218 protein-coding genes and 4 pseudogenes (1 of these 222 cut by a window edge) are annotated in these 223,969 nt (G+C 69.8%); 107 read left to right on the forward strand and 115 right to left on the reverse strand.

Annotated features, from left to right (window positions below; translation table 11 throughout):
- Window positions 1–91: 91 nt before the first annotated feature.
- Together ACIBI5_RS06415 and ACIBI5_RS06420 are read right to left on the reverse strand one after the other, a co-directional pair.
- Entirely contained in the window at window positions 92–1,090 is a 999-nt protein-coding gene (locus tag ACIBI5_RS06415; RefSeq protein WP_397243819.1) for a hypothetical protein, read from the reverse strand.
- Between the two features lie 168 nt (window positions 1,091–1,258).
- Entirely contained in the window at window positions 1,259–2,374 is a 1,116-nt protein-coding gene (locus ACIBI5_RS06420; protein WP_397243821.1) for an acyltransferase, read from the reverse strand.
- Window positions 2,375–2,644: 270 nt separating this feature from the next.
- On the opposite strand from ACIBI5_RS06420, the pseudogene ACIBI5_RS06425 reads away from it, so the two are divergent.
- Window positions 2,645–2,863 (forward strand): annotated as a pseudogene (locus tag ACIBI5_RS06425) (response regulator transcription factor); the annotation flags it as partial.
- 619 nt (window positions 2,864–3,482) lie between these two features.
- On the opposite strand, the gene ACIBI5_RS06430 reads toward ACIBI5_RS06425, so the two are convergent.
- Entirely contained in the window at window positions 3,483–4,094 is a 612-nt protein-coding gene (locus ACIBI5_RS06430) for a TetR/AcrR family transcriptional regulator (protein WP_397243823.1), read from the reverse strand.
- 97 nt (window positions 4,095–4,191) lie between these two features.
- On the opposite strand from ACIBI5_RS06430, the gene ACIBI5_RS06435 reads away from it, so the two are divergent.
- From ACIBI5_RS06435 to ACIBI5_RS06445, 3 genes are all read left to right on the forward strand, one after another.
- Entirely contained in the window at window positions 4,192–5,547 is a 1,356-nt protein-coding gene (locus ACIBI5_RS06435) for an MFS transporter (RefSeq protein ID WP_397243825.1), read from the forward strand.
- Window positions 5,548–6,134: 587 nt separating this feature from the next.
- A complete protein-coding gene (locus ACIBI5_RS06440) occupies window positions 6,135–7,028 on the forward strand; it encodes a hypothetical protein (RefSeq protein ID WP_397243827.1) in 894 nt (297 codons plus the stop codon).
- A complete protein-coding gene (locus ACIBI5_RS06445) occupies window positions 7,025–7,348 on the forward strand; it encodes a hypothetical protein (RefSeq protein ID WP_397243829.1) in 324 nt (107 codons plus the stop codon). The genes ACIBI5_RS06440 and ACIBI5_RS06445 overlap by 4 nt, the downstream gene beginning before the upstream one ends.
- A gap of 456 nt (window positions 7,349–7,804) precedes the next feature.
- On the opposite strand, the gene ACIBI5_RS06450 is transcribed toward ACIBI5_RS06445, so the two are convergent.
- A complete protein-coding gene (locus ACIBI5_RS06450) occupies window positions 7,805–8,218 on the reverse strand; it encodes a hypothetical protein (protein WP_397094364.1) in 414 nt (137 codons plus the stop codon).
- A 735-nt stretch (window positions 8,219–8,953) separates the two neighbouring features.
- Between ACIBI5_RS06450 and ACIBI5_RS06455 the strand changes: the two genes are divergently transcribed.
- A complete protein-coding gene (locus ACIBI5_RS06455) occupies window positions 8,954–10,807 on the forward strand; it encodes a tetratricopeptide repeat protein (RefSeq protein WP_397243831.1) in 1,854 nt (617 codons plus the stop codon).
- A gap of 262 nt (window positions 10,808–11,069) precedes the next feature.
- Here ACIBI5_RS06455 and ACIBI5_RS06460 read toward each other — a convergent pair whose 3' ends face one another.
- Complete coding sequence (locus ACIBI5_RS06460) at window positions 11,070–11,657, reverse strand: dihydrofolate reductase family protein (protein WP_397243833.1); 588 nt, start codon at window positions 11,655–11,657, stop codon at window positions 11,070–11,072.
- A gap of 383 nt (window positions 11,658–12,040) precedes the next feature.
- Window positions 12,041–12,463 carry a hypothetical protein gene (locus ACIBI5_RS06465; protein ID WP_397243835.1) on the reverse strand — a complete coding sequence of 141 codons (423 nt, stop codon included), beginning with the start codon at window positions 12,461–12,463 and terminating at the stop codon, window positions 12,041–12,043.
- 226 nt (window positions 12,464–12,689) lie between these two features.
- Here ACIBI5_RS06465 and ACIBI5_RS06470 point away from each other — a divergent pair, with 226 nt between their 5' ends.
- Window positions 12,690–12,878 carry a hypothetical protein gene (locus ACIBI5_RS06470; RefSeq protein WP_397243837.1) on the forward strand — a complete coding sequence of 63 codons (189 nt, stop codon included), beginning with the start codon at window positions 12,690–12,692 and terminating at the stop codon, window positions 12,876–12,878.
- 57 nt (window positions 12,879–12,935) lie between these two features.
- Here the strand turns inward: ACIBI5_RS06470 and ACIBI5_RS06475 are convergent, their stop codons facing one another.
- Together ACIBI5_RS06475 and ACIBI5_RS06480 are read right to left on the reverse strand one after the other, a co-directional pair.
- Window positions 12,936–13,124 (reverse strand): helix-turn-helix domain-containing protein, encoded by a 189-nt coding sequence (locus ACIBI5_RS06475; RefSeq protein WP_397243839.1) that lies wholly within the window; start codon window positions 13,122–13,124, stop codon window positions 12,936–12,938.
- A 78-nt stretch (window positions 13,125–13,202) separates the two neighbouring features.
- Entirely contained in the window at window positions 13,203–13,700 is a 498-nt protein-coding gene (locus ACIBI5_RS06480; RefSeq protein WP_397243841.1) for a hypothetical protein, read from the reverse strand.
- A gap of 64 nt (window positions 13,701–13,764) precedes the next feature.
- Between ACIBI5_RS06480 and ACIBI5_RS06485 the strand changes: the two genes are divergently transcribed.
- The 5 genes from ACIBI5_RS06485 to ACIBI5_RS06505 all read left to right on the forward strand — a co-directional run bounded on the left by ACIBI5_RS06485 (window position 13,765) and on the right by ACIBI5_RS06505 (window position 16,575).
- Window positions 13,765–14,223, forward strand: coding sequence for a hypothetical protein (locus ACIBI5_RS06485; RefSeq protein WP_397243843.1), 459 nt, complete (start codon window positions 13,765–13,767; stop codon window positions 14,221–14,223).
- 141 nt (window positions 14,224–14,364) lie between these two features.
- On the forward strand, window positions 14,365–15,342 hold the full coding sequence (locus ACIBI5_RS06490; RefSeq protein ID WP_397243845.1) for a hypothetical protein: 978 nt from the start codon (window positions 14,365–14,367) through the stop codon (window positions 15,340–15,342).
- Complete coding sequence (locus ACIBI5_RS06495; RefSeq protein ID WP_397243847.1) at window positions 15,339–15,854, forward strand: hypothetical protein; 516 nt, start codon at window positions 15,339–15,341, stop codon at window positions 15,852–15,854. The genes ACIBI5_RS06490 and ACIBI5_RS06495 overlap by 4 nt, the downstream gene beginning before the upstream one ends.
- Before the next feature lie 167 nt (window positions 15,855–16,021).
- Window positions 16,022–16,159, forward strand: coding sequence for a hypothetical protein (locus ACIBI5_RS06500; RefSeq protein ID WP_397243849.1), 138 nt, complete (start codon window positions 16,022–16,024; stop codon window positions 16,157–16,159).
- Between the two features lie 41 nt (window positions 16,160–16,200).
- Complete coding sequence (locus ACIBI5_RS06505) at window positions 16,201–16,575, forward strand: hypothetical protein (RefSeq protein WP_397243851.1); 375 nt, start codon at window positions 16,201–16,203, stop codon at window positions 16,573–16,575.
- Here ACIBI5_RS06505 and ACIBI5_RS06510 read toward each other — a convergent pair.
- Window positions 16,500–16,889, reverse strand: coding sequence for a hypothetical protein (locus ACIBI5_RS06510; RefSeq protein ID WP_397243853.1), 390 nt, complete (start codon window positions 16,887–16,889; stop codon window positions 16,500–16,502). The genes ACIBI5_RS06505 and ACIBI5_RS06510 overlap by 76 nt on opposite strands.
- Window positions 16,890–17,408: 519 nt before the next feature.
- Between ACIBI5_RS06510 and ACIBI5_RS06515 the strand changes: the two genes are divergently transcribed.
- Window positions 17,409–17,942, forward strand: a complete 534-nt coding sequence (locus ACIBI5_RS06515) for a DNA-binding domain-containing protein (RefSeq protein WP_397243855.1) — start codon at window positions 17,409–17,411, stop codon at window positions 17,940–17,942.
- Between the two features lie 70 nt (window positions 17,943–18,012).
- Here ACIBI5_RS06515 and ACIBI5_RS06520 read toward each other — a convergent pair whose 3' ends face one another.
- Window positions 18,013–18,720, reverse strand: coding sequence for an integrase core domain-containing protein (locus ACIBI5_RS06520; RefSeq protein WP_397243857.1), 708 nt, complete (start codon window positions 18,718–18,720; stop codon window positions 18,013–18,015).
- Window positions 18,721–19,363: 643 nt separating this feature from the next.
- Here ACIBI5_RS06520 and ACIBI5_RS06525 point away from each other — a divergent pair.
- The 3 genes from ACIBI5_RS06525 (at window position 19,364) to ACIBI5_RS06535 (ending at window position 20,205) form a co-directional block, all read left to right on the forward strand.
- Window positions 19,364–19,543 (forward strand): hypothetical protein, encoded by a 180-nt coding sequence (locus ACIBI5_RS06525; protein WP_397243859.1) that lies wholly within the window; start codon window positions 19,364–19,366, stop codon window positions 19,541–19,543.
- 87 nt (window positions 19,544–19,630) lie between these two features.
- On the forward strand, window positions 19,631–19,798 hold the full coding sequence (locus ACIBI5_RS06530) for a hypothetical protein (RefSeq protein WP_397243861.1): 168 nt from the start codon (window positions 19,631–19,633) through the stop codon (window positions 19,796–19,798).
- Window positions 19,795–20,205, forward strand: coding sequence for a hypothetical protein (locus tag ACIBI5_RS06535; RefSeq protein WP_397243863.1), 411 nt, complete (start codon window positions 19,795–19,797; stop codon window positions 20,203–20,205). Before ACIBI5_RS06530 ends, ACIBI5_RS06535 begins: the two co-directional genes overlap by 4 nt.
- Window positions 20,206–20,465: 260 nt before the next feature.
- Here the strand turns inward: ACIBI5_RS06535 and ACIBI5_RS06540 are convergent, their stop codons facing one another.
- From ACIBI5_RS06540 to ACIBI5_RS06565, 6 genes are all read right to left on the reverse strand, one after another.
- Window positions 20,466–21,062, reverse strand: a complete 597-nt coding sequence (locus ACIBI5_RS06540) for a hypothetical protein (protein WP_397243865.1) — start codon at window positions 21,060–21,062, stop codon at window positions 20,466–20,468.
- Window positions 21,063–21,131: 69 nt separating this feature from the next.
- Window positions 21,132–24,965 carry an Ig-like domain-containing protein gene (locus ACIBI5_RS06545; protein WP_397243867.1) on the reverse strand — a complete coding sequence of 1,278 codons (3,834 nt, stop codon included), beginning with the start codon at window positions 24,963–24,965 and terminating at the stop codon, window positions 21,132–21,134.
- 628 nt (window positions 24,966–25,593) lie between these two features.
- Window positions 25,594–26,097, reverse strand: a complete 504-nt coding sequence (locus tag ACIBI5_RS06550) for a DUF6192 family protein (protein ID WP_397245273.1) — start codon at window positions 26,095–26,097, stop codon at window positions 25,594–25,596.
- A 167-nt stretch (window positions 26,098–26,264) separates the two neighbouring features.
- Complete coding sequence (locus ACIBI5_RS06555; RefSeq protein WP_397243869.1) at window positions 26,265–26,705, reverse strand: hypothetical protein; 441 nt, start codon at window positions 26,703–26,705, stop codon at window positions 26,265–26,267.
- 72 nt (window positions 26,706–26,777) lie between these two features.
- Window positions 26,778–27,383 (reverse strand): hypothetical protein, encoded by a 606-nt coding sequence (locus ACIBI5_RS06560; protein WP_397243871.1) that lies wholly within the window; start codon window positions 27,381–27,383, stop codon window positions 26,778–26,780.
- Window positions 27,380–28,597 (reverse strand): hypothetical protein, encoded by a 1,218-nt coding sequence (locus ACIBI5_RS06565; protein WP_397243873.1) that lies wholly within the window; start codon window positions 28,595–28,597, stop codon window positions 27,380–27,382. The genes ACIBI5_RS06560 and ACIBI5_RS06565 overlap by 4 nt, the downstream gene beginning before the upstream one ends.
- 233 nt (window positions 28,598–28,830) lie before the next feature.
- Between ACIBI5_RS06565 and ACIBI5_RS06570 the strand changes: the two genes are divergently transcribed.
- Entirely contained in the window at window positions 28,831–29,016 is a 186-nt protein-coding gene (locus ACIBI5_RS06570; RefSeq protein ID WP_397245275.1) for a peptidoglycan-binding protein, read from the forward strand.
- Here the strand turns inward: ACIBI5_RS06570 and ACIBI5_RS06575 are convergent.
- Complete coding sequence (locus tag ACIBI5_RS06575; protein WP_397243875.1) at window positions 28,950–29,276, reverse strand: DUF4190 domain-containing protein; 327 nt, start codon at window positions 29,274–29,276, stop codon at window positions 28,950–28,952. The genes ACIBI5_RS06570 and ACIBI5_RS06575 overlap by 67 nt on opposite strands.
- Before the next feature lie 269 nt (window positions 29,277–29,545).
- Between ACIBI5_RS06575 and ACIBI5_RS06580 the strand changes: the two genes are divergently transcribed.
- Window positions 29,546–30,412 carry an IS5 family transposase gene (locus tag ACIBI5_RS06580; protein WP_397243877.1) on the forward strand — a complete coding sequence of 289 codons (867 nt, stop codon included), beginning with the start codon at window positions 29,546–29,548 and terminating at the stop codon, window positions 30,410–30,412.
- Window positions 30,409–30,837, forward strand: coding sequence for a hypothetical protein (locus ACIBI5_RS06585; protein ID WP_397243879.1), 429 nt, complete (start codon window positions 30,409–30,411; stop codon window positions 30,835–30,837). The genes ACIBI5_RS06580 and ACIBI5_RS06585 overlap by 4 nt, the downstream gene beginning before the upstream one ends.
- Before the next feature lie 536 nt (window positions 30,838–31,373).
- Here ACIBI5_RS06585 and ACIBI5_RS06590 read toward each other — a convergent pair.
- A complete protein-coding gene (locus ACIBI5_RS06590) occupies window positions 31,374–31,805 on the reverse strand; it encodes an MmcQ/YjbR family DNA-binding protein (RefSeq protein WP_397243881.1) in 432 nt (143 codons plus the stop codon).
- 270 nt (window positions 31,806–32,075) lie between these two features.
- Here ACIBI5_RS06590 and ACIBI5_RS06595 point away from each other — a divergent pair, with 270 nt between their 5' ends.
- Window positions 32,076–32,795 carry a DinB family protein gene (locus ACIBI5_RS06595; protein ID WP_397243883.1) on the forward strand — a complete coding sequence of 240 codons (720 nt, stop codon included), beginning with the start codon at window positions 32,076–32,078 and terminating at the stop codon, window positions 32,793–32,795.
- A gap of 386 nt (window positions 32,796–33,181) precedes the next feature.
- On the opposite strand, the gene ACIBI5_RS06600 is transcribed toward ACIBI5_RS06595, so the two are convergent.
- Window positions 33,182–33,373 carry a hypothetical protein gene (locus ACIBI5_RS06600; protein ID WP_397243885.1) on the reverse strand — a complete coding sequence of 64 codons (192 nt, stop codon included), beginning with the start codon at window positions 33,371–33,373 and terminating at the stop codon, window positions 33,182–33,184.
- A gap of 535 nt (window positions 33,374–33,908) precedes the next feature.
- On the opposite strand from ACIBI5_RS06600, the pseudogene ACIBI5_RS06605 reads away from it, so the two are divergent.
- Window positions 33,909–34,196, forward strand: a pseudogene (locus tag ACIBI5_RS06605) (integrase core domain-containing protein); the annotation flags it as partial.
- Here ACIBI5_RS06605 and ACIBI5_RS06610 read toward each other — a convergent pair.
- Window positions 34,193–34,849 (reverse strand): TetR/AcrR family transcriptional regulator, encoded by a 657-nt coding sequence (locus ACIBI5_RS06610; RefSeq protein WP_397243887.1) that lies wholly within the window; start codon window positions 34,847–34,849, stop codon window positions 34,193–34,195. The pseudogene ACIBI5_RS06605 and the gene ACIBI5_RS06610 sit on opposite strands and share 4 nt — an antisense overlap.
- Before the next feature lie 105 nt (window positions 34,850–34,954).
- On the opposite strand from ACIBI5_RS06610, the gene ACIBI5_RS06615 reads away from it, so the two are divergent.
- A complete protein-coding gene (locus ACIBI5_RS06615) occupies window positions 34,955–35,695 on the forward strand; it encodes a lysostaphin resistance A-like protein (RefSeq protein ID WP_397243889.1) in 741 nt (246 codons plus the stop codon).
- 198 nt (window positions 35,696–35,893) lie between these two features.
- Here the strand turns inward: ACIBI5_RS06615 and ACIBI5_RS06620 are convergent, their stop codons facing one another.
- Window positions 35,894–36,082 (reverse strand): hypothetical protein, encoded by a 189-nt coding sequence (locus ACIBI5_RS06620; protein WP_397243891.1) that lies wholly within the window; start codon window positions 36,080–36,082, stop codon window positions 35,894–35,896.
- Window positions 36,083–36,532: 450 nt separating this feature from the next.
- Here ACIBI5_RS06620 and ACIBI5_RS06625 point away from each other — a divergent pair, with 450 nt between their 5' ends.
- Window positions 36,533–36,718 carry a DUF4236 domain-containing protein gene (locus ACIBI5_RS06625; protein ID WP_397102745.1) on the forward strand — a complete coding sequence of 62 codons (186 nt, stop codon included), beginning with the start codon at window positions 36,533–36,535 and terminating at the stop codon, window positions 36,716–36,718.
- Between the two features lie 116 nt (window positions 36,719–36,834).
- On the opposite strand, the gene ACIBI5_RS06630 is transcribed toward ACIBI5_RS06625, so the two are convergent.
- Window positions 36,835–37,263, reverse strand: coding sequence for a MarR family winged helix-turn-helix transcriptional regulator (locus ACIBI5_RS06630; RefSeq protein ID WP_397243893.1), 429 nt, complete (start codon window positions 37,261–37,263; stop codon window positions 36,835–36,837).
- Between the two features lie 83 nt (window positions 37,264–37,346).
- On the opposite strand from ACIBI5_RS06630, the gene ACIBI5_RS06635 reads away from it, so the two are divergent.
- Window positions 37,347–38,084 (forward strand): SDR family oxidoreductase, encoded by a 738-nt coding sequence (locus ACIBI5_RS06635; RefSeq protein WP_397243895.1) that lies wholly within the window; start codon window positions 37,347–37,349, stop codon window positions 38,082–38,084.
- A 324-nt stretch (window positions 38,085–38,408) separates the two neighbouring features.
- Here the strand turns inward: ACIBI5_RS06635 and ACIBI5_RS06640 are convergent.
- Window positions 38,409–39,577, reverse strand: a pseudogene (locus ACIBI5_RS06640) (IS3 family transposase).
- Window positions 39,578–39,847: 270 nt separating this feature from the next.
- On the opposite strand from ACIBI5_RS06640, the gene ACIBI5_RS06645 reads away from it, so the two are divergent.
- Window positions 39,848–40,381 (forward strand): RICIN domain-containing protein, encoded by a 534-nt coding sequence (locus ACIBI5_RS06645; RefSeq protein ID WP_397243897.1) that lies wholly within the window; start codon window positions 39,848–39,850, stop codon window positions 40,379–40,381.
- A 398-nt stretch (window positions 40,382–40,779) separates the two neighbouring features.
- Here ACIBI5_RS06645 and ACIBI5_RS06650 read toward each other — a convergent pair whose 3' ends face one another.
- Complete coding sequence (locus tag ACIBI5_RS06650; RefSeq protein WP_397243899.1) at window positions 40,780–41,271, reverse strand: hypothetical protein; 492 nt, start codon at window positions 41,269–41,271, stop codon at window positions 40,780–40,782.
- A gap of 457 nt (window positions 41,272–41,728) precedes the next feature.
- Here ACIBI5_RS06650 and ACIBI5_RS06655 point away from each other — a divergent pair, with 457 nt between their 5' ends.
- Window positions 41,729–41,995, forward strand: a complete 267-nt coding sequence (locus ACIBI5_RS06655; RefSeq protein ID WP_397243901.1) for a hypothetical protein — start codon at window positions 41,729–41,731, stop codon at window positions 41,993–41,995.
- A gap of 66 nt (window positions 41,996–42,061) precedes the next feature.
- A complete protein-coding gene (locus ACIBI5_RS06660) occupies window positions 42,062–42,334 on the forward strand; it encodes a hypothetical protein (protein ID WP_397243903.1) in 273 nt (90 codons plus the stop codon).
- A 141-nt stretch (window positions 42,335–42,475) separates the two neighbouring features.
- Here the strand turns inward: ACIBI5_RS06660 and ACIBI5_RS06665 are convergent, their stop codons facing one another.
- The 3 genes from ACIBI5_RS06665 to ACIBI5_RS06675 all read right to left on the reverse strand — a co-directional run bounded on the left by ACIBI5_RS06665 (window position 42,476) and on the right by ACIBI5_RS06675 (window position 44,844).
- Entirely contained in the window at window positions 42,476–43,561 is a 1,086-nt protein-coding gene (locus ACIBI5_RS06665; protein ID WP_397243905.1) for an SIS domain-containing protein, read from the reverse strand.
- A gap of 64 nt (window positions 43,562–43,625) precedes the next feature.
- Entirely contained in the window at window positions 43,626–44,435 is an 810-nt protein-coding gene (locus ACIBI5_RS06670) for a BtpA/SgcQ family protein (RefSeq protein WP_397243907.1), read from the reverse strand.
- A gap of 253 nt (window positions 44,436–44,688) precedes the next feature.
- Window positions 44,689–44,844 carry a hypothetical protein gene (locus ACIBI5_RS06675; RefSeq protein ID WP_397243909.1) on the reverse strand — a complete coding sequence of 52 codons (156 nt, stop codon included), beginning with the start codon at window positions 44,842–44,844 and terminating at the stop codon, window positions 44,689–44,691.
- Between the two features lie 202 nt (window positions 44,845–45,046).
- On the opposite strand from ACIBI5_RS06675, the gene ACIBI5_RS06680 reads away from it, so the two are divergent.
- The 3 genes from ACIBI5_RS06680 (at window position 45,047) to ACIBI5_RS06690 (ending at window position 46,959) form a co-directional block, all read left to right on the forward strand.
- Window positions 45,047–45,490: a hypothetical protein gene (locus tag ACIBI5_RS06680; protein WP_397243911.1), complete on the forward strand. Its 444-nt coding sequence runs from the start codon at window positions 45,047–45,049 to the stop codon at window positions 45,488–45,490.
- Between the two features lie 116 nt (window positions 45,491–45,606).
- Complete coding sequence (locus ACIBI5_RS06685) at window positions 45,607–46,545, forward strand: esterase/lipase family protein (RefSeq protein ID WP_397243913.1); 939 nt, start codon at window positions 45,607–45,609, stop codon at window positions 46,543–46,545.
- Between the two features lie 27 nt (window positions 46,546–46,572).
- On the forward strand, window positions 46,573–46,959 hold the full coding sequence (locus ACIBI5_RS06690; RefSeq protein ID WP_397243915.1) for a hypothetical protein: 387 nt from the start codon (window positions 46,573–46,575) through the stop codon (window positions 46,957–46,959).
- 89 nt (window positions 46,960–47,048) lie between these two features.
- Here ACIBI5_RS06690 and ACIBI5_RS06695 read toward each other — a convergent pair whose 3' ends face one another.
- Window positions 47,049–47,195 carry a DUF4158 domain-containing protein gene (locus ACIBI5_RS06695; RefSeq protein ID WP_397245277.1) on the reverse strand — a complete coding sequence of 49 codons (147 nt, stop codon included), beginning with the start codon at window positions 47,193–47,195 and terminating at the stop codon, window positions 47,049–47,051.
- Window positions 47,196–47,786: 591 nt separating this feature from the next.
- Between ACIBI5_RS06695 and ACIBI5_RS06700 the strand changes: the two genes are divergently transcribed.
- The 3 genes from ACIBI5_RS06700 to ACIBI5_RS06710 all read left to right on the forward strand — a co-directional run bounded on the left by ACIBI5_RS06700 (window position 47,787) and on the right by ACIBI5_RS06710 (window position 49,482).
- Window positions 47,787–48,134 carry a hypothetical protein gene (locus ACIBI5_RS06700; RefSeq protein WP_397243917.1) on the forward strand — a complete coding sequence of 116 codons (348 nt, stop codon included), beginning with the start codon at window positions 47,787–47,789 and terminating at the stop codon, window positions 48,132–48,134.
- Window positions 48,135–48,217: 83 nt separating this feature from the next.
- On the forward strand, window positions 48,218–48,361 hold the full coding sequence (locus ACIBI5_RS06705) for a hypothetical protein (protein WP_397243919.1): 144 nt from the start codon (window positions 48,218–48,220) through the stop codon (window positions 48,359–48,361).
- Window positions 48,358–49,482: a tetratricopeptide repeat protein gene (locus tag ACIBI5_RS06710; RefSeq protein WP_397243921.1), complete on the forward strand. Its 1,125-nt coding sequence runs from the start codon at window positions 48,358–48,360 to the stop codon at window positions 49,480–49,482. The genes ACIBI5_RS06705 and ACIBI5_RS06710 overlap by 4 nt, the downstream gene beginning before the upstream one ends.
- A gap of 120 nt (window positions 49,483–49,602) precedes the next feature.
- Here ACIBI5_RS06710 and ACIBI5_RS06715 read toward each other — a convergent pair whose 3' ends face one another.
- The 3 genes from ACIBI5_RS06715 to ACIBI5_RS06725 all read right to left on the reverse strand — a co-directional run bounded on the left by ACIBI5_RS06715 (window position 49,603) and on the right by ACIBI5_RS06725 (window position 52,762).
- Complete coding sequence (locus ACIBI5_RS06715; RefSeq protein WP_397243923.1) at window positions 49,603–50,061, reverse strand: transposase; 459 nt, start codon at window positions 50,059–50,061, stop codon at window positions 49,603–49,605.
- A 1,475-nt stretch (window positions 50,062–51,536) separates the two neighbouring features.
- Window positions 51,537–51,917: a hypothetical protein gene (locus ACIBI5_RS06720; protein WP_397243925.1), complete on the reverse strand. Its 381-nt coding sequence runs from the start codon at window positions 51,915–51,917 to the stop codon at window positions 51,537–51,539.
- 386 nt (window positions 51,918–52,303) lie between these two features.
- Complete coding sequence (locus ACIBI5_RS06725) at window positions 52,304–52,762, reverse strand: GbsR/MarR family transcriptional regulator (RefSeq protein ID WP_397243927.1); 459 nt, start codon at window positions 52,760–52,762, stop codon at window positions 52,304–52,306.
- Window positions 52,763–52,932: 170 nt separating this feature from the next.
- Between ACIBI5_RS06725 and ACIBI5_RS06730 the strand changes: the two genes are divergently transcribed.
- The 10 genes from ACIBI5_RS06730 (at window position 52,933) to ACIBI5_RS06775 (ending at window position 61,968) form a co-directional block, all read left to right on the forward strand.
- Window positions 52,933–54,546, forward strand: a complete 1,614-nt coding sequence (locus ACIBI5_RS06730; RefSeq protein ID WP_397243929.1) for a CocE/NonD family hydrolase — start codon at window positions 52,933–52,935, stop codon at window positions 54,544–54,546.
- Complete coding sequence (locus ACIBI5_RS06735) at window positions 54,543–55,550, forward strand: NAD-dependent epimerase/dehydratase family protein (protein ID WP_397243931.1); 1,008 nt, start codon at window positions 54,543–54,545, stop codon at window positions 55,548–55,550. The genes ACIBI5_RS06730 and ACIBI5_RS06735 overlap by 4 nt, the downstream gene beginning before the upstream one ends.
- Before the next feature lie 18 nt (window positions 55,551–55,568).
- A complete protein-coding gene (locus tag ACIBI5_RS06740; protein WP_397243933.1) occupies window positions 55,569–56,714 on the forward strand; it encodes an FAD-dependent monooxygenase in 1,146 nt (381 codons plus the stop codon).
- 154 nt (window positions 56,715–56,868) lie between these two features.
- Window positions 56,869–57,522, forward strand: coding sequence for a DUF998 domain-containing protein (locus tag ACIBI5_RS06745; protein ID WP_397243935.1), 654 nt, complete (start codon window positions 56,869–56,871; stop codon window positions 57,520–57,522).
- Window positions 57,523–57,525: 3 nt separating this feature from the next.
- Entirely contained in the window at window positions 57,526–57,795 is a 270-nt protein-coding gene (locus ACIBI5_RS06750; RefSeq protein WP_397243937.1) for a hypothetical protein, read from the forward strand.
- Window positions 57,792–58,727: an ABC transporter ATP-binding protein gene (locus ACIBI5_RS06755; RefSeq protein ID WP_397243939.1), complete on the forward strand. Its 936-nt coding sequence runs from the start codon at window positions 57,792–57,794 to the stop codon at window positions 58,725–58,727. The genes ACIBI5_RS06750 and ACIBI5_RS06755 overlap by 4 nt, the downstream gene beginning before the upstream one ends.
- Entirely contained in the window at window positions 58,720–59,499 is a 780-nt protein-coding gene (locus tag ACIBI5_RS06760) for an ABC transporter permease (RefSeq protein WP_397243941.1), read from the forward strand. Before ACIBI5_RS06755 ends, ACIBI5_RS06760 begins: the two co-directional genes overlap by 8 nt.
- Window positions 59,500–59,685: 186 nt before the next feature.
- Complete coding sequence (locus ACIBI5_RS06765) at window positions 59,686–59,940, forward strand: hypothetical protein (RefSeq protein WP_397243943.1); 255 nt, start codon at window positions 59,686–59,688, stop codon at window positions 59,938–59,940.
- Window positions 59,941–60,521: 581 nt separating this feature from the next.
- Window positions 60,522–61,106, forward strand: coding sequence for an RNA polymerase sigma factor (locus ACIBI5_RS06770; RefSeq protein ID WP_397243945.1), 585 nt, complete (start codon window positions 60,522–60,524; stop codon window positions 61,104–61,106).
- 1 nt (window position 61,107) lies between these two features.
- The gene (locus ACIBI5_RS06775) at window positions 61,108–61,968 is read left to right on the forward strand and encodes a CU044_5270 family protein (RefSeq protein WP_397243947.1); all 861 of its coding nucleotides are present in this window, start codon (window positions 61,108–61,110) and stop codon (window positions 61,966–61,968) included.
- Between the two features lie 788 nt (window positions 61,969–62,756).
- On the opposite strand, the gene ACIBI5_RS06780 is transcribed toward ACIBI5_RS06775, so the two are convergent.
- Complete coding sequence (locus ACIBI5_RS06780) at window positions 62,757–64,046, reverse strand: erythromycin esterase family protein (RefSeq protein WP_397243949.1); 1,290 nt, start codon at window positions 64,044–64,046, stop codon at window positions 62,757–62,759.
- Window positions 64,047–64,525: 479 nt separating this feature from the next.
- Window positions 64,526–65,080, reverse strand: coding sequence for a class I SAM-dependent methyltransferase (locus tag ACIBI5_RS06785; RefSeq protein WP_397243951.1), 555 nt, complete (start codon window positions 65,078–65,080; stop codon window positions 64,526–64,528).
- Window positions 65,081–65,217: 137 nt separating this feature from the next.
- Between ACIBI5_RS06785 and ACIBI5_RS06790 the strand changes: the two genes are divergently transcribed.
- The 10 genes from ACIBI5_RS06790 (at window position 65,218) to ACIBI5_RS06835 (ending at window position 76,416) form a co-directional block, all read left to right on the forward strand.
- Window positions 65,218–65,655, forward strand: coding sequence for a MerR family transcriptional regulator (locus tag ACIBI5_RS06790; protein ID WP_397243953.1), 438 nt, complete (start codon window positions 65,218–65,220; stop codon window positions 65,653–65,655).
- A 425-nt stretch (window positions 65,656–66,080) separates the two neighbouring features.
- Window positions 66,081–67,049, forward strand: a complete 969-nt coding sequence (locus ACIBI5_RS06795) for an Lrp/AsnC family transcriptional regulator (protein WP_397243955.1) — start codon at window positions 66,081–66,083, stop codon at window positions 67,047–67,049.
- 123 nt (window positions 67,050–67,172) lie between these two features.
- Window positions 67,173–68,375: an amidohydrolase family protein gene (locus tag ACIBI5_RS06800; RefSeq protein ID WP_397243957.1), complete on the forward strand. Its 1,203-nt coding sequence runs from the start codon at window positions 67,173–67,175 to the stop codon at window positions 68,373–68,375.
- Window positions 68,372–69,571: an amidohydrolase family protein gene (locus ACIBI5_RS06805; RefSeq protein WP_397243959.1), complete on the forward strand. Its 1,200-nt coding sequence runs from the start codon at window positions 68,372–68,374 to the stop codon at window positions 69,569–69,571. Before ACIBI5_RS06800 ends, ACIBI5_RS06805 begins: the two co-directional genes overlap by 4 nt.
- Window positions 69,568–71,142 carry an ABC transporter family substrate-binding protein gene (locus ACIBI5_RS06810; protein ID WP_397243961.1) on the forward strand — a complete coding sequence of 525 codons (1,575 nt, stop codon included), beginning with the start codon at window positions 69,568–69,570 and terminating at the stop codon, window positions 71,140–71,142. The genes ACIBI5_RS06805 and ACIBI5_RS06810 overlap by 4 nt, the downstream gene beginning before the upstream one ends.
- Window positions 71,139–71,936: an ABC transporter permease gene (locus tag ACIBI5_RS06815; RefSeq protein WP_397243963.1), complete on the forward strand. Its 798-nt coding sequence runs from the start codon at window positions 71,139–71,141 to the stop codon at window positions 71,934–71,936. Before ACIBI5_RS06810 ends, ACIBI5_RS06815 begins: the two co-directional genes overlap by 4 nt.
- Entirely contained in the window at window positions 71,933–72,880 is a 948-nt protein-coding gene (locus ACIBI5_RS06820) for an ABC transporter permease (protein WP_397243965.1), read from the forward strand. Before ACIBI5_RS06815 ends, ACIBI5_RS06820 begins: the two co-directional genes overlap by 4 nt.
- Window positions 72,873–74,399 carry a dipeptide ABC transporter ATP-binding protein gene (locus ACIBI5_RS06825; protein ID WP_397243967.1) on the forward strand — a complete coding sequence of 509 codons (1,527 nt, stop codon included), beginning with the start codon at window positions 72,873–72,875 and terminating at the stop codon, window positions 74,397–74,399. The genes ACIBI5_RS06820 and ACIBI5_RS06825 overlap by 8 nt, the downstream gene beginning before the upstream one ends.
- Window positions 74,400–74,410: 11 nt before the next feature.
- Entirely contained in the window at window positions 74,411–76,003 is a 1,593-nt protein-coding gene (locus tag ACIBI5_RS06830) for a hypothetical protein (protein ID WP_397243969.1), read from the forward strand.
- Entirely contained in the window at window positions 76,000–76,416 is a 417-nt protein-coding gene (locus ACIBI5_RS06835) for a RidA family protein (RefSeq protein ID WP_397243971.1), read from the forward strand. Before ACIBI5_RS06830 ends, ACIBI5_RS06835 begins: the two co-directional genes overlap by 4 nt.
- Window positions 76,417–76,854: 438 nt before the next feature.
- On the opposite strand, the gene ACIBI5_RS06840 is transcribed toward ACIBI5_RS06835, so the two are convergent.
- On the reverse strand, window positions 76,855–77,457 hold the full coding sequence (locus ACIBI5_RS06840; protein WP_397243973.1) for a TetR/AcrR family transcriptional regulator: 603 nt from the start codon (window positions 77,455–77,457) through the stop codon (window positions 76,855–76,857).
- Between the two features lie 65 nt (window positions 77,458–77,522).
- Between ACIBI5_RS06840 and ACIBI5_RS06845 the strand changes: the two genes are divergently transcribed.
- Window positions 77,523–78,455 carry an NAD-dependent epimerase/dehydratase family protein gene (locus tag ACIBI5_RS06845; protein ID WP_397243975.1) on the forward strand — a complete coding sequence of 311 codons (933 nt, stop codon included), beginning with the start codon at window positions 77,523–77,525 and terminating at the stop codon, window positions 78,453–78,455.
- 254 nt (window positions 78,456–78,709) lie between these two features.
- On the opposite strand, the gene ACIBI5_RS06850 is transcribed toward ACIBI5_RS06845, so the two are convergent.
- Window positions 78,710–78,892, reverse strand: a complete 183-nt coding sequence (locus tag ACIBI5_RS06850) for a hypothetical protein (protein ID WP_397243977.1) — start codon at window positions 78,890–78,892, stop codon at window positions 78,710–78,712.
- A 243-nt stretch (window positions 78,893–79,135) separates the two neighbouring features.
- The gene (locus tag ACIBI5_RS06855; RefSeq protein ID WP_397243979.1) at window positions 79,136–80,272 is read right to left on the reverse strand and encodes a serine hydrolase domain-containing protein; all 1,137 of its coding nucleotides are present in this window, start codon (window positions 80,270–80,272) and stop codon (window positions 79,136–79,138) included.
- A 135-nt stretch (window positions 80,273–80,407) separates the two neighbouring features.
- On the opposite strand from ACIBI5_RS06855, the gene ACIBI5_RS06860 reads away from it, so the two are divergent.
- Together ACIBI5_RS06860 and ACIBI5_RS06865 are read left to right on the forward strand one after the other, a co-directional pair.
- Entirely contained in the window at window positions 80,408–83,563 is a 3,156-nt protein-coding gene (locus ACIBI5_RS06860) for a BTAD domain-containing putative transcriptional regulator (RefSeq protein WP_397243981.1), read from the forward strand.
- An 80-nt stretch (window positions 83,564–83,643) separates the two neighbouring features.
- Entirely contained in the window at window positions 83,644–84,024 is a 381-nt protein-coding gene (locus ACIBI5_RS06865; RefSeq protein ID WP_397243983.1) for an integrase core domain-containing protein, read from the forward strand.
- Between the two features lie 229 nt (window positions 84,025–84,253).
- Here ACIBI5_RS06865 and ACIBI5_RS06870 read toward each other — a convergent pair whose 3' ends face one another.
- The gene (locus tag ACIBI5_RS06870) at window positions 84,254–84,859 is read right to left on the reverse strand and encodes a GPP34 family phosphoprotein (RefSeq protein ID WP_397243985.1); all 606 of its coding nucleotides are present in this window, start codon (window positions 84,857–84,859) and stop codon (window positions 84,254–84,256) included.
- A gap of 592 nt (window positions 84,860–85,451) precedes the next feature.
- On the opposite strand from ACIBI5_RS06870, the gene ACIBI5_RS06875 reads away from it, so the two are divergent.
- A complete protein-coding gene (locus ACIBI5_RS06875) occupies window positions 85,452–85,751 on the forward strand; it encodes a hypothetical protein (RefSeq protein WP_397243987.1) in 300 nt (99 codons plus the stop codon).
- 329 nt (window positions 85,752–86,080) lie between these two features.
- Here the strand turns inward: ACIBI5_RS06875 and ACIBI5_RS06880 are convergent, their stop codons facing one another.
- The 6 genes from ACIBI5_RS06880 to ACIBI5_RS06905 all read right to left on the reverse strand — a co-directional run bounded on the left by ACIBI5_RS06880 (window position 86,081) and on the right by ACIBI5_RS06905 (window position 92,388).
- Window positions 86,081–86,482: a hypothetical protein gene (locus ACIBI5_RS06880; protein WP_397243989.1), complete on the reverse strand. Its 402-nt coding sequence runs from the start codon at window positions 86,480–86,482 to the stop codon at window positions 86,081–86,083.
- 462 nt (window positions 86,483–86,944) lie between these two features.
- Window positions 86,945–88,684 (reverse strand): ABC transporter ATP-binding protein, encoded by a 1,740-nt coding sequence (locus ACIBI5_RS06885; protein ID WP_397243991.1) that lies wholly within the window; start codon window positions 88,682–88,684, stop codon window positions 86,945–86,947.
- Entirely contained in the window at window positions 88,681–89,988 is a 1,308-nt protein-coding gene (locus ACIBI5_RS06890) for a lanthionine synthetase LanC family protein (protein WP_397243993.1), read from the reverse strand. The genes ACIBI5_RS06885 and ACIBI5_RS06890 overlap by 4 nt, the downstream gene beginning before the upstream one ends.
- Window positions 89,985–90,959, reverse strand: a complete 975-nt coding sequence (locus tag ACIBI5_RS06895) for a T3SS effector HopA1 family protein (protein WP_397243995.1) — start codon at window positions 90,957–90,959, stop codon at window positions 89,985–89,987. Before ACIBI5_RS06895 ends, ACIBI5_RS06890 begins: the two co-directional genes overlap by 4 nt.
- Entirely contained in the window at window positions 90,952–92,097 is a 1,146-nt protein-coding gene (locus ACIBI5_RS06900; protein ID WP_397243996.1) for a phosphotransferase family protein, read from the reverse strand. Before ACIBI5_RS06900 ends, ACIBI5_RS06895 begins: the two co-directional genes overlap by 8 nt.
- Window positions 92,098–92,100: 3 nt before the next feature.
- Window positions 92,101–92,388, reverse strand: coding sequence for a hypothetical protein (locus ACIBI5_RS06905; protein ID WP_397243998.1), 288 nt, complete (start codon window positions 92,386–92,388; stop codon window positions 92,101–92,103).
- A gap of 2,087 nt (window positions 92,389–94,475) precedes the next feature.
- Between ACIBI5_RS06905 and ACIBI5_RS06910 the strand changes: the two genes are divergently transcribed.
- The 3 genes from ACIBI5_RS06910 to ACIBI5_RS06920 all read left to right on the forward strand — a co-directional run bounded on the left by ACIBI5_RS06910 (window position 94,476) and on the right by ACIBI5_RS06920 (window position 98,127).
- Window positions 94,476–94,925 (forward strand): hypothetical protein, encoded by a 450-nt coding sequence (locus ACIBI5_RS06910; RefSeq protein WP_358153745.1) that lies wholly within the window; start codon window positions 94,476–94,478, stop codon window positions 94,923–94,925.
- Window positions 94,926–94,931: 6 nt separating this feature from the next.
- Window positions 94,932–95,858 carry a hypothetical protein gene (locus tag ACIBI5_RS06915; protein WP_397244000.1) on the forward strand — a complete coding sequence of 309 codons (927 nt, stop codon included), beginning with the start codon at window positions 94,932–94,934 and terminating at the stop codon, window positions 95,856–95,858.
- Window positions 95,859–97,077: 1,219 nt separating this feature from the next.
- Window positions 97,078–98,127 (forward strand): pentapeptide repeat-containing protein, encoded by a 1,050-nt coding sequence (locus ACIBI5_RS06920; protein WP_397244002.1) that lies wholly within the window; start codon window positions 97,078–97,080, stop codon window positions 98,125–98,127.
- A gap of 228 nt (window positions 98,128–98,355) precedes the next feature.
- On the opposite strand, the gene ACIBI5_RS06925 is transcribed toward ACIBI5_RS06920, so the two are convergent.
- A complete protein-coding gene (locus ACIBI5_RS06925; RefSeq protein WP_397244004.1) occupies window positions 98,356–98,655 on the reverse strand; it encodes a hypothetical protein in 300 nt (99 codons plus the stop codon).
- A gap of 164 nt (window positions 98,656–98,819) precedes the next feature.
- Here ACIBI5_RS06925 and ACIBI5_RS06930 point away from each other — a divergent pair, with 164 nt between their 5' ends.
- The 3 genes from ACIBI5_RS06930 to ACIBI5_RS06940 all read left to right on the forward strand — a co-directional run bounded on the left by ACIBI5_RS06930 (window position 98,820) and on the right by ACIBI5_RS06940 (window position 100,669).
- On the forward strand, window positions 98,820–99,821 hold the full coding sequence (locus ACIBI5_RS06930) for a hypothetical protein (RefSeq protein WP_397244006.1): 1,002 nt from the start codon (window positions 98,820–98,822) through the stop codon (window positions 99,819–99,821).
- A gap of 96 nt (window positions 99,822–99,917) precedes the next feature.
- Window positions 99,918–100,160, forward strand: coding sequence for a hypothetical protein (locus ACIBI5_RS06935; RefSeq protein ID WP_397244007.1), 243 nt, complete (start codon window positions 99,918–99,920; stop codon window positions 100,158–100,160).
- On the forward strand, window positions 100,157–100,669 hold the full coding sequence (locus ACIBI5_RS06940; RefSeq protein ID WP_397244008.1) for an SRPBCC family protein: 513 nt from the start codon (window positions 100,157–100,159) through the stop codon (window positions 100,667–100,669). The genes ACIBI5_RS06935 and ACIBI5_RS06940 overlap by 4 nt, the downstream gene beginning before the upstream one ends.
- Before the next feature lie 219 nt (window positions 100,670–100,888).
- Here the strand turns inward: ACIBI5_RS06940 and ACIBI5_RS06945 are convergent, their stop codons facing one another.
- Entirely contained in the window at window positions 100,889–102,283 is a 1,395-nt protein-coding gene (locus ACIBI5_RS06945) for a glutamate decarboxylase (RefSeq protein ID WP_397244009.1), read from the reverse strand.
- A 274-nt stretch (window positions 102,284–102,557) separates the two neighbouring features.
- Between ACIBI5_RS06945 and ACIBI5_RS06950 the strand changes: the two genes are divergently transcribed.
- From ACIBI5_RS06950 to ACIBI5_RS06970, 5 genes are all read left to right on the forward strand, one after another.
- A complete protein-coding gene (locus tag ACIBI5_RS06950) occupies window positions 102,558–103,241 on the forward strand; it encodes a multiprotein-bridging factor 1 family protein (protein WP_397244010.1) in 684 nt (227 codons plus the stop codon).
- 164 nt (window positions 103,242–103,405) lie between these two features.
- Complete coding sequence (locus ACIBI5_RS06955; RefSeq protein WP_397244011.1) at window positions 103,406–105,466, forward strand: GTPase domain-containing protein; 2,061 nt, start codon at window positions 103,406–103,408, stop codon at window positions 105,464–105,466.
- A gap of 71 nt (window positions 105,467–105,537) precedes the next feature.
- Window positions 105,538–106,515 (forward strand): SDR family oxidoreductase, encoded by a 978-nt coding sequence (locus tag ACIBI5_RS06960; RefSeq protein WP_397244012.1) that lies wholly within the window; start codon window positions 105,538–105,540, stop codon window positions 106,513–106,515.
- 252 nt (window positions 106,516–106,767) lie between these two features.
- The gene (locus ACIBI5_RS06965; protein WP_397244013.1) at window positions 106,768–108,135 is read left to right on the forward strand and encodes a hypothetical protein; all 1,368 of its coding nucleotides are present in this window, start codon (window positions 106,768–106,770) and stop codon (window positions 108,133–108,135) included.
- The gene (locus ACIBI5_RS06970; RefSeq protein WP_397244014.1) at window positions 108,132–109,049 is read left to right on the forward strand and encodes a hypothetical protein; all 918 of its coding nucleotides are present in this window, start codon (window positions 108,132–108,134) and stop codon (window positions 109,047–109,049) included. Before ACIBI5_RS06965 ends, ACIBI5_RS06970 begins: the two co-directional genes overlap by 4 nt.
- On the opposite strand, the gene ACIBI5_RS06975 is transcribed toward ACIBI5_RS06970, so the two are convergent.
- The gene (locus ACIBI5_RS06975; protein WP_397244015.1) at window positions 109,042–112,473 is read right to left on the reverse strand and encodes an NACHT domain-containing protein; all 3,432 of its coding nucleotides are present in this window, start codon (window positions 112,471–112,473) and stop codon (window positions 109,042–109,044) included. The two genes, ACIBI5_RS06970 and ACIBI5_RS06975, sit on opposite strands and share 8 nt — an antisense overlap.
- Before the next feature lie 80 nt (window positions 112,474–112,553).
- Complete coding sequence (locus tag ACIBI5_RS06980) at window positions 112,554–113,537, reverse strand: NAD(P)-dependent alcohol dehydrogenase (protein WP_397244016.1); 984 nt, start codon at window positions 113,535–113,537, stop codon at window positions 112,554–112,556.
- A 135-nt stretch (window positions 113,538–113,672) separates the two neighbouring features.
- On the opposite strand from ACIBI5_RS06980, the gene ACIBI5_RS06985 reads away from it, so the two are divergent.
- Entirely contained in the window at window positions 113,673–114,278 is a 606-nt protein-coding gene (locus ACIBI5_RS06985) for a DUF2306 domain-containing protein (RefSeq protein WP_397244017.1), read from the forward strand.
- On the opposite strand, the gene ACIBI5_RS06990 is transcribed toward ACIBI5_RS06985, so the two are convergent.
- On the reverse strand, window positions 114,275–114,925 hold the full coding sequence (locus ACIBI5_RS06990) for a response regulator (protein ID WP_397244018.1): 651 nt from the start codon (window positions 114,923–114,925) through the stop codon (window positions 114,275–114,277). The genes ACIBI5_RS06985 and ACIBI5_RS06990 overlap by 4 nt on opposite strands.
- Window positions 114,922–116,058, reverse strand: coding sequence for a sensor histidine kinase (locus ACIBI5_RS06995; RefSeq protein ID WP_397244019.1), 1,137 nt, complete (start codon window positions 116,056–116,058; stop codon window positions 114,922–114,924). The genes ACIBI5_RS06990 and ACIBI5_RS06995 overlap by 4 nt, the downstream gene beginning before the upstream one ends.
- A 155-nt stretch (window positions 116,059–116,213) precedes the next feature.
- On the opposite strand from ACIBI5_RS06995, the gene ACIBI5_RS07000 reads away from it, so the two are divergent.
- Both ACIBI5_RS07000 and ACIBI5_RS07005 read left to right on the forward strand, forming a co-directional pair.
- Entirely contained in the window at window positions 116,214–117,683 is a 1,470-nt protein-coding gene (locus ACIBI5_RS07000; protein ID WP_397244020.1) for an aldehyde dehydrogenase family protein, read from the forward strand.
- Window positions 117,684–117,713: 30 nt separating this feature from the next.
- The gene (locus ACIBI5_RS07005) at window positions 117,714–118,274 is read left to right on the forward strand and encodes a TetR family transcriptional regulator (RefSeq protein ID WP_397244021.1); all 561 of its coding nucleotides are present in this window, start codon (window positions 117,714–117,716) and stop codon (window positions 118,272–118,274) included.
- Here the strand turns inward: ACIBI5_RS07005 and ACIBI5_RS07010 are convergent, their stop codons facing one another.
- Together ACIBI5_RS07010 and ACIBI5_RS07015 are read right to left on the reverse strand one after the other, a co-directional pair.
- Window positions 118,275–118,718: a hypothetical protein gene (locus ACIBI5_RS07010; protein WP_397244022.1), complete on the reverse strand. Its 444-nt coding sequence runs from the start codon at window positions 118,716–118,718 to the stop codon at window positions 118,275–118,277.
- A gap of 197 nt (window positions 118,719–118,915) precedes the next feature.
- Window positions 118,916–119,332 (reverse strand): winged helix-turn-helix transcriptional regulator, encoded by a 417-nt coding sequence (locus tag ACIBI5_RS07015; RefSeq protein WP_397244023.1) that lies wholly within the window; start codon window positions 119,330–119,332, stop codon window positions 118,916–118,918.
- A 270-nt stretch (window positions 119,333–119,602) separates the two neighbouring features.
- Here ACIBI5_RS07015 and ACIBI5_RS07020 point away from each other — a divergent pair, with 270 nt between their 5' ends.
- Complete coding sequence (locus ACIBI5_RS07020; protein WP_397244025.1) at window positions 119,603–120,277, forward strand: SDR family NAD(P)-dependent oxidoreductase; 675 nt, start codon at window positions 119,603–119,605, stop codon at window positions 120,275–120,277.
- Between the two features lie 6 nt (window positions 120,278–120,283).
- On the opposite strand, the gene ACIBI5_RS07025 is transcribed toward ACIBI5_RS07020, so the two are convergent.
- The gene (locus tag ACIBI5_RS07025) at window positions 120,284–121,105 is read right to left on the reverse strand and encodes a hypothetical protein (RefSeq protein WP_397244027.1); all 822 of its coding nucleotides are present in this window, start codon (window positions 121,103–121,105) and stop codon (window positions 120,284–120,286) included.
- A 119-nt stretch (window positions 121,106–121,224) separates the two neighbouring features.
- Here ACIBI5_RS07025 and ACIBI5_RS07030 point away from each other — a divergent pair, with 119 nt between their 5' ends.
- Window positions 121,225–121,548 (forward strand): hypothetical protein, encoded by a 324-nt coding sequence (locus ACIBI5_RS07030; RefSeq protein WP_397244029.1) that lies wholly within the window; start codon window positions 121,225–121,227, stop codon window positions 121,546–121,548.
- 8 nt (window positions 121,549–121,556) lie between these two features.
- Here the strand turns inward: ACIBI5_RS07030 and ACIBI5_RS07035 are convergent, their stop codons facing one another.
- Entirely contained in the window at window positions 121,557–122,126 is a 570-nt protein-coding gene (locus tag ACIBI5_RS07035; RefSeq protein ID WP_397244031.1) for a DUF6506 family protein, read from the reverse strand.
- Window positions 122,127–122,276: 150 nt separating this feature from the next.
- On the opposite strand from ACIBI5_RS07035, the gene ACIBI5_RS07040 reads away from it, so the two are divergent.
- Together ACIBI5_RS07040 and ACIBI5_RS07045 are read left to right on the forward strand one after the other, a co-directional pair.
- Complete coding sequence (locus tag ACIBI5_RS07040) at window positions 122,277–122,900, forward strand: TetR/AcrR family transcriptional regulator (protein WP_397244033.1); 624 nt, start codon at window positions 122,277–122,279, stop codon at window positions 122,898–122,900.
- A gap of 70 nt (window positions 122,901–122,970) precedes the next feature.
- Window positions 122,971–123,828: an alpha/beta fold hydrolase gene (locus tag ACIBI5_RS07045; RefSeq protein WP_397244035.1), complete on the forward strand. Its 858-nt coding sequence runs from the start codon at window positions 122,971–122,973 to the stop codon at window positions 123,826–123,828.
- Window positions 123,829–123,927: 99 nt separating this feature from the next.
- On the opposite strand, the gene ACIBI5_RS07050 is transcribed toward ACIBI5_RS07045, so the two are convergent.
- The 10 genes from ACIBI5_RS07050 to ACIBI5_RS07095 all read right to left on the reverse strand — a co-directional run bounded on the left by ACIBI5_RS07050 (window position 123,928) and on the right by ACIBI5_RS07095 (window position 134,914).
- Window positions 123,928–124,728, reverse strand: coding sequence for a BTAD domain-containing putative transcriptional regulator (locus ACIBI5_RS07050; protein WP_397244037.1), 801 nt, complete (start codon window positions 124,726–124,728; stop codon window positions 123,928–123,930).
- Window positions 124,729–125,124: 396 nt separating this feature from the next.
- On the reverse strand, window positions 125,125–125,901 hold the full coding sequence (locus tag ACIBI5_RS07055) for a sulfotransferase family protein (RefSeq protein WP_397244039.1): 777 nt from the start codon (window positions 125,899–125,901) through the stop codon (window positions 125,125–125,127).
- Window positions 125,898–127,061 (reverse strand): endonuclease/exonuclease/phosphatase family protein, encoded by a 1,164-nt coding sequence (locus ACIBI5_RS07060; RefSeq protein ID WP_397244041.1) that lies wholly within the window; start codon window positions 127,059–127,061, stop codon window positions 125,898–125,900. Before ACIBI5_RS07060 ends, ACIBI5_RS07055 begins: the two co-directional genes overlap by 4 nt.
- A gap of 13 nt (window positions 127,062–127,074) precedes the next feature.
- Window positions 127,075–128,040 carry a lysylphosphatidylglycerol synthase domain-containing protein gene (locus ACIBI5_RS07065; RefSeq protein ID WP_397244043.1) on the reverse strand — a complete coding sequence of 322 codons (966 nt, stop codon included), beginning with the start codon at window positions 128,038–128,040 and terminating at the stop codon, window positions 127,075–127,077.
- 2 nt (window positions 128,041–128,042) lie between these two features.
- Window positions 128,043–129,218, reverse strand: a complete 1,176-nt coding sequence (locus ACIBI5_RS07070; protein WP_397244045.1) for a glycosyltransferase family 4 protein — start codon at window positions 129,216–129,218, stop codon at window positions 128,043–128,045.
- A gap of 45 nt (window positions 129,219–129,263) precedes the next feature.
- Window positions 129,264–130,232: a UbiA prenyltransferase family protein gene (locus ACIBI5_RS07075; protein ID WP_397244047.1), complete on the reverse strand. Its 969-nt coding sequence runs from the start codon at window positions 130,230–130,232 to the stop codon at window positions 129,264–129,266.
- A gap of 20 nt (window positions 130,233–130,252) precedes the next feature.
- Complete coding sequence (locus ACIBI5_RS07080; RefSeq protein WP_397244049.1) at window positions 130,253–131,293, reverse strand: NAD-dependent epimerase/dehydratase family protein; 1,041 nt, start codon at window positions 131,291–131,293, stop codon at window positions 130,253–130,255.
- Window positions 131,275–132,717, reverse strand: a complete 1,443-nt coding sequence (locus tag ACIBI5_RS07085) for an aspartate aminotransferase family protein (RefSeq protein ID WP_397244051.1) — start codon at window positions 132,715–132,717, stop codon at window positions 131,275–131,277. The genes ACIBI5_RS07080 and ACIBI5_RS07085 overlap by 19 nt, the downstream gene beginning before the upstream one ends.
- 469 nt (window positions 132,718–133,186) lie before the next feature.
- The gene (locus ACIBI5_RS07090; RefSeq protein WP_397244053.1) at window positions 133,187–134,398 is read right to left on the reverse strand and encodes a serine hydrolase domain-containing protein; all 1,212 of its coding nucleotides are present in this window, start codon (window positions 134,396–134,398) and stop codon (window positions 133,187–133,189) included.
- 108 nt (window positions 134,399–134,506) lie between these two features.
- Entirely contained in the window at window positions 134,507–134,914 is a 408-nt protein-coding gene (locus ACIBI5_RS07095) for a MerR family transcriptional regulator (protein WP_397244055.1), read from the reverse strand.
- A 58-nt stretch (window positions 134,915–134,972) separates the two neighbouring features.
- On the opposite strand from ACIBI5_RS07095, the gene ACIBI5_RS07100 reads away from it, so the two are divergent.
- Both ACIBI5_RS07100 and ACIBI5_RS07105 read left to right on the forward strand, forming a co-directional pair.
- A complete protein-coding gene (locus ACIBI5_RS07100) occupies window positions 134,973–135,680 on the forward strand; it encodes an SDR family oxidoreductase (protein ID WP_397244057.1) in 708 nt (235 codons plus the stop codon).
- A 198-nt stretch (window positions 135,681–135,878) separates the two neighbouring features.
- Window positions 135,879–136,445, forward strand: coding sequence for a dihydrofolate reductase family protein (locus ACIBI5_RS07105; RefSeq protein WP_397244059.1), 567 nt, complete (start codon window positions 135,879–135,881; stop codon window positions 136,443–136,445).
- Window positions 136,446–136,577: 132 nt separating this feature from the next.
- Here ACIBI5_RS07105 and ACIBI5_RS07110 read toward each other — a convergent pair whose 3' ends face one another.
- Together ACIBI5_RS07110 and ACIBI5_RS07115 are read right to left on the reverse strand one after the other, a co-directional pair.
- The gene (locus ACIBI5_RS07110) at window positions 136,578–137,585 is read right to left on the reverse strand and encodes an RNA polymerase subunit sigma-70 (RefSeq protein WP_397244061.1); all 1,008 of its coding nucleotides are present in this window, start codon (window positions 137,583–137,585) and stop codon (window positions 136,578–136,580) included.
- 101 nt (window positions 137,586–137,686) lie between these two features.
- Window positions 137,687–138,778 (reverse strand): hypothetical protein, encoded by a 1,092-nt coding sequence (locus tag ACIBI5_RS07115; protein ID WP_397244063.1) that lies wholly within the window; start codon window positions 138,776–138,778, stop codon window positions 137,687–137,689.
- Window positions 138,779–139,014: 236 nt separating this feature from the next.
- On the opposite strand from ACIBI5_RS07115, the gene ACIBI5_RS07120 reads away from it, so the two are divergent.
- Window positions 139,015–139,329 carry a hypothetical protein gene (locus tag ACIBI5_RS07120; RefSeq protein WP_397244065.1) on the forward strand — a complete coding sequence of 105 codons (315 nt, stop codon included), beginning with the start codon at window positions 139,015–139,017 and terminating at the stop codon, window positions 139,327–139,329.
- Window positions 139,330–139,337: 8 nt separating this feature from the next.
- Here the strand turns inward: ACIBI5_RS07120 and ACIBI5_RS07125 are convergent, their stop codons facing one another.
- Window positions 139,338–140,615: an NB-ARC domain-containing protein gene (locus tag ACIBI5_RS07125; protein WP_397244067.1), complete on the reverse strand. Its 1,278-nt coding sequence runs from the start codon at window positions 140,613–140,615 to the stop codon at window positions 139,338–139,340.
- A 206-nt stretch (window positions 140,616–140,821) separates the two neighbouring features.
- Here ACIBI5_RS07125 and ACIBI5_RS07130 point away from each other — a divergent pair, with 206 nt between their 5' ends.
- Window positions 140,822–141,622 (forward strand): DUF4097 family beta strand repeat-containing protein, encoded by an 801-nt coding sequence (locus ACIBI5_RS07130; RefSeq protein WP_397244069.1) that lies wholly within the window; start codon window positions 140,822–140,824, stop codon window positions 141,620–141,622.
- A 60-nt stretch (window positions 141,623–141,682) separates the two neighbouring features.
- Here the strand turns inward: ACIBI5_RS07130 and ACIBI5_RS07135 are convergent, their stop codons facing one another.
- Window positions 141,683–142,117 (reverse strand): GNAT family N-acetyltransferase, encoded by a 435-nt coding sequence (locus tag ACIBI5_RS07135; protein ID WP_397244071.1) that lies wholly within the window; start codon window positions 142,115–142,117, stop codon window positions 141,683–141,685.
- The gene (locus tag ACIBI5_RS07140; protein WP_397244073.1) at window positions 142,114–143,505 is read right to left on the reverse strand and encodes an MFS transporter; all 1,392 of its coding nucleotides are present in this window, start codon (window positions 143,503–143,505) and stop codon (window positions 142,114–142,116) included. The genes ACIBI5_RS07135 and ACIBI5_RS07140 overlap by 4 nt, the downstream gene beginning before the upstream one ends.
- An 89-nt stretch (window positions 143,506–143,594) precedes the next feature.
- On the opposite strand from ACIBI5_RS07140, the gene ACIBI5_RS07145 reads away from it, so the two are divergent.
- Window positions 143,595–144,173, forward strand: a complete 579-nt coding sequence (locus tag ACIBI5_RS07145) for a TetR/AcrR family transcriptional regulator (RefSeq protein WP_397244075.1) — start codon at window positions 143,595–143,597, stop codon at window positions 144,171–144,173.
- Window positions 144,174–144,191: 18 nt separating this feature from the next.
- On the opposite strand, the gene ACIBI5_RS07150 is transcribed toward ACIBI5_RS07145, so the two are convergent.
- Entirely contained in the window at window positions 144,192–144,824 is a 633-nt protein-coding gene (locus ACIBI5_RS07150) for a dihydrofolate reductase family protein (RefSeq protein ID WP_397244077.1), read from the reverse strand.
- A 217-nt stretch (window positions 144,825–145,041) separates the two neighbouring features.
- On the opposite strand from ACIBI5_RS07150, the gene ACIBI5_RS07155 reads away from it, so the two are divergent.
- Genes ACIBI5_RS07155 through ACIBI5_RS07190 form a run of 8 tightly spaced genes read left to right on the forward strand, consistent with a single transcriptional unit; the run spans window position 145,042 to window position 153,656 of the window.
- The gene (locus tag ACIBI5_RS07155; RefSeq protein ID WP_397244079.1) at window positions 145,042–145,740 is read left to right on the forward strand and encodes an HAD-IA family hydrolase; all 699 of its coding nucleotides are present in this window, start codon (window positions 145,042–145,044) and stop codon (window positions 145,738–145,740) included.
- On the forward strand, window positions 145,703–146,428 hold the full coding sequence (gene rpe, locus ACIBI5_RS07160) for a ribulose-phosphate 3-epimerase (RefSeq protein ID WP_397244081.1): 726 nt from the start codon (window positions 145,703–145,705) through the stop codon (window positions 146,426–146,428). The genes ACIBI5_RS07155 and rpe overlap by 38 nt, the downstream gene beginning before the upstream one ends.
- A complete protein-coding gene (locus ACIBI5_RS07165; protein WP_397244083.1) occupies window positions 146,415–147,248 on the forward strand; it encodes a mycofactocin-coupled SDR family oxidoreductase in 834 nt (277 codons plus the stop codon). The genes rpe and ACIBI5_RS07165 overlap by 14 nt, the downstream gene beginning before the upstream one ends.
- Window positions 147,249–147,251: 3 nt before the next feature.
- Window positions 147,252–148,352, forward strand: a complete 1,101-nt coding sequence (tal, locus tag ACIBI5_RS07170; RefSeq protein ID WP_397244085.1) for a transaldolase — start codon at window positions 147,252–147,254, stop codon at window positions 148,350–148,352.
- The gene (locus tag ACIBI5_RS07175) at window positions 148,353–148,637 is read left to right on the forward strand and encodes an antibiotic biosynthesis monooxygenase family protein (protein WP_397244087.1); all 285 of its coding nucleotides are present in this window, start codon (window positions 148,353–148,355) and stop codon (window positions 148,635–148,637) included. It abuts the gene before it with no gap.
- A 13-nt stretch (window positions 148,638–148,650) separates the two neighbouring features.
- Entirely contained in the window at window positions 148,651–149,838 is a 1,188-nt protein-coding gene (locus ACIBI5_RS07180; RefSeq protein WP_397244089.1) for a glycosyltransferase, read from the forward strand.
- Window positions 149,835–150,986 carry an MFS transporter gene (locus ACIBI5_RS07185; protein ID WP_397244091.1) on the forward strand — a complete coding sequence of 384 codons (1,152 nt, stop codon included), beginning with the start codon at window positions 149,835–149,837 and terminating at the stop codon, window positions 150,984–150,986. The genes ACIBI5_RS07180 and ACIBI5_RS07185 overlap by 4 nt, the downstream gene beginning before the upstream one ends.
- 51 nt (window positions 150,987–151,037) lie before the next feature.
- A complete protein-coding gene (locus ACIBI5_RS07190; RefSeq protein WP_397244093.1) occupies window positions 151,038–153,656 on the forward strand; it encodes an AAA family ATPase in 2,619 nt (872 codons plus the stop codon).
- A 5-nt stretch (window positions 153,657–153,661) separates the two neighbouring features.
- Here the strand turns inward: ACIBI5_RS07190 and ACIBI5_RS07195 are convergent, their stop codons facing one another.
- Window positions 153,662–154,567: an aminoglycoside phosphotransferase family protein gene (locus ACIBI5_RS07195; protein WP_397244095.1), complete on the reverse strand. Its 906-nt coding sequence runs from the start codon at window positions 154,565–154,567 to the stop codon at window positions 153,662–153,664.
- Complete coding sequence (locus tag ACIBI5_RS07200) at window positions 154,548–155,189, reverse strand: TMEM175 family protein (protein WP_397244097.1); 642 nt, start codon at window positions 155,187–155,189, stop codon at window positions 154,548–154,550. The genes ACIBI5_RS07195 and ACIBI5_RS07200 overlap by 20 nt, the downstream gene beginning before the upstream one ends.
- A gap of 79 nt (window positions 155,190–155,268) precedes the next feature.
- Between ACIBI5_RS07200 and ACIBI5_RS07205 the strand changes: the two genes are divergently transcribed.
- On the forward strand, window positions 155,269–155,688 hold the full coding sequence (locus tag ACIBI5_RS07205; protein WP_397244099.1) for a MarR family winged helix-turn-helix transcriptional regulator: 420 nt from the start codon (window positions 155,269–155,271) through the stop codon (window positions 155,686–155,688).
- Here ACIBI5_RS07205 and ACIBI5_RS07210 read toward each other — a convergent pair.
- The gene (locus ACIBI5_RS07210; RefSeq protein WP_397244101.1) at window positions 155,640–157,229 is read right to left on the reverse strand and encodes a serine hydrolase domain-containing protein; all 1,590 of its coding nucleotides are present in this window, start codon (window positions 157,227–157,229) and stop codon (window positions 155,640–155,642) included. The two genes, ACIBI5_RS07205 and ACIBI5_RS07210, sit on opposite strands and share 49 nt — an antisense overlap.
- Before the next feature lie 159 nt (window positions 157,230–157,388).
- On the opposite strand from ACIBI5_RS07210, the gene ACIBI5_RS07215 reads away from it, so the two are divergent.
- A complete protein-coding gene (locus tag ACIBI5_RS07215; protein ID WP_397244103.1) occupies window positions 157,389–157,976 on the forward strand; it encodes a hypothetical protein in 588 nt (195 codons plus the stop codon).
- 717 nt (window positions 157,977–158,693) lie between these two features.
- On the opposite strand, the gene ACIBI5_RS07220 is transcribed toward ACIBI5_RS07215, so the two are convergent.
- Window positions 158,694–159,629, reverse strand: coding sequence for an NADP-dependent oxidoreductase (locus ACIBI5_RS07220; RefSeq protein WP_397244104.1), 936 nt, complete (start codon window positions 159,627–159,629; stop codon window positions 158,694–158,696).
- 114 nt (window positions 159,630–159,743) lie between these two features.
- Between ACIBI5_RS07220 and ACIBI5_RS07225 the strand changes: the two genes are divergently transcribed.
- The 3 genes from ACIBI5_RS07225 to ACIBI5_RS07235 all read left to right on the forward strand — a co-directional run bounded on the left by ACIBI5_RS07225 (window position 159,744) and on the right by ACIBI5_RS07235 (window position 162,841).
- Entirely contained in the window at window positions 159,744–160,700 is a 957-nt protein-coding gene (locus tag ACIBI5_RS07225; protein WP_397244105.1) for a GlxA family transcriptional regulator, read from the forward strand.
- 198 nt (window positions 160,701–160,898) lie between these two features.
- On the forward strand, window positions 160,899–162,350 hold the full coding sequence (locus ACIBI5_RS07230; protein WP_397244107.1) for an alpha/beta fold hydrolase: 1,452 nt from the start codon (window positions 160,899–160,901) through the stop codon (window positions 162,348–162,350).
- Window positions 162,351–162,535: 185 nt separating this feature from the next.
- Complete coding sequence (locus ACIBI5_RS07235) at window positions 162,536–162,841, forward strand: winged helix-turn-helix domain-containing protein (protein WP_397244109.1); 306 nt, start codon at window positions 162,536–162,538, stop codon at window positions 162,839–162,841.
- A 10-nt stretch (window positions 162,842–162,851) separates the two neighbouring features.
- Here ACIBI5_RS07235 and ACIBI5_RS07240 read toward each other — a convergent pair whose 3' ends face one another.
- The 4 genes from ACIBI5_RS07240 to ACIBI5_RS07255 form a co-directional block, all read right to left on the reverse strand.
- The gene (locus ACIBI5_RS07240; RefSeq protein WP_397244111.1) at window positions 162,852–163,724 is read right to left on the reverse strand and encodes a serine protein kinase RIO; all 873 of its coding nucleotides are present in this window, start codon (window positions 163,722–163,724) and stop codon (window positions 162,852–162,854) included.
- 215 nt (window positions 163,725–163,939) lie between these two features.
- A complete protein-coding gene (locus ACIBI5_RS07245; RefSeq protein ID WP_397244113.1) occupies window positions 163,940–164,236 on the reverse strand; it encodes a hypothetical protein in 297 nt (98 codons plus the stop codon).
- A gap of 137 nt (window positions 164,237–164,373) precedes the next feature.
- Window positions 164,374–165,138, reverse strand: coding sequence for an SDR family NAD(P)-dependent oxidoreductase (locus ACIBI5_RS07250; RefSeq protein ID WP_397244115.1), 765 nt, complete (start codon window positions 165,136–165,138; stop codon window positions 164,374–164,376).
- A complete protein-coding gene (locus ACIBI5_RS07255) occupies window positions 165,135–166,526 on the reverse strand; it encodes a DHA2 family efflux MFS transporter permease subunit (RefSeq protein ID WP_397244117.1) in 1,392 nt (463 codons plus the stop codon). The genes ACIBI5_RS07250 and ACIBI5_RS07255 overlap by 4 nt, the downstream gene beginning before the upstream one ends.
- A gap of 78 nt (window positions 166,527–166,604) precedes the next feature.
- Here ACIBI5_RS07255 and ACIBI5_RS07260 point away from each other — a divergent pair, with 78 nt between their 5' ends.
- Window positions 166,605–167,255, forward strand: a complete 651-nt coding sequence (locus ACIBI5_RS07260) for a TetR/AcrR family transcriptional regulator (protein ID WP_397244119.1) — start codon at window positions 166,605–166,607, stop codon at window positions 167,253–167,255.
- On the opposite strand, the gene ACIBI5_RS07265 is transcribed toward ACIBI5_RS07260, so the two are convergent.
- Complete coding sequence (locus tag ACIBI5_RS07265) at window positions 167,226–168,395, reverse strand: alpha/beta hydrolase (protein WP_397244121.1); 1,170 nt, start codon at window positions 168,393–168,395, stop codon at window positions 167,226–167,228. The two genes, ACIBI5_RS07260 and ACIBI5_RS07265, sit on opposite strands and share 30 nt — an antisense overlap.
- A 177-nt stretch (window positions 168,396–168,572) precedes the next feature.
- On the opposite strand from ACIBI5_RS07265, the gene ACIBI5_RS07270 reads away from it, so the two are divergent.
- Both ACIBI5_RS07270 and ACIBI5_RS07275 read left to right on the forward strand, forming a co-directional pair.
- Entirely contained in the window at window positions 168,573–170,048 is a 1,476-nt protein-coding gene (locus tag ACIBI5_RS07270) for an alpha/beta fold hydrolase (protein ID WP_397244123.1), read from the forward strand.
- 11 nt (window positions 170,049–170,059) lie between these two features.
- Complete coding sequence (locus tag ACIBI5_RS07275) at window positions 170,060–170,881, forward strand: trypsin-like peptidase domain-containing protein (protein ID WP_397244125.1); 822 nt, start codon at window positions 170,060–170,062, stop codon at window positions 170,879–170,881.
- Between the two features lie 55 nt (window positions 170,882–170,936).
- Here ACIBI5_RS07275 and ACIBI5_RS07280 read toward each other — a convergent pair whose 3' ends face one another.
- The 3 genes from ACIBI5_RS07280 to ACIBI5_RS07290 form a co-directional block, all read right to left on the reverse strand.
- The gene (locus tag ACIBI5_RS07280) at window positions 170,937–171,971 is read right to left on the reverse strand and encodes a TerC family protein (protein ID WP_397244127.1); all 1,035 of its coding nucleotides are present in this window, start codon (window positions 171,969–171,971) and stop codon (window positions 170,937–170,939) included.
- 186 nt (window positions 171,972–172,157) lie between these two features.
- Window positions 172,158–173,399, reverse strand: coding sequence for an SGNH/GDSL hydrolase family protein (locus ACIBI5_RS07285; protein WP_397244129.1), 1,242 nt, complete (start codon window positions 173,397–173,399; stop codon window positions 172,158–172,160).
- A 70-nt stretch (window positions 173,400–173,469) separates the two neighbouring features.
- Window positions 173,470–174,363 carry an alpha/beta hydrolase gene (locus ACIBI5_RS07290; protein ID WP_397244131.1) on the reverse strand — a complete coding sequence of 298 codons (894 nt, stop codon included), beginning with the start codon at window positions 174,361–174,363 and terminating at the stop codon, window positions 173,470–173,472.
- Between the two features lie 78 nt (window positions 174,364–174,441).
- Between ACIBI5_RS07290 and ACIBI5_RS07295 the strand changes: the two genes are divergently transcribed.
- Complete coding sequence (locus ACIBI5_RS07295; RefSeq protein ID WP_397244133.1) at window positions 174,442–175,146, forward strand: TetR family transcriptional regulator; 705 nt, start codon at window positions 174,442–174,444, stop codon at window positions 175,144–175,146.
- A gap of 43 nt (window positions 175,147–175,189) precedes the next feature.
- Here ACIBI5_RS07295 and ACIBI5_RS07300 read toward each other — a convergent pair whose 3' ends face one another.
- Complete coding sequence (locus tag ACIBI5_RS07300) at window positions 175,190–176,065, reverse strand: alpha/beta fold hydrolase (protein ID WP_397244135.1); 876 nt, start codon at window positions 176,063–176,065, stop codon at window positions 175,190–175,192.
- 50 nt (window positions 176,066–176,115) lie between these two features.
- On the opposite strand from ACIBI5_RS07300, the gene ACIBI5_RS07305 reads away from it, so the two are divergent.
- A complete protein-coding gene (locus tag ACIBI5_RS07305) occupies window positions 176,116–176,733 on the forward strand; it encodes a TetR/AcrR family transcriptional regulator (RefSeq protein WP_397244137.1) in 618 nt (205 codons plus the stop codon).
- A 108-nt stretch (window positions 176,734–176,841) separates the two neighbouring features.
- Here ACIBI5_RS07305 and ACIBI5_RS07310 read toward each other — a convergent pair whose 3' ends face one another.
- A complete protein-coding gene (locus ACIBI5_RS07310) occupies window positions 176,842–177,330 on the reverse strand; it encodes a nitroreductase family deazaflavin-dependent oxidoreductase (RefSeq protein WP_397245280.1) in 489 nt (162 codons plus the stop codon).
- A gap of 159 nt (window positions 177,331–177,489) precedes the next feature.
- Window positions 177,490–177,747 (reverse strand): annotated as a pseudogene (locus ACIBI5_RS07315) (MarR family winged helix-turn-helix transcriptional regulator); the annotation flags it as partial.
- A 78-nt stretch (window positions 177,748–177,825) separates the two neighbouring features.
- Between ACIBI5_RS07315 and wrbA the strand changes: the two are divergent.
- Both wrbA and ACIBI5_RS07325 read left to right on the forward strand, forming a co-directional pair.
- Window positions 177,826–178,446, forward strand: coding sequence for an NAD(P)H:quinone oxidoreductase (gene wrbA, locus ACIBI5_RS07320; protein WP_397244139.1), 621 nt, complete (start codon window positions 177,826–177,828; stop codon window positions 178,444–178,446).
- Window positions 178,443–179,849 (forward strand): MFS transporter, encoded by a 1,407-nt coding sequence (locus ACIBI5_RS07325; RefSeq protein ID WP_397244141.1) that lies wholly within the window; start codon window positions 178,443–178,445, stop codon window positions 179,847–179,849. The genes wrbA and ACIBI5_RS07325 overlap by 4 nt, the downstream gene beginning before the upstream one ends.
- A 4-nt stretch (window positions 179,850–179,853) precedes the next feature.
- Here the strand turns inward: ACIBI5_RS07325 and ACIBI5_RS07330 are convergent, their stop codons facing one another.
- The 9 genes from ACIBI5_RS07330 to ACIBI5_RS07370 form a co-directional block, all read right to left on the reverse strand.
- The gene (locus ACIBI5_RS07330) at window positions 179,854–180,987 is read right to left on the reverse strand and encodes a TetR/AcrR family transcriptional regulator (RefSeq protein WP_397244143.1); all 1,134 of its coding nucleotides are present in this window, start codon (window positions 180,985–180,987) and stop codon (window positions 179,854–179,856) included.
- Between the two features lie 13 nt (window positions 180,988–181,000).
- Window positions 181,001–182,539, reverse strand: a complete 1,539-nt coding sequence (locus ACIBI5_RS07335) for a long-chain fatty acid--CoA ligase (RefSeq protein WP_397244145.1) — start codon at window positions 182,537–182,539, stop codon at window positions 181,001–181,003.
- A 9-nt stretch (window positions 182,540–182,548) separates the two neighbouring features.
- Window positions 182,549–183,637 carry an acyl-CoA dehydrogenase family protein gene (locus ACIBI5_RS07340; protein WP_397244147.1) on the reverse strand — a complete coding sequence of 363 codons (1,089 nt, stop codon included), beginning with the start codon at window positions 183,635–183,637 and terminating at the stop codon, window positions 182,549–182,551.
- Complete coding sequence (locus ACIBI5_RS07345) at window positions 183,630–184,415, reverse strand: SDR family NAD(P)-dependent oxidoreductase (RefSeq protein WP_397244149.1); 786 nt, start codon at window positions 184,413–184,415, stop codon at window positions 183,630–183,632. The genes ACIBI5_RS07340 and ACIBI5_RS07345 overlap by 8 nt, the downstream gene beginning before the upstream one ends.
- The gene (locus ACIBI5_RS07350) at window positions 184,412–184,777 is read right to left on the reverse strand and encodes a MaoC/PaaZ C-terminal domain-containing protein (RefSeq protein WP_397244152.1); all 366 of its coding nucleotides are present in this window, start codon (window positions 184,775–184,777) and stop codon (window positions 184,412–184,414) included. Before ACIBI5_RS07350 ends, ACIBI5_RS07345 begins: the two co-directional genes overlap by 4 nt.
- The gene (locus ACIBI5_RS07355; RefSeq protein ID WP_397244154.1) at window positions 184,774–185,178 is read right to left on the reverse strand and encodes a MaoC family dehydratase N-terminal domain-containing protein; all 405 of its coding nucleotides are present in this window, start codon (window positions 185,176–185,178) and stop codon (window positions 184,774–184,776) included. Before ACIBI5_RS07355 ends, ACIBI5_RS07350 begins: the two co-directional genes overlap by 4 nt.
- Complete coding sequence (locus ACIBI5_RS07360) at window positions 185,175–186,356, reverse strand: lipid-transfer protein (RefSeq protein WP_397244156.1); 1,182 nt, start codon at window positions 186,354–186,356, stop codon at window positions 185,175–185,177. Before ACIBI5_RS07360 ends, ACIBI5_RS07355 begins: the two co-directional genes overlap by 4 nt.
- A gap of 160 nt (window positions 186,357–186,516) precedes the next feature.
- Complete coding sequence (locus tag ACIBI5_RS07365; RefSeq protein WP_397244158.1) at window positions 186,517–187,314, reverse strand: type II CAAX prenyl endopeptidase Rce1 family protein; 798 nt, start codon at window positions 187,312–187,314, stop codon at window positions 186,517–186,519.
- An 80-nt stretch (window positions 187,315–187,394) separates the two neighbouring features.
- Entirely contained in the window at window positions 187,395–189,122 is a 1,728-nt protein-coding gene (locus tag ACIBI5_RS07370) for an AMP-binding protein (RefSeq protein WP_397244160.1), read from the reverse strand.
- Between the two features lie 368 nt (window positions 189,123–189,490).
- Between ACIBI5_RS07370 and ACIBI5_RS07375 the strand changes: the two genes are divergently transcribed.
- Genes ACIBI5_RS07375 through ACIBI5_RS07390 form a run of 4 tightly spaced genes read left to right on the forward strand, consistent with a single transcriptional unit; the run spans window position 189,491 to window position 195,420 of the window.
- On the forward strand, window positions 189,491–190,879 hold the full coding sequence (locus ACIBI5_RS07375) for an asparagine synthase-related protein (protein WP_397244162.1): 1,389 nt from the start codon (window positions 189,491–189,493) through the stop codon (window positions 190,877–190,879).
- Window position 190,880: 1 nt separating this feature from the next.
- Entirely contained in the window at window positions 190,881–192,683 is a 1,803-nt protein-coding gene (locus ACIBI5_RS07380) for an alpha/beta hydrolase family protein (RefSeq protein WP_397244164.1), read from the forward strand.
- Complete coding sequence (locus ACIBI5_RS07385; protein WP_397244166.1) at window positions 192,680–194,110, forward strand: asparagine synthase-related protein; 1,431 nt, start codon at window positions 192,680–192,682, stop codon at window positions 194,108–194,110. The genes ACIBI5_RS07380 and ACIBI5_RS07385 overlap by 4 nt, the downstream gene beginning before the upstream one ends.
- Complete coding sequence (locus tag ACIBI5_RS07390) at window positions 194,107–195,420, forward strand: hypothetical protein (protein WP_397244168.1); 1,314 nt, start codon at window positions 194,107–194,109, stop codon at window positions 195,418–195,420. The genes ACIBI5_RS07385 and ACIBI5_RS07390 overlap by 4 nt, the downstream gene beginning before the upstream one ends.
- On the opposite strand, the gene ACIBI5_RS07395 is transcribed toward ACIBI5_RS07390, so the two are convergent.
- The gene (locus ACIBI5_RS07395) at window positions 195,395–197,089 is read right to left on the reverse strand and encodes a TfuA-like protein (RefSeq protein ID WP_397244170.1); all 1,695 of its coding nucleotides are present in this window, start codon (window positions 197,087–197,089) and stop codon (window positions 195,395–195,397) included. The two genes, ACIBI5_RS07390 and ACIBI5_RS07395, sit on opposite strands and share 26 nt — an antisense overlap.
- Entirely contained in the window at window positions 197,077–198,207 is a 1,131-nt protein-coding gene (locus tag ACIBI5_RS07400) for a YcaO-like family protein (protein ID WP_397244172.1), read from the reverse strand. The genes ACIBI5_RS07395 and ACIBI5_RS07400 overlap by 13 nt, the downstream gene beginning before the upstream one ends.
- A gap of 278 nt (window positions 198,208–198,485) precedes the next feature.
- Here ACIBI5_RS07400 and speB point away from each other — a divergent pair, with 278 nt between their 5' ends.
- A complete protein-coding gene (speB, locus tag ACIBI5_RS07405) occupies window positions 198,486–199,325 on the forward strand; it encodes an agmatinase (RefSeq protein WP_397244174.1) in 840 nt (279 codons plus the stop codon).
- On the opposite strand, the gene ACIBI5_RS07410 is transcribed toward speB, so the two are convergent.
- The 11 genes from ACIBI5_RS07410 to ACIBI5_RS07460 all read right to left on the reverse strand — a co-directional run bounded on the left by ACIBI5_RS07410 (window position 199,322) and on the right by ACIBI5_RS07460 (window position 210,184).
- Window positions 199,322–201,112 carry an ABC transporter ATP-binding protein gene (locus ACIBI5_RS07410; RefSeq protein ID WP_397244176.1) on the reverse strand — a complete coding sequence of 597 codons (1,791 nt, stop codon included), beginning with the start codon at window positions 201,110–201,112 and terminating at the stop codon, window positions 199,322–199,324. The genes speB and ACIBI5_RS07410 overlap by 4 nt on opposite strands.
- Complete coding sequence (locus ACIBI5_RS07415) at window positions 201,109–202,056, reverse strand: phytanoyl-CoA dioxygenase family protein (protein WP_397244178.1); 948 nt, start codon at window positions 202,054–202,056, stop codon at window positions 201,109–201,111. Before ACIBI5_RS07415 ends, ACIBI5_RS07410 begins: the two co-directional genes overlap by 4 nt.
- Window positions 202,057–202,084: 28 nt before the next feature.
- Window positions 202,085–202,606, reverse strand: coding sequence for a GNAT family N-acetyltransferase (locus tag ACIBI5_RS07420; protein ID WP_397244180.1), 522 nt, complete (start codon window positions 202,604–202,606; stop codon window positions 202,085–202,087).
- Between the two features lie 20 nt (window positions 202,607–202,626).
- A complete protein-coding gene (locus ACIBI5_RS07425) occupies window positions 202,627–203,442 on the reverse strand; it encodes a phytanoyl-CoA dioxygenase family protein (protein WP_397244182.1) in 816 nt (271 codons plus the stop codon).
- Window positions 203,443–203,515: 73 nt separating this feature from the next.
- Entirely contained in the window at window positions 203,516–204,301 is a 786-nt protein-coding gene (locus tag ACIBI5_RS07430) for a PIG-L deacetylase family protein (RefSeq protein WP_397244184.1), read from the reverse strand.
- Complete coding sequence (locus ACIBI5_RS07435; RefSeq protein WP_397244186.1) at window positions 204,298–205,482, reverse strand: glycosyltransferase family 4 protein; 1,185 nt, start codon at window positions 205,480–205,482, stop codon at window positions 204,298–204,300. The genes ACIBI5_RS07430 and ACIBI5_RS07435 overlap by 4 nt, the downstream gene beginning before the upstream one ends.
- Window positions 205,482–206,612 (reverse strand): acyl-CoA dehydrogenase family protein, encoded by a 1,131-nt coding sequence (locus ACIBI5_RS07440; RefSeq protein ID WP_397244188.1) that lies wholly within the window; start codon window positions 206,610–206,612, stop codon window positions 205,482–205,484. Before ACIBI5_RS07440 ends, ACIBI5_RS07435 begins: the two co-directional genes overlap by 1 nt.
- Window positions 206,609–206,899 carry an acyl carrier protein gene (locus ACIBI5_RS07445; protein ID WP_397244190.1) on the reverse strand — a complete coding sequence of 97 codons (291 nt, stop codon included), beginning with the start codon at window positions 206,897–206,899 and terminating at the stop codon, window positions 206,609–206,611. The genes ACIBI5_RS07440 and ACIBI5_RS07445 overlap by 4 nt, the downstream gene beginning before the upstream one ends.
- A 5-nt stretch (window positions 206,900–206,904) precedes the next feature.
- Window positions 206,905–207,765: a hypothetical protein gene (locus ACIBI5_RS07450; RefSeq protein ID WP_397244192.1), complete on the reverse strand. Its 861-nt coding sequence runs from the start codon at window positions 207,763–207,765 to the stop codon at window positions 206,905–206,907.
- Window positions 207,762–209,171: a condensation domain-containing protein gene (locus tag ACIBI5_RS07455; RefSeq protein ID WP_397244194.1), complete on the reverse strand. Its 1,410-nt coding sequence runs from the start codon at window positions 209,169–209,171 to the stop codon at window positions 207,762–207,764. Before ACIBI5_RS07455 ends, ACIBI5_RS07450 begins: the two co-directional genes overlap by 4 nt.
- Window positions 209,171–210,184: a streptomycin biosynthesis regulator gene (locus ACIBI5_RS07460; RefSeq protein ID WP_397244196.1), complete on the reverse strand. Its 1,014-nt coding sequence runs from the start codon at window positions 210,182–210,184 to the stop codon at window positions 209,171–209,173. Before ACIBI5_RS07460 ends, ACIBI5_RS07455 begins: the two co-directional genes overlap by 1 nt.
- Window positions 210,185–210,460: 276 nt before the next feature.
- Here ACIBI5_RS07460 and ACIBI5_RS07465 point away from each other — a divergent pair, with 276 nt between their 5' ends.
- From ACIBI5_RS07465 to ACIBI5_RS07475, 3 genes are read left to right on the forward strand one after another with little or no spacing between them, the layout of a single operon-like run.
- A complete protein-coding gene (locus tag ACIBI5_RS07465; RefSeq protein WP_397244198.1) occupies window positions 210,461–212,011 on the forward strand; it encodes an FAD-dependent oxidoreductase in 1,551 nt (516 codons plus the stop codon).
- A 15-nt stretch (window positions 212,012–212,026) separates the two neighbouring features.
- Window positions 212,027–213,268, forward strand: a complete 1,242-nt coding sequence (locus ACIBI5_RS07470; RefSeq protein ID WP_397244200.1) for an aminotransferase class III-fold pyridoxal phosphate-dependent enzyme — start codon at window positions 212,027–212,029, stop codon at window positions 213,266–213,268.
- A gap of 35 nt (window positions 213,269–213,303) precedes the next feature.
- Entirely contained in the window at window positions 213,304–214,881 is a 1,578-nt protein-coding gene (locus tag ACIBI5_RS07475; protein WP_397244202.1) for a bis-aminopropyl spermidine synthase family protein, read from the forward strand.
- An 18-nt stretch (window positions 214,882–214,899) separates the two neighbouring features.
- On the opposite strand, the gene ACIBI5_RS07480 is transcribed toward ACIBI5_RS07475, so the two are convergent.
- From ACIBI5_RS07480 to ACIBI5_RS07520, 9 genes are all read right to left on the reverse strand, one after another.
- A complete protein-coding gene (locus ACIBI5_RS07480) occupies window positions 214,900–215,688 on the reverse strand; it encodes a hypothetical protein (RefSeq protein ID WP_397244204.1) in 789 nt (262 codons plus the stop codon).
- Entirely contained in the window at window positions 215,685–216,344 is a 660-nt protein-coding gene (locus ACIBI5_RS07485; RefSeq protein WP_397244206.1) for a methyltransferase domain-containing protein, read from the reverse strand. The genes ACIBI5_RS07480 and ACIBI5_RS07485 overlap by 4 nt, the downstream gene beginning before the upstream one ends.
- 99 nt (window positions 216,345–216,443) lie before the next feature.
- Window positions 216,444–217,559: a MerR family transcriptional regulator gene (locus ACIBI5_RS07490; RefSeq protein ID WP_397244208.1), complete on the reverse strand. Its 1,116-nt coding sequence runs from the start codon at window positions 217,557–217,559 to the stop codon at window positions 216,444–216,446.
- A 34-nt stretch (window positions 217,560–217,593) separates the two neighbouring features.
- Window positions 217,594–218,787: an FAD-dependent monooxygenase gene (locus tag ACIBI5_RS07495; RefSeq protein ID WP_397244210.1), complete on the reverse strand. Its 1,194-nt coding sequence runs from the start codon at window positions 218,785–218,787 to the stop codon at window positions 217,594–217,596.
- Window positions 218,784–220,178 (reverse strand): MFS transporter, encoded by a 1,395-nt coding sequence (locus ACIBI5_RS07500; protein WP_397244212.1) that lies wholly within the window; start codon window positions 220,176–220,178, stop codon window positions 218,784–218,786. The genes ACIBI5_RS07495 and ACIBI5_RS07500 overlap by 4 nt, the downstream gene beginning before the upstream one ends.
- Before the next feature lie 473 nt (window positions 220,179–220,651).
- On the reverse strand, window positions 220,652–221,383 hold the full coding sequence (locus tag ACIBI5_RS07505; protein WP_397244214.1) for a DUF1275 family protein: 732 nt from the start codon (window positions 221,381–221,383) through the stop codon (window positions 220,652–220,654).
- A gap of 8 nt (window positions 221,384–221,391) precedes the next feature.
- Entirely contained in the window at window positions 221,392–222,504 is a 1,113-nt protein-coding gene (locus ACIBI5_RS07510; RefSeq protein ID WP_397244216.1) for a DUF3500 domain-containing protein, read from the reverse strand.
- Window positions 222,505–222,613: 109 nt separating this feature from the next.
- Window positions 222,614–223,411, reverse strand: coding sequence for an alpha/beta fold hydrolase (locus tag ACIBI5_RS07515; RefSeq protein ID WP_397244218.1), 798 nt, complete (start codon window positions 223,409–223,411; stop codon window positions 222,614–222,616).
- A 278-nt stretch (window positions 223,412–223,689) separates the two neighbouring features.
- Window positions 223,690–223,969, reverse strand: partial view of a TetR/AcrR family transcriptional regulator gene (locus ACIBI5_RS07520; RefSeq protein ID WP_397244220.1) — the end only. Its footprint extends 338 nt past the window's final position; the window shows 280 of its 618 coding nt (coding positions 339–618); the start codon falls outside the window, past its right edge; its stop codon occupies window positions 223,690–223,692.

The following is a 223,969-nucleotide window of genomic DNA, read 5'->3' on the forward strand; positions in this document are numbered from 1 at the left end:
GGCCTCCCGAGCACCGATTGAACGTGATCAGTCCATCCAACCGGCAGGAGCGACCTACCCGCCAACCCGGCGATCATTTCCGGTCACAGCACTAGCGAGACTTCCTGGCCATGGCCAGTTCGGCGAGTCGTTCTCGGCGTGCGTTCGTGATGCGCCGGAGCCCGTACCAGCCGAGAGCCACTACCGCGATCACAAAGAACGGCCAGGAGACGAGATCGTGGGTGCCGGGTGTAAACATCTTGTGAGCATGCCCGGTATCCAGTGCGGCGACCTGATCGCCGGCCTGCAGGTCCTCCACAGCCGTGCCGTACAACCAGGCATCATTCTTGACCACCGTACCGTCATGAGAACGGAAGGAGCCGTTCCACGAGCAGGTGACATCACCACAGTCGCGGTCGATTGCGATGAATGTCCCGGGTCGGCCCAAACCCTGAGCAGCACGGATCTCTGACGGCAGCCCCTGGGCGAAGATCCCCGCGCACGTCAGCGCCAGCGCGATGAGCACCCATCCGACAACGTCGTCAAGTCTCCCGCCCAGCCAGAGGAAGCGCGTCCTCCTCGGCCAGTTCCGTGCCATGGCCGTCAGATGCCGTCTCTTGGCCGCGCTCGTCTGGTGGCGGGCGACCCAGTCCTGCAGCCGCTGCTCCGCCTGGACGTTGTGTTCCTTGATGCTGCTGGGTGCGCGCACAAGCGTGGCGAATGCGATGGTGGGTGTGTGGCGGAGACGGCCGGTCGCATCGAGCCACAGCAGGCGGCCCGAGAGGAGGCCGCCGGTGTCGGCTACGTCCTGGATGGGGATGGTGCGGTTGCGCAACCAGCCCCGCACAGTGACGCTGGCGGGCGTGCAGAGGATGGCCATCCGGTAGCCGCGGACTGCCAAGTACGGCATCGCCAGCGCGACTACGACGATCAGGCTGTAGGCGACCGGGTCGGGGACGACCAGATCCTCGGTGAAGAAGACGACGGTCGCCAGCACGACGTAGGGAGCGACGAGACCGGCAAAGGCATTCCCGCAGCGGATGATCAGATCCGGGCGTAAGTGCATGGTGGTGTCCTGTTCGGCCGCAAGTTTCGGGCTTAGTGTCCTCATGGCGGCCTCCGTTCGGCAAGCCACTGTGGCGTGCGGAAACCGCAGACGGGTCTACGTGAGGAAGAGATCATCGTTCTCTGACCTGCTGGAAGGTCCTCCGGCCCGAGACAACCGTGACCGAAGGGGCGAGGGTGACGTGCCCTGGCTCGCGGGCCGGCGAGTTGCGTCTCAGAGTACGCGCCGGCCGATCGGCGCCGCGCGAACGGCGGCTGCCACTACCCAGCACAGGGGAAGGGAGAGGGCCGCGGCGAGGGCGAACTTGGTCAGCGCTCCGGCGGGAAGGCCGGACAGCGCGACGGACACCATGACGAGCACGCCCGAGTGCAGGACGTAGACGGCGTAGGCGTTGGCGGACAGGAAGCGGCCGCGCGGGGTCGGTTCCGCCGCGAACCTGCGGCTGAACAGCCCGAGTATCCCCAGGGACATGCCCACGCAGTAGACGCCGTCGAAAAGCCCGTGCGCCACCTGTGCGAGGAGCGGCTGCTCGCCGGAGGTGTCCGCGCCCGCCAGCGCGACGGGCAGCAGTGTCACGGCCGCCACGGCCGCGACGCAGAACCCCCAGCCGCTCGCCCGTGCCGGGATGGCCGTCAGCCATCCCCGCCGGTAGGCGAGCACCCCGGCGGTGAACATGCAGATGTATTGCGGCAGGTAATCCGGCACCGGGAACTGCACGACGGGGACGCGTTCAAGGGGCAGCAGGCGCCAGGCGACGCCGAGTGTCGCGAGGAGCGCGGCGAATCCGATCATCGTGCGTGCCCGCAGCGGTGTGGCCGGCTGCCGGCGAGGCGCCGGGCGAAGGGCCCGGATGGCGGCATAGGCCACCACGAAGACCATCAGGGTCACCAGGAACCAGCCGGGGCCCTGCTCGAGCTCACGGAGGTAGAAGTTGAGATAGGTGAGCGGGGCCCGGGCGTTCTCCCAGCGGTACAGCGGCAGCTTGGCGAGCGGAATGACGGCGAAGACCAGCAGGATCAGCGGGAGTCCCAGCCTGATCGCGCGATCGGCGAGGAAGCGCCGCCCGCCCTTGCGGTCGTGGGAGCCGGGCATCAAGTAGGCGGAGATCAGGAAGAACAGCCCCATGAAGTACGTCTGGTTGAGCAGGAGGAACAGGTCCAGCAGCCGGTCCCACTCACCCGGCGGCGACGGCTTTCCCATGCTCGGCTCGTGGTAGTACCACAGCGCGAAGCTCCCGTAGGTCAGGGCGACGTGATGAAGGACGACGAGTACGGTCAGCAGCACCCGGACGCGGTCAAGGTAGTGCAGCCGTACGGCGGTGACGGTCATGGCCGCCACGCTAGGAACGGAACCGGGCGCGGGTAACGGGCCTGGCTCCCGCCAGGGGTGGGGGCTGGCACCCATACCGCCGGCGCCGCCCGCGTGGTTTCATCGATCGGGTGGGAAGGTCATGGGGGGGGTTGACGCGGGCGCCGGCTCGCGCGTGCTGACGTTCGCCGCGGCTCCCGTGCGCGGTCTGGCGCTCGCGGTGCCGGCGATGCTGGGGCCGCCGCTCCTGGTCGTTCTGTTTGTGACCGGGCATATGGGGCTGCCGTCTCCGGCCACTTCGTCGACGCCCTGCGAAGGGTGGCATGCGGCGGAACCGCGATGGATCCAGAGGTGATCGCCAAGCTGCTCGGCGGTACCTCGCCGCGGCGCCCGGTGGCCCGGCTGACCCCGCGCGAGCGGGACGTACTCCAGCTCATGGCGCAGGGACGCTCGAACGCGGCCATCGCGGGGGCCTTGTACGTCAGTGAGGGGACCGTCGGCAAGCACATCGCCGCGTGCTGGCCGTGCTGGCGTATCTGAACCGGACGTGACCTCGCGCCCGGCATCCACCACCGGGAGGCGACTCGAGTATCCGAAGGGCGCACCATGAAGGCCGCGGTCGGCAGATCAGCGCCGGCCCAGGCACGGAATGCCGTCATGCGCAGCATCCGCGTGCGGGCACGAGGCGCAGGTCGCGTCCAGATGGTGGTTGGCACGTTGTCGGCAGGTGTGGCGGGCCGTCTGGCCGGCGGCCGTGTCGCCAATCCTGAAACGCCCCGCAGATGCGCGCTCGTGATCTGCTCGCCGACTTCCCCGTCGTCACGCTGGACACCCCGGTGATCGAGGCGGCCAGGCTGCCGACCGATCAGGACCAGCCCGGGTTGATCGTGGTCGACGAGCATGGGCTGCGTCCAGCATCCTGCCCGCACCCAGGTGCTGCGGCTGGCCGTACCGGGAGATTGCCAGGAGCCTGCCTCCCCAGCGGAGGCCTTTCTCGCTGCGGATGCGGGCGCGTTCGCGGCGTTGGGCGGCCAGTACGGCGGGGTGGCGGTAAGGCTGGCCTCACCAGCCGCCATCTGTTGTGTTCTCACAGTTCAGGGCGGCGATGGATCGTCTGACTTTCTCGTCGTCACGCCGGCTGTAGATACAGGTCGGCGATGGCCGCCCGCAGGTGTTGCTGGGCGGCCTGGCTGGTGGTTACGCCGATGAGCACGTTGGTGGCCAGGCCTTCGGCGAGTGCTACCAGGCTGACCGCGTGCCGGTGCGGGTCGGCGTGAGGGGTCAGGCGGCCGGCGTTCTGGTCGGAGTGCAGCAGGTCGGTCATGTCCCGGTGGAAGGCGTCATACAGCTGACGGAGCCGGGCGGCGATCTGCTCGTCGGCCAGCGCCAGGGCGTGGAACGACTGCCGTACGCGCATGTGCGCCTGGCTGGCGGCGTCGTAGGGGATGAGCTCGTCCAGCACGGTGGTGAGCACCAAGCGGGGCTCGGCGGCCTGCAGGTCGGTGCCGGCCTTGGCCCGGATGCGGGCGCTGGACAGCTCGTTGCCGCGCTCGAAGGCGGCTTCCAGGAGTTGCTGCTTGGCGGGGAAGTAGTGCTGCACCCGCCCGGGTGAGACACCTGCCCGGGCGGCCGCCTCGGTCAGCGAGACCGCGGCCAGGCCGCGCTCGGCGACGATGGCGAGCACCGCGTCGGCGATCTCGTTGCGCCGCTGCGTGTGCTGCGCACCCGGCCCCCTGCCCATGGACCCCTCCCAGTTTCTCGATGTGTTCACATCGGATTATATGCTGGGAACACGGTAATCCGATGTGGTCGCATCGCTATACGGGAGGGGAGGGTCAGTGCCGGTCGTGCTGGCGCTGCTGTGCGCCGCACAGTTCATGGTGGTCCTGGACGTCTCGGTGGTGAACGTCGCGCTGCCGTCCATCCAGCACACGCTCGGCTTCGACACTCGGCATCTGGCGTGGGTCGGCAATGCCTACGCACTGAGTTTCGGCGGGCTGTTGCTGCTCGGCGGCCGGCTGGCCGACTTGTACGGGCACCGGCGTGTCTTCACCGCGGGCCTGGTGGTGTTCACCGCCGCGAGCCTGGCCGGCGGGCTGGCCGATGCGCCCGGCACTCTGATCGCCGCCCGCGCCGGTCAGGGGGTGGGGGCGGCGATCCTGGCCCCGGCCACACTCACGATCTTGACGTCCGCCTTTCCCGAGGGACCGCGGCGCACCCGGGCGATCGCCGTCTGGACGGCGGTGAGCCTGGCCGGCGGCACGGCGGGCAACCTCATCGGCGGCGCGCTGACGGAGTACCTGTCCTGGCGCTGGATTTTGCTGATCAACGTGCCGATCGGACTGGCCTGCCTGGCCGCGGCCCGCCTGCTGGCCCCCGGCCGGGGGCGCGATGACCGGCGGCAGCTGGACGTGCTCGGCGCGGCACTGGCCAGCGCCGGGCTGGGCGCGCTGGCCTATGGCCTGGCCGGCGCACCCGCCGTCGCGCTCGCCGGGGCCGTGCTGCTGGCCCTGTTCGCGCTGGTCGAGGTGCGCGTGGCGCGGGCGCCGCTGATTCCGCCGGCGCTGCTGCGGCCGCGGCGGATCTGGCTGGGCAACACCGTGATGCTGCTGGCCGGGGCGTGCCTGAACCCGATGTGGTACTTCCTGACCTTGTCCCTGCAGAACGTGCTGGGCTACAGGCCGTTGCAGACCGGGCTCGCCTTCCTGCCACACACCCTGCTGACCATGCTGGTCGGCCTGCGGGTGGCGCCATGGCTGATGCGCCGCGCCGACGATCGTGTGCTCATCGCCATCGGGGCGCTGATCGGCGCGACCGGCTTCTGGTGGCAGAGCCGCATCGCCCCCGGGCAGGACTACCTGACGGCCATCGGCGGCCCGGCCGTGCTGATCTCGCTCGGCGCGGGCCTGCTGAACACGCCGCTGACCGTCACGGTCACCTCAGGCGTCGCCCCGGCCGATGCGGGGGCGGCCTCCGGACTGATGAACACCGCCAAGCAGACCGGCGGCGCGCTCGGCCTGGCCGCCCTGGTCACGCTGACGGCGGGGCCGACCGACGTAGGCGGCGCTCCGGCACCGGCGCACCTTCTGGCGGCCGGTTATGGGCGGGCGTTCGCCGTGCTCGCCATCGTGCTGGTCGCCGTCGCCCTCCTGGCGGCCGCGCTGCCGCGACGGCGCGACCGGCACCCCTGGTGAGCTGGCGGGTCAGGCAGCGCCGCCGGCCAACTGACCGGCGTGCCGCTGCAGGTCGGCGGCGAACTCCTCAGCCCGGCTCAGCTGAGTGCGCAGCACCTCGCAGCGTTCACGAGTGTCGAATGCGGCGGTCTCGCGCCCGAGGGAACTCTCACCGACAGGCTCAGCAACAGCTCGCCGAGCGCGTTGGACGACACCCAAAACGCGCGTTTCAGCATCGTGCTCATCATCCGCCGACTGACCTGCAGCCTCGCCCCCAGGGCGTGTGGCGCCCCAGAAGAAGTCGGGCCGCGGGCTCCCGTCCCACGGCGACATCAGGCTACGCGCAGGACCTCGCGTTGTACGGGGCTACGGGCGCCGCCGTGCTGGAGACAGGCCCGAGCCCCGGTGCACGATCTTCGCATCCGTGATCGCGCCCCGGGTCGTCTGTCGTGTCATACGCCGCACGCGCATGTCGCCGATGACACGACAGCCGAAGGGATCTTCGTGGCCACCCCCAGCCCGACCCCCACCACCCGCAAACCCGCTCAGGACGCCGCCGCTCCGCTTGGTGGGCGCTGGCCGACCCGCGCACCGACCTTTCGGAGCCGTTGGATGAGTACGGCGAGGGCTTCTGCGGCCGGCCGCTGGGCGAGGTCGCCGAGACGCTGAACCGGCTGCTGGTCGACGCCTACCTGTCGGCCCACGACCGCCTCGACGTCGAGCAGGGCCTGGCCGCGCTGCTGGTCATCCGCCAGCTGCGCGAGGACCTGCAGGAGGGCGAAGGGTATGTGATCGAGTCGCTGCGCGCCCAGGGAGTCACCTGGGCGCAGCTCGCCCCGGCGCTGGAGGTGCGCTCGCGCCAGTCTGCCGAACGCCGTTACCTGTCGCTGCGCGGCGACCCGAGCGGGCACGCCGGCACCACCCGCGACCGGGTCGCCGCCACCCGCGACCATCGCGCCGCCCAGCGCGCCGGTCAGGCGTTCATCGCCGGGCACGCCGACCGGCTACGCGAGGTCGGACGCCGCCTGGCCGATCTCGGCGACCTGCAGCAGCGCGCGGATGCGGCTGCGGCCGCCATTCATCGGGCCGTCGACGGGCGCCTGCACCGCTACAGCGAGCTGCTCAGCCGCGTGGACTGGCCCGGCCGGCTGCGCCAGGCGCTGACCGCCGATGACCTGCCCGCCGTGCTGGAATGCCTGCGCCGGGCGAGCTTCCGCGAGATGGACTACGGCCCGCACCAGGAGCTGCAGGCCGAGGTGACCGCGCGGTGGCGGGCATCGGCGCAGGCCCGCTACGACGTCGAACGGGCCCGCCTGGACACCCGCTACGGCCCCGACCCGGACGACGTGGGCGACGCAGACGTGCAGGACGAGGGGCGGGACGTCCGGGGTGGTGTTGGGGACGTCCCGCCCATCGGGTCCGTGGGCCGGGAGTGGGATGACAGCGACTTGTGCTGTGGCGCGAAGACGGCGAGTGGTGCCTGCAGGGCCCGCAGGGCGTGATCGGGGTGTACGGGTTCGGCTTCGGCGCTGGCATCGCTGCCCGGAACGTGGCCGGTACCAAGGCCGCCGCGGCGGCCGCAATCGAAGAGCTGACGGGCCGCCGGGTGACCGGCTGGGAGCCCGACGCCTCCAGCCGCTCAATCCAGGGCGAATCGTCGTGGTACCCGCACGACATCGGCACCATGGCCAGCCCGCAACATCAAGGCACGTCAGCTCATGAACCAGTCAGCCTCGCGCGCGCTCTCATTGAAGCGAGCGCGCAGGAACGAACTCAAGGTCGTGGTCTCAGCCATCGAAGACACCGGCGCGCTCCTTCGTGAGGCGACACCTCAAGAGTCCCACGCACGACTCGCCATCAAGCCCCGTTCAGTCGCGGCACCCTGAGCATCTCTGTGACACCGTGAACACCCAAGCCCCGTCCGGAGCCACCTTTCCTCGCTCCAGGCGGGGCGTTCTCACATCGCCACATGCTCATCCTGAGTGACACTCAACAGTCGGGACCGGGCTGGAGCGTGAGTTGCTGGCCGGTCCCGGCGCCGACTGGCTGGGCCACTACGTCCAACTCATGAACCTCGCCCCCGTGATGCCGCCAACCAAGAAGGCGAGAACCGATGATCCCCGAACCCGCCCCCGGCGAGACCGCCGAGAATGAGAAGGCTCACGGTGAGCCGGCTCAGCACGCCTTCGAGACGGGCGGGCAAGCTGCGGCGCCGAGACGTGCGACAACCGCCTGAGCTTTCCAGGGCGGCGAATTCATCCGTCACCGCAGTCAGTAGTCAGCAGGTCACCCGGATGATGTTCGAGTCCTTGACCTTCGTGGAGCCGCCCAAGGTACGCATGTAGTGCCGCACTTTGAAGTTGTGTGTGCCCGTCCCTTTGCAGAACCAGCTGATCGGCACGTCGAAGCCACTCCCGTTCACCGCCTTCTCAGTCTGCGTCCACCAGCCGTTCCAGCGCTCCCACTGCAGATACAGCCAGGATGTGCTGTTCTCGCAGCCCAGCTTGCTGCCGTAGCCTCGGATGTAGTTGCCGTCCTTGCGGGTGAGCCCGATATGCAGCTCGCACGCCGCGCTGGAGGCTGTTGACGCGCTGGAAGCTGTTGCCTGCGCTGCCGGGGCGGCGGCCATCAGCCCCAGGCTGGCGACGAACGTGACAGCGATGGCGGCTCTACTTGGTGACGCGATCCTCATGCTGGCTCTCCCTAAGTTGCGATCTCTGCCTCGCCACCGCAGTCGACGAGTTCGGGTGTTGCGGATGCTAGGAGAGGTCGTTATTGATTCGCTTTATGGCCTGACGGATCGCATCGTTGCGGCGGGCGTGGGCCCGCCGATCGGCGCCGGCCTCGGCGGCCGCCGAGGTGTCCTCCTCTGTCGCAGGTCAGCGCTCCGGCCCGGCCCGATCCGCGTACGGAAGCGCCATTGACACTGCCGCCACCCTCTTCGAACTGGGCTTTCTGGACACCATCACTAGACGTTCTCGGATGAGCCGATCTGCACGAACATCGCCCAGAAGCCTGTGCCCGAAAAGTCGACGGCCCGCCCGTCACGTATTCCGAGTGGGGCACTCCGAAACGCAAAGACGAGCGTGGGAAGGTGCGCAGTACACGAGGGCCCGCACGGCAAGGTCGAGGCGGGCCGTCCCGCAGAACTGGCAGCCTACGTCCCTTGAGCACACCAGGCCCGCAGCGGTGCCTTGTCGGCTTCTGACTGGTCAGATGCTTCATGAGTGGTCGCACAGTGGACAGCTGCCGGAGCCGGACCCGACCTGGGCGCCGGCTGTTTCATGCGTCGTTGCGAGCGGCCGGGCGCCTGATACGGACTGACGAAACACCCTTGGAGTGATCGCTTCCTGGGGCGGGCTTTGCCTGGTCCGGGTTTGGCTGAGGAGGTTGCCCGAGGTGGCCGGCTCTGGTCATGGTGGTGGGTGTGAACGTCCGCGATGGGGCCGATCGACCCCGCGACGCTGCGGGTGGGCGGGTGGAGGCGAGCGGGCCGCGCTCGGTCGCGGTGTGGGAGAACTCGGGCACGATCGTCACCGGTGATCTGCACGCTGCGCGCCGTCCGTCGTTGCCTTCGCCGGCTCGGGTGGAGGTGACCGCCGGGTTGTTTGGGCTGCCGCGCCGGCCTGCGCCGTGGTTCGTCGGCCGTGAGAGAGCCTGGCAGGAGTTGGCGATCACGCTGGAATCAGGCGCCGGCGCGGGGGTGATCAGTCAGGCGGTGGTCGGGTTGGGCGGCGTGGGTAAGAGTGAGCTGGCGTTGCAGTACGCCTTCGCCCGCCGCCTGGACTACCAGGTGGTGTGGTGGATCGACGCCGACAGCCCGGCGCAGATCGAGGCCGGGCTGGCCGCCTTGGCGCGTGCGCTGGTGGCGGGCTGCGATTCGGTGGCGGCCGCGCAGGCCTCGGTCGAGGAGGCCGCCGCCTGGGCGCTGGCCTGGCTGGCCGGCCGTACAGGCTGGCTGCTGGTGTTCGACAATGTCGAAGAGGCCGCCCACCTGGAGCCGTATCTGGCCCGGCTGACGGGCGGGCAGGTGCTGATCACCACCCGGCGTGATGTCGGCTGGCGGCACCTGGACATCACCCCGGTGCGGCTGAACACCTTGTCCCGCCCTGCCTCGGTCCGGCTGCTGGGCGATCTGATCGGCCCGCCGCACACCGCCGTGCTGGACGAGCTGGCAGGTGAGCTCGGCGACCTTCCTTTGGCGCTGACCCAGGCCGGCGTCTACATCGCCCGAACCCCGCGCTGCACGCCGGCCGGTTACCTGCGGCTGTTGCGTCAGGTGCCCGAGCGCATGCTCGCCACCGCCGCCGCGGGCGGGGACGCCGAGCGGGTGGTGGCCAAGGCATGGGAGGTCAGCCGGGAGCGTGTCGCCGAACTGAGCCCGCTGGCCGACGGTCTGCTGCGGTTGCTGTCCTGCTTCGCCCCCGATCACCTGCCCGCCGACGTCCTGGCCGGGGCCGGTGACGATGAGCAGGCGGTCAACGAGGCCCTGGCGTTGCTGGCTTCTTACACCCTCATCACTCTGACCACCCACCCCGTCCCCCCGGCCCTCGCGGACACCGAGCACGCCGCAGACGATCAGGAAACGGTGAGCATCCACCGGCTGACCCAAGCCGTCATCTGGCACCAGCTCACCGAAGAGCAGCGTGAACACACCCGCACCCGTGCCGCCTCCCTGCTGGACAGCGCACTGCCCGCAGATCCCGGCATCCGCGCGAACTGGCCTCGCTACATCCGGCTGCTCCCCCACTCCCGCGCCGTCATCTCGCCTGGCTCCGACACGATGAGAACAGTCATCGCCTTCGCCCACGCCAGCGGCGACTACACCACCGCCAAGGCGCTGCAACAGGCCCATTACGCCGCCCAGGTCGAGGCTCTCGGCCCGGAACACCCCGACACGCTGACCGATCGCGGCAACCTCGCCTTCTGGACGGGGCAGGCGGGAGACGCGGCGGCCGCCCGCGAGGGGTTCGCCGAGCTGCTGCCCATCCGCGAACGTGTCCACGGTCCCGAGCACCCCGACACGCTGACCGACCGCGCCAACCTCGCCTACTGGACGGCAGAGACAGACGATGCGGCCGCCGCCCGGGACAGGTTCGCCGAGCGGGTGGCCATCCGCGAGCGCGTCTTCGGCCGTGACCACCCCGACACGCTCGCCGACCGCTCCGACCTCGCCCGCTGGACGGCAGAGGCGGGGGATCTGGTGACCGCCCGGTACATGTACACCGAGGTGTTTTCCGCCCGTGCACGCGCCTTCGGTCCCGATCACCCGCAGACGTAGACCAAACGAGCCTGGGAGCACGAGCTCGCCGGGCTGGCCGCCCGGATCGTCGAGGCCGGCAGCGAGCATCAGGCGCTCGTCGCCGAGCACATCCACGCCACCGTCCTTGGCGGGGCTGGCCGGGACTCGGCGAGCGCTGTGCAGCGGAACGAAACCGTCCGCTAGTCCACGCAGGTCAGCGGTGGGTTGAAGCCGATCTGCGGAACGGGGCGCGCGGGGATTCCGGTCGAGTCTCGCGCCCCCGACCGGCCCTGGACAGAGGCTAGCGACGGACCGGATACCGCAGGTGCAGGGCACGCCGGCCCTGGATGACGACCGGGTCGTCGAGCAGCAGGTGCCCACCCTCGATCTTCGAGAAGTACGGGATGCCCTCGCCGAACAGCACCGGGACGAGGCTGACGCACACCTCGTCCACCAGGCCGAGAGCGAGTGCCTGCTGGGTCACGTTCGCGCTGGCGATCGTGACGTTCTGGTCGCCGGCGATCTGCCGCGCCCGATCGATCGCCGCCTCGACTCCGTCGACGAACGTCGTGGTCGGCCACTTCTCGGCGGCATCCGCGGGCGGGCGGTGCGTGACCACGACCACGGGTGCGCCGGCCGGGTGCTTGTCGTTCCAGCCACCGGCGATGTCGAACAGGCGGCGGCCGGCGATGAGCGCGCCGGTGTTCTCGGTCAGCTCCCGCCACGCCTGCGCACCCGCATCATCGACCTTGACCGAGATGCCCTCGTTCGGGTTCGGCACGACCACGTCTCCGGCCTCATACCAGTCGAACAGCTCGCCGACCTGGTCATCCGGTTGCGCGATGTATCCGTCCAACGACATCGTCATGTGGCTGAAGATCTTGCCCATGAGGGTCCTCCTCAGGCTATTGCTCGGCCCGGTGGTTCCCGGCCTGCCTTTACAAGGGTCCTGAGGTGGACCACTTTCACGAGCAAAACTCATCGCGCCCAGTCAAACTGATCACCACCCATGAAGCGAAGCCGAGCCGCGTGGCGTCGTGCCCTCCGGCGATCAGGTCACGCTTCATTCAGGATCGTCCGACCAACTCATCAATGTGCATCGGGGGTGCTTCATGGCTGCCCAGCATTGACCGGGCAAGTCACAGCAAGATCAACGTGCGTTCATCTAACGACCGAATGGCGAACGCCAGCAGAGAGTCTCCTCGACGGACGTCGATTCCGCAGCTGTGTCCGATTCGGGCGTTCATCTGGCTGTTCATTTTCACCTGGCGTTCATCGGTCGGCGGGCTGAGCGCTTACGCGGGGGTGACGGTACGGCGGAGTCGTGGATCGTCCCCAATGCTTGGGGGCGTTGTGGATCTTGCCGAGAATGTCGTTGCTGATCTTGAAGAAGTCTCGGTGAGCTGTTTCGTGGCTGATGTTCTGCAGGGCAGCTTCCAGCGCGAGTTTTACCTCCCAGTCGCTGAGCTGGCTGGCGAACAAGGCGATGGACCGTACGGCGCCGGTTGTGGCGGGGCCACCGTGGGTGATCGCGTTGCGGGTGCGTACCAGCCGGTCGAGTAGGTGCGTCCAGTGGGTGTCGAGCGATGCGCGCCATTTGTTGAAGGCGTCATGGTTGTCCAGGCGGCTGGCCAGGGTACGCAAGCGGCGCTGGGTGTGGTGGTGTTCGGGATAGATGTCCAGCAGTTCGGTCAAGGCGGTTCGGGTGGCGCCGGGGACCAGTCCGATCCAGGGGAAGTTGGCAGTGTGCCGTGTCGCGGCGGCCACGGTCTGGCGTCGCTTTCAGCGCCTGTCTGGAGCGCTCGGCGCGGACGGCGGCTCGCCGGCGTGGCTTACCCTGCGTCCATTCGGTGCCCCTGGTGTACTTCATCGCCCCGATCTAGTGCCCGTACATGGTGGACAGGGCCACGAAGATCTCGATGTGGGCGGCTGGCTGTTCCATCTGGCCACGGTGGCAGCCGGGACGTCATGGACGGGAAGATCGCCGACGCGCGCAAGCGAACAGGGCGGCCTCCTGTTTCAGGGTGGGCAGAGCGGCCAGCACCGCGGCGTGCTGACGGGCCACGTCGGCCTCCGGCACGCGACGGCCGCGCTGGCCCTGCCGCTGTAGGCGGAGTGCCGTTAACCAACATGACACTAGCCGCCATATAGGCCCTGACCTGGTAACTCAGTTCCTCGCTTCCAGCTCGGCTGGTGCCGTTGGCTGTTCGACAGCACGGCCTGTCGCGAGTTCGGGGACGTACTTGTAGATGGTCGAGCGGCTGACCCCGAGCGGCCGGGCGATGGAGGAGATGGTGTTCTCCGGCCGGGTGAGCAGGTCGCGGGCGTGCCTGATTTGCTCTCCGCATCCAGTCACGGGTATTGGTGTGCAGCCACAGGCCGCACCCCAGCCCGAATCCAAGCAGGCCGACCAGCCCTTTGCGCCGATCCGTTGCTACTCGGTGTGAATGCCCAGCGTGTGATGCTGAAGCGCACCGGCAGGAAGATCGGAACGCCCTGTTCTACGCGTGGCCAACTCCCTGAACTTCTCCAACAACTCGGGCGCGGCCTTACCCAGCAGGATCGTCGTGATCACCAGTTCCACCATGAGGCTGTCGTACTCGTGGTCGACCGTGTCCGTACCAGTCCGATGGCGCTTCGGATCGCACTCCACCACACCCTCGGTGATGCGCCAGCCGCCGCCTTCGGCTGCGGCGAAAGACACCTCATAGATGCCATGACCGGTCCAGCTGCGGTGCAGGAACAGCACGCCGTTCTCGGCGAAGATGTTCCATTTCTCATCCATGCCACGACAGCGGTATCCCAGCTTGATACGCGTCCACTCCTCATCCGCCCAGATCGTCGACGGCACAACCACCATCGGCCGGGGCTGAGAGATCGGCAACAACGCACCGGAGAATGAGGCCCTGGAGACACCCTCTGCAGCAGACATGAGGAAAGAGTACGGACGAACCGGACCGACAACACCGAAACAGCCCCACCGACCCCGCCCAGGCGTGGCGGCGCTCGCGCTCACCTCTGTGCTCGTCAGCCCCGGCGACCTCGGCGACCTCGGCGAGATCGACGCGCGCAAGCTGAAGACATTCGCCACCCACTACGAGCTGGCCTGGCTGTCGCTACACGGGGCCCGCACCGCCATCCGCCGCGCCCTGACGGCCATGGACCGCTCACGGCCGCAAGCCGATCCCGTGCGGCTGGCCACGTTCACCCCCGCCCACCACTCCGGCTCGCTCATGCACGCCCTGCGTGACCTGCACCTCTACGCCGACACCGCCCTGGCCCTGCCCGACAGCAACGTCCGCACCCGCGCGCCCCACCACACCCTGCTCGCGACCGTGCAACCGGGCCAAGGCGACCCCGACGCCGCATGCGCCACCGGACGGCAGACGCTGTCGGCCTACCCGCACCACGCTGGAGCCCTCATGCAGGTGCTCCGGCGCGGCGCGAGCAGGTGACCTGATGGAGGACGCTGGACAGCGGGACGATGGTGCTGGCCACCGGAAGCGGCGAGCGGGGCCACTGTCCGTCCTCGGACGGAACTCTTCCGTGCTGACGCTGGCCGGCCACGCGGTCATGAGACAAGGGGTTGACACCTGATGTACTTCGTTCATCGCGACTGGGAAGCCGGGCCGCTGTGCAAGAAAGTCCGGCACGTGCCCAACATCACCGTCTTCGAGTGGTTTCGTCGCTTATGGGAGCCGGATGGCCTCGCCCTCGCACATGCGGATCTGAACGACGCACCCCACGAGCTGGAACGGCTGAGGGAATGCGGCGACGCCCCTCCCGAGGACATCGTCGAACTACGCCGCCGCATTCGGTTGCAGTGGTGGGCTGACAGCGAGCTGCACATCGACGCCCACAGCATCCGCATCAGCAGCATGGGCACGATTCTGGAGGAGGCGTTCTACTTCGTCGACGACGCCCACGTCGATGAGCATCCGGACCGCTGGGCCTACCCCGTCCACCCCTCCTGGCCGTTGCCTGACGCTGTCGCTCCCGGCCAGACACCATTCGTCGCGCCCTTCCCCTGCGTGGAACTGGCCCCTCCGGCAGCCGGCGGTGTTGGAGCCACCTACGTCCTGTTCACCTCCCTGGAGGCCAGACATGACACCCTCGGCTGGGACCGGACTTACGTCTTTCCCGGTGTGCGGCTGCCCGAATTCGGCGCGGCACTGCGCCGGCCTGTTGACGACCGGGACGCCTGGCCCGGCCACCTCCTCGACCTCAGAGCCTTGGTAACCCCGGACGAAAACGGCATCGCACCTGCCCTTGAACGCCTCAACCATTTCGCGGGCGACGCCAGAGACTTCCCCGAGCCGCACGACCAAGCCCACCAGGCGGCGCTCGAAGACCTGCACAACCTGACCCTCCACGAGGGGCGCCGGCCCGAGCAGACCCTCGTCCACGTCGGCGAGCATCTGGCGCAGATGGCCCTGCACACGGACTCCACCGGCTACCGGACCTGCTACGTCTTGACGACATCTGGGCCAGCGCCCACCCCGACCTGGCCGCCTCGCTCATCCACTACGCCTACCACTGGGACCCCGGCTGCACCCGCAGGCACTGGTGGATGATGCCCTGCGTACACGAGGAGTACCTGGACCTCCACCTACGCTGGGCGGACCGCGTCCGCGACTACGAGCCCTACGACGAACCGCTGGTGACCGAGCTGACCGGCACGGACAGCGTCGAAGACCTACGCCGGCAGATCTTCCAGGACACCGGCGCCGGCCGGCAGCGCCTGCTGCTGGTCCTCGATCAGAACCATCGGCGCGAACTGTTCGGCGTCATCGGCGCCGTTCTCGGCCATCCCACCCCTGACACCTGCGAGCTCCGCTACGTCCACCTGGTCGGATCCCGCCACCATCCGAAGCTGCCCGCTCGAGTGATCAAGGCGCTCTGCTTCGAGCTGCGCAAAGAGGGCTACACCAATCTCGTACTCCGGCAGCCCCCGACCGCGCTGTGCCACAAGCGGCTCAGACCGGTCACGTTGAGCGGCACATCTCCCACCAGCCAAGTGATTCCCGTGGCCGACTTCCACCTGCCCGAGCACTACGCGTGGCGTGCGGATCCCTTCCGCCTCTGAGATGGAGGCGCCCATAGTTCGGACCAAGAGTTCGGTGGGCGTTCTCGCTGTCTCGAATCTCGGTGGCCGATCCCACCTCAAGGACAAGCCCGGAGCCGAAGCGGAAGAGGTGGCCGGCGGTGTCGAAGGGGACGTTCTGCTGGCTCGCTCAACGGCCTTCATGGACGATGGCAGGTCGAAGGACTGCCGGCGAGGACGACCTGCTCGCACGGCCGGACGGCTACGTGGCCTGGGCCGGTGGACACGATGGCCTGGCCGAGGCGCTGACAACGTGGTTCGGCCCCGTGCGGACCTGTCGTTCGTGATCGCTAGGGTCTGCGGCTGTGAACAGGTGAAGGAGGCCGCGATGGCCCGGCTGATCCGCAGCGTGGACGACGAGGCGCCGATCACGTGCTGGCGTTTCAGCCTGGAGGACGTGTCAGGCTACGGCCAAGAGGACGAGGAGGAGATCGAACACGGGTTGCCCGTGGCCAGACAGGACGGCCTCTCGCTGGGCCAGGCCGAGCTCGTGAGCCGGGCCGGTGCCCGCATGGCCGTTGTGCGGATGGAGGCCTGGGACGCCGAGCCCGGGGAAGAGCCACGCGAGCCATGGGCGACGGCGGGTAGCCCGGGGCCGTCGGCGGGGGACATAGCCCGGAGCGCCCGTCAGCTCCCCACCCGTTCCAGCGGGTCCAGGCAGAGCCAGAAGCCGTCCCGCCCCACCTCGGCCAGCACCACGTGACGGCCGGCGTCGGAGTCGTACGCGCGGAACTCCACCGCCACCAGATCGTCCTCGTCCTGGTCCTCCTCGTCGTCGATCAGGCGGAGCCGCAGGACGGCCTCGCCCTCCATCCGCCAGCGGAAGGCCAGCGTCTCCTCGCCGTGAAGGGCCGAGTGGTGGCGCAGCTCGCCCGTGCCGTCGGCGGAGAAGACGACCTCGTCGCCGAACAACACCCCCGCCGTCCCGTTCGCCGAACGCCAGCGGCCGACCAGCGGCCCGGAGCGCCAGCCGCACCCGGGCGAGGCCTCGCCCGGGCTCGTGGTTCCGTCTGCCATCGGTGCCTCCGCAGGGGGTCGTGCCTCGCCCTCGTTTCGTCCCGGACGATGACGATATCTTGGCCCGGCACTCGGGTCGGCGTCACCAGCCGCAAAGTAGCTCCGCGTAGTTTCGGTGATGGTGTGCGATTCGCAGAAATGACCAGTTCTGCGAGAGTCGGCCGCCGCCCGGCGGATGTCGATTCCTGGAGTCGTGTTCACCGGCGACCTGGAGCGATGTGGCTGATTGCAGAGGACTCGGATATTCCTGATTCCCGTACTCCTGTGCACTAGCGTCGGTTTTGTCTGTACTCGTGTTCACTACGGTGAGGTCGGCATGGTCGACGGTGTGGCGGGTGTGACGGAGCTGGGTGTGTTGACGGCTTCGGCGGAGGACTGGTTGGTCGCTGTCCGTCGGGCTGAGGTGATCGGTCGGCTGGCGCGGGAGCCGCGTCGGAGGCGGCTGAGGCAGCGGTGGAGCCGGGGATCTCTCGCCGCCAGGTCTATGGGCTGCTGAAGAGGTGGCGGGCGGGGTCGGGGGTGGCCCCTGATCTGCTTCCGCGCCGGTTGAGTGGTGGCCGGGACCGGGGCCAGGGCCGGATGCCCGAGGAGGTCGAGGCGCTGCTGCTGGAGGTGATCCGGTCCAGGTATCTGACCAGGCAGCGTCGGACGGTGAGTACGGTCTACAAGGAGGTCGTCCAGCAGTGCCGGCTCCGAGGGCTGGCGGTGCCGTCGCGGGGCACGTTGGAGCGGCGGATCGGTCAGCTGGATCCACTGGCCTCGGTGACGGCCCGGCAGGGCGCGGAGGCGGCCCGGGCGTTGCGGTCGGCGGGCGGGGAGGCGCCGGTGATCGAGGGTCTGCTGGAGCAGGTGCAGATCGCTGTCGTCCTGGCTCTCCCGTCTCGCCGCCCTCTACAGCATGTCGGTCATGCAGTTGCCGGAACACAACGTCGGCTCGGCCTCGACCCTGGCGCGCAGCGCGTTCGACGACGACCTGGACTGGGATCCGCCTGCCGCGCTCTTGGACGCCCTCGCCGAACGGACCGGCACTACCTCGGGTGGACCTGCGGCTGATGACCATCGCCGGCTGGGTGCCCTGGCTGGACACCCTCGACCCCGGCAACGGCTCCGAGGCGTTCCACACCTACGTCCGCCAGCACTCGGTGCTGCTGCGGCATGGCGAGGCCGGAATCAACGCCGTCGAGCGGTGGCGGCCCTGGATCCCGGTGCGCCGCGACCGCCGAGCCGTACGACGCGTCTGCCCGGTCTGCACGACCGACCCTCGGCGCGGCACTGCGCCTGCCGAGAATTTCATCCACGCAGGTAAAGCGGCATGTGAGTACTCGTGGAGAATGCCGCCGAGCCGGTCTCGTCGGCGTATGTTCAGGTCGATGATTCGCTCGGGGTCCGTGATCGGGTCCGGGACGGAACGCAGCGGAGCCGCTTGGTTCAGTGCTTGATGGGCGCGGTGCTGGTTGTAGAAGTGTTCGTACTCGCACAGGGCGTGCCGCAGGTGGTGTTCGTTCCATAGGAGGCAGCGGTCGAGAAGCTCGTGACGGCACGACTGCACCCACCGCTCCATGATTGAGTTCATTCGCGGTATCCGGATGCCGGTGAGCACCGTCCTGATGCCGGTTTCGGCGAGGATCTCGTCCATGAGCGCCGGGAACTTTCCATCCCGGTCTCGGATCAGAAAGGGCGCTCGGCAGCCCGCACCGTCCAGGTCCATGACCAAGTTCTTTATCGCCTGGATGACCCAGTTCGCGCTTGGGTGCGCGGTGGTGCCGAGCACGCGGACGCGCCTGGTGACGTGCTCGATGGCCGCGAGGATGTACTGGCGCCGCCCGTTCAAGGTGATGGTCTCGATCGATGAAATCGGCGGCCAGCAGGGCGTCCGCTTGCGAGCGCAGGCAGTCGGCCCACGTGGTGGACGCCCGCTCGGGCACCGGATCAATACCTTCCTGCTTGAGGATCTCCCACACCGTGGACGGCGCGACCGTGATGAGCTCCCCATGGACCCGCCGATAGCCCCAGCAGGGGTTCTCCCGAACCAGGCGCAAGATGAGAGCGCGAATGGAGCGTACCGTGGGCGGCGCCCAGACCGCTTCGGTCGGCAGATACGGGCATGAGGCCCTTTCATCAGATCGCGGTGCCAACGCAGGACCGTGTCCGGCCGGACGACGAGCCGCAATCGGCGCAGGACCTCTCGGGGCAGCGAGGTCAGGAGCGCGGCGAGAAAGGCCCGGTCCTCCGGGGCGAATCTCACCCTGGCAGCAGCGCCAAGCTGCCGTTCCAGGACAGTGATCTGGCGACGCAGGGCGAGAATCTCGACATCCTTGTCCCGGTCTCCCATCGGCAGCAACCGTAGTGCGGCGAAGGCGTTCGTGACGGCGAGATAGGCCAGGCGAAGAAGCACGGCCGATCATCATGCCGTACTTGTTCCCTCTCGTGATGGCCGGAGAGCGCGCGCACCGTAGGAGAAGACCTCCAACCACATGACCTGGGCGGATGGCACTATCGGCAGGCGCAGGATCCGCCCACCGGACCGCCGACGACTGGCCACCCTGACCGACCAGCTCTACACCCACCGCGCCTGGCTGCGCCGCGCCCTCGACGCCCAGCGCCTGGCCTTCCTCCTGCTCACCGCCGCCCTGATCGGCGCTCTCTTCCCCTAACCCAGCCGTCATGGACGCCCGGGGGCGTCGCACCCCCGCGCCCCGATCGCCGCCCGCGCACCCGCTCTCCCTGTGAGGAAGGACGCCATGCTCTTGAACGCCGACCAGATCGACCTGGCCCGCGACCTGACCGAGCAGATCGCCGACCAGCTCGGCGGCTACCACCTGAGCCGCCACGACGGCTCCGCCGCCTTCTGGATCACCCGCGGCCACGCCGAACTCTGCCTGCGCCACACCCCCGCACCGGCCGCATGACCATCAGCGGCTGCTACCCCGACGGCACCAGCCGCGCCAGCTGGTGGGCCCGCCACCACACCATCACCTACGCCACCACCCGCGGCGCCCACGCCATCGCCGACCACCACGACGCCCTGCGCGAGCAGGCCGCCACCGCCGCCGCGGTGACCGCCGCCATCCCCAACGCCAGCACCTTCCCCCGCGGCGACGACGTGCGCATCCGCGCCCCTCACCATCAGCAGGTCTCAGCCGACTTCCGGATCACCGACAACGGCAGCCGCCTCACCGTGATCGAGATCCACGTGCACAACCGCGACCACGCCCGCCGCATCGCCGAACTCACCACCCGTCTCCTCGACCCGCCCACACCTGGGCCCGCTGCCGTACATCCCGAAGGGGGCTTCACCGGCGAACCCGTATTCTGACCGACCGCCGGCGGGCACCTCGGCCCCTCCGCATCGTTCGCGCTCGAAGACCCCGCACACGCTGCGAGCGCGACCACGAAGCCGCCCGTCGGCCGCGAGCCGAACCACAAGCAAGATCAAAAAAGTTTGGGGACAACCAGCTCCAAGTCGGCCGCCGTAAGGGCCACTTCGTGACCCCGTGCAGGTCACAACCATCAGCAAACCCCGGACGCGCGGGCTGGCAAAGCTCACCTGTCCTCACCGCCGGCTGACCACCAGCCCTATACGGGGGGCCAGTTAATCACTGTTTCGGGAAGGATGAGGCGAGGATTCTGAAGGAGTTCCGCTGTGAACTGGATGCCGCTCTCAAGCTCGATCGCTGTCAGGTATGCCGCGCTTTCGCTGAACTCAGCGTCCTCTTCGAAAGTAGCGCTGATGAGATCCGCGTAAGGAGCGAGTGGGCCGAGACGTGTTCTCCATTCCACGTCGGAAAGATCCTCGAAGTCCGGATCGGTCACGTAGCCTTCCACATCACCGTATCGGCAGTACAAGCTGCTACGGCCGGATAGCTCCATCGCCAGATACCAATGCCGGAACCCTGGCCCACCCAGCCGTTCGGTGACACTTTGAGTAAGACCGTTGGGGTCGAGCATGTCTATGGCGACCACTCCCGTGCCTGCCTGAATAAAGGCAAGATCGCCCATCGCGCGGATTTCGTTGGGCAGGGCTGTTCTGGCTTCCCTCGGATCGTATCCCAGTCGTTCGATCGCTCCTTCGGGTGTGAGTATTCCATGATCGGGAATGGTGACGATGAGCTCACACGCCTCGTAGTGGGGCCCAAGTACGTCTTCGTTGCGGGTAAGAATTTCTTCGTACATTGGCTTCTTCCGTCTGTGTATGCAACATGCAGGGGCCCCGGGCGAGGGCCCCTGCATGTCACGAGTTATCTATCGGCCGTGTGGAAATAGACCGGGAACGTAGGCTTCAACGTAGAAGCGATCGTAGGGATCCTTGCGCTTGCTGTCTTCGCCGAGGACCCGGTTGTGACCGTAGAAGATTCTCAGCTCGGTGCCCTCTGCGCCGTTGGACCTCCAGTACACGGGCCTGACTGAGTAGCTGAACGTGTCCGGTTTCCTGGGGCCTTCGACCCCCAGCCCCGTCGAACTCCCTTCCATGGTGGATTGGAAGGGGAACTCGTCGCATTCGAAAATATTGTAGTGATCCGGCTTGCCCAGCGTTTGATCTTTCCTCTTGTACTCCGAGAAGAGGTTCGTGCAGATCCTGGCGGATTTCTTGTTATTTCTCTTCTTCCATTTTTCGCTGACGGTTCGATGGAGAGGTTGTCCGCCGATCTCGTGCCCGAGGATAGTCTTTCCGGGACTCCACGGGAAGGTCAGCTGGGGTTTGTGAAGCGCAGTCCAGACGTGTGAGGTAGCGCTCCGATAGGCGGTCGTCAGATACGCCAGATCCACTGTGGGCGGGTTGGATCCCTTGATTCCGACATCCCAGGGCAGCCCGGCGTTCGTCTCGGTCGTGCGATAGACGAGGACCGCCTTGTCAAAGACGCAGCCCTTGCCGTACGCAGCCTCATCCTTTTCAATCGAGTCGCAGCGGACCTGTGGCTTGGCGGTGGACCAGTACAGATATTGCGGCGTGGACGGAATGTCAGGTAGCCAGACCTTGGCAGAGAATTTGGGGTGACAGTGCTGCACCTTGTCCGGGCCGCGCCCGTTGGCTTCGTCAGAGAAGAACGTGAAGTTGGCCTTCTTGCCGTTCTGCCACTCATCCCATTTGCCTCGGAAGGAGGCCTCGCTGGCGACGCGGCAGGTGGTTCCGTCGGTGGAGACACCGATTTCGATGTAGGCCTTCTGCCGGAAGGTCAGGCCGACTGGCGTGACGTTCTTCAGCGAGATCTGGAATTCGAACTGGCGATTCGCGGTCCGTTGGCCGCCGTAGGTGCTGCCCAGAATGGTGGCGTCGGCCGAGAGGCCGTTGTGCTGGATGACGTCCTTGCCGCCGATCTTGGCGTCGCCTCGGACGATCGTTTGGATCGCACACCAGTTGTGCCGGCTGATCAGATATCCGTCAGCTATAGGGTCGCTGGCCTTGTCCTTGTTCGCCCAGCAGGTGGCGATCAGGCCATCGTCAGCTGCGGCCTTGGTCGTGGCGGGGGCGACGGCTTTGGTGGTGAACCGGGACTCGAAGACGTCGGCAAGGCTGTTGCCTGCGACGTCGGTGGCGTCGGTCAGCCGCACCACATGTTCCAGCGAAGACGCGAGCTGTGATGCCGGAGCGAAGGTGAGTTTGGTCTGGCTCTGGTCCTGCGTCCACTGACCGGGAAGCATGACCACGGTCCCGTTGCGCTGGATGACGCTGACCGACCCGGCCCAGTCGGTGATGCGCTCACTGAAGGTCACCTGGATGGTGGCCGACGGACTCACGTCGGTGGCGCCTTGGGCGGGCGTGACACTGAGCACCGTGGGAGGCGTGGTGTCCGGGCCGGTCGGCGTGGGAGTAGGCGTACCAGCGGTGCAGGGGCCGAGGTCCTCCCAGTAAGGGGCGGTGTCGCTCGGCTCCTGATTGCCCATGGTGTGGACGAACTCCCAGGTGTGTCCGTTCCAGGACACCTTGGCGCCGGTGGAGTAGAGGGTGTCACGAACCCACTCGGGTTCGGAGCACGTACCCGGCGTTGGCGTTGGCGTAGGTGTAGGTGTGGGGGTGCTGGCGCCGCATTCGCCCAGATCCTTCCAATACGGAGACTCATCGGAAGGCTCGGCGTTACCGAAGAAGTCGCTGATGAATTCCCAGGTGCGCCCTTGCCAGCTCACCTTGGTCCCGCGTACGTAGACGCTGGCACTGACCCATTCCGGTTCGGTGCATGTGCCCGGCGTGGGGGTGGGGGTGGGGGGCGGCGTGGGGGTGGAGGTCCCTCGGGTGGTGAAGGAGACGACTGTGTCGGCCATGACGTTGCCGGCAGCGTCTTTGGCAGCGGTGATCCGCAAGGAATAGGTTGCTGCTTCAGTTAGTGGTTGATCCGGCTGGATGATCCATCCGTCATTGTCGGGGCCATCCTCGATAGGCGTGGCCGTGTGCGGCACCACCTGGCCGGCCTGGTCCTTCATCTCGAAGATCACGCCGGTGACCGGTTCCGTGAAGGCGACCCTGACGGACGTATCCGGGTCGACCTCCTGCTGCCCGTCGCCCGGATTGGTCAGCGCCTGCGGCGCCTCAGTGTCGGGCGGCAAAGGAGGGTCCGGCTCATTCAAGTCGGTGTCCTCACCTGGCAGAGGTTCGTCGTTGACGAACTTCTGCAGCGCTTCGTCACTCAAGCCGGTTGGAAGCGTGCCGTCGCTGGAGTCGACGGAGACGCGTGCCGATGAAGTGATGGCGCTCTGCCGAGCCTCCTCCTCGCTGGGAGCGGTGAACGGCGCGGCGGCGCCCGGTTCGGTCCGCCGAGCGTGCTGCTCAGCGAGCTCCTGTTCGGTGGCGCTCCACGAGCCGTACTGAAACGTACCGACTTCTACCGTGCCCGGCTGGTATTCGATGAACAGGACCGGGGCATGGTTGGGCTGGGTGCGGTCCCAGGGGCCGCCTTCTTTGGAGTAGAACTGGCGCCAGTTGATCGCGGTGGTCTCGTAGCCGCTCATGACGACCAGGCCGTGGTCGGGTTCGCCGTTGGCCCAGCCCTGCACGATCGGTTCGATGGAGTACAGCAGTTCGCCGCCGCCGTTGCAGCCTTCGGTGTCGCTGTAGGCGCCCTTGACGCCGGCCTGGCCGTTGACAGTGTGCGGCGGCTGCTGGTTCCAGGACAGGGTGGATGGCTGCCAGGAGGCGGTGAGCTTGCGCGCAATGGTGCCGTAGCGGTCGGGGAAGGCGCAGTTCCTGGGGAACTCGGCCGGGTCGAGGCCGGAGCGGTAGTTCCACATGATCAGGTCGGCGTTGTCGATGGTCGCGCCGGCCAGGGGTCCGGTGACCTCGTACCTCAGGTAGATGCGGGCGATGTCCGCGCTGGTCTTGGTGGTGCCGGCGCGTAGCCAGCCGTCGGTCAGGTGGTTGAGGCTGGGGTTGTTCTTGTTCACCCAGCCGTCATCGGCCAGGCCGGCGCCGACCCATTCGCTCGGCGCCGACAGGGTGACGGGGTAGGCCACCGCCGGGTCGGCCAGGAATGCCGGGTCCGGCTTCAGGACCAGCGAGGGGGTGCCGCGCGAGGTTTCCACGCTGGTGGCCACCTCGCGGATGTGGCCCTCGTCCGGGGAGCGTTCCGCGTTCGCGTCGACGGCCTGGGCGACGATGTCGGCGGTGGCCGGCTTGCCATCGGCCGCGCGCAGTTGCGGCGCGCCGGAGGCGGCCTTGCCGTACTTCATGCCCTTGGGCGTGGACAGCGGCAGCTTGATCGCCTTGAGCGCCGACGGGTCGGTCGGCCGCTGCCGGATGACGACGCTCTGGGTGAAGCCGTCCGGCCGCGCGGTGGTGACCAGGTCGATGCCGGGTGCGACCGCGTCCGGGTAGATGACCTGGTTGCCCTTCGTCCGCGGGGCGGGCAGGCGCTTGGTCCAGCCGAAACCGGCCTCGCCGCGGGTGGCCTTGGCGGTGACCAGCGTCTTGCCACCGCGCTTGCCGAACGTCAGCGGCGTCTTGGCCCGCGCCGTCTGCAGGACGCCGTCGCGCTCGACGATGGTGGTGTCGATCGGCTTCCAGGCGTCGCCTTCGCGCAGCTGGATCGGGCCGGGGTGGATCTCGGCCGACAGCGTCTTGCCGTCCGGGTTGGCCCACACCTTCATCGTCTCGGTCGAGCGGCCTGGCACTTCGATCTTGCGGCTGGTCGCCGTTGCTTGCTACCAGGCCGTCTTGAGTGCCGGTTCGGCCGTCCGCGCAGTGAGGGAGGGCTGGGGGGTGGGGGTGGCTGCGGCGGGCACCGTCATGACCGAGACGGGCATGAGGACCGCCAGTGCCGTCGCGACAGGCCGCGACCAGCGTTTTCTTCCTGAGTTGCTCACTAACACCTTCAATCGGTGATCAAACGGGGCAAAACAGGATCATTTTTACCTCAGCTTTACCTGGAGCCACAACCCTTGAAGCGAACAAGTTTTTGAAAAAAGCTGGGATGGTGAGCATCGAACGCCGCACTGCACGCGCACGGGTCGGCTTGGTTCACTTCCTGACCGGATGCAGGTAGGTCATGGCAACATCCGAGGGTTCACAGCGGGCGGAGCTCGGCCAGTGTCCGGTCGACCAGGCGGCGGGCGCCGTCGGGGTAGTGGGTCTGCGCGCAGGGACGCAGCCGTACGGCGGCGCGGGCGATCGCGCCGGGCAGCAGCCGGTCGAGGTAGTCGCTGGCGTCGCGCGCAGCCGCGCCGTCCTATAGGTAGGCCGTCTTCCACGCGCAGCACAGCATGGACAACTCTTCGATCACGTCCCAGTGCTCCCCAGGGGCCCAACTACGGCCGGGTCCAACCCCCGGGAGGGGTGGGGTAGCACGCTCGTGGATGCCACGTGGTCGGCCGGCCCCGCTGGCTGGAGGGGCTCGGCGACCTGGTGCGGAGCATCGGTGTGCTGGCGCGCGCGTTCGGCCGCGCGCTCAGCCACCTGGTGCCGCTCTGCCTGGGCGGCCTGGCGTGCCTGGTCGGCTTGCGCCCGGTTGACCAGGTGGCGGGCGGTGTCATCGGTGATTGCCTGAGCGACCACGGCGGGCCTGCGCAGCAGGTCGGTGGCCACCGCCGCGGCGACCTGCTCATCACGGGCCAGGTCGTGGATGCGGTCGATCTTCTGCTGAACGCTCGCCCGATCAGCGAATTGTCGCCCGGCTACTTGCTTGACTGCGGCCTCGGTCCAGCGCCGCAGGCCGGTGCGCTCGTCCTTCGGTGGCGTTTCGATCGCCGCGAAACGCTGCTCCGGATCGCTGATCCCGGCCAGCGTGCGGTGGACGTAGTAAGGGACCTCGGCCTTGCGCCGCTCCTTCGGCCAGCGGGAACAGACTCACCGGCATGCCTCCACCGTCTCCACCGAGATGCTCAGATCGTCGGCGTAGATCTGCAACGAAGCCCGGACACGGGGCCGATCAGGGTCGTTGAACGGCACGTCTACTCGTCCTTCCCACGGGTGAGTGAGTCGACAAATGCCTCGGCTTCGGTGGGGCTGAACTGTTTCTGATCGCGGATCAGGAAGACGGCTGCCTTTCGCTGTCCCTCGGCCAGGAGTTCGGTGACCGGCCCTGTTAGATCCTCCGGCCACCGGCCCGGGAAGTCCGGCAGGAGTTCGCCTCGGCGCAGGGCGCGGGCTGCGGCCAGAGCGTCCGGTCCGGAGACCTGCGCTTCCTTCTTGAGCACTTTGACCGCATCGTCGAACTGCCCGGCTTCGATGAGGTCGTGGGCCTTGGCCTGAATCTCCACTGGGGTGAACAACGGCATCGGGATGTAGATCCGCACCCTGTTGCGCCGGTGGCGCCAGGCCCGCAACCCCAGGACAATGAGCCCGATCAGGGCCAGGACTAAGATCGACTTCACAGGGTCGAGATCGAACATGCCTGGATTGTAGTGATCAGGCATCGTCCTTATCTTGCCCGAAGATCGCTGATACGGGATCAGAGGCACCCCTCAGAATTCAGATGCGTCGAGAGTGATCTGGTCGGCGAGTTGGGCTTCCAGTCCGGCGATCCGGTTGTCCAGGAACCGGCTGTTGTCACGGGCTGCGGTCAGGCGCTCCTGCAGGCGGTGGGTCTGTTGGGTAAGTTGGCGGACCTGCTGTTTGAGCGAGGTGCTGTCGGTGACGAGTCGCTGCACGCCGTCCTCTGGCAGGTCGTTCTCCAGATCGCGGATCTTGCCGAGAAGCTCGCCGATGGCGGTGCGCTGCAGAGCGATCTCGCAGTGGGCGTACTTGAGCGTGGCCTCGGCGTTGAGCGCCCGTTCCCGCCAGGATGCCTCGACGTGAGCCGCCTGTTCGGCCTGGTCGAGCTTGCGGTGCCCGCCGGCGTCGGCGGCTGCTTGGGCAATCAGCGCGCGAGCTTCGGTGTTCTGGTAGAGGGAGGTCCGGGAGACGTCGGCGCGGCGTGCGACGGCGGCGACGGTGGCGCGGGCGCGGGCGCGTTCGCGTCGTATCTGCTTCAGCGCCCCGCGTACTCGCTCCAGCATGGCCTCGCTGGTGTTGCGGCGGGATTGGATCGCTGCCGCCGTCCGGCGCGCCGGCTCCGCGGTGGTCGTCATGCCAGACGCTCTGCACTCGTCAGCTCGGGCAGGACGTCGTCGTCGTCGGCACGGTCGGCTAGGTCTGTGGCGCGGAAGTTCGTGCTCCAGATGGGTGGAACTGGTCGTGCTGTTCGGCGTTCATCCGGTGCCAGATGACTGCTTGGGTGAGCCGGTGGATGCTCACGTTCTCTTGGTCGTCGGCGGCGTGGTCGCCGCTCGTGGCGGTCGGGTCGGTGGGGTGGGTGGTCAGGGTGATGAGACTGTAGGAGGCAAGTAGGGCCAGGGCTTCGTTGACTGCCTGCTCGTCGTCGGCGGCACCGGCCAAGACTGGTGATCAGCACTTGCCCGATGGTCAACCGGGCCAGGTACGGCTCCAGGTGGGCGGGCTCTTCGACGTTGTCGAAGACCAGCAGCCAGCCGGTACGGCCGGCCAGCCAGGTGATCGCCCAGGCGACGGCCTCCTCCGGCGAGGCCTGCCCCGCGGCGACCGAATCGGTCCCGGCCACCAGCGCACGCGCCAGCCCGGCCAGGCCGACCTTGATCTGGGCGGGGCTGTCGGCGTCGATCCACCACACCAGGTCGTAGTCCAGGCGGCGGGCGAAGGCGTACTGCAGCGCCAGTTCGCTCTTGCCGATCCCGCCCAGCCCGACCACGGCCTGGCTGATCACCCCCGCACCGGTGCCTGATTCCAGCGTGATCGCCAGTTCCTGCCACGCCTCCTGGCGTCCGACGAACCACGCTGCCCGACGGCGCGGCAGCCCCAGCAACCCCGACGGATCGGCCACCGAGGACGGCGGTGGCAGCGGCGGGCGGCGCGCCTCTTGTAGGTCTCCGGTGATCAACGTCTGGACGTCGCCGCTGATGGCCGGAGCGCGTTCACCCGTGCTGACCGGCCCGCGCAGCGCGCCGGCCACCAGCCCGCCGGACATCGTGCCGACGGCGGGCGCGTTCTCACCGCTGGTGGAGACCGACGGCACCCCAGGCTCGCCCGCGGCCGCCGATCGCCGCTGCAGCCACCAGCCGATCGAGCCGAAGACCAGGGCTGCCTGCATGCTGATCACGCTGGCTCGCTGGGCGAGCGCCTCCAGCGTCCTTTCGGGCAGATCCAGCGGATCGGCCAGGAAGAACCACAGCACACCGACGACCACGAGCACCAGGGTCAGCACCAGCAGTACTCGTCCGGCCAGCCGCCCACGACGGGCGGGGTCGGCGGGAGGAGGAGACGTCGCCACGTTTTTACGATGACGCTTGCGTCCCGTCTTGCCCCGGGCTGTGGCGAACCCGTTACCAGCCGCACGCCACCCTGTCCCCGGCTGTGATCATTCAGCCGGGGGTTCCTGACCGGAGTCGGCGGTATCAACCCGCGCCTCGCTCTGCTGGGCCGCCTACCCGACGGGCTGCTGTCAGCGGCCGCCGTGGGGGGTGAAGAAGCGCCTGCGCGAGCTGGGCTACTCCCTACGTGTCGGTGTCGTCGGCGAAGTGGGGCTCGAAGGTCAAGCTTGCCCTCATGGACTTCCAGGCCCGCAACGGCCTAGACATCGACGGCGAGTACGGCTCGCAGTCGAACAAGAAGTTTGAGCTCGCTCACCGGCCGAAGAGCCCGTCGATCAGGCCGTTGACCGCGGCGGACGTAGTACCGGGTTTGAGGTAGGCGAGCACGACGAACGCCGACACCAGCACTGCGGGAACGACCACCACGTACCCGAGGATGAGCCCGGCCACCGCCATCCCGTGCCCGCCCCGCAGACCACGTTTGGTCTGACGCGCGGCCACGTGCCCCATGACGATGGCCACGATCGACGGGATCCCGAACAGACACCAGCTCACCACCAGCCCGACGATCCCGCAGACGAGGCTCCCGACCGCCGTTCCCGACGTCGTGGGCGGTGACTGACCTGGTGTGTGCGTCATCTCGTCTCCCTTCGGGCGGGCCCCTGACGTCACCATGCACGACCGGCCCTTGGCGATCAAGAGGCTCTTCAGGCTCCCGCGTGGCTGAACAAAGCCTGCGGCAAAGCGCGCGAGGTTGCCGGCTACGACCCCACCCTGCGGTTGGAAGACGTCACGACCGATCGTGGTGGTCAGCCTCAGGCCTGAGAGGGCGGTTCGTGAGCCGATAGTCCTGATATCACAGTGTGATCGAGTGAATCTGTAGCGTTATGCCTGGCTGGTGGGCGTGGATGTGCTGGGGTAGCCAGGTGAATGAGCGCAAGCCGTACGCGAGCGACTTATCGGATGAACGCTGGTCCCTGATCGAGCCGGTGATCACAGCGTGGAAGGCCGCGCACCCCTCGGTCAGCGGTCACCAGGGCAAGTACGAAATGCGCGAGATCGTCAACGCGATCCTGTACCAGAGCCGGACCGGCTGCCAATGGAACCTGCTGCCCCATGACCTGCCTCCACGCAGCGCGGTCATGTACTACTACACCGCTTGGCGCAGGGACGGCACCGACAAGGCCATTCACGACCTGCTGCGCTTTCAGGTGCGGGAGAACAAGGGCCGATTAGCCGACCCGAGCCTGATCGTGCTCGACACCCAGAGCGTGCGCGCCGCGAGCGGGGTCCCGGCCCCCACGACCGGCAGGGACGCGGCCAAGAAGGTGTCGGGACGCAAGCGTGGCCTGGCCACCAACGTGCTGGGGCTGGTCATCGCGGTGGTCGTCGCGGCCGCCTCGATCCACGACAACGCCATCGGCAACGCGCTGCTGGACCGCGTCGCCACCGCCACGGCGCCCGGCAGCGTCCAGACCGCCCTGGTCGATCAGGGCTTCAAGAACAGCGTGGTCGCCCACGGCGCCACCCACGGCATCGACGTGAAGATCGTCGAGCGTAACCCCGCCGAGGCCGGGTTCATCCCCCAGCCCAAAAGGTGGGTGGTGGAGCAGACCTACGGCACGATGTCCCTGCACCGCCGCCTGGTGCGTGACTACGAACACGAACCGGCCAGCTCCGAATCGCGGGTGTACTGGGCGATGACCGACGTGATGACTCGCCGGCTGACCGGCACCTCCATCCCCACCTGGCGCTTCCCGCGGGAGGCCATGTGAGCGCCCCGGATCCCGGCACCTGGCTGCTGGACCGCATCGACACCCACGAGAAGGCCCTGACCAGCCAGATTGAGCAGACCCAGGCCCGGATCGAGGAGCTGACCGGCCGCCTGCGGGAACTCGGCCAGGACCTTGATCATCTGCGGATCACCCGCAAGACCCTGTTCGTCCTGGCCGCCGAGCCCGCTCTGGCGCCCCCACCGCCACCCGTTCCCGCGGTCCCTGACCACCCCGCCTACCGGCAGATTCTCGCCATCCTGGCGGACACCGGCCAGCCGGCACGAGCGCGGGACCTGTGTGCCGCTCTGGACCTTCCCCTGGCGCGCAAGAACATCGAGAACACTCGCGCCAAGCTCAAACGCCTGGTCGGCCTGGGCATCCTCGAAGAGACCGAGCCGGGTTCGTTCGCCCAACCGCGTCCATAGCCCGGCCACGGATCCCCACGACCAGCTCTCCTCACGCAACACAAGCGATCAAAGGAACATCAACTCTCGAACCGCCCTCTAAGATGATCAAACGCCAGATGTTCGGCCGAGCGGGCTTCGCCCTCCTCCGCAAACGCGTGCTCCTCACTCCATAGTGATCGTTACGCGCCGTCACCACTTCACGGAGTTTGATCCAGATCCTGACTAGCAACAGCGTTTGCGGGTCAGTTTGGACAGCGCTGAGGGCCGATGCTGTCGAGAAATGTCGGTGAGAAGTAGCAGCGCTGAGGGCCAGGTCTGCCTGTGTCGGCTCCATGACGGGGCTCGGTGCTGGGTGCAGAAGTCCAGCAACTGATGTCGACCCGTCGGTGTGGATCGCATAGTCGCCGCTGCCTACGCAGGCGCGCCCGTGTTGACACCCTGATCCACCGACTTCGCGGTAGCGCGGAAAGAGTTGTGCGTCTTGCCGTACCCAGCACGCATTCGAGGAAGTACGTCGACACGTCCCTCACAACGAGCCCGCTAACGCCCGTGGTTCAGCCCGGTCCGCCGGCTGCGGGACCTGGCCGGGGAACCTGTGCCGCCAGCTTCTTCGGCGCCCGCAGGCAGTAGCTCTCGATGAGCAGCTCGGCGATCTCGTCCCAGTCCGCGTCCGGTTCGATCACCATGCCCACGACCTGCGGGTGCCACCTCGGTTTGTAGAACGGGTGGCCGGTGCCGACGAGCGCGGCGAGCTCGGCACCGGCGGAGCGGAAGGTCAGGACGGTGGCATCCCCGACGAACGGCGCGTCGCGGGTGTAGGCGGGCGGGTACTCGTCGCTGATGCCGAGGACGTGGGCGAAGGTCTTCTTGCGGACCAGCCAGCGGGTGCCGACCCAGGCCTGTTCCTCGTAGACGCCGGGGAGTGCGAGGCACAGCGCGCGGAGGCGGTCGAGGACGTCGTCCGGCACGTCGGGGCTGTCCGGCATCGGCGTCTCCCAAATTTGTCGGTGCTCTCGTGCATGATGCCCGCCAAAGGCCTGAACCACGTCGACATCGGCACCGGAACCCCTGTCCTAACCATTGGTCGGGCGCGGGTGGTTTCGTTCGTGAGAAGTGATCGCATTTGTTCGTGAGTTCTGACCGCACTTGAGGGCTGGAACCATGATCAATGTACGGGAGAGCCGACCGCACCATGGGATGGAGGTCGCGGGGTCAGGGAGGCCAGTTTGTCAGTACTCGGCCCTAGCATGCGGAGCATGAAACGATATGTCGACGAGGACCTGCACGGTGCAGAGTTCCGCGAGTGCGATCTGACCGGGGCACGCCTGATCGGCGTCGTCATGCAGGACGCCGTGATCGACGGGCTTATCACCAACCTCGTGGTGAACGGGGTCGAGGTCACCGAGTACGTCGAGGCAGAGCTTGACCGGCGTAATCCGGTGCGGCTGCTGATCCGCTCCGAGGACCCTGCCGAGCTGCGCGAGGCAGCGCGTCAGCTCCATGCCGGCTGGGCCGCCACGATCGAGCGAATCCGTCGTACGCCCGGCATCGAACGCCGCAGCGTGAACGACGAGTGGTCGGCCGTGCAGACGATGCGCCACCTGGTCTTCGTCCACGACTCGTGGTTCCGCCGCTGCTGCCTGGGCTCGACGGAGCTGTTCACGCCGATGGGCATCGGGACGACCGTCGAGCCCTACCGTGGAGCGCACGGGCTTGACCTCTCGCTCGATCCGTCCCTAGACGAGATCGTGAGCGTGCGTGACGCACAGGCCGCCGAGCTCGAGGCCTGGCTCGACAAGGTCACCGCTGAGCAGCTCGCCGGGCGAGCGCCGGTGCCCGACGACGATGTCTGGCCGCCGTACGCCCGGGGCCGCTCGGTGCGGCAGTGCCTCAGCACGGTGCTCAACGAGACCTTCGAGCACCACCGCTTCTGCGTCCGCGACCTCGACCTGATCGAGGCACAGGACGCTGAGTAGGACCGGCTACGGACTCACGCGGCACTTCTCGAGCATCCGGCGAGCTTGAGCGATCCCGTGCCCGGGCGGCTTTGTCGAATAGCAGGCCGCCGAGTGGGACCATGCGTTCCAGGACGCGGATGGCGTTGACGACCGGCGTGCCACCCATGGGACGTCCCGGTCTGCTCCGGCGGAGTCATGGTTTCCGTGCTCGTCGGTGGCGGTCTTGAACGTCTTGCCGCGGTGCGACGCCTACTACCGGGCAGCGTGAACGCCCTCGAGCGGAAGTCGCCGACCACCGCGGTGGCCGCTGCGGACGGCGTGCTCACCGAGGCCCGCTGACCGACGCCCTCGCCGCGCTGGCCGAGTGTTTCGCCCGCAGCACCGACCAGGTCGAGCGGGTCGCGCTACGCCGCACCGTCACCCTGACCACGCAGGCCGCCGAGCGCGAGGCCCGCCAAGCCCAGCGCACTGCCGAGAAACGCGAGGACCACGCCCGCACGGACGCCGAACGCATCCAGCGCGAGGCTGAGGCCCGCATCTTGGCCGCCGAACGCCGCCAGGCCGCCGAGCAGATCCGCAACCAGCAAGCCGGGCAACTGCGCACCCTGCGCCCGGCTCGACCAGCGGTGGGTGATGGGCTGGGCTCGCCCGTTGACGTAGGCGTCGCGACCGTCGCGATCGCGACGCTCGGCCCGACCGGGACGCCCTCAGCGGCGCCGTCGACATCACCCACCGCGGCGTCGACGCCTCCCCGACCGCTCTGCCGACCCCGCAGGAACTCACCCCGCAACCCACCGCCGCGCCGACCGGAACGTCAGGCCCGCCCCCGCAGCCGACGAACACGACAGCACCCGAACCCACCGGAACCCCGTCAGGCGGCGCCTGGAGCGCTCCACCCGAGAGCGCCGGATCCCACCAGCCTCTGGCCGCGGCAGGAGCGCCGCTACAACCGGCGGCGGGCTGGTGGTACGAGCCGGCGGCCGCCGCCGCGCCAGTCATGGCCGCCGCCCTGTAGACAGCCTGCTCCCGTCCCGCACGGGGAAGCGCAGCCCCATAGCCCGAGGTGGGAGCAGGCGCAGACTCGACAGGGCCGCCGAGGCCTTGCGGCTCTACGGCTTGTGGGACGGGGCCAACGGCTCCTGCTACCGCTCCCACCAGTGGCGCCAGACCCTGGCCGACAGCGGCATCACACACAAACGCACCCGCCCCTACCGGCCCCAGACCAACGGCAAAGTCGAACGCTACAACCGCACCCTGCTGGAGGAATGGGCCTACGCCCGCCCCTACCGGTCAGAGACCGAACGCCGTCAGGCACTCGATCCCTGGCTCCACACCTACAATCACCACCGCGGACACACCGCACTCAACGGCCAACCACCCGCCAGCCGCGTGCCTAACCTCTCAGGACAGAACAACTAGCGCAGTTGGGCCGCTGGTGACCCGGCCCCGGGCGGGCGGGGCTCGGACGGTTCGGCCAGGGCGCGGTGCCACAGGTCGATCACGGCGTGCAGGTGGTCGGTGGTGTCGCCGTCGGCCGGCCGGTCGAGCAGGGCGCCGTGAAGGTGCGCCTCGATGCCCTGCACGGCCAGGAGCGCGCTCACCCGCGGATCGGGGCCACCGGCTCCGAGCCGGCGCAGCTGCCCGGCCAGAGCGTGGGCGATCTGTTGCTCGGCTTGGCGGAAGCGGGTGACCAGGTCGGAGGTTCGGGGCGTCTGATCGAACAGCAGCCGGTGCAGGCCGGGCCGGTCGGTGTGCAGTGCGGCCACGCACCGCACCAGGTCGGCCAGCAAAGCGTGCAAGGTCGGGCGTTGCTTCGCGCCGCGAGCGAAGACCAGCGCCACCTGCTCTGCGGCGTCGGTCAGATGATGATCGGCCAGCGCCACCAGCAGCGCATCCTTGTTCGGGAAGTACTGGTAGAGCGACCCGATGGACACTCCGGCGCGTTCAGCGATCTTGTTGGTGGTCGTGTCGGCGTAGCCGTACCGCTGGAAAAGCTGAGCGGCAGCCTCCAGGATCGCCGCCACCGTCTCGCGAGAGCGCTGCTGGCGCGGCTGTTTACGAGGTGTGAGCACAGGCCTCCAATGCGAGTAGCCAAAACTGAGAATAGCTCACATTATTGAACGGAAGGTGCCCCCTACGGCGGCCCGCATTCCCCCTCGTGAACGGAGATTTCTCCTGTGCTGCCCGACCTCCTGCCCTATAGCGTCCGGATCCTGCCCGGCCTGCTGCTCATCGGCGGCTGCTTCACCTTGGCGCGCGGCGAGCGCGACCCGCTGCTGCGCATCGTGCTGCTCATCTTCGGATTCGTCTTGATCAGGGATGCCATGACCCCGATAGGGTTCTGGCGGCTGGGTACCACCGGCTTGGCGCCGTGGCTGCGCCTCACCGACCACGCGGGCGTCCTGCTGGTGTTCGGCGTGAGCACGCTGGGACTGACCGCGCTCATTCTGCGCCTGGATCGCGGCCTTCGAGCGATGGTGAGCTGGGGCCGATTCAACACGGCAACGGTGGGGATGGGCCTGGGCGGTGGCGCGCTGGCCGCCGCCCCGGTCCTCCTGCTGTCCCAGCTGGCCCCGCTGTCCGAGCGCGGCGGCGCGGTCGCGCTCAGCCTGCTGCCGGCGCTGCTGTTCTTCTGCTTGGCCGGCAACCTGGCAGAAGAGGTGCTGTTTCGCGGCTTCCTGCAGGGCCGCCTGGAGACACACAGCAGTCCCCGACGGGCGGCGGTGCTGTCGGCGCTGCTGTTCGCCGCCTGCCACGCCTTCCTGGCCTCCACCGTTACCGACGTCGGCTGGCCACTGCTGGCCTTCACCCTGTACGAAGGGCTGATCTGCGCCTACCTGCGGATGCGTAGCGGCGTCATCGCCGCCGCGCTCGCCCACGGGATCGCCATCTTCCTGTTGGCCGGCGCGCTCGTCTGAGCTTGTCGTTCAATCCCTTTCTGCGGCGCCCCAGTAAATGGACAGCTTCCAGGCATCATCAGCCCTGCTGGTGATCTTCCGGAGTTCGCGGGTGGTCCCAGGTGAGAGGGCCTGCATCGCGATGTCGAGATGGGTGCGTCCTTCCACCGGGTTGCCGCAGCAGAACCAGTGAGGGTTGCCGAATTCGTGAAGCCACCATCAGCGTCGGTGCTCACGCAGCTGCTGCAGTTCGCTGTCCCCAGCGGAGGCGGCAGCGTCGAACACGTGCGTGCGCAGCCGGTGCGCCTGGGCGCCGACCTCCGCCGCGAACACCGGCTCGCCAGCCATCCGGGCGTAGACGCGGGCGCCGTAGCGGTCGTAGAGGGTCTGGACAGCGAACCACTGCACGGCCGGATGCTGGATCAGCATCTCGTTCAGCAGCGCCTTCGCGCTGATCGGCCGCGGCCACCCGATGCTCGGTCCGCTGCTGGACGCGGGCAGCCCGCATGCTCATCCTCTCATCGAGCGGCCTCCATCGAACCTTCCCCAGGAGCTCGAAGTAGGTGACAGCCTGGGCTGTCAGCTGGTCAGAGTGGTGCGCCGGGCCGTCAAAGGAGGCCGTCCGGGAGGGCACCCCGTAAGGGCAGCGGAACGCATGTGGAGCTAGAGGTGCCGGTGCTCACGCGGCCCGCGGTTGACCCTGGCCCCCTTCCCGCAGCTTGGCGCTTGTTGAACTTGGCGTCTGAGGGAGAGGGATTCGGGGTTGGGCGCTGTGCGTCGCGTGGACGCGGCGGACGCGCGGATATCGCCCTGCTTTGCGGGTAGTTGTCGTCCCTTGACGATTCTGGGAGGAATCCGATGGGTCTGAGTTACCGAAAGTCGATCAAGCTTGGGCCGTTCCGCATCAACCTGTCCCGCCGCGGAGTCGGTCACAGTTACGGCAATCGCCTGTTCCGCGTCACGCGCGGCCCAGACGGGCGCCGGACGGTCTCGGTGAACCTGCCGGGCGGCTTCACCTGGCGCAAAAGCACCAAAAGCCGCTAGTGGCACCTGTGCCCCCTCGGCCGCGATGTGACCGAGGGGGCCCGGACGTTCGGCGTCGCCGCGACCGGCGGCATCGACTGGATCGAGCTGCAGGACAATCTCCATGGTCAGAACACCTAGGCGCGGAGGGCTTCCGCTGTGGTGCGCAGGAGGTCGAGGAGTTGGCTGTGACGGTCGGCCGGCCAGGAGGCGAAGTGCTTCGTGGCCGCCGTGCTCATGGCCTCTCGGAAACGTGTGACAAGTTCGGCGCCCTGGTCGGTGAGGAACACTTTCGTCAGCCGGCGGTCGTCGGGATCGGGTTGCCGTCGCACTAGGTCGCGGCGTTCCAGGCGGTTGACCAGGCCGGTGATGTTGGTCTTGTCGCAGTGCAGCCGACTCGCCAGCTCGCCGTGGGCCAGTTCCTTCGGGTGTACGGCGGTGAGTAGTTGGGCCTGTTGCGGAGTGAGCCCCAGCTCGCGGCTCACGGTGGCCCTGATCCCCTCGACTATGCAACTCAGTTCGAGCAGTGCTTCGGCGAGCTCTGAGTCGGGCGCGGGGAGCGGCATGAGCCAAGACTACTTGACAGTTCATGACGTCAACTATTTAGTATGCACTCTCAACAGTTGATGTAGCATACTAAAGAGGTGTCATGGTACTGAGCACGACCGGTCGAGTAGCGGTGGTCACCGGAAGCTCACGCGGGATCGGGCGGGCGATCGCAATGCGGCTTGCCGCCGACGGGGCGGCTGTCGTCGTCAATTACCACGGCACAGCGGAGTCGGCTAGACATGTGGTCACCGAAATCGAGGCCGGCGGCGGCCGCGCCATCATGATGCAGGCGAACGCCGCCGATTCGGACGAACTGCGTACGCTGCTCGACGCCGCAGAGCATCAGTACGGTGGATTGGACGTGCTGGTACACAACGCCGGCGGATTCGTTCGCGGCCCGCTGACGGCGTCGAACGACGACGACTACGCACGCGTCTTCGCACTGAACACCCACACCACCTTCCTCGCGCTCCGTGAGGCCGGGCGCAGGATGCGAGACGGCGGCCGGATCGTGTACATCTCCTCGGCGGCCACGCGCCTCAGCCCACCCGGTGAGGCCCTCTACGTCGCCAGCAAGGCAGCCGGTGAAAACCTCGTGCGAACCTTCGCCCGTGAGGTCGGCCCGCGCGGCATCACCGTCAACAGCGTGCTGCCCGGCCCGACGGACACCGACGGCTTCGCCGCAGCCTCCGCGCCCATCGACGCGCTGATCGCCCGGACGCCGCTGGGCCGCCTCGGCCGGCCAGAGGATATCGCCGAGGTCGTCGGGTTCCTTGCCTCCGACGCGGCCCGGTGGATCACGGGCCAGAGCATCACCGTCGACGGAGGGCTCTCCTGACGCCGCATCACCCTGTCGAACTGCCGCCGCAGAGCCGGGATCGGCCCGGCTCGCCCCTCTGGCAGAAGCGACTCGACCAAGGCTCGCTAATGGCCGGCGAGGCAACCATGTGCCCTACCAGGGCATGGACACTATCCCGCATGAGAATCCGTAGACCCATGATCCGAACTCCGAACACGCTCTATGCCCCTCCCCTACCCCGTCGAAAGGACGCCAGGCCCGCCATGATGGTGAGGGAGCGCGTCCCAGGACACGGCGTATGCCCGCCCCTGGGGGACTTTGAGGGGCCCAGCTCTTTCCGGACAGCCAGGTTGTGGGCGTAGCCTACGCGGCTACCTGGGATGAATCGTGTTCGTTGAGGACCTCCTGGGGCGGACGATAGTCCAGCGCCGAGTGCGGGCGTCGCCGGTTGTAGAACCCTTCGATGTAGCGGATGACCTGCCGTCTCGCCTTGGCCCGGGAGGTGAACACGTAGCGGTTGAGCCACTCGGTCTTCAGGGCGGAGAAGAACGACTCGGCCATCGCGTTGTCGTAGCAGACCCCGGTGCGGCCGACCGAGCGGCGGATCTGCAGGGTGGTGCAGAGTCGGCCGAAGGCGTGGCTGGTGTAGTTGGAGCCGCGGTCGGCGTGAAAGATGGCGCCGGCGGCGATCCGGCCGGTGCCGATGGCCATGCGCAGCGCGTCGGCGACCAGTTCGGTGCGGTAGTGATCGGCCATCGCCCAGCCCAGTACCGTCTTGCTGTGGCAGTCGATGACGGTGGCCATACAGGAAGCCCTCCCAGGTGCGGATGTAGGTGACGTCGCCCACCAGCTTGGTGCCGGGCTGCTCAGCGGTGAAGTCGCGCCGGACCAGGTCGGGGATGCCGCGAAAGTCGCCCTGCTCGGTCGTGGTCGGGCGGAAGGTGCGCACCTGCACCGGGGTGAGATGGTGGCGGCGCATGAGCGCGCGGACCAGTTCGGGTGAGCAGACCTCGCCTTGGCGGGCCAGGGCGGCGTGGATACGCCGGTGGCCGTAGGTTTCGTGGCTGTCGGTGAAGATCTGCTCGATCAGCGCGGTCAGGTGCTCGCGCCGCTGGGTGGTGGCTGAGGCCGGCCGATCGCGCCACTCGTAGTAGCCCGAGCGTGAGACCTGTAGCCACCGGCACATCGCGGCGATGCGGTGGTTGGCCTTCTTCGCCTCGATCAGCTCGAACTTGGCGAGCGTCATCGAGTCTCGACCGAGAAGAAGGCGGCCGCTTTTTCAAGAACACCAGCTTCTCGCGCAGTTCGGCGTTCTCCCGCTCCAGCTCGCGCATCCGCGCCCGCTCCGGGCCCGATAGTGTCTGCTTGGGTTTGGGATGGATGGCCTTGTGCATGTTTACCCAGCTGCCGAGCGTGGTCGGGTTCATGTCGAACTCCCGGGCCACCGAAGCCACCGTGCGCGGGCCGTCCAGCACCATGCGGACGGCTTCCTCCTTGAACTCCGGCGAGAACTGCCTACGACGCCTCGTCACGTACCTATCTCTTCCAGACTCACTGTCAGGTTATGTTCCTGAATGTCCGGAAACTTCAAGGCGCCTCAGAGCGAGCTCATCTTCCTAGCCTGACCGTTCACTCCCTGGCAGCCCGGCCTCGTCACACACCGGTTACCCGCACGCCCGGGAGCGGAGCGTGTTGTGCGCCTGGATGTGCACAAGGACATAGACCATGACACGCATCCCAGGGTGTACTGGCGGCGCTCCCGGAAAGTCCGGGCAGCGCTCTAGCACGGGGGATCTGCCAATATGTCAAACTCGCATGCATCGCGGCGTCTTGGCGCATTCGCGCTGGCCGGAGCCGCGCTCGCTGGCGTGACCGCGCTCGCTTCACCCGCGGTTGCGGATACCACGGTGAGAATCAGTGTCGAGAACAGCGGATTAGCTCTGAGCGTTCAAGATGACTCACTGGCTCCGGGGGCGCGTATCGAGGTGCGTCCGTACAGCGGCCTGTTCCGCCAGCAGTGGATCATGAAGCAGGTGGCGTCATCTGGCACGAAGATCACGTTCGTCTACTCGCGGAAGGTGGCACCGAATCTCTGCCTGGCGGTAGAGGGCAATGCGTCCTTCTCCGGCACCCGGTTGGTGCAGCAGTCGTGCAGCGCCAGCAATCCGTTCCAGCAGTGGGAACGCGACTTCTCCGTCAACGCCACCTTCCTGGAGATGAAGAACAAGGGCAGCGGGCTGCTGACGACGGCAGACGGGACCTTCAACGGCGCCCCGGTCACGCAGCGCTTCGACGTCAGTGCCCGCAATCAGCGCTGGAGTGTCCTCGGGGCGTGATCCACCCTTCTTCTCCACCCCCAGCACCATGACCCTGAGTGAAGAGACACACAGCTCGACCTGCGGTTTTCCGAACTCACGTTCCCGCTATTCTAAATATAGAGCATCATGCATCTGGTGGTGCGTGTGGTCCTAGCGGTGACGCTCTGCGATTTTGTTGCGGTTCGGAGCTGAACCCGGCAGACAAACCACCAGCACGGAACCCGTCTACGTGGAACCGGTGATCAGCCGCCGCACGCTGGAATTGCTCTACCAGAGCAGCAACGCCTTCAACCCGGCCCCCTACCGCTCCGGAGTCGGATACTGACTTCGGACCCGCCACGAGCGCGACCGCCGGGCCCAGCGCGCCCCCTCGCGGCCGTCAGGCACCGCGCCGCAGGGTCGGACGGCCTGCGTTCTCATTGCTGAACGGTTTGCGCCGGGGCGGGAGAAACCGGCTCGCCTGCCCGTGCGTAGGTGAGGGTGCGGACCTGCTGGGCTTGATCGAAGAGTCGCTTCAGATCGGTGTGAAGAGCTGAAACGTCACCGGCGTAGCCGCTGACGCGGACCAGCTTCACCTCATAGATCAGGCCCCGCCAGGCGTCGCGGCGACGGGCTGCGTGCGCTCCCCGCCCGGAGCAGTCGAGGAAGCGAGTCGCGGCAGCCAACGCGGCCGATGCGATGGCCAGGAATGCAGCAGGAATCCGACCATCAGCGGAGGCCAGGCCGACTGCGCCCGAGACCGCTGCCAGGACCACGGCAGGCAACCCGAGCAGGAGGTCGGCGTAGTACCAGACCTTGGCATAGCGAGCCTGCTGTCTGCGTTGGCGTTCCGCATGCTCCTGGAGTTCATCAAGTTCGCTCCGCATGATGCGTAGCTGGTCGCCCGTCTCTCCCAGGGTCTCTGACATGTGGTCATCGTGGCGGATCTCGACTGAGCCGTACAGGCTCTTCACCGCAGCCGGCGACGCCATGAACGCCCTAATCCTCGACTGGGCGGCCGCGCGCCAGCCGTACCGCACCGGAGCGGAGGCGGTGCAGGACGAGCTGGCCGCCGTGCTGATCCTGGCCGGCACCAACGAGGTCAGCGAGCGGCTCAACCTACCGCCGCGAACTCGGCGAGATCACCGGGCCCGAACCCACCTACGCACTGCGCGGCGGCCGCTCCATCACCTTGGCGGTCGGCGACCACGTCAGGGTACGCAAGAACGACTACGGCTCCCGGCGCGCGGACGCCCTGTTCGCCGCCCACGGGTCGGGCGCCACCAAGGCCGAGATCCGCAGGCGCACCGGCCGCAGCCGCGACGAGATCGCCACCGCGCTGAAACCGGCCGGCTCTCAGCCGAGACGCGGGCTTTCGCCCAGGGAATGGAATGCGCCCGGACGCTGGACGAGCTGGCACTGCTGGCCGAGTTCGAGGGCGATGAGGCTGCGCTGGCCAGGATCAAGAGCGTCGCCGGCCGGTGGGGGCACAACGTCCGCTACGCCGTCGAATATTGGCGCCCGAGCGTGCCGGTCGAGGTGGAGCTCGTCACCGCCTGCCGCGCCTGCCGCTCACCTGCCGTGGGCAGGAGGCTCGTCGGCGACGCGAGCGCGTCAGGCGCGGAGCCCTCGTCGGGCGTGCCGGGATCTTGAGGCCGGTCGGCCCAGGTTCGGCGGCGGCGCAACAGCGCGGCAGCGGCGTACAGGCCGACCCCGGCGGTGGCCAGAACTGCCGAAAACATCGACCTCAACGCCACCCCATGCGTCAACCGGCGCGCCCAGCACCTGATCGACCTGGCCTACGCTCACGTCTGCCATAACGACGTCAACGCCGCAGTCACCGCCCTGCTGGCTTCTGAACGGCACAGCAGCGAACCCGTCACCTTCAACACCGCTGCTCGCTCCCCCATCGTGGAACTCGCCGAGGGATACCGGCGGCCACCCCAAGGCCTGCTCGAACTAGCCGCAAGGGTCCTGAAGGCGTGGGTCTGACCGGGCGCCGCCGGCCGTCATGCAGAACACATCCACGATGGGCGGTCCGATCGGACGTGGCGCGAAAGCACGGCGGGAAGCCGATCCCCGCTCCTGAAACAGTGTGAAGCCGAGGTTGCCGAAGAGTTCGACGACGCTGTCTCACGGGCCGTTGGTGGAGAACGGCGCCCGCCCCAGCCGTTCGGCAACCTCCGCAGCCAGGTAGCCGGCGGCCACCTGCGCCAGCAGTGGGGAGAACTCTTCGCGCACCCCATCGGCCACCGGCAGCACCGTTGCGGCCGTCGCCGCGACCTCGGCGTCGCAGGCCTCGCCGACGACGATCACGGCACGGCCGAGTTCGCGGGCCCGGCGTGCCACGGCCAGTGCCCGCTGCCTGCTGTGGCCCGGCGGGGCGAACACCACGGTTGGCATGTCCCGCGGGTGGGCCAGCACCTCTACGTGCTCCCACTCCTCGAGCTGCTGCGCGGAGGCGAACACTCCGGCCGCCTCGACGAGTTTCGCGGCGGTGAAGTGGGCGCTGCCGTGCCCGGGGCCACTGCCCAGCGCCAGCACCACCGGGGCGCCGGCCACCTGCTCGGCCACCTGGGCGCAGCTGTGCCGTACGAGGTCGGTGGTGGCCGCCACGGCGTCGGCCACCGCTGCGAGCTCGGCGCCGATGTCGTCGGCTTCGCAGTCCCCGAGGTGGCCCCGGGCCCGACCGATCTCGATCGCGACCAGGTAAAGCGTCAGGAGGCTGGCTTGAAAGGTACGGATCCCCGGGCACGGCAGCAACCCGGTCAAGGGCAGGACCAGCGCGCGTTCGGCGACCCGCGCCACGGCGCTCCCTTCGGTCGAGGTGACGGCCAGTGTCCAGGCGCCGTGCCTGCTGGCGCGGGCGAGCGCGTCGACGACCTGGGTGTTGCCACCCGAGGCGGAGACGCCCACCACCAGCGTGCGCACTCCCGCGCGGCGCTCGCACGGGGTGCCGTACTCCAGCAGGCGCGACGGGCCGCCCAGTTCGCACGCCACCCCGCCGAAGGTGTGGAAGGCCATCTCGGTGGCCAGCGCCGCGTGCAGGGAGTCGCCGTTCCCGGTCACCACAACCCGCGTCAGGCCATCCCACCCGATTCTGTTCTCCCGCCGCCGTGCGGCGTCCGCGACCACGGGGTAGCAGGCGCGCAGGTCCTCGCTCAGTGCGGCGATCTGGCGGGGTATCTCCGCCGGCGTGTAGGGAGAGGTCACCGTCATGCCCGCCTTCCTGTACTGATGCCCGTCGCAACGCTCGGCGTCCCTTTCGTTCTGGCTGTCGTGGTCACCGGTGGGCGGAACGCACGATGTCCACGTACGCCGCCACCTTGCCCTTGTCGATTACGCCGCCCCAGCCTCCGCTCTCCAGGCAGGTGCCGACAAACGCCCCGTCTGCCCCTTCTTCCGAGCCCAGCAGGCGGGCGGCGTTGCCGTGATGGGTGTTCCCGGCCAGGATGACCGGCAGCCCGGGGCAGGCGGCGCGGACGGCGGCGATCATGCCCAAGGCGACGTTGTCGTCGCGATGACACAGCGACACCGCGTCCGCGCCCGCCTGCCGTGCCATCGCGGCGACCTCGGCCACCGTCTTGCCACCACCGAACCAGGAATAGTGCATCGACTCCACCTCGGCGATCACCTTCACGTGCCGGGCGTCGATCTTGTTGCGGTACTCCGCCACCGCCAGCGGATCCCCCTGCACCAGACCTCCCGCCGTCATCGTGGCCCCGACCAGCGCCCCGACCCGGGTGAAGTGGCCACCGGCGACCTTCGTCACCGCCAGCGACGCCTGGACAGCGTCACGCATCAACTGGGCCCCAACCATGAACCCGGGCCCGACGGCCTCCACGACGGCTCGGGCGATGAGGGCCATCGCCGCGACCCGCGCCGGATCGCAGTCCGTTCCAGCGGCGTACACTCGGTCCACGGTCTGAATCAGGCACCCGTCCGCGCCGCCCTCTCCCAAGGCCAGGGCGGAGGTCACCGCGCGCTCCACGATCGGCTCGACGCCGCCCCCGTCGTGATACGGCGTGCCGGGCAGCGGCGGCAGATGAATCATGCCCAGCACCAGCAACGACCCGTCGTCCCTGCCTGACACCGCGATCCCTTTCGCCATCGACCACGCGCGAGAGCGGGTGGGTCACGTCAAGATCTCCAACTCCCACCATGACACCCGCCATGCTGATCGCCCACCCCCTGATCCCGAGCAACCCCTCCTGACGCCAGGTCACGTCCGTGCCGCGCGCCCGGCACACTTGAACGCCAAGCCGGGCGCATCCTCCGCTGCTTCACCTGACCAGAGCGCACAGGCCAAAACACCCGACCAGCGGCGCGGGCGCAGAGGCTCGAGGTCAGGTGCGCAGCACGGTGACCACGGCGTAGGCCAGGTGATCGGCGGCTCCGCGGGCGGCCGCAGGCTGCCGGATGAGACCCTGCGGGGTGGCGGAGCTGGTGGAGCCCTCCTCGGCCGCGTGAGGGTCCGCTCGCTGTTTCGTCTGTGTGTGCAATTGTCCGCAGAACAACGCCGGGGGCTGCCCTAGCGTGGGCGGGGACAGGTGGTTGCCCACCGGCGGAGAACGGGCCGGGCAACGCGTCCGAGAAGAGCAGGCCCGCCGCCTGATCATGATTGTTCTCACATTCTCCTCCCGCACCCCGAACGGCGCAGGCCGGGCCTCTGGGGGGGGCGGGCAGCGCTCCGGCCTGATCGCCGTGACAGCGCTGCTGACGGCGGCGGCGCTGAGCCCGCCCGCCTCGGCTACCGCTCAGCCACCCGCATCCGGCGCTCATCAGGGGAAGGCCCCCGCCGCGCAGGCCGCACCCTCCAGCGCGCACCGGGCCGCCGGGAAGCGCGGGCAGAACGTCACCGCCACGATGGTCACCAAGGGCGTGCGCAACCTGTACGGCGCCTTCCACCACAAAGGCGACTGGCTGCAGATGATCGATACCTGCCGCGACGGCAAGACCGGCACGCTGGAGGTGCGCTACCGCAGCTCGAAACCGATCGCTTACTACGACCTGTGGAACTACCCCCACCACTGCGGGCAGCGGTGGGTCAACACCAACTTCCAGGAGAACGAGTACGTCGGTATCCGGCTGTGCCGCCCTTCCGGCGGCAGCCGCCGGTGTACGCCCTGGCGCTGGGGCATCGCCTGAGCGCGGCGCCGTAGAGCAGCAGCGCTCTACCTCCCCACCGTCCAGGCCGTGAAGGCCCTTCAGGAGAGCCGCACCCTGCGACGAAGGGACTCGACATGCGTACATCGGAGGTAGCAATGACCAAGACAAGAGCCATCACCCCGGCCCTCCTTGTGGCCTCGCTGCTCGCAACCACCCCAGCGAGTGCCGCTCCGGCCGACGCCACTTCGGCGAGCACCACCCCAGCTAGCGCCACGCCGGCGAGCGCCGTCGCCGAGGCGCCGCCCCGCAGGGCTGACGGCAAGAGCCGTCCGGTCATCTTCGTGCACGGCTTCAACCGGAGCGCAGACACCGACTGCGCCGCCGCGTGGCACAACGCCCGGCTCGTACTGAAGAAGCACGCCTGGCGAGCCAGGTCCTACACCTTCGGCTTCTACCGAAGCGACCACAACTGCGACATGCACGCCAACGGCACCACCGACACCCGCCTCCAGACCGTCGGCGCGGCCCTGGCCCGGCGCATCTACAAGCACTTCACCAGCAAGGGCATAGCCGTCGACATCGTGGCGCACTCCATGGGCGGCCTGGTCGCCAAGGCCGCCATCCAGGGCACCAACCTGTACGGCAAGCAGAGCCGCAAGTGGCCGTCCCGCCTCTACGTCGAGGACGTCGTCACCCTCGGCACCCCGCACCGGGGCGCCAACTTCACCAACACCTGCACCTTCACCCACGAGCAATGCAGCGACATGCGGGTGGGCAACACCGGCTTCTTGAAATGGGTCGGCCACCGCCCACAGTCCCACATGGGCACCGACTACACCTTCGTGACCTCGACCGGCGACAACACAGTACCGGAGCGCTCCGCCACCGACGGCCACAGCGGCCCCCACTGGGTCAGCTACGAAGAGACCCTCGACAAAGAGATCACTCACTCCGAACTAAGCCAGACCGGCCCGAAGCCGGTGAGAGCGTGGAACGCCACCTGGCAGAACCGGGACGGCAAGCAGCACTCGGGCAAGATCGAAAGCCCTCTGGTCCACGCGCTCGCGGCCCTCTACCGCCACAGCACCTTCTGACCACATCTGCGGATTCCAGGAGCGGACATGCACATCCGGCATACAGTCGCCGTTCTCGCGCTAACGCTGACCGGCATCGCAGCGACGACCCCATCGGCATCCGCCGACCAGGCAGCGATGAGGGCGGACGGATGCAACCACTACACCTGTATCGAAGCGGGACCCAACAGCGCCAAGACCGGCATGGTCAAGGCCTCATGGCGCTGGAACCGCTGCTGGCCTCAGTCCCACTTCCACTTCTGGGGCCCCGGCTTCGACTTCAACACCCGTGAGCTGCGAAACTGCTCTGGCAGGCCACCCATAGAAACTCGCTGGTTCGGCCCCTTCAAGCGCGGCAAGTACTGCGTAGAGGGATGGTTCAGAGACGGCTTCGGCGCCTGGCACTCCATCGGCCTGCCTTGCGTCACCATCTGAGGTCGCGCCAGGCAGAGCACAGCGCGGTGCCCGTCCGGGTCTGGCGGGTCAGAGCGGAACGCCAAGGTCCCTGACCTGCGGCGGCCGATCTACCTTGGGGCTGGGGACACGCTCGGAGGCGGAACGCCGTATTGGACGGTCGTCAGCTGGAGCGCGTACCCCTGCCGGTTGTGCGGGCCACGGCATGCCTTGACCAGCTTCTTGTCCGCGTCGTCGAGGAAGAACACCTTCTCCAGCTCGACTTGCGATGGCGGCCCGCGCCGCCTCGCCGTCGCTCAGGAAATCAACGGGCATCCACGGAAAGTATGACCAATCAACACAGACCGTTATCAAAGCGATCGAACAGCTATGTCGTGATCACCCATCGTGCTGACAAGCTCAGCGCCGGGGAACGAACAAGGGACGTGATGGAACGAGAACGTCCGCCAGACCGTTCCGCGGCTCGGTTTCAACCGTTACGGTTGACCTGCGTGTACGGGCTTAACGGACGTTTTCGTTCCGCCGCACTTCGCCCCCCGAAACGGCGCTCAGGCTATCAAGCCAGCTTGAGTCCGGATTTACCGACGTCCTTCACCGGCATCCTGGGCGGACTCGCCGAGCGCTTGCCCTTACGCGTGACCCAGGTGCGCTTGAGGTTCACCGATCCCGACTCCTGCGACCCGCCGACACCCACCAGGATCTTCTTCAGCCCCTCCCCGGCCTGCCACCTAGAGAAGGCAACTTCACCGCGTGGCTATATGCGCGGAGCGTGTTCACGTGAAAGCGTGGAGTGACGAGCGGCAGGTCATCTGCCGTTCCGGTCCCCCGCTCTCGAAAGGTCGTGTCTCGTGCGTCTGCGTCAAGCCGCTCTGGCTCTCGCCGGAACGTTCGCTCTCGTCTCCGCCTTCGCCTCTCCCGCCAGCGCCGCCCACGGCGAGTTCCAGTACATCTACGTGGGCATCATCGGGCAGCCCCAGATCGGGGTGCTCCACGACCCGCCGAGCGGCCAGTGCATCACGCTGCCCGAGGTCGCCAATCCCAGCGCGAGCGCGCCCGCCCACTCGCCGCGCAACAGGACCTCGTCCACGGCCACGGTCTTCACCGAGCCCGACTGCGAGGGGGACTGGTTCACGCTGAGGCCGCACACGGGACAGGGTTCCGACCGGCTGAAGCTCCGCTCCGTGGTCTTCTCCTGACCCATCGGGCCGGCTCTCCAGCCGGCCCGTATTCCGCATCCCGCACCGTCGAATTACCGGCCTCGAAGGTGGTGGCGCGGTGCATGTCCGTCATCGCGGTGCGGGCGGCGGATATGGCGTCGCGGGGCGCCGGACTCATCGCCCAGGCCGCGTCGCATGTAGCGGGTGACGAAGACCCGGTGCCGGGCGGGGTTGTGATGGCCTGGAGCAAGCGCGAGCCGAATTGACGCCCGAGGAGCGCAAGCAGGCCTACGACCGCGTCATCGGCGCCCTGCTCGCCGTGGCCGAGCGGACCGACAGACAGGTACAGGGCGCGTTCACCCAAGGGCTTCGCCGCGGGAACGCACCCCGCTGGCTGCCCGCGGACATCGACCACATGGTCACCGATTCCGCGAACTGGATCGAGGCCGAAGGCCTCACCTTCAGCGCCGCCGTGTGTCTGGCCGTGGAGATGGGCTGGGACGAGCCCGCCTGGGAACTCATCTCCAGCGTGGAGCTTTTGAACATGCACGCCGGCTTCAGCCCCGCCCGCGTCGCCGAGATCGAGACCGTCGTCGAGGTCTGCCGCCAGAACGGCAACCGGCACGGCGAAGCGATGATGCTGCGCACGCTGGCGACGGCCTTCACCGCCACCGATCAACTCGGCGCCGCCCGAACCCGCTTCGAACAGGCGGCGGCGATCGTCGACGAACTCGACGACGACTTCGGCCGCGCGATGTGCCACGGCGGTCTGGGACTCGTGGACATGCTGCAGGGCAACCTCGATGACGCGCTGGAAAGACTCGAGCTCTGCCGGGCACTGTGCGAGCAGATCGGCAACCCGACCAAGGCCGCCGACACGATGGCCCGGATGGCGGGCCTGCATCTGCAGCGCGACCTGCCGGACAAGGCCCTGCGCCTGGCCAAGGACGGGCTCTCCGCCCTGCCCACCGGCGACCCCACCACCTCCACGGTCGAAGGCAACCTGCTACGCGTACTCGCCGAGGCCGCCGGCAAGCTCGGCCTGCACCAAGAGGCGCTGGAGGCCTCTACACGGAGCGTGACCCTGGCCAGGCAGATCGGCCACCTCCTCCTGGAGGCCCTGGCCCTGCGCAGCCGTGGCGAGGCAAGGATCGCTTTGGGATCACCCGCGGACGGGCTCGCCGATCTCCGACTGGCGCTGCAACTGGCCCTCCGGATCCGCGACCGATGGGTCGAGGGCCGCGTCCTGCTCACCTTCGCAGAAGCCGAACCCGATCGCGCCATCAGCCACCTCGAAACCGCAGCCACGATCTTCGCCGAAATCGGGACGCCAGTCTGGCACGAGCGAACCCTGACCGCGCTCAACGCCGCCCGTACACGGCGCTGACCCCGCTGGACACTCGCCCAATGTGTTCGGCTGCCAATCAGGACCAGCACCGCCATCGATACGGGATCACTGGAGTGCCTGCACAGTCGGTCGTTGAGGAAGTCGAACATGTGGGATAAGTCAGACGCAACCTCTCGACAGCGCAGTGTGTGCGCAGGTCAGTACCGCTTGATGACCGCATTTGTCATGTCGGTCCCGGAACCTTTGGCAACTGCGCATGCCCTTGCCTCTGGCGGGAGACCGGTCAGCGCTGGTGTCGAAGTCCGGACGGAGCCACGGACTGACGTCGGCGGCCAGCACGATCCGGCCGTCGGTGGCGCGAGGCAACGGCAGCGAGGAGAGGGCGGACCGCAGCCGGGCCACCTCGATCCGTCCCCCGTTCAGGCCGTCGTACAACGAGCCGTGCCCGCGCCGGTGCTCGGGCGCTAAAGCGAGTTCGACCAGCGTCCGAACCGGGCCGTCGGTGCACAACAGCGCCTCGACCAGCTCGAACAGCTCATCCGCACGCGCCGTCAGGCAGCCGTAGAGTTCCCGGCGGAAACTCGACAAGGCGACGACCACAGCGGCCTTCCCGGACACGCCTCCCAAGATTTCAGACCGGTGAACGGACCTTTCCTTGGCCCTGGTGCTGACACGACACACAGTAGGACCGTACGACACAGCCAAGCACCCCGGAGAAGTCCGAACGGCGCATTCGCGCCGAACTCGTGGCGCGATTCGGGGTCGAGTTCGACCTTCAGGAGGCCTAATGCGTCAGCGCATCATGGCCGCCTAACGTCCGGTTGTTTGCCTGGCTCAAGAATCCTTCGGTAGATGAGACTAGTTGCGAGACGTAATCAAACCGCTACCTCAAGATCCCACCCCACGATGCAACGCGGCGAAGACGAACTCAGTGTGTACAGACTAAAGATCTGTGTGCGCTACTGCAACGACAGACCTCGCCACCGCGTGCATCCTCTAGAGAAGACCTCGGCAAAGTTGTGCCCGACAAGGCACTCTTCTCAGTTTGCGAAAGGAATCAATCTTCGATGCGAAACAAGCTCCTCATGGCACTGGCCGGTTCGGCACTTGCCGTATGTCTGACTGCAGCACCTTCGAACGCGACCGTAGGAACAACCTCCAAGGGGGGCGCTGTAGGAACGGCTTCCAAGGGAGCCAGCGTCTCCATGATGTCAGGGTACGTAAACTTCAGATCCCCCGGCACTCTCCCATGCGGCCGATCCGCCTCCGGCTGGAGTCGTTTCTACCGTCACTGTGCAAGTGGTGGGGCCATTGAAGTCCTCGCCCGTTTCGCTCTCGTAGGAAACACGATCGCGTGCGTGGGCGCTGGACAGGCCGTGTGGGTAAGTATCGCCACGACCTACAGCCTCGACTGGAACGGCAGAAGGTGCAGCAAGCCCGGAACTCAAAGGCCTGCCTAAGGCAGCGTCCGCACATAGTCACATCAGATGCATTGAATGGCAGGTTATAGCCTGGCACTAAGTGTCCGGCCGGAGCAGGCGTTCTGCGTTGACTCGAAGGCCTTATCCGACTGAAGAGTGCGAGTTGAGCCAATGAGCATGGTGGGCTCGGCGTACGGCAGATCGCCTGAGACCGGTGGCGGTGCACGGGGAGGACTTCATACGAACAACCGCCCGGGGGTTGACTCACTTCGCACAAGAGGGATATGGCGAGCATCCGTTCATTCAAAGGATCCTGCGGCCGAACTTCTAGTGATCTCCCCGTCGTGAAAATGGAGATGCCCCAGCCTGGCGGCCGGGGCATCTCGTTGTGTTAGCCCCGATTCTTCAGTGAGCTGTGCTATGTGAGCGGCTCCGCCGTTTGTGCAACCTGCCGATAATCCCGTCCCGCTCGAAAACATTGTCTCGGGCTCTGAGCTGGGTGTACCGCGTCAAAAGGCACCAACGGCGCATGAGCTGCAACAACGCGACGCCTCACACGTAGATACTGAGCATTCGCTCAGAATCTGGTCGAGTGAATACTCAGGCGAGAATGATCATTTCTTAAGCACTTCCAGGTCAGAGTAGGTGGACGAATATTCGGCACCCACAGGCTCAGTAGGCGACCCAGAGGGCGTACGATCCGGGGCTCGTCGCCCCTTTCTCCGTAAAGGTCTCGCAGGAGAAGAAAAGCCACGTGCCGTTCGCCACGCCGGCGTTGCCGAGGTCAAGGCATTGCTGGCCGGGGCCGGTGGTGAAGTACTGAAAACCCGTCGGGCCGCTGGGGGTTCGGTGGGATTCGTACGACGACTGTCGCGGCACCTGGGCAGTCGCGGCATCGGCGGTCGCGGCTTGCGCAGCGTGCGCCGGCGTGGCACCGAACAGCAGCCCAGCCAGGGCGAACAGCCCCAGCAACGTTGCCGGTGTGATCCGAGACCACCGCCGCACCCTGCCTACCGCGACCCCCGGGACGCGACTGGTGAGCTCACTCTTCATTTGGCTGTCCTTCCATGGATTCTCCTCGGGTCTACCGCCCGTACGGCCGGCCTGACACTGATTCGTACGGTCGGCACGGTTGGATGGGACCTGTTGGCCACCGACAGACCGGACTTCGCGCGGGCGTAGGAGACGAAGCCGGCGCCGTCCGGTTGACCCCCACGGACGTGGGGACCTCGGACCCTGCAGCCCCGGCGACATTCTGCTCGCCGGTTCACCCCCACGCGGGGGTGATCCGGTCTGGCAGGCGCCGTTGACGGTCGAGGAGCTCTCGTCCCCACGCCCGTGGGGCAACTTAGCGTCAAGGATGATCGGCTCGTCGGCGCACAACAGGAGCACGCCGTGCTGTTCGAGCTGGTTCTCGACCTGGGAGGTATGCCCCAGAGTCAGTCGCGTTGCTGGTCCCAGCGGTGCAGCAGGGCGGGCAGTTCGCCGAGCAGGAACTCGTAGAAGGCGTGCATCTGGGCCAGCCGCCGGTGGGCGGGATCACCCTGCTCGGTGGCGGCGATCCCGGCGGCAGCGGCCTGGAGCATGGCCTGGATCACGGTGTTCTGGCTGGTGAACAGGGTGGCCCAGGCATCGTCGCGGAGCCGGTAGTGCTCGCGGCGGCTACCGGGGGCGGGCAGGCGTTCGATCAGCCCGACCGTGGCCAGGGATTTGATCGCGCCCGAGACCGACCCCGCGCTGGCCTCCAGCCGCATCGCGATCTCGCCGGCGGTGACGCTTTCCTGGTCGGTGAACAAGAACACCGCCAGGGTGCGCGCGGCCATGCGCTGCAGCCCGCCCTCGGTCAGGGTCAGGGCCAGCCGTTCCGCCGCCTGCCACTCTTCGAACCTGTCGTTCACGTGCGCCTCCCTCTCATGAGACAGGCTATCGAACACCCCAACTGTTCAGTAATTTCCGAAAATTCGGTATGATGCTCGTATCGGCCTCTCGCGAGAGGTTCGATGGTGTGCCGGGAAGCCTGGTCGGCGATGTGACCTCTCATCAGATCCGACAGGAAGCAGATCCGGCCATGACCCTGCTCAGCCGTTTGTACGGCGTGCGACCCGCCCTTGCTCACCGGGTGCGCGTCCGGCACAACGTGGAGATCCCGGCCGCCGACGGGGTGCGACTGCTGGCCACGCACTACTACCCGGCCGGTCAGCGGCGGCCTCCGCTGGTGCTGCTGCGCAGCCCGTACGGCCGCGGCAACCCCCTGGACCAGCTACCCAAGCTGCTGGCCGAGCGCGGCTACCAGGTGCTGTACCAAAGCCTGCGCGGCACGGCCGGCTCCGGTGGCCGTTTCGACGGTTTCGTCATCGATTCGGCCGACGGCGACGGCACGCTGAGCTGGTTGCGCGCCCAGCCGTGGTTCGGCGACGAGCTGGCCACGTGGGGCGCCAGCTACCTCGGCTTCGTGCAGTGGGAGCTGGCAGCCCGCGACATCCCGGAGTGGAAGGTCGCCCTGATCCAGGACGCGCCGTCGTCGTTCGCCGAACACTTCATGTATCCGGGCGGGGTGTTCGCGACGGGCAACGCGCTGGGCTGGGTGCAGCTGGTGGAGCGGATGTTCACCGGCGGCTACGGCGTCGCCCGCCAAATGGGCGGCATGATCGGCGCCGCCCGGCGGCTGTCGCGTGCCACGCTCACCCTCCCGCTGCAGGAGGCCGATCGGGCGCTGACCGGGCACGCGGTGACCTGGTTTCGGGACTGGGCCGGTCACGGTCCCGGCGAGCCATACTGGGCTAGCACGGATCACCGCGCCAACGTCGCGCGCATGCCGCCGGTGGTGCACCTGCAGGGCGGCTGGCACGACTTCTTCCTGCCGGAGATGCTGGCTGACTACGCCGCCCTGCTCGCCGCCGGGCGGCAGGTGCGGCTGCTGGTCGGGCCGTGGGGCCACGGGCGCGGTCTCTACACCCGCCAAGGCCTCACCGACGCGCTCGCCGTGCTGGATGCCGCGCTGCTCGGCCGGCAGGCGCCCACGGGTGTGCGATTGTTCGTCACCGGCGCGGGCCGCTGGATCGACCTGCCCGCCTGGCCGCCCGCGCACGAGGCGACCCCCTGGTTCCTGCACCCGGGCGGCGGGCTCAGCCGTACCCAGCACGATGGCCAGAGCCCTCCCAGCCACTACCGCTACGACCCCGCCGACCCCACCCCCACCGTCGGCGGCACGCAGGTAGGCCTGTCAGCGGGCCCGAAAGACAACCGCCGTGTCGAGGCCAGAGCCGACGTGCTCACCTTCACCACCGCACCCCTGACCGCCGACGTCGAGGCCATCGGCCCTGTCCGCGTGCGCCTGCACACGCGCTCGGACAACCCGCACGTCGACTACTTCGCCCGCCTCTGCGACGTCGACCCGCGAGGCCGATCGGTCAACGTGTGCGACGGCATCATCCGCCTGAGCGAGCCGGGCGACATCCGTGCTGTCGAGGTCACCCTGTGGCCGATGGCCCACCGCTTCCTGCGCGGCCACCGCATCCGGCTGCAGGTCTCCAGCGGCGCCCATCCGCGCTTCGGCCGCAACCCCGGCACCGGCGAACCGCTCGCCACCGGACGCGGCCTGCGCTCCTCGGAGCATGAGATCTTCCACGACCACCACAACCCGTCAGCCCTCTGGCTGCCGCTCACCCCTGGAGCATCGTGAAACTCCTTGTCCTCGGAGGTACCCACCACGTCGGCCGCGCCATCGTGGAGGCCGCGCTGGAGCGCGGCGATGAGGTGAGCACCCTCAACCGCGGCCTCAGCCGCGCCCCCGCGCCCGGCGTGCGCGCGCTCGTCGCCGACCGCACCGACCCCGAGTCCGTGCGGCAAGCACTCGGCGAGGACGAGTGGGACGCCGTCATCGACACCTGGGCCTGGGCCCCGCGGGTGGTCCGCGAGTCCGCCCGCCTGCTGACCGGCCGAGCCGGGCACTACGGATACGTCTCCAGCCGCGGCGTGCACCGCTGGCCCTGGCCGCCCGGCGCCGACGAGCACGCGCCGCTGGTCGACGGCGACCCCGCCAGCACGGACGACGCCGACTACGCCGCGGCCAAGCGCGGCGGCGAGCTCGCCGTCGCTGAAGCCTTCGCAGGGCGGGCGCTGCTGGCCAGGGCCGGGATGATCCTCGGCCCGTATGAGGATGTCGGCCGGATCCCGTGGTGGCTGCGCCGTCTGGAGAAGGGCGGCCGCGTCCTGGCCCCCGCGCCCGCGGACACGCCCCTGCAGTACCTCGACGTCCGCGACCTGGCGGCCTGGATGCTCTCGGCCGCCGAGCGCGGCCTCGGCGGCGCCTTCACCGTGACCGGCCCGCCCGGCGCGATCACCCTCGGCGACCTGCTCACGACGATGCTGCAAGTCACCGGCTTCGACACCGAACTCGTCTGGGCCGACCCGGACCTGCTCATCCGGCACGGCTTGCCGCTCGGCATGGAATTCGGCCTGCGCCTGCCGGACGGCGGCGTCCCGAGCGGCATGCACGACGCCGACGTCGGCGCCGCCCTGGCCGAAGGACTCGCCGTCCGCCCGCTGCGTGAGACCCTCGCCGACACCTGGGCCTGGCTGCAGGCCGAAGGCGATCCGGTGCCGCGAGCCGATGCCCCTTCCCCTGACACCTGGCTGGACGCCACCGCCGAACAGCGGCTGCTCGACCAGCTCTCCCACTCTTAGAAGGAACTCGACGACATCATGCGCGCCGTCATCATCGGAGCCGGCATCGCCGGCCTCGCCGCAGCCCTGCGCCTGCGCCAGATCGGCTGGGACACCCTCATCGTCGAACGCGCGCCCCAGCGGCGTGGCGGCGGCTACGCCGTGACCTTCGGCGGCATCGGCTACGACGCCGCCGAACACCTCGGCATCGTCGACGACCTGCGAGCCAACGGGTTCGACACCACCGAGCTCGTCTACCACAAAGCCGACGGCTCACGCCGCTTCGCCCTGGATCGCGCCACCATCGCCGCCACCACCGGCCCGCGCTCGATCACCATCCTGCGCGGCGACCTCGAAGCCGTCCTGTACGAGAAGGTGGAGGGCCACACCGAGATCCGCTTCGGCACCACCCTCACCCACGTCGACCAGGACGACCGCGCCGTCCGCATCACCCTGAGTGACGGCGCGGTGGAGGAGGCCGACCTGCTGATCGGCGCCGACGGGCTGCACTCGGCCACCCGCGCCCTGCTCTTCGGCCCGGAGGAGGACTTCCTGCTCGACCTGGAGCACAAGGTCGCCGTGTTCATGCTCGACCAGCGGCCGGAGTCGATCGCGCCGGGCGCGACCGGCACCCTTTCGTCCAACGGCCGCACCGCGGCGGTCATCAGCGTCGGCGACGGCCGCAATGTCGCCTTCTTCGGCTACCGCGCCGACCACGCCCGCCCCGGCGAGGACGTCGCCACCCAGCTGGAGCGCGTCTACGGCGACCTCGGCTGGGTCATCCCCGAGGCCCTGGCGGGGCTGGAGCGGGCCGACTCGGTCTACTTCGACACCATCAGCCAAGTGGTCGCCCCGTCCTGGAGCAAAGGCCGCGTGGTCCTGCTGGGCGACGCTGCTTGGTGCGTCACCCTTTTCGCCGGGTACGGCTCCGCGCTGGCCGTCGGCGGCGCCGACCGCCTCGGCACCGAACTCGAGGCCCACCCCGGTGACGTTCCCACCGCCCTGGCCGCGTGGGAGGCCGCCATCCGGCCCGAGGCCGAACGCAAGCAGAAGCTCGGCCGCCGCGTCAAAGGCGTCTACGCCCCCGCCAACCCGGTGGTGCTGTGGCTGAGCCAGCTGCCGTTGCGGCTGGCCGCCCTGCCGCCGGTGCGCCGGTACATGATCCGCCGCTTCATCAAAGGCTGAGCAATGCGGGACACCTGGCCGCCCGCGCGGCCAGGTGTTACATTCCAGGCGAATCTAGGAAACGCGCCCCGGACGAGGGGCGCGAACGTCGGTGAGCCGGGAAGCCTGGTCGGCCCGCGATCAACAGATCGCGGAGCTAGGAGGCCCCCTTCCGATGCGCCCGACCACCACCCTGCTCACCTGCGGTATCGCCGCCGGCGTCCTCGTCCCCGCCCTGCTCTTGCTCGACGGCGCCACCCGGCCCGGCTACAGCCTCTGGCACCACGGCGCCAGCCAGCTCGGCACCGGCGAGCGCGGCTGGCTGCAAACCGTCAACTTCGTGCTCGGCGCCCTGCTGCTCCTCGCTTTCGCCGCCGGGCTGCGCCGTGCGCTTCCGCCCGGCAGTGCCGCCTTCTGGGGGCCTGCTCTGCTGGCGGCCTGCGGGCTGGCGCTGGCCGTGGCAGGACTGGTGCCCACCGATCCCGCTCTCGGCTACCCACCCGGGCAGCCCGAGGCGGTCACCGCCGCGGGCCGAGCTCACGGGCTGGCCGGCTTGGTGCTGTTCGCCGGACTGGCGGCCGCGCCGTTCGTGCTGGCGCGGCGTCTGCGTGGCGGCAGCCGCGGGTGGGCCGCCTACTCACGCTGCACGGGTGCGCTGGTCATCGCCTTCGCCATCGCCGCCGGGATCGCCTTTCGCCTGGACGCCTCCGGCGTGCTCCGGCCCGCACCCGCCGGGCTACTCGAACACGCCGCCCTGCTGGTCGGCTTCGCCTGGATCATCGCCGTCGGCCTGCGCTTGCGCCGCGCGAACACCACGACGGAGGCGTGAGCGATGCCGATCGCGCTGAAGATGCTGGCCGTCGTCGGCCTGGAACACCTCAGCTTCACCACCGGCCTGCTCGTAGGCCTCACGCTGATCCAGGTGCTGTTCCACCGCTTCACCCACCCGCTCCCGCCGGACCGCGAACCGCCGCCGCCCGTCACACCGATCAAGACTCTGTCATATGCCATCCAGGCCGATCCCCGGCCGGCCTGGCGCGACATCCTCCTGCAGGGCGCGCTGCCGACCCGGGCGCTGCTCATGCTCATCACGCAGCCATGAAGGAGCATCTGCCAGGCAGCGCAGGCGGCCCGGTCATCGAGGTGTCTGGCCTGACCAAGCGCTACGGCGACGTCCTGGCGGTCGACGACGTCGGCCTGAGCGTGCGGGCGGGCCAGACATACGCCCTGCTCGGACTCAACGGCGCCGGCAAGACCACACTGATCCGCATGCTACTCGGCATGATCACCCCCACCGCCGGATCAGCCCGAGTCCTCGGCGCGGCCGTCACAGCCGGACAGCGCTCGGCCTGGGCCCGCACCGGCTACCTGGTCGAAGCCCCGGCCGCCTACCCCGAGCTGACCGTGCGCGAAAACCTCCACCTGTACGCCCGCCTACGCCGGCTCAACCATCCCGGCCGGCATGTGGAAGACATCATCGAACGACTGGCCCTGGCCCCCTACGCCGACCGGCGCGCCCGCACCCTGTCCATGGGCAACCTGCAGCGCCTGGCCCTGGCCAAAGCCCTCATCCACACTCCGGACCTGCTCATCCTCGACGAGCCGGTCAACGGACTGGATCCCGCCGGCGTGGTGGAGATCCGCACCCTGCTGACCGGCCTGGCCCACCAGCACGGCACCACCGTGCTGATCTCCAGCCACCTGCTGGCCGAAGTCGCCCGCCTCGGCGGCCGCATCGCCATCCTGCACCAGGGCCGGCTGCTGGCCGAGCACGACGCCGACAGCCTGGACGCGCACCGGCGCCGCCATCTGAAGGTCGCCACCCGCGACGACGCGACAGCGCACCGGGTGCTGCGCGAGCACGGCTACCACCCCGAACCCGGCCTGCTGCTGACCGACCAGCGCGCCCTGGCCAGGCCCGAACAGGTAGCCACCGTCCTGGTCAAAGCGGGCGTGCCGCCCACCGAACTCCACCTGGTGGAAGAAGATCTGGAAGCCTACTTCCTGCGCATTGTCGGAGTCGGCCATGCGTGAGGCGTTGTGGAGCGAACTGCTCAAGGCCCGGCGCAGCCTCCTGCCCGCGCTGACCGCGCTCGCCTTCACCCTCATCACCCTGGTCTGCGGCCTGTTCATGTTCATCCTGGCCGAACCCGCCCGCGCCCGCGCACTGGGCCTGCTCGGCGACAAGGCCCAGCTGTCCGGCGCCGCCGCCGACTGGCCCGGCTACCTGGGCCTGCTGGCGCAAGCGGTCGCCGTCGGCGGCCTGCTGGTCTACAGCATGATCGCCATCTGGGTGTTCGGCCGCGAGTTCAGCGACCACACCGCCAAAGACCTGCTCGCCCTGCCCACCTCCCGCACCACCGTCGTGACCGCCAAGTTCATCCTCACCGCTGCCTGGGCCATGGCGCTCGCCACCGCCGCAGCCGCCGCCGGCCTGCTGCTCGGCGCGCTGCTGGCCCTGCCCGCATGGTCGGCGCAGACGGCCACAGCCGGAGTGGTGCGGATCCTGGCCGCCGCCGCGCTGTCGGCCGCACTCACCACCCCGCTGGCACTGGCCGCCAGCATCGGCCGCGGCTACCTGGCCGCCGTCGGCGTGCTGTTCGTGCTGGCCTTCGCCGCCCAGATCATCGCCGCACTCGGCTTCGGCGCCTGGTTCCCCTACTCGGTGCCCGGCCTGTACGCCGGCATCGCCGGGCCCGGCCACGACCCACCCGGACCGATCAGCGTCCTGCTCGTCCTGACCACCGGCGCCGCCGGCGTGGCGGCGACCCTCGCGTGGTGGCGCAACGCCGACCACGACCGCTGACCCGAGCTGACACTGACGTCATCAGGGAGCCGGACCTCATGGATGATCTTGGTGCGTGAACGGCCGCCGCACTCTGCTGGCTCTCAGAAACCGTCGTTAGATGAACGTCCCTCAAGGCGCCAGGCGGGGTCCGGTGGGCGGCTTCCGTCGCCTCGCATTTCGTTCAGCGGTGTCTAGCCTGGGGCCATGACATTGCGGTTCGATGGGGAGTGGATCATCAGCGACAGCTGCAAGCAAGTCGCCAAAGCTGAACCTGGTGGCCGATGGGTGTTGTCCTGGCTGTCGGGCACCTTCGACAGGGAACAGGCGATCGCTCTGATGACCCGCGCAGAGAACGGCGACCTGGACGCCGACCCCGAACAGCCACCACCTCACGCCGATGACCCGTCTTCCCCAACCCCCATGGCAGAGCGGCAGGAGCCAGAAGGCAACCCACGTTAGGCAAGGCCCACGGGGCGTGCGACGTCCGTGAGAGACGCGTTCCGGGGAACGTGACCTGCGCCTCGCGCGGCCAGTGGTGCGCCTTTGAGGACGCACTGGAGGGCCCCGGTGGGCTGGGATCTGGTCCAACCTGGTCGATGAGAGCGACGGCGAGCCTGATGCCGGCGCGCCCGGCTCGGACGAATCCGATGTCGTCGTACACGGCCGGCGGCGTCGTCCCGGCCACAAGATCGCGACGGTTGCCGGCGCCGAGCACGACCCTCGATGAGGACGGTGGTGGGCATGGTCCCTCCTTCGGCCTCGCGGCTGTGATCGGCCACCTTCAGGCGAAGGTCTTCCCCGCACCCCCCGCCGGACGCAGAGGTCCACCTCGCCGGGCGCCGCGGGTGGCTGGGCCGTGATGACGATCGAGGCATCGGACGGCGGGTACTCCCCTTCCGTGGCCGGGCACGTTCATCGCCTTACTGACCACGGACGCCGCACGCGAGCCGTACGAGAGAACCGGCCCGGAGACCGTCTGAGAACAAGAAGGGCGGGATCGGGCAAGTAGCGCTGATCGGTTTCTGGGAGAAAGGCGCCGGATGCATGAGCCCGACCCGCGACTCGACGACGACGCGGTGGTCATCGCGAAGTCCCGCGAGGAGCCTGAGTGGTTCTCGGTGATCTTCGACAGGTACTACGGCGCGATCCACCGCTACGCCGCCGCCCGCCTCGGCTCCGACGTCGCATCGGACGTGGCGGCCGAGACGTTCCTGATCGCCTTCGACCGGCGTACGCGCTATGACCTGACCTGCGATCAGGCACGCCCGTGGCTCTACGGGATCGCCACCAACCTGATCGGCAGGCACCGCCGCAGCGAGGTCCGTTTCTACCGGGCCATGGCCCGCGCGGGCACCGCGGAGCCGGACGGCGGGCACGCCGACCGCGTCACCGAGCGGGTGGCGGCCGAGCGGCTGAGCCCGGAACTGGCCCGCGGCCTGGCCGGGATGTCACGTGGTGACCGCGACGCGTTGCTGCTGGTCGCGTGTGCCGGATTCAGCTACGCCGAGGCGGCGCGGGCACTCGGCGTGGCGGTCGGCACGGTCAGTTCCCGCGTCAACCGGGCGCGGCGCAAGCTGCGCGCGCTTCTGGGTCCCACGGCACGGGAGGTCTTCAACCATGGATGAGATGGCGATGCTGAAGAGGTACCACGACGCCCAGCCGGAGCCCGGTGGCGAGGAGGTCGGGGTAGCCAGGGCCCGGTTGCGGGACCACGGCCGGGTTCGGGATCACGGCCGGGTGCGGCCCGTGAGACGTCGGCGGCCGTTCCTGGGGCTGGCCACCCTGGTCGCGCTGGCGGCCCTCGTGGCGGGCATCTCGTTCTGGCCCGCGCAGGAGCGGGAATCCGTGCGCCTGGTTCCCCGGGTGGTGGAGACCACGTTGCGGCCGGTCGCCGGCGCGGCGGACCTGGCCGCGAACGCGGCGGTCCTGGCGGCGGCGGAGAGCGACGACGTCTTCGCCCCGACCGACTGGGCCTACATGAAGACCGACACCGGGGAACTGTGGCGGCGGGTGGACGACACGAAGTTCGCCACCCGCTCCAGAGACGGCGAACTAGAGGTGCACGAGGGCTCGGAGTTCGAGGTCGGCTATCCCTTCCTGCTGTCGCTGCCGACCGACCCGGAGGCGTTGCTGGCCCGGATGGACCAGCAGATCGTGGAGGAGAACGCCACGGCGAACCGGCCCGAGATGAGCGAGGACGAGCGTCACTTGTGGGCGTTCCGCCTGATCTCCATGGGGATGGGAGAAACCGTGCTGCCCGCGAAGCTGCGCGCGGCCATGTACGGGGCGATGGCGCGGATCCCGGGGGTGAAGTACGAGGGCGGTGTGAAGGATCCGGCCGGACGCCCGGCCATGTCCCTCTTCCACGGCGACGAGCGGGTCTACATCCACCCCAAGACCTACGAGTACATGGGCTTCCGCTGGCCGGGTCAGAAGATCATCGTGTACAAGGCCGTGATCGTGGACCGTGCGGGCGAGCGGTCATAGCCGGCCACATCGAGGTGTTCGTGGCCCTGTTCACCATGTACGGGCACAAGATCGGGCGATGAAGTACACCACGGGCACCGAACAGACGCAGGACAAGCACCCCGACGAGCCGCCGTCCGCGCCGAGCGCGTCCAGGCGGGCGCTGAAGGTCGCCCAAGCGACCGGAGCGTTTTCGTAAGTGCCTGGCGCGATGCGCGGTTCTGCGGTGCGTCATGTCGGGCTCGGCATTGGCGGTGGGTGCGCAAGACCAGGGCCCGGGTGCCGGCGGTGCTGGGCACGTCGCCGGAGGCCAGGGCGTGCGGGACGGAGTGAGTAGTCGGCGCGGAGCGTCAGGCGACGGCGATCTCTTGCAGTCCGGGCGATCACGAGCACACTCACGGTCGGTCATTCCCGGGGCATCCGGGAACACGGTGAGAGGAGCGAAAGATGACCATCCCCGTGAGCATCGACAACAAGATCGGGTAGGTGACCACCTAACGCTACGACCAGTTGGTCATCCAGGCGCGTGAACTGGTCCACAAGATCGCCAAGGCACAGTTCGCGATCGGCGATCTGATTCTCGAGCGCCGCAACTCGCGCCGCTGCTGTGCGCGGCGCACCGGCGAGCAATACCGCCGCGACGACCGTGACTCCTCCGGCAGAGAAGGACCACAGTTCGCGCGCGTCCTGGCGGTCGCACGCCGGTTCACGCCACCGATTGTCACAAGCTCAGGAGCTGATCGCCGCCCTGAAGAAGCTCGCCGGCCCCACTGTCTCGGCCCTGGCGCGCGGAATCTGCGCGCACGATCTCACCTCTCGGGCCGTTTCACCACGTAATCGGTGCCAGTGGTCCGCGCCACGTGCGCGATGGCGTCGAACGCCTCGAACACCGGCATGTCCAGGAAATAGTCGGCCATGCGCGAGTGCCGGAAGGACTTCGCGTCGTTGATGTGCGGACGGGCCGCGCGTAGATCGGCGAGCGTCCAGAGCCGGTCGGTGGGAAATGCTGCCTCGATGCTGCCCTCGGCGGGTGAGGGAAGCGGCGCGTCGTACCAGGCGCCCTGGGGCCGCTCCGGGGTCGGTTCTCCTAGCGTGGTGGTACGGCCCAAGCTGGAGGTGACGCCGATGGCCCGGTAGTCGTCTCCCAGAGCGGCGGCGAGGTGGACGCCGGTCGGCAGAAGCGGGTTGCCGTGGCTGTCGGCCGCCGGTGTGCGCTGGATGTGCCAGTTGTGCGCCGCCAGCACCACGCGCGTGCCGTCCTCCACCAGGCGCAGCACGGACTCGGCCATGTAGACGTCACGAAACGTCGAGGCGGACTCGAAGCCCTCCTGGGCGTTGGCGCGTTGGAGCTGGTCGAGGTACCAGGCGCCGCGCAGGTGCCACATGGCCGTATCGTGCTCGGCCCCGTGGCCGTGGGCGCGCTGGACGAGAGCCAGGCGCTGCAGGTGCCCCATCAGCCGGCTCAGCGCGCTGGTGAGCAGGTCCTGCTCGCCAGGGTCGAGGCTCTGGTAGCGGCCGAGCGCCGTGAAGATCACGGGGGCATGGAAACGCTGCGCCACGCTGACCGCCTGTTCCAGCAGCGGAAGCGCCTCCGGGGCAGCCCAGCGCACGTAGCCGGCCACCTCCTCCAGCGCCGGCAGCGGCGATGCCGCGGCCCCGGGCAGGTCGGTGCCCAGGCACCGCAGCGGCGGCTCTGCGGCGGTGCGGTTCCGCTCTCTCATCCAGGTCAGCATCTCGTGCATTTCCTGGCACTGGCCCAGTGACAGGGCGATACCGTCTGCGGCGATCTGCTCCACGGTGCCGGGGCCGCCACGGACCCAGCCGTCCAGGACCTGCCCCTGAGTGAAGGGGGCCTCCAAGGCATACACCTCGAAACCGCACCGTTCGACCAGGAACCGCAGGATGCGGTGGCGTATCTGGTAGAACTCCCGGACGTGGTGGGAGCTCTCCCCAAGCGCCACGACGCGCGCCCCACCGACGATGTCCCGCAGCGGTTCAAGATCGTCGACGGTGAACCGGAAGTCCAGGGTTTCCAGGGCCAGGGCATGATCGCTGACCCAGCTGGCGAAACTCGTTCGGTGGCTCGCTTTTACGTTCATGCCCGACAGCGTTTCGTGGTGGGCCTGCCATGGTCGTCATGCCTGAGGAGGGAGTTGAGGGTACGGCTGGCGGAGCAGACGCGTTCCTGAGTACGACATGGGAAGTATCCAGGTGGTCTGTATCCCTCAACCGGCCGGCGACGTTCACGCCCGCGTCGGCGTGATGGCGGTAGAAGCTCATCACCGCGCGGACGCGTACGGCGATCGTCGACTCCGCCGGGGTGGTGGCGTCGTCCGACTGGATCACTGAGATGCCGACGTGGCCGCGGCGAAGCTGCCCAAGGAAGGTGCCGATGTCGGCGACGCCCACCGAGTCCCATAACTGTCCGCGCAGGTCGAGGACTGTCCACCACAGCTCAAGCCCCTTCGCGTAGCTAGACGCTGAGCGGGCAGGTCGTCAGCGGTCCGCTCCCGCAGGACGGGTCCGGGGCCGGTGAGCCTGGGGTCGGCAGGGACGCTGGTCGGTGTCTTGTCCGCGGTCATGACGGCATGCCGGTCGGATTGCCGGCAAGCACACAGGCAGCAGGCGGGTCGAGTTCGAGGGTCTCGACCCGGAGATGGGCGAAGCCGGCCTGGCTGAGCATGTCCTGGAGCTCTTGGGCGGCTCGGGCCGTGGTGTCCCGGGTGGCACCGGGGCTGCGGGGCTGGCTGACGAGCGCGATGCGTCCTGCGGGGCGCAGCAGGCGGCGCAGCTCACGAAGCCGCTCCACCGGGTCGGGCCAGAACCCCACGGAGTTGACGGCGAGGATGGCATCGAGCGGATCACCGAAGGCCGGCAGTTGCTCCACGGAGGCGTGCGTGAGGTGCACGCGGTGGGCGCGGACCGCGGCGGCGTTGCGACGGGCGGCGTGCCGGACCATGGCCTGCGAGTGGTCGATGCCGAAGACGTGGCCCCGGGTGGCGCGGCCGGCGAACTCGGCGATGGCGACGCCGGGACCGAAGCCGATCTCGAGCACCCGGTCGGTGGGCTGCACGTCCAGCAACGACACCGCCCAGATGTTGCGCTTCCGGTTGGAGGGGCGATGAGCGAACATCCGGCCGATCGTCCACCCGACCATGCCCCGGGGGCGATGGGCCTGGCCCACCAAGTATCTGATCACGCGTTGCTTGAGAGGTTTGCCTGCTGTCTGCACGATCGCCAGTCAACGGCTTCAAGTAGGCTTGAAGTCAAATGAGTGAGCAGTTGACGATCGGTGAGCTGGCGAGCCGCACGGGTGTCGCCACCTCCGCTCTGCGCTACTGGGAGGAGCTCGGCGTGCTCCCGGCGCCGGCTCGGGTCTCAGGCCAACGGCGTTATCCGCCATCGACGGTCGGGCTGGTCGGTGTGGTGTTGTTGCTGCGAGATGTCGGTTCCACCTTGCGGGAGATCAAAGCGTTCATCGCATCTCGTTCGCCGACCGGCGACGGCTGGCGGGAGCTCTACCAGCGCAAGCTCACCGAGCTGGATCAACGGATCGCCCGGGCTCAGGTGGCACGCACCGCCATCGCCCATGGTCTGGCCTGCCCGCATGCAGACCTCTTCGAGTGCCCCAACTTCGCCGCCGGCGTCGCGGCGCTCCTGTCGGGATGTTCTCTCGAAGAGGCCCATTCGCAGGTTCATTCGCACTAACCTGCCACCGACCGCCGCAGCCACCGACACCGCGGTCCGGCGCAGGTCACGCAGGTCCCAGCGACGAAGAAGACGGCCGGCAGCCCGTCGGCGGCCCAGGTGGTCAGGTCGAGGTTCGGGTGCAGCGCGGCGGGCCCTGTGGGGCGCCACCCGACGATCCTTTACCCCTCGGCCTCATCGCCTTCACCCGGTCGGCAAAAAGCTCGGGCACATCGTCACAGCTTCACAATGTGTGAAGCTACCTCAACCCATCGTGATCGAGCTGGAGAAGGCAGAAAATCCCAGCTCCCAGGCCACACCGGCAGCGACGGTTGGCAACTCAGGGGTTGATCCTTATCCCGACGGGCTGGTGGGCACGGTTCACCAAGCGTGGCTGATAGGGCCAGACCTCTGGCGCCGAAAGGAGCAGGCCGTAAATTGGGGTGATGGACCGGCTTCGCCTGGATGACCTTGATCGCGCCCTCGTGTCCGCGCTACAGGTGGATGCCAGGGTGACCTGGGGCAAACTGGCCGACGTCCTCGGGACCTCCGAGCGCACCATAGCCCGCCGGGTCCACCGCCTGACCGCGCCGGGAATCCTGCGGATCGTCGGGGTGGCGAGCCCGTACTTCGCCGGCTACGCCACGCCGCTCATCGTCCGCGCCCGCTGCGCCGCGGGTGCGGTGCCGTCGGTGCTGGGGAACCTGGCGCGGCGCAACGACACGTTGTGGGTGGATCTGCTGGTCGGCGGGCTGGACATCTGCTTCGTCACGTTCGCCGGGTCGCGGGAGAGCCGCAACGCGTTCCTGTTCAAGGAGCTGCCCGGGATCGACCACCTGACGGACGTGTCGGTGTACACGATGCTGCACAACTTCAGCGACGCCGAGATCTGGCACGGCGGCCATCTCACGGCCGAGCAGTACGCGGCGCTGCGGGCGGGCGTGCCGCAGGGCGAACCGCCGCACGGCCGCGACCTTTCCGCCGACGAGCGCACCCTGCTGTCGGTGCTCGCCCGCGACGGCCGCGCGGGCTACGGGGAGCTGGGCTCGGCGATCCACACCTCGGAGTCCACCGCTCGCCGCCGCTTCCTGGGGCTGGTCGAGGAGCGCGCGGTCGGCTTCCACGCCGAGATCGAGCTGTCGCTGCTGGGCTTCCACGCCGAGGTCATGCTGTGGATTTCAGTACGGCCCGCCGCCCTCGACCGGGTCGGCCGGGCCCTGGCGACGCAGCCGAACGTGCGATTCGCGGCGGCCACGACCGGCCCGGTCAACCTGGTCGCCTCGGTGTGCGCCCGCGACCTGCCGGAGCTCTACGACTTCCTGGTGGGCGTGGTCGGCGCCCTGGCGGAGGTGGACCGGATCGAGACCACGCCCATCGTCAGGACGGTCAAGCGTTCCGGGGTCCTGCGCCGCTGAAGGACCGGTGCCGCTTTCCGTCACGGTCCCCGGTGTTTCGCCTCTTTCGTTCAGCTTTGGTGTGCATCGTGGATTCGATCTCCCCTGTGTCCGCATCATGTGACCACCCCACAGGGAGGGACTATGCATCGGGTTGTTTTCCGAGGTGGAAGCGTCTTCGACGGCACCGGCAGCGCCGTACGGCGGGCGGACGTCGCGATCGAGGACGGCAGGTTCGCGGCGGTAGGGTCGGAACTTACGGGCGACGAAATCGTTCACGTGCCGGGCCTGACCTTGCTGCCGGGACTGTTCAACTGCCATGTGCACGTCGTCGGCTGCCTGCCCGATCCGACGGCCCGGCTCAAGACCCCCTTCTCACTGCAGTTCTACCAAGCGCTGCCCATCCTCGATCATCTGCTGGCCAGCGGGATCACCAGCGCCCGCGACTGCGCCGGTGCCGACCTCGGGGTGAAGAAGGCGCTGGAGGACGGCCTGATCAGCGGCCCCCGGCTGCAGATCTCGATCAACGCGATCTCGCAGACCGGCGGCCACATCGACGGCTGGACGCCGTCGGGCGAGTGCGTCTCGGAGTACTACGTGCCGCATCCCGGCCGCCCGCATCCTGTCGCCGACGGCCCGGACGAGCTGCGGACGCTGGTCAGAACGCTGGTACGGGCCGGCGCCGAAGTGATCAAGATCTGCACGACCAACGGTGGCGTCTGGCCCCGCGAGGAGTACCTGACGCCGCACTTCCGCAACGACGAGCTGGCCGTCATCATGGCCGAGGCCCGTGCCGCCCGCGTGCCCGTGATGTCGCACGCCTGCGGCGCGGAGGGTGTCAAGAGCGCGGTGCGCGCCGGGGTCCGCTCGATCGAGCACGGCACCTACCTCGACCGGGAGGCCGTCGATCTGATGGCAGAGCGCGGCACCTGGCTGGTCCCGACGCTGGTGCGCTTCCACGGCATGCTGGACCGCCCGGAGGTGGCGGCCAGGATCCCGCAGGCCATGATCGACGACGCCCGCCGGGTGGCCGACGCCAGCGCCGAGTCCTTCGCCCTGGCGCTGGAGGCGGGCGTGCGGATCGCGATGGGCACCGACATGCACGGCGGCGAGTTCCTCGACGAGCTCGGATACATGCACAAGTTCGGCATGCGGCCAGAAGCAGTCCTTGAGGCGAGCACCCGCTCGGCGGCACAGCTCCTGGGCTGGGACGAGGACCTGGGCACGATCGAGCCCGGCAAACGCGCCGACCTGGTCGTCGTGGACGGCGACCCGTTCGACTTCTGGGCGCTCAAGGGCGCCGTCAAGGCCGTCTACCAAGACGGCGTCCAGGTGAGTGCATCATGACCAGGCAGATCTTCAAGGGCGGACTGGTCTTCGACGGCACCGGCGCCGACCCCTACGCCGCGGACGTGGCCGTCGAGGATGGCCGGTTCGCCGCCGTGGGCCGCGACCTGCGCGGCGAGCAGATCGTGGACGTCCGGGGGCGCACCCTGCTGCCGGGCCTGTTCGACACGCACGTGCACGTCCTCGGCGTCGAGCCCGAGCTCCCGGTACGGCTGGCCGAGCCGTTCTCCTACCAGTTCTACGTCGCCATCAGGAACCTGCGCTCGCTGCTGGAATGCGGCATCACCACGATCCGCGACTGCGCCGGCGCCGACCTCGGCGTCAAGCGGGCCGTGGAGACCGGGCTCATCCCGGGACCGCGGATGCGGATCTCCATCACGGCGATCTCCCAGACCGCCGGACACATGGACGGCTGGACGCCCAGCGGCGAGTACGTGAACCCCTACTACCTTCCGCACCCCGGCCGGCCTGGGTCGATCGCCGACGGGCCCGAGGCAGTGCGCAGGCTGGTCCGCCAGACCGTCAGGGCGGGGGCGGACTTCGTGAAGGTGTTGTGCACCGACGGCCTGACCACCGATCCGCGCCGTACCCACTTCGGCGAGGCGGAGCTGGCGGTGCTGATGGCCGAGGCCAGGGCGGCCGGGCTCCCGGTCGCCGCGCACGCGATCGGCACCGAGGGCGTCAAGAACGCGGTCCGCGCGGGCGCCCGCTCGATCGAGCACGGCGCCTACCTCGACGAAGAGGCGGTCCAGTTGATGGCCGCGCGCGGCACCTGGCTGGTGCCGACCCTTTTCGTCGAGCCCGCGAACATGCCGGCCGTACTGGAGGCGGAGCGGGATCTCGGCGCGGTCCTGTACAAGGCGGCGGAGTTCGACCAGGCGCACGTGGCATCGTTCCGGGCGGCGCTCGCGGCCGGGGTGCCGATCGCGATGGGCACCGACTACGGCAACGACTGCGGCGCCAACCTCGTCCAGCTCCTCGTCATGCACGAAGCGGGCATGCCGGCCGAGCGGGTGCTGGTCAGCGCCACGTCCGCGGCCGCCGAGCTGATGGGGCTGGCCGGCGAGCTGGGCACGATCGAGCCCGGCAAACGCGCCGACCTGGTCGTCCTGGACGGCGACCCGTACGACTTCCGCGCCTTCAAGGACAACATCCGGGCCGTCTACCAGGACGGCGTCCTCCAGGTGGAGTCATGAAAGCCCTCCTGGTCGCGGGCATGCTGCTGCTCACCGCCTGCAGCGCGCCCGCCGAGCAGAGCCTCGTCCGGGCGGCGACGTTGCAAGCCTGGACCGGATTCAACCCGCACACCCCCAACCAGGGCAACTCCATCGGCCTGGCCATCGGGAACCTCATCTACCCGTCGCCGTTCGTGGTCGGGACCGACCTGCGGCCCGTCCTCAACCGCGACCTGCTCGACAGCGCGCACCTCACCGAGGCCTCCCCGCAGACCGTCGTCTACAAGATCAAGAGCGGTGCGCGCTGGTCGGATGGCACGCCGATCACCGCCGGCGACTTCGCCTACCTGTGGCGGCACATGAGCGGCCGGGTCAAGGACGCCCAGCTCGCCGCCGCCGTCGGCTACGACGCGGTCGCCGACGTGCGCTCCTCGGATTCGGGCGCGACCGTCACGGTCGTCTTCTCCCGCCCGTTCGGCGAGTGGCGCTCGCTGTTCGCCCAGTTGCTGCCCGCCCACTTCATGCGCGGCCGGGACTGGAACACCGGCCTGGCCACCACTGTGCCGCCCGGCGCCGGGCCGTTCACCGTAGCCTCCAACCAGGCAGGGCAGTACCTGCGGCTGCGCCGCAACCCCAACTGGAACGGCCCGCGGCCACAGCTCGACGGGCTGGACCTGATCTACGTCAAGGACACGCAGGCCGCGGTCCAGGCACTGGCCAACGGCGAGCTCGACCTGGCCGCGCTCGACCCGGGCCAGGGCACGATGAGCCAGCTCAAGGCGGTCCCGTACGTCCGCGCCGACCTGGTCGCCTCAACCGACCTGCAGCTCATGGCCTTCCAGTTCGGGCACCGGCGCACCGGGACGCCGGCCGTACGCCAGGCGATCGCGACCGCCCTGGACGTCTCCCAGCTCGCGGTGAAGACCTTCGGCCCCGAAGCCGCCGCGTTCCTGTCGGCCAACCACGTCATAGCCAGAGGCGCGCCCGGCTACACCGACAACCTTCCCGCCGGCTACGGCCGGGGCGACGCCGCGGGGGCGGCGCGCGTCCTGGAGGCGGCCGGCTACGTCAGGGGCGCCGACGGCTACTTCGCCGACAACGGCCAGGCGCTGGAACTGCGGCACACCGTGGCCTCGGGCTCCGCCATCGACACCCAGCTCGCCGTGCTGGCCCAGGCGATGCTGAAGCCTGCCGGGATCAAGCTGACCGTCGCCACTGTCCCGGACAGCGTCTACTTCGACCGGGTCCTGATCCCGGGCGACTACGACACGCTCTCCTTCCAGTACCCCGGCTCGGCCTACCCGGTGTCGTGGTCTCAGGCGCTGTACGGCTGCGAGGGCGGCTACAACTTCCAGCGCTTCTGCGACAAGCGGGTGGACGCGCTGTTCGCCAGGGCGATCGCGACCACCGACGAGACCCGGCGACTGCGCCTGGCCGACGGCATCGACGCCCGCCTATGGGACACCCTGGCCCTGATGCCGCTGTTCACCGTGCCGGCGCTCGTCGCGCGCAGCACACGGCTGACCGGCTTCCAGGCGCATCCGCTGAGCGAGTGGCAACTCGCCGGGGCCGCCTCCTGGGGCCTGACGTGAGCGCGCGCCTGCTCGCCTGGCCCGTCCTGGCATTGGTCGTCCTGGCGGCCGTGGCTGGCCCTTGGTGGTGGCGCTACGGCCACGCCGACATCACCGCGGCCGTGCTGGCCCCGCCGTCCGCCGCGCACCCGCTGGGCACCGGCCCGCTGGGCCACGACCTGCTCTCCCAGGTCGTGGCCGGCACGGGGCGCTCGTTGTCGATCGCGGCCGTGGTGGCGGTCCTGTCCACGGCGGCCGGGACCGTGGCCGGCCTTATCGCCGGGTACGCCGGAGGGTGGGCCGACGCGTTCGTCATGCGGACCATCGACCTGCTCACGACGATCCCGCTGGTCGCCGTGCTCGGGCTGCTGGCCGTGCGCCTCGGCGGCGGCACCTCGGGCTGGCTGGTCGTCGCGCTGGCGGTGTCGGCGTTCTTCTGGGCGCCGATCGCCCGGGTCATCCGCGGGGTGACGCTCTCGCTGCGCGCCAGCGACTTCGTCGCCTCCGCTCGGCTGGTCGGCGCCTCGACACCGCGCGTCCTGACGCGGCACCTGCTGCCGCACCTGGTCCCGCACATCGGCGTCGCGGCCACCGGCTACGTCGCCGCCGCCGTCGCGCTGGAGTCGGCACTGTCCTTCCTGGGTCTGGGCGTCCAGCCGCCCGACACCTCTCTCGGGCAACTCGTCGGCCAGGGCGCGCCGTACGTGTCCACCGCGCCCTGGCTGTTCTACGCGCCGAGCCTGACGATCGTGATCATCGTGGGCGCGGTGCACGTCGCGGGCGACGGGCTCACCGTCACGGACCAGCGACGATGACCGGCCACCTGCTGCGCCGGATAGCCGTGGCGCTGCCCATGCTCCTGCTGTCGACCCTGCTGGTCTTCCTCGCCGTCAGCTTCGCCGGTGATCCCCTCTCCAGCCTGCGCCAGCCGAACATCGCGCCGGAGACGCTGCGGTTGCGCGCGCACGAACTCGGCCTGGACCGCCCGGTCTGGGAGCGTTACGCGAACTGGCTCGGCGGCGCCGTCCGCGGCGACCTGGGCCACGACCTCAACGGGCAGAGCGTGGCGGCGGAACTGGGCCGGCGTGGCCTGGTCACCCTGCGCCTGGCCGTGCCCGCCCTGGCGCTGGCGATCCTGCTCGCCCTCACGACCGGATTCTGGGCGGCGGTACGGCGAGGCCGCTGGCCCGACCGGCTGATCGGCTTTGCCGTCGTCGTCCTGCTCACGCTGCCGGAGTTCTGGATCGCCACCGTCCTCAAGCAGGGCGGCATCACGCTCAACCGCTGGACCGGCGCCGAGGTCGTGGCGACCCTGGGCGACGCGCCACCCGGCGCCACGGGCTCGGCCGCCCACCTCGTCCTGCCCGTCCTGACGCTGGCCCTGACGGCCTTCCCGCTGTGGTCCCTCTACCAGCGGGCCGCCACGCTCGAGGTCCTCGACAGCGACTACCTGCTGCTGGCCAGGGCCAAGGGCCTGTCCCGCCCGCGGGTGCTGCTCCGGCACGCCCTGCGCACCTCCCTGACGCCCCTCGTCACGGTGGTCGCCCTGCAGGTCCCGTGGCTCGTCGGCGGCCTAGTGGTGATCGAGAACGTCTTCGGCTGGCACGGTCTCGGCGAGATGCTCGTCGAGGGCGTCAAGCAGCAGGACACCAACACCGTGCTGGCCTTCCTCCTCGTCTCGGCCGTCCTGGTCACCCTGCTCAACCTCCTCGCCGACCTGCTCTACGGCGTGCTCGACCCGAAGGTGACCCATGGCTGACCCGCTGCTGGCCGTCGAGAACCTGACCGTGCGGTGGCCCGCCCGCGACGGCGTGGTCACCGCGTGCGGGGACGTGGCCTTCACCGTGGAGCCGGACGAGACCTTCGCCGTCGTCGGCGAGTCGGGCTCCGGCAAGTCCACCCTTGCCCGCGCCCTGCTCGGCCTGCTGCCCGGGCACGCCAGGGTCAGCGGCTCGATCCGCTTCCGCGGCCGGGAGCTCGTCGGCCTCGGTGAACGGAGCCTGCGAGAGGTGCGCGGCGCGGGCATCGCGCTGGTCCCGCAGAACCCGCTCGGCTCGCTGAACCCCGTCTACCCAATCGGCCGGCAGGTCGTCGAGGCCCTGTGCGCGCACCGGCCGATGACGGCCCGCCGGGCGCGGGCCGACGCCGCCGACCTGCTCGCCGGCGTCGGTCTCGGCCAGGTGCTGAACGCCTTTCCACATCAGCTGTCCGGCGGCATGCGGCAGCGCGTGGTGATCGCGATGGCGATGGCGGGGCGGCCCGGCCTCATCGTCGCCGACGAGCCGACCAGCGCGCTCGACGCGACCGTGCGGGCGCAGGTGCTGCAGGCGCTGGACGCGGCCCGCCAGGCCACCGGCTGCGCGCTGCTGCTGATCACCCATGACCTGGGAGTCGTGGCCCGGCACGCCGATCGCGTCATGGTGATGAACGGCGGCGTCCAGGTGGAGACCGGGACCGCCGAAGAGGTGTTCGGGCGGCCGCGCATGCCGTACACCCGGAGGCTGCTCGACGCGGTGCCGCGCGGCGACGGGCGGCCCGCGGTGCCCGGAGCGCAGCCGCTGCTGCGGGCGAGCGAGCTGGTGCGGGACTATCGCGGCAGAGGCGGGCCGCGGCACGCGGTCCGCGGCGTCTCGCTGGAGCTGCGGGCGGGTGAGACGCTCGCGCTAGTGGGCGAGTCCGGATCGGGCAAGTCCACGCTCGGCCGCATGATCGTCGGACTTGACCGGCCCACCTCCGGCCACCTGGAGGTCGCCGACGGGGTGCGTGTGCAACTCGTCATGCAGGATCCCACCGCGGCGCTCAACCCCAAGATGACGGTGGGCGCGCTGGTGGGTGAGCCGCTGCGCATCCACGGCGGCCACAGCGCCGCGCGGGTCGCCGAACTGCTGGATCAGGTCAGCCTGCCGGCCACCGTCGCCACCCGCTATCCGGGCCAGTTGTCCGGCGGGCAGCGGCAGCGGGTCGCGATCGCGCGGGCCCTGGCCGTCGGCCCGCGGGTGCTCGTGCTGGACGAGCCGGTCTCCGCGCTCGACGCCGTCGTCCAGGCCGAGGTCATGGCGCTCCTGGACCGGCTGCAGCGGGACCTGGGGCTGGCCTACCTGTTCATCAGCCACGACCTCGCCCTGGTCGGCGAGATCGCGCACCGGACGGCCATCATGCGCGACGGCCGCGTGGTCGAGCACGGGCCGACCCGGGACGTCCTGGGCAGTCCGGCCCACCCCTATACCCGGACGCTGGTCGCGGCCGTGCCGCTGTCCGGCGATCACCCCAACCCTTGAGAGGAGACCGCGTGTCCCAGGGAAGATCCGTCGAGGTCAAGGACGTCGGCGTCGGACCGTTCACCTACACCGCGCAGAGCACGGTCAGCGGGGCGCCGCGCCGTCCAGTCGAGGATCCGCCGCCGGGCAGCTACGGCCTCGACCCCGAGACCGGCCGCTGGCGGCACCCGGCGACGGCGAAACCGGCCTGGGGCCCGCACCCGAGCCGATGGAGCCTCGATCACTACGACGAGAACGCCTACCTGCACAACACCAAGATCGAGGCGTTCTACCCGATCGTGGTCTGGCCCCGGCACAGCTGGGCCACGCCGGCCGACTTCGGCGGGCGGCGCGTCATGTACCACTACTACCGCCGCAAACTCGTCATCATGGACATCACGCTGCCGGACCAGGCCGAGATCCTGCTGGAGCGGGAGTACGACGACGTCGACGGCTTCGGGCCGATCGTCATCAAGGACAACCCCCGGCTCGGCAAGAAGATCATGATCCAGGCGCTGGAGATCCCGCGGTTCGGCGTGGTGGAGGACAAGTACATGCAGCCCGAGGGGGTGGCGACAGTCCGGGGCGACTGCATGCTGCGCGGCTTCAAGGTCTACGAGATGCACGGCCCGCTGCCCGACGAGTGGGAGCTGCTGAGCGAGGTCACCACCGACCCTCGCCGCACCGCCGGCCAGCGTCCCCAGGAGGGATCGGGCGCCATCGACGTGCCCGTCTACTTCGGCGGCGACTACCTCTATATCGCCGCCGCGCCTGATGACGACTTCCGCAACAACGAGTACAAGACGGTGCTGTGGGCCGGCGCCCAGCTGGTCTACGACCTGCGCGACCCCAGCCGCCCCAAGCTTCTGGACACGTGGTGGGCGCCGGGATCCCGCGCGGGGGAAGAGGACGTCTACAACCTCAACCCGCGCGCGGGCAACCAGACGTCATGGATGGGCGCCCGGATGCCGGTCTTCGTCCCGCACGAGGGCAGCAGGTACGGCTACGCCGCGATGGGCGGCTTCGGCATGTACATCCTCGACGTGTCGGACCCGGAGCGCATCCAGGCCGTCGGACACCTGGAACTCCCGCCCAGCGTGCCGGGCACCGAGTGCGACACCGTGGTCGTGGCCCGTGCCGAGGAGACCGGCATCGTGTACGTCAACGGCTATCCGCTCAACCAGGACGGCTTCGAGCCGTACAAGGAGATCTACGCCGTGGACGTCAGCGATCCCACGCGCCCGTTCGTGGCCGGGACACTGCCACGACCGGTGCCGCCGCCGGAGGCGCCGTTCACCGACTGGGTGCAGCGGCGGGGCATGTTCGGTCCCAAGCGTCCGGGCTACTACCTGTGTGACACCGGCACGCCGGATCCGCATGTCATGCCGTACGTCTTCTACAACGCCGGGATCCAGTTCTTCGACGTGAGCGATCCGGTGAACGCTTCCATCGCGGGCTGGTTCGTCCCTAGAATGTGCGATTTGTCGGTATCTGATGACATCGCCAATCCGGTGGGGAGCATGGTCATCGAATGGGACCGGCGCCTCATCTGGGCCTTCAGCAACCACGGCATCTACCTGATCTCCAGCCCGCTGCTGGGCGAACCCGTCCTCGGCGCCCCGTGAACGCGCCCAAGCGCGTCGTCCCCGTCCCCGGACTGGAGGATCCGTCGGCCTTCGGCTACTCCCAGTGCGTCACCGTCGGCCCGCTCGTCTACCTCGCCGGCCAGTGCGGCCTCGGCCCCGACCACGAGGTCGTCTCGCTCGACTTCGCCACCCAGGCCCGCCGGGCGCTCGACCGCGTACGGCTCGGCGTCGAGGCGGCCGGCGGCACCCTGGACGACATCGTCACCATGACGGTCTTCATCACCGACACCCGCATGGGACGCGTCTTCACCAGCATCAGGAAGGAGTACTTCAAGGACAGCTTCCCGGCCAGCGCGCTCATCGGCGTCAGCACGCTGATGCCACTCCACGCGCTGATCGAGATCCAGGCCACCGCCGTCGTGGGATCCGGGACCAACGTGCCGCGCCAGTAAGGCTCGGCCAGGAGTTGGCCGGCAGCCACGTGCCACCTCCCGGAGGCTTCGTGGACGGGCCAGACCTCATCTCGCCGTCCGCCGGGTGAGAGCAGATCGCCTTCTCCACCGCTGTGCCCAGGTTGTTGTGCCGGACCGGGCCGCCCTGCCGGGATCGCTCTCGTCGGGCTTCCCCGGTCCGCCCGCCGAACCTGGGCCGCTCGAATACTGAGTTTCGTGGGCTGAGCTGCGGTTAGGCGGCGTGGTGGTACTCGCTGATCGTGCCTGCGACGATGGGTTTTCGCCGGATGGATCGCAGGTCGTTGAGGTGGGTCGCGTCGCGGGCGGGCTGCGGTGCGGGCCCGTCTGGTGTGAGAGCGTGGCTGGCCGCGCCGGGACGTCGCGGGCGCCGGGACGACGTGGAATGGGCTGACCAGGGGCTGCGCCCCTGGTACCGCATCACGGGTGAGTGGCGGACAGGCCGCGGACCATTGTCGCGAAGGCATCGTCCCAGTGGCGGCTGCTTTGCGTGGGGTCTCCGAGCGCGCCGCGCAGTTGGAGGCTGCACAGCCCGTGGGCGAGGGCGTTGAGCCGGACGGCCAGGTCGTACGGCTCGGCGGGCGCGAACAAGCCTGCCTCCACGCAGCGTGTGACGGCGGTGACCAAGCTGTCGAAGGTGGGTTGGATCTGTGCGGCGGTCTCGGCATCGGGCCGGAATTCGGGGACCGGCCGGCCGAACATGAGCTCGTAGAGATGCGGGTTGGCCAGAGCACTGGCGCGGTAAGCGTGGCCGAGGGCCAGCAGGTCGGCGACGGGATCGTTGGTCCGTGGCACGGCGGCGAAGGCCTCAGCGAGACGTTCGAACCCCGACAGGAACATCTCGCGAACCAAGCCGGCCTTGTCGCCGAAGAGGTTGTAGACCGCCGTGGTGGACACGCCCGCGTGCTGGGCGACCCGGCGGGTGCTCAACGCGGACGGGCCTTCCCCGGCCAACAGGAGGCCACCGGCGTCGACCAGCTCGCGGCGGAGCTCTGCGTAGTCGCGGTTTCTGGGTCTTGCCATAGCCCCAAGAGTATCATAACGTCGTTACGTAACAGCGTTACAAAATCTTGAAACCGGAGAACCTCATGTCCGAACTGCACGTTGTACTCGGCGCCACCGGAGCAATCGGCAAAGCTGTCGTGGCCGAACTCACCGCTCGCGGCCGCCAGGTCAGAGCCGTCACCCGTGGCGCGGCCACTGGGCCGCGGGACCTTCGCGCCGACATCACCACGCTGGAGGGCGCGAGCGCCGCCTGTGACGGCGCCGCCGTCGTCTACCAATGCGCACAACCCGGCTACACGCGCTGGGCCAAGGAGTTCGCCGGCCTTACCCGAACCGTGCTCGCCGGAGTCGAGGCCGCCGGGGCCAAACTGGTGATGGCCGACAACCTCTACGTCTACGGGCCCGTCGAGGGCCCGATGACCGAGGACCTGCCCCACGCCGCGGACGGCTCCAAAGGCCGCGCCCGCGCCGAGGTGGACAGGCTCATCCTCGACGCGCACCGATCCGGCCGGATCCGCGCCACCCTGGGCCGGGCGTCGGACTACTACGGGCCCGGCGGTGTCAACACGGTCCTCGGCCCGCCTGTCTTCGCCGCCGCGCTGAACGGCAAGACCGCCCGCTGGATGGGCGACCTCGACCAGCCCCACACCCTCAACTATCTCCCCGACATCGCCGCCGCACTGGTCACCCTCGGGGAGCACGAACAGGCCGACGGGCGCGCCTGGCACCTGCCGGCCGCCGAGGCGATCACCGGCCGCCAGTTCCTCGACACCGTGTGGTCCACGATCGGTGCCACCCCTAAGATCGCCGGGCTCGGCCGGACCACACAGCGCCTCATCGGGCTGTTCAACCCCATCGTCCGCGAACTCGGCGAGACGTGGTACCAGCGCGACCAGCCCTTCGTCTCCGACGACACCGCCTTCCGCGATGCCTTCGGACCCGTCAAGGTCACCTCCCACGACCAGGCCGTATCCGCGACACTCGACTGGTATCGGCACCACCACCGGGAGGGTTAGCGGCCAGGTGGAACGCCCGGTCGCCCACACCAGAACGGTGATGCCGATCACCGACAGCACCCCGCCGAGCGGGTCCGCCTTGCGCCAGGGCCCGGTGGACTCGGGCATCAGCGCCACCACGGCGACGCTCGGTGTCGTCGAAGACGGTGATAATGATCGACAGGGTGCTCGGCAGCATCAGCGAGCTGCCCGGGGCTGGTGGCGAACGCCGCCGCCAGCGACGCCTGCCCCACAATCGGCCAACCCGATGATCATCATGCGGCGGCCGTAACGATCTGAAAGGCTTCCTGAGGCGAGCAGCGTGCCCGCGCTTTCCAAGATGCAGGCGTCGATGATCCACTGCACATCCTGGGCGCTGGCCCCAGCTCCTGCGTGAGCGACGGGATCGCCACCAGCAGCACGTCATTGTCGATCACCAGCACCAGCGTGCGGGTCATCAACACGCTCAGAATCCACCACCGCCGAGGGCTGCGTTCTATGACGTTCTGCCTTTCTGCGCACGCGTAGATCCTGTCCGTCGCCGCCCCCGTGAGCTTGGGAGACCGCGTCGATGGCGACGTTGATGGTGTTGCGGAAGTGTCGGCCTCGGCCGGATCCTGCGCCCTCTCGCGGCCAGGCGCTGGTCCATCGCCCGCATGCGGCAGCGCGCAGCCGCCACGTCCGGGCGATGTCAGCAGGCGCTACTGAGGCGGGAGGAAGGGCGAGCCGAACACCGCCTCGGCGATCTGGCTGAAGAGCGGGTACCAGTTCCAGTCGCAGTTGATGTTGACCGAGACCAGGCGTCGGGCGTCCGGGGTGCCCATGGTGAAGCTGGCGGCACCCAGCTCCACTCCGGCCACGATGTGGAGTACGCGGCCGTCGGCCAGCGCCCATTGGCTGACGCCGGTGCCGTAGCGGGTGTTGGGCATCCAGTCCCTGGTGGGGACCGTGTTCCACATCGTGCGATGCTGCGCGGGCGGCAGCAGCGAGCCGGTGATCAGCGCGTTGGTGAACCGGAGCATGTCGCTGGTGGTCGAAACGACGCCGCCGGCGGCCCACCCCCAGATGGTCCTGTCGGTGACGTCGACCGGATCGGAGTCGGGGCTCTCCAGGAGCGACTCGTAGTTGTCGGGCGTGAGGCTCGCAGGGTCAACGCCGTCCCTGAGGAACTGCCTGGTATAGATCCTGGCGTGCGGTCCCCGGAACCGGCGCTCCGCGAAGGGGCGCGCGTAGGTGCCGGTCAGTCCGAGCGGCTGGACGACCGTCCGGTCGACCTCGTCTTCGTAGCTTCGCCCGGTCGCCTTCTCGATGATCGCCCCGGCAAGGTGGTAGCCGCCGTTGGAATAGGCGAAGTCCGTGCCCGGCGCATACAGCGGCGGAGTGGCCATTTGGAGCTTCAGCAGTTCCTCGACGGTCCAGACGTCGTGGCGATGCGCGGCGAACCCGGGCCGGGTGTGGTACTTGCGCGCGATGTCGACGTTCAGGCCGGTGATCCCCAGGCCGCTGGTGTGGGTGAGCAACTGCCCAATGGTGATCTGACGGCCGTCGTTGCCGTTGCCGCGCACCACGCCGGGCAGCCACTGCTCCACGGTGTCGGTGAGGCTCAGCCTGCCCTCGGCCTCCAGCGTCAGCATCGCTGCGGCGGTGAACGTCTTGGCCCCGCTGCCGATGGTGAACTGCTCCCCGGGTTCGCGGCGACTGCCGGCCTCCAGGTCGGACAATCCGGCCGACCCGGCCCAGCCGCCGTCCTCGTCCTGCACCGCGGCGACGACACCGATCGTGCCGTACTCGGCCACCGCGCTGTGCAGCACCTGCTGCACGTTCTCGTTGCTTGCCATGTCACTGCCCTTCAGTCGCTGTCTCGTGATGTCCTCCACGATGTTCGGCGGCTCTGACAGGCCTCTTATATCCCTCTTCCAGCCGGCATCGGCTCGCTGTAAGAGCGGCTGTCCTTGCCCGTTAGCCTGTTGCGCATGCGGATTGAGCTGCTGGGGCCGGTTCTGGCGTATACCGACGACGGCGCGCCGATCGACCTGGGCGGCACCAGGGTTCGCGCGCTGCTGGCCAAGCTGGCACTGGCCGGGAATGACGTGGTGTCCGTCGATTCGCTGCTCGATGCCCTGTGGGGCGAGCATTCCTCCGGAGGCACCGTCAACGCGTTGCACGCACTGGTGCACCGGCTGCGCAAAGCCCTGGGCGGGGCAGGGGTCGTGGAGACGGTGGCCGGCGGGTATCGCCTGTGCCTGGGCCGGGAGCAGGTCGACGCGGTCCGCTTCGAAGAGCTGGCCAGGCGAGGCAGCCGTGAACTGGCCGCGGGCGCCGCGCAACGGGCGGCCTCGCTGCTGGCGGACGCGCTGGCGCTGTGGCGTGGAGAGGCACTGGCCGACGTCCGCGGCATTCCCTTCGCCGGTACGGCCGGCGCGCGCCTGGACGAACTTCGAATCGGCGCCACCGAAGACCGCTTCGAGGCGGAGCTGCGGCTCGGGCGCCATGGCGAGATCCTGGCCGATGTGGAGGCGGCGGCCACGGAGCATCCGCTGCGGGAACGGCTGGCAGGGCTGCGGATGCGGGCCCTGCATGCGGCGGGCCGCAAGTCCGATGCGCTGGCGGTGTTCGACAAAGTCCGCGACACGCTCGCCGAAGAGCTAGGCATCGATCCCTCCCAGGAGTTGCGCAAGACGCACCTCGCCGTGCTGCGGGGTGAGCTGGAGATCCCCGAGGGGGGACAGGTCCAGCCCGCGGCGGTGCGAGACAGGCTGCCGGCCCGGCTGACCAGCTTCGTCGGCAGGGAGGAAGAGTTGAGGTCGCTGGCCGGGCTACTGGAGACCTCCCGGCTGGTCACCGTCATCGGACCCGGAGGAGTGGGCAAGACCCGGCTGGCCGTGGAGGCGGTGAGTCGGCATCGGGCCCATCGGCGCGGCAGGGTCTGGCTCGTCTCCCTGGCCACGGTGAACACGGCTGACGGTCTGCTGGAAGCGGTGCTGGGCTCGCTCAGCGTCGCCGAAGCCCAGCCGTCCGGTACACCGCTGGAACGGGTGGTCAACCTGCTCGCCGGAGGGGAAGGCCTGCTGGTACTGGACAACTGCGAACAGATCTCCGAACCCGCCGCCGAGCTCGCCGGACAGCTGCTAGAGCGCCAGCCGTACCTGACCATCTTGGCCACAGGCCGAGAGCCGCTCGAGGTCATGGGAGAGACGCTGTGCCGCCTCGGCCCGCTCGCCCTGCCCGACGCGCACGCCGATCCAGTTCGAGCGCGCGAATCGGCCGCCGTACGGCTGTTCCTCGACCGGGCGGCAGCCGTACAGCCCAGCTTCGTCCTGGATGCGACCACCGCGGCCCCGATCGTGGACATCGTGCGCCGGCTGGACGGACTGCCGCTGGCGCTGGAGCTGGCCGCGGCGCGATTGCGGACCATGAGCGTCGACCAGGTCTCCCGGCGGCTGGATGACCGCTTCCGGCTGCTGAGCACCGGCAACCGGACCGCCCAGCCCCGCCAGCGGACCCTCCATGCGGTCATCGAGTGGAGCTGGGATCTCCTCACCTCACAAGAGCGCGCACTGGCCGCCCGGATGTCAGTGTTTCCGGCGCGCACCGGCATGGCCGCGATCGAGGCGGTCTGCGCGGACTCGGCTGGGGCGCTTCCCGCGGACGAGGTCGGCTACCTCCTGGACTCCCTGGTCGACAAGTCCATCGTGGAACGGACCGGCGACACCTACCGAATGCTGGAGACCATCCGGGCCCATGCGGCGGACAAGCTCCGGCTCGCGGACGAGGACGAAGCCGTCCTGCGCAGGCGGCTCACGCGGCACTTCGCCGACGTGGCCGAGGAACACGAACCGCGGCTGCGCTCGGACAAGCAGGCGGAGTCCCTGCGGCTGTTCCAGTCCGAGTACGACAACCTGATGTACGCCCTGCAAACAGCCATCCACAGCGGCGACGCCTTGGGCTCCGCCCGGATTCTCGGGCCGCTGTACTGGTATTGGGTCATGCACCACTACGACACCCGCGCCGAGGACTACCTCGCCAAGGTCGCCGAGTTCGGCGACGCGCTGCCCGCAGACGCCCGCGTCGCGTTCACGGCGATTCACCGGGTGAGTGCAGAGGGCGGGCCGCTCACCGACGCCGAACAGCTGCGCGCGCTCATCGCCGAATGCGTGCGCACGGGCGCACTGCGGCGTTACCCGATGCTGCTGACGATCGTGCTGGTGATGGCGCCGCTACTCGGGCTGGATGAGCTGGCCGACCAGGAGATCGCCCGGGTGCGCGGCGGCTCGGACCGCTGGGCGATCGCCTGCACCTTCATGATCGAGGCCCTGATGCATCGCGAACGGGGCGATTGGGACAGCTCCGCGACCGCGATGACCACGGCGTTGCACGCGTTCGAGGAGGTGGGCGATCGCTGGTGGGCGGCGAAGGCGCTGTACGGCCGGGCGCAGATCCATGCCATCGCCGGTGGCCACGACCAGGCGATCGCCGCCTACGAAGACAGCCTCGCGATCGCCACCGACCTCGGCTCGCAGGACGAGATCTCGACCCGGCTGGGGCTCGCCACCGAACGCATGCGCGCCGGCGACCTGACAGGCGCCCGACACGACTTCGAGGCCGCCGAACGAGCGGCCTGGCACCGTGGTCAGCCGGCGCTGGAGATCGAGGTTCTCGGTGTCCTGGCCGAGCTGTACCGCCGCTCCGGAGAGGTCGAACGCGCCGATCAGGAACTCGACCGGATGGAGACACTCACCCGCACGCTGACCCTGTCGGCCGAGAGCACCGACAATCGGCTGCTCCTCGCTCGGGTGGTCAACCTCCTCACCGCCGGGAACGCCGTACGCGCCCGCGAACTGCTGCCCCGCGCCGTCCAGGCCGCGCAAGCGATCAGGGACGTCCCCTCGGCCGCTCAGCTCCTGGCCAGACTGCTGTTCCTGGAGGGCGATCCGGCCGGCGCGGCCACCGCGCTCGGCCTGAGTCAGGCCATCCGCGGCACCTTCGACCACGGCGACACCGAACTGCGTTCCCTTGTCGAGGTGCTCACGGAACAACTCGGCCGCACCGACTACGACATCGCCCACCAGCGGGGCGCCGACCTGACACCCCATGAGGCCACCGACTGGCTCACAGCACTGGGCGTTTAGAGCATCGGCCGGACCAGAGCTGATCTTGTCCCCCGCCTGCCCCCGCGTCCGGGGACAGTGCGCCTGCCGAAAACTACACGATGCAGCAAGCCCGCAACCTGGTGATGGACCTGGGAGAGCGCATCACGGGGCTGCGGTTCGTGATCCACGATCGGGACCCGCTCTTCACTGTCGCCTTTCGGGAGGTCTTCACAGCCGAAGGGCTTCGGATCGTCACCACTCTGCCGCGGACGCCGAGGATGAACGCCATCTGCGAGCGAGTCATCGGCACCCCGCGCCGCGAACTGTTGGACCGGATCCTGATCCTCGGTGAACGCCAACTGGCCCTGGTGCTTCGGCAGTACCTGATCCACTACAGCAGGCACCGGCACCAACAGCCCCCGGACGCCGCAACGCAGTCCGCCCGAGACGTGACCGAACTCAACGATCCGCGATCCATCCGCCGAAGACCCGTGTGCTGACCGACACGGTGTGGGAGATGGAGACCCGGTGGCCCAATGCCGGGTGGGAGGAGCGAATGCGCCGGTCGTCGAAGCGGCTGCCGGACGGCCGTTCCGGGTGCGCGCGGCGGGCGCCTCGGACGGTGCTCCGGTGCCGGTCTGAGGTGGATTTTCCGCCCCGCGGATATGCTCTCTCTGGCCACCGCGGTCGCCGCAGTGCTTATCGTGCGCTGCACCGTGGCATGAAGGATCAGTCCATGTTGATGGCAGATCTGAGTGCCACCCGACGAGAGCGCTGGAAGTGATACCGGACCGCCTCGCCAACCCAGTCCTTCTCGATGATCGCCGCGATCCGGCCGCCGTCGGCGTTGGGGAACAGCCCCATCGCCAGCTCGCACGCGGACAGCAGGGCCAGGAGGGCAGCGGTCCGCCTGCTCGGCGGCTCACCGCCGAGCGCCAGGTCGATACGGCCGCGGATCTCCAGCCTCAGGCTGGGGTCTGCCTCCGGATATCGCTTGTTGCGGAGCATGGTCGTCCGCATGGACAGGGTGCCTCGGAAGATGAGCCGGTCCAGCAGGCGTTGCGCCCGCTGCGCGGAATACAGCCTGTTGAACCACTCGAGGACTCCGATCGGGGCGGTCTCACCGGCCAGGGTGCTCAACACGTCGTCGAGCTCCCCGTCGCCGGTCGCGGCCGCGTCCAGCACCCGGATGTTTCCGTTCCGCATGTCGATCCGGTTTCGGACGGCAAGCTCGGAGAGGACGCCGGCGGTGCTGACGAAGCCAAGGGGTTCCGGGGCGAGGAGGGGGCGGCCATCCGTCTGGTACGTCAGGAGAACGAGCTCTTCGGCGATCATCAGATCCGGGTCATCCATGGTTCTGGAGTCTGGCCGACGCGGACTGTTCAGGGTAGTCCGCCTCAGCATGCCCACGCCTCCGGTCCCGGACCGCCGTTCCCGATGGGGAACAAGTCGTCGAGCTTGCTCAGCACGTCCGCGGAAAGGAGCGGCTGCTTGGACCGGAGGACCCGGCCACCCGGAGCAACCACGCCTTCTGGACGCGACGGGCGGGAGATGCGGTCGGGGCGTGCGATTGGTTCGCCGAACCGCTGCCAATGGAGGAGCGGGTGCTTGGTGTTGACGATCCCGACACGATGAGCATGCGGGAAGCGTTCGCCCACTACACGACTCTGCTCGGCCCTCTGCTCCCGAAGCTGACCTGACCCCGGCCCCGAAGTAGGGGTGCCGGTAAGAATCGCGTCATGAGCCCCAGCCGCGGCCGCCGGCTCGCCGTCGACCAGCACGGCGACCTCGAACGGCCCTTCACTGCGGCGATCGCGGTGAGATGCCTCTTGACGCCTACCTGCGGGCGGGGTATTTCCTGTTTAGGAAAGTTTCCTAAACAGAACCCGCGCAAGTCGCCCTTCGAACGAAACCGGAGGAAGCGCACGTGAGGCTCAGGGAGCGAGTCGCGGCCATCTCCGCCGCGATGCTCAGCGCAGGACTGGTGCTGAGCACCACCACACCGGCTCACGCCGTCCCCGACAACTGCACCGTGAACACGTATGGCGTCTGGATGGTCACGAGTACGTGCACCACCGGCACCGGAGAACATCGCGTCTCCGCCGTCTACATCAACTCCGGCGGCCACCCGCAGTCGGCGACGGGGGACTGGGCGCCGGTGGGTGGCCTGTCCGTCGCCTACACCAGCGGTTACGTCACCTACTCGTGGGTGGCGAAGCGCGGCTGACCGGCGCCCTCCTCCTGAGGCTCCGCCGTACGCCCGCCCGCCACACCCGCCACCTGAACGACGCACCCGGAGGTAAGCGCACGAATGCGCTTGCCTCCGGCTCCATGGTGAGAATCGACCCGGCCAACCTGCTGGACCAGCTGAGAGCGCTCGTGCCCACGAGAATGACGATGTCTACACAACGGATGCCTGGATCGTGCACCGGGTCTACGAACTGATCCCGGAGAGCACTCCCGACGACTACGGGGTTGAGGAGCGCCGGAGCAGAGAATGGCTCTACTCGTCGGTAATAAGCTCAGATCAGACAGTACAACCAAGACCATCGCCCGCTACGGCCTCGTCGACCTTTTGCGTATTGATGAGGTCTTGTCGCAAGAGTTCCGCTTCGCCTCGCGCTCTTGCATGAGCCTGTGGGCCTCCTCCGCGGCGGCGGCCCACTTCCGGTTGATCTCTTCGGGTCGGCGATGGCCGCATTCGATGGTGTTCCCGGCGCGGTCGGTCACCTGCGCGTAGCAGTCGCCATTGTCGATCCAGACAGCGATGTTCTCGATTCCCGCTGCCCGATCCTCGTCGTTCACCCAGCAGGTGATCGAGAAGGCTTGATCGTCGCCGGTGTAGTCCGACCGGACTTGGAAGACCTCTCCCGGCGCCAGCCAACGGTCCTCGCCCAGAGGCTCCAACCACATGATGAGCCATCCCGTGTTGTCGTTGCGAACCTCCATGACGGCCATGACCCCACGATATGCGCTTCGCACTGATGGGTGTCAGGGGGTGAGCGACGATGCGGTCAGGCTGCGTATTCCAAGGCCGCTGCGACGTTGTCGCTGAGTTCGTCGGCGCGGGCGAGCGCGCTGCGGAGCCTTTCGATCTCAAGTTCTCGGGCGGCGATTTGTCCGACCCGCTGCCGGGTTCCACGCTTCGCGCTCTTGAAGCAGCGCTGGCACACCGTTCAGCATTTGACGCTCAGCCCCTCACGAGTGTGCGCGGCGCTTGGTCTCACCCACTTCGAGCACGGATAGCTCAGGTGAATCCTGCCGAGAAGCCTCAATAGGGCGTTCCGTTCCGTCGCCGAACCGGTACCACCCGGTGCCGTAGCCGGAATGCTCCTGCGGAGCGAGAGTGGCGCCGGGGACCTGCGACGCGCCGAAGCCGGCCGACGTGACCGCCCTGGCGACCCGAGCGGGCGGCACCGGTCAGGTGACGAAGGCGGTGTATCGGCCGTTGTGGCCGAGGAGGCCGGCGTGCGTGCCGGTCTCCACGACGCGGCCGTGGTCCAGGACGACGATCTGGTCGGCGTTCCGGACCGTGGACAGCCGGTGTGCGACGGTGATCGTGGTCCGGCCTCGGGTGAGCAGGTCGAACGCCTCCTGTACCGCTCGCTCGGTCGCGGTGTCCAGCGCGCTGGTGGCCTCGTCCAGGACGAGCACGCGCGGGTCGCGCAGCAGCGTGCGGGCGATCGCGATCCGCTGCCGTTCGCCGCCGGAGAAGCGGTGCCCGCGGGACCCGACCACGGTGTCGTAGCCGTCCGGCAGGCCGGTGATCAGATCGTGGATCTGGGCGGCGGTGGCGGCCGCCTCGATCTCGGCGTCGGTCGCCGACGGCCGTGCGGACCGGAGGTTGTCGCGTACGCTGCCGTGCAGCAGGTAGGTCTCCTGGCTGACCATGCCGACGGTCGCGGCGAGGTCGGCGAGCGTGAGGTCGCGCAGGTCGATGCCGTCGAGGGTGACCCGGCCGCCGGTGGGGTCGCGCAGCCGCGGTACGAGTGATGCCAGGGTGCTCTTGCCGGCTCCGGTCTCGCCGACCACGGCCAGCGTCGTCCCAGCGGGTACGTCAATGGTGACGCCGGCGACCGCGGCCGCGCCGCCACCGGGGTAGGCGACGGTGACGTCCTCGAAGCGCAGCCGGCCGGTGACGGTGGCCGGGTCGATCCGTACGGGGTCGGCTGGGTCGTCGATCTCGACCGGTAGGTCCATGTACTCGAAGACGCGTCCGAAAAGGGCCAGCGAGCTGCTCACCATGGCGCCGGTGTTCAGCAGGCCCATCATCGGCTGGAGCAGCGCCGACTGCAGGCCGGTGAACGCGACCACCGTGCCGATGGTGGTCGTTTCGGCGTAGCCGGCGCCGACGTAGATCATGGCCGGGATCGCGGAGAACAGGACGTTCAGCGCCACCATCCGCCACCGGCCGGCGAGCTGGGCGCGGAGCTCGAGGTCGACCAGGCGGGTGGAGATCTCGGTGAACCGGGCGACCTGGCCGGGCCCGGTGCCGAGCGTCTTGATCAGCTGGATGCCGTTGACCGAAAGGCTCTCCTCAACCGTGACGGTGAGATCTTCGTACTCGAGCTGCCGCTGGCCGAGTATTCTCCGGCGCAGCGCGGCGACCTGGCGGGTGACCAGCACCGCCGGTGCCGTCACCACGAGTGAGATGAGCATGAGCCGCCAGGACAACGCGGCCATCGCCACGGCAACGGCGACGGCCGTCGTGAGCTGCAACGCGGCCGAGGAGGCGGCCGAGATGATCACGTTCTGCAGGCCTCCGACATCGTTGGCGATCCGCGACTGCACCTCCCCGGCCCGGGTCCGGGTGAAGAACGCGAGCGACTGCCGCTGCAGGTGGGCGAACACCTCAGTCCGCAGCCGGTGCATGATCCGCAAGCCGACCCGGGAACTGATCCAGCCCTGCACCATGCTCAGCACGGCGACCAGCGCCGCCACCGCGACGAGACCGGCACCGAGCTGGTAGAGCAGAGCAAGGTCGCGCCGTGGCAACGCGGTGTCGATGACCGCCCGGACCAGGAACGGTGACACCGTCCCCACCACGGACGTGGCGACGGTGACCGTCAGCATCAGGACCAGCGCCGGCCAGTGCGGCGCGAACAGCCCGCCCAGCCGGCGCAGCGGCACCCTGTGCTCGGGGGCGGCCGGCTCGGTCACCGACCCCACCGCACGGGCAGCAGCAGGGATGGGATCTGCGGCGCCGCCAGCCGGAGGTAGAAGTACCCGATCCCGGCCAGGCCGAGCATCAGGTTCGGGCTCTCCTCACTGTGGGTTCCGCACGGCCAGGCGCCGGTGCTCGCGTTCCGCTCCAGCCCGTGGTCGGCGACGAGCGATGGGATATCGCGGCCGCCGGCGTCGGCGCCGAGGATCGCGCCCGCCTGCTGGAAGGACTCCGCGTTGCCGGGGAGCCCGTGACAGAGCGAGTAGTCGGCGCCGCCACCTTCCAGCAGCCGGCGCGTCACCCGCTCGGTGGTGGCGAGCGCCGTGGTCGCGTCCTGCCGCCACCGCGGCTCGCCGAGCTGCTCGTAGGCGTACAGGCGGGACAGCGCGATGCCCGGGGCTCCGGTGCACCACAGCGGGGTGTACACGCGGGCCCGGCCGGCGTCGGTGTGGCGCCGGAAGTCCGGCCAGTCGCCTTCTTCGACGCTCAGCCAGCGGTTCTCATAGCGCATCGCGTTACGGGCGGCTGTCGCGAACGACTCCTCACCGGTCAGCCGGTACGCCTCGATCAGCGCGATGGCCACTCCCGCCGCGCCGTGCGAGAGTCCGGTGAGATCTCGCTGAGCGGGTATCCGGAATGAGTGCCAGGACCAGCCGGTGCGGGTCTTGCGGGCGGTTCGTAGCAGCCAGCCGGCGGCCGTCGCCGCCGCCTCGGCCAGCGCGTCCTCGCCGGTGTAGCGATGTCCCAGGACAAGCGCCAAGACGGTGCCTGCCATGCCCGACATGAGATCGAACTCCGGCCGGCCCGGCGACTCGACGTCCTGCCCGTCGACCGCCTCGACGAGCCGGCAGACCTCACGCAGCAGGCCGGTCCCGGCGTGGACGAACTCCGCGGCGTCCAGCAGCAGCCCGGTGCGAAGCGCGGCCACCCCCATTCCGGACCAGCCGGTGTAGAAGGCCACGCGCATGTGGGGATCGAGCTCCTCGCGCCGGGAGAACGCATGCCGCATCGCCGCCAGCGCTGTCGGCCGGAACTCATCCTGGCCAGTGGTTGTGCACAGCTGGGCGAGGAACAGCGCGACGCCGCTGCTGCCGGCGTACAGGTTCGGGCCGAGCGCCCGGTAGGTCAACGCGAGCCTCGCGCCGTTCCGGTTCCGCAGATCCAGCGGTTCGGCTCCGACCCAGTTGCAGCGGTCTCCCGACCAGATGGCTTCGGCCACCAGCCGGGCGCCGATTCCCACCGCAGCCGACAGCTGCCGGTCCGCGGTGTCGGCGGCGGGGCTGTGACCGGGCGCGGTCATGAGACGCCAACCAGGTCGGGACTCAGGTGCGCGGCGTCCAGATCGATGCGGGCTTCGGCAAAGCGTTCCTCCACGGCCGCCAGTACGGTCGTGTCGTCAGCCCATCCCGATTCGTGCGAGCGCACCAATGCCTCGGCGAGCAGCCGGCAGCGATGCTCCCCGAAGCTTCTCCCTGTTCCCGGGTCTTCGGCGAAACCCAGACCAGGGGCCAGCTGGGCGGTGAACACCGGCGTACGCGGGGAGAGGAAGCCGGCGATCTCGGCGTGCAGGGCGAGCATCAGATCGGCCAGCGCGGGATAGTCGTCGCGGGGCAGATAGATGACTCCCGCGTCGCACCGGATGAAGGTGCTCGGGTCGTTCGGCACCTTGAGGTTGAACGCCGCTCCCGCGGAGTTGAGCAGCCGAGTCGCGGCCGCGACGAACGGGGCGGCCCCGTCCGGGCGCAAGTTCCAGTACAGGCGTACGGGCCTTCGGCTGTCCATCGGGCGGTCGCCGCAGGCCAGGTAGAAACCGGGAGAGACCCAGAAAAGCTCCTTGGGCAGCCGTAGTGCAGCCCACTCGCCGGCGGCCGGTGCCGTCAGGCTCAGCTCGTCCGCCATGACGGTCAGTTCCAGCCCGTTCTTGACGACCATCACTCCGTACTCGTCGGTTCCCCGCACCTGCCAGCCGCCGTCCAGATGTCCCTGCCCGCAGTTCGCCGCCGACAACGCGGCCTCGAAATCGTGCCGGCTCGCTGACAGCCTGTTGACATGCCATCGCGTCCGCTCGGCTCGACCGTGTCGGTAGAAGTCGGTGTACAACCGGCTGGACAACTGGTCCACGAGATAGTCCCGGGTCGCGCGCGAGCTGAGCGTACGGGCGGCGTGGGCCGGCGGCCGAGCAGACATCACGCCGAACCAGGAGTAGCGCGCCGGCGGGTAGATGCGGGTGGCGGCAATGGCCTCGGCCACCAGCGCGCGGGTGTCACTCATCACTTCCCTCTCGCGGAGACAGGCCAAGCAGGTGCTCGGCCGCTTCTTCGGGCCTGGCCAGCACGTTCTCGGCCAGTTGGGTGAGGCAGACCACCACCGTGGATACTCGGGACAGGGGCTTGGTCCGCTCGCACGCGGTCTGCAACAGCCGTGCGCCCGCGTAACGGACGCTGCGGATCAGTGCCGCGTCCGCCGTCGCGGCGTCCCACCCGCGGGCGCGCGCGTAGGTCGCCCAGAACGCCCTCATCGCATCGTGCATGCGCCCCAGCGGGAAGCGAGCCTGGTCGAGATAGTGGTCGGGTTGCTCGCTGCCGGTCAGCGGAAACGAGATCAGCCAGTGGTGCAGGTAGGAGGAGAAGATCGAACCGGTGTCCCAGCAGGCGTCGCCGAGGTTGCCGAGCTCCCAGTCGACGAGCGCCAGCCGGGTATGCCGGCCGGAGGTACCGGCCGCGAGGACCACGCAGTTCTCCAGCTTGAGGTCGTGGTGGATGAAGGCATCGGTCCGCCAGCCGGCGCGTAGCTCCGCGAGCGCCGCCCGTAGTTCCGGGGACGACTGCACGATCCGCACCAGCCCGATGCCCGCGTTGCTCATCTGGCGATAGAACGCCGTTCCCGGCCGGTCCAGTCGCAGCGCCCAGGGCAGGTAGCCGGGAAACTCCGACGGTCGTTCCCGCGCCGGGCCGGTGGCATGTTCGTGCAGATCGGCGAGCGCGGCCCCGAGCCGGGCTCCGAGGGTGACCGGAAAACGCCGCGTACGGGCATGGTGGGTGAGTAGGTCCGCTGCGTCCGGGAACAGTTCCAGGACGAGCACGCCGTGGTCTGCGTCGAACCCCAGGCAGCGTGGCACCGGCACCGAGGCTCCGCTGGAAGGATGTCGCCGGGGAAGCGAGTCGAACAGCGCATAGACCGCTGCCTCGTGTGCGGTGGTTCCCGGCCCGGTCCAGCCGGTGACCGGCTGGACCGGATCGGACCTACCCTGCTTGACGAACAGCCCGACCGCCGGGTCGGCACGCACAATGACGTTGCTATGACGGCTGGACACATCGACCATGCCGAGACCGCCGTCAACTACCGCGTCCGGGTGAACATGCTGCCGATCCAGCAGATAGCCGGTCAGCTCCGATAGGCCGAGGACCATGGGTTAGCAGCCGAAGGTATTGCTGCATACCTGGAGGTCGGTCGCGCAGCCGAAGTCGGTCGGAAGCGCGGTGGTGTGGCAACCGTCGGTCTCGATCCGGCAGGCCGGAACGTGCATGTTGTTCGTGCACGTGACGGCTTCCGAAAACGCCGCTTGTGGAAGGTACGGCCGGCCGTGCTCGACGAACGGGGTGACGTCGGCCGATTGAAGGTGCCTGGCGACAATGCCGCCCTGCAGGAAAGACGCTTGTGGGTTCGAGGCGAACCCGTTACTGCCGAACTGACTGCGCATGTCGCTCCTTCGATGACGGCGGCGATCGATTCACCGCCACCTGTGCGTCGCCGTGCTCGCTGGGGAAGGCCCAGCGCCTCACACAGTTGGGCGTTCCATCGCGTTCCAGCGCGTTCCAGCGGAACCGGTACTGCCTGGTGCCTGGGCCTGGGCGCGGCCGGACTGGGTGGTTGTCCACCTCGCCGGCCCTTCGCCTGCCCTGCTGCTGTTCGGCGCTGAGCGCGCGCTCCTGATCCTGGTCATCTCCACCGCCTTGTACGGTTCACCGGAGCGCAGCGAGCGGGCCTTCCGGCTATTGCTCCTGGTTCGGAACGCGCCGGAGCCGCGAGCCTCCCAACGCCACCGCAGCAGGTGAGTCCACGCGCCTGGTCCAGCCCCTGAGCGGCAGTGGGACGGTCAGCCGCTCCTAGTGCGACGCCCACCAGCGCGTATCACAAGCTCCAACCGGTCCTGCTTCACCGCTGACGACGGTCACCACGTTGAGCCGGTGAGCGCGCGGTGAGGCCGTGGTGAACGTGGCCCGCCAAGATCAGGGCCATGGACCTGTTCACACCGAACGTGTGAATCCGAGACGGCCACAAAGCGCCCGTCGCGGGCCTCTGGCAGGCCGATGCAGACAATGGCCAGCCCGGTCTTGTCCGCAACCAGCACCTGAGCCGAAGGAGATAGTCATGCGAATCCCCCGCTTCCTGCCCGCCCTTCGCACCACGTTCCTTCCCAAAGGCCGCCGCCGTCGCGGCCCTCGCCACAGTCCTCACCACCGCCGGTTTCGGAGCCGGCGCCAACGCCAGCACCGGTGCCACCTCGTGTGAGTACCTCATTACGACTGACACCATGGTCGGCGTGAACTGCGACGCCAGCCCCGCACGACTGTGGCGCGTTGTCGGAAAATGGTGCAGCTCCGGCTTCAACTGCGACACGGTCCTGGGCAATTGGTCCTGGAACCGCTCGAGGTCGACCGCCTACCACCCTGGCGGCAAGCACTTCACGCGCTGGTGGATCATGACGCAATAGATGTACGTGGCCGAGATCTTGGTGACACCTGGTCGTAGGTAGCTGATCACCCGCGAAGCGTCGTGGGCGAGGCTCCACGGCAGCGGCGTCCGCAGGTCCTGTCCGGCTCGCCCAGGGCGCGGACGGACCACGGGGCGGCGATTCCCCGGTGCGCAGAGGTCAGCGGCTGAGATCGCGGCCCTGGGTGGGGTCGCGGCGCGTTCGGTGGCGCGGTGGTCGGGGCGTGACGTGCATCGGTTGATGTCGTTGTTCCCGCAGCGCATGTTGTCGTGGCGTTGCGAGATCTCGTCAGTGCCTTGATCGTCGGCGCTCTCCCTGTGCTCGGAAGCGCCGAGTCGGGTGTACGGCACGGCTGGTGCGCGTTCTCGGAAGCCCACGGCACGAGGGCTTCCGAGAAGCGGTCCTTCTCAGAAGTCGCCGGCCTGCGGGAACAAGCCGTAGCGAGAAATCTCGGCAGGATATGACCACGACCCCCGGGCTGCCAGGCCCCGCCGGCGACCCGGACGATCGATCTAGTGCGTTCCGTAGTGATCGGTGCGATGTGCGGATCCTCGGCTGTGTACGGAATCTCAATGGAAACTGACATCATCCACTGAGACAGGCTGGGATCTCAGCGGATAACGAGGGGGCGGCCTTCGTGGGTGAGCGAACGCCGGCGGGGCGGACACACCACGGCCGTGCTCAGCCAGACCAACGCCATGTAGGTCCTCGCGAGATTGCCCGGTGACGGGGGATCACCGACGCGGTCCATGAACTCCCCGATGCCCTCGCCCGTGATGGGCGCATGCGCCTGGCGGACGAGATCAACCCGCGATCGCGGCAACCTGGCGCCAATCCGCCCGATGGTCTCAGCAACACTTTCGAGGACGTTGCGGACGGACGAGCCAGGGAACCAGGCCGCGGATCCGGCGCACCGCTCCTGCTGCGCGGCCACGCCCGGGAATCGATGAACGGTTGGCCAATTCCCCGAAATCCGCACAGACACGATCATCTACGGCTGGGCATACCGCCGATATACCACCGCTCCCTACGATCCTCGCGATGGATGCAAGTAGGGCAACGAAAAGGGCATCATGCGACTGAGCACCATACTTCGGCATGCGGCGATCGTCGGGACCGCGGGACTGACGTTGTCGATCGTCGGCGCCGGCGGCGCTTCCGCCTCTGCGTCGGCTGACAAGACTCTCAGCGGCAGTTGCGAGTCGGACCCCAAGGGTTTCAGCGGCTCGGCACGCTACTACTTCAACGGCGTAGGTCGTGACGTCTTCACCAAGTTCACGTACACGGTGGGTGGTCGCGCTGGATCGAAGACCGACGTGGCCATCGATGTCTATTCGGACAAGAACAACGCACCCGACACGTGGTGGAGCGGTTGGAGCACCGACAAGGCCAAGGTGGGCACGAAGAGCGTGACCGTCAGCATCCCCGCCTCGTCGAAGGACAAGGTCTACGTGAAGTTCTGGGTCCGCTGGGACCTTCCGGGCCTCGACCCCACGTGCAGCTTCCAGACCAAGCGGATCTAGCGGCCGATGAACCACCGCGCACTTGTCGCGGCCCTGCTGGCGCTGGTGGCGGTCACATCGTGTTCCACCGGCGGTGAGCAGGAAATTCCGCCGGTCTTCGTCGCCGCCTCCTCGACGGGGGCGATCGTGTACGACCCGAAGACCGAATCGCACCTCGGGTACGCCTCGGACGGGCGGCACGTGTGGACAGGCAAGCAGACTGCCGTCTGCGCGGCCCGCTGCCCTGAAGCGGCCTTCTCCACCGCTACCCGGAAGGTGCTGAGCCGGCGTGGCGACGCGGACGCGGTCGTCGCCGAGGGAGACACGCTCCAGATCCAGCGTTCGGACGGCAGGCAGGAGAGCCATCAGGTCGCCAGCGTGGAGAACGTCCTCTGGCGGGAGAGCCCCGACCGGACGACGGCTCTGCTGCTCTATGCCGACCCCACGCTGCCCGGCGGTGAGATCCTGCGCTTCCGGCGCGACGCTCACGGATGGCGGGCTACAGGAGAGCGCGTGCCCGCTGGGGGCTTCTGGGGTGGCTGCGTCGGCGGAGACTGGGCGGTCCTGACCGGCGAGCGCGGAGGGATACTCAAGGACAGGACCGTCGTTCCCCTTCAGGTCAATCTCGACCAGCCGGGGGAATGTGTGGCCGGTACGCGAGGGGGCGCGGTGGTGTCCCGCTACGTCGACCAGCGCGGAACCCATCACACCGAGGTTCGCGGCATCGACCCGAGCGGGCGGCAGACGTGGTCGCGCGATGTCGCCGCTCGGGCCGGTGTGATCGTCGATCCGTCCGGTACGGCTGTCGGCCTGGTCCACGATGGAGAGCTGGAAATGCTCGGCATCAAAGGGGAGGTACGCGAGCGGCGCGAGGACGTGGTCGCGGCCAGCTTCACCGAGACGGGCCGCCTGGTGACGGTGAACGCCGACGGCAAGATCACCTGGGCTGCATAGAGCTCACTCACCGTGGCCGACGGCCACGGCGCCGCCGCGCTTAGATCGGGTAGCGGCGGACGTCACCGGAGGTATGCGCCACGCGGGCGGCTGGTAGCCGGTGAGGCAAGTGCAAAGGCCCGAATCACGCAGGTCCGCGTACCAGGGGTTCAGGCTTTTCACGATGCGGTGGTGGCGCGGCGCGTGTGGTTCACCCCGTCCTGAGGGCTTGTCTCGAAGACGGCCTCGCGCCAACGTAGCCTCGCGTATGGCTAGGGCGAGCAGCCTGCCTGGGCTTGGGTTCCCGGATGGTGTGCGGGATCAGCGCGACATGGCGTGGGATATCGACCGCGCTGGGCCCGGAAGATCGCCTCAACCACCGCGCGGGTACGCACGTCGCGCCAAGTCCTGTCCCGCCCCGGAAGAACAGGAACGCCTCACCTCAGGGACAGGCTCCGCTCGCGCGCCATCGAGGGCTTCGATGGTCTCGCCCCCGACGCCGAGGTGGTTCCTGAGGGGTTCGGTAGTACGCACCGGTATCTCGGGTGGTGCGCGGCTCTCCGCGGTGGTGAGGATCTCACCCCCAAGATCATCTGGGCGTACGGCAGCGCCCAGCTCTCGCCCCTACGGTGGGTGATGGGCCTCCTGCCGGCAGGAGTGCGTGGCGCTTCTTCCGCTCCGGACCTCCTCTCCACCGGACCATCCTGTGAGCAGTCCGAACGGGCGAAGGAGAGTGAAGGCGCCCGCTCATGATGACGCAGGCCGCTCCCCCACGCACCCGCCCTTCCGGGCCGCGGGGAGCGACCTTGTTCCTCATGGAGCACAGGAGACAGTCCACCGGAGCCGGTGAGACAGGCGCCAACCGGATCACCGGCCGGTTGGGCTGGGCGGCCGGATCCGGCGATTACGCGCCAGGAGGGATGAGGCAATCGTCAGGGGCGTAGCCGGACCTACCTGTGGGACACCGACGCAGAACGTACCGCGCGACGCATCTGCACCACACTCGCGCGTAGCCTCACACCCGCCGAATGGTCGCAGTACATCCCCGAACTGACCTACCGCAAGACCTGCATGACGTAGCGGGGCGGTGCTGACGGCGCACTTCGGGCGCTCCTTGAAAGCAGCGCCACACCGCCAAGAGGATCTTCGACCGGCTCGCCTTCGGCGGCGCGGTCATCGAACGCGAGCTAAGGTCCAGCTGGTGGGTATCCATCAACCGCCAGTGCGGTGGAATGGGCGTATGGCTATCCGATCCCCCCGCGTGCCGCCGCGTGCGGCCATCGCCGCTGCCGCCGCGGCCCGGGCCCGCCGGGGCTTCCGCGACATGGCGCCGCCTCCCGCACTGCGTGAGCCGTCGGCCCCTGAGCCTTCACCCGCACTGGAGCCGACCTCGGCCGCGCCCTCGCGGCGCTGGTCACGGCTGAGATTGGCCGGCCTGATCCTGTCGGTGATGGTGATCGCGGGCTGTGCGGGGATGGCTGCGGTGGTGCCGGAACCGGGCTGGTTACGCTGGCTGCTGGCCGGCATCGCGCTGGCGGGAGCGGCCGGCTGGGTGCTGGCGTTCCTCGTCGGCCCGGCGGCATGGCGCCTGGCTGGGGAGAGCGCCCCGCTGAGCGCGGCCGAACGCGCGCAGATGACGGTCGCCGAGCGGGTAGAGGCGGTCAACGCCGCCCGGCACACCCTGATTCAGGCCGCGACCGGCCTGGTGGTGATCGGCGGTGTGGCCTTCACCGCATTGGGCCTGTGGTACACCGCCCGCACGGTGGAGACCGCTCAGCAGGGGCAGATCACCGACCGCTACACCAAGGCCTTCGAGCAACTGGGCTCGGACAAGATCGAGGTGCGGCTGGGCGGCATCCACGCCTTGCGGTTCCTGTCCGTCGACTCCCCCCGCGACCGGGAAATCGTCATCGACGTGCTGAGCGCCTTCGTCCGTAGCCGCGACACCTGCGCCCTGCCCTCCGGGCAGAAGACGAAGTCCCTGCCCAAGCAGTGCACCACCACCGACCCCGACGTCCTCGCCGACCTTCCGTACGTCCGGCCTGGAGCCGACGTGCGCGCCGCCATGAACATCGCGTCCGCGATAGCTAGCGAGCGCGTGGGGAACGTCGTCGTCATTCCAGATCTTTCCGAGGTGCGTTTCCCCCGCACTGACCTGCGCGGCCTACCTCTGATCGGCTTGAACATGGCCGGCGCGGACCTGCGCGGCGCGGACCTGACCGGCGCCGACCTGACCGGGACGTTCCTGACCGATGCGGACCTGACCGGCGCCCTCGGCGTGAACAGGTAAGGCGTAGGGGAGATGGCGGAAGCCGATGAGAGTACGAGTCGTGGGTCGGGGCCGAGGAGGATCCGTACAGCCGGTTCTGTCACGAGCCCAGGTCGGCCTCGACCGGCGGCGACCTCCGTTACCGCAGGTCATTGCTACCGGAACCCCAACGAGGTGGGGCACCACAGCTGGGGATGAGTCCGGCGGTCGGGTTCGCTTACCACGAGTGGCCAGCCTGCGTGCGGCGGCTCAGTCTTCGCTGCCCAGGACGGGACGGAACCAGTAACAGAGTCCGGCCACCAGGATGACGCCGAATCCGGCCCAGCCGAGCCAGGCGGGCGAAGGATGAACGTGTCCGCGGAGGAAGACGACCGCCATCAGCGACAGCGCGGCAACGAAGCCCACGGTGGCCGTGGTGAACAGCCCCCACCAGACCCGCTGCATGTTCTGGTACAGGACCCAGACGGCGGAGCTGGGAGGGCGGACGACGATGCCGCGGCCGCGCCGGAGTGCTTCGGGTGGGGCGTGTTCACGCGACTGTTCCGGCACGAGCAGAATCCTTTGCGGCCAGGCCACGGCTCGCCTCACGGTAGGCCGGGCAAGCGCCCCGGTAAATAGCGCCGGCCAGGCCGCTATCGGACACCCCGCCGCCCTTGAAGCGCGACCAGGCCCGCGATATGACCGAGTTCTCCGGTGGAACGGGAGACCCTGCCATGGTCGAACGCTCGCGGTGCCTGGACCAGCCCAACGAGATCCTGGTCACGTCCATGTGCCTGGACGAGTTGTCCAAGGACATCCGCGGTGAGCTGTCGAGGCCGACTGCGGTACGGGAGCCGTGCCGGGAGCGGGACTGTGTCAGCCTCAAGAGCGTTCACACGCTCTGGTTGGACCTGCTGTCGCACCTCCCCTGCGACTCACGCCTCGGTGCCGCCTTCGACGGGCGCATGGACGTGCGTAACCTGACCACGGTCTTCGTCGGCGGAGACGGGCGCAGGCGAGGAGTCCACGCCGGTGACTTCTTCTGGAGGGCCGGAGCGACCTTCGTCCAGGGAGGCCTGTCGGGGATGACGAACGTGGGCACCCACCGGGCGCCTGCCTTGGACACCGTCCAGACCTGCGATGCGACCGGCATCATGGAGGGGCGCCTGTGCGGCGAGATCGTCCGCACGCGGAACCCCGAGTTGCGCGACGCGCGGGTGTTCGGAACCTACTGCCTGAGCTTCGAACCCTCGCGCGAAGGCGGCCAAGGCGCCGTCACCGGCACGCTCGAAGCGGTGGTGATCCGCGACTGCCCCGATCGGCCTGACGAGCCGGAGTGCGTCGAGTTCCCCGTACTGGGCGCCGGGGGTCCCAATCCACGCGTCGAGGGCCCCTTCACGATCGAACTGCGCGACTTCACGGGAGCCACGGCCCCCGACTCGGCCGTGGTCACCTGGAGCGGCATCACGGGCCTCAACCTGAACTACTCCGCCACCGTGACCTGCGCCGCCCCGGCCGGGCAGGTTGAGCTCACGCTCGCCCGCTTCGCCCAGCCCGCGACCGCCACCGCCTACGACGCCGCGGGGAACGCCCTGAGCTCGGCGGTCATGACCGCGCCACAGGGCGTCACCCAGACGCTGGCGCTCACTGGGCCGGGCATCGTCAGGATCGAGCTCACCTGCCCCAATGACGAGATCATCCTGTCGCGCCTGTGTCAGGTACTGGATCCCCGCTGATCGGACACCGGAGCCGGCGGCGCTTGCCCCAGGTGCTGGCGAACCACACCGTGAAGCGCTCGGTAACGAGACCGCCCGAGGTGGTACATTGTTACCATGGTAACAGTCGAACGCACGCAGACAGGCATGCGGCTTGAGAAGAACGTGCTCAAGGTACTCAAGGGGCTGGCCGAGTACCTCGACATCTCGCTCGGTGACCTGGTCGAGGGCATCGCGCTGCACTCCTTCGACGGCAAGGCGCCCTTCACGCCCGCGACCCTGGCCAAGATCGAGCAGCTCAAGGTCGTGTACGGCTTGACGCTGACATCCGCCGACGCGCACCGGCTGGCCGAGCGATGAGCGCCGCGCAGTACACGCTCACCGGACGGCTGGCGGTCGCGCTGCCGCCCGGGGAGGCATTCACGTTGTTCACGCCGCGCGGCGAGGAGCGGTGGGCGGCCGGATGGCGGCCCCGGTTCCCGGCGAAGACCAGTGACGACTCCGCTCCCGGCACGGTCTTCGAGACCGGTGCGGATGACGACCGGACCATCTGGGTGGTGGTCGAGCGCGAGCCCGCACGGCGCGTCTCGTACGCCAGGGTCACCCCCGGCTCCCGGGCCGGGACCGTCACCGTGGAGGTGGACGCGGACGGGCAGGGCGGCAGCACGGTACGGGTCACGTACGGCCTGACCGCACTCACGGCAGAAGGCCAGGCGCCTCTGCGCGAGTTCGCCGAGCGCTATCCGGACTTCCTGCGGTCGTGGGAGGTGGAGATCGCCCGCCATCTCGGGCCGCGCCGCCGACCGCGGACGCCCGGTCGTCATCAGCCGCACCACGAGAGCGAGGACCTCGGAACCGCTCTCAGATGACGCGCACCAAGAGACTCCTCACCGCGACCGACGCGCCGACCGTCTCTGCACGATTACTCGCTCGCCTCTGCACAGGTCCGGGACGTGGTCGGCGACCTTGCCCGCGCCGATGTGCCGGGGTGGCCGCGGCCACCGCCTGCTCGACGATCGCGGGAAGGTCGAGATCGGCGGGCAGGCCGGGAGTCTCGGGCGCGCCGAGCGGCGCGGTGGGCGTGGTCATCAGTGGTGGAATCCGATCCGGGACACGTCCGAGGGCAGCTCGGCCGGTTTGCCCGCGGTCAGGCGGTGCAGGGCGCGGCGCATGTCCTCGGCCAGCAGCGCCATCTCGTCCCTGCCGATGCCGTGCCGGATGAGGATGCGCTGGATCACCGTGTCCTGCTGGTCGGCGGGCAGCGGGTAGGCGGGCACCTGCCAGCCGCGCATGCGTAGCTGGTCGGTCAGGTCGTAGAGCGTGAAGCCCGCTCCGGCCGGGTCCTTGAGCTTGTAGGAGATGGCGGGCAGCGCGCCCCGCCCGTCGTAGAGCAGCTCGAAGGGGCCCATGGCGGCGACCTCCTCGCCCAGGTACTGGGCGGTGGCCGCGCAGGCCTCGTACACCTCGCGGTAGCCCTGCCTGCCCAGCCGCTGGAACAGGTAGTACTGCGCGATGATCTCACCGCCGGGGCGGGAGAAGTTCAGCGCGAAGGTCGGCATGTCGCCGCCGAGGTAGTCGACGCGGAAGATCAGGTCCTCGGGCAGCAGCGCGGGCTCGCGCCATACCACCCAGCCGACGCCGAGCGGGGCCATGCCGTACTTGTGGCCGGAGGCGTTGATGGAGGCGACCCGCTCGACGCGGAAGTCCCACACCAGCTCCGGATACAGGAACGGGGCGATGAACCCGCCGCTGGCCGCGTCCACGTGGATCGGGATGTCCAGGCCGGTCTCGGCCTGGATCCGGTCCAGCTCGGCCGACAGCTCGGCCACCGGCTCGAAGTCGCAGGTGAAGGTGACCCCGAGGATCGCGACCACGCCGATCGTGTTCTCGTCGACGTACTGGGCGAGCTGGTGCGGCCGCAACCCGGTCGCGCCCTTCTCCAGGGGCACCTGGCGGATCTCGACGTCGAAGTAGCGGGCGAACTTGTCCCAGCAGATCTGCACCGGGCCGGCCACGATGTTCGGCTTGTCGGCGGGTTTGCCTTCGGCCAGGCGCTTCTGCCGCCAGCGCCACTTCAGCGCCAGCCCGCCGAGCATCGCCGCCTCGCTGGAGCCGGTCGTGGAGCAACCCATCGGCGACGCGCCGGCCGGGGCGTTCCACAGGTCGGCCAGGATGTTCACGCACCGCGCCTCGATCTCGGCGGTCTGCGGGTACTCATCCTTGTCGATCATGTTCTTGTCGAGGCACTCGTTCATCAGCCGATGCACCTCGTCCTCGGACCAGGTGGTGCAGAACGTGGCCAGGTTCTGCGCGGCGTTGCCGTCCAGCAGCAACTCGTTACGGAGCATCTGGTAGACGGCCTGCGGACGCGATGGCTGCTCCGGCATGCGGTTCTTCGCCGCGACGCTCGTGCCCACCGGGCCCGCGAAGAGGTCGGTGGCGTCGTCGGCCTGCTTGTGGTCCGTGGCCTTGTGCAACGCCATGATCCACTCCCCCGTCCGGCTGAATATCTTGATCATGGGAGACATGCCCGACGACGCATCAACGCATCGGCACAACCGGCCCATAAACCCACCAAAAAGTGGACATACAAGGGCGCTTTAGACTTCTGGGCGGCACAGGCCGCGGGATGGCTGGGCCGAGCGCTTCCAGCACTCAGGCTGCGGCCCGTGGGGCTCGCCCCACATCTCAAAACCCGGCGCAGAGAGGCGCAGGCAGGGGATCCACGTGGATTTCGCTTGATGGGAAAGTGGCGGCATGGAGACTGCGAGCCGCACGCTGACGGCAGATGTGATCGCGGCGCTGAGGTACTGGCCCGGCGTCATCCACAGCAGCCAGAAGCATCCTCCGGACCCAGCGGATCTCACCGTCCTGCCTCCGTTCTTCAACGAGGTGCTGCGAGACCTGCCCTGGTGGAACCGTAACTGGAAGGTCATGCAGGTCGAGCCGGGCACCCCCTTGGAGATCGAGAGTGATCACGACCGTTCCATGACGAGGTTCACAGAGGTGTCGGTGCCAGGCACCGCCGGAACCGACGCCGGAGAGAGCCTGCCCTTCGTCGCGAAGGTCAGATTCCGCGGGGATCGGCTGATCCGGTTCCAGGCCAAGATCGGCGACATGGTCGTCGGCCCGGCACAGACACCGGCCGGGCGACTGGAGCCCCATCCGTTCGCAGCGGTGTTCAGCCGGCTGATGGACCTGCGCGGAATTCCAGTGAGGGACATGGCACGGCGAACCGCCAGGTCGATGTCCACCATCCACATGCTTCGCAACGGCAGGCTGAATCCGCATCCCGTTCTCGCCGAGGAGATCGCCAAGGCCTTGGGCATGTCCGCGGCAGACGTCGGCGCGATCGCCGGCCTCGACGACAGCGGCGGCGACGGCAAGCCGCCCACCGGAAACAACGATCTGCCTCATGACCGAGGGGACTCGTCAACCTGACCGGACTCCGCCTGAGGCACGGAACCCAGAGCCTGATGGCCGCCTCATGAGACGTCCTCCCAGTGAGCCGCACAAGGTCTGGTGACAGCTCGAACGGGGGCTGTTCATCACCTGAACCAGGCAATCGAGTGACGTCGCAATTGTTCCGGGATATAAGTAGACCCATGAGCGAACTGGAGAGCATGCGCGTAGAACTTCGACACCTCCAGGAGCAGGCGGAAAAGTGGCTGAATACAGGGCTCGCATTCAAACTCGATAATGACGCGGGCGAGGTGGGACAGACCGAACAGGTCATGACCGCGTTAAAAGCCATCGGAGAAATGCGGACGCGCACGGCATCGTCGCTACTCAACGTCGCTTTCCTCGGAGGATTCTCCTCCGGAAAGAGCTTCCTCATCAGCGGACTGCAGCAGCGTCTCGAATACACGCCTATTCCGGAAACCGACGGAACGATATCGGACCAGTACATAGGCCTGCTGCATTCGGCGGCCAAGGCCTCGACGGCCTGTCCGGCCACGGTGGTGCCCGTCGAGGGCGAGGGCGAGAAGTACTCCGGCCGGGGCTTGATGCGGGTGAGGTTCGAGGGCGAGAGCGAGTGGGAGGAGATCGGAAACTCGCCCTCCCCTGGAATCGTGGCGGCCTACACCACCCAGGACCCCCGGGTCATCGCGGACTGGCGCCCGCCACAGCATCGGCAGCTCAGAGTCGCCGAAGCGGAGATCCTCCTGGGGTCGGCTCCCCTGCCCGCGAAACTCTACGACCTCCCCGGGCACGGCGCACAGAATCCGGAGCACGAGAGGATCGCGAACGAAGCGTGGGTCGCGGCTGACTGTTTCGTCTACACCATTCAGGCCACGCACACGCTGTCGCTGGTTGACATGGAGCTCATCCGCCGCCTCCGGAATCACCACCTCGATTCCAAGAAGCCGGTCATCTGGGTGATGAGTGGAATCGATCGCGCGGCCATGAAGAACATCTACGACAAGGCCGAGTGGAAGGACGCGATCGAGACCAACAACGCCTTCATCCGTAGCGAGTTCCCGCTGCCGCCGGACCAGATCGACACGTTCTTCGGCATCGACGGGTTCCTCCCCGTCTCACCGGCCTGGGAGGCCCTCGGGCGGTGGCACGAGCGGGAGGGCGAGCGCGCGGCGGCCAGCAGCCGGAAGGCGATGAGCCAGATGGACCGCTTACGGAAGGCGCTGACCGACGTCATCGAGGCCGGGGCCGGACGGCAGCATCTCATCGCGATGTCCAGAGAGACGCGCACGCATGTCTTGCGCCGCTACCACACGCTCACGACGCTGCTCGACTCAGCGCAGACGCCGCTGAGCGAGCTGTCCGACCGGCACGTCGACCTCAGGCGCAGGCTGACCCAACTCCAGGCGGCGATGGCCGTCGTCCACAAGCATCTGGAAACCTCCCTGGGAGGCCACTCCCGCCGGGTCAACCGGAGCTTCGAGGGACTCGAAGCCCATCTCCACCACGAACTGGACGCCGAGATCCGCAACGCCGACCTCACGAAGGAGAAGGAGGCGCTGCGCATCGAGGCCCGCAAGGAGAACCTGCTGAGGGATTGGGCGAACGACCGGGGGCCCCGGACGATCTGGGAGGCCGAGTACAAGAACTTCACGGGCAGCGCGCTGAGGCTGGTCCGTGAAACCATCAGCGAGACGAACTCCTCCGAGGGACTGGTCGCGGCCACTTCCAGAGTGGACCTTCAGCAGCTCACGATCCCGCCTTCGCAGCGATACCGGACGAGCACTCAGGATCTGGTGCAGACGATCTCCGGCGTCGTCGGGGTGTCCACACCTGTCCTGGCGGCGATCGCCGCGGCGGCCGGACTCGTGGGCAGCCCGGCCCTGCTGGTGTCCGGTGGCGTCGCGGTGGTGGCCGGCGTCATGTACGGCGCGATTCGTCGCAGCAAGAGCAAGTCCACAGCGCTCGACCATCTGCGTACCGAGTGGATCGAAAGCCTTGACAAGACCGCCGAGCACTTCCGGGGGGCCTACGCGTTCGCGGTTCAGGAGCAGGGCACGCTCATCATCGACCGGGTGGCCGAACTGCTCTCCGAGCGCCGGGAGGAACTGTCGCGCGAGATCATCCTCATCGAACACCGGCTGGCGGAGCCGCAGAACGCCGATCGCAGTGATCTTGTCAGCCGTCTGGCGCCGCACTGCGAGGCGGGGAAGAAGCTGCTGATCGCGCTCAAGGAGTTCGGCTGAGTGCCGAGGCGCAGGCGTTGATGGCCGCCCCGGTACGTGTGAGGGTGGTCAGCGACGGAGGGGGTTGAGCGATGAGATCGTTCACGGGCAAGATGGCCGTCGTCACCGGAGGCGGCGCCGGGATGGGACGCGAACTGGTCGTTCAGCTGGCCGCCGAAGGCTGTTCGGTCGCCGCGTGCGACGTGGACGAGGCCGGGCTGGCCGCCACCGCCGAGCGCGCCGCCGAAGCCGTACCCGGCGGCGGCGAGGTGCGGGTCACCACCCACCACTGCGACGTGTCGGACGAGGCTCAGGTGACGAGGTTCCGCGACGAGGTGGTCGAGCGGCACCGGACCGGCCATATCAACCTGCTGTTCAACAACGCCGGCATCGGCGGCGGCAACAGCTTCGTCACCAGCTCGCGGGCCGAGTGGGAGCGTACGTTCGGCGTCTGCTGGGGCGGGGTATACACCTGCACGCGGGCGTTCATGCCGCTCCTGATCGCCGGCGATGAGGGGTGCCTGGTCAACACCAGCAGTGTCAACGGGTTCTGGGCGGCCGGCCCCGGTCTGCCGATGAGCGCGTACAGTGCCGCCAAGTTCGCGGTGAAGGGCTTCTCCGAGGCGATGCTGACGGATCTGCGGATCAACGCGCCGCACGTACGGGTCGCGCTGGTGATGCCTGGGCACGTCGGCACGGAGATCGTGACCAACTCCCGCCGGATCCACGGCTACTCCGAGCCTGACGACATGACCGCCGAGGAACTCGCGGACACCCGCATGCACGCCGCCGCCGTCTCGGGCATTGCCGCCGAACGGTTGAGTGATGAGGAGATCCGGGCTGCGGTCAAGAGCATGGGTGAGTGGTTTCGCGACACCGCGCCGCTGTCGGCCGCCGGCGCCGCGACCGTCATCCTTGATGGCGTACGCGCCGGCGCGTGGCGCATCCTGGTCGGTGATGACGCCCACGCGCTGGACGCGGCGATGCGTGCCGACCCGCTGGACCTGTACCGGCCCGACAGCCCGACCCTGGCGGCCGTGTTCCCCGACCTGCTCCGTCGCGAGGAGTGACGTGGATTCGGACCGACCAACTCGGCGCTCCGGGCAGGACGCGGGCACCGGCGGCGACGCCCCTCGCGTGTGTCGCGGCGGGACTCCGGCACCGCGGCCAGGATCCGCATCCGACGCGCACCATGACCGCCGGCGGACCGGCTGTCCTTTTGGGCCTGCTGGGCGGCGGTCGCTCGTACGATGGCACCGAGCAGGCGGAAGGCAGGCCGGCGGCGATAGCCTGTCCAGAAGGCTCTGGTGGAGAGGAGCGGGGTGGGCGAGGGTGATGCGCGGCTGCGAGACACGCTTGCCTCGGCCGTAGGGGCGCTTCAGGGGCCACGGCATCTCAATGTCGTCGAGCTCGGGGCGACCGGAGTCACCACGTTCGACGTGCACCGCGACGAGTCCGGCACCCCGTGCGCGGCGACAGGGCTGATGCTGCCGTGGCACGAGCTGGGCACCCCGCTGGAGCAGCGGCGGATCGCCAGGGCCGCCGGCGGGGTCAGCGACGAAGCGGTGATCGTCGTGTGTTCCGCGCCGGGTCAGGAGTTACCGGAGCTGGCGGCGTCCTGGCTGGCCGATCTTCGGCCGGGTTCGGTGTCGACGCGGGTTTCCGGTCTGTCGGTCGCGGCGCTCCTGCGGGAGATCCTGACCGACGAGCCGCTCCAGCAACCGTACGGGCTGCTCGGCCTCACATCGGATCCGCTGAGCGGTAAGCTTCGGCCCGCTGCCGTGACCGTTTTCCCGGTGGGCGCGGCCCGTGGCGCGACGGCTGAGATCGTCGCGCAGGCGAGCGGAGAGGTGGTGTTCGCCGTCGTCTCCATGACCGAGAAGCACCCGCGCCCGGTCGCCATCCGAGTCGCGCAACTGCCGCCGGGGCGGCAGGAGGTGCGGCTGATGCTCGGTGGTCCGGGCAGCGTGGAGTTTTCCTCCCCTGCCTTGTTCGCAGAGGACGGCCGGGGCTGGGCCGAACTGGTCGTCGGGGCGTGGCCGCTGATCGGCGCCCAAGGCGGCCGGATCCACCTCGTGGTGGGGATCGAGCTGTCCGAGGACAGGAGTCTCGTGACCCGTCGTATCGACCTGGTGCGCCGCGTCATCCACGAGGCCGCGACCGGGATCACCGAGTGCCTGGTCTCGCTGGTGCCGTACGCGACGCATTCCTACGACTGGCAGGTTCCGGAGCGTCCCGTGCGGCCAGGATGCTGGCTGGCCTCGCCGGAACGCGCCCTCACCGCCCTGGAGCGGCTCGAAACCCAACCGGTCTATCCCGACGGCTATCGGGACGCGGCCCAGGTGGAGGACATGCTGGCCGAGGTGGTGACACGGCTGAGCGAGGGCAGCCCCGGCCGCACCGTGCTCCTGACCGCGGGCGACCGACCGCCACACCCGCCAGGCCGCCACGAGACGCTCCTCGCCTGCCCGAACCGCTATGACTGGAATCGCCAGACGACCTGGCTCGAACGGGCAGGAGTGGCCTTCGGTGCGATCACGGAAAGCGCTCATCCGATCTGGAGCGTGCTCGGCGCGTCCTCTCGGGCGCGAGCGGAGGAGGCCGGCGTCACCCGGCTGTGCAGCGATCTGGGGCTGGCCACATCCGGGCTCAACCGGATACCGCTCCCGCTGATCGAGGCGGCTCCATGACGAATCACCGGATCTCGCTCTGGGGGGCGCCCGGCAGCGGTAAGACCACCTTCCTGGCGGCCCTGCCCATCGCGATGATGAGGAACAAGCGGGATTGGGCCCTCGTGGCGAAGGACGATGCCTCCGGCGTTCGGCTCGCGAGCCTGACCGCCCAGCTGGTGCGGGAGCGGGAGTTTCCCAAAATGACGAACCAGCTGGAGGTGCTGGACTACGTCTTGCTCGGGCCGCCGCGGGTGAGACGTCGCGGGTGGTTCTTCCGCCGCGCGACCGTCACCGAACCGGCTCACGTGGATCTGAGCATCTTCGACCTCCCGGGAGGCGCCTTCGGAAACTCGCCCACCAGCGATCTGATCGACGACCTCACCGCCAGCCACGGCCTGCTGTTCCTCTTCGATCCGATCCGTGAATTCCAATCGGGCGACAGCTTCGACTACTTCTACGGCGTGCTGTCCCGGTTGGCCCAGCGCGTCATGGCGTCGGACGCCTCCTCCGCGCGGCTACCTCATCGTCTCGCCGTCTGCATCACCAAGTTCGACGACCCCCGGGTTCTGAACACCGCCGAGCGCCTCAACCTGATCGCAACGGACCCGGACGACTCCCATCAAGGGCCGAGAGTGTCCTCCGACGCGGCCGAAGAACTCTTCAGGTCCTTGTGTACGGTCTCCGCCAGCGGCAACGCCGACATGCTCCTCAGAGGGATCAGGCAGTTCTTCCGCCCTGAGCAGGTCCGCTTCTTCGCGACCTCGGCGATCGGCTTCTACATCGATCAGCGACGTCAAGCTTATGACTCCGAAGACTTCCAGAACATCATCCCGATGAAGGAGGGACACCGCATCCGCGGCTCCGTCCAGCCCATCAACGTGCTGGAGCCGATTCTCTGGCTGGCCGATCAGCCCGCCGCCGACGTCAAGTGATCAGGACCGGATCCTCATCCACCCAGAAGGCAGCGAGTTCGCGAAATCCTGCCAGGTAGCCGGGCGCGATCGCGTCGAGCCCATCAGCCTGTGCCCGGCTCAGCTCGATGAACGGGGGCGCGTGCGCCACGAGATCCCGCTCCGCCATCGCCGCCCACACCGCGAGCCGAACGAGCCCGTGACCGGAATACTCCCAGTTCGGCACCAGCCGGCACAGGGCTTGGACCTGATCGAGGTCTTTCAGGTCCATGAGGTCGCGAAGAACCAGCAGGTGCGCCAGATCCCGCACGTCGAGGCTGTGGGGCGTCTCATGGAATCCCAGCAGGGTGCGGTAGTTGTGAACGTCGACCGATTCAGCGAGATCCGGGTGGGATGCCCAGTCGGGAGGCACATCGAACTGGCTCGTCCGGGTCGTCCGGATCGTGTCGAGGAAAGCTGGAACATTCGCCCAGGCAAGGCGCTCGAACGCGGGCCCGGCGTGCGCGACCACCAAGGTCTGAACCCGGTCGGAGTCGCTCCGCAACGCGTCCAGCAACAGCCGCGCGAAGCGGACGTTAAGCCGGGGTGGACTGGCCAGTATCCCCAGGTAGATCTGTGATCGGCTGACAGGGTCGATCCCTTGCCGACGGGTCAGTAACTCCATGGCGAGCGCGCCGGACAGGCCAATGGGAAAGTCCGGCCTTAACTCCAGGCCGACCGCGCCGAGAAACGGGAGCAGGGTCTGCAGCAGGGCGTGCTGGGTCTCGGACTCGAGCATCGCGGTCTCTCTGAATATCCGCGCGACCCGGGTTCCCGGGAGAATCAGGGGATCTGCCCGCACTGTGTCGTATCCCAAGAATTCAGATGCCCGGTAAGGCTCCGCATCGGGCCGCCACGCCACGCCGCATGAGGAAATGTGGAGCTCTTGCGAATCTTCCGCCACCTGAATGGCCTCGAGAATGGCGTACCAGCTCTTCCGGGTGAGGTGGGCGTACCAGGAACGGGTGATGGAGAAGAAGTCCGGGATGGCGCTGACGGGGATCCGCGCCAGGCTCGGGTCGTGGCCCTCCAACGCCGTGGCCGTGTGAACGAGGAGAGTGCAGAGGTTGGCGCTGTAGACCGCGAACCTGGCAGGCAGGCCGAGCCTGATCGGCTCGTACGTCGGCGACACCAGCTCCGCCGCCCGGCTGTCCATGCACTCACGGAGGAGCCGGATGAGCAGCACTCGGAGCTCCACGAGCTCCTCCGGAGGCCGTGTGAGCAGGCGATCGGCGACGACCTCCGTGACGCGGGCCCGGTCGGCCAGGACGGCGAAACTCGCGATCGAGCGGAGCCGGGTGTCGTCGGGCGGCATGGGGAGCGGGTCGTCGGCGTTCTTCAGCACCCGCTGGACCATGCGCGCCAGCTCGTCGGCGATCCACCGTCCCACCAGGAACTCCCCGAACGAGGCGTGCAGGAACTCATACCGGCGGATCATGACGTGGCCTTCGACGGCCTGGCTCTGATGGACGAACAGCTTGAAGAAGAAGCGCCCGGCCACCTCCTGGGCGGTGGCACGGCGCCGGGCCTCGTCCGCGAACGGCAACATCTCCAGATCGCGGGCCAGGTCCTCCTCTGAGACGCTCTGCGAGCTGCGGTTGAACATCGAGAAGGCCACCATGGACATCACATACAGCTCGCGAGCGACGAGCACGCGACGGTCACGTTCGCTGAGGTGCCGGCCCCGCTTGTCGACCTCGCGTTCGGCGAACCTGCTGAACAGGCTCTCGTAGAGTTCGGTGCTGCCCATCCTGCCCCGGACTTCTCCGCCGTCGGCGCGGAACAACGCCAGCATGAACAGCAGCAGGGGCTGGCGGGCGACCACGCCGTGGGCCAGCGCCTCCTCGGTGCTCAGCGCGCGAGCCGGATTGCCGGCGTGCCAGCGTCGGAGCCACCGGCGCACCTGCTCGTCCGTGAACTCCTCCAGCCGGAGTACCACCGACTCCCGGGGGTAGCGGACCTGGTCGGCGACCGAGGAGCGGCTGGTGACGATCACAGCGGCGGGACGACCGCGTCGCGCTTCCCTGTCCTGGAAGTCCTTGACCTTCTCCAGGTAGTCGAAGTGCACGGTGGTGCTCGCCTGGAGCAGTTCGTCGAAGCCGTCCAGGAGCACCACCGGCTGCGCGGGCGCGCACGAGGCGGCCACCGTCGGCCACTCGTGCTCCACCTGGGTGAGCGTCCGCAGCGACTCCTCGATCTGGCGCTGGATGTCGGCGTCGGCCGGCACATTGCGCAGTTCCACCCGGATGACGAGGTAGTCGTCCGGCGGGAGCTGCGCGGCGAGCATCTGGGTGAGCAGTGATTTCCCCGTGCCCGGCTGGCCGAGGACCACCAGTGGAGCGCTGGTGGCGGCCGGGCTGATGAGGTGCTGGAGCAGGAAGGTTTCCAGGTCCTCGCCGGATTCCGCGCTCTGCCAGCCGCCTTCGCTGACCTGCTCGGGTTGCTCGGCCACTCGGCCGAGCCGGGTCAGCCGCCTGTAGGAGGGATTGATGTAGACGTCCATGCAGCTTGGCGGTCGTACCCCGTCGGGAACCGCGTCCGAATCGGCCAGCGGGCGGTCGACCTGTGCCTGATACTCGGTGGCGAGCGCCGAACGCAGCTCGTCGGGAGCGCGGCCCTGGGACATCCAGCGCACCATCCGGGCCAGCCCTGCCAGCATCGTCCCCGTGTCCGCGGCGTCTTGCCGGGCGGCTCTGAGCTCGTCCAGAAGCACTCGGACGCCTGCCTGATGAGCCCAGAAGGCCACTTCCGGATAGTCGCCGGCCAGTTGCCGCAGCATCTTCTCGTATCGGGTGGTCGCCAGCTTGGGCAGATCGGCCTTGAGGGCGGCCGTCCAGCGTCGGCGGGTGGTCTCGTCCGTGCTGTCCCAGGCGGTTGTGCCGGGAGCGAACCTCAGCAACCGCTCCGTCAGGGTCTCGTAGTAGGCGACGAGCGGAGTACCGACCCACCGGTCGTACATGTCGGGCAAGGTGCCGGGGGTGTTGAGCACTTCCACCAGGTCGGCGAGCCGTCCGCGCCGCACGGAGCGGCCCACCGCCAGCCCGGCCTGCTCGGCCCGCGTCAGGTCGAGTGTCGTGGAGTTCAGCGCGGTGCGATGCTCCTCGTTGAGATCGTCCAGCGCGCCGAAGAACGCGGCCACGATGACCACAGCATGGGCGGCCTCCAGCAACTCGCTGCGTTCGAACCGGGTCAGACCGGAGACACGCTCGCGAACGACCGAGACCGCGTCCTGGGCGAGGCGTTCCGCCTCCCCCTTGAGGTCGAACAGGCTCAGCGCCACCTCGCTGCCCCCGGCCGAGGCGACCGTCAGCCCGGAACCGGCGAGTTGTCCCAGCGCCCGGACCACAGCGCTCTCCTTGCCCAGGACCCGCACCGCGTCCTCATAGCTCAGCGTTCTGCGCCGCATGCGAGCAACTTACGCGAATGGCCACCCTGGCATCGGCGAACAGCTATCGAGGGCGGGCGTATGGCCGGTCAAGGAGGGCATCAATCCCCGAACGTGATGACGACCTTGCCCGCTGAACGGCCCTGTTCCTGGTAGCGGATCGCGTCCGGGATCTGCTCGAACGGGTAACTGCGATCGATCACCGGAGAGATCTGGCCGGATTCGAGCAGGGTGGCCAGCGTGGTCAGGTTGCGGTGGTTGTCGGTGCAGCGGACCACGTCGGCCATCGCGACCCGCTGGGAGACGAACGGCCCGGCGAGCATCGTGGTGAGCATCCGGCCCGCTGGGCTGAGCCAGCGGCCGCCCGGGCCCCCGACCAGCACGTGCGCGCCCTTGGGGGTCAGGGCGCGGCGGCAGGCGGCGGTGGAGGGGCCGCCGGCGATGTCCAGCAGGAGGTCGTAGCGCTGGCGGCGCTGGGTGAAGTCCTCACGAGTACGGTCGATGACCTCCTCGGCGCCGAGCGAGGCGACCAGGGCGAGGTTGCGAGGACCGCAGACGGCCGTGACCTTCGCGCCGAGCGCCCTGGCGATCTGGACGGCGAAGGTGCCGACGCCGCCGGAGGCTCCGTTGACGAGGACGTTCTGGCCGGGGTAGCAGCCGCGCAGGGCGATCAGGGCGGTGTTGGCCGCCATGGGGACCGCGGCGGCCTGGGAGAAGGAGAGGTTACGGGGTTTGGGGACCAGCTCGCCGGCGGGCACGCGGGTGTACTCGCCGAAGCCGCCCTGCTTGGGCATGGCGTAGACCTCGTCGCCCGGCCGGAAGGCGGTGACGCCCTCGCCGACCGACTCGACCGTGCCGGCGACGTCGGCGCCGAGGATGGAGATCTTCGGGCGGCGCAGGCCGGGGCCGCCGCCCATCAGGCGGGCGATGTACGGCTGGCCGCGCATCAGGTGCCAGTCGTAGGGCTGGACCGAGGTGGCGTGCACCTTGACCAGGACTTCGCCGGCGGCGGGTTCGGGCTTCTGGACCCGGGTGAGACGCAGCGCGTCGGCTGAGCCGTACGAGCTCAGGAGGAATGCTCTCATCACACTCGTCAGGGTAGGAACGGCGCCCGCGCCGCTCATCAGCCGAAAGTACGCCTGATTGGCGGCCGATAGGACGTCTCCGCGGGAGCCTGAGGAGCGATGCCGGGCGCGGCCCGGCTCGCCACGATCGAAGGCATGAGGAGTCGTACCATCCCGGCCGCGCTGCTGGCGCTCAGTGCCGTTCCGATCGTCGCGGGCGCGATCCGCATGACCGAGTTGTCCGTGGGGGCGGCGATCACGCCGGACAACGCGCGCTTCTTCGCCGCGCCGCTTCCGGTGAGCCTGCACATCGCGGGCGCGACCGTCTATACCGTCGTCGGCGCCTTCCAGTTCGCGCCCGGTCTGCGGCGCGACCGTCCCGGCTGGCATCGCGCCGCCGGGCGCGTACTGGTGCCCGCGGGGCTGGTGGCGGCGCTCGCCGGAATGTGGATGACGTTGTTCAGCCCGCTGCCGGAGACCGACGGCACGCTGCTGGGCGTCTTTCGCGTGATCTTCGGTACGGCCATGGCCGCCTCGCTGGCCCTCGGTCTGCTCGCGATCCTGCGCCGTGACATCGCCGCCCACCGGGCCTGGATGATGCGCGCCTACGCGATCGCCCTGGGCGCGGGCACGCAGGCGTTCACGCTACTGCCGTGGTTTCTGGTCGCCGGCACGCCTGGTCAGCTTCCCAAGGCGTTGCTGATGGCCGCGGGCTGGCTGATCAATCTGGCGGTCGCCGAGTGGATCATCCGCAGGTCCTAGACGCGGTTCGTCTCGTAGGCCCACATGGCGATCTCGACGCGGTTGCGGGCGCCGAGCTTGGCCATGAGGCTGGCGATGTGCGACTTGACCGTGCTGAGCGAAATGTGCAGCTCGTCGGCGATCTCGCCGTTGGTGCGTCCGCGCGCCACGGTCAGCAAGATCTGCTCCTCCCGCTCCGTCAGCGTCTCGATCGGCCGTACGGGCGGAGAGGCCGGCCCGGTGCGCGAGAAGACACCGAGCAGCCGCGCGGTGACGCTCGGCGCGATGAGCGCGTCGCCGCAGGCGGCGGCGTGGACGGCCTGCGAGAGCAGGGCCGCGCCCGCGTTCTTGAGCAGGAAGCCCTTGGCACCGGCGCGCAACGCGGCGTAGACGTACTCGTCGAGGTCGAAGGTGGTGATGACGACCACGGCCAGCGGGTCGGCGACGTCGGGACCGGCCAGGGAGCGGGTGGCCTGGATGCCGTCGAGGCCGGGCATGCGGATGTCGAACAGGCAGACGTCGGGACGCAGGCGGCGGGCCAGCTCGACCGCGCGCCTGCCGTCGCCCGCCTGGCCGATGACCTCGATGCCGGGCTGGGCGTCGAGGATCATGGTGAGGCCGGTGAGGACGATCTCCTGGTCGTCGGCGACGAGCACTCGCACGCTCACGACCGCCTCCCCGCCCTGGGGAGGACGACGGTGACCGTCCAGCCGTGCTCGGGGCCGGGTCCGGCCTGGCAGGTGCCGCCGAGCAACTCGGCACGTTCGATCATGCCGATGATGCCGTAGCCGGAGCCGGGCCTGGGGGCGGCCGGGGGTGAGCCGTCGTCGGTCACGCTCAGCCGTACACACTCCTCCTCCGCGCTGACGCTCACCTCGATCAGGCCGACGTGGCGCGCGTGCCGCCTGGCGTTGGTGACCGACTCCTGCGCCAGCCGGTAGAGCGCCGCCCCGACCGACGCCGGCAGCTCGCCGAGGTCGCCGGGGAGATTCACCTTCACAGCCGGTACGGCGGAGCCCCGCGTGGCCAGTTCCGCGAGATCGGCGACCCCGCGTCCGGGCGCCAGTTCGGGCGGCTGGTTCTGGCGCAGCACGCGGACCATGCTGTTCATCTCGGCCAGCGCCCGAGCCGCCTCCTCCTCGATCACCTTCAGCGCGTCGGTCGCCGCGTCGGGCCGCGACGCGGAGGTGGCCAACCCGGCCTGCGCGCGGATCGCCATGGCCGAGACGTGATGGGCCACGGTGTCGTGCAGGTCGCGGGCGAGCTGGGCGCGTTCGAGCAGCTTGACCTGGTCCAGCTCACGCGAGCGGGCTCTGGCCCGGTAGCGCAGGGCGATGCCGAGCGTCGTGGCCGCCGACATCACGGCGAACGAGCCGACCACGTCGGAAGGCTCCATGCGGCCGAAGGCGGTCGAAAGCCCGACCGCCGTGATCATGGCGGCCAGTCCGATCGCGATCTCGCGCCCCGATCCCCAGCGGGCCAGCGCGTAGACGAGGATCAGCAGGTAGGCCAGGGAGTAGGCCTCCGAGGGCGCGCCACCGGTCAGCAGCGGCGCGAGTGCCGTGGCGGCGAAGACGATCAGGAGCATCCGCAGCGGATGCGTCCGCCGCCACAGCAGCGTGGGCAGCAGGACGAGGGTGAGTGACACGGCGACGACCCGGTGGGGCAGGTCGGGGCGGAGGAAGCCTTCGAGCAGCGCGACCGGCACGAGCGCGCCCACGAGCACCCAGTCACGCGGCACTCGCGCGGGCGGATCGGGGGGACGCGGTTCATTCCACAGGGAACGAATGACGGCGTGCACGGCCTCATGGTACGACTCGCCCGCTCAGCTGAGATCCCCGTACCGCTTCACACCTCATCGATACACGGTCGACGGTCGGATTGACTAACCGGATGGTTAGTTCTAGGTTCTCTTGCGGCAGCCAACTTGGATAACCAGTTAGTTAGGACCGTGTGATGGCCGACCGTTTGTTCATCGACAACCAGTGGGTACCGACTCAGGAGGTGTTGCCCGTCGTCAACCCCGCCACCGGGCAGCCCTTCGGCACCGCCCCCTCGGCCTCACGAGGCGACGCCGCACGGGCGGTGGCCGCCGCTCGCCGGGCCTTCGACCATGGCCCGTGGCCGCACACCGCTCCCCGCCACCGCGCGGATCTGCTTCGCCGCCTGGGCCAGGCCCTGCACGAGCGCCGGGAGGAGTTCGCCGACCTGGTCGTGCGCGAGAGCGGCTTCCCCCGGCCGCTGGCCGAGGCCGTCCACGTGCGGAGCGCGATCGACTTCCTGTACGACGTGGCCGACCGGCTGTTGCCCTCGATGACCTTCACCACGCCGCTCAACCCGCACGCGGCCCCGTCGATGACCGGGCGGCCGCAGACCACCCAGGGCGTGGTGGCCAGGGAAGCGGCCGGGGTGGCGGCGCTGCTCACGCCGTTCAACGCCGCGGTCCCGCTGACCGTGCACAAGCTCGCCTCGGCGCTGGCCGCCGGATGCACCACGGTGATCAAGCCGTCCCCGCACACGAGCCTGCAGGTCCTGTTGCTCGCCGAACTCGTCGAGGAGGCCGGGTTCCCGCCCGGCGTGGTCAACATCATTTCCGGTGACGTGGCCGCGGGAGTGGAGCTGACCAGCAGCCCCGGCGTCGACGTCGTCAGCTTCACCGGCTCCGACACGGTCGGCCGTACCATCGCGGCGCAGGCGTCGGCCACTTTCAAGAAGGTGGTCCTGGAACTGGGCGGCAAGTCCGCCAACATCGTCTTCGCCGACGCCGACCTGGACAGGGCGGCGCTGGAGGTCGTGGGCAACACCGTCACCAACGCGGGACAGGGCTGCCTGCTGCTGACGCGGACCCTGGTGGACGCACGCGTGCACGACGAACTGGTCGCCAAGGTGATCCCGATGCTGGCCGCCGTCACCATCGGCGACCCGGCGGACCCGGCGACGGTCATGGGCCCTCTCATCAGCGCCGCCGAGCGCGACCGCGTCGAGGCGATGATCCGCCAAGGCCAGGCCGAAGGCGCCGTCCTCGCCTACGGCGGCAACCGCCCGCCCGGCCTTGCTCAGGGCTTCTACCTGGAGCCCACCCTGTTCACCGGGGTCGAGAACTCCATGACCATCGCCCAGCGGGAGTTCTTCGGCCCCGTCAACGTGGTCATCCCCTTCTCCGGCGACGACGAGGCCGTACAGATCGCCAACGACAGCGACTACGGCCTCAACGCCGGCATCTTCACCCGCGACTTCGCTCGCGCCCACGCCGTCGCCCGCCGGATCCGCAGCGGCACCGTCAACATCAACGCCTCCTGGGGGATCAACCCCGACGCGCCCTTCGGCGGGTTCAAGCACAGCGGCCTCGGCCGCGAAGGCGGCGCCTACGGCATTGCCGAGTTCCTGGAGCACAAGTACATCTCCTGGCCGGTCGGCGCCATCTAACCGGTTAGTCACTCTGTCACAATGGACGCCATGTCCCGCGCCGAGGCCACCAAAAGCCGCATCCTCCAGGCCGCCACCGCGGAGTTCGCCGCCTACGGATTCGCCGGCGCCCGGGTGGACCGTATCGCCAAGGCGGCTTCGGTGAACAAGAACCTCATCTACGTCTACTTCACGAACAAGGACACCCTGTTCGAGACGGTCTTCGACGCCGAGGTCGCCAAGGGCCTGGACGCGGTTCCGTTCACGGTCGATGACCTGCCCGGGTACGCCAGGCGTGTCCACGAGCACTGTCATCGGCACCCCTCGGTCATCCGGCTGGTCGCCTGGCACCGGCTGGAACGCGCGGACCGGCCCGATCCCACCGCGATCTCGCCCTCTCACGCCGCCAAGCTGGGCGCGATCGAAACCGCCCAGCGCGAAGGACGCCTCAGCGACACCTTCAAACCAGACATCCTCCTGGCGCTCATCGTCGCCCTGGCCACCTCCGACGGCCCCGTCGGCGCCGCCGCTCTCCCCCACCGGCCCGGCCACGCCGACGAGATCGGCGGGGCGATCGCCGAGGCGGTGCGCAACCTTACCGCCGGCCGCTGATCACACTGAGTCGCCGCCGAGGTCGGCCAGGCCGACCTCGCCGTCGGGCAGCCGCTGGACGTCCGGGTGGGCGCGCAGGCCGTCGAGCATGAGCGCCAGGTAGCGGTCCACGCCGCGCTGGGTGAGCTCGGTGCGCAGGCCGGGCATGGGCCGCAGCAGCAGGGCCGTCATCATCGCCAGATCTCCGGCGTCCACGTCGCGGCGCAGGTCGCCGTCGGCCTGGGCCCGCTGGACGAGCCGGTCGAGGATCTTCAGCAGGATCTGGCGCAGCCGCCGTTGTTCGGGGTCGGCGTGGACCTGCTCCCAGGTGCTGGCGAACCAGATCGACAGCCAGGTGGCCAGCCGCAGTTCGGCGGCGGCTCGGTGGATGAAGCGCGAGAGCGCCCGCCAGGCGTCCGGCTCCTCGTCCTCGGCGTGGGGTACGGCAAGGCCCTGGCCGGCCACATCACCCGCGGCACGCCCCTGGACCACTGGCGACCGGACCGCTTCGGCGACCGGTTCACCACCCAGGCGCAGGTCGTGGCGGCCCTCCAGGCGGCACTCGACGACACCTTCCTGATTCCGCCGACGTCATTCCCACGTGACGCTTCAGCCTCATGGCCGGCAGCTGGCTCGGCGCGGCGGGTATGCGGCGGCGCCCGCTACGGCGCCGACCCCCGACCCGTGGCCGCGGCGCGGTCGCGGTGGGCGCGGATCTCGTCGTGGTGGTCGGAGGCCCAGCCGATCAGCTGTTTGACGATGTCGAGCAGGCCGTGGCTGAGCGGGGTGAGGGTGTACTCGACACGCGGCGGAACCTCCGCGTAGGCCGTGCGGGTGATCAGCCCGTCCTGCTGGAGCTGGCGCAGGGTGTGACTGAGCATGCGCTGGGAGATGCCGGGGACGTCGCGCTGCAGGTCGGTGTAGCGCAGGGCGCCGTCCTCAAGGATCGAGATGATCAGCATGCTCCACTTGTCGCCGACCCGGTCCAGGATCTGGCGGACGAAGGCCATCTGGTCGGCCGGGATCGCCGCGCAGGGCCCCCGGCTCGCGGCGGTCGCCGATCCCTCCGCGTGCTCCATGACGCACATTCCCCTCCGTGACGCACAGTGATGTGCCTTTTGTAAGCCTCTCCATGCTGTCCTATCTTGACGTTACGCACAAATAGTAGGAATCAGGGGGAATCCACCGGTCCTTCCCGCTCGGCAGCGCCTTCCCTCTTCACCGTCCGTGACGCTCCGCACCTTCGGTACGGAAGAACCGGGCGGCATGGGAGGCGATCTTCCGCGCCTGCTGAAGCCGTCTTCGCTGGAGCACCTCCTGACCCGTACCCAAGAGAAAGTGAACTGATCATGCCTACTCTCGCCATCGTCGGCGCCGGCCCCGGCATGGGCCTCGCCATCGCCCGCACCTTCGGCTCTCAGGGCTACGACGTCGCTCTCATCGCCCGCAACCGAGCCAAGCTCGACGACCTCGCCGGCCGGCTCACCGCGGAGGGCGTCACCGCCGCCGCGTTCCCGGCCGACGTGCTCGACCACGACGCGCTGACCCAGGCCCTCAAGGACGCCGCCACCCGCTTCGGCGGCATCGACGTCCTGGAGCACTCCCCGGCCCCGAGCATCGGCTCCCTGGCCCTCGCCTCCCCGTCCCAGACCAACCCGTCCGACGTGCAGGGGCTGATCGACCTGCTCCTCTACAGCGCCATCACCGCCACCCGGGCCGTCCTCCCCGCGATGCGTGAGGCCGGCGCGGGCACCCTGCTCTACACCAACGGAGGCGGCTCGGTCGACCCCCACCCGATACTCGGCAACGTCAACGCCGCCCAGGCAGCGCTGCGCAACTGGGTACTCAACCTGCGCAAGGAACTGGCCGGCACCGGCATCCAGGCCGCGCACGTCGCCATCGGCGTGTGGATCGGCGCGGGCGGCCCTCCCGGCGCCCCGACCGCGCAGGCCGAGGAGATCGCCCCTCTCTACTGGGACCTGCACACCCAACGCGACGAAGCGGAACGCGTCTTCACCGCCTGACGGCGGTCAGCCGAGGTTCAGCAGGCCCTGATCCACCACGGCTCTGCCCAAGGGGCGGGAGATCTCCGCCAGCCGTTCGCAGCCGTCCTCGCCCAGCGCGGCGTAGGCGGACAGTGCGAGTTCGTCCGTGCGGTCCTCGATGTGCTTGCGCAGGGTCTTGCCCTGCTCGCTGAGCTCCTCGCCCTCGACCAGGCCGCGCTCACGCAGTCGCTGCTCGGCCGCCGTCCACTCCTGCTCCGGCCAGGCCCGGCTGACCTTGAGGAACACCGGCGGGACCGTGCCGCTGGCGGCATGCAGGACCAGCGCCTCCAGGGGGCCGATGCCCTCGGTGAGCAGGGTCGCCACGTGGCCGTCGCCGCGGAACTCGCGCAGCAACGTCTGGGCGTGCCACAGCTGCTCGATCGGCTCGTCCGGCCAGGGCAGCGTGGCGTGCGCGGCGAACAGCGGGCGGCCGTGCGGATGCTCGCACGCCGCCTCGGCCGCCCTTCTGGCCAGGGTGAGCGTTTCCGGCATGGTCGGCTGCTCGTGGATCCCGGCTCTGCGCAGGGCCGCGGCCGCGGCTTCGCGGCGGGCGTCGAGGATCTTGTCGGGGGTGGTGACGTCCCATGCCGCCGGTACGGCCCGCCGTACGAGATCGGGGTTGAAGTTGTAGAAGGTGGCGATGACCAGTTCCGCGGACGCCCGCCCGAACGGCGCCGAGCGGGAGGCGAAGTAGCCCGCCCGGTCCTTCAGACCCAGCGCGGCATAGCGGTCATGGGCCTCGGGGACGAAGTAGATCATGCCGTGCACCGGTTCGAGGCGGCGCCAGGCGACACGTGCTGCCTTCATGTCCGACCCCCTTTCTAGAACGACATTCTGGTAGGTCGGCGTCCGCGAGGCAAGCGGCACGTTCGACGCCGGGCCGGTCCAGCGGCCCCGCGCAGTTCACCACGTCCACCGGCGACATCGTGCGCTGGCCGGTGGACCAGGCGACCGGCCTGCTCACCGGCACCGCGGGCGCCCGCCTGCGGACCCGGATCCCGGGCCTGCACGGCGGCACCTCCCACGACGGCCGGTACGTGCTGGCCGGACCGTGCCCGGAGTGGGTCGGCGGCATGTACGACATCCCCAGCTGCGTCTACACCGCCGGGACCGGCGAGCCCACCAAGCTGTGGACCCGCGGCGGAACCAACCTGGAGAACCTCGCCTGCCAACCGGCCTCCGACCGCCTGTGGATGCTGAACGAGGCGCCCCGCAAGCGGGTCGTCTACCACCACCCCTGGCCGCGCTGACCCCGTTCTCAGAACGCGCTCATGCCCACGGGAACCCCGGCCTCGACGGCCGCTCGGATGACCGGCTCGGCGTCGTCCGGACGGCGCCCGCCGTACACCTCGATGAGCTGCAGCTCACCGGCCATCGCGGCGGCCGCCGCCGCGGCGCCGGCGAGGTCGGGGACCCCCAGCAATGTCGTACGCCCGCCCTCGTCCCGATGCCGCACCACGCGGTCGGACCCGGGGTCGGCACCCGGGTGCACGATGAGGAACGCCTCCGCCAGGACCTCGCCCGCCTCGAACCGCGCCTTGTAGTCGGCGACGGAGGTCAGCGACTCGAACCCGTAGTAGATCGCCCCGACCGGGACGCTCTCCCCCAGGACCCGGCGCGCCTCGGCATGCCCCACGGCCCCGAACCCGCCGCACAACTCGAACCGGTCCACACCCTCGGCGGCCAGCCGCTTCACCAGTCCGGCCAGTTGCCCGGGTTCCGGGACTGCCCGGACCCGGGTCCTGCCGTGCTCGTTCTCGATCACCAGGACGTCGGCCAGTGGGTCGGCGCCCACCTCTTCATAAATGATCACTCTGTCTTCGCTCATGAGCTCAGTCTGTAACCTCAACCAATATTGAGGTCAACCCATCGGCGCCCTTTCTGTCGGTGGGTGCGCCCCAGGTTGACGGCCTCATCGCCCTCCGGCGTCTCGGTGTCGTACGTTGAGCGTCACCCAGGACAGGAACGGAGGCGGGCGGTGACATCAGACGGGCCCGTGATGGCCGAGTTGGAGGCTTTCGTCGGCAGCGGGCGCAAGCACGGGGCGCGCAAGCGGGTCATCCTGCTGCAGGCCGCCCGCCTGTTCGTCGAGCGCGGATACGACCTCACCGGGATCGACGACATCGGCGCGGCGGCCGGCGTCAGCGGGCCCGCGGTCTACCGGCATTTCGCGGGCAAGCAGGCCATTCTCATCGCGTTGATCGAGTTGTCGCTGGAACGGCTGGGAGAGGGCGGGCGGGCCGTACTGACCGCGCGGGAGCAGTCTCCCGAGGAGCGACTGGTCGCGCTCATCGAGTGGTTCGCGGCATTCGCCCTGGAGAACCAGGAGCTGATGCTGATCCTTCAGGGTGAGCTGCCGAGGCTCCCCGAGGAGGACCGCCGACGTCTCATCCGTGAGATGCGCGTGGTGCGCGAGGAGTGGGTCTCCCTCCTTCTCCAGGTACGGCCGGACCTGTCCGCATTGGGCGCCCAGATCGCGGTCATATCCGCCATGGGCATGGTCACGCCGGTGATCGCCGCCCGTCTCGGTGGCGACGTCGCGGTTGTCCGTGACCACCTGAGAGCGCAGATGCTCGCGGTGATGCGGGCGCCCGCTCCCTGACCACTTCCGCCAAAAAGTTAACGCGTCTATACTTTTTGGCGGAAGCAGTCTGCCGAGACGGGAGCACGCGATGGAACGCTGGATCGAGAGCAACGGGATCCGACTGTGGTGCGAGACCTTGGGAGATCCGGACGACCCGGCGATCTTGCTCGTGATGGGGCTCGGCGCCCAGGGAACCTCCTGGCCGGACGACCTGTGCGACATGCTCCAGGCCGGAGGGCGCCATGTCATTCGCTACGACAACCGCGACACCGGCCTGTCCGGCTCCGTCGACTACGAGACACGCCCATACACCCTGACCGACCTGGCCGACGACGCGATCGGCCTGCTCGACGGGCTGGGCGTCAAGGCCGCGCACGTGGTCGGAGCCTCGATGGGCGGCATGATCGCTCAGGAGATCGCCCTGGAACACCCTGACCGGGTGCGCACCCTGACGGCCGTCATGTCCGCGGCCGCCGCCGTCGACCCTCAGACCAGCAGCTTCCGCGGCTCCGAGCGCGACCCGCGACTGGTCGCGTGGGACGCCCGGCAGACCACCGACCCTCCCACCACCGACGAGCAGCGCATCCAGTCCCGGATCGACCTGGCCCGCATCCTGTCGGGCTCGATCGCCCCGTTCGACGAGGCGGCCACGCGCCGGGTCATCGAGCGGGAAGCGGCCCGAGCCGGCGACATGACTCACTCGATGCGGAACCACATCCTCGCGGTGATGGCCTCACGCGACCGTTCCGATCTTGTCGGCTCGATCACCGCCCCCACGCTGGTCATCCACGGCACGGAGGATCCCATGGCCCCCTTCGAACAGGGCCGCGCGCTGGCCGCGGCGATCCCCGGCGGCGTCCTGGTGCCCATCGAGGGAATGGGCCACGGCCTGCCCGCGCCGGCACTCCCCCGCATCGCCGCCGCCATCCTCCAGCACACCGCCTGAACCCGCTGGAATCCCGGCCGGTGCCCGTTCCGGCGACCACCTGGCGTGCGCCGGCCGTCGGGGTATGTTCAGGTCGACGATTCGCCCAGGATCGGGGAGCTATGTCGGCTGAGGTACGGGCTCCGCCAGCACACCGGTCGGCCGGCGAAGCGCGAGCACGGGATCGTCGTGCAGGACCGCGGCGTGGAGTTGCCGAAGCCGGGGTCCGGGAGCGATGCCGAGCTCGTGGGCCAGCCGCCTGCGAACGCGCGTGTAAGCGTCCAGTGCCTCGGCGCGACGGCCGGACCGGTAGAGCGCGACCATGAGCAGGGCCCAGAGTTCCTCGCGCAGGGGATGATGCGTGACCAGCCGGTGCAGGTCGTCGGAGGCCGCCGCGTGCTCGCCGAGCCGGATTCTCGTCAGGTGGTACTGCTCCAACGCCCACAACCGCCGCTCGCTCAGCCGGGTGAGCTCCGAACGCAAGGCAGGCCCCGCCCGGCCGCCCTGCACGGGTGCGCCCCGCCACAGTCCTACCGCCTCCCGCAGTACGGTCACCGCCCGAGGCAGGTCATCGGCGGCGAGCACGCGCTCGGCATCGTCCAGTAACCTCTCGAAGACTTCGGCGTCCAGTTCGCCGGGCTGAACCACGAACAGGTAGCCACCGCTGCGGGTGAGCAGCCGGTCTCCGCCGCCCAGGAACGCGTGCAGGCGACGGCGCAGACTGCACACATAGCTCCGCAGATTGGTTTCCGGAGATGCCAGCGGGCGATCCCACACGGATTCGACGAGATAGCCGACGCTCACGGGCTCGTTCGCATGCAACAGCAGCGCGCCGAGCAGGGTCTGTTCCCGCGCCCCACCGAGGTTGACGCGAGTACCGTCCTTGAGCACTTCCATGGCACCCAACAGCCGGAACTCCACCTGTCCTGTCACCCCAGAGTTCAGCATGTCAATGCCCCGATCCTCCCGACGAATTCGAACCGGCCGCCTGCGATGTGGAGCATAAAACCTCCGTAGTTGATATTTGCTTACCGGTAGGCGTCAACCCTTCGCGCAGCGTGTGACAGAGCGGCCATTCCCGTGGTCATCGCGAATTGATATGTCGTGCTGGACGCTAGCCTGGCGCGCTTTTGATCCGTTATCGACCATCGACACGGCCCGCAGTTCTGGCGGGCACCGATGGTTATGGAACGCGCACAACGGACCGCGGCCATGTCGATTCGGAACCGGATGAGGCGGCGCGATGACGAAGGCCCCGGTGACCTGCACCCACGCGACGGCTGGGCACGATGACCTTCGTCCGGCGAGATCGTCTTCTCAGGACGAGGCGGACTGTCCGACTTCACGCCCCGGCCAGGGCCTCGTCCGGCCCAGGAGCAGCGGTACGGCCCTTCCGCCGAAACCGCCGCGGCTTCTGCGGTACTCCGCTGTGTCGTTCATCCGGGGGAACGGCTCAGCCGGCACCGGTACATCGAGGAATTCGCAGAGAGGCTCCCAGCCCGCGCGAACGTCGAGAACGAGTAGCCGGTCAGAGGGAACGGTCTCCTGAATCAGAGCCGTGTGCTCCTGGAACAGCTCGATGGCGCGTTGCGGTTTCCGCTCGGCCACCAGTCGCTGGGCCCGCGCTTCGAGCGTGAGCTGAAAGAGCCTGACAAGTGGAGCGAGATCCGTACCGCCCATCGACGACAGGAGGACGGCGGCCCTGCCTGGTAGCGAATTGACGCGCCCGCGCCGCTTGAAGAGCGTCTTCTGCATGCTGTCCAGCCAGCGCTCGGGGTCGCGCACCGTGTGGACGACCTTCACCTCCGGATAACTGTGGAAAATCCTCTGCCAGCAGGCGGAGGCCGGTTCGCCGAGAAGTGATTCATAGCCGTCGAGGATGTCTCCCCAATGCGCCGAGTCATCCTGCATGATCCCAAGAAGCGGCCGGATCAACTCAGTTCTGGTAAATATCTCCCCCGCGCTGAAGCACGGTCCGAACCCGAGCCGTACCAGCGCGACCTCAAGGGAGGTCGTTCCCGTACGGCCGAGCCCGGTAGCCATGACCTGCATCGTGCCTGTTCCTTTCTCGTCGGCCGCGCTGTCCTTGGTCACGAGGGACGGGGAACGTCTACGCGGAACTGCTGGGCCAGATGGTCGGAGAAGGCCCCTCCACCGGCGAGCTGGTGGTTCGAGACGGCCACGTCGCCCTTGGTGTACAGCCAATCGAGACGCCACAGCGGGGGCAACGAGTAGTCGCGGACAGGCCACGTGTGAGGTGGTGCCACGGAGCCCTGGGGCCAATGCGCCTGCGTACCGGCTCCGAGGGGGTACAGCTCCATCCAGGGCGTGTTGAAGTCACCTGCCAGCACCGCCGGATGGGGATTGCCGGCAATATCCGTCCGCAATCCGTGCAACTCCTTGAGCCGCCATTTGGCCTGTTCCTCAAGGAGCGGGAGGGTCTGGTTCGTGAAGACGCCGGAGAGACTTCCGCGAAAGGGGTTGTCCCCCAGCCGGAAGGGCGTCGGCAGATGAACGTTGTAGAAGGAGACCGTGCGCCCATCGACCCGGATGTCGGTGCGCTGGGCCTTGGCCGCCTTCCAGAACCAATCCGACCCAGTATCGGGAAGTTGCTGATGGTGCGTCGCGACGATGGGCAGCCGAGAAAGAGTGACGAATGTACTGTCAACGGACAGTTGGTATCCCGGGAACTCCGCGCGCAACCGAGCCGATTCATCAATGCGGAACACGTGATTGTACGGCGCGGCCTCCTTCGCGTAGAGATATTCCTGCAAGAGATAGACATCGGCATTCTGCCGGCGCAGGAAGGCGTAGAAGGCTTCCTTGTCATCCCACATCTGCCAGTATCCGGTGTTCCACGAGAACACCTTGATCCCCCCGGGGGCGCTTGTGGTGGTACCCGACCATCCACGGCCATAGCCAGCCAGATAGCCCCCGACCACCAGCAGGCAAACCAGGACAATCGACAGCCAGCGGCGGACCGGGCGCGCGAACCACACGAATACGAGGAGCAGCAGCGGCACCGCCACCGCCGCCACCGGAGGGGTGGCTTCGAAGATGGACCACACCCACCAGCGTCCGGCGAACAGGATGAGCAAGCCGAGATAGGTGATCCACGCCGCTGTGGCGGCTACGAGGAGTCGCGTTCCCCTGCACCAGCGGCGGGCCGTCGGGATCTGTTGTGGATCCCCGGTGACGTCTTCGCCGGTCGAGGACAAGGACGAATGGGCTTCTGGCGCCTGCGTGTCTTCCATCGAAACGTGCGTCCTAACTAGCCTGTCGATAGCGTGCCTGACGGTTTCTCGCTGTTCTGCCGCCCTTTACGCAGCGAATTCCGGCCAGCAACCCCAGAACGCCCAGGGTCGCGCCCACGTGGCCCAAGGTCGTGATGGCCCGGCTCAACAACAACAGAGTGACCAGATCCGGGCCACCGAGCAGGACGCCGAAGGTGAGGCTGAGCACGGCCTCGCGTACCCCCAAGCCGGCGGGCGCGAACGACAGCCCTCCGGCAACGGCGCTCAGCGCGAAGCCCCCCACGCCAAGCGTCATGGCAGACATCGCCGGCGCGCCAAGGGCGATCCCGATGACCGCCGCATGCAGGCCCGTGCACCACCATCCAAGGACGCTCAGGGCGATCACCGCCGTTGACACCTTGCCGGTGGGAAGCGTGATCTCACGCTCGCCACGTCGCAATATCCGCTGGCCGAGTCCGATCAGTCGTCTCAGCAGGGGCGGCGCCAGCATGACCGCATAGGCGCAGAGCAAAGGTGGCAGTATCAGCCACCATTGAGGACCGTTCGACACCAGTTGCGGGAGGGCGAGCAACCCGACCATGGTGCCGCCGATCGCGGTCATGATCATCGTCGCCAGGCCCGCACCGAGAAGCCCGGTCGCCGGCACCCCAACCTTCCGCGCGAGCGCGGCTTGGGTGACAGTGGGCCACATCGCTCCGGGAAGATAGATCGTCACTCCGGAGACGAAGAAGAGCCAGGCCGCATCGGAAAGAGCCAGGCGACCGCAGGTACGCGTTACCAGCAACCGCCATCCGAAGAATCCAGGAAAATTCCCCAGCACGGTGAGCCCCACCGCGAGACCAACGGCGCCCAGACCCACGGAACTCAGGCTGTCTTCAAGCTCATGTCGTACGCGCCATACCTGCCAGCACAAGAAGATGGCGAGGGCCAAATAGATGACCACTCTCAGAAGCTTGAATGCGCCCTTCGACGAACGCACCGCTAGCGCACCATCGTGGTCTGACGATGCGAACCGATCAAGAAGGGACGATCCTGGAGGGGAACAAGCTGATGGAACAGCTCCTCGTAGGCCTTGAAGCAGATTTCCCTGTCGTAGAGTTCCCGAGCCCTACGCCCTCCCTCCGCGCGCTCTTCAGGAGTCAGCGCCGCAAGCTCGGTGATCGCGCGGGCCAGCGCGTCAGGATCATGCATAGGAACCCGGCGACCGAACCCCGTTTCCATAACGGGAGAGCGCCCTCCGGGAAGGTCCGTGGTGACCGACGGGACGCCGACCATCATCGCTTCCGCCTGGACGATGCCGAAGGACTCCCAGATAGACGGCAGAGCGAAGACGTCGATGGACGCATAGAAGTCGTCGATCTGGGCTCCGCGCAGCATGCCGAGCATCCGCACCCGATCGTCGTCGCCGATGAGCGGACGAAGCCGATCTTCAATTCCGCCGCCGGCCACCTCGACCCAGTCGCCACCGATCAGCAATCGAGCATCCGGATCATCAAGCAGCTGAAAAGCCCGGATCAAATATTCGATCCCTTTTTCTTCTACAATGCGGCCGAGGAATCCGATATGCAGCCCCGGTCCGTCACGGTAGCTCGGCTCAGCCCCACGACGATCAAGGCACGGTGGCGCGATCCCGCGCCAGTGCCTCCGCCTGATCATGGACCACAGCTTGGAGCCACGTGCCTGATCAGCGCTGTTCAGGACGATGGCATCGGAAAACCGCATGGCCAACCACGTGGAACGATCGACCGCACGCGTCGCGACCGCATTCACCATTCCTGACGGCAGCCATAGGTCGGTGTGGTGCGTTATCACCAGCGGCCGATCTCGCACGCTCAGCGTGATCGGCGCCACTTCGAGCATCGGCACATGCAGGTTGACGATGGCCGACCGGCGGGCGACCCGTCGAACAAGTGGCACGAACTGCGGACTCACCGGCCCCCTCCCGATTCTGCAGCGGACGGGGCTGCGGAAGATCGAGACACCGGATCGGAACTCTCGAAGAGGCAGCGACTCATCGTGCTGGACGGCCACGACCGCCACCCGGCTCCCGCGCTTGGCCAATCCCTCAGCCAGCGTCTGGGCATATATCGTCAGTCCGCTGACGTACGGCGCGTAATAGTTGATGATTATCGCTACGTCGAACTCATGGACACTCATAACAGTCTTCGGTTCCTCATGTGGGACGCGGCGAAGGTCTGGCATTTACACAAAGACAGAACTGTGATGAAGCATGAATGGGATGCTGAGCGTAATCGCCCACAACGCGGAAGCGCACAGCAGGGCGCGGTCACGAAGCAGGTTCCGCACCGGATCGCCGTTGTTTCGGTCCATAAGCTGGATCTGCAGATACCGGAAGACGATAAAGAGCGCGAATGGGGCGGACAGCACCATCGCCGTCTGGCCGTAGTCGCGGCTCAGCGGAGCGCCGGTGCCCAGATACATTAGGCCGGAGATGAGCGCGAACACCGCTGTGACCTGCATCAGCCAGCTGGTCAGCTCCACCGTGTAGCCGTGCAGCGCCGGCCGGTGCGTGGCTCCCGCACCCAGGAGTTCCTGGCGTCGCTTGCCGATGAGAAACAGGACGGATATAGCGAACACCGTGACCAGCAGCCAACCGGCGATGGCTCCGCCGATCGCCAGGTAACCCTGGACGACCCGGAGCACGAAGCCCAGCCCCACCGCGCCCAGGTCCACGAGCGGAACGTGCTTGAGAACCAGGCTGTAGGCCACGTTGAGCCCCAGGTACGCCAGCACGGGCCAGCTCGGAAAGGGTGCGAAGACCAGCACCGCGCCAAGCGAGGCGAGCAGTCCGACGCAGTAGAGGTACCCCACCGATACCCGAACCCGGCCGGAGGCGATGGGGCGATGGCGCTTAATCTCATGGCGGCCGTCACGGTGCCGGTCGACGATGTCGTTGCCGACGTACACCGCGGCGGAGGCCAGCATGAACGCGGTCACAGCCCACGCGATTCCGCCGGCCACTGTTACATTCCACGGCCAAGCATCGATAAGCGCGAGCGGCACGAAGATCAGCGCTTTGACAGAGTGCAGCGGCCGCGCCAAATGGACAAGATCCACGACCCACTGCAGCCGGCCGCCCGCGGCCTGATCCGGCGGTGAGTCCGGGTGCCGCGAGTTTCTTGGCACACCGGTAGATCCCATGACATGCATGTTGCAACCTCCGGCCCGGCTCAGAAGAAGATCTTCGCGAGTGACAATGCTCCCTGCCTCCAGGCATCGCGACTGGTCCGGCCCGCGGGCCCAGACGCCCCTTTCCTGCGCTGCTCCTGCCACCATTCGTAGGTGCGGAGGATCGCGTCTCGATTGGACAGCCGGGGCTGGAAGCCGAGCCGGTCGCGGGCTTTGTCGATGCTGACGTAAGAGTCGTCGAGCAGTTTGTGGGCCAGGCGCCCGTACACAGGAGAGAGTCGCATCCGCTCCAGAATGCGGAGCGCGCCCAGAGCCGGCCGAGCCGGGAGCGAGACCACCCGCTTGCCGTGGCCGGCGGCGTCGAGCACCGCCTGGAAATTGTCCCGCACCGTTCCGAACTCCGCGGCGGCGATGTTGTACGTGTCATCCGCTACGTCGGCCGGAGCCGACAGGACGCCGGCGACAGCGGCCACCAGGTCCTCGATGGCCAGCATCTGGTTGCGGGTATTACCATCGCCCAGAACAGGAAAGTTGCGTCCCTCGTCGGCCCATTCGAAGAGCATCGCGAACAGGCCCATCCGGCCGGGGCCGACGAAGGTCTTGGGACGCAGGATCGGAATGCACATTCCGTCCGCCCGGTATTTTTCCGCGACTTCCTCCGCCGCGCTCTTGGCCCGGGTGTACGGATCAACCGGCTCGCGTGGATGATCCTCCGGGGTGGGCACCAGCTTGGGCAGCCCATAGACGGCGGTCGACGATATGTGGACGAAGCGCTCGACGCCGGCGCGGCGACCGGCCTCAAGCGCACTGCGGGTGCCCTCGACGATCAAGTCATGGATCTGGGCGGCCGGGTAGGTGGGCAGTGCGCCGGCGCAGTGGACGACGGCGTCGGCCCCCGCCATCGCCTCGGCCAGCATCGCGGTGTCGCGGATGTCGCCGATCCGTTGCCGCCAGCCCTCCTCGGAGCCGGACGATGGACGCAGGTCCACGCCGAGAACGTCACGACCCTCACCGACGAGATGCCGGACCAGTTCGCCGCCGAGCATTCCGGCGCTTCCTGTCACTACGATCCGCTCGGCCATCGCGGCGTCACCTTCTCCCGTACGAACCGGACGAGGAGCCGCGACAGGCCCTTGGCCAAGGTCTGGTCCAGTGCGTCCAGGAAGTACTCGACATCCGCGGGCTCTGCCACCAAGGGGGGTGCCACGACGAGCGGGTTGCGGCCATTGAGGGTGTAATAGGCATAGACGTCGTGATCATGATACAAAGCGTCGATGACCGCGCAGGTGATCAGCTTGACGCGGAAGTTCGGGTCACGAGCCAGGCCGCTGGGGGCCAACTTGGCCACGAGATCGAGGATCTTCGGCCCGCCGTCCAAGAAGACCCCGTACAGCGCACCGGCGCCACGCACCTCGGCCACCGAATTGCCATGCTCCTTGCGGATTCGATCCAGACCCGGCGCAAGGATCTGCTCGATGGCCCTCGCCCGTTTCGGATAGTCGTCCTCGACGGCGATATTGATGGCCTCTATGGCAGTGACGTTCTCTTCGCCGAACCCATAGTATGTCGTGCTCGTGCTGAGCAGCAGGGAGTCGGTGAGATTGTCGTACGCCTTGCGAAATACCGGTTCTCTTGCGATGTATGCCGAGACCGAGGATTTGCCACCGCCAAAGGATTTCGACGTCGTGAGAACATCCGGGACGAGATCGGGATAGCGCATGAAGTAGAACAGGCTCCCGGCCTTGCCCCATCCAGTATAGATCTCGTCGAAAATCAGAATGATTTCTTCTTTGGTGCAGAGCTCTCGCAGCCCGCGAAGGAACTCTTCCGAGCACAGCTGCATCGTTGACGCGCTGAACGGCTCGATAAGAATGGCATACACATCGCAGCCACCGTCCTGGCGGCGAGCCCGGGAAACCGCATCCCGCACCGAGTCGAGGTCATCGTACCGAAAACTCCCGATACCGGGGATCGTGGGAAAGGCGAAGTGCCTCTGTGCCCCGCCCGTGAGGCCGGAGGAACCGAGCAGCTTGCCATGAAAGCTGATGTCGGCGTGGAGGATCTGACCTCTTCTGCCCTCGTGGTATTTGTACGCCAACTTGACCGCGCCCTCGACGGCCTCGGCACCGGAGTTCGGGAAGAACGACATGTTCAGATCGCCCGGCAGCAACTGGGCGAGGTTGTGGCTGAGCGCGGCGACGTAGGGAGAGAAATAGGTCTTGTGCACCTCCATGCGCTGCCGGTCGGCGAAGCGGCGCCGAGCGGCCAGAATGCGCGGATGGTTGTGCCCGTGATTGAGAACTCCGACCCCTCCGGTGACATCAAGAATACGGCGGCCGTCACGCGTCCAGATCCACGCGCCCTCGGCCCGGTCGACCAGTTCACGACCGAAACCGAACGAGGTCATGAGGGATACCTGACTGCGGCTGACGTATCTCCGGTACAGGTCATGAACTTGGCTTGCGGTGAGACGCTCACACTCATCGACGGTGATCAGCTCAGACACGTGGATGTTCCCTTTCCCAGGCGCGAAGACCGCATGCACATCGGTAATCACTCGCGGATACGCGCCATTGATAGCGCGTCACGCCTGCTCCCTGACTGGTGTTGGTGTCCTCCCGCGCGTGGCGTTTCCAGGCTGACAGGATCACCGCCCAATTCCCGCCCAACTTCCGCCCAAGGCGGGTGAGGAGCCGATTCGGCCATGGTGCGTTCTGGGTTCCACAGGTGTTTCGGGAGATGCACCTGCTCCAGCGCTCGCTCCCGGCCGGTGAACCATGGTGCCGGGCAGTGCAACATCCCCAGCCGGCCTCAGTGGCGGGCCGTTGTCCCGGATCGCGGCCGAGCGCCTCCGGCGCCATGTCGTGCGTTTCTCAAGCTCGATGTTCGTGGCGGCCGCCGTACCGCAGCACTCGGTGTGTCAAGCAGAACGGGCGGCCGGGCGGAACTCCGCCCGGCCGCCCGTGCCCCCGTGTCTACGCGCTCATCGTGAAGCCGAACTCCGCTTCGGCGATGTTGAAGGGCACGTCCCAGTTCTTCGCCTCGGTGTTGGTGTGGAAGGCGAAGGCGACCCCGCTGTCCGGGTTGCTCAGGGCGAAGAACATGTGTCCCCAGTAGCTGCCGGCCATGCCGCGGATGGTGAGTCCGCCCGTCACCGCCTTGTCGAGCTCGAACATGCCGAGGCCGTAGCGGGTGTGCGGCAGCCAGCCGGAGCCGGCGGTCGAGACCGTGGTCCACATCTTGCGGTGTTGTCCCGCAGGCAGCAGCGTGCCGCCGGCCAGGGCGTCGAGGAGCCGGATGGCGTCGCTGGTGGTCGAGACGATGTTCCCGGTCTCCCAGGAAGTGTTGAACTCGGTGACGTCGAGGGGAGCGAGCCCCGGCTCCTCGAACATCGACTCCCAGTTCTCGGTGGTGACGTCCGACGGGTCGACGCCGTCCTTGTAGAACTGCGTCGAGTACGCTCGCGGCGACGGACCGCGGTATCCCGTGTCCCCTCCGCTGCGCGGGTAGGTGTTGGTCAGGCCGAGCGGCTGGATGACCACACGCTGGATCTCCTCGGCGTAGCTGTTGCCGGTGATCTTCTCGATGATCGCATTGGCGATGGAGAAGCCGCCGTTGGCGTACTGGAAGCGCTCGCCGGGCTGCCCGACGGGCGGCTCGGACACCGCCAGCTTCAGCAGGTCCTCACGGGTCCATTCGTCGAAGCGGTGCTCGTCGAACGTGGACCGGCTGGCGTAGTTGCCGATCAGGCCCGGCGCGAGGCCCGTGGCGAACAGGCCGGCGGTGTTGCCGAGCAGGTGCCTGATGGTGATCCGGTCACCGTCGTAGCCGTTGGTCAGCACGCCGGGCAGCCACTTGTTCACCGGGTCCTCGAGGTCCACCCGGCCCTCGGCCTCCAGGGTGAGGAGCGTCGCGGCGGTGATGCCCTTGGCGCCGCTGCCGATGGGCAGGAACTCCCCCGGTACGCGCGGTGCTCCGGTCGTGAGGTCGGACACTCCGGCGGTGCCGAACCAGGAGCCGTCGGCGTTCTTGACCTCGATGGCGATGCCGGGGATGTCGAGCTCGGCCACCGCCCGGTCGAGGATCTGCTGGGTCTTGTCGTGCCCGTTGCCTGTCATGTCGTGCCTTTCGCGGAGCTGTTCTCTGACGCTCTCGACGATGCCGATCGACGATGACAGCGCACTCACAGCGCTACGACAGGCGGCGTGGTCCCTGTAAGCAGGGTCCTCACCTGGCTGGTGACCATAGGAGTGAGCTTCTGTCCCTGCTTCCCTTTACTTCGCGGGCCAGAAGGTTCACGGCGTGGCTGAGTGACTCGCGGGCGCAGCGACATCCTGGTCCTCGATCCACGCGCAGCCGCTGGCCGGCCCTCCGGTGGAGGCGATGACCGCGTCCAGGTTGTCACGGGTGCGGGTCAGCGCGGTGATCTGCGCGTCGATGCGGTCGCGCTCGGCGGCCAGCCGGGCACGGGATTCGGGAGTGCTGACCTTGGCATCGACGCAGGGCAGCAGTTCGGCGATGGTCCGGCTGGACAGACCGGCGGAGTAGAGCATCTGGATCAGTTCAACACGGTCGGCCGCGGGCTCGGGATAGTGGCGCTGCCCGGACTCGCTCCGGTCCGCCTCCAGCAGCCCCTGCTCCTCGTAGTAGCGCAGGGCCCGTACGCTGACGCCCGATCGCGCCGCCAACTCGCCGATACGCACCGTGACCTCCATCACAACACTTGCCTCTGACGTCAACGTCAGGTTTTAGCCTACCGGCATGCAGATCAACGGAGCACATGTGCTGGTCACCGGCGCGAACCGGGGCCTGGGCCGGCAATTCATCCTTTCCCTCCTCGACCGCGGCGCCGGCAAGGTGTACGCCACGGCCCGCCGTCCGGAGCTCATCGACGTACCGGGAGTCATCCCGCTGCGCCTGGACATCACGGATCCGGCGTCGGTCGCCGCCGCGGCCGACGCGGCACCCGACGTCAAGATCGTCATCAACAACGCCGGCGTCTCCACCGGCGCGAACCTCATCACCGGCGGCCTGGACACGATCCGCCGCGAGATGGACACCCACTTCTACGGCACCCTCAACATGATCCGCGCCTTCGCGCCCCAACTGGCCGACGGGGCGATCCTCAACGTCCTGTCCGCGATCTCCTGGCTCGCCTTCAACGGCGCGGGCGCCTACCACGCGGCCAAGGCCGCCGAATGGGCGCTCACCAACAGCGCCCGCCTGGAGCTGGCCGGCCAGCGCACCCTGGTGACGGGCCTGCACCTGGGCGCCGCGGACACCGACATGATGGCCTGGTACGACGGCGACAAGGCCGCCCCCGAGGCGATCGTCGCGGCGGCACTCGACGGCATCGAGGCGCACCGGCCGGAGGTGCTCGCCGACGCCTGGAGCCGCCAGGTGAAGGCGTGGCTGTCCGAGGACCCGAGCGTCATCTACCGGGAAGCAGAGGCCGCCCTCACGGCCTGACCTCAGACCCGGCCCCTTCGTCGTCGCCCTGGAGCCACGAGCCGGCGCCAGGCCGGGGGAAGCCGTACCGTGCGAGGGTGAGATCGAGAGCCGGTGGGTGGTGTCTGAGAACGCACTGGGTCCGGGACCGTGCACCGATGAGGTTTCCGCGCCGCGGCCGTCTGTATGTGTGAGACCGACTCACAGGAGGCTGGCACGATGCGGAAACTGATCTTCGGCATGAACCTGAGCCTGGACGGCTACATCGCCGCGCCCGGCGACGACATCGGCTGGAGCGGGCCGCCGAGCGACGAGCTGTTCCAGTGGTGGCTCGACGGGGAGCGGGCGAGCGGCCTGACGCTGTACGGGCGCAAGCTGTGGGAGACGATGAGCTCCTACTGGCCGACCGGCGACCAGCAGCCCGACACCACCCCGGCGCAGGTCGAGTTCGCGCGGAACTGGCGGGACACGCCGAAGGTGGTGTTCTCCTCGACGGTCGACAAGGTCGACTGGAACACCCGCCTGGTCACCGGCGACGCGGTCGCCGAGATCACCCGGCTCAAGGCCGAGGACGGCGCCCCGATGACCATCGGCGGCGCGACGCTCGCCGGGGCGGCCATGCGGGCCGGGCTGATCGACGAGTACGCCATGGCCACCTACCCGGTCCTGGTGGGCGCCGGCACGCCGTTCTTCACGGCACTGGACAGCTGGGTGAACCTGACCCTGGTGGAGACACGCACGTTTCCCGGCGGCGTGGTGCTGACTCGCTACGAGACGAGGCGATGAGCACGGGCCACGTGCCCGGCTCGTGACGCCGGCCGTTGAGGACGACGTTCTTCGGAGGCCCCGCCGGTGACGCCGGCGGGGTGGTGGTGGTGGTGACTTCGGTGACGGCGGCCGTGCGCCGGATTCGTCTGATCACAGTGTCGGGGGCAGGCCCAGCCATGGTTGGCCGGTGACGTCGAATCCGGTGAGCTCGGCGATCTTCCCGTCGACGATGCGCAGGACCGCGATGGCGAACAGCCGGTACTCGGGGTCGCCGGGGGCGCGGAGGTACAGCGCGGCGGCAGGCATGCGGTTGACCGTCGTGGTGATGCCGCGCCAGTCGTCGTGGCCGCGTTGGAAGAGCCCGCCGGAGACCCAGCCGTCCACCGCGTCTTCGGCCGTCGTGATCAAGGTGCCGGACTCGGGCAGCATCGCGAACCGCAGGTCGTGGCGCAGGAGGGACGTCAGCCCGTCGAGGTCGTTGCGCTCATGGGCGTCGATGTACGACTTCACCACTCCGCGCTCGTCCTTCGACAGCTCGTGGGTGGCGGGGCTCCGCCAGTCGAGGCGGCGGCCGGGTAGCTGTTCGCGCATCGTCACGCGCGCCCGCTGCAGTGCGCTGGTCACCGATGCGACGGTCAGCTCCAGGGCGTCGGCGGCCTTCGACGCCGGCCAGCCCAGGACGTCGCGCAGGATGAGCACCGCCCGCTGCCGCGGCGGCAGGTGCTGGACGGCGACGATGAACGCCAGCTCGATCGTCTCCCGCGCCACGACCGACTCCTGCGGGTCCTCGGGGAGCATCCGGTCGGGGTACGGCTGCAGGTACAGCACCTCGGAGGCGGGGTCCGGCAGCTCCGACAGCACGGGTGTGCGGTCGTTGCGCTTCTCCAGGAAGTCGAGGCAGGCGTTCGTCGCGATCCGGTACAGCCAGGTCCGCAGCGCGGCATGGCCCTTGAACGTCTCCCGCTTGTTCCACGCTCGCAGGAACGTCTCCTGCGTCAGGTCCTGCGCGTCCTCGTAGTTCGCGAGCATCCGGTAGCAGTGCACCTGCAGCTCACGGCGGTGGCGCTCCGTGAGGAGCGCGAACCTCGCCGTGTCGTCCGAGCGGACCGCGGCGATGAACACGGCCTCGTCGGAGCCCGGCTGTATGGCGTCGGTCATGGTCATCCATCCTTCCACCGGTGCGAGGGGGTACCAGAACTGACGACGTGGCGGAGGATTTCTGATCGGCGGGATCTGCGCGCCGGTTCCGGTGGCCTTGGCTAGGGCCGCCGTCTCCAGGTGTAGGGCGCGATCGCCGCAGTGTCCACGTCGGTGTCGGGCCAGCGGCGGCGCAGTACCTCGGCCGTCGACCGGCACCAGCCGGCGAAGTGGGGGAAGACCTCGGAGGCGGTGCGCGCCCCGGCCTCCAGACCGGCCACCAGCTGGAGCCGGGAGTCGTCGCCGGGCTCGCGCGCCTCCCGCCTGCGCAGGTCGTTGGCGCGGATCGCGGTCCAGACCGCCGCCGCCGAGGCGAGGCCGTACCCGAACCTCCGGTTGTCCTCGGCTTCGGGGACGCCGCGCGCCAGGGCGGAGCGGAACGCGGTGATCTGACGCTCCCCGGAGACCGCCATCCACTGTGGGCCGGGGACGGTGAACCCGGCCGCGGCGGTGAGCGCATGGCGGAAGCCCGCCCCCTCGAAGTCGATCAGCCGGCCGTCGCCGTCCGGCAGGGTGAGGTAGTTGTGCGCCTCGGGGTCGCCGTTGGTGAGGACGAGGAAGGGCCCGGGCTCGGCGAGTTCGGTTCCGGCGGCGCGCAGGTCGCGCTCCGCGGCGTCCGGCATCGGGACGCCGAACTCCATGGCCCGTTCGGGCGCCGTGCGCCACAACCCCGTCCAGGCGTGCTCCCCGTCGCCGAGGTCCCGTGCGGGGGTGCCCAGCTCGGTGCGGCGCGCGGCGAAGTCCGCGGCGCGGCCGGCGGAGGCGGCGGCGATCTCGCCCTGGGTGACGGCGAACTCGGTGAGCCGGTCGTCCAGCTCCGGGGTGAGGCCGTCGCGGCGCAGCAGCCGGGAGAGCTCGGTGCGCGGGGCGAGGTCCTCGAACACCAGCATCCGGGTATCGGGCGGAGCGGCGAGCAGCCGGGGGCCCAGGTCCTCCTCGAGCAGTTCCAGCGCGGCGCGCTCGCAGCGCATCAACTCCGCGGCGGAGCGCAGGCCGTAGCCGTCGGGGCGCGGGCGCTTGACGATGACGAGGCAGCCGTCGGCGAGATGGACACGGAGCACCCAGGGGTGCCCGTCCAGCTCCTCCAGGCGGGCGACGGGGACGGCGAGCAGATCCTCGATCTCAGCGGAAACGACATCCACGGGTGAGGGCATCGGCGGATTATCGCACGCCCGCGTCATCGTCAAGCCGTGAGCCGTGCCGGGCAAAGCCGCGCTGATGTTGACGCCAACTGTCTGGACTCGCCGACAAATCAAATGATTATGATGGTATAACGCGTTTCCCACGATGACACGCGGTCAACAGACTCTCGTTCGAGAGGGTGCGGCAGTAGAAACTCCAAGATTCATCTTCATGAGGACCGGATGCCTTCATGAGGAAGGAGACGAGGATGTACGGAAAACGTGCGCTATTTGCCAGTCCGCTGATCGCCACCCTCCTGTTCGGGACGGTCGGGACCGCGCAAGCCTCGGTCGTTCCGAGGTCCGTAAGCGTCGACGACAGTCAGATCACGGCGGCTTCGAACGCCGCTCCGCCCGTCTGCAGAAATCTCGGGAAAAAGCAAAGGAAGATCTGCTCGAACGGCTACGCCGAGGGATTCGCAGCCGGAGCGAAATGCAACAATCCCTACTATCAGCCATCTAACCAAGAGGCTTACAACATCGGCTTCGCCGCGGGATTCAGGGCGGGCCAGAGAACGTGCTAGACGACGTGTCAGGGGCAGGCGTCGTGGATCTCGGTGAGTTCGGCGGCGTACGCGCGCAGCAGGCCGTGCTGCCGGTAGCGGCCTGGCGTCGGCTCGGCGAGCAGGTGCGCGTGGTGGAGTTCGGTCAGGAGGCGGTGCGCCTGCCGCGCCGGTAGTCCGGCCAGGCCGGCGGCCGCGGGGACGCCGATGTCGTGCTCTGGATGGAGGCTGAGCAGCCGGAACATGCGGGCCGCCGCCGCGCTCAGGATGCGGTAGGACCAGGAGAAGACGCCGCGGAGGTCGGCGAAGCTGTCGTGCCCCGACAGAGCGTCCAGCCGGCCGCCGGTGGCGCGTAGCTCCGCGGCGAGCGCGCCGAGGCTGAAGCCGCGGTGGGTCGCGGCGCGTGCGGCCATGATGCACAGCGCGAGCGGAAGACCTCCGCACAGAGCGGCGATCTCGGCGACGGCCTGCGGTTCGGCGTCGGCGCGTACGGAGCCGAGCCGCCCGGTCAGCAGTTGCCGGGCGTCGGCGTCGGGCAGCGGGTCCAGGACCACAGGCGCGGCGCCCGCGGTGATGAGGCCGGGCAGCTGGTTGCGGCTGGTCACGATGACGAGGCAGCCGGTGCCGCCGGGCAGGAGCGGTCGCACGTGCGCGGCGTCGCGCGCGTTGTCGATGACGATCAGAAGGCGCCTGCCGGCCATCGCGCTGCGCATCATCGCCGCCGCCGCGTTCGTGCCGGCGGGAACCCGCTGCCGCGGTACACCGAGTGCGTGCAGGAAGTTCCGGATCGCTTCCGCCGGGTGCAGGGGCTGGGGGTTCGGATCGAACCCGTGCAGGTTGACGTAGAGGTGACCGTCGGGGAAGCGGTCCGCGACGCGGTGGGCCCAGTGCACGGCGAGCGCGGTCTTGCCGATGCCGGCGCATCCGACGACGGCCAGCACCTCGGCGGTCGCCCGGGCGGCGTCCAGGGCGGACAACTCCGTGCGGCGGCCGACGAAAGGCGCGGTCGCGCGCGGGAGTTGCCGGGGTGCGGCGGCGTCGCCGGCCGGTGCGATGCCCGCCCGCGCCGTGGTGATGAGTCGTCTCTGCTCCGCGGCGTTCAGGCTCAGCGCCGCGGCCAGCAGAGACAGGGAGGTGCCGCGCGGGCGGTGCGGATGGTCCCCCTCCAGCCTGCGTATGGTGCGGACGCTCAAGCCGGCCCGCTCGGCCAGTTGTTCCTGGGTCAGCAGTGCCCGCTCCCGCCACCCTCGTAGCATCGCCCCGAGGGAGGGGCCGGTGAACTCCTGCACGATGGGCTCCTCAGTCATGACCGCGCGCCGCCAGGGCGGTTCCGTGATCCAACGATCGATCCGGCGCCGCACAAACGGCAGATGCGGAACGCACGGATGTCCCATGCGTGTCGATCGATGAAGCCTTGGCGCAGGCGCGGAAGGCAGGCGGAAATGTCCGGTCTTTGTCCTGGACCGGGGTCACTTGTGAGCATCAGGATGTCGACCGTGCGAAGGGCCATGGCATGCGACACCGCTCATCTCGGGTACGCGGCGTGAAGGCGTTCAACACCCCGAAGCCGATCCAGGCCGTCATCGACGTGGCGGCGGGAGACGTCCGAGTCGAAGCGGGGCGCCGTGCGGACACGCGGATCCGGGTGAACCCGCTCGACCCGGCCGACGACGATGACGCCACGGCGGCCGGCCTGGCCGAGGTGGCGTTCGCCGGCGGCCGCCTGCGGGTGAGTATGCCGCGCCCCCGGCGCTCCGGGGCGATCGAGGTGAAGATCCAGCTCCCCGAGGGTTCCGACCTGGCGATCGACCTGTCGGCAGGTCGGGTACGGGCCCTCGGCCGCCTCGGGGAGACCAGGATCCACACCGCCCAAGGCGCGATTCAGCTTGACCAGACCGCCAGGCTTGACGTGGAGTCCGGCTCCGGCGAGGTGGACGTCGCCGCCGTCGAGGGTCCTGCCGTCATCACGATGGGCGCCGGTGACCTCTGCCTCGGCGAGGCCGCCGGCGGCCTGCGGGTCACGACCGGCCGCGGGCGGGTCGAGGTCGGCCGGGCCCACTCCGACGTCGAGATCACGGCCGCGGACGGCGACATCGTCCTCGGCGAGGTGGCCAGAGGCTCGGTGACACTCGTCGCCTCGGGGCGGGTCGAGGTCGGCGTCAGAAGGGGCAGTGGCGCCCGGCTCAGCCTCGACTCCACGTACGGCGCCGTACGCAACCTGCTGAAGGCGTGGCCGCCGCCGGAGGAGAGCGTGGAGATCCACGCCTCGGCCGTGTACGGCGACGTGGTGGTACGACCGCACGTGCGGAAGTAGGGGGGAGGAGCCCGCGACCCCCGACCGCCTCGCCGGCCGGGGGTGTTCGGCGGCGACAGGCTACGCGGGCTTCCAGCGGCCGATCTTCTTGGTGACAAGGGCGGCGCCGATGCGTGTGTAGAAGCGCTGCGCGGCGACGTTGGCCTCGGCCACCTCCCAGCGGATGAGCTTGCCGGCGGCGGCCTCGGCCGTGGCCAGCATCAGCCGCTCTCCTACGCCGCGGTCGCGTTCGGTGGCGGCCACGAACAGATCGTCCAGCGCGAGGTAGTCCTCACCGGACCAGAAGTTGATGCGTTGCATCCAGGAGACGTAACCGATGGCCCGGCCGTGCCGCTCGGCGATGAGATAGGTGATCTCGGGGCGCGCGAGCATCCGCTCGAGGCCGGTGACCGTCACCGTGATGGCGGCGGCCTGATCCTGGTTCTCGGCCAGGTCGAGGATGAGGGCGTGCAGGATGGAGGCGTCGACAGGCGTCGCACGGCGGATCTCTGTCATGGTGTGCCTTTCACTGGGAAGGGGGCCCGGCCGGGTGTCACCAGGAAGGTGACGGCCACGCCGAATGCCGCCGCGACGGCGGCCACGGCGAATCCGCCGGCGAAGCCGTTCACTGGACTCCCCGCACCCACCAGGCTCGCGGCGGCGACGCTCGACACGACGGCGGCGCCGAGCGAGGCGCCGAACTCGTGGAAGGTGCTCACGATGCCGGAGGCGATCCCGGCCTCATGAGGTGCCACCTGGCCCAGCGCGGTGGCCGAGGCGACGACGAACATCGAACCCGTGCCGGCCGCCGCGACCGACACGCCGGCCACGACGGTGACGGGATGCATCGACAGCGCCGGTACGGCCATGCCGACGGCGGCGATCGCCGGGCCCGCGACGGCCAGGGCTCGCGGGCTCCACCGGCCCATCAGGCGGCCGGTGAGGTTGGCCCCGATCATCGTGGCCACCGCCACCGGCAGGAACAGCAGCCCGGTCTGCAGGGCGCCGTACCCGCGAGCCTGCTGGAAGTAGAAGGTGCCCAGGAAGAACACCGCGATCATCAGAGCCGTCGCCGTCAGGATGAGGAACGCGCCGGTCGCGACGGGCCGCCGTACCAGCAGCCGGACGTCCATCAGCGGCGAGCGGGCCCGCCGCTGCCACACCACGAACAGCACGTACCCCACGGCGCCGGCCAGGACGAGCAGGCCCGTGAGCCCGGTGAGCCACCCTCGCTCGCCGGCGGCGATGAAGGCGTAGATCAGCGACGCGGAGGACGCCGTCACCAGAACCGCGCCGAGGACGTCGAGCCGCGGCCGGTCGGCGGTCCATGCCTGCCGCGCCGGCAGGAGAGCGGCGAGCACGACGGCGATCACCAGCCCGATGGGCACGTTGACATAGAAGACCCATGACCATCCGGGCCCCGCCGTGAGCAGGCCGCCCAGCAGGACCCCGAGAGCGGCGCCGCCTCCGCCGAGGGCGGACCAGATGCCCAGAGCCCGGTTCCGCTCCTCCCCGTCGAACAGGCCCACCACCAGTGACAGCGCCGCGGGAGACAGCAGGGCCGCGCCGACGCCTTGCGCGATGCGGCCGCCGACCAGCATGGCCGCCGACCCCGCCAGCCCGGTGCCCAGCGATGCCGCGGTGAAGACGAGAAGCCCGGTCAGCATGACCCGCTTGGGGCCGACCAGGTCCGAGATCCGGCCGCCGAGCAGCATCAGCCCGCCGAAGGTGAGGGTGTAGGCGCTGATCGTCCAGGTCATCGCCTCGCGGCTGAGGCCGAGTTCCGCCTCGATGTGGGGCAGCGCGATGGCGACGACGGTGACGTCGAGGATCAGCATGAGCTGGGCCACGCCGAGCAGGCCCAGGATGCGCCATCGCGCCGGATGCGCGGCTGACTGGTTCATTGATGCTTCCATTCCAGTAACTCGTACTCCATGTACGATTTTTGCCACCACTATAACTCGTACTCACACATACGTGTTAGGGTGCTGTCATGGTTGAGCCGTCCGCACGCCCCAAACGCCGGGCCGATGCCCAGCGCAGCATCGCCACCATCGTGGCCGCCGCCCGCGAACTGCTGAGCAGGGATCCGAACGCGAAGACGGACGACATAGCGAAGGCCGCGGGCGTGGGGCGCATGACCCTGTACGGGCACTTCGGCACCCGGGCCGAGCTCATCGACGCGGCGCTGGTGGAGGCGCTGAGAGCCGGTGACGAGGTCCTGGCGTCGATCGACCTGACCGGAAACGCCCGCGAGGCGATGACCCGCCTGCTGGTTTCGAGCTGGCAGACCATGGCCGAGTCCGCGGCGCTGCTGGCCGCGGCAGAGGAGATCCTCCCCGCGGGACGGGTCAGGGAACTGCACGAGAAGCCTGCCCGGCGCATCACGGAACTCATCCGCCGAGGCCAGGATCAAGGCGTCTTCCGCACCGACCTGCCGCTGGAGTGGCTGGTCAACGTGGTCCACTACATCCTGCACGGAGCGGCGACCGAGGTGCGCGCGGGGCGCCTGGCTCCGGCGGAGGCCGCCGAGGTGGTGGCCAGATCCGTACAGTCGCTGCTGACCGGCTGAGCACCTCGGCCACACGCGCTACTTCACATGCTTCATGTCCGCCGTGGACGTTCCATAGCGCAGGCGCCCGTTGGGCCGGTACACCTGGATCATCACGCCACCGGGCGTGGTCCGCGACTCGATCAGATCGAGCGTCAGGTCCGGGCCGTCGTCGGGAAACAGCCGCGTGCCCTGGCCGACGACCGCGGGGAAGATCAGCAGATTGATCTCGTCGACCAGATCTCGGCCGAGCAGCCATCGGACCAGAGCACCGCTGCCGTGCACCTGGAGTTCGCGTCCCGGCCCGGCCTTCAGCTCACCGACGGCCGCCGCGACGTCCGTGGACAGGACCGTCGTGCCGGCCCACGGCGGATCGGTGAGCGTGGCCGACGCGACGTACTTGGGCTTGGTGCTCAGCGCCGTCCCGATGGGGTTGATGCCGGGATCCGGCATGATCCCCCAGGAACCGGCGAAGATCTCGTAGGTCCGCCGGCCGAACAGGAAGGCGTCCGCACGCTCGAAGAGCCGGCTGAGAAAGGCGCCTGCGTGGGAGTCCAGCAGCGGCGTGGTCCAGCCGCCCCGTTCGAATCCGCCGCTGCGATCCTCGTCCGGAGTGCCGATCCCCTGCATCACTCCGTCAAGTGAGACGAACGTGGTCGTCGTGAGTTTCACGATGCCCCCTTGATAATCCGACCGCGGATGATCTGTGCCCGTCCGAGTTTGGAAGGGGATGAGACAGAGGACCAGGCCACCGAGCGGCCATTCACCGGCCGCGGCGGCTGGTTAGTTGGCCGGGCCGTACGCGGCCGCCTGATTAATCCGCCTGATCTATTGCCCCGGCGGCCGCCCGGCATACGTTCGCCCAGAACCACTCCGGGAAGGGAAATTCATGCGGACTACCTTCAGCGCCATCGCGCTGGATCTCGACGGCACCCTGGTCGACTCCTATGCGGATGCCGAAGCCTGCTGGGGAACGTGGGCCGCGTCCAAGGGAATAGCCGCCGCGTTCGACCTGGCCCAGCATTACGGGCGGCGCAGAACCGACATCGTGCGTTCCCTTCTTCCGCATCTCGGCGAGCCGGAGATCGCGGCGGAGGCCGAGGCCGTCCGGCTGGCCGAGCGTGACCGCACGGGCAACACCGTCGCGCTGCCCGGCGTCGCGGCGTTGCTCGAAGCCCTGTCGGACGACAGGTGGGCCATCGTCACCTCCAACGACACCGAGGTGGCCACGGCGCGGCTGCGCGGCGCGGGGCTTCCCGTCCCGCGCGTGCTGGTCAGCGCCGATGACGTACGGCACGCCAAACCGCATCCGGAGGGCTTTCTTCTGGCCGCCGGCCTGCTCGGCGTCGATCCGGCCGGCGCGCTGGCCGTGGACGACTCGCCCAGCGGGATACGCGCCGCGCGGGCCGCCGGGATGACGACGCTCGCCGTCATGTTCCGGCACGACGGCGCCACCCTCGCCGAGGCGGACCTGATCGCCGAAGACCTCGGCCGGATCGAATTCGAGATCAACGACCATTCGCTCGTTCTTCGTACCCCGGGAGCAGACCGTGGCACTCCGTATGGCGCCCAGCATTCTCGCGGCTGACATGTCCCGCCTGGCCGAGGCGGCCAACCGGGTGGCCGGTGCGGCGGACATGATCCACGTCGATGTGATGGACAGCCACTTCGTCCCGAACCTGACCGTGGGACTGCCGGTGGTGGAGTCGCTGGTCCGCAGCGCCGAACTCCCGCTCGACATCCATCTCGGAGTCGCCGACCCGGACCATTGGGCCATCCGGTACGCCGAGGCCGGGGCCGCGAGCGTCACCATTCACGCCGAAGCCGTCAAAGCGCCGGTACGCACGCTGCGGGCGATTCGCGGCGCGGGCGCCCAGGCCGGACTCGCGCTGAATCCGGCGACGCCGCTGGAGCCGTACGAGGCCCTGCTCCGGGAGGTGGACATGCTCCTGGTGATGACGGTGGAACCCGGCTTCGGCAACCAGGAGTTCCTCGGCTACCTGCTCGCCAAGGTCAGCCGCGCCCGGCGGGTCATCGACGAGCAGGGGCTGCCGCTGTGGCTCCAGGTCGACGGCGGCGTCAACCTGCGCACGATCGAGTCGTGCGCGGCGGCCGGCGCGGACGCCTTCGTCGCCGGGTCGGCCGTCTACGGGGCCGAGGATCCCGGCGCGGCCGTCGCGGCGCTGCGCCGTACCGCCGAAGAGGCCCGAGGCCTGGCCGCCGCGAACTTCGGACAACCCACGAATCGCGAAGGGGACCACAATGGGACGGGTTGACGGCAAGGTCGTCCTCATCACGGGCGCCGCGCGCGGGCAGGGCAGGTCGCACGCGCTACGGCTGGCCGAGGAGGGCGCGGCCATCATCGCCACCGACATCTGCCACGAGGTCGGGAGCACGCACTACGCGCTGGCCCGCGCGGACGACCTCGACGAGACCAGGAGTCTCGTCGAGGCCCGCGGCGCGAAGATCATCACCGCGGTGGCCGACGTGCGGGACGTCGATCAGCTCGACGCGGCGGTGCGGGCCGGACGCGAGGCGTTCGGCGACATCGACGTCGTGTGCGCGAACGCCGGCATCGGCTCGCTGGGCCGGGGCTGGGAGCTGTCCGCCAAGCAGTGGCAGGACATGATCGACGTCAACCTCACCGGGGTCTGGAACACGCTGCGCAGCGTGATCCCCCACATGATCGAGGCCGGGCGGGGCGGCTCGCTCGTCCTGACGAACTCGGTGGCCGGGCTGCTCGGACGCCCGAACATGGCGCACTACGCCGCCTCGAAGCACGGCCTGGTCGGGCTGATGCGCTCCCTGGCCAACGAACTGGCCCCGTACCGCATCAGGGTCAACAGCGTGCATCCCGGCAACGTCGACACCGACATGGTGCGCAACCCGGTGGGCCTGCGGCTGCTGGTGCCCGGCGTGGACCGGCCGACGGCGGAGCAGATCGCCGAGTCGGCCGCCAGGCTCAACGCGATCCCGGTGCCCTGGGTCGAGTCGATCGACGTGAGCAACGCCGTGCTGTGGCTGGCCTCCGACGAGACGCGCTACGTGACCGGGGCGACGGTCCCGGTCGACGCCGGCGCCTTCATCAAGGCGTAGGCGATGGCGGGCAACGATCGGTTGCGGGCGTTGAGCGAGCACGGCGTCTCGATCTGGCTCGACGACCTCAGCCGCGAGCGCATCGCGACGGGCGGTCTCGCCGCGGCGGTGCGCGACAGGCACGTGGCCGGCGTCACCACGAATCCGACGATCTTCCGCAACGCCATCGTCCGGGGGACCTCCGCCTATGCCGCCCAGCTCCGCGAGCTGGCCCGGCAGGGTGTCGGCGCGGCGGTGGCCGTGGAGCGGCTGACCACGACCGACGTCCGTGACGCGGCGGACGTGCTGCGCCCGGTGTACGAGCGTACGGACGGCCGGGACGGCCGCGTCTCCATCGAGGTCGACCCGGGCCTGGCGCACGACACGGCGGGCACGGTCAAGCAGGCGCGGCGGCTGTGGGAGGCGATCGATCGCCCCAACGTCCTCATCAAGGTCCCGGCGACCCCGGCCGGGCTGCCGGCGATCACCGATCTGGTGGCGCACGGCATCAGCGTCAACGTGACACTGATCTTCGCGCTGTCCCGGTACGCGGCCGTGCACACGGCGTACATGGAAGGCGTCGAGCAGGCGATCGAGCTGGGCGCCGACCCCGCGCCGGTGCGATCGGTGGCCTCGCTCTTCGTCTCCCGCCTCGACACCTACGCCGACCGGCGGCTGGACGCCATCGGCACCGGTGAGGCGCGGCGCCTGCGCGGGCTGGCGGGCCTGGCCAACGCCCGCCTCGCCCACCGGCGGCACGTGCGGGACCTCGAATCCGGCCGCTGGCGGGCGCTCGCCGCGGCGGGCGCGCACCGGCAACGCCTGCTGTGGACCTCGACCAGCGTCAAGGACCCGGCCTACCCGGACACCTATTACACCGCGGGACTGGCGATCCCCGGAACCGTCAACACCCTGCCCGAATCGGCCATCGACGCCTTCGCCGACCACGGTTCGGTGGGCGGGGCCGTACCAGAGGAATCCGGGGTCTTCCGCGCGCTGGCCGACCTCGGCATCGGCTACGACGAGATGGTGCGCCGGCTCGAAGCCGACGGCATCGCGCAGTTCCTGACCTCATGGCGAGACCTGCTCGGCGTCGTCGAGCGGTACCTGAGCGAGGAGAAGTAGATGATCTTCGAGTACGCCTACCTGTACGTCACCCCCGGCCGGGAGGAGGAGTTCGAGAAGGCCTTCCGGCAGGCGAGCCCGATCCTCCTGGCCGCCGAGGGCTGCATGTCCGCCGAACTGCGTCGCGACGCCGAGACGAGCGGCCGTTACCTGGTCCGCGTCGGCTGGGAGAGCCTGTCACACCACCTCGACGTCTTCCCGGGCAGCGAGAACGCGGCGGAGCTGGCCAAGGCCATCGAGCCCTACTTCGCGAAGCCGCCGGAGCTCCGTCACTTCGAAGCGTGAGAAGGGGGTCGCCATGTCCATGCCGGCCTCGGCCGTCACCGACAGCGCGGTGGGCAGCCTGGTCATCTCGGCGGACGCGTTCTGCCAGACCCAGGCGCCGGACTATTGGGACTGGTCGCGCGAGGTCCACCAGCGCATGGCCGCCACGCTGCTGGGCTTCGACATCCGCGAGGTCGCGCGGCTGAGCCGGCTTCTCACCGCCGAGCCCGCCAGTCCCGTCCTCTACCGGAACCTGCGCGCCCGCCTGAACGACGCGATCGCCAGAAACGAAAGCGAGCGATGCGCCCGGCTCGCCGAACTCGCCTGGGCGACCGAGTGCAGGTCCCGGCTCCGTCTTCACGTCGGCGACGACATCCCGGCTCCCGCGCACGGCTCCCCCACCGCCACCGCGATCCTGTCGGGTCTCCCCCGGCGCCCGGGGAACATCGGCGGACGCCGTGTCGGGGCCGCCATCGTGATCCCGTTCCGCGACGCCACACCCGGCGGCGCACGTTCGCGGAACCTGGCGGCCACCATCGCGGCGCTCCTCGACCAGAGCGCCGCCCGGCACGACTACCGCATCGTCGTGGTCGAAGCCGACGACGCCCCGAAACAGCGGGACAGGCTGGAGCCCGTGGTCGACAGCTACGTCTTCGCGCGGCATTCCGGCCGGTTCAACAAGGCGTGGGCGGTCAACGTGGGGGTCGCCCATGGCGCGCGGCCCGCCGAGACCATCTGTGTGCTCGACGCCGACATGCTCGTCGACCGCGACTTCGTCAGCCGGGCATTGGACCGTTTTTCCGAGCCGGGCACCCAGGCGCACCTGCCGTTCAGGGACATCCTCTTCCTCGATCGTGAGTCCAGCGCGCGAGCGATCGAGCGGCGCCGCTTCCACGCGGACGCCCGCGTCGACGAGCGCGCCGCGCGGGGCGTCTATCTCCGGCGTCCGCCCGGCTGCTGCGTCTGGGTGCGGGACTCGCTCTTCTCCCGCGTCAGCGGCTTCGACGAACGTTTTTCCGGCTGGGGCGGCGAGGACCTGGACTTCGTGCGGCGGGTGGAGCACCACGGCCCGCTCGACCGGTTCGCCGATCCGACCTTCCATCTCGACCACCCGCGCGCCACGGCCAGAAACGACGACGGAACCTCGTTCTACGCCTCGGTGGAATGGTGCACATGGCCGCTCGACTCGCCTTTCGGCGACCCCGGCAAGTTCGCCGCGTGAGACCGGCGGCCGCCGTCTCGGCCGTCTTCTTCACGCACGCGCTCCTCGTCGCGGCCTGCGTGTCGCGCATCTCGTCTCTGAAGCACGGTCTCGGGCTGTCCGACGCGCAGCTCGGCCTCGCCCTGCTCGCCGGGCCGCTCTGTTCGGTCGCGGCCATGTTCGCCGCCGGGCAGCTGGTCAAGAGGATCGGCGGCGGGCGCGCGCTGCGCCGGACGGTTCCCCTCATGTGCGCGGCCGCGCCGCTGCCGGGCCTCGCCGACTCGCTCTGGAGCCTGGCGCTGTTCCTGGGGATCTGGGGAGGCGTCGAAGGGATCGTCGGCGTGGCGATGAACGCGCACGCCGTCGACGTCGAATCCGCCACGGCGAAACCGATCATGTCGAGGCTCCACGGCTTCTGGAGCCTCGGCGCGCTCGCCGGTGGCGTGGCCGGCACCGTCGCGGGATACGCCGGGCAGCCTGTCGCGCTGCAGGGAGCGGAGCTCGGTCTGGCGGCCTTCGCCGGATTCGTCGTGCTCGCACCCCGTCCGGTCGCCACGAAGGCCAGGCCCGTGGACAGCGGCGGGAGGCCTGCCGGCACGGTTCTCGTCCTGCTCGGCGTGGTCGCCTTCTGCTCCAACCTCGCCGAAGGGAGCGCCCAGACCTGGAGTTCGGTCTTCTTCACCGACACGGCCGGAGCGCCGCGGGATCTGGCCGGGCTGGGCCTGGCGGTGTACGCGGTCAGCATGTTCACCAGCAGGTTGTTCATCGACCGGGTGCTCGGCAGGTTCGGGACCGTGCGTACCGTGCGCGCGCTCATGGTCCTCGCCGGGCTCGGCTTCCTCCCCGCGCTCCTGGTCCCCCATCCCGTGACCGCGATCGCCGGCCTGATGGCCGTGGGGCTCGGATTCTCGCCCGTCATCCCGGCGGCGCTCCGGGCCAGCTCCAAGATCCCGGGAATCGCGCCCGGCCCCGCCCTGGCCACGGTCTCCGGCCTCACGTGGGGCGCCATGATGTGCGGGCCGCCGCTGGTCGGCGGGCTGGCCGCCGTGTCCGGCGTCGGCGTCGCGCTGGGACTCGTGGTCGCGTTCGCAATCGTGGTCGTCGCCTGTTTCGCGTACGCGCTGCGCCTCGGCGCGGTCGAGGCGCTGCGCGGCCCACAGGGCCGTTGACCACCTGTCATCCGCGATGCCCGGGACGGCGAATAGTCCCGGGAGGCGCTCATGCGGGGATGGCCGTTCGTCGGGCGGGACGAAGAACTGGAAACGATCCGGTCGTGCTTCGACCGGGAGGAGGCGATCGGCGTCGTCATCTCGGGCGAGGCCGGCATCGGCAAGACCCGGCTGGCCCGGGAGGTCCTCGGGAGGCTGGAGACGCGCGGCTGCCACACCGAATGGGTCGCGGCGACCGGAGCGCTGGCGTCGATCCCGTTCGGCGCGGTGGCCAACCTGCTGCCGAACGGCTGGCTGCCCGGTGAGCAGGGGGTGTCGGTCCTGGCGGCGACGGCCACCCGCCTGCGCCGGTACGGCGAGACCCGGCGGGTGATCATCGGCGTGGACGACGCCCACCTGCTCGACGCCGGATCGGCGGCCCTGATCGGCTACCTCGCCGCGCACCGGCTGGCGTTCGTGGTGACGACGTGCCGTTCCGGAGAGGGCAACGAGACGATCACCACGTTGTGGAAGGACGGCATGGCGCCCTGGCTCGAACTGCCCGCGATGCCGCCGTCCGCCGTGGACCACCTGGTCGACCACACCCTCTCCGCCGACGTGGACGGCGTGACCCGGGTCAGGCTGCACACCATGGCCGCGGGCAATCCCCTGGCACTGCGCGAGCTGCTGTCGACCGCCATCGCTGACCGGGCCCTGCGCCCGCGGCACGGGGTGTGGCACTTCACCGGCGACTACCACCCCACGGGAGCCATGCGCCGCCTGCTCGCCGACCGGCTGCGTCCCGTGCCGCCCCGGATCCGCCTGGTTCTGGAGCTGCTGGCGTGCGGTGAGCCGCTCCCCCTGCCCCTGCTGGCCCAGCTCGCGGAGCCCGCCGCCGTCGACGAGGCGCAGACGCACGGGCTGACCGTCTTCGAGCGCGAGGGCAACCGCACGCAGGTACGGCTCACGCACCCGCTCTACGGCGAGGTGGTACGCGCAGGGCTGCCCGCCGGCCGGGCCCGCCAGCTGTGGTGGCGGCTGGCGCATGCCCTGCTGGAGTCCCCGCTGCGCCGCGGCGACGACCTGCTGCGGGCCGCGCTCTGGCAGGTCGAGGGCGGAGCGGTGGTGCGCGCCGACGTCGTGCGGCGCGGCGCCCGCCAGGCCATCGACCGCGCCGACCTCGCGCTCGCCGAACGGCTCGCGCGGGCGGCCCGGGACGCCGAGCCGTCCGTGGAGGCCGACGCCCTGCTCGCCGAGGTACTGGAATACCGGGGCCGCAGCGCCGAGGCGGCGGCGGTCCTGCCGGAGGAGCCGCCGTCCGCCGACGACGAGCTGCTCCGGTGGGCACTGGTCCGGGCCGAGACCACGTACTGGGGTGACGGCGACGCCGTGGCCGCCGAGCGGGTGCTCGACCATCTCGCCGACCGGCCGGGCGAGGATCTGGCTCTGGGGATCCGCTCGTGGATCCTGCTGCACGACGGGCGCTGCGGCGCCGTACTGGAGATCGCGGAGCGGCTTCTCTCCACGGAGACGGCGAGCGCGCAGGCGGTCATCTGGGCCACCGCGGCCGCCACGGCGGCCGCGGGCTTTCTCGGGCGCGCCCCCGTGGTCGCCGGCTACCACGAACGCGGCCTGGCCGTGGGTACGGCCCGCCGCGCCGAGCTGCCATGGGGCGTGGTCGAACTCGACATCGCCCGCTGCCTGGCGTCCCTGGCGATGGGCGAGGCGCACGAGGCGTGGATGGTCGCCGACAAGGGGTACCGCCAGGTGTTGTCCGGAGGCAGCCCGCTGATGTCGGTCGGCTACATCGGCTTCCGCGGGCTCGTGGAATGCGGCCAGGGCAGGCCGGTCAGCGCCGGCCGGTCGCTGCGCGAGGCGATCACCTGCCTGGAGGGCAAGGACACGCTGCGGCTCACCCGCACGTTCATGGCGGGGCTGGCCACCGCGTGCGCCGTGGGCGGTGAGGCGGCCGACGCGCGTACCTGGATGGAACGCGCCGACCAGGCCGCCAACGACGCCAACCGGGTGTACGCCCCCTGGATGACGCTGGGCAACGCCTGGACCCTGGCCGCCGAAGACCGCCTGACCGACGCCGCGATCGTCGCGCGCTACGCCGCCGACCAGGCCCTCGGCCTGGGGCTTCCCACCGTCGAGGCACTCGCGCGCTACGACGTGGTACGGCTCGGCGGCGACGGCCAGTGCCGCCGGCTCGAAGAGCTGGACGCGGCGCTGCGCACCCCGATGAGCCACGCCCTGGCGACCGCGGCCCGCGGGCTGCGGAAGGAGGACGGCGAGGCGCTCTCCGCGGCCGTGGACGCCTTCGACCGGCTGGGCCAGTACCTGCTCGCCGCCGAGGTCGCGACGTGCACGGCCAGGATCCACCGGGAGTCCGGCCTGGCCAGCAAGGCGGCGCTGGCGCGCGAGCGGGCCGCGGGCCTGCGCGCGCGCTGCGAGGGCGCCGTCACGCCGTTGCTCAGCCACGAGCGGATCCTGCGGGTGCTCAGCCGCCGCGAACGCGAGGTGGCTCTGCTGGCCGTGCGCCTCAGCAGCCGGGCCATCGCCGCGCAGCTGGGCCTGTCGGTGGCGACCGTCAACAACACCTTGGCCCGCGCCTACACCAAGCTCGGCATCTCGGGCCGGGCCCAGCTCGCCGCCCTGCTGGCCACCTCCCCGGCCGAGGAGCCGGGATGACGGCGTCAGACGCCCTTAAGAACCCGATCGAGTGCCGCCCGCCCTTTGGGTCCCCAGTGCGGCTTGCCGCCGGGAAGACCCCGGTCTCCGTTCTGCCCCATGAGCAGCAGGAAGAGGCTCTTCATGGCGGCCAGCCCGCGGGCGCGCCGGATCGCCGCCTCGTCCGCCCGCGCGTACCCGTCGAAGAACCGTGCGGCCGCGCCCGCGGGCAGCAGCACCCATGCGGCGGCGAGGTCCCATGCCGGATCGCCGGCGAACATGTCGCCGAAGTCGACGATGCCGGAGAGCGTTCCGTCCGAGACGACGACGTTCGCGGGATGGAGATCGCCGTGCACCCACAACGGCGGGCCCTCCCATGCGGAGGCCGCGACGGCGTCGTCCCAAACGTCCCGGACGTCGTCGGCGATGCCGGCGATCACGTCGGGGTCGACGGCCTGGAAGAAGTACTCGAAACCGCCCGTGCAGTCCCGGGGATGGGCGCCGCGGTCCGTGGCGGTCGGCGCGTCAGCGGGCGCCTCCACATGGAGCGCCCGGAGGAAGCTCGCCAGCGTGTCGGCCGCGTGGTCGCCGCGGCTGATCGAGCCGTGGTCCAGCGGCTCGCCGGGAACCCACGTCATCACCGTCCAGTGCTTGGGGAAACGCTCGGACGGTTCGCCGAACCGCACCGGGGTAGGCACCGGGAGCGGCAGGCGCGGGGCCAGCACGGGTAGCCACCGCCGCTCCTTGAGCTGGAGCTCAGGGGTGGGGTCCATGCGCTGCATGCGCACGGACAACTCGTCCCCGAGGCGCCACATCTGGTTGCCCCAGCCGCCCGCCACCTCACGGATGGCCAGCCCCGCGAGGTCGGGATGTTGCTCCTGCAGCAGATCGCGGACCAGGTCCGCGGTGATTTCAAGCTCGGTGTCGGTCATGCGAATTCACAGTACCGAGGCGGCGGGCGACGGTGAGCACGATCGGTGCCGTGAGCCAGCACAGGTACGCGCCGGTGCCGTTGGTCAGGAACGAGACGGGAACGGACACCGCGAAGACCCCGGCCAGGCAGATGCTGCGCACCAGGCTCTGGGCGAACACCTGGGGCGGGACGTCCGTGGTGTACAGGTGTGCGCGACGGATCTCCCGGATGATCAGTGCGAACGACGCGGACGCCAGGACCTGGACGATCGCGTACAGACTGAACCGGGGCGGGAAGGCGCCGTCGGCGGTGAGCACCCTGGTCGCGAACGGCATCAGGACCTGCATGAACAGCCACGCCAGGGTGAGGCTGGTCAGCCGGCCGCCCAGCGCGCGGACATGGCTGAAGATCTCGTGGTGGGCGCGCCAGTGGGCGGCGATCACCACGAAGCTGACCGCGAAGGCCAGGTACTCGCTGCCGTGGGCCGACATCGAACTCAGCATCGCGTCGGTGGTGTCGCCGGTGGGAACGGGGAGATCCAGCGCCAGCAGGGTGAGTGCGATCGCGATCACCGCGTCGACGAACATGGTGAGCCGCTCGGCGGCGGCCGCCCGCACCTGGTGGCCGGCTTGAGTAGTCATGGTGAGGACAGCTCCCGGGGCTCGACATCAGTCTTACCCGGTTAATATTAACCGGGTAAGACTCGCGTATGGTGATGGGGTGGATGACGGACTCGCAGATCTGCTGCACCGCGTGGTCATGCTGCTGGGCGAGGCGGCCCGGCGCCGCACCGACGGCCGTGACGGTATGACCTACAGCCAGATACGACTTCTGGGGACGTTGGAGGACATCGAGCCGGTGACGCAGCATCGGCTCGCGCAGGCGCTGTCGGTGTCCGACCCGGCGATCAGCCGGGCGCTGCGACCGCTCGAAGCGGATGGACTGGTGCGGATCACCATCGACCCCGAACACGCGCGGCGGCGGCTGGTCCGCCTCACCGACGCCGGCCGGACCGCCTTCCACACGGCCGGGAAGCCGCTCTACGACGAGCTGCGCGCCGGGCTCGTCGCGGCCGGCTTTCCCTACGAGCGCTATCTCGAAGACACCCTGCGGCTGGCCGAGATCCTCGCATCCGACTGAGCCGGATCGGCCCCCTCCCCGCAGAACACCTCGTGGACGAGCCTTTGCTGGGCCTTCCGGACCACTGCGGTGATGGACATGTCGGCGTCGTCCACCCAGTTCAGTACGGCTGTCAGGGTCCTGCCGCCGTCGGGCGTGCCGTACATCAGCGACATGGAGCCGACGTTGCCGCCGTTGTGGGTGACGAGGGTGGCGCCGCAGTCGGTTTTCGTGACGAACACGCCCAGCCCGTAGCCCATGTTCGGCAGGCCCGTGGCGTGCGGGGCGCACATCTCGGCCAGCAGCGGGGCCGGCAGAAGCCTGCCGCCCATCAGCGCGGAGATGAACGTGGCCAGGTCCTGACTGGTCGAGATCATGTCACCGCCGGTGCAGACCCAGGAGGGGTTGTAGCGGGTGATGTCGATCGTCTTCTGCCGACCGGCTTCCTCGTAGCGGTAGTAGATGCGGGCGTGCGGCTCGGGGATCTCCGGCGAGGCGTCCGGCACCACCGTGCCCGACAGGCCGAGCGGCTCCAGGATCCGTTCCCGCATCTCCTCGGCCAGCGAGCGGCCGGTGACCTTCTCGATCAACAGCCGGGCCAGCACGTAGTTGGTGTTGGAATAGCTCCAGCCGGTTCCCGGCTCGAACCGGGCCGGCTTGGACAGCGCCAGCCGTACCAGCTCCTCTGGCTTGTAGGTCGTGAACCGGTTGTCCACCCACTCCTTGCCCGTGCTGCCGAAGGGCACGGGGATGCCCGGCGCGATCGACCCGTCGTCGTACACCTCGCCGACGAAGTTGAACAGCCCGCTGGTGTGCTGGAGCAGCATCCGCACCGTGATCCGCCGGTCCAGCCCGAACTCGGGCAGGTGGTCGGCCGCCGGGGCGTCCAGCTCGATCCTGCCCTCGGCCACCAGTTGCAGCGCCAGGGTCGCGGTGAAGGTCTTGGTGTTGCTGCCGATCCGGGCATGCCCGTCGACCGGCGGCTTCGCGGTCCCGCCCAGCTCGGCCACCCCGGCGCTGCCGGCCCACTCGCCCCGCTCGTCGCGCACGCGCAACGACACCCCGACGAAGCCGGACTCGACGATCTCCTCGATCGTCTTCCGCAGCTCCGGGCGATCCTGCCCGGCCGCGGTTTCCGGTACGGCCCGGCCATCTACACCGGCGGCGTCGAGGGCTTCGGTGACCTTGCGGACCATCTCGGCCGTGGCGGGGCTCGGCCGGTCCTGCTGCGCGCGGGCGGTCTCGACGGCGACGAGGACGGTACCGCGGAAGTTGCCGGCCTCGGCAGGATCCTGCCGCCCCAGGAGGTTCATGGCCGCCGTCAGGGCCGGCAGTACGCGCTCGGCGATCTCGGCCACGGACCTGCCGGTCAGGTCCTTGCCCTCGGGGTGGTCGGCGAGCACATGCCCGACCAGGCCGGTGGCCGAGCCCAGCGCGAGGCTGCCGGCGGCGGCGACCTTGTGCGGCTTGCCGGTCGCACCGGCGGCGGCCATCAGCGTCACGGCGCCGTACGCGGCGATCCGCAGGGTGCTCTTGTCCTGATCGGAAAGGGTGATCGTCATGGTGGTCCGTCCTTCGACGTTCGTGGGTCGGCGTCTCGCCGCTGCGCCGAGCCTCCACCCTGACCCATGGTCAACCTCAACGGTGATCCAGCTCACAGTCCGGAGAGGTCGCCTTCCCCTGGAATACGGTCCGGATCGCCCGCGGATATGGTTTCTGGCATGTCTGGACGCTGGCCCCTGCTCGTCGCCCTCGGTTTCTGCGCCTTCCTCGTGTCCGTCTACGCGACGATGGCGATCGCGACCATGCCGATCGTCATCGCTGATCTTGCGGCGCCCGGCGCGATCATGCAGGTGGGGGTCTACGGCTACCTGCTCGCGTTCCTGAGCGTGCTGGTCCCGGCGCCCCGTCGCCAGACGGTGCTGTTGACCGTGTTGATCGCCTTCGGCCTGGTCGCCTTCGGCGTGGCTACTTTGCTGTGCGCGCTCACTCCCATGGTCAGCCTGCTGATCGGCGGCCATCTGCTGCAGGCGCTGGCCGGAGCGGTCGTCCTGTGGGCCGGGACCGGCCTCGTCAGAGCCGCGTTCCCCGGGCCAGAACTGTGGAAGGCGATCCCGGTTCCCGCCGCCGCGATCGTGGCGGGCCTCGGTGCGGGACTGCTCATCGGGATGATCGTCACCGAGTTGATGTCATGGCGCGCGAGTTTCCTGATGGGCCTCCCTCTGGTCGCGGTAGCCCTGGTAGCCGTGCTGATTCTCGCGATCAGGCTGGCGACGGCCGTACCGGATCGACGGTTGTCCGCGCAGTAGTACCCGGCTTGGACTTTTCACGAACCGGCATGGATATGCGAGGCCCACAGGGCGGGGCTGTCGGGGTACTTGTCGCGTAATCCGCGCACCGCGCGGTGCAGTGCGGTGGGCGCGTGCTCGACGTCGGGCGGGGCTGTACCGCCGTCGGTGAGGGCAGAGTAGAAGGCGTCGGCGATTTCCAGGGCGGCCTGGTCATTTGCCGTACGAGTGCGCCGGGCGTACGCGCTCGATCTGCTTGCTGCGTGGCCGAGGCTGTGGCTGCTCCTCCCGGACCCGCCCCGCGCGGAGATCACTGCCGTTCAGGACGGCCATGCCGCCGCCGCCCGGCTCGGCGGCTGGGCGCTCCTCTATCTCCTCCTCGGTGCGGTCTGGTGGCCGGCGCTCATCGCCGCCATGGTTCTGGGCTTGACGAGTTGGTACCGGGCACGGAGCACGGCGGACGTCCTCGCCGCGCTCATCGAGGCCGGGCTGTTGGCGGTGTCCTCGATCACGGCTTCCCGCGAGGTCACGGTCAGCCCCGGACCGGCATGGCCCAGGCCTTCGTGTAGGGCGCGCTGAACGTCCGCACGCGGTCGGCGTCGATCAGGGCTTGCGGCTTCTGGCGACATGTCCGGCACGGCAGGCAGGCCGCTCTTCGTCTTCGCGCCGATAGCCGTTGATTGTCCAGGCCGCTTCACGAGCGGGTCGCCCTTCGACCGGGTGATGTGGCGGGCACGGTCATCCGGACACGGTGAGGATGAGTTTGCCGGTGGTTCGGCCGGTTTCTCCGCGCCGGTGCGCCTCTGCCGCCTGCTCCAACGGCAGTACGCCGTCGATCTCGGCGCGCAGGAGGCCCTCGGCGGCCAGTCCGGCGATCGCCGTGATGGCGGCGTGGTCGGCTTCGACGGTCAGGTTCTCCAGCCGGATACCACGCTTCTTGGCCGCGGGCTCCATGTTCTCCGAGTGCGCGAAGAGGATGGAGATGAGAGTGCCGCCTTCGCGCAGGGTGCGCAGGGAGCGCGGGCCGTAGTCGCCGCCGACGGCGTTGAGCACGACGTCGACGTCCGACACCACCTCGGCGAAGTCGGTCCGGGTGTAGTCGACGACTTCGTCGGCGCCCAGGCCGCGGACGAAGTCGTGCTTGGGCGCGCTGGCGGTGCCGATCACGTACGCGCCGCGGGCCTTGGCGAGTTGCACGGCGAGATGGCCCACCCCGCCGGCCGCGGCGTGGATGAGGACCCGCCGGCCGGGCCGTACCTCAGCTGTGTCCACCAGGGCCTGCCACGCGGTGAGCCCGGCCACCGGCAGCGCCGCGGCCCGCACGTGATCCACCCCCGCCGGCTTGCGGGCGAAGTTCCTGGACGGGGCGGCCACGTACTCGGCGTAGGCCCCGGCGCCCCGTGGGTAGTCGAGCATGCCGAAGACCTCGTCGCCCGGCTTGTGCAGCGTCACGCCCGCTCCGACGGCCTCGACGACACCGGAAACATCCCAGCCCAGGACGAACGGCGGCGCGCCCAGATATAGACCGGTTTTGCGGTGCATCCAGTCGGTCGGGTTGACGCCGGCGGCATGAACCCGGACCAGGACGTCCGAGGGCCCCAGTGCCGGCCGGTCGAGCTCGACGAGGGTGAGGACCTCCGGACCGCCGAGGACCTCTTGGCTGATCGCGCGCATCAACGACCTCCTTCTTCGCGGGTACGTTCCGTCGGACGACGGCCCCGGCCAGCGTGCCGGAACGGACCAGCGGCCAAAAGTGACCTCATGGCCATCATGCGCAAGGATCAGGCCATGCACCGGGTTGTGGTTCTCGCCGTTGACAAGGTCTACCCGTTCGAGCTGGGGATCCCGGGGCGGATCCTGGGCTCGGCCCGGGGGCCCGCGGACGAGCGGCTCTACGAGGTGATCACCTGCTCGCCCGACGGCGGCCCCGTCACCACCTCAGCCGATTTCGCCCTCATGGTGGAACACGGCCCCGAGGCGCTCGAGACCGCCGACACCCTGGTCGTCCCGCCGTTCGTGTGGGATCCCGTGGACGGGGACGTGCTCGAGCTGCCGGTCGGCGTCTTCGCCATGCTGCGGCCGGGCACACGCGTCATCTCGATCTGCACCGCCGCCGTCCTCCTCGCCGCGGCCGGGCTTCTCGACGGCCGCCCCGCCACCACGCACTGGCAGGAGGCCGAGCGCTGCCAGCGGCTGTTCCCGAAGGTGAAATGGGACGCCGACGTGCTCTTCGTGGACGACGGCGACGTGCTCACCTCCGCCGGAGTGGCCGCCGGCGTCGACCTGTGCATGCACATCCTCCGCCGCGACCAGGGCAGCGCGATCGCCAACCGCGCGGCCCGCTACTGCGTCACGCCGCCCTGGCGCGAGGGCGGGCAGGCGCAGTACATCGAACGTCCCGTGCCGAGCCCGTCCACCACCGCGACCGCGGCCACGCGGGCCTGGGCGCTGGAGCGGCTGGACCGTCCACTGTCGCTGAGCGAACTCGCCGGGCACGCCCGGATGAGCGTACGGACCCTCAGCCGCCGCTTCCAGCAGGAAGTCGGGATGAGCCCGGGCGACTGGCTCACCCGGCAGCGGGTGGAACTCGCCCGCCACCTGCTGGAGGCCAGCGATCTCACCATCGACCGGATCGCCCGCCGCGCCGGGTTCGGCACGACCGCCTCACTACGCCAGCACATGCGCACCGCCCTCGGCGTATCGCCCCTGGCCTACCGGCGAACCTTCCGCGCGTCCGAGGGGTGAAGGCCGATCGCCGGCCTTGGCTGGATCGAGGCTAGGAGCCTGTTCCCAGTCGACGATCCCCCGTGCGGACGAGGTTTCCCAGTACGGCGCCGCCGAGACTGGAGGTCATGACTACCCACGCACGGGGGCTGACGCGCACGACGCGATGCGGCGCGCGCCCGGGGTGGCGGTGGGACCGGTGACGGCGAGGAGACGATCATGCGAAGAGCTTTGGCGATTCTCACAGGCGCGGTGGCCCTGGCAGCGGCGTCGCCGGCGGCGTCGGCGACGGTCTCGGCGGCGCCCGGCGCCGGGCGGCTGACCTGGGCGGTGTGCTCGGACACGGAGCTTCCCGCGCCCATGGAGTGCGCCTCGCTCGACGTGCCGGTGAACTGGGCCGAGCCCGGCGGGCGGACCATCCGGCTTGACCTGGCCCGGCTGCCGGCCACCGAACCCGCCCGCCGGATCGGCAGCGTTCTGGGCGTCCCGGGCGGCCCAGGAAGCAGCGGCATCGACGATCTGAAACGGGCCGCGCCCGACCTGCGGGAACTGGGCCGCCGTTTCGACCTCGTCGGCTACAGACCGCGCAACAACGTCTGGTCCGAGAGCATGCCCGCGATCTGCGAGAAGCCCGCCACCGCGCTGGAGGATCCCCGCGGCCGCAAACGGTTCGACGCCCAGGCCGCCGCGATGGCCAAGGCGTTCCGCGACTGCCGGCTAGCGGATCCGACCGGGCTTTTCTCCCATCTGGACGCCCTGTCGGTGGCCCGGGACATGGAGGCGATCCGGGCGGCGCTGGGCGAGGAGCGGCTGAGCTTCATGGCCAACTCCTACGGCGGGGTGACCTCCGTCGCCTACGCGCGCCTGTTCCCGCAGCGGATCCGGGCCCTGTACGTCGACGGAGTGGTCAACCACTCAGCAGGCTGGAACGACCAGGTACTCCGTCTCTCGGTCGCCATGGAGCGGAATTTCGGGAAGTTCACCGGCTGGTGCGCCGCCACTCCCGCCTGCGCGCTGCACGGTGAGGATGCCGGAGCGGTCTGGCGCGCACTCGTCCGCGCGGCCGACCGCGAGCCGATCCCGGCCACCTCTCCCGAGTTCGGCGAGGGCGAGGTGACCGGATGGCAGCTGCGGCAGCTCGCCTTCGCACCCGACCCGGGCCCGGACGACGTGAACTGGCTGACCTTCGCCGAGTCGGTCGACAAGGCGCGGCGCGGGGACGGGTCCGGGTTCGGCGCCTGGGTCCTCGGCAACACCCGTGTCTGGGCCATGCCCGGCGTTCTGGCGATGACCTGTGCCGACGGTCGTGGGTTCGCCCACTACGACGAGCTGCGGAACTATCGTCGCGCGGTGGAGAAGGCCCTGCCGAATCTCGGCTCCGTCCGGTTCGACGGCCTGGGGTGCACGGGCTGGCCGCTGAAGGTCGCCAACCCGTCACGCCCGCTTCCGCCGGACGGCCTGCCGCCGCTCCTGGGCGCGGGAAGCATGCACGGCGACCTGGTGGGGACCGAGAGCTTCACCCGGATGGTCCGGGGTTCGGTGAGCGTCATCTACGAGGGACACGGCCACGCCCTGTACCTGATGGGCAAGAAATGCCCGATCAGGCACGCGACCGCGTACCTCACCGAGCTGAAGCTCCCCGCACCGGGCACGACCTGCCCGGCCGAGTGACCTAGCTACTTGAACGAGAGTTGAGTACTCTAGGAAGAGTCAAGTACATGAGCAGGAGGAAACATGACTGGTCATGATGATCTGTCGGCCGATTCCGCGCTTCGCGAAGTGGATCGCGCGCGGAGCGCGGTACGGAAGGCCGGCCGCCGGGGCGCGCTGCGCGTGTTCCGCTCCACGGGTGAACGGTGAACCATCCCCGGCACGCGCTCGACGAGATCATCCACGCCCCGGTGCGGCTGTCCATCATGGCGCTGCTCGCGGCGGCCGAAACGGCCGACTTCCGCTTCCTGCGGGACACGGTCGAGGTCAGCGACTCGCTGCTGTCCAAGCACCTCGACACGCTGGAGAAGGCGGGCTATGTGCGGGTGGAGAAGGGCTTCGTCGGCAAGCGGCCCAGGACCTGGCTGGCGCTGACCGAGGAGGGGCGCGCCGCGTTCCAGGAGTACACGGCTGTGCTCCGGCGGATCACGGAGGGCGGACAACACCCCTGAGACACCGCGGTCAGAACACCATCGTGAGCAGGTCGGCGAACAGCTCCTGTTCATCGATCTGGAGCCCCCGGTTCGTGAACCACGTGGCCATGTTGTGGCAGTCGCGCATCAGGAAGTCCATGCCCTTCGGGTTGCCCACGATGTCGACGACCTGGGGCAGGTCGATCATCACGATCCGCTCGGCCTGCGCCAGGACGTTGAACGGCGAGAGGTCGCCGTGCGCGAGCCCCGCGCGGGCCAGTTCACGCATGCTGTCGCGGAGCTGCTCGAAGTACACGCCGAGCAGCTCCTTCGACGGCCGGACCTGGGCGAGCCGGGGCGCGGCGCCGCCCTCGCCGTCGTCGATGAACTCCATCAGCAGCTCGGTGCCGTCCACCTGCACGGGATACGGCACCGGGACGCCGGCCGTCCACAGCCGGTTGAGTGCGTCCCATTCGGCGTACGCCCACTGACCGGCCGCGACGCTGCGGCCGTGCGAGGTCTTCTTCGCGATCGCCCGGCTGTCGCGGCTGTTGCGGGTGCGGCGGCCCTCGACGTACGACGTGCTGCGGTGGAAAGAGCGGTGTTCCTCGGTGCGGTACCGCTTCGCGGCCAGCAGCGAGGACTTCGCCGGGGTGTCGCCGATGGCTTCGACGGCCCGTTCGAGCAGGAAGACGTCGGCTTCCTTGCCGGTTTTGAGAATGCCGAGCTCGGTGTCGATCGCAGCCTGTTCCGTCACGACCCACGAGGGGCGTGGTTCCGGGCCGCGCGAACCGCGCTCGACGTCCAGCCAGGTGGACCACCGCTGATTCGGGCCCAGCGCCTCGTCGACCGAATGGAACGTGAAGGCGAAGGCGTCGGCCGGCTGGGAGGGGGAGTCAGAGAGTTCGTACTCGGAAGACAACGGGTGTGCTCCTGAACAAAGAGGTGGGACCGATGCGGACATGCCGCAGCACGGTGATGGCCATCCGTCAGCCCTCCTTAGTTCAGGCAGCGCTCGCCGCCGCTCGATCGACACAGCTTGCCCGCCCGTCGCGGGCCCCGCAACGTATTTATGGCTTGAGCGCGATGGGGGTACCCCGCCTGGACGTTGTGGCGGGGCCGCACCATCCCATCGGCTCAGGAGCGGAGGTCGGGGTCGTCGTAGGTCAGCACCGCGAACCCGTCGCAGGCGTTGTTGCACACGGCATAGATTCTCGTCGCGCCGGCCGGCGGCTGATAGTGGCTGACGGATTCCTGGGGCTTCACCTCCAGGTCGTTGAGCACATTGCCCGACGCGTCGAGCGATCCGATGTACAAGGGGCAGGTTCCGGAGTTGGAGATGGTGTCCAGGCCGCCGCGATTGAGATCCAGGTCGGTCTTGATGGTGACCGCATTGTCTCTGCTGCCAGGACAGGTGAGTTCTACGGTGAACATGGCTGAACGCTCCAGGATCGGTGCCGGGGTTCAGTTGATCCTAGGCATCGGTCGCGGCCGTTGATGATGAACGTGCCCGGTGGGAACGGACCTTGCCCATTGATGACCGGACCCATGCGCACCACCGGCGCCGGTGGTTACGCCAGGGAGTTCAGCAGGTGGCGGGTGAGGTCGCCGAGCCGCGCGGCGGCCTCCGGGGAGAAGGACGGGTGGTCCAGGCTGATCGGCCTGCCCTGCGTGAAGGCGCTGAGCGGGGCGGCGGGTGGGTCGTCGATGAGGGCGACGATCGGTTTGACGCCTTCGGCGACGGGCGCGCCGTACCTCTTGAGCGATTCGACGTGGGCGGCGGTGGCGGCGTCGTACTCGCCGCGGAACGCGGTGGACACCGGCCCGGGGTTGATGAGGACATATCGGGTACGGCCGGCGGAGAAGGCGGTGCCGAGCAGGTCGTTGGCGCGCCCGGCCTGCATCTGGGCCGCCACCCCGTCGTAGCCGCGCTCGAACATCGGATCGTCCCAGTGGATGCGTCCGATCGGTACGCCCGGCCCTGACACGTTGACGATGACTCCCGGGTCGGTCAGGCCGTGGCTGAGCAGATGGCGGCTCAGGTACTCCAGGGCGAAGGTGGCCTCGATCCCCTCTGAGGTGACGGACCGGGCGGAGCGGAAGTAGCGGGCGCACAGCACGAGTGCGTCGACGGCCGGGTAGGCGGCGTTGATCTCGGCGATGACGCGCCGGTTCTCGCTGACCAGGCTCAGGTCGGCCGCGATGAGGTGGGCGCCGGGGAGGGCTTTGTCCTTGTCGCGGCCGACGATGACGACGGTGTCGCCGCGGCGCAGGTAGGTGCGGGCGAGCTCTCTGCCCATCCCGTCGGTGCCACCGGTGATCACGAGGGTCTTCACTGGGAGGCCTTTCCGGTCAGCGCGGGTTCGCGAGAGGGCAGGAGCGGGATGACGGCGAGAATGATCGCGATCATGGCGAGGGCGAGCCAGAAGATGCCGTGGAAGCCGGTGATCGGGTCACCGGCGAGCTGCAGGACGAGCGTGACCATGGCGACGCCCAGGGCGGCGCCGAGCTGGTTGAGCATGTAGAGGACGGAGCTGCCCTGCGCCACCAGCGGGCCGGGCAGGCTGCGGTAGAGCGACCCCATGGTCGGGGCGCTGAAGCAGCCCATGCCGAGCCCGATCGCCAGCGCGGCGAGCACGGGCCAGACCTCGGCGGTGCCGGCGCCGATCTGGGTGAAGGCGAGCGCGCTGAGCCCGGCCAGGATCGCGCCCGCCGTGGCCAGGCCGCGAGCGCCGAACCGGTCCGACAGCCGTCCGGCCAGCGGCATGGCGATCGCCCCGCCCAGGCCCGCGGGAGCCATCAGCAGTCCGGCGGCCAGCACGCCGTGCCCGTGTGCCTGCTGGTAGTACAGCGGCAGGGCGAACAGGGTGGCGAAGTTGGCCAGGCCGCCGAGCCCCATGATGGTGACGCCGGCGACGAAGCCGCGGCTGGCGAACAATCTGGGCTCGATCAGGGGCGGTGTACGGCGGGTCCGCGACGCGTGCACGGCATAGCCGGCGATCAGTGCCGCGCCCGCGATCAGCGGGAGGGCGACCTGCCCGCCCTGCTCGGCCGACTGCGACACGGCCAGCACGAGAGCCGCGAATCCGGGCGCGAGCAGGGCCAGGCCCAGAACGTCCAGCCGGGTCCGTACCTGGTCCGCAGGCGCCTCGTCGGGCACCACGCGCCGGGCGAGCAGGTACGCGAGCAGGCCGGCGGGCACGCTGAGCAGGAACATCCAGCGCCAGTCCAGGGCGTTCACCACGGCCCCGCCCGCGATCGGCCCGAGGACGGGCCCCAGTGACAGCACCACTCCCATCAGCCCCATCACCCGTCCCGCGTGTCGCGGTCCGGCGGCGCGGGCCAGCAGGACCAGCACCAGCGGGTCCAGGATCCCGGCGCCGACGCCCTGGAGGGCCCGGAAGGCGATCAGGCTGCCGACGTTCCACGCCAGCCCCGCGGCCAGCGAGCCCGCCATGAACACCACCAGGCCGGCCAGCCAGAGCCGTTTGCCGCCGAACCTGTCGACCGCCCACGTGGTGAACGGGATGGTGGCGGTGACGGCGAGCAGGAATCCCGTCGAGGCCCAGCCGACGGTGTTGAGCGAGGTGTCGAAGGCGGTGGCCAGGGTGCCGGTGGCCACGGCCGCCATCGTGCTGTTGAGGATGCCCAGCAGTCCGCCGAGCAGGATCACGGCGATCATCGCCAGGAGGCGGGGATCCAAACGATCGTCTATTGAACTCACGGGTTCAACATAGTTATCTGATGCGTATGCATGCAACTGGCAAGTCCGCTGCAGTGAACCCACGGGTATAGTCGGGCCATGACCACATCGCGCGGACGGATCGACAAGCGGCAGGCGATCCTGCGGGGCGCGTTCGCCGTGTTCGCCCGGCAGGGCTACGCCCAGGCCTGCGTCCAGGAGATCGCCGACGAGGCGGGTGTGGCCAAACCGACGGTCTACAACCACCTCACCGACAAGGCGACGCTGTTCAGGCACGCCGTCCAGGACGCGGCGCAGACCGCCCTGCGGCAGCGCCTGGCCGCGCTGGAGCCGCTCGTCGAACCGGGCGACGACCTGCGCGCCACCCTGGAGAACGTCGGCCACGCACTGCTGCGCCTGCACTGCGACGAGCACTCCTGCGCGCTGCGACGCCTCCTCTACTCGGAGATCATCCGCTTTCCCGACATCCTCGACGTCGTCACCGAGTCCGGTCCCCACCGGCTCACCCAGGCGCTGGCCGACCGGCTGGCCCGCCTCATCCTGGCCGGCCGCCTGCGTACCACCGACCCCGAACTGGCGGCCGAGCAGCTGCTCGCCCTGCTCATCGGCCCCTTGGAGGCGCGCTCCCGCATGGGCACCCGGCTCCTCGGCGACGATGAGCTGCGGGAGCTGGCCCGGGTCGCCGTCGGCACCTTCCTCCAGGCCTACGCCCCCTCGGGCCTACCTGCCAGGGCTGGTGACGGCGAGTGAGACGTGCAGGGCGGTGGCGGCCAGGCGTGCCCGGCCGCCGCCGCGTCGTTCCGCCAGTCCGTTCGCCTGAGCCGGGAGGAGGTGATGATCGCCGCGGGCCACGGCTTTCGCGACGGCCAGGGCCGCGGCGGGGTGGGAGTCCAGGATGCTGTGCGCCAGACGGTCGAACGGCACCACAACGCCGTCCGGGACCAGGTCGCCGATACGCTCGGCGACAGACCGGACCGAGCGCAGGTCGCGGGCGCCGGACAGCACGGCCACCGGCCAGGTGAAGCCCGGCAGGGCGGCGGGAACGTCGACGGGCTCGCCCGCGAACGCCGGGTAGCGGCCGGCGATTCCGGCGTAGGCGACCGCCGGATCGAGGGGACGCCCGTCCGGTCGCTGCGCGTAGGCCTCGCGGAAGTAGATCACACCGGCCAGGTCGAACTCCATGGAGTACGGGCGCACCCGGGTGAGCTCCGCGGTGATCAGAGCGGCCAGCCGGTTCCACAGCCGCCGCCGTCCCTTGGCCATGGCCGCCAGCAACTTGCTCAGCAGCGGCACTCCCCCGATCTCATAGACCAGGGGCACCACGGCGCCGGCCTCCTCTGGGGCGACCGACCCGGACGCCACCAGCCGGCGCAGCGTCGCGGCCACGCCGGCCGTACCCGGATCCGCGCCGTCCCACAGCAGTCGCCGCAGGTGGTCGCGGCAGATGTCGAAGTCGGTCACCGAGGCGTAGGTCGAGTCCAGCACCATGGCGGCCACCCGGCCGGGGTGGGTGGCGCCGAGTACCTGGGCGAGATAGCCGCCGTACGAGGTGCCGTACACCACGGCCCGCTCCACCTCGCACGCGTCCAGCACCGCCACCAGATCCTCGACGGCCGCGGTGATGGTGAGGGCCGGCCACGGCAGGTCCACGCCGTCACGGTCACGGCGGGAGAACCCGACCCCGCGGTGCTCGACCATGATGATGTCGAAGCCGCCCGCGGCCGCCATCCGCCGCGGGCGGCGGTAGGGCAGAACCGAGGCCAGGCCGGGGCCGCCCGGGATCACCAGGAGCGGTGTCGCGCCGCGCCTGCCCGCCCGGACGTAGGCGAGGTCGAAACCCGGACGGCTGAGACGGCGGACGCCGTACCGCCGATCGCCGATTCTTTTCATGCCGCCACGCTAGGCATTGTCGTCGCGTCAAGGTCAAACAGCGGTGGAACCGATGGACGGCCGCGGGGCGGCCGACACGGCGTGGATACAAGGCGTGCCCAGGATGACCGGAGTACGCCCGACGGCGTACCTCGCGTGCCGCAGGGCGCGCGGGCCGGACCACCGAAGGGTGCGACGATGCTCGGCACTCGTCATCTCTCACGTGCCGCACTGACGCTGACCGCGACCGTGTGCCTGACCGGCCTGCCGCCCGCGGCCGGTACGGCGGGCGCGGCGACGGAGCCTTTGGCCTGGAAGAGATGCGCCACGACGGCCAAGGACTGGCCCGTCGCGAACGACCCCGGGACCGAGTGCGCGATGCTGACGGTCCCGATGGACTATGCGAACCCGCGGGGCCGTACGATCAAGATCGCGGTGAGCCGGCTCAAGGCCACCGACCCCGGCAGGCGCCGCGGCGTGCTGGTGATCAGCCCCGGCGGCCCCGGGATCTCCAACATCACCGCCTCGGCCTCGTATGCGACCAACGGCCTCGGCACGCTGGCCGCCGACCACGACCTGATCGGGTTCGACCCCCGGGGCGTGGGCTACAGCGACAAGATCCATTGCGACGAGGGCTCCCCCGGCGAGCCGCCGCCCGGCGCGTCCGCCAAGGCCATGGCGAAGGCCGCCTTCAGCCGGATGGCCGCCTCCAACAAGCGGTGCACCGCGAAGGATCCCGACTTCGTCCGGCAGCTGACCACCTCGAACATCGCCCGTGACGTCGACGCGATCCGTGCGGCGCTCGACGCGCCGAAGATCAGTTTCTATGGGGTGTCGTACGGCACCTCCGTGGGCTTGACCTACAGGTCGCTGTTCGACGACCGGGTGGACCGGATGTGGGTGGACTCGGTGATGCCACCCGTCATGGACCTCGCCGCCATGGACGCCGTCACCGACGCGGTCGCCGAGAAGGCCTTCGAGGGGTTCCTCGCCTGGACGGCCGGACGTGACGCCGAGTACCACTTCGGAACGACCGCCGCCGCCGTCCGCACGACGATCTTCGCCCTCCGTGACCGGCTCGACCGCAAGCCGGTGGTGGTCGGCAAGAAGATCCGGCTGGACGGCGACTGGGTCGGAGGGCTGCTCGGCGTGGGCGCCGAGGGCTGGGCCGCTACCGCCAGGGATCTGGCCACCGTCCGGGAGGGCGGCATCCCGCGCTCGGCGCGGCCGGACCCGGCCGCCGCGCAGGTGTACGGCTTCGACGACGCGCCCTTGGGCATGAACACCACCCAGTACAACGCGATCTTCTGCAACGAGGGAACCGGCGGGCGCGACTTCGAACAGGTGTGGGCCGACGCGCAGAATCGTCGGCAACGCTTCCCGGGCGCCGGCGGCAGAATCGAGTTCGGCGGCTGGTGCGCGGGATGGCCGTGGCCCGCGATCCCGTTGCAGCCGGTCAAGGGGAGCAGCCCGCTGCAACTGTCCGGCCATGTCGGCGAATCCGTCACGCCGTACGCCTGGGCGGTGGACGCGGAGAAGGCCGTCGGCGGAACCCTGCTGACGATCCAGGACGGCATGCACGGCTCGCTGAGCCGCCTGCCCTGCGCCGCGAAGGCGATCGACTTCTTCCGTACCGGCCGCACCAGCGGGGGCTCCTGCCCCGGCATGCAATGAACGGACCTGACATGCGCAGACTTCAACGAATCACCGCGACGCTGACCGTCACCCTTCTCGGCCTGTCGCTGGTGACGCACCCGGCGCAGGCCGCGACCGAGGACCTGGCCGGAAGCGTCAACGTCAACGGCTGCTCGGGAGCGCTGGTACGGCTGCCGGCCTCCACCCCCGCCGACCCGGCGCTCATCCTGACGAACGGCCACTGCTACGAGGGCGCGTGGCCGGTTCCCGACGAGGTTCTGGTGGACCAGCCCTCCCACCGGCTGTTCGAGCTGCTCGACGCCACCGGCAAGACCGCGGCCGCCCTGCACGCCGCCAAAGCGCTCTATGTGACCATGACCGGTACCGACATCGCGCTGTACCAGCTCGGCACGACGTATCGGCAACTGGAGCGGGACCACCGCATCCGCCCGCGCACGATCTCGGAGCGACGCCCGGAACCGGGCAGGGAGATCCGGGTGGTCTCCGGCAGCCTGAAGAAGGTCTACTCGTGCGCCGTCGACCGGCTCGCGTACCGCGTGCTGGAGTCGGGCTACATGACCAAGGACGTCCTGCGCTACACGCCGGCCTGCAAGACGGGCCCTGACACCTCGGGCTCCCCGGTCCTCGACGCGGCGAGCGGCGAGGTCGTCGGGATCAACAACACCAGCAACCGCGACGGCGACAGGTGCACGCTGAACAACCCGTGTGAGATGAACCGCGACGGCGTCATCACCGCGAAGAAGGCCACCGCCTACGGCACCCAGACGTACTGGCTCACCACGTGCGTCGCGCCAGGAAACAAGATCGACCTGAACCGGCCCGGCTGCCTGCTGCCCAGACCCGGACAATAGTCCGACGGTCGCCGAGAGGGCGGGCCCGCCGCCGGTCGGCGGGCCCGCCCTCTCGTCAGTCGCGCGGCTGGTCGGCGTGCTCGGGTACGGCCGGCTCGGTGATCCGGCGGCCGTCTCGCCTGGACTTGACCAGGCTCGCCACCGTCGTGACGGCGAGAACGGTGACGATGACGGCCAGCGATATCCAGTTGTTGATCTCGGGAACCCAGGTGACGTGTTCGCCGCCGTTGATGAACGGCAGCTCGTTCTCGTGCAGGGCGTGCAGAACGAGTTTCACGCCGATGAAGGCGAGGATGACGGCCAGGCCGTACGTGAGATAGACGAGTTTCTCCACGAGGCCGCCGAGCAGGAAGTACAGCTGCCTGAGCCCCATCAGCGCGAACGCGTTGGCCGCGAAGACCAGGTAGGCGTCCTGGGTGATGCCGAAGATCGCGGGGATCGAGTCGACCGCGAAGACCAGGTCCGCGCCGCCGATGGCGATGATGACGATGAACATCGGGGTCAGCATGCGGCGGCCGTCCCGCTTGATGGTCAGCCGCGAGCCGTGGTAGTCGTCGGTGACCGGGAACAGCCTGCGCACCAGCCGGACCACGCCGCCGTTGGGGTCGTACTCGTCGTCGTCCTTGCTGTCGAAGGCGAATTTCCACGCGGTGTAGATGAGGATGCCGCCGAAGAGCCAGAACACCCAGCTGAACCGTTGTACGGCCTGCGCGCCCACACCGATGAAGACGCCGCGCATGACCAGCGCCATCATGATCCCGATGAGCAGCACGCGGTGCTGGTGAATGGCGGGCACGGCGAAGTTCGCCATGATGAGCATGAAGATGAACAGGTTGTCCACGCTCAGCGTGTACTCGGTGATGTAGCCGGTGATGTAGGAGGCCGCGTGGTCATCGCCGCCGAAGATCCACACGGCTGCGCCGAAAGCGGCGGCACAGCCGATGTAGAAGGCGATCCACCGCGCCGACTCGGCGATCGTGACCTTGTGGGGTCTCCTGTTGACGATGATCAGATCGAGCAGGATCAGCCCAAGCAGGGTGGCGATGGTGGCCGCCCACAGCCAGGCGGGCACGGACAGGGGTGGGGGCATGAAAGCTCCTCCGACTTGGCGTTGGCACGTCCGTCGGAGGTCTTCTCCGCCCGCGATGTCGCGGACCGACCGCGCCGGGCCCCGGGGGCGGGTCCGTGATGACGACGCGGCCGCGAAGGAGTACTCCCCTCCACTTCGTCTGTGATCTTACATACTGAATGCAGTAGTCCGATATACCCCCCGGCATCAGAGGGCGGCGAGGTTGACGGCCTCGGCCATGACCCGGTAGCCGGCGTCGTTCAGGTGGAGTCGGTCTCCGCTGTCGTAGGCGGGGCGGAGGCGGTCGGTGTCGGCCGGGTCGGCCAGCGCGCGGTCGAAGTCCACGATGCCGTCGAACTCGCCGCCGCTGCGTATCCACCGGTTGACCGCGTCGCGTACCGACTCGCCGTGGTCGGTGAAGAGCGGGGAGCCCTTGAAGGGCGGAAGGGTCCCGCCGATGATCTTCACGCCCTCGGCGCGGGCGGTGCGGATCAGCTTCCGGTAGCCGTTGATCAGGGCTTCGCTGGTCGCCTTCGGGTTCGGCGTCGTGCAGGCCGATGGCGAGGTGTCGCCGTGCATGATGTCGTTGATGCCGCCCATCGTGATCACCGTCCGTACTCCGGGGTGGTCGAGAGCGTCGCGCCGGAACCGGTTGAGGAAGCTCTCGCCGAGGCACGCCGAGTCGTTGAGCACCCGGTTGCCGCCGATGCCGCTGTTCAGCACCACCTCCGAGCGGCCCGCGCGCTTCAGCCGCTGGGCGAGTACGTCCGGGTAGCGGCGGTCGGCGTCCGTCGTCGCGGCCTGGCCGTCGGTGATCGAATCACCGAAGGCCACGATCGTCTCCCTCTGCGCCGGGCGGCGGCTGGAGACGTCCAAGGCGGCGAGGTAGTACCAGGAGGTGCTCCGCTCGGTGAACGGGGCCGCCCCGGGAGTGCGCAGGTGGTCTCCGGTGGCCCGGTAGGACGTGGCGACCGCGAGGTTGTGGTTGGTCGCCGGGCCGGTGGAGTCCTTGAGATACAGGGTCACCGTCACGTGCTCGCCGGCCTTCACCCGCAGGTCCACCGGATCGGCCGCCACGCGCCCGCCGGCGGGGATGGTCACGGACGCGGACCTGCCGAACCTGACCGTCCGCATCGTCGCCGGCCGTACCGTCGCGCCGCCCGCCGACCTGCCGATGCTCGCGCCGGTCAGCCGGAGGGGGGCGGTGCCGTACACGTTGGACAGTCGCAGCCGCAGGCTTGAGCCCGCGGCGCCGACGCGGACGACCTGGCGTACGGAATGGTTCTTGAACCCCTCGTAGGCCCAGTTGGAGATCCACTCGCTCTGACTGGGATGTTGTACGGCGGCCGCCCACCCCCTCGTCCAGTGGTGCGGGGTGGCCGTGGCCGAGGCGGGCAGGGCGACGAGAGACCATGCGCCCAGCAAGGCGATCAACGGCGTGCGAAACACGTGCTACGTCCTTTCGTGGTGATGTGCCTGCCGTACAGACACGTTGATGACCGACGCGGCCCCCGCGTGGTCAGGCCGCGTGCGGGGTTCCCCTTTTCGCCAGCCAGTCGATCTGGTCGGCGACCACACGTGCCCGGAGCGCCGGGTCGGTGTAGAAGGTGAAATGGGTGCCCGGGTAGGCGCGCAGTTCGCCTTCGGGCGCGCGGTCGGCGAGCTCCCGCGTGGTCTCCAACGGCGTCTCCTGATCGTCGGCGGCGACGCAGACCAGCAGCGGGCAGGCCAGGCGTGCCGCGGCTTCCGCGGGCCGGTAGCGCATCATCTGCAGCAGCCCTCTGGGCGCGATGCTGTTCCGCCACAGCGTCTCGCCGCCGCCAGTGAGTGTCTGGATGTGCTGATCGGCCTCCTCGGTCGCGGTCACGGCGAGGTCTCCGGGCCGTCCCACCATGGGGATGTAGTACGGCCTGAGGCCCAGCTTGCCGCGGATCGTGTCCCAGAAGATCGCGCCCAGCAACCGCAAGGTGCTGCCGGTGGAGCGCCCCCGCACCTTCTTCGGGAATCCGTTGAACGGGATCTGCGCCACGACCGCGGGAACCCTGGGGTCGGCGGCGGCCACGGTGATGGCGTGCGCGCCGCCCAGCGAGTTGCCCCACAGCAGGACTCTGTCGGGATCGATCCGCTCGTGCCCCCGCGCGAAGGCGACGGCGGCGCGGACGTCGATGATCTGCCCGGCGACGTCAGGAAACTGGCGAGGCTTGCCGTCGCTTTCGCCGAAGCCCCGGTAGTCGAACACGAGCGCCGCGAAGCCCTCGGCCGCGAAGCGCTCGGCGTAGTCGAAAAGCCGGTCCATCGTCCCGCTGAAGCCGTGGCAGAGCACCACGCACGCCGATCGCCCGGATCCGGCGGGCAGGTAAAGGTAGCCGGCACACCGGACGCCGGCGGCGGTGAAGGACACCTTGGTCCGCATACGGATCATCTCCAGAGCAATAGACTGACTGGTGGTTAGCAATATAGCGAAAGAACTGACCACGGGTAAGTGAGCTACATGACATCTCAGCGGATTCTGGACGCCGCGCGCGATCTGTTCGCCGCCCGCGGCTACCGCGCCACCTCCATGCAGGCCATCGCCGACCGGGTCGGCATCACCAAGGCCGCCCTCTACTACCACTTCGACTCCAAGGACGACATCCTTCGCCGCCTCACACTGCCGCTGCTGGACGAACTGGAGCTGGTCCTGGCCGAGGCCGAGTCCGGGGGCGGCGGTCCGGACGAGGTGCGGTGGCGGGCGATCGAGGGCTACGTCGACGTGCACCTGCGCCACCGCGGCACGCTCACCATGCTGGTCAAGGACATGACGCTGCTGGTGCAGGCTCCGGTGGCCGATCGCTTCCGCGCCGCGATCGCCCTGGCCAACGAGCTGGTGGCCGGTCCAGGGGGCGGCCTGGCGCAGCGGGTGCGCGCCTCCCAGGTGGTCGCCGGGCTGGCCGACCCCGTGGTGCTGTTCCGCGACGAACCCGCCGAGCGGCTGCGCGGCCTCATCCTCGACGGGGCTCGGGCGCTCCTCGGCGAACCGGGCCCTCCCACGCCGCGCGGCCGCGCCCGGGGGCGGAGCGGCGGGCGCCCTGCCGCGCTCGCCCAGGAGCAACTGGCGCAGGCGCGTTCCCTGTACGCCGAAGGCCTTGCCGTCGAGGAGATAGCAGCCCGCTTCGGCGTCTCCAGGGCCACCATCTATCGCCGTCTCGAAATCTAACTATTTTGAGACTTAGTTTTTGAGAAGAGGCTCCGGCCAGACCTCACAGGGCGACGCGGGCCGCGTGGCGGAGGATCCTGGAATTGCACAGTTCGGGCACGTCCAGCGCGATCGAGTGCCCGGTGCCCGGCACCAGCTCCACCTCGGCCGAGGGCAGGACCTCGGCCAGCCGGCGGGCCTCGTGCGCGGAGTCCTGCATGGTGCTGTGCGCGCCGAACAGAATGCACGCCGGCACGGAAACGGCGGCGAGTTCCGCGTCGGTGAGCGGAACCATGGCCGGCAGCGCCGTCTCGTACACGTACGAGCCGAAGACCGCGGTTCGCATGTCCTCGGGCCGGTTCACCGAGTCGGTGTACAACATGCCGGCCAGTGCGCGCCGCAGCGGCGAGGGCAGGTACAGCCCGAGGCCGCAGGCGATGGCCCAGGCGTAGTGCCGGAAGTCGGCCACGCGGAAGGCCGCGGGGTCCAGCAGCGTCATTCCCGCCACCCGCTCGGGGGCGTGTATGGCGGTCAGCAGCGACTGCCAGCCGCCATAGGAGAAGCCGACAAGGTAGACGGCGGGCGCGCCGATCCCGTCGAGCGTCTCCGTCAGCCAGCGCATGAGGTCGCTTCGCCCGGTGAGGGCCCGGGTCTGCACACTGCGGCCGACGGCCCCGAGCGGGTCGACGAGGTAGACCGGATGGGCCGCGCCGACGGGACCGCTGCTGTAGCGCCACCCCAGCGCGTTTCCCCCCATACCCGGCAGGAACACCACCGGCAGCCCCTCCGCCGCGCCCGTGCGGTACAGGCGCGTGGTGCCGTAGCTCGTGCCCACGTCGAGCGCCTCCAGCGGCTCCGGCCAGGCACGGATCTCCGCGTCGTAGTCCGCGAGATACTTCCGCCTCGCCGAATCGCTCCGGAAACGACCAATGCGCTCCATGCTTCATCCTTTCCCGAACACCATTCTTGATACATGTGTATCATGGATGTGTGTCGAGCAAGGTCAGCCATGAAGAGCGCCGCCACCAGATCGCCGAAGCGATGGTCACCATCGCCGCCACCCGCGGACTGCACGCGGCCAGCATGCGGGAGGTGGCCGCCGAAGCCGGCGTCTCACTGCGCCTCGTGCAGTACTACTTCCAGACCAAAGAGGAACTGCTGCGCGCCGTCCTCCAGCGCCTCGGCACCCAGCTGGGCAGGCGGATGGCCCATGCCGTGGCCGGCTCGGCCACTCCCCGCTCCTATCTCCGCGACGCGATGACGGCACTCCTGCCCACCGACGAGGAGGGCCGCCGCATCGTGCTGGCCTACACCGCCCACTACACCCTCACGCTCACCGAGCCGCACCTGGCACCGACCGGCCTCGCCCACGCGGGAGCCCTGCACGATCTGATCACCGCCAAGTTCCGCGAGGCCGCCCAGGCAGGCGAACTCCGGCCGGACGTGGATCCGGGCAGGGCGGCGCCCATCTGCCTGGCGTTGGTCACCGGCCTCCAGTCGGCCGTACTCGCCGGACAGCACACGCCCCAGGTGGCCATCGGCCTGCTGGGAGCTCATCTCGACGGGCTTTTCACCCCGACGCCGGGTCCGGGAAACAGCCGCCCATGACGTCGAGAACGTGGCCCGTGATCCAGCGGGCCGATGTGTTCCAGGGCGGTGAGGGCGGACACGAGTCCGGCGATCACCGCCCGGCCATCCACGCCATCGTCCATACGCTCATGACGTGCCCGTGCCCGGCCTGACGACCGGTTCGAGGACGAAGACCGGGATCTGACGGTCGGTCTTGCGCTGGTAGTCGGCATAGTCCGGGTACGCGGCCACCGCCCGGCGCCACCAGAGGGCCTTTTCCTCCCCGAACACCTCGCGGGCCCGGTACTCCCCGGTCACCGCGCCGTCCTGAAGCGAGACGTCCGGCCCGGCGACCAGGCTCGAATACCACTGCGGGTTGGCCGGCGCGCCACCCAGGGAGGCCACAGCCGCGTAGTGCCCGTCGTGCTCGACACGCATCAGCGGTGTCTTGCGCATCTTGCCGGTCTTGGCGCCCCGGTAGGTCAGCAGCACGGTGGGCAGGCCACGGATCGTCACGCCGTCGGTGGTGCCGGTGCGCATGATCCGCTCGACGTGCTCGCGAACCCACGCCGACGCGCTCGGTTCGTAGTCACCGGCCTGATCGACGGGCCGGTGACGGGGGCGCCTGGTGTCCACGTTGGCGGTCAGGGTGGTGAGGATGCCGGGTAGTTCCGCCACCGTGCCGGCGGGCAGGCCGTCCACGGTCTCCTCCGCCAGGGCGACCCAGAGTCGCTTGATCTGGCCGACCAGAGCCTTGCCGCTGTCGGTGAGCTCGACGACGCTGGCGCGCTTGTCGGTGGGGGCGGGCGTGCGCCGGATGTGGCCGCCCGCTTCGAGTTTGCGGCTCATGAGCGTGACGCTGGGCGGCTCGCAGCCGAGCGCCTCGCTGAGCTGGGCCTGGATCATCGGTCCTGTCCGGTCGAGTTCGAGCAGGAGCGCCTCCTGGCCCGGATGCAGGCCGAGCGGATCCAGCAGCGCCGCGGCCCTGGCCCGGTGGCGCAGGCTCAGCAAGCGAATGGCCTGGTTGAGCGCGTCAGCCCGCTCGAAGTCCATGGCTCCTCCTTGACAGTTTAGTTATCCGCATAACTATTATGCGCATAATTAATCGTAGCCGACAACGAGGAGCCGGGCATGACCGTGAAGGTCGCCGTCATCTACTACAGCGCGACAGGCAGTGTGCGCGCGCTCGCGCAGGCGGTCGCCGAGGGCGCCGCCTCGGCCGGGGCCGAGGTGCGGCTGCGACGGGTCGCGGAACTGGCGCCCGACGGCGCCATTGACCAGGAGCCTCAGGCCGGGCCGATCGCCGAGGTGGAGGATCTGGCGTGGGCCGACGCGTTCGCGTTCGGAACGCCGACCCGGTTCGGCGCGCCGGCCGCGCAGCTCAAGCTGTTCATCGACCAGGCCGTCGGGCTGTGGCACGGAGGCGGGCTGGCCGACAAGCCCGTGACCGCCTTCACCTCGGCGTTCCACCGGCACGGCGGCAGCGAGGCCACGATCTTGTCGCTGGGCAACGTCTTCTACCACTGGGGGTCGCTGATCGTGCCGCCCGGGTTCACCGATCCAGTCGTGTACGCCGCCGGCGGCAATCCGTACGGCACGTCGTTCGCGAGCGGCCCGAGCGGGGACGGCCCGGACGCCGCGGCGCTGGAAGCGGCCAGGTACCAGGGCCGTCGGCTGGCCCAGATCACGATCAGGCTCCGCCCCGCCGATGACGGGGAAGCCCTCGCCGCGACCACCTCCCAGACCGCGTGACCGGCACCGCGACCCGGCGGGCCGGCCTCGCCTGGATGATCCTTTCGCTGGCGTGCGCCTGCCAGTTCATGGTCATCCTGGACGCGTCCATCATCAACGTCGCCTTGCCCTCCGTCCGCCGGGACCTCGGCTTCACGCCCACCGGCCTGGCCTGGGTGGTGAACGGCTACCTGCTCACCTTCGCCGGCCTCATGCTGCCGGGCGGCCGCGCCGCCGACCTGTTCGGCCCGCGCCGGACGCTGGTCGCCGGGCTGTTCGTCTTCTCCGCCGCCAGCCTGGCCGGCGGCCTGGCAACCGCTCCGGAGGTCCTGGTGGCGGCCCGCCTCGTACAGGGCGCCGGCGCCGCCATGATGGCTCCGGCGACGCTGGCCGTGATCAACACCTCCTTCACCGAGCCGGGTGCGCGGGCCAAGGCGTTCGGCGCGTGGTCCGCCGCGGGCGGTGTCGGCGGAATGGTCGGCGCGCTCGCGGGCGGCGCCATCACCACCGGCCTGTCGTGGCGGTGGGTCCTCCTCATCAACGTGCCGATCGGGGCGGTACTGATCGTCGCCGCCCTGCTCTCACTGGCCGCCACGCGGACCCGGCGGCAGTCGCTGGACCTCACCGGTGCGGTCACCGGGACGGCCGGCCTGGCGGCGCTCGTCTACGGTGTGATGGGGAGCGCCGATCACGGCTGGTCGTCCGGGCCGGTCGTGGGGCCGGTGGTGGCGGGCCTGCTCCTGCTCGTCGTCTTCACCGCGGTGGAGGCGCGTTTCGCCACCCGGCCGATGATGCCCCTGCGGCTGTTCAGGGTCCGGGCGGTGGCGGTCGGCAACGGCATGCTGCTGCTGTTCGGCGGGATCGCCATCGCGATGTGGTACTTCACCTCGCTGTTCCAGCAGAACGTACTCGGCTTCAGCGCGCTGCAGGCGGGGCTCGGGCAGACGCCCGCGGCGGTGATGTTCATGGTGACCGCGCGATGGGCCGCGCCCCTGCTGCCGCGTACCGGTCCGCGCCCTCCGGTGCTGATCGGCAGCGCCCTCTTCCTGGCCGGTTTCGGCTGGCTCTCCCTGGCCCACGCCGGCAGCGGCTACGTCACCGGCGTGCTCGGGCCCACACTGCTCGTCGCGGCCGGCATCGGGCTGACCTTCCCCACCCTCATGGCGGTGGCGACCACCGACGGTCCGGAGAGTGACGCGGGGATCATCGGCGGGCTGGCCCAGACCGCCGGTCAGGTGGGCGGGGCGATCGGCCTGGCGGTGCTCGCGACGGCCGCCGGCGCCAGGGCCGCCTCGGAGGGCGGCGGAAGCTCCTCGCCCGCCGCCCTCGCCGCCGGCTACAGCCTGGTCTTCCTCGTGGCGGCCGGGCTCGGCCTCGCCCTCGCGGCGGTCGGCTTGCTGCTGCCCCGGCACCGGCGCGGCTGACGATTCACACGCCCAGTACGTCGAGCGACAGCCCCGTCAGCTCGCCGGCCAGGTGCGCGCGGGAGCGGGCCCTGGTGCTCAAGGACAGATCGTTGACCAGGGTCATCGCACTCTGGACGAGCACCCTGGCCTCGTCCTGGGTCAGCTCGGGGCGTTGGGCGGACAGCAGGCCGACCCATTCGATGATGTAGTCGTGCTGGGCGCGGCGCATGGCGCGGAGCTGCTCACCGGGCAGGTGCATGACTTCGGTGACCAGCATCGCGTTGAGCTCGCTGTGCGCCAGGGTGTTGTCGACGTAGGAACGCAGCACCGCCTCCAGGGCCTCGCGCGGGCCGGAGCTCGACGTCAGCGCCTGGCCCAAGGCCAGCTGCAGTCCGTCGTTGGCCCGGTTGAGCGCGGTGATGAGGATCTCGGCCTTGCTGCCGAAGTGGTTGTACACGCTGGGTCCCGCGATCCCCGCCGCCGCGCCGATGTCCTCCATGCCGACCGCCTGGTAGCCGCGCTCGTGGAACAGCGTGGTGGCCGCGGCGAGCAGCGTCTCCCTGCGCGAGGCGCGGGCCAGCCCGGCGCTCTTCCTCACCTCGCCTGCCGGCGCCGGCCGCAGCCGGGAGGTGTGGCTCAGCACCTGCCCGATCTCCGCCATCAGGCTCTCGTAGCGCGCCCTGGGCAGCTCGACGGCGTGGTAGGAGGGGCTGGACAGAGCGCTCAGCACCGCCCAGGCCAGCAGGTCCGCCTCGTCCCGTGGCCGGTCGAGCAGCCCGGCGACGCGTCGGTGGATCGCCCGCTGATGCTCGCGCACCCCGACGGCCTGGGCGGCGGAGAGGTGCCTGGCCTCCCGCCGCCACAACACGCCGAGCTGGCGGTGGTCGAGCACGTAGCGGGCGAGCGTGACCACGATCTCGTCCGGCGTGGCCTCGGCCAGGGCGGCGTCGAGCCTGGCCAGTCCGTCGAGGACGACCTGGCCGAGGAGCTCCTGCTTGCCCCTGAAGTGGCGGTAGAGCGCGCCCGCGGTGATGCCGACGGCCTTGGCGATCTCGTCCATGCCGGTGGCGTGGAAGCCGGACCGATGGAAGTGATCAAGAGCCGCGGTGAGAATCTGCTGCTTGCGGTCGCGCGGGCGCCGCCTGGTCGTGGTCATCGCGCCGATTGTCTCAGGTGACCGCCCTGTCGGCGCCTTCCCAGTACGGCCGGCGTAGCTCACGCTTGAGGATCTTTCCCGCGGAGGAGAGGGGCAGTTCGCTGACGAATTCGGCGCTGCGCGGAGCCTTGTACCCGGCGATCAGGGTCTTGGCGTGCGCCCGGAGATCTTCGGCGCTTGCCGTACAACCGGCTTTGAGCACCACGACGGCGTGCACGCGCTCGCCCCATTCGGCGTCGGGCACGCCGATCACGGCGCAGGCGGCGACGGAGGGGTGCTGGGCGAGGGCGTTCTCCACCTCGGCGGAGTAGACGTTCTCTCCGCCGGAGACGATCATGTCTTTGAGCCGGTCGACGATGTAGACGTATCCGTCCTCGTCCATGTAGGCGCCGTCGCCGGTATGCATCCATCCGTCGCGCAGCGCCTGGGCGGTCTCCTGGGGTTTGTCCCAGTAGCCGAGCATGACGTGGCCGCCGCGCACCACCACCTCGCCGACCGTTCCGCGGGGCACCTCCCGGCCCTCGGGGTCGACGATGCGGACTTCGGCGTGCGGGGCCGCCCGGCCGCCGGAGCGCAGCTTGGTTCCGTCGCGGTGGTCGGCGGCGGTGAGGAGCGTGGCCACGGGCGACAGTTCGGTCATGCCGAAGGCCTGGACGAACCCGGCGCTGGGGAAGGCGTTCATGGCCCGCGTGAGCAGGGACGCGGGGATGGGCGAGGCGCCGTACAGGATGGTCTTGAAGCCGGACAGGTCGTGCTCGTCCAGCGCGGGGTGGTCGACGACGAGCTGGATCATCGCCGGGACCAGGACGCCGCTGTCGGCCCGGTGGGTCTCGATCGCCTTCATGACGGCCACGGGCTCGAACATGGGGATGATGACGTGGGTGCCGCCGACGAGGTTCTGCGCTGTCCACGCGGACAGGGCGGCCAGGTGGAACATCGGCGCGGCGTGCAGGAGCCGCCCGCCCGGGACGGTGAAGCTGCCGCCCGCCTGGCTGCCCATCGCCGAAGTGATCATGTTGCCGTGGCTGAGCATGACGCCCTTGGGGAAGCCGGTGGTGCCGCCGGTGTAGAAGATCCCGGCCAGCGTGTCACCGCCCGTACGCGAGTCCTCGATCGGCTCGTGGGCGGCGAGCAGGTCCTCGTAGGCGAGCATGCCGTCGGGGGCGGGCCGTTCGCCGCAGTGGATGACGACGTCGAGTACGTCGGCGAACATGGGCGCCACGGCGGCGAACGCGTCGTCCACCAGGAGCACCCGGGAGTCCGACTCCTCCAGCGAGTAGCGGATCTCCGGCGGCGCCCAGCGGATGTTCACCGGGTTCACCACAGCGCCGATCCACCACGTGGCCAGCAGGTACTCGTGGAAGCGGTCGGAGTTGAGCGCGAGCGTCGCCACCCGGTCGCCCGCCGCGACGCCGAGCGCGCGCAACGCGGCCGCCAGCCTGGCGACGCGGTCCGCCGACTCGCGCACGGTGCGGGTTCTGTCGCCGAAGACGGTGTGAGGGCTGTCGGGGCGTTGCTGAAGGGCCCGATGCAGCCCTTGGGTCAGGTACATGTCGTGCTCCTACAGGGATCTGGCGATGAGTTCCTTCATGACCTCGTTCGCGCCGCCGTAGATCTTCTGGACGCGCGCGTCGGCGTACATGCGCGCGATCGGGTACTCGCGCATGTAGCCGTATCCCCCGAACAGCTGCAGGCATCGGTCGACGACCTGGCACTCCACCTCCGTGAGCCACCACTTGGCCATGGAGGCGGTGGTGGCGTCGAGCTCGCCGCGCAGGTGCAGCTCGACGCACGAGTCGGCGAACACCCGGCCCACCCGGGTCAGGGTGGCGCATTCGGCCAGCTCGAAGCGGGTGTTCTGCATCGCCATCAGCGACTGGCCGAACGCCTGCCGCTCCTTCACGTAGGCGACGGTCTCCTCCAGCGCCCGCTCGGCTACGGTCACCGCGACCACGGCGATGATCAGCCGTTCCTGCGGGAGCTGCTGCATGAGGTGGCCGAGTCCTCGCCCCTCGACGCCCAGCAGATTCGCCGCGGGCACCCTGACCTCGTCGAAGAACAGCTCGGAGGTGTCCGCGGCAGGCATGCCGATCTTGTCGAGCACCCGACCGCGCCGGAAGCCGTGCTCCACGACGATCAAGGAGATGCCGTTGCCGGTCTGGGCCACCACGATGACCAGGTCGGCGCAGCCGCCGTTGGAGATGAAGGTCTTGGACCCGGTGACCACGTAGTCGTCGCCGTCGCGCACCGCCTTCGTCCGGATGCCGCGCAGGTCGGACCCGGCGTCCGGTTCGGTCATCGCCACAGCGCCCACGACCTCGCCCGTGGCCATGGGCGGCAGCCAGCGCCGCTTCTGCTCCTCGGTGCCGTAGGCCAGGATGTAGTGCGCGACGATGCCGCTGTGCACCGCGTTGCCCCAGCCCGAGTCGCCGATCCTGGCCTGCTCCTGCAGGACCGCCAGGTCGTCGGCGAAGGTGCCGCCGCCTCCGCCGTACTCCTCGGGGATCGAGCAGCACAACAGCCCGACCTCGCCCGCCTTGAGCCAGAAGTCGCGGTCGACGTGGTGCTGGGCCTCCCAGCGTTCCAGGTGCGGCACGGCCTCGGCCTCGAGGAACGCGCGTGCCGTCTCGCGTAGCAGATCGCTACTCATAGCCGCCGCCGCAGACGAGGACCTGCCCGCTGACGTAGTCGGATTCGGGCAGGCAGAGCAGGAACACCGAGCCCGCCGCCTCTTCCGGCGTGCCGCCGCGGCCGAGCGGGATCATCAGTTTCAGCGTCGCCATCAGGTTCGCGTTCACGCCGACCTTGATCTCCTGGCCCTCGACCTCGATCGAGGCGTCCTGGGTCAGCCTGGTCTCGATGAGGCCGAACGCCACCGCGTTGACGTTGACCCGGTAGCGGCCCCACTCCTTGGCCATGGTCTTGGTCAGGCCGACCACGCCCGCCTTGGCCGCCGCGTAGTTGGCCTGACCGGCGTTGCCGCCGAGGCCCGCGATCGAGGAGATGTTCACCACCTTGCGGTGGTGCTCGACGGGATGGGCTTTCAGGTACGGCTGCGCCGCCCGGAGAATCCGGAACGGCGCCTTCAGATGGACGTCGAGGATGGCGTCCCACTGATCGTCGGACATCTTCTGCACGACGTTGTCCCAGGTGTAGCCGGCGTTGTTGACGATGATGTCGAGGGCGCCGAACGACTCGGCGCAGGTGTCCACCATCCGCTCGCCGATACCGGGCTCGGTGACGCTGCCGGGGCAGGCGACCGCCGCCCCGCCGGCCGCCTTGATCGCCGCGACCGTCTCCTCGGCGGGCTCGGCGTCCAGGTCGTTGACCACGACCGACGCGCCTTCCGCGGCCAGCTTCAACGCGATCGCGCGGCCGATGCCCCGGCCCGATCCGGTGACGATGGCGGCTTTGCCGTTCAGCTTCACAGTGCTCCTTCGATGATCGCCTGGCCTTTGAGCGTGAGGGTGCCGTCGTCCAGGGTGACCGTCAGGTCGAGGTGGGTCAGCCCGTCTTCGGCGCGGGTCACGGTGGCCTCGCAGATCGGCCTGCCGTACAGAGGGGTGATGGCGGTGAAGCGCACCGCGTAGGAGCGGATGCGCTCCTGCGGAACCAGGCCGGTCAGCAACCGTCCGAGGTAGGCCATCGACAGCATGCCGTGGGCGAAGACGTCGGGCGCGCCCGCGCCGCGCGCGACGTCCAGGTCGATGTGCATGGGATTGTGATCGCCTGAGGCGCCCGCGTACAGCGCCAGCGTCGTCCGGCTGATCGCCGGGAGTTCGAGCCTCATGAGGTCACCACGATCGTGTTCGTCAGGTCGGCGATCGGCTCGCCGTCACGTGTCACCGTGGTGGTCCTGACCAGGAAGCGCAGCGCGCCTCCCCGTTTGGTGTAGTCGCCGGTGAGCGCGCTGTCGAAGGTCAGCGTGTCGCCCGCGTGAGCCATGGCGTGGTAGGTGAAGCCCTGCTCGCCGTGGAGCACCTTGCGCAGGTCGATGCCCAGCTCGGACAGGAAGGCGAACGGGTCGTCCCGGCACTCCATCTCCAGGCAGAACAGGAACGTCGGCGGCACCGGCAGGTCGGGGTGCCCGGCCTTCACGGCCGTCTCGACGTCGGTGTAGAGCGGGTCGCTCTGGCCGGTGGCCTCGGCGAAGAAGCGCAGCCTGCCGCGCTCGACCTCGACGGTGCTCATGTCACCTTCTCGTAGAGCGAGACGACGCAGGCGCCGCCGAGGCCCAGGTTGTGCTGCAGCGCCAGCCGTACCCCGTCGACCTGGCGTGCGCCGGCCTGTCCCCGCAGCTGCCAGACCAGCTCGGCGCACTGCGCGAGACCCGTCGCGCCCAGAGGGTGTCCCTTGGACAGCAACCCGCCGCTGGGGTTGGTGACCACCCGCCCGCCATAGGTGTTGTCGCCGTCCACCACGAACCGCTCGGCGGTGCCCTCGGGCGTCAGCCCCAGCGCCTCGTAGGTGATCAGTTCGTTGGCGGTGAAGCAGTCGTGCAGCTCGACGACCCCGATGTCCTCGGGACCGACGCCGGCGCTCTCGTAGACGGAGCGCGCGGCGTTCGCGGTCATGTCGTAGCCGACGACCTTCATCATGTCGCGCTCGTCGAACGTGCTGGCGGTGTCGGTCGTCAGCGCCTGCGCCCTGATCGCGACGTCCGGGACAAGTCCGTGACGCCGGGCGAAATCATCCGAGCACAGTACGGCCGCCGCGGCCCCGCAGGTGGGCGGGCAGCACTGAAGCCTGGTCAGCGGCCCGTAGATGTGCGGGGAGGCCATCACCTCCTCCTCGGTGAGCGGGTCGCGGAAGACGGCGTACGGGTTGTGCGCCGCGTGCCTGCGGGCCTTGACCGAGATCTTCGCGAACGTCTCGGGGCGGGTGCCGTACCGCTCGGCGTAGGTACGGCCGGCGCCGCCGAAGTACTGGGCGGCGAAGGGCGCCTTCTCGTCGGCGCCCTGGATGCCGACCATGGTCATCGCGCTGCGCGACATCGGCTGGGGGCGGTCGTCCCACACCGATCGCAGCGCGCCCTTGCGCATCTGCTCGAAGCCGAGAGCCAGCACGCAGTCGACCGCGCCGGCGGCCACCGCCTGCCTGGCCAGCCAGAGCGCCGAGGAGCCGGTCGAGCAGTTGTTGTTGACGTTGACGATCGGGATGCCGCTCTGGCCGAGGCCGTAGAGCGCGGCCTGCCCGCTGGTGGAATCGCCGTAGACGTAGCCGACGTAGGCCTGCTGGACCTGGTCGTAGCCGATCCCGGCATCGGCGAGGGCGGCCCTGGCCGCCTTCTCCCCCATGACGTCGTACGGCTCGCTCGCTCCGGGTTTGGTGAAAGGGATCATCCCCACACCGAGCACACTGACGCGCATCGCTCTCCTCCAGACACTAATCACCATTTACTTTTTTGCATTCATGGCTCTATGTCAAGAGGAGATGGCGACCAAATGACCTATCAGTCATTTACCGACCCGCCCGCCGCCGTCACCGTCGAGGAAGAGCGGTGAGAGCCGCCGGGCGGGAGGGCGGTTCTCACAGCGTGTAACCGGAGGCGAGGGCGATGACGCCCACCACGGTCATCAGCAGCGCCGAGCCGGGGTGCATGGCGATCGAGACGCGGATGTCCTTCTCCTTCCAGGCGAGCCAGACGCCCGGGTAGAGGAAGACGAGCTTCGACAGGACCGTCCAAGGGGCCCAGAAGTGGTACACGGAGAAGAAGAAGGTGTTGAAGAACGGGGCCCACTTGCCGAGCTGCGGGAGGCGGGGCAGCAGGAAGCCGCGGAAGTAGTACTCCTCGATCAGGGGCAGGGTGAAACCGGTGAACGGCGAGCAGATGAGCAGCGTGGTGAGCACGAGGTCCGGCGAGTAGCCCTGGAGGTAGGCGGTGCCGTCGGGGCCGGCGCCCTGGTAGTTCACCCAGGTGAAGAACCAGTCGTAGACGATGTTGTCCAGCGGGGTCAGCGAGAGCGAGACGACGGTCATCCACACGAGGCACGCGGCCCCGAGCCAGAAGACCTTGCGGCGCGAGAGCGGCCTGTCGTGGTGGCGGACGACGCCCTTCATCGTGAAGCGGCCGGTCTGCTTCTTGCCCAGCCACAGCAGGAACAGCTGGAGCGGGAAGAGCACGACCGCGAGGGCGATGGCCCAGGCCATGAAGATCGGGTAACCGGTCGCCCGGACCAGGGGGGCGGCGACGAACGCGTACACGGCGACGATGAACGCGCCGGGCACCAGGTGCAGCGCGATGGAGAACGGGACGGAGTGGCGGTCGGCGAGGAGCTTCGCGACGAAGCCCTTCTTTTCGGCCGGGGGCCGCATTGCTGTGTTCATGCCGGGAAGTCTGGCTCCGCGCCCCAACACGGACCTGACATCGCTCTGATACGGCTACGGGCCGCCGTGCAAGGCGCGGATCACGGCATGTGCCATGACCGGCGCAGGGCGTCGGACAGGTCTCCGGCCCGGGGATGGCGCAGGACCAGCGCGGGTTTGACGCTCCGCCCGGTGCGGCGTTCCAGTTCGGCGGCGAGCCGCGTGGCCAGCAGGGAGTGACCGCCCAGCCGGAAGAAGTCGCTGTCCCGCTGGATCGGCCCGGCGGCCAGGGTGGCGCGGAAGGCGGCGAAGACCGTCCTTTCCACCTCGTCGCCGGGAGCCGGCGCCGCCGCCACCTCGGTCCGGCGCGCGCCCGCGTAGTCCTCGGCCAGCAGCCGTTTGCGGACCTTGCCGTTGGGGGTGACGGGCAGTTCGTCCAGCAGCACGATGTCCACCGGCACGTGACTGCCCGGCAGCCGTTGCGCGCAGTGCTCGCGCAGCCCGGCCGCCTGTTCGCCGGGCGTCTCCAGGACGACCGCCGCGGCGACGGCCCGGCCGAGCGCGGCGTGCGGCACCCCGAACACGGCCACCTCCCGGACGGCCGGATGGGTGCGCAGCGCGGCCTCGACCGTCGCGGAGGCGATGTTCAGCCCGCCGGAGACGATGACGTCGTCGGCTCGTTCCACGAAGTACACCAGGGCGTCGTCGCCGAGCCGGCACAGGTCGCCGGTCGCGATCCAGCCGTCGTCCAGGTAGCGCGTGCCCGTCTCGGCGGTGCCCGCCGGCTCCAGGTAGCTCAGCGCCGGGCCGGTGTCGCGGAGCCAGAGCTCCCCCACCCGCCCGGGGGCCACGTCGCGGCCCGTGCCGTCCACCACGCGCGCGTCCCGGCCGAGCCGGCCGAGCGCGGGCGGGTGGCCGGGCAGGCACCGGTGCTGAAGCCCGGCGCCTCCCTCGGCGATCGTGTAGACGTTGAAGATCTCCGCCCGCGGGAACACCTCGGCGAGGCCGTCCACGGTGGGCTGGTCCAGCGGAGCCGAGGACGACACCACCGACCGGATCCGCGCCGGTGCGCGGCCCTGCCCGCGCAGCGCGGCCACGGCGAGCCGCGCGGTGGTCGGCACCAGGCTCATGGCGCTCACCCGATGCTCGTCGATCAGCTCGGCCAGCCGTTCCGGCGCGAACGGCTGGCCGAGCACCACGTGCACGCCGTTGATCAGGCAGCTCTTGAGCACGGACTGCGCCGCGTTCGTGCCGATCGCCACGGAGGTGAACAGGGCGTTGAGCTGGGCCGCCGGTACGTCGTCGTCCTGCGGCCAGTCGTCGGTGAGGGAGACGTGGCTGCTCAGCACGGCTTTTGCCGCGCCGGTGGTGCCGGAGGTGAGGATCACCGCCGCCGGATCCGATTCCGCGCGACGCGCCGTCTCCGGCGAAGGCGGCGTGGCGGTCAGGTCGGCGGCGGTCGCCACCCATCCGCCGAACGCCGCCCCCTGATGCTCTTCCCCGGCGACCAGGCCGGCCGCGCCCACCCGGGCGGCGGTGGCCGACAGGTGCGGCAGAGGGAGGGGCGCGCGTACCGGAACGGCCACCCCGCCCGCCGCCAGCACGCCCATGAAGCAGGTGGCGAAACGGAGCCAGTCGCCGTCCTCGAAGGCGAGCACCACCCGCTCCCCCGGCCGCGCGCCGCGGGCGGCGAGCCCCGCCGCGACCCGCCGCGCACCCAGGTGCCAGCTCAGGTAGTCGAGTGTGCCCACCCCGTCGACGGTGAACGCCGGCGCCGCCGGGTGGGCGGCCGCCCTCCGGGCGAGGACGTCATGCAGTAACCCGGGCAAAAGTGGTCCCTCCCCGCGCATGGCGTACCGGGCGATCGTCTCACCATACGCACCACAAGTCGCCCTGATCAGACCACTCAATAAGGATAAATGTTCATCGTTGACGCTATTACCGCTATTTCTAAGAATCGGCCTCGAAATTCGCACCGATAGGAGGTACGAAATGGGGCACAGCGACCTGCCACGTGACAGCTGTGGTGGCGTACGCCGATGCGGCGGCAATCTTCTCGTCGCCAACGCCGTGCAGCCGAAAGAATCGGCCGTCCGCCGCAATGTCCGGGCGGTATCCGAGTTCTGGTCAACGTTCCGGGCATCCCGCAAGATGCTGAACAAGAGCCGGTAACTGTTCCTTGCGATCAGAAACCAGCATGACTGGAGGGGTTTCGGACGCTCTGTCCGAGCCCCTCTACTTGCGGCCGGAGGACGGCGCGCTCGACCGTGATCCGCTGCGCCTGGTCACCTCGGCGAAGCGGTTCTCACTGGAACGACTGGCGCTGCTTCTGGACGGGCTGCCGTTCGAGGCGGAGTTCCCGCCCGAGAGCCCCTGGGAGGGCGTGGTACGGCACCGCCCACCCCTCGACCTTCCCCCGCTGGGCTCCACCGACGACGCGGCACTGGGCGAGGAGTTCGCCGCGGCCGTCTCGCGCTGTCTCGGCGACGCGGAGTCCGCCGTGGTCCTGCTCTCGGGCGGCATGGACTCGTGGGCCGTCTTCGCGCACGCCTGGCGCCAGACGCGGCGGGAGGGACGCCGGCTGAGCGCGGTCGTGTGGAACCTGCGCGACCAGTTCGGCAAGGCCACCGCCTCCCTCGTCCACCGCCAGCTCCAGGCCGTGGACATCTCCTGCGACCTGCACGTCCTGCCCGCCGAGTGGCACGCGCTGCCCGAGCCGCGGTGGTCGCCGCTCGGCCCCCGCCACGACTACTACACGCGCCTGCACCAGGCCACCGTGGATCACGCCGCCGACATCGGGGCGAGCGTCCTGCTCAGCGGCCAGGGCGGCGACGAGGTGCTCGGCGCCTGGAACCACCTGTCCGCCTCGCTGGCACGCGGGCGCAGGTGGCGGGACCTGCGCAGCTACCTCACGAGCTTCGGCCAGGCCGACTCCCTGGTGGAGGTGGCGGGCGAGGCCGCCGCGATCGCGGCACGACGGCTGCCGCCGCACCTCTCCTTCCAGCTGTACGTGGCGACCGCGCTGCGCGACGTCGTCAACAGCGGGCGCCCGTCGGTGCTCACGGACGGCTACCGCGAGTCGGTCCAGGGCTGGACCGAGGGCTGGCTGGCGGACAGGTTCGAGTCGTTCAGGGAGGCGGGCGGCGACTGGACGACGGCCAGCCTGCGTGACTCCATCTTCCCCTGGGCCTACGACGCGCATCCGCTCGGAGCTCCGATCCGGCAGCGCTCGCCGTTCGTGGACGAGCTGTTCGTGCGCTACGCCTTCGGGCTGCCGCCGGCCACCCGGTTCCGGGCCGAAGGGCCGTACCCGTACCAGTGGTACAAGGCGTTGCACCTGCGGCTGCTGCCCGCCGCGCTGCGCCCGATGCTGCCGGGCTACAAGCAGAGCTACTCCGACGCCTTCCGGCGCTACGTGCTCGACGTGCTGCCCGAGGAGCCGCCGCTGATCGAGGAACTGGGGCTGATCCAGCCCATGGACCGGCTCGACCTGGAACGGGTCCATCCACGGCTGCCCATCGTGGTGCGCAACGTGGAGCGGTGGGTGGCGGGCGCGCTGGAAGCCGGCGCCGAGCCGGCCCTCTAGCATGAACGGCCCGGCACGCAGGTGGTTCGGCGCGGAACCGGCCGTCAACCTCGCCCTGTCACCCGACGGCCGGGCGGTGAGCTGGCAGAGCGAGCAGAAGCGGGGCCTGTTCGTCTGGCGCCGGGAACACGGCGTGCGCGCGCTCCGGCCCGGCCGTGGCCGGATCGTGGATCACGCCTGGCTGCCCGGGAGCGGCGCGCTGCTCGCGGTCGTGGCAGGCCGTACCGAACGGGTGATCGTCCACGACGAGGCCACCGGACGGACGGACGACGTCACGCCGGAGGGCCTCGGCCGGATCCACGTCGTGGACCGCGACCAGCCGCGGCGCCGAAGCCTGCTGCTGGGCGGCACCGACGCGCACGGACGAGCGGCGTGGCACCTCCTGTCCTCGCCCGGCGGGCCGGCACGCCGCGTACCCGCGCCCGGCACGGCCGGACGCCTGTTCAGCGACGCCGGTGACCGGCCGTGCGCGGCCACCGCCCGCGACGAGGACGGCTCCCTCACCGTGTACGCGGCGGAGGCGGACACCTGGCACGAGGTGTGGCGAGCCCGCCCGCCCGGCTCCCTGGTCACCCACCCCGTCGACGTCACCGCGGACGGGCTGGGCCTCTACCTGTCCGGCCCCTGCCGCGACGGGTTCCTCGGCGTATGCCTGCTGGACCTGCGTACCGGCAGGACGCGGATCGTTCTGGAGGACGGCGGGCACGACCTGGACGTCGTGCTGCATCCGGCGACGCGCGTCCCGCAGCTGGCGCTGGTGTCGGGAGCCCGCCAGGGTCTCCGGGCGCTCGGCCCCGAGCCGGCCGCGGACCTGTCCGAGCTCACCTCCCGCCATCCGGGCGAGCTCGACCTCGTGGGCCTGACCAGGGACAACACCGTCTGGCTCGTCCGGCTCGACGACGGCGCGTCCGCGCCCCGGCACCTGTTGTGGAACCGCGGCGACGGCACCGCGCTCCCCTTCACCCCGGGGCTCCCGAAGCCGCGCCTCACCCGCAGGACGAACCCGCGGGCGCTCGCGCCCACCGCCGCCGTGGCCGTTCCCGCGCGTGACGGCCTGGTGCTCGACGGCTACCTGGTCACCCCGGCCGGGGGCGCGCCGCCGTACCCCGGTGTGCTGCTCGTGCACGGCGGCCCGTGGTCGCGCGACGTGTGGGGCCTGTCCGCGCAGGCCCAGTGGCTCGCTGAGCTGGGGTACGCGTCGCTGCGGGTCAACTTCCGCGGCTCGGAGGGGTACGGCACGCGTTTCCTGGACCTCGGCCGTGCCGACTGGGGCGGCGCGATGCACGACGACCTGGAGGACACACTGAGCTGGGCCGTCGCGGAAGGGCACCTCGACCCGGACCGGGTGGCCATCATGGGGCAGTCGTACGGCGGGTACGCGGCGCTCATGGCCGCGACCGCCCGGCCGAAGGCCTTCGCGCTGGCCGTGGCCGTCTGCGCGCCCACCGACCTGGTGGCCTTCCTGCGGCACGTGAAGGGATCGTCGCACCACGAGCGGGCGCATTTCCTGCACCGCGTGGGCGACCCGGACGACGACGCCGGCCGCCTGCGCGCCCGCTCGCCCCTCACCCACGCCGCCGGCTGTCATACGCCGGTGCTGCTGGTGCACGGCCGGGACGACCCGCTGGTCCCCTATACCCACGCGACCGCCATGGCCGCCGCGCTCACCGAGCATCGCCGTCCCCACCACTGCCTGGTGCTCTCCGGCGAGGGCCACGGCATCACCAGCCCCGCCAACCGGATCCGGCTCGCCCGGGTGGTTGGCCGCCAGCTCGCGTTCCACCTCGCAGGGAGGCCCACATGACCAGCCCCCAGGACACGGACCTGACACCGCCGCCGACCGCGGCCGGGGAGCGTCCGTCCTTCCGCTACGTCGCCGCCCCCGGCAGGCTCGCGCCGTTCGTGACCGGCCCGGCCTACCGGGAGACCGGCCCGGAACGCGCCGCGAGTTCCTCCTACTCCCTGGCCGCGCTGGCCACCTGGTTCACCTGGCCGGCGCTGAGCACCGACCTGTTCCCCGCCGCGCCGTGGGCCGGTCTCGAGCGCGTACGGCACGCGCCGCCCCGGCCCCGTGGCCACGCCCGCCCCGGCGAACTGCGCGACCGGCTCGAAGCCGCGGTCGAGCGGGCGATCGGCGACCGGGAGCACGTGGCGGTCGCCACCTCGGGCGGGCTCGACTCCGCCGCGCTGCTCGCCGTCACCGCCCGGCTCTGCCGCCGTACCGGCCGCCGGCTGCTGACCGTCACCATGGACATCCCGGACGACCGGGGCCGCCGCCCCAAGGTGGTCGTGGACCGGCTGCTGGACTTCCTCGGGCTGCGCTGCCTCCACCTGCGCGTGGACACGGCCCCCCGCCGCTGGCCGGAGCCGGACTGGTGCGAGCACGGCCCGCGCTTCGACGGCTTCCCCCGGCTGCACCGCGGGATGGCCGAGCTCGCCGCCGACGCGGGCGCGCAGGTCCTGCTCCACGGCAGCGGCGCCGACCAACTGCTGGAGGCGCCCGGATACATGGCCGCGCGGCTGGCCGGCCGGGGCGCCTTCGGCGATCTGGCCGCCTATCTCAAGGACGCCGCGGCCGGCGGCGGGCCTCCCCTGCGGGAGCTGACGGCCGTGCTCGCCGGAGGGCTGCACCGGGGGATCTCCTCCGCCCTCTACTGGCCGACGGCCTGGCCGCAGCGGACACGCGAACCCGGCTCGGCTTTGCTGACCGACGAGGTCCACGAGGCGGCGTGCGCCTGGGAGCGGGACTACCGGCGGGAGTCGGCGAGGATCGCGGCCGAGGCGGGCATGTCCTGGGCCGAGGCGCTGATGATCCACCGCACCTTCCCGTACGACGTCGTGGTACCGGCCACCGAACTGCCCGAGGCCGCCCCCTTCTACGACCCGGCCTTCGCCGAGTACGCCCTGCACCTGCCCGCGGACGCCCGTTACTCCTCGGCCTACGAGAACGAGTACCTGCGCAGGAAACACCTGGTCACGGACTTGCTTCCGGACGGGATCGGCTCCGTGCTGCCGCCGTACCGGCAGCGCGGCTCGCGGTCGTACTCCCGGTACTGGCGGCTGACGCGCGTGGAACCTTCGCTGGCCGTGGAGCGGGGGCTGCTGCGGCCGGACTGGCGGACGCGGTGCCGGGACACGTTCGAGGTGGCCACGGCCAGCGCGGTGGAGCTGTGGCTGCGCGGCGCGGAGGAGCGCGGGGCGAGCGCGGCCGGGATCGGGGCGACGGCGTGACCCGGGCCGTCCCGGGCGTTCCGGTGAGCGCTCCCGGCAGGGTCGACGTGGCCGCGCTGGCGTTGTACCTGTCGCGTCCGTCGCTGGTGCTGGGGGTCTATCCGGCCTCGTCGCGGGTGGAGACCGGCCCGGACGAGCGGGGCCCGGCCGATGCGCGTGAGCTGGGCGAGCGGCTCGCGGAGGCCGTCCGCCGGGCCGTCGGGCCCCACCGGACGGTGGCCGTCCTGCACGACGGGAGCCTGGGTGCGACGGCGTTGCTGGCGGCGGCGGACACGGCCGGGAGGGAGCTGGGGGCCGAGGTGACCGTCGTGGTGGCCGACCATCCCGACCCTCGGGGCGCGAGCGTGGCGGTGCCGGCTCAGCAGGCCATCGCGCTTCTCGGCGGGCGCCACCGCTTCCTCCTGGCCGAAGCCGACCGGCTGCCCGGCCGCGGATCCTGGGACCGTACCCCGCAGGAGGAGGGCCGCGGGGGTCGCGACGGGTGGAATCCCGTCGCGCCCGATCTCGCGCGGACCCCGTTGGTACGGGCGGCCGAGGCCAGGGCGGAGCAGCTCGGGGCGACCGTGATCCTCACCGCGGACGGCTGCGAAGAGCTTCTTCAAGCCGGCCCCTCCGGGTTGACGGATGTGCGGGCGGCGGGCCGCGGACTGGCCGACCGGTGGCAGGCGGAGGGTGTCGCCGCGGCGCTCGCGGACGCCGCCGCCGCGCTGGGACGGGGCCCGGCGGCCCGGCGGCTGCGTGCCCGCCTCCACCTGGCCCAGGCGCCGTTCGCGCGGGTGCTGGGTGGGCCGCCGCGTGTGCTGGCGCCGGAACTGCGCGCCCACGTGGAGGCCTGGACGGCCGGCTGGGTCGGCCGGCTGGCCGAAGATCTGGCCGGCGAGCGTGACCCGGTCCGCGCGTGCGTGCGGGCTCGCATGGCACGCTTCGCCGGCCCGCACCCGGCCGCGGTGGCCGCCGCGGCGCCGGTTCCGCGCGCGGCGCCGTTCCTCGACCCCGGCTTCGCCGCGTGGGCGCCGCGGCTACCCCAGAGCGCCCGCTACGACGCCCGCCGGCCGACGCCCCACCTGCGACGCAACAGGTTGCTGATCTCGCTCGTCCCACGGGCCGCCCGCGACGCCCTCCCCGCCACGCCCCCTCCCCCGGCCTCCGGCGAGCTCCCCGGCGCGGCCGGCGAGTACCCGCTGTGCCGCGAGCTCGGGCTGCTGGCTCCGGGAGAGGACGTGCCGGCGGAGGTCAGGACCAGGCTGACGGTCCTGGAGGAGTGGCTGTCGGGGTACGGGCGGGTCAGCCCAGACCGAAACGGCGGTTGAACGCCTCGCCGAACGGGCTCACGAAGCGGCGACGTACGGCCCCGCCCAGGGCGGACCGCAGCCGCATGCCGGGCGCGGGCCGGGTGCGCCCGGTGGTGGGCTGCCAGAAGAACGTCACCGACGACGTCGTGCCCGGCCCTTCGACGAGGTGCCCCCAATAAAGGGGGATGTAGAGCGCCTCACCCGCCCGTACGGTGCACCGCAGCGGCGAGCCCGGCCCCTCCGACACGGCGGAGAAGTCGATCCGGCTGAAGTTGAAGCGGTAGGAGTACCACGGATGGAAGTTCAGGAACCGATGGTCCTCCGGCGGATACAGCAGCACGTCCTTGGCCCCGCTCACCTGGCACAGCAGGGCCTGTTCCGTGCTGTGGTAGTGCAGCGCGGTCACCGTGTCGCGGCCCAGGAAGAACGCCAGCCCCAGCTCCGGCGCCCCGGTCAGGCAGCCGGGGACCGACAGGTCGTCCGCCAGCTCCGGCAGCAGGTCCAGCAGCGGCGCCTGGGCGAGGTAGCAGCGCTCCGCCTCCCCGGGTGAGGTGAGGAGGTCGAGGTAGCGGTCCATGCGCAGATGGGAATGCACCCAGCTGCCGTAGTAGGAGCCGGACGGGTAGAACTCGACCGGCACCCGCGTCGCCCCGACCCGCTCGCGGAAGTAGCCGGGGTTCCAGCGGTCCAGGGCCGGCCAGCCGTCCAGGGCGCCTTCGAGGAGGACCGGCCGGCGTGCCCGTTCGAGCTCTCGCACGTCACCGATGTCCGCGGCCCGGCGCCGGGGCACCTCGGCCGCGCGGATCGCCCTCCGGGCGGGCAAGCCGTCCCCCTGCCTCTCGCTGTCACCGTTCACTGCCCTGGACTCCTTTCGCCTGTCACCGTGGGCCGCTCCCGACGGCGGGTGCCCGTCGCCCACGACGAGTTCCCCCCAGTTCTCCGTCTGCTCGAACGGCCACGCCGGTGTCGGGGGCGGGCCGGCTCCCGTCCGGAGCCACCGTCCCATCTCGGCCAGCAGCCGCTCGGCGTCCAGCCTCTTCTGGTCCAGCGCGCCCCCGGGCAGCCACGCGCGCAGCCGGTCGAGGTGCGCGGCGGCCCCGGACCCGGCGGTCCCGGATTCGGCGGCCTCGGATTCGGCAGCGAGGAGCGCCGCCCAGTCCCGGTCGGGGTAGTACATGTCCTTCGCGCGTGCCGCCAGCGCCGCGGCGGCGTCCGCGTCGAGGATCTCCTCCCGTACGGCCGCCGCCAGCGTCGCCCTGATGTTGACCATGGGTTCGGACATCGGGCGGTATCCACCCTGCGCCGGGGCGTGCAGCACCGCCACCTCGTCGTCGTCGGTCAGGAGACCCAGGCGGTACTGCTCCGCCACCTCGCCCACCGGGATCATGCCGAACGGGGCCAGCTCGGCGGCCCGCAGCGCGCCCATGCTGGCCGCGCCGTACACCCTGATGCCGAGTGAGAGGGCGTAGAGGATCTCCTTGTGCCAGACGGCGGGGACGCGCTCGAAGTACCCGTCCACGATCCCGATGGCGGCCGGGCGCTCGCGGGCCGCGCGGTAGACGCTGCCGAGCTCGGCGGGCGGGCGGTAGTCGGCGGCGGGCAGGATGCGCGCGGCCTCCTCGACCGGCAGCGTGGGCCCCAGGAACACCACCGGCGGACGCCGGTCGGCCGCTCTCACTCTTCCCATGGCCGCCACCGCATTCCGGGCACGACCGCCTTGACCACCGGCACACCCAGATCGTCGATCGTCAGATCGACCACCACGGCCGAGGTCGCTCCGGTGGCCTCCAGCCGGGCCACCAGCCAGTCCAGGTCTTCATTGGTCGTCGGGTGGTCGACGTCGGGCGCTTCTGTGTAGTCGTGCGCGGGGCGGTCGCCGGTCGCGTCGCCGACGGCGCGCCGCTGGTCGGGGTCGAAGTACCAGGTCTGCCGCTCGCGGCCGATGTCGTCGCGCGACCCCACGATCACCGTCGCCCTGGCCTGCGCCGCCTCGGTGAGAGCGCGCGACAGCGCGATGGCCCGGCGCGGATGGCAGCCGGAGCCCTGCGTCTGGGGCAGCGGGTGGTACCAGGGCGTGTCGGTCTCCACGGCCAGGCAGTTGAAGACGGGCGCCCCGATCTCCGAGGTCAGGTCCCAGATCAGCACGTCGATCCCGGCCTGACGGAAGCGTTCGAGCAGCGCCTGGCAGCCGCTGTCGGTGATCGACTCCGGCCGCACCATCCGCCGTGCGGCGAACATGTCGCCGGCGTCCTGCGCGGCGACGATGGCGTCACGTTCGACGAGCTCGCACAGGGCGTGGACGGCGGCCTCGATGAGGCTGTTGCCGGAGGCCAGGCCGTTGGAGCCGTTCTGCACGGAGTGGTCGCCCGGCGCGATCGGCACCCGCCAGTCGCAGTGCACCGCCTCGTACGGCACCCAGACCGGCTCACGTTTCATCAGGTCCCAGCCGTGTACCCAGCGCATCGCGCGGTCCGGGGCGTACCCGCTGCACGGGCAGCGTACGAGGGTCATCGGGTCGAGTACGGCCGCGCCGCCGGCGGCCAGCGCGCGGAAGCTGTCGTAGCGGAGGGGGAGGTGGTGGGTCTCGGCGTGCCACAGTTCGAGCGACTCCATGATCGCGGACACCTTCGCGGCCTCGGCCGTGACGCCCTTGCCCTGCGAGACGGCCAGGCTGCGCGAGGCGGGGCGGATCGCGCACCAGACCGGGATCCCGATCCGGTCCATTCCGGTCACGTTCGCCACGCGGGTGATTCCGGCGACGGCCATGGCGGGCGACACCCGTTCGAGGGTCGCGGCCGGGCTCACCGCTCGATCCGTGCCGTCGCGGTACTCCTTGCGGATCGGCCGCGCCCATTCGGCGGCCCAGCGGCCGGATAATTCCCTGACAAAGGAATGAGAAATGAGTTTCCCCCTATTGCCGCATCCCGGTGGACGGTGTTGTGCGCGCGATCTTTGATCTATGCTGCCGACCGATAACCAAAGAGACAAGTGTGCGATAGGGGATATGAGTGCCCACGCGGACGTTTCATGACATTCCCCAGTCAAGTGACGGCAAGTTCGAGGGTCGTCCGAGTGACGTGGCCGTGCTGGGCATACCCGTCGACTCGGGCACCGGCGGGCGGCCGGGCGCGCGCTTCGGCCCCGCGGCCATCCGCGACGCGTCCACGCTCATCTCCGGCAACCTCTACCACGTCGGCCTGGAGACCGAGATCTTCGAGCACCTGCGGATCGTCGACGTGGGCGACGTGCCCGTCACCCCCGGTCAGCACGACCGCAACCTGGACGCCGCGGAGAAGTGGGTGCGGGAGCTCATGTCCGTGACGGAGCAGGTGGTCGTGCTCGGCGGCGACCACTCGGTGCTGCTACCGGTCCTGCGGGCCGTGGCCGCCAAGCACGGCCCGGTGAGCTTCGTGCACTGGGACGCGCACGCCGACACCTGGGACGGCGGCCCGGAACGCCTGCTCACCCACGCCACGGCGGTCCGGCGCGTCATCGAGGAAGGCCTGACCAACCAGGTGTTCCAGATCGGGCTGCGCGGCTACGGCCCGTCCAGGGAGACCTTCGCCTGGGCCGGGGAGAACGGCGTCGAGCACTGGACCATGATGGACGTGGAGGAGACCGGGCTCACGGACATCATCCAGCAGGTGATCTCCACGATCACCGGCAAGGTCTACATCTCCATCGACATCGACGTGCTGGACCCCTCGTACGCGCCCGGCACCGGCACCCCCGAGCCCGGCGGCCTGACCAGCAGGGAACTGCTCGGCGGCATCCGCGACCTGGTGCTCAACACCGACGTCGTCGGCATGGACGTCGTGGAGGTCGCGCCGCCGTACGACCACGCCGACGTCACCGCGCTGGTGGCCAACCGCTGCGTGCTGGAGTTCCTGGCCGGTACGGCCCGCCGCAGGGTCGCCGGTTAGCCGGACCGGTCGGCGTACTCGGCGCACAGCCGCGCGTAGCTGCCGCCCCGGGAGAGCAGTTCCTCGTGGGAGCCGTGCTCGACCAGGACGCCGTCGTCCAGCACGAGCACGCGGTCGGCGGTCTGCGCCGTCTCCAGCCGGTGGGTGATCAGCAGCACGGTCCGCCTGCCGCGCTCGGCGCGCAGCCGCTGGATCAGGGCGGCCTCCGCCTGGACGTCGAGCGCCGCGGTGGGCTCGTCCAGCACCCAGACGGGCGCGTCGCGGTAGAGGACACGCGCCAGCGCCAGGCGTTGCCACTGGCCGCCGGACAGGTCGCGGGCGCCGGGGAACATCCGGCCGACCAGGTTGTCGGCTCCGTGCGGCAGCCGCCCGACGAGCCCGTCCAGCCCGCCGGCCCGCAGCGCGAAGGCGAGCCGGTCCTGGTCGAGCGGCCGGTCCGCCCGTCCGAGACGGACCGATTCCGCCACCGTGAACTCGTAGCGCCCGTACTCCTGGTAAAGCACGCCGATCAGCTCCCGCAGCCGGGCCGGGTCCAGCTCCGCCAGGTCGGCCCCGTCGATCAGGATGCGCCCGCCGACGGGGCCGAGCAGCCCGAGCAGGAGTTTGACGAGCGTGGACTTGCCCGCGCCGTTGCGTCCCACCAGCACGGTGAACTCGCCGGGCCGGAGCGTGAACGACACCTCGCGCAACACCGGCGGCCCGCCCGCGTAGGCGTACCCGACGCCCTGGAACTCGACCGCCGGCACGTGCTCCACGGCCTCGGGCGCGGCCTCGGACGGCTCGTCGGCGGGCAGGGCGGGACCGTAAGCCAGCGCGACGAAGTCGGTGAGGTAGGCGGCGTGCTCCTCGATGTCCACCGCGATGGTGAACAGGTCCACCGTGCTGCTCACGAGAGTGTTGAAGGCGGTGAAGACCAGGAACAGCTCGGCCACCGTCAGCGCCCCCGACTGCGCCTGACCGGCGGCGAGGTAGTAGGCCACGACCAGGCAGACGGCGCTCAGCACCCCCGCGACCAGCCCGCGCGCCACGCTGTGGCGGCTCGCCGCGACGACGGCCCGCAGCGCGCGGCGGCTGACGTCGTCGTGCATCCGCGTGAACGGCGCGGCCAGCCCGTAGCTGCGCACGTCCTTGGCCAGGTCGTAGCGGACGAGCAACTCGGTCAGGTAGTCGCGGCGGCGCTCCAGTTCGGTGGTGCCCCGTCGCGCCAGATAGATGGCCCTGGCCTCCAGCCGCCGCTGCACCAGCAGCGGCACGCCCGCCAGCAGGGCCAGGCCGATGAGCCGGACGTCCAGGACGGCCAGCACGCCCACCATGCCGGCCAGCGAGACGATCTGGCCGCAGAACTCGATGAGGATCCCGGCGATGGCGGCCGGCCGCCAGGTCACGCCGTCATGTGCCCGCGCGACCGCGTCGTACCAGGCCGGATCGTCGAAGCGCTCCAGCGGCGCGAAGCCCGTGACCCGCAGCAGACGCTGCTCGGCGGTGATGCCGACCAGCTCGGTCAGCTCCTCACGGCGCACGGACATCAACGCGCCGAGCGCCACCCGCGCCGCGGTCAGCCCGCCGAGCACCAGGATCCACGTCGTCGCCCGGCCGTCCTGGCCCTGCGAGAACGCCTCGACGATCTCGCGCACGATGAGCAGGAGAGCCGCGGGCAGCGTGGAGACGGCCGTGGACAGCAGCAGGACGAGGATCAGGAGCCTGGGTGAGGCCTCGAAGCAGAGCCGGATCGCCACCCTGGCCGCGCCGGCCCCGCCCTCCTTCCCGGGCCGGCGGGTCGACGTCACCTCCGACCGGACTCCACGTCGAGCAGCCGGGAGGCCGGGTGCGGAAGGAGCTCGTGCCAGCTCTCCTGCCGGTCGGGCAGCAGGAAGTCCACCTGCCGGACCCGCAGCGGCACCCGCAGCCAGCGCCGCTGGGCCCAGCCGGTCGCCAGCTCCTCCCAGCCCGGCACGCGCGGGTAGTGGTGCGGGCGCAGCGAGGCGAAGCAGACCGCCTCGCGCGCGGACTGGTAGCGGTACTCCACGGCACCGCGCAGGTACGGCGAGCGGTTCTCGTCCACCGCCCGCGTCGCCAGCGCGTGCAGCACGACCACGTCGCCAGGACCCAGGTCCGGGGCCCGCCACCAGTCACCCTCGCCCGGCCCGACCTCGGCTTCGACCCCTCCGGTGTCCAGCACGGTCAGCGGCCGCACCCCGGGCACCGAGCGCTCCCTCAACACGCGCAGCGTGCCGCCGCCGGCCGGGAACGGGGTGAACGGCACCCAGGCGGTCAGCACGTCCGGGGTGCCCTGGACGTAGGTGTGCTCCTGGTGCGGCGGCACCCAGAAGCCGGGATGCACGAGGCTGACCTGGCGCCGCGTGTGGTTCAGCAGGTGCTTGCCGAGGATGGCCCGCATCACCCCGACGACCTCCGGCGCGTGCGCGAGTTCGTGCATCAGCTCGACCCGCTGCAGGTCCTGGTACATGCGCCACCAGCGGGGGCTGCCGTCGCGGCGGTTGGCCGCCGGGCGCGGCTCGGTGTCCTCACCGTCCTCGGCCAGCCACTCGTGGCGGTAGAGCACCCCGGTGAACCGGGCGCGCAGCTCGGCCAGCCGCGTCTCCGGCAGGAGGCCCCTGAACAGGAGCATGCCGTGCTCCCCCAGGCGCCGCCGCAGCGCGTCGGGATCGCCGGCGATCGGGGTGGAGTCCTCGGCGACCACTGTGGCGCCGTCGTTCTGCAGGCTCATCATGCTCCCCAGGCGTTTCGCGGATGAATGCTCACTCGTAGTGGTTGAACACCACGGCGTCCTGCAGCCACGCGCTCCGCGCCCGCCAGAACGCCATGCCGTCCTTCCAGCTCGGGTTGACCTCGGCGCGGAACATCCGCGCCCGCCGCCGGCGAAACTCTTCGATCGCCGCCTCGACGAGGGCGGACCCGATGCCGCGGCGCCGGCTCTCCTGGCGGACGTAGAACTCACGGACGGAGCCGATGCGGAAGTCGTTGACGGACTGGGTGTGGATCTCCCCGCTCAGGAATCCCTCCAGCTCGTGCCCGGTGTCGGCCACCAGGCAGAACGACAGCTCGTCGGTGAGCGCGGCCCGCAGCAGATCCCTCGTGCCCTCAAGCGGGTCACGGGTGAACGCCTCCACCTCCGTCACCTCGGGCCGCGCCGGAACGGCCACGCCTGGCCCCCAGCGATCGTAGGAGAGCAGGGGCACGTGCTCACCGGCGTTCAGGCCCCACAGCACCAGCACCTCTTCGACGTCCCGCTCGGTGATCAGACGGACCTCGTACGGCACATGCCCTCCCTGAGTGGTGCTCACTCCGCCCCGCCTTCCGACAGGGCGCCGACCGGGTGGCCGACGTACTCGGCGGCCACCTCGACGGCCAGCGCCTCCACCTCGCCGCGTACCTCCGCCTCCAGCAGGACCGACGGCTCGGCGCGCAGCCAGGACGCGGCCAGCAGCAGCCACAACATCGGGCGGGCCGTGCCGGTCGTGTTCGTGGTGCCCCGGTGCCACAGGCGCACGTCGCGCATCAGCACGTCACCGGCGCGCATCGCGACGCGCCCGGGTGGCCGTGTCCGCCGCCGTTCCTCCAGGAGTTCCTCGCGTACGCACAGTGAGCCGGGACGGTAGACGTCCTGCGAGGCCAGTTCGTGGGTGCCCGGCCAGACCTCGATGCTGCCGTTGTCCGCGCCGGTGTCCACCAGGGCGATGTTGACGGCCAGCATGAACGGCGGGTGCGCGGCCGCGCTCCGCGGCCACAGCGGCTCCCAGTCGGCGTGGACCGGCTGCGGCCGGGATCCGGGCAGCACGGTGTGCCCGTGGTAGCTGAGCACGCGGGGCGCCGCCAGCGGCTCGCGGCACAGGGCGAGCACGGCCGGATGGCCGAGGAACGCCGCCACGTGCCCGCCGCCGGGAGGACGGTGCCGCATGTGGCCGTCGTCGTAGGCCATGAGCACGTCGTGGTGGTCCACCAGCAGAGGGACTTCGGCGAGCATGCGCTCACCGACTTCACGGGCCATGCCGGCCAGGCCCGTACCGGTGAGCAGCACCGCGCCGTCGGCGGCGAGGGCCCCGGCCGCGGCGGGCAGCCACGTGGCCTGGCCGGGCGAGACGTCGAAGGACCGCACGGACGGGGACGGTGCCATAGGACCTCCGGCTCCGGAGACGGGCAGGATGTTATCAACGGGCTTGGCGGACATGTCAATGATCTCCATCTGGGGGCGGGACGGCGTCCCAGTGACGTTCGGCCGGGCCGTCCCCGCCGGCCGCGCGGGCGTGCGCGAGCAACAGTTCCGGCCAGTCGTCGTCCCAGAGCATGGGGTGCTGTGACCGGTACGCGGCGGCGGCCTCGATCTTGCGCCGCCAGTCGTCGGCCGTCAGGGGCTCGACGGCCGACGGGCGGTGAGCGGGTTGTTCGAGTGCGTAGGGAAGGTCCTCGTACCAGCGTGCCCGCGGCCCGTCCGCGGTGTCCCGCAGGGCCGCCGCGCAGGCTCGCGCCGTGAGCACGTGGTCGAGGTGACCGCCCACCGCCGCGGGCGCGTGCACCTCGTCCGGCGCGAGCCGGGAGATCCACCCGCCCAGCTCGGCGGCGACGGTCTTCACCAGCGCGAGGTCGTCCGGCCCCGGCAGGGAGAACAGGTCGTCCCCCACGGCGCAGCGGGGAGTCCCGCCGGGTCCTCGCCGGTACAGCGCCTCCAGGAAGTCCAGGTGCACCGGCTCGGCTCCCAGGACCGCGCAGGCCCGCTGGTCCTCTTCCCGGCGCAGCCGCATGCCGGCGGCGGCCGAGTCGCCGATCGCCGGGCAGGCCTTACGCCACCAGCCGTGGTACCGCTCGGCGTACGCCGCCATCGGATCGCCCGCGCACCCGGCGAACACCGTCACCACCACGACCCGCGCCCCTTGGGCGCCCAGCGCGGCGATCGTGCCGCCACGCGACAGCACGGCGTCGTCGAGATGCGCCGACACGACGAGCGCCGTGCGGCTCATCGGGCCCCCTCCGCCAGCCGCGACCGCAGCAGGCGGTAGCGGCTCTCCCAGGTCAGCTCGCGCCCGCGGTCCAGCGCCCGCCGCCTCAGCTCGGCCCGCAGGCCCGGCTCGCCGACCAGGCGCCCGAGTTGCCGGGCGAGGTCGCCCGGCCGCCGGTAGTCGAAGTAGCGCACCGCGTCCCGCCCCACCTCGGGCACTCCCCCGCGCGCGCTCGCCAGGCAGGCCAGACCGCTGGCCAGGCCCTCGGTCAGGACCAGGGGGCTGGCGTCCTCGCACAGCGAGGGCACGCACAGCACGTCCGCCTCGCGGTACACCTGTCCGATGACGGCGCGGTCCACGAACGGCGAGAACTCCACCCGGTCACCCAGTAAGGACGCGCGGTGCTTCACCTGCCGCTCGTACCGGTCCGGCACCGAGGACGCGTGCAGTTCGGCGTTGCCCACGATCCGCAGCCGGAATCCGGCGCCGGCGCGCGCCAGCTCCACGCAGGCGTTGATCAGCGCCATCGGCCCCTTCTCGGGGGCCAGCCGGCCGGTGAAGAGCACGACCGGCGCCTCCTCCTCCGGCCCCGGGCCGGGATGGAACCTGGCCGGGTCGTGCCCGTTGTGCACCACCGCGACGGCTGACGGCGGCAGGCCCGTACCGTCGAGGAAGCGCTCGGCCACGAACCGGCTCACGCACACCACCAGGTCCGCCTCGGCCACCACGCGCGCCCGCTCGGCCGCCGGGAACGAACGGAACATGTCGGCGTGCAGGTACAGGCACACCCGCGCCCGGGGTCGCATCCGGCGCAGCTCCGGGACGGCGGCGACCGCGTTGTGCAGCACGACCGGTCCGTCGAAGCCGGCCGGCAGCGCCTCCAGCGCCGGCCGGAAGAACCTGGCGTAGTGGGCGCGGCGCTCGCCCCGCCCGGCCGACTCGTCGTCCGCCCGCCGCTCGTGCTCCTCCAGCGTCTCGCCGGGGCTGTGGTAGGCCAGCAGCCGCGCCTCACGCGCCGTGTGCTCCCCGCCGCGGTCGGCGACGATCACCGTGGCGCCGCCGTGCCGGGTGTGTTCGCGCGTGAGCTCGGCGGCGACCGTGCCGAGCGACCCGCCGCTGGCCGGCGAGTAGGCCTCGCCGGGCGGGAGCACGTGTGCCCAGGTCTCGCCGTTAGGGAGCACGGGGGCCCGGGTCTCGCCCATCAACGCTCCCTGGCCACGAGGGCGAGCTGGGAGCTGATGGCCACCAGGCGCTCGTTGTTGATCATCAGGGGTGCGGACAGCAGGTCGCGCAGGAGCCGGGCCACGGAGAAGGGGCCCTCCTCGGAGTAGCCGGCCATGCCGCACGCCCGCATGGCCGCCAGCGCGACATCCACCGCGACCTGTGACACGGCCAGCTTGAGCGCGTTGACCCGGAGCGTGAAGGCGACGGTCGGCTCCGCCGCCCCGGTCATGACGTCCTGCGTGTCCCTGGCCGCGGCGTCGAGCTGCGCCTCCAGGCCCGCCAGCCGCCAGCGCATCTCGGCCAGGCTCGCGCTCGGCGGCCCGGCGGCCTCCCCGCGCGCCCTCGCGTGGCGCACGGCCCGGTCGGCGGCCTCGGCGGCCAGCCCGTACCAGACTCCGGACCACAGCACGTGGGACAGCGGGGTCATGACCCGGGCGACCAGGTCGCCGAACGGCACCGGCAGGATCCGCCACTCCTCGAACTCGGCAACGACCCGCAGCGCCGGGCTGCACGTGCCGCGCATGCCGAGGGGATTCCAGCCGCCCAGCACCTCCAGGCGCGTACGGGCGGAGTCGGCGAGCACCGCGACCTGATCACTGGGCGGTGAGCCGGGACCCCGGCGGGCGCTGACGAGCAGAGCGTCGGCCTCGACACCGTACGAGACGGTGGTGGCGCGCTTGTCCAGGCGGGCCCCGGCGCCGTCGCGTTCGACCGCGCAGGAGCTGGTGCGCAGCGCGCCGCCGATGCCCGCCTCGCTGGTGGCCGAGGCGATGAGGAGCTGGTCGCGTACCACCCTGGTCACGGCTTCGCGCAGTTCCGGCGTTTGTTCGCCGGCCAGCAGGCAGGCGAGCTGCACCTGGTGCATCGCCCAGATCATGGCGGTGGCGCCGCAGCCGCGCGCCAGGGCCGCGGCCATGCCGGCCAGCGCGGGCACGTCCGCGCCGAGACCCCCGCGCTCCGCCGGGGCCGCGGCGGCGAGCAGGCCGTGCGCGCGCAGGGCCGACAGCGACTCCTTGGGAAAGCGCGCGTCCCTGTCGACCGCGGCCGCGTGCTCGGCCAGCACCCCGTCGGCCAGCTCCCGGCAGGTCCTCCGCGGATCTTCGGTCATGGGCGGACTTCCCCGTGCGTCAGGCCCATGACCGCGTCCGTGATGACGGCCAGCGACCGGAACGTCGACCGGGTGAGCAGCTCGTCGGGGAACTCGACGCGGAACTCGTCCTCCACGGCGACCATGACGCCCACCATGGCGAGCGACTCCATCCCCAGCTCCCACAGGTCGGCCCCGGCGTCGACGGACTCGATGACGCCGGGCAGCAGGTCCTTTCTGACCAGCAGGTCGCGCACGCGGCGCTCCACGTGAGTGCGCTCGTCACCGTGTACGGCTCTCGCAGGCACCGCGTTCATCCTCTCGGTCCGGTCTGCACAACAGTCGCGAAGGACACCCCGGCCGGGCGGCCGGCGTCCAGTCCCACGGGCCCCATCTCCCCGGAGATGCGGGCGAGGACGGCTCCGGTGGAGCGCGGCACGCCCCACTCGGCGGGGTCGAGCAGCCCCCAGCGCAGCATCGCCCCCACGATCAGCGGGTCGTGCGGCACCCACACCCCGTCGTTCTCGATCTCCGCCCAGTAGTGCAGGACGGAGAACGGCGGCGAGATGATCACGCCCTGGGCGAGGCGGATCGGCAGGCCGCGGCGGCGTCCCTCCCGAACCAGGAAGAGCGAGCCGCCCGTGCAGTCCGCGATGCCGGTGCGCCCGACGAAGTCCGGGTCGAGCCCGACCGTCATGGGCAGGCGCACGAACCGGACACGGCCGAACTCCTCCAGCAGTTCCGCGGCGCGCGGCCGCGGCGCGGGCCAGGCGGCGGGCAGGTCGAAGTGCGCGACGGCCGAGCCTTCCGGGCAAGGGGCCCATCCGGTCGGCAGCAGGACGTGGAAGTCGCAGTCCCGGTCCTCGCCGGGTTCGTGCGCGCACTCCGGCACGTACTCGATCTCGGCTCGCGCGGCCGTACCGGCGCGCAGGCCTTTCGCCCATGAGGGCGGGCCGAACGTCCACAGGGAACGGACGCCCAGGTCCAGCGCGACGTTGAGCAGGTCGAAGTGGTCGAAGCCGCTCGGGCTGCCGAGCCCGGCGGCGAGCATGGCCCGCAGCACGTCGGGGGGCAGGCCGTATTCGTGCTCGGCCGAGCTCCACGGCACCTCCGGGTTCCGGGCGTCGTCCGGGATCAGCCGCAGCGACCGCAGAGTCGCGTCGGGCACGCTCACGCCGTCGCCTCCCGTCGGGGCGGGGCGATCCCGGTCAGCGCGCCCACCTCGTCCGGGCGGATCTCGCCGAACGCCGACTCCACCAGCAGCCGCTCGATGCCGGACAGCACGTCCCGCAGGGCTCCGGCGTCCAGGTAGCGGGCGTCGGCGTGCAGGGTCAGCCGCAGCATCTCGGGGGTGTCCTCCGCGTACAGCGCGAACTTCTCCTGCTCCACCGCGGGCTCCGGCCGGATGAGGCTGTCGCGCAGCGCGTGCCGCACGGCCGCCTCGTCGGCGGGGCCGATCAGCCGCCGGTCCGGGCGGGTCTCCTCGCGCATGTCGTTGAACACGCAGGACAGGTCGAGCCGTACGCCGCGTTCCTCCTCGGCCGACCGGATGATCCGGCGCAGTTCCCGCTTGTCGTACAGGCTGTTGCGGTAGGCGCGCAGCGAGGCCGCCCAGGCCCGGGTGACGACGTCGCCGAAGCTCTCCCCGCGCAGGTCCAGCGTGACGAGCGCGCCCTGGATCATGCAGGCGACCGCGCGCCGCTCCGGCTCCTGGATGCGGTTGGCGCAGATGAGCTGAACGGCGCAGACCGGCATCCCGGTGTACGCGCCGAGCACCAGCCCCGTCGCCCCGAGCAGGATCGCCGTCCCGCTCACGTCGTGGCGCTCGGCCTGGAGGTTCAGCGCGAGATCGGCGGCCCTGGAGAAGAGGACCGCCGCGTGGTAAGAGGGCGGGCCGGACGCCGCGGCCGCGGGGAACATCGTGGGCGGCACCGCGGCCAGCCTGGCGCGCCAGTGGTCCAGCGCGCCCGCGAGCCGCCGGCGGCCTTCGCCGGAGCGTTCGTGGCGGGCCTGCTCCAACGGCTGCCGGGCGGCGGGCGGCGCCGGCCGCTCCAGTCCTTTGGCGCGGGCCTCGACCATGCTGGCCAGGTCGGCGACGAGATTGCGTACCCCGGTGCCGTCGGCGGCCGTGTGCGCGGCGCTCAGCAGGACGGCCAGCGGCTCACCCGCACGGTGGAAGACCGTGGGGCGTAACGGCAGCTCAGCGGCCAGGTCCCACGGCAACCGCTCCACCACCTGGCGGCGCCCGGCGAGCGCCGCCCACAGCCCGTCGCCGTCGGCGCCGAGGTCGACCAGGTCCACCGGCAGCAGGCCCGCGCCGGTCACCGTCTGTGTCAGCCCGCCGCCGGCGTCCTCGGCCAGGAAGGTGCGCAGCGACTCGTGCCGGCACATCAGCGCGCCGAGCTCGTCCAGCACGTCGTCGACGGTGAGCCCGGACGATATCTCCACCTCGCCGGAGGGGTTGAAGAAGGCCTCGCTCGGGTCCTTGTCGGTGATGTCCAGCCACATGGACGCCTGTCCGCAGGTGGCGGGCCCCGACCCGGTGCTCTGACGGGTGAACTCGACGGATCGTCGTTCCACTACTGCCCCCTTGCCTGCGAGCGGGAGTGCGGCGGGCCCTCCGCCTGATCATCGAGGCGTTCCCGTACGTCGTGGGCGAAGTCGATCCAGATCTCCGCGCACTGCAGCGCCAGGTCGGCCACGATCGGAGCCAGGTGCGAGGGGACCGCGTCAAGCAGGTTCGGCTGCATGTCCTTGGCCGTCACGTGGATGTGCATCCAGCGCAGCAGGTGCCTGCCCGCCTCGGAAAGCCGCAGCGACGGGTCGCGCTGAATGGACTGCAGCCGCATGACCACATCGGTGGTCCGGTGCTCCGGGCGGCGGCGTTTGGTGGTGTTCGCGGTGTCGGGGGCGTCGGCGTGCCGTTCCGCGGTCTGTGCCGTCAGGGGGTCCTCGCCGCGCCGGATCCGCTGACGTACGGCGTGCGCGGTGCCGACGGACACCGCCGCGTCCTGCGCGATCTTCCGCAGGGAGGCGTCGGGGTTGGCGGCGATCACGAGAGCCGCGCGTACCCGGCCCTCCTCGGCGTTCAGCGGGCGGCGGCGGCCGTCCTTGCCGACGCGGGCGTTCAACTGTGGAAAATCCACGGTCGAGCACCGGCGCAGCCCGCTCACCGTTTTCGCCGACAGCCCCGTGACCTCGGCGATCGACCGGTCGGACATGCCCGGGTGGGATTCGATGATGCGTAGCGCCGCCGCGCGCCGGTCCTGCAGCGACAGCGGCAGGCCGTGGGTGGCGTTGGCCCGTACCGCCGCCAGGAAGACCGCTTCCTCGCCGCCCTCGAAGAAGCGCGCGTCGATCATCTGGCGGCCGTTGAGTATGGCGGCGCCGAGCCGGTGCATCCCGTCGATCACGCGCATGGTCTCGCGGTGGACGAGGATGGGCGGGAGCTCGGTCTCGACAGCGGCCAGCCGGCGGACGTGGTCCTCATCCACTCCGAGCAGGCGTGGCGAGTCTCCCCTTTTCAGAAGCTTGATATGCAGCGCGTATACCTGGCGCGTGTCGTCGTTGTCGCGTTCCGATTCAACTCCCACGATACTCCCGGTGTGTGAGACGGCCACCGGTGCTAGCCCACGACGGTGTGGACGACGGCTTGCGAGGGCCATATAAGAGCACACAAGATCGCACTCAGTCCATAACCCCAACTGCGGTCGATCCGTTTCCCGGGAATTCCCTCATATTGCTACATATTTGAACTACCGCAATCTGTCAGCATTTGTGACGCATGGTAATAATGAGCTGTTTGACGTGATCGCCGGGTTCGTTGCTAACCTGTGACCCTTGCGAAGATCACGCACTCCGGGGGGCGGGTGAGCGCTGTGCGGGACGCCTCGGCCATCTATCGCTCGGCCGACGTGTGCGTCATCGGCAGCGGTCCCGGCGGGGCCGTCACGGCTCACTTACTGGCCCGGCGCGGCCTGCGGGTCCTGCTGCTGGAAGAGGGCGACAGGGTCGGCCCGGGCGCGACGCTCGAAGCCCTCGAACCCGGATGGGAGCCCGCGCTCGCCCGGCTGGGACGACGCCGGCCGGCCCTCGTCGGGCGCCCGTGGTCCGCTCGGGCGCTGGGTGGCGGGATGGGCCTGTTCGCCGGCATCGGATTCCGGCTGAGACACGTCGACTTCGACGCCCGCGAGCACGTCGCCGACGACGCCCTCGACCCCCGCTGGCCCATCGCGTACGCCGACCTGCGCGAGCACTACGACGAGATGGAACGCCTGCTGGGCGTGGCCAGGACCCGCGGCGCCGACCCGCTCGAACCCGACGGCGCGCCCGCCTCGCTGCCGCCGCACGCCTACAGCCCGCCCGGCCGCCTGCTCGCCGGCGCCGGCCGCCACCTGGGCCTGCGCCCTTTTCCGACGCCCCTGCTCATCAACTCGGCCGAGTACCGCGGCCGCCCCGCCTGCCATCGCTGCGGGCCCTGCAACGAACACGCCTGCCCCACCGGGGCGAAAGCGGACGTCGTCGCCACCCTGCTGGACCCGGCCGTAGAGGAGGGCTCGCTCGTGGTGGCGACGGGGAGCAGGGCGCTGCGCGTCCGCGCCTCCGCCTGCGATCGGGTGAGCGCGGTCGAATGGCTCGACCAGCGCGCCGAGGTCCGGCACACGACCCGGGCGAGGTGCGTGGTGCTGGCCGCGAACGCCGTGCAGTCCTCGGCCCTGCTCCTGCGCTCGCCCTCGCGCTGGTCCCCCGCGGGCCTCGGCAATCGCCACGACGTCGTGGGACGCGGTCTCTGCTTCAAGGTCAGCGGGTACGCGGCCGGCACCGTCTCCACGCCCACCCGGAGCGCCCACAGCGCCGGCGGGCCGTTCTCGACCGTGTCCTTCTCCGACCACTACCTCGACGACGCCTGCCCGAAAGGCCTGGGCGGCATCCTGTACGAGGCCAGCCCCGCCGAACGCGCTCCCCGCGACGGAAGGCTGCCGCTGCGCGTGCACTACCTCGCCGCCGACCAGCCCATGTGGCGCAATCGCGTACGCCTGTCCAAAAAGAAGAACGGACTCGGCGCGCCACAGCTGATGATGGAATACGCCACACATCCCTTGGACGCGGCACGACTCCGCTACCTCGCGGAAAAGGCGAAGAAACTCCTCGCGCAGGCGGGCGCCGCCGATATCCGGCTCGAAGAATCCGGATACGAACGCGGCAGCCGCCATCTGCACGGCGGATGCCGGGCGGGCGACGACCCCAGGACCTCCGTGGTCGACGCCGACGGCAGGATCCACGACCAGGAGAACGTCTACGTGGTGGACGGCGGGTTCTTCCCCTACCCCGGCGGCGTGAATCCGACCTTCACCATCTTGGCGAACGCCTCCCGGATCGCCCGGCGGATCGCCCGGGACCTCGCGACGGCCACCATCTGATTCGAGGGAGAACCCATGGCCAGAACAGCTGCCACGTCCATCCCGGACGGGCGGGCGAGCGCGCTGGCGTCGCCCGGCTCGGGACCGGCCTTCGAGCGGGCCTCCGGCACGCGGGTGTGGGACACGCGGGGCCGCTGCCACGTGGACCTGTCGTCGTGCAGCGGCGCCGCGCCGCTCGGCGCCGGGTACCGGCCGGTGGTGGACGCGGCGGTCGCGGAGATGCACCGGGCGGGCATCCTGCCCGAGGCGACCTCGCCGCTGCGCGAGGAGGTGGCCCGCCGGATCGTCGAGATCTTCCCGTGCGCGCGGGCCGTCGAGTTCTTCCGTACCGGGTCCTGCGCGACGACCGCCGCCGTCCGCCTGGCCCGGCTGCACACCGGCGCCCGTACCGTGCTCACCTCCGGCTACCACGGATGGCACGACTGGCAGCTGCAGTACCGGCCCGCGATGGGGCTGGCCGACCGCGACCCCGACACCGCGGACTTCGGCTACGACCTGGATCTGCTCGAACGGCTGGCGCGCCGGCGCGGCGACCTGGCCGCGGTGATCGTGACACCCGAGGTGAACGTCTTCCCGCCCGCCTTCGCCCGCGAGGTCGAGCGCATCGCCCGTGCCCACGGCGGCCTGGTCATCGTCGACGAGGTCATGACCGGCTTCCGCTACGCGTGGGGCGGCTACCACGCCGCGGCGGGGCTGGCCCCTGACCTGATCACGCTGAGCAAGGGCCTGGCCAACGGGTTCGCGCTCTCGGCCGTCGCCGGGGACTCCGCGGTCATGGAGGCTGCCCGCCGTACGCACCTCGGCAACACCTACCAGCGGGAGACCACGCCGTTCGCCGCGGCGCTGGCGACGCTGGACGCGAGTGCCGGCGGGGCCGCGGTCGAGGCGATGCGGGCGGCGGGCGAGCGGCTCATGCGTGGGCTGGACGGCCTGTTCGACAAGGCGTCCGTGGCGGCGTGGGCACGTGCCAGGCCGACCATGTTCGACGTCGTCTTCGCCGATCCGGACCTGGGACAGCGCTTCTTCGCCGCGCTGCGGGACAGCGGCTACCCGATGGCGTACGGCCAGCGGTTCATGCCCTCGGCCGCGCTGACGGACGACGACATCTCCGGCTTCCTGGACGCGGCCGCCCGCGCGCTGCCCCGCGGCGGCGCGGGGGCACGCGGAGACGGCACGGAGGCGGCCGTCCGCTACGCCGGCGAGCACTTCGCCGCCACCCGCGAGACGGTCGAGCGCTGGTGGCGCTCCGCGGCTTGATCGCGCATACCCGCGACCCCCGTTAGGGTTCCGCTGTGGACGAGGAGCAGAACGTACGCGACCTGGCGGCGGCGACCGGCCTGGACCCGAGGCGCGCCGGCGAGGTGCTGACCGTGCTGGGCGACGGCTCGTGGTGGGCACTTCCCGATCTGGTGCGACGGACGGCCGTCTCCAGGCGCTCGATCGAGGCCATGCTGCGCGAGGTGGGCCCGGAACGCTCCGGCGACCGCTACCGCCTGTCTCCCGATCGTGTACGTGACCTGCTCGGCACCGGTCATCCTCCCGTCAGCGCCGCCGGTCCCGTCGACCATCTCCTGCCCGGCCACGCGGACGTGGTCGAGCGGATGGCGAAGCTGATCGCGGGGGCGCCGCGGGCACGGCAGGCGCTCGACCACGTCTCCGCCACCCCGGAGACCGTGGTGCGGCGGGCGCTGCTGTTCGGGGCGCGATCCTGGCCGCCCGGGGCGCGCGTGCTGTGCGTCGGCGACCACGACCTCACGTCGCTCGCCATCGCCTCCCTCCACCCCGAGGTGGACATCGCGGTGGCCGACATCGACGAGCGCATCCTGGCCTACATCGACCGGTGCGCCGCCGAGCTCGGCCTGCCGGTGCGTACACGGTGGGCCGACCTGCGGCTGGGCCTGCCGTCCTCTCTCCACGGGTACGCCGACGTGACCGTGACGGACCCGCCCTACACCCCGGAGGGCATCGGCCTGTTCGTCGCCCGGTGCGTGGAGGGGCTCCGGGATCCGGAGCAGGGGCGGGTGATGCTGGCGTACGGGGCCAGCGAGCGCACGCCGATGCTCGCCCTGAAGGTGCAGACCTCCCTGCACGACCTCAACATGGCCTACGAGGCCATGTATCCCGACCTCAATCGCTATTTCGGGGCGGAAGCCATCGGGTCGGCCGCGGACCTCTACATCCTGCGCCCCACCACGAAGACCAAGCCCGCCGTGGCCGCCCGGGTGGAGCGCTTCGCCGCCGCCATCTACACGCACGGGCCGCAGTCGGTGGAGAGCAAGGCCGGCGCCGGTGACGAGCGCTTGCTCAAGCAGGCCACCGGCTTCGCCCCTGATCTGCTGGTGGGCGACTGGCCCGCCGGATTCCTGCCGCAGACGCCGCGGGTGCGCCTGGCCACCTGGCTGGCCAAGCCGTACGCCGCCGCGCCGGAGCGGGTGGCCGTCGCCGTGCCCGCCGGCCTGGAGACGGCGTTGCCCCGCCTGCTGCTCGCGGCCAGGGCTGGCCACGTCCGCGCCTTCCCCGCCGAGCCCCCGGGCGACGTGACGGAGACCGCCGCGCTGCTGTCGCCGGTCTACACGATCACCGTCCAGGACACCGCCGTCGACGCGGTACGGCGTCCGCCCGCCGACGACCCCGCCGAGCTTCTGCTACGCCGGCTCCTCGACCGGGCCCACGGCAAACTCATCAACACCTGGCGGGAAGGGCTGATCCGTGCCCATGACGGGCTGACCAAGCGGCAGGCCCGCGACCTCGTCCTGCGGATCGCTCCCTGGGCCGACGAGGTCACCGCGCTTGAGCTCCCGCTCCACCGCCTGGCCGAGCTGGGCGAGGCCGTCCGCACGACGCTGCGCGAGGCGGCCGAGGCGACCTGACCAAGCCCCGGCCCCCGACTATGGCGTCAGGGCGCCACTCACCGGAACTGGCCAGCGCTCCGGATCGGGGCCGTGGGCGTGCCGCAGGGCCAGCAGCAGCCGCTCCAGCCCGAGGCCCAAGCAGGCGGTGTGGGCGGGCGCACCGCCGGCGGCCCGGATGCCGAACGCCGCTCCGAAGTGCTCCTTGTGGTAGTTCACCGACACCACCGCCTGCCGGACGCCCGGCGCGACGTCGGCCGCGAGCTCCCACTTGAGCCCGTCGGCCTGTTGCGCGGCGGCGAGCAGCTTCCCCGTCCGTCCCCAGAACGGGTCGTTCGCCGGGCGGGTCACCGGCCGCACGCCCAGGGTCTCCAACCAGCCCGTGAGCCGGTCGAGGCGGTCATCGCGCCAGGTCAGGCACTGCTCGGGCGTACCCAGCAGGACCGTCTCGTACATGCGGAAGGACCTGAGGCGGCCGGGCTCCGCCGTGGCCTCCTGGCGGAAGCAGTCGGCGACCACGCTCAGCTCCTCCGGCCCGGCGAGGGTGCGGCCCTCGTAGCGCGGATACACGTGGTAGCAGGCCGCCGGGGTCAGCACCAGGTCCGTGGCGGCGCCGCCCCGGCCGACGGCGCCGAGCAAGTGCGGGAAGGACGCGGCGTAACCCGCCCGCTCCGCCACCGCGGCGGCGAGGACGGGCGGAGCCCGCAGGTGGCGCACCCGCTCCCCCGCGCACAACCGCCGCAGGACGCGCACCAGGGTCGCGAGCAGGTCGTCTGCGGCCCCGTCGACGACGATCACCCCGGGCGCCGGGGTCGGTTCCGCGTTCACGGACCGGCCAGCGCGGTGCCGCAGACCACGATGGGGAACTCCGCGCCGCCTCCGCCCTCCTCCGCCGGGCCGCTCTCCTCGGCGGCCAGGCCGTACAGGAAGGCCGTGGCGCCGCGCAGCCCGCCGTAACCGCGGCACTGTACGGAGCCGGGCCCGAACACCTCCGCCAGCAGGTCGCGCAGCCCCGCCGGGGTGAACCTCCAGCGGTCGGCCATGAGGGCGTCGTCCACCGGGTCGGTACGGCTGATCCCCGGCACCGTCACCAGCAGGCTGCCTCCGGGCACCAGGCTGCGCCTCACGTTGACCAGCGCCGCGCGGGGATCCCGTACGTACTGAAGGGTCTGGATGAGCAGGACGCAGCGATAGCGCGCGGCGGGCAGGGTCTCGTGCCCGGCCAGGTCGGCGATCAGCGTCGCGTCCTCGTTGTCCGGGTCGATGTCCACGACGTCGGTCCGCGCCGTCTCTCCCGCGAACCGCCGGGCGTACTCGTTCTCCCCGACCTCCAGGAGCGGCGGGCGGATCAGGTGGGCGGCGGCCGTCAGGAAGGCGTCGATGTGGCGGCGGTCGACGGGGGTGCCACGGTCGTAGCCGAAGCAGTCGCTGAAGGGTTCGGCCCTGTCCAGAACTCCCCACGACGACGGCCCGAGGTCGTCCATCCCGCACTCCCCTCGGTCACGATCATGCGGGGAGCAGCATCGCACCCGCCCCCGAAACCGGGCAAGAACCACGTGAGCGGCACAGGCGCCGGAGGCGGTTCAGGCTATGAGCAGGCGGAGGCCGAGATCCGCTGCGTCGAGGCCGGCGAAGTCGCCGTTGCGCTCGGCCCACCGGCCGGAGCCGAGGTCCTCGCCGAGGCTCCGCACCGCCCGCTGCTCCGCCTCCGGCCCGACCTTCGTCCACACCGACATCGCGCGGCGCACGTGATCCTCCAGGTACGCCCCCGGCCGACGCCAGTACGCCTCGAAGAGGCCGTCAGCGCAGTCCCACGGGATGGGCACCGGCTCGGCGCGAGCGCCGATGGCATCGGCCATCCCGGCGAGCGAGGGGAACTCCGCGAGGACGCCGGCGAACTCCGGCAGGTAGTCGCGGGTGAGCCAGAACCGGTCCTGCCATCCTGGCTCGTCGGTGTCGAAGGTGAGCACCACCACGCGACGGGCCACGCGCCGCATCTCGCGCAGCCCCGCCATCGGGTCCCCCCAGTGGTGAACGGTGGAGACGGCCATCGCGACGTCGAAGGACCGGTCCTCGAACGGCAGGTTCTCCGCGGCGGCGTCCACGCACGGCGCCGACCCGGCGGGCCGCTGCGCCCGCATGACCGCCGACGGCTCCGCCGCGGTCACGTCGCGATCAGCGGGCTCGTAGGAGCCGGTGCCGGCCCCGACGTTCAGCACCGTCCGCGCGTCCCCGAGGGCGTCCCAGATCTGCGCGGCGATGCGCGGGTCGGTCCGCCGCGTCGCGGTGTAGGCGCCGCCGATCGCGTCGTACAGTTGTGCGCCGAGCACCTCCAGTTGTTCCTCCGGTGTCACGTTCAGCCCCTTCGCGCGTGCCTCGAGTTCCCTGTCGATGGCCGCCACCATGGCGTCGGCGCGCTCGCGCCGCTCCAGCAGCAGGCCGCGCAGCCGGCGCAGGTGCGCGACCGCGTCGGTGGACGGGTCGCCGACCAGTTCAGCGACCTCGCGCAGCCCGAAGCCCAGCCGCCGGTAGGCGAGCACCTCCCGCAGCCGCTCCACGTCGCCCGCCGAGTAGGCCCGGTACCCGACCGAGGTCCGCGCCGACGGCCGGACGAGCCCGATCTCGTCATAGTGATGCAGCGTGCGGACGCTCACGCCGGCCAGCTCGGCCACGTGCCCCACGGTCCGGTGTTCCTCCACGGCGTCGACTATGCCGCCTCACGCCACGTGAGGGTCAACCGGTCAAGGTGGATGTGAAGTCGGGCAGGGTGAGGGCCGAATGGGCCGGTCGTCCCTCAGCCGGGGGAATGGCGCTGAGCTTGCGGAGCCTGTCGTTGCGCTGCTCCAGGGCTTGCGCGGTGGTCGGGAAGAGTGTGGCACCGCCCTGGCCGACCAGTCCCTGGTTCATGGTCACGAACTCGCGGGTGCCGTGCTCGTAGGCCGCGAAGCCCGCGGCGTGGTCCCTGCCGACGAGAGAACCGGCCAGCATGTACGCGCCGACGAGCGCGAGGCTGGTGCCCTGCCCGGTGAGGAACGAGGGCGCGTAGGCGGCATCGCCCACCAGCGCGACCCTGCCGCTGGACCAGCGGGGCATGCGGATCTGGCCGACCGCGTCGAAGAACACGTCGTCCACCTCGCGCATGGCGGCCAGCATGCCCGGAACCTCCCACCCCGCGCCGGCGAAGACCTCGGCGACGAGCTTCCGCTGCGCCTCCGGGTCCGGGAACGCCTCGAACGGCGGTTCCGGCCGGGCGAAGTTCAGGAACGCGTGCACGTCGTCGTTGTCCCCCACGGCGTAGAGGGCGGCGGCCCTGCCCGGGGTGTTCCACATCACGGTCTCGTGGGAGAGCCCGAAGGTGTTGCGCATGGTGAACACGGCGAAGCAGTAGCCGAGGTAGTGGTGAAAGCCCTCCTCGGGCCCGAACATCATCTCGCGGGTGCGTGAGTGCATGCCCTCAGCGCCGACCACCAGGTCGAACGTACGGCTGCCGCCCCCGCGGAAGGTGACGTCGACCCCGTGAACGGACTCGTCGAGGGTGTCGATGGAGTCGTTGAACAAGAACTCCACGTCGTCACGGACCGCCGCGTGGAGAGCGTTGGTCAGATCCCCGCGCCGCACCTCCAGATCCTTCCCCTCGACACCGCCGGTCACGGCATGCGGATGGATCGAGGCCACCTCGCCGCCGTCCCCGTCGACGAAGGTCAGCCTGCGCAGGTCGATGTGCGCGTCCCGCAGCCGCGGCAGGAGTCCCATCCTGCGGAGGACCTCCAGCGCGGTGCCGCGCACGTCGATGGGGTAACCGCCGGCACGGAGCGTGCCCGCCTTCTCCACCACCGTGACCGCGTAGCCGTAGCGGTTCAGCCAGAACGCGAGGGCGGGCCCCGCGATGCTCGCCCCCGACACGAGGATCGTGCGCCTCGGCGTCATTCCTTGACTCCTTTGCTCATGGTACGGACGACAAGCAGCGACAGCGCCGTGACGACGCCGGCGATGACGAATCCGGTGACGTAGGCCGATTCGGCCGGGACGCCCGACCCGGCGTCGGTCCCGGCGGCGAGGAAGGCACCGCTGACCTGCGCGCCCGTGGCGAACCCGATCACACGAGTCACCAGGACCAGGCTGGTGGCGGTGCCGGTGTTGCCGTGGTCGACGGAGGTGGCGGTCTTGACGACCATCGCCGTGATGCAGACACCACTGGCCAGGGCGATCAGCGCCTTGGCGACGACGAGGTGCCAGACCTCGCTGTGCAGGAAGGCCAGGGCGACGAAGGTGGCCGTCATGACGCCGACGCCGGCACTGACCACGGCACTCGCGCCGAACCGCCGCGCCGCGACCCCGCCCAGCGGCCCGCTGACCGCCGCCGCGATGGCGCCGGGCAACAGATAACGCCCGATGTCGGTGGAGCTGGCCGCGAAGCCGTATCCGTCGGCGGACAGCGAGAACAGCTGCGGAACGAGGAACATCGACACCGCGGTACCCACGCAGACGGCGAAGGTGATCACGTAGGAACTCCAGATCGCGGGCTGCGCGAGCAGCCGCAGATCGACCATCGGCGCGGGCGAGCGGCGTTCGACGAAGACCCATCCGGCCACGAGGACGGCCAGCAGCACGACGACGGCGCCCAGCACGAGGGGACGGCTGCCGACCTCGGGGGCCATCGAGAGCCCGAGCATGAGCGTCAGGAGAACACCGCTCAGGAGCACCAGTCCGGGCCAGTCGATCCTGGCGTCCGACCGGGAGGGCGGATCGTGCGGCATCAGCTTGTGGACGAACAGGGTCGTCACGACGACGGCGAACGTCGGAATCGCGAACATCCAGTGCCGGGACAGCCCTTCCGCGATGGGCCCCGCTATCAGCGTGCCCAGCATGCCGCCGCCGATGAACAACCCGCTGACCACCCCGATGGCCACCTGGGACTCTCCCGGCGAGAGGTACTTGCGCACCAGAATGATCGACAGCGGCAGCGTGCCCACCATCGCGCCCTGCAGTACCTGACCGAGCAGCAGCACCGCCATGTTCGGCGCCAGCGAGGACACCAGACCTCCGGCCGAGACCACCGCCATGAGCCGGACCAGGACCCACTTCCCGCCGTAGCGGTCGCCGAGATTGCCCGCGACGGGCGCGATGAGAGCGCCGGTGATGAGCATCGCGGTGCTGAGCAGTGCCCCTTGGGCGGGATTGATGGACAGTTCGCGTTGCAACAGCGGGAGCGTCGGCGCCACCACCGACTCCAGGACACCGGTGACGGCTGCCAGCATGCCGAGAGCCACGACAGCGGCCTTCCCCATGCGGATCGGGGGAGCAAGGGGTGTGGTCATGGAAGGTCCTTTCCTCGTTTCCGGGCGAGTAGGAGGTCGGCGGCGCGCTTGGCACCACCGCCTCGCCGGGAGTACTCACGCCGCGAGCGCGAAGTACGAAGCCCGCCGCGAGCCCGCCCGCCGCCGCGCGGCGGGCGTGCCGGTGCGGGCCCAAGGGTCTTCAGAAGCCGGGCGAACTTCGCGATGGCCACGATCAGTCCCGCGAAGGACGGCATCCTCGGCCGCGGCCGGCGTCGTGCGGGCCGCCGCCGATGTCGAGGGCGAAGCCGCCGGGCAGCCGGTGGCCGGTCGGGACGGCCGGGAGCGCAGGCACGCGCGGGCCGTCGATGGCACGGTCGTCAGGTCTTCGATCTCGGCGGTGGACTTCGCGGGTGCTTCATCACAGGGTCTCCGTCGGAGATGGGGTGGTCAGAGGTGCAATACCGGTCATGGGGTACGCGGCGGTCAGGGTGGCGGGCGTGGGTTCGGGGCGGTCAGGGTGAGTTGCCGGGTCGGGTGTACGCGTGGCCGAGGCCGGTCGCGGTCAGCACGACGAGTGCCGCCAACGCCACCGCGAGTCCTTCGTGCACCTGGCACAGCGCCGCGCCGGTGACCGCTCCGGCGATGATGAGCGCGACGGCCGTACCCCGGCGCAGTGCCCCTTGGCCGCGGGCCGCGCCCAGCCGCGAGTCCGCCGCGAGGCCGGTCAGCGTGGAGGTGACGACCACGGTGGTGACGTCCTTCACCCCCAGGTGGCGCGCCGTCGCCGCCTGCACTCCCATGGCGAGGGCGAGCGACGCCGCCATCGACGCGCGGGCGGCGGGGGTGCCCGTCCCGATCACGGCCAGGCCGAGCGCCGTGGCGGCCAGAACCAGCCCGACACCGCCCAGCAGCCCCGTGCACCTGCCGGTCCAGCCCGGGGCCGCGGTACGCAGCACCCGCCCGGCCACGGCCGCGCCGGCGACGAAGGCCACCAGCGCCACGACCGGACCGAGCACGGGCAGCCCCGTCCCGCCGATGGCCGCCATGCCGAGGATGACCACGTTGCCCGTCATGTTGCCCGCGAACACCTGATCCAGGCGCAGGTAGCCAACGGCGTCGACGACGCCTGTGGCGAAGGTGAGGGCGAGCATCAGACCCAGCGGCGTGACCCGCCCTCGCACGAGCCGACCGCGGATGCGGGCGGGGGCACGAATGCGGGCGCGGGCGCTGACACTGGCGTTCACGTCTCGTCCTATGGCCGGTGGTGGGCGGCGTGGTGGGCGGCCAGGACGTCGCCGCCGAAGTCGCGCTCCGGGTCCCGCCACACGGCGTGGGCGTGGTTGACGCCGCGGTGGATGTTGGTCCACTCGACGAGCAGCCGCGGGCCCTGCAGGCGGTAGTAGTGCGGCTCGCCCGCCGTGGTGGAGCCGGCCCAGGCGAGGTGCACGGCGTCCAGCGCGGCCGGGTCGTCGTAGAGGGGCAGCGGCGACAGTTCGCCGGGGACGCGGTCGAGGTAGGTGCCGAGCAGGGCGCGCAGCAGTTCCCGCTGCGTGGTGTCCAGTTCGGCGCCCGGCACGCCCTTGGGCGCCGGGGTGAGGGCCAGCGCCCGCTGGTCCGTGCCGTAGAGGCCGGTGGCCGGGTTCTCGGCACGGTCCGGGGTGTGCTGGCCGGGGCGCCAGAGTTCGCTACGCCTCACCACGCGGTCGTCGACGCGGTCGCTGTTGCCCGCCACGATGTCGTTCGGGGCGCGCTCCAGCAGCACCGCGCGGGCGGCGGACTCGGGGCGCAGGGAGCGGACGAGTTCGCGGGCCAGGTCCTCGGCCGTTCCCAGCGGGCGCAGCGTCGCGCCGCCCAGCAGTGGCGACGCGGCCGGGTCGGCACCCAGGAAGCACGGGGTGGTGGCGGCGACGCGCCCGTCCACCACGAGGTAGTTGAGCGAGACGTGGTGCCCGCCGAACCGCCATCCCCACGGCCGCCGCCCGCCGGGCTCGCCGAAGACGCGAAGGTAGTACATACCGGGGTCGCGGGAACGTTCCCGCCCCCAGTTCACCGAGAAGCCCTCGACGCGGTCGAGCACGTTCTCCAGGCCGAGCACGGTGGCGACGGTGGTGTACCCGGCTTCGGACAGCCCGCTCGCGACCAGCCGCATCACCAGCCGGTGCTGGGCGGGGCGCTGCTGGTGGAAGGTAAGGCCGCCGTGGTCGGTGGGCGTGTAGTACCAGCGGGTGCGTTCGGCGTCGGCCGCGCCGTCCGCGCCCGGCGGCGGTCCGGTGGCGACGGCGAGCTGCTCCGCGTCCAGGGACGCCAGCCACGCCTGGGCCGCCTCGGCCATCCGGTTCGCGACCTCGCGGCCGGCGTCGATCATCGCCGCCCCCGCTGAACGTGTGCGGGCACGAACGCCGCGCCGCGCACGTGCGGGGCCCGCCCGGCGACGCTCGCCGCGGCGGCCCGGACGCGGGCGCGCGTGGTGCCGTTCACGCCGCCGTCACCTTGAGGAACTCGCGCACCCAGCGGGCGATCGGGTCGGCGAACTCCATCGTGATCGCGTGCCGCCCGTCCTCGATCGAACGCAGTTCGGCGTCGGGGATTCGTTGCTCCATCAGAACGGCGCCGGCGTAGGGGGCCAGCCGGTCGGCCGTACCGTGCACGATCAGGGTGGGTGCGGCGATCTCCCCGAGGCGGTCCCGGACCTCGTGCTGCCGGGCGACGGCGTGGCGCCGGGCGCTCTGCCCGGGATCGCGGACGGTGAGTGTCTGGGCGGCGCGGGTACGCAGGTCGGCCTCGCCTTCGGGGGTGAGGAAGAAGCCGGAGACCGCGTTCTGCCGGTCCTCGTGGGTCATGCCCAGCAGCTCGTCGACCGCCTCGACGCACATCGCGTAGCTCGGCGTGGTGGCGACCAGGATGAGGGATGCGACCCGTCCGGGGTGCCGGAGCGCGACGTGCTGCGCGACGGCGCCGCCGAAGGAGGTGCCCAGCAGGTGCGCGCGCTGGAGCCCCAGCGCGTCCAGCAGGGCGACGAGGTCATCGGCGAGGTCGCCCAGCGTGTACGGCACCGGCGGGTTCACGGTGATCCCCGAATCGCGTTGATCGTAGGAGATCGCCCGGATTCCCGCGCCGAGGTGCGTGCGGAGTGTCGCGAACTGGGTCCGGTCGCTCTCTCCGCCATGAACGAGCACGAGCGGCACGCCACTACCGCCATCGATGTATCCGACTTCGAGCTCACCCGCGCGCAGGGAGGTGGCGGGTTCGCGCTTTACCTGATGAGTGGCCACTGCTGGCCCCCTTCGTCGACACGATACTTAGACACTTATCTGATTTGAGATGAGCGTATCACTTCACTGCTTGTTTAGGGAGGCCCGCATCCCACGATTAGAGGCGTCCGGCTTCATGATGCGCGCATGGAACGGCACCTCGCCACACCCCTCGCCCGTCCAGGGCGGTGGAGTCGGTGGCGGTGCCCACGATCGTCGTCAGCGCGCCTTTCGACGCGGCGGTACGGCGGCGCCTTCGACGGCAGCCAGGTAAGTGACCGAGTCATGCCCGCCGGCGATCAGCCCGCGCGTGACCACCCGCGCAGCGCGCCGCGATAGGCCTCGGTCAGCCGGGTGACGACCTCCCGCCGGGACAGGTCCGTCTCCTGCAGCAGATCCTGGATTTCCCGAGGGTCGTACATCATGTTGTTGAGGAACAGGGCGTACTCGATGATGTCGTCCGGGAGGCCGATGTCGGCGAGCAGCCCGCGCACCGGCTCGGCCCAGGCGTCCCGCAGGGCGGTGATGATCTCGTTCCCGTTGTGGAGCCGCTCCAGGTAGCCCCGCCGGGACCGGATC

Origin of the sequence: Nonomuraea sp. NPDC050540, from assembly GCF_044457485.1 — a bacterium.
Lineage (GTDB): Bacteria > Actinomycetota > Actinomycetes > Streptosporangiales > Streptosporangiaceae > Nonomuraea.

Coding starts and splice junctions, on each gene's coding strand:
- ACIBI5_RS06415 (WP_397243819.1), bottom strand. CDS start 1,090: ATGAGGACACTAAGCCCGAAACTTGCGGCCGAACAGGACACCACCATG.
- ACIBI5_RS06420 (WP_397243821.1), bottom strand. CDS start 2,374: ATGACCGTCACCGCCGTACGGCTGCACTACCTTGACCGCGTCCGGGTG.
- ACIBI5_RS06430 (WP_397243823.1), bottom strand. CDS start 4,094: ATGGGCAGGGGGCCGGGTGCGCAGCACACGCAGCGGCGCAACGAGATC.
- ACIBI5_RS06450 (WP_397094364.1), bottom strand. CDS start 8,218: ATGAGGATCGCGTCACCAAGTAGAGCCGCCATCGCTGTCACGTTCGTC.
- ACIBI5_RS06460 (WP_397243833.1), bottom strand. CDS start 11,657: ATGGGCAAGATCTTCAGCCACATGACGATGTCGTTGGACGGATACATC.
- ACIBI5_RS06480 (WP_397243841.1), bottom strand. CDS start 13,700: ATGTCTGCTGCAGAGGGTGTCTCCAGGGCCTCATTCTCCGGTGCGTTG.
- ACIBI5_RS06490 (WP_397243845.1), top strand. CDS start 14,365: ATGTACTTCGTTCATCGCGACTGGGAAGCCGGGCCGCTGTGCAAGAAA.
- ACIBI5_RS06495 (WP_397243847.1), top strand. CDS start 15,339: ATGATGCCCTGCGTACACGAGGAGTACCTGGACCTCCACCTACGCTGG.
- ACIBI5_RS06500 (WP_397243849.1), top strand. CDS start 16,022: ATGGCAGGTCGAAGGACTGCCGGCGAGGACGACCTGCTCGCACGGCCG.
- ACIBI5_RS06505 (WP_397243851.1), top strand. CDS start 16,201: ATGGCCCGGCTGATCCGCAGCGTGGACGACGAGGCGCCGATCACGTGC.
- ACIBI5_RS06510 (WP_397243853.1), bottom strand. CDS start 16,889: ATGGCAGACGGAACCACGAGCCCGGGCGAGGCCTCGCCCGGGTGCGGC.
- ACIBI5_RS06525 (WP_397243859.1), top strand. CDS start 19,364: ATGACCTGGGCGGATGGCACTATCGGCAGGCGCAGGATCCGCCCACCG.
- ACIBI5_RS06530 (WP_397243861.1), top strand. CDS start 19,631: ATGCTCTTGAACGCCGACCAGATCGACCTGGCCCGCGACCTGACCGAG.
- ACIBI5_RS06535 (WP_397243863.1), top strand. CDS start 19,795: ATGACCATCAGCGGCTGCTACCCCGACGGCACCAGCCGCGCCAGCTGG.
- ACIBI5_RS06540 (WP_397243865.1), bottom strand. CDS start 21,062: ATGTACGAAGAAATTCTTACCCGCAACGAAGACGTACTTGGGCCCCAC.
- ACIBI5_RS06545 (WP_397243867.1), bottom strand. CDS start 24,965: ATGAAGGTGTGGGCCAACCCGGACGGCAAGACGCTGTCGGCCGAGATC.
- ACIBI5_RS06555 (WP_397243869.1), bottom strand. CDS start 26,705: ATGTTCGATCTCGACCCTGTGAAGTCGATCTTAGTCCTGGCCCTGATC.
- ACIBI5_RS06560 (WP_397243871.1), bottom strand. CDS start 27,383: ATGACGACCACCGCGGAGCCGGCGCGCCGGACGGCGGCAGCGATCCAA.
- ACIBI5_RS06575 (WP_397243875.1), bottom strand. CDS start 29,276: ATGACGCACACACCAGGTCAGTCACCGCCCACGACGTCGGGAACGGCG.
- ACIBI5_RS06580 (WP_397243877.1), top strand. CDS start 29,546: ATGTGCTGGGGTAGCCAGGTGAATGAGCGCAAGCCGTACGCGAGCGAC.
- ACIBI5_RS06590 (WP_397243881.1), bottom strand. CDS start 31,805: ATGCCGGACAGCCCCGACGTGCCGGACGACGTCCTCGACCGCCTCCGC.
- ACIBI5_RS06595 (WP_397243883.1), top strand. CDS start 32,076: ATGAAACGATATGTCGACGAGGACCTGCACGGTGCAGAGTTCCGCGAG.
- ACIBI5_RS06625 (WP_397102745.1), top strand. CDS start 36,533: ATGGGTCTGAGTTACCGAAAGTCGATCAAGCTTGGGCCGTTCCGCATC.
- ACIBI5_RS06630 (WP_397243893.1), bottom strand. CDS start 37,263: ATGCCGCTCCCCGCGCCCGACTCAGAGCTCGCCGAAGCACTGCTCGAA.
- ACIBI5_RS06635 (WP_397243895.1), top strand. CDS start 37,347: ATGGTACTGAGCACGACCGGTCGAGTAGCGGTGGTCACCGGAAGCTCA.
- ACIBI5_RS06645 (WP_397243897.1), top strand. CDS start 39,848: ATGTCAAACTCGCATGCATCGCGGCGTCTTGGCGCATTCGCGCTGGCC.
- ACIBI5_RS06650 (WP_397243899.1), bottom strand. CDS start 41,271: ATGTCAGAGACCCTGGGAGAGACGGGCGACCAGCTACGCATCATGCGG.
- ACIBI5_RS06655 (WP_397243901.1), top strand. CDS start 41,729: ATGGAATGCGCCCGGACGCTGGACGAGCTGGCACTGCTGGCCGAGTTC.
- ACIBI5_RS06665 (WP_397243905.1), bottom strand. CDS start 43,561: ATGACGGTGACCTCTCCCTACACGCCGGCGGAGATACCCCGCCAGATC.
- ACIBI5_RS06685 (WP_397243913.1), top strand. CDS start 45,607: ATGACCAAGACAAGAGCCATCACCCCGGCCCTCCTTGTGGCCTCGCTG.
- ACIBI5_RS06690 (WP_397243915.1), top strand. CDS start 46,573: ATGCACATCCGGCATACAGTCGCCGTTCTCGCGCTAACGCTGACCGGC.
- ACIBI5_RS06705 (WP_397243919.1), top strand. CDS start 48,218: ATGTCCGTCATCGCGGTGCGGGCGGCGGATATGGCGTCGCGGGGCGCC.
- ACIBI5_RS06720 (WP_397243925.1), bottom strand. CDS start 51,917: ATGAAGAGTGAGCTCACCAGTCGCGTCCCGGGGGTCGCGGTAGGCAGG.
- ACIBI5_RS06730 (WP_397243929.1), top strand. CDS start 52,933: ATGACCCTGCTCAGCCGTTTGTACGGCGTGCGACCCGCCCTTGCTCAC.
- ACIBI5_RS06740 (WP_397243933.1), top strand. CDS start 55,569: ATGCGCGCCGTCATCATCGGAGCCGGCATCGCCGGCCTCGCCGCAGCC.
- ACIBI5_RS06745 (WP_397243935.1), top strand. CDS start 56,869: ATGCGCCCGACCACCACCCTGCTCACCTGCGGTATCGCCGCCGGCGTC.
- ACIBI5_RS06750 (WP_397243937.1), top strand. CDS start 57,526: ATGCCGATCGCGCTGAAGATGCTGGCCGTCGTCGGCCTGGAACACCTC.
- ACIBI5_RS06755 (WP_397243939.1), top strand. CDS start 57,792: ATGAAGGAGCATCTGCCAGGCAGCGCAGGCGGCCCGGTCATCGAGGTG.
- ACIBI5_RS06760 (WP_397243941.1), top strand. CDS start 58,720: ATGCGTGAGGCGTTGTGGAGCGAACTGCTCAAGGCCCGGCGCAGCCTC.
- ACIBI5_RS06765 (WP_397243943.1), top strand. CDS start 59,686: ATGACATTGCGGTTCGATGGGGAGTGGATCATCAGCGACAGCTGCAAG.
- ACIBI5_RS06770 (WP_397243945.1), top strand. CDS start 60,522: ATGCATGAGCCCGACCCGCGACTCGACGACGACGCGGTGGTCATCGCG.
- ACIBI5_RS06775 (WP_397243947.1), top strand. CDS start 61,108: ATGGCGATGCTGAAGAGGTACCACGACGCCCAGCCGGAGCCCGGTGGC.
- ACIBI5_RS06780 (WP_397243949.1), bottom strand. CDS start 64,046: ATGAACGTAAAAGCGAGCCACCGAACGAGTTTCGCCAGCTGGGTCAGC.
- ACIBI5_RS06785 (WP_397243951.1), bottom strand. CDS start 65,080: ATGTTCGCTCATCGCCCCTCCAACCGGAAGCGCAACATCTGGGCGGTG.
- ACIBI5_RS06790 (WP_397243953.1), top strand. CDS start 65,218: ATGAGTGAGCAGTTGACGATCGGTGAGCTGGCGAGCCGCACGGGTGTC.
- ACIBI5_RS06795 (WP_397243955.1), top strand. CDS start 66,081: ATGGACCGGCTTCGCCTGGATGACCTTGATCGCGCCCTCGTGTCCGCG.
- ACIBI5_RS06800 (WP_397243957.1), top strand. CDS start 67,173: ATGCATCGGGTTGTTTTCCGAGGTGGAAGCGTCTTCGACGGCACCGGC.
- ACIBI5_RS06805 (WP_397243959.1), top strand. CDS start 68,372: ATGACCAGGCAGATCTTCAAGGGCGGACTGGTCTTCGACGGCACCGGC.
- ACIBI5_RS06810 (WP_397243961.1), top strand. CDS start 69,568: ATGAAAGCCCTCCTGGTCGCGGGCATGCTGCTGCTCACCGCCTGCAGC.
- ACIBI5_RS06820 (WP_397243965.1), top strand. CDS start 71,933: ATGACCGGCCACCTGCTGCGCCGGATAGCCGTGGCGCTGCCCATGCTC.
- ACIBI5_RS06825 (WP_397243967.1), top strand. CDS start 72,873: ATGGCTGACCCGCTGCTGGCCGTCGAGAACCTGACCGTGCGGTGGCCC.
- ACIBI5_RS06840 (WP_397243973.1), bottom strand. CDS start 77,457: ATGGCAAGACCCAGAAACCGCGACTACGCAGAGCTCCGCCGCGAGCTG.
- ACIBI5_RS06845 (WP_397243975.1), top strand. CDS start 77,523: ATGTCCGAACTGCACGTTGTACTCGGCGCCACCGGAGCAATCGGCAAA.
- ACIBI5_RS06850 (WP_397243977.1), bottom strand. CDS start 78,892: ATGACCCGCACGCTGGTGCTGGTGATCGACAATGACGTGCTGCTGGTG.
- ACIBI5_RS06855 (WP_397243979.1), bottom strand. CDS start 80,272: ATGGCAAGCAACGAGAACGTGCAGCAGGTGCTGCACAGCGCGGTGGCC.
- ACIBI5_RS06860 (WP_397243981.1), top strand. CDS start 80,408: ATGCGGATTGAGCTGCTGGGGCCGGTTCTGGCGTATACCGACGACGGC.
- ACIBI5_RS06865 (WP_397243983.1), top strand. CDS start 83,644: ATGCAGCAAGCCCGCAACCTGGTGATGGACCTGGGAGAGCGCATCACG.
- ACIBI5_RS06870 (WP_397243985.1), bottom strand. CDS start 84,859: ATGATCGCCGAAGAGCTCGTTCTCCTGACGTACCAGACGGATGGCCGC.
- ACIBI5_RS06880 (WP_397243989.1), bottom strand. CDS start 86,482: ATGGCCGTCATGGAGGTTCGCAACGACAACACGGGATGGCTCATCATG.
- ACIBI5_RS06890 (WP_397243993.1), bottom strand. CDS start 89,988: ATGACCGCGCCCGGTCACAGCCCCGCCGCCGACACCGCGGACCGGCAG.
- ACIBI5_RS06895 (WP_397243995.1), bottom strand. CDS start 90,959: ATGAGTGACACCCGCGCGCTGGTGGCCGAGGCCATTGCCGCCACCCGC.
- ACIBI5_RS06900 (WP_397243996.1), bottom strand. CDS start 92,097: ATGGTCCTCGGCCTATCGGAGCTGACCGGCTATCTGCTGGATCGGCAG.
- ACIBI5_RS06905 (WP_397243998.1), bottom strand. CDS start 92,388: ATGCGCAGTCAGTTCGGCAGTAACGGGTTCGCCTCGAACCCACAAGCG.
- ACIBI5_RS06910 (WP_358153745.1), top strand. CDS start 94,476: ATGCGACTGAGCACCATACTTCGGCATGCGGCGATCGTCGGGACCGCG.
- ACIBI5_RS06915 (WP_397244000.1), top strand. CDS start 94,932: ATGAACCACCGCGCACTTGTCGCGGCCCTGCTGGCGCTGGTGGCGGTC.
- ACIBI5_RS06920 (WP_397244002.1), top strand. CDS start 97,078: ATGGCTATCCGATCCCCCCGCGTGCCGCCGCGTGCGGCCATCGCCGCT.
- ACIBI5_RS06930 (WP_397244006.1), top strand. CDS start 98,820: ATGGTCGAACGCTCGCGGTGCCTGGACCAGCCCAACGAGATCCTGGTC.
- ACIBI5_RS06935 (WP_397244007.1), top strand. CDS start 99,918: ATGGTAACAGTCGAACGCACGCAGACAGGCATGCGGCTTGAGAAGAAC.
- ACIBI5_RS06940 (WP_397244008.1), top strand. CDS start 100,157: ATGAGCGCCGCGCAGTACACGCTCACCGGACGGCTGGCGGTCGCGCTG.
- ACIBI5_RS06945 (WP_397244009.1), bottom strand. CDS start 102,283: ATGGCGTTGCACAAGGCCACGGACCACAAGCAGGCCGACGACGCCACC.
- ACIBI5_RS06950 (WP_397244010.1), top strand. CDS start 102,558: ATGGAGACTGCGAGCCGCACGCTGACGGCAGATGTGATCGCGGCGCTG.
- ACIBI5_RS06955 (WP_397244011.1), top strand. CDS start 103,406: ATGAGCGAACTGGAGAGCATGCGCGTAGAACTTCGACACCTCCAGGAG.
- ACIBI5_RS06960 (WP_397244012.1), top strand. CDS start 105,538: ATGAGATCGTTCACGGGCAAGATGGCCGTCGTCACCGGAGGCGGCGCC.
- ACIBI5_RS06970 (WP_397244014.1), top strand. CDS start 108,132: ATGACGAATCACCGGATCTCGCTCTGGGGGGCGCCCGGCAGCGGTAAG.
- ACIBI5_RS06975 (WP_397244015.1), bottom strand. CDS start 112,473: ATGCGGCGCAGAACGCTGAGCTATGAGGACGCGGTGCGGGTCCTGGGC.
- ACIBI5_RS06980 (WP_397244016.1), bottom strand. CDS start 113,537: ATGAGAGCATTCCTCCTGAGCTCGTACGGCTCAGCCGACGCGCTGCGT.
- ACIBI5_RS06985 (WP_397244017.1), top strand. CDS start 113,673: ATGAGGAGTCGTACCATCCCGGCCGCGCTGCTGGCGCTCAGTGCCGTT.
- ACIBI5_RS07000 (WP_397244020.1), top strand. CDS start 116,214: ATGGCCGACCGTTTGTTCATCGACAACCAGTGGGTACCGACTCAGGAG.
- ACIBI5_RS07005 (WP_397244021.1), top strand. CDS start 117,714: ATGTCCCGCGCCGAGGCCACCAAAAGCCGCATCCTCCAGGCCGCCACC.
- ACIBI5_RS07015 (WP_397244023.1), bottom strand. CDS start 119,332: ATGGAGCACGCGGAGGGATCGGCGACCGCCGCGAGCCGGGGGCCCTGC.
- ACIBI5_RS07020 (WP_397244025.1), top strand. CDS start 119,603: ATGCCTACTCTCGCCATCGTCGGCGCCGGCCCCGGCATGGGCCTCGCC.
- ACIBI5_RS07025 (WP_397244027.1), bottom strand. CDS start 121,105: ATGAAGGCAGCACGTGTCGCCTGGCGCCGCCTCGAACCGGTGCACGGC.
- ACIBI5_RS07035 (WP_397244031.1), bottom strand. CDS start 122,126: ATGAGCGAAGACAGAGTGATCATTTATGAAGAGGTGGGCGCCGACCCA.
- ACIBI5_RS07045 (WP_397244035.1), top strand. CDS start 122,971: ATGGAACGCTGGATCGAGAGCAACGGGATCCGACTGTGGTGCGAGACC.
- ACIBI5_RS07060 (WP_397244041.1), bottom strand. CDS start 127,061: ATGGAAGACACGCAGGCGCCAGAAGCCCATTCGTCCTTGTCCTCGACC.
- ACIBI5_RS07070 (WP_397244045.1), bottom strand. CDS start 129,218: ATGAGTGTCCATGAGTTCGACGTAGCGATAATCATCAACTATTACGCG.
- ACIBI5_RS07075 (WP_397244047.1), bottom strand. CDS start 130,232: ATGCATGTCATGGGATCTACCGGTGTGCCAAGAAACTCGCGGCACCCG.
- ACIBI5_RS07080 (WP_397244049.1), bottom strand. CDS start 131,293: ATGGCCGAGCGGATCGTAGTGACAGGAAGCGCCGGAATGCTCGGCGGC.
- ACIBI5_RS07100 (WP_397244057.1), top strand. CDS start 134,973: ATGCAGATCAACGGAGCACATGTGCTGGTCACCGGCGCGAACCGGGGC.
- ACIBI5_RS07105 (WP_397244059.1), top strand. CDS start 135,879: ATGCGGAAACTGATCTTCGGCATGAACCTGAGCCTGGACGGCTACATC.
- ACIBI5_RS07110 (WP_397244061.1), bottom strand. CDS start 137,585: ATGACCGACGCCATACAGCCGGGCTCCGACGAGGCCGTGTTCATCGCC.
- ACIBI5_RS07115 (WP_397244063.1), bottom strand. CDS start 138,778: ATGCCCTCACCCGTGGATGTCGTTTCCGCTGAGATCGAGGATCTGCTC.
- ACIBI5_RS07120 (WP_397244065.1), top strand. CDS start 139,015: ATGTACGGAAAACGTGCGCTATTTGCCAGTCCGCTGATCGCCACCCTC.
- ACIBI5_RS07125 (WP_397244067.1), bottom strand. CDS start 140,615: ATGACTGAGGAGCCCATCGTGCAGGAGTTCACCGGCCCCTCCCTCGGG.
- ACIBI5_RS07130 (WP_397244069.1), top strand. CDS start 140,822: ATGCGACACCGCTCATCTCGGGTACGCGGCGTGAAGGCGTTCAACACC.
- ACIBI5_RS07135 (WP_397244071.1), bottom strand. CDS start 142,117: ATGACAGAGATCCGCCGTGCGACGCCTGTCGACGCCTCCATCCTGCAC.
- ACIBI5_RS07140 (WP_397244073.1), bottom strand. CDS start 143,505: ATGAACCAGTCAGCCGCGCATCCGGCGCGATGGCGCATCCTGGGCCTG.
- ACIBI5_RS07145 (WP_397244075.1), top strand. CDS start 143,595: ATGGTTGAGCCGTCCGCACGCCCCAAACGCCGGGCCGATGCCCAGCGC.
- ACIBI5_RS07155 (WP_397244079.1), top strand. CDS start 145,042: ATGCGGACTACCTTCAGCGCCATCGCGCTGGATCTCGACGGCACCCTG.
- ACIBI5_RS07165 (WP_397244083.1), top strand. CDS start 146,415: ATGGGACGGGTTGACGGCAAGGTCGTCCTCATCACGGGCGCCGCGCGC.
- tal (WP_397244085.1), top strand. CDS start 147,252: ATGGCGGGCAACGATCGGTTGCGGGCGTTGAGCGAGCACGGCGTCTCG.
- ACIBI5_RS07175 (WP_397244087.1), top strand. CDS start 148,353: ATGATCTTCGAGTACGCCTACCTGTACGTCACCCCCGGCCGGGAGGAG.
- ACIBI5_RS07180 (WP_397244089.1), top strand. CDS start 148,651: ATGTCCATGCCGGCCTCGGCCGTCACCGACAGCGCGGTGGGCAGCCTG.
- ACIBI5_RS07190 (WP_397244093.1), top strand. CDS start 151,038: ATGCGGGGATGGCCGTTCGTCGGGCGGGACGAAGAACTGGAAACGATC.
- ACIBI5_RS07195 (WP_397244095.1), bottom strand. CDS start 154,567: ATGACCGACACCGAGCTTGAAATCACCGCGGACCTGGTCCGCGATCTG.
- ACIBI5_RS07200 (WP_397244097.1), bottom strand. CDS start 155,189: ATGACTACTCAAGCCGGCCACCAGGTGCGGGCGGCCGCCGCCGAGCGG.
- ACIBI5_RS07210 (WP_397244101.1), bottom strand. CDS start 157,229: ATGACGATCACCCTTTCCGATCAGGACAAGAGCACCCTGCGGATCGCC.
- ACIBI5_RS07215 (WP_397244103.1), top strand. CDS start 157,389: ATGTCTGGACGCTGGCCCCTGCTCGTCGCCCTCGGTTTCTGCGCCTTC.
- ACIBI5_RS07220 (WP_397244104.1), bottom strand. CDS start 159,629: ATGCGCGCGATCAGCCAAGAGGTCCTCGGCGGTCCGGAGGTCCTCACC.
- ACIBI5_RS07225 (WP_397244105.1), top strand. CDS start 159,744: ATGCACCGGGTTGTGGTTCTCGCCGTTGACAAGGTCTACCCGTTCGAG.
- ACIBI5_RS07230 (WP_397244107.1), top strand. CDS start 160,899: ATGCGAAGAGCTTTGGCGATTCTCACAGGCGCGGTGGCCCTGGCAGCG.
- ACIBI5_RS07245 (WP_397244113.1), bottom strand. CDS start 164,236: ATGTTCACCGTAGAACTCACCTGTCCTGGCAGCAGAGACAATGCGGTC.
- ACIBI5_RS07260 (WP_397244119.1), top strand. CDS start 166,605: ATGACCACATCGCGCGGACGGATCGACAAGCGGCAGGCGATCCTGCGG.
- ACIBI5_RS07265 (WP_397244121.1), bottom strand. CDS start 168,395: ATGAAAAGAATCGGCGATCGGCGGTACGGCGTCCGCCGTCTCAGCCGT.
- ACIBI5_RS07270 (WP_397244123.1), top strand. CDS start 168,573: ATGCTCGGCACTCGTCATCTCTCACGTGCCGCACTGACGCTGACCGCG.
- ACIBI5_RS07275 (WP_397244125.1), top strand. CDS start 170,060: ATGCGCAGACTTCAACGAATCACCGCGACGCTGACCGTCACCCTTCTC.
- ACIBI5_RS07280 (WP_397244127.1), bottom strand. CDS start 171,971: ATGCCCCCACCCCTGTCCGTGCCCGCCTGGCTGTGGGCGGCCACCATC.
- ACIBI5_RS07290 (WP_397244131.1), bottom strand. CDS start 174,363: ATGCGGACCAAGGTGTCCTTCACCGCCGCCGGCGTCCGGTGTGCCGGC.
- ACIBI5_RS07295 (WP_397244133.1), top strand. CDS start 174,442: ATGACATCTCAGCGGATTCTGGACGCCGCGCGCGATCTGTTCGCCGCC.
- ACIBI5_RS07300 (WP_397244135.1), bottom strand. CDS start 176,065: ATGGAGCGCATTGGTCGTTTCCGGAGCGATTCGGCGAGGCGGAAGTAT.
- wrbA (WP_397244139.1), top strand. CDS start 177,826: ATGACCGTGAAGGTCGCCGTCATCTACTACAGCGCGACAGGCAGTGTG.
- ACIBI5_RS07330 (WP_397244143.1), bottom strand. CDS start 180,987: ATGACCACGACCAGGCGGCGCCCGCGCGACCGCAAGCAGCAGATTCTC.
- ACIBI5_RS07335 (WP_397244145.1), bottom strand. CDS start 182,539: ATGTACCTGACCCAAGGGCTGCATCGGGCCCTTCAGCAACGCCCCGAC.
- ACIBI5_RS07340 (WP_397244147.1), bottom strand. CDS start 183,637: ATGAGTAGCGATCTGCTACGCGAGACGGCACGCGCGTTCCTCGAGGCC.
- ACIBI5_RS07350 (WP_397244152.1), bottom strand. CDS start 184,777: ATGAGGCTCGAACTCCCGGCGATCAGCCGGACGACGCTGGCGCTGTAC.
- ACIBI5_RS07355 (WP_397244154.1), bottom strand. CDS start 185,178: ATGAGCACCGTCGAGGTCGAGCGCGGCAGGCTGCGCTTCTTCGCCGAG.
- ACIBI5_RS07360 (WP_397244156.1), bottom strand. CDS start 186,356: ATGCGCGTCAGTGTGCTCGGTGTGGGGATGATCCCTTTCACCAAACCC.
- ACIBI5_RS07365 (WP_397244158.1), bottom strand. CDS start 187,314: ATGAACACAGCAATGCGGCCCCCGGCCGAAAAGAAGGGCTTCGTCGCG.
- ACIBI5_RS07375 (WP_397244162.1), top strand. CDS start 189,491: ATGACTGGAGGGGTTTCGGACGCTCTGTCCGAGCCCCTCTACTTGCGG.
- ACIBI5_RS07380 (WP_397244164.1), top strand. CDS start 190,881: ATGAACGGCCCGGCACGCAGGTGGTTCGGCGCGGAACCGGCCGTCAAC.
- ACIBI5_RS07385 (WP_397244166.1), top strand. CDS start 192,680: ATGACCAGCCCCCAGGACACGGACCTGACACCGCCGCCGACCGCGGCC.
- ACIBI5_RS07395 (WP_397244170.1), bottom strand. CDS start 197,089: ATGGGAAGAGTGAGAGCGGCCGACCGGCGTCCGCCGGTGGTGTTCCTG.
- ACIBI5_RS07415 (WP_397244178.1), bottom strand. CDS start 202,056: ATGATGAGCCTGCAGAACGACGGCGCCACAGTGGTCGCCGAGGACTCC.
- ACIBI5_RS07430 (WP_397244184.1), bottom strand. CDS start 204,301: ATGAGCCGCACGGCGCTCGTCGTGTCGGCGCATCTCGACGACGCCGTG.
- ACIBI5_RS07435 (WP_397244186.1), bottom strand. CDS start 205,482: ATGGGCGAGACCCGGGCCCCCGTGCTCCCTAACGGCGAGACCTGGGCA.
- ACIBI5_RS07440 (WP_397244188.1), bottom strand. CDS start 206,612: ATGACCGAAGATCCGCGGAGGACCTGCCGGGAGCTGGCCGACGGGGTG.
- ACIBI5_RS07470 (WP_397244200.1), top strand. CDS start 212,027: ATGGCCAGAACAGCTGCCACGTCCATCCCGGACGGGCGGGCGAGCGCG.
- ACIBI5_RS07485 (WP_397244206.1), bottom strand. CDS start 216,344: ATGGACGACCTCGGGCCGTCGTCGTGGGGAGTTCTGGACAGGGCCGAA.
- ACIBI5_RS07495 (WP_397244210.1), bottom strand. CDS start 218,787: ATGACGCCGAGGCGCACGATCCTCGTGTCGGGGGCGAGCATCGCGGGG.
- ACIBI5_RS07500 (WP_397244212.1), bottom strand. CDS start 220,178: ATGACCACACCCCTTGCTCCCCCGATCCGCATGGGGAAGGCCGCTGTC.
- ACIBI5_RS07510 (WP_397244216.1), bottom strand. CDS start 222,504: ATGATCGACGCCGGCCGCGAGGTCGCGAACCGGATGGCCGAGGCGGCC.